Consider the following 230,686-nt stretch of genomic DNA (forward strand, 5'->3'; position numbering starts at 1 on the left):
GCTTTGTTCTTCAGCAGAATCAGCCTAATCTTGGCGTTTCTGCAACCCGTAATCGGCTGGTTGCCGCCGCCAGCGGCGACTATATTGCCTTCCTGGATTCCGATGATTATCTGGAAAGCAATATGATCGCTTTACTGGTCAATACGCTGGAAAAAAAGCAGGCAGATGTTTCTCAGTGTCTCTATTTTTATGAAAGCGAAGACGGCAGCAGTAAAAAAGTCACTAACCGCTTTGCGCCTGCCGGTACGCTGACCGGCAAGCAGGCATTAATTGCTATGCTGGAAGGGGAGATCCCCGGCTTTCTCTGGAATAAGCTCTTTAAACGCGAGCTGTTTGATGGTATCACCTTCGATGAAAAGAAGATCATTTTCGAAGATTACGAAGTGTTGATTCTTATCTTTAATAAGAATATGACTATGTCCTTCACCGCAGAGCCCCTTTACCATTACATCCAACGGCCTCAATCGCTGACCAAAAAGTCCTGGGATAAAGCAACCATGCGTTTAGATTACCTGCCTCTGACTGACCAGCTGACGGGCAGCGTATGGAAAAATAAGGAAGAACATAAAATTTTCCTGCGTCATAAATATTCTGTTATTGCGCGCGTCGCATTTATGGCCGTTTCACGTGCCGTAAGCTTTTCCGCTGCGGTACAGGCGATTAAAAAATGCCGTTCGCATCTCTCATTTCGTGAGTTTTACTCTGTATCCCCTACGTTAAATAAAAAAATAAATATCCTTAATGTCATGCTGTTTGCATCACCGTATACGCTGGTTCTGTTGGGGCGCATGGGTAAGCATATTCTGAAAAAAGGATAAATTTCCCCGCTTTAAAAAAGGGAAAGATCGCCATTAATGGCGTTCGATTAACCTTTTAACGTTTTTAATCATTGGTGGTTATTTAGGAGAGAAGAGTGAAAGTTCATTATTATAAAACTGCCGCAGGTAACTTTGGTGACGATTTAAACGAATGGCTGTGGCACGATTTATTACCAGGGGTATTTGATGAGAATGAAGAATGCCGCTTTGCCGGTATTGGGACTATTATCAGCTCTGCGTTGCCCCCCGCTAAAAAATGGATCGTTTTCAGCAGCGGCGTCGGCTATGGCGTCCCACCAGCCAACTTTGGCGACGAAAGCTGGAATATTCTGAGTGTACGCGGCCCGCTGACTGCACACGTGCTGGGTCTGCCAAAAGAAAAAGCGATTACTGATGGCGCGGCGTTATTAAGTACGCTGGCGGAATTCCAGCCGGTACCGGAAGCCGAGCGCAAAGGCGTTATTTTTATTCCTCATCATGACGCGTTAAAAACAGGTCAGTGGGAAGAAGCCTGTCGCCGCGCGGGCGTCGAATACATCAGCCCACAGGGTGATGCTAAAACCATTATTAACCGTATTCGTCACGCCAGGCTGATCCTGGCTGACGCTATGCACGCCGCGATTATTGCCGATGCGATGCGTGTGCCGTGGGTGCCGCTGGTTAGCTCCAGCCAGATCAACACCTTTAAATGGCTCGACTGGACGCAGACGATTAATCAGCATTATCAGCCGCTGGTGCTGGGCAGCAGCTCCTTCCGTGAATCTATGCGTGACAGAACGCTGGCGCTGTACGGTGAGAACTATCACCTGAAAAATGCCGACGTTGATTACGCCATTAAAGAATTTATTCGCGTACGCAAGCAGAAAAGTACCGCCTGGTGGCCGCGCTACCTGAAATATACGCGCTACTTCTCCCATGAGGTGCCGGATCGCCTGTTTACCGGCGCAGAGACGCGCTTCAATATGAAATGGAACGATCGCTATATCGACCAGGCGGCGGCGAAATTGCGTCAGGCGGCCCAGCTTAGCGGCCAGCGCAGCGACGACAAAGTGTTTTATGAGAACGTGGAAAAATTGCAGGAGCGTTTGCGCCAGGTTGAAGTCATTGCCCGCGCGTAACGCTGAAACCTTCCACTAATCAGGACATTACAGTGAGAAAACAGTCAGATAAACCCACGCCAAAAGGCAGCGTCGCTTCCGGCGCCGTTTGGTCAATCCTCGATAACGTGGCGGCGCAGGGCATCACTTTTGTTATCTTCCTGGTGCTGGCGCGCTTACTCGATCCGCATCTCTATGGCATGCTCAGCGTGTCCATTTTGATTACCCAGCTGTTCAGGACGGTCATATTTGAAAGTATCGCGACATCGATCATTCGTAAGCATGAACCGACCGACGAAGACTTTAATACCGCCTTTTTAAGCTGCTGTATGTTTGCGGTTCCGGCGTTTCTCATTGTCTTCTTCTCGGCCAACATGCTGGAAAATATGATGGATGTTCCAGGGCTGGCCGATGTGATTCGCGGCACCAGCGTGATTATTCTGGTCAGCGGCCTGAGTAAAACACATGAGGCCTGGTTGACGCATCGACTGCTGTTCCGTTCGCTGGCGATTCGTTCCATTACCTCCATTGGGCTAGGCGGCATTGTCGGCGTTTATCTGGCATGGAAAGGCATGGGGATCACCAGTCTGGTCATGCAGCAGGTGGTGACCTCGGTTGTGGCGACCATTACGTTGTGGCTGGCCACGCCGTGGAAACCGCGCCTGAAATTCTCCGTTGCGTCGTTTAAAGAGTCGATGCGCTTTTCCCGCCACGTAGCGCTCAGCGGCGTGACCAACTTCGCTAACCAGAACAGTGATATTTTCTTTATTACTTACTATCTGGGCAGCGCAGCAGCTGGGGTCTATTCCGCAGGCAAACGTATCGTGAACACGCTGAATACGGTAATGGCTACCGCGCTGATGCGCGTTTCGCTACCGGCGTTTTCGCGGGTGAAAAATCAGCTGGATGAGTTTAAATCTCACTATCTGAACGCCACCTTTTTTACCATTTTGCTTACTGCGCCAGCCTTTATCGGCCTGTGCTACCTGTCGCATGATGTCACCTGGCTGCTGTTAGGGCAGAAGTGGATGGAGTCGGTGCCGGTTATGCAGATTGTCAGCGCGACCGGCTTTATCGTCTCTATTGGCTACTATAACCATACGGTGATGTTTGCCCGCGATCGCCCGGACTGGCAGTCGCGCCTGACGCTGCTCTACGCAGTGACCAATATCACCATTTTCTTTATCTTTGTCCGTTACGGGCTGGTAGCGATGGCGCTTTCCTACTCGTTGCGCACACTGCTGCTCTATCCGGTTTCGGCCTGGTGCGCGCTCACGTTGCTGAATGTAACCTGGAAAGAGTATCTGGCGCAGATTGTTAGCCCGATCATCGGTTCGCTGGTGATGTGTCTGGGCCTGTTTGCAATGGATCGTCTGCTGCATTTGCAAACCGGCTGGGAAAAACTGGTGCTGGATATTATTGCGGGCGCCGTTATTTATGGCCTGTACGTGATGATGTTTATTCCTCGCCATAAGCTAGCGATATTTTCTCATGCCATAGCGATGATTAAGAATCGTAAAAAACCGGCCTGACCTTAAGAAAAAAGCCTCAGCGCCAGCGCTGAGGCTTTTTTTTATCCGCATCTGAACACCACGTTCTATGGGCGTGGTCATCAACGGGTTTTGGCTCTGCCTTATTGTCTTTGGACTTAAATCTCACAGGACGGGCAGAGACTTCTTTTTAAGGGTTTTAGTACGCCCTTCCAGGGCGTAATCAATGCCGCCTTCATAGAAGGCGGATTTTTACGCCGGCTTCACCTGTTTCTGCGTTGCCAGGTTCAGCCACGGTGCTTCAGGATTATTACCCAGCGCCACCCACACCGAATTATTATTAACCGAGACATTTTTCCCGGCATATTTATTACGCTGGTTCAGCTGTGATTTTGCTGATGTGAGCTGATCGCTGCTGTAGGTAAAGTTGCTTCTGATGCCAATATTGTTTTGTACCGTCCAGGCAATATCGGGCGAGCTGCCGTTACTATACGCGACGGGCATCTCGTTGCCGGAAATGACGCTATTGTCGCTAATCGTCAGTGACCGGCTAATGCCGCTCAGGTTAGCGAAGCGTCCTTCGCCGCTAACCTGCGTATTTTTAATACTCAGATTATCCAGGTTCGGCAGCTTAAATGCCGTGCTGACATTAAGGTAAGTGTCGCCGTTAACGTTGATAGTGCCGCCTTTACCACGCGCCATCTCTAATCCAATACCCTGACCGTTCAGCTCGTGATAGTTGTTGTTGCTGGAAATAAATACGTCAGGATTCGAAGTAATCAGCGCAGCTCTGGCAAATCCGCGCGTATCCAGATTATTAATGCGGAAGCGCTTCGGCTGATTCAGGTAAAGCGCAGTATTGGTACGAGCGCCTTCGTTAATCATGCTGCCTGACAGCGTTACGTCATGATCGCCGGTTTGGGTTGCAATGGCGAAGCCGTAGGCTTTGGTACCTTTGGCAATCAGTACGGTGCTGTCGATATTTACGCCTTCGTTGAAATTGACCACGGCGATCGCCGCTTTGATAGGCCGCCAGGCGTTGCCGTTCAGTATATCCGGGCTGTTGCTGTAACGAATGGTGTTCTTAACGTTGATATTTTTGCACTGAATATAGGCTTCGCCCCACCAGGTGGCACCGCCCATGGAGATATTCCCGATCGAGATACCACCATTGATGTTTTCCATTGCGAAATGACGACGGAAGCTGCCCTTCGCCATGTTGTTCGCCATGATGATGTCTTTGTGATCGAAATCGCGCACATGCTTGCGTGCGCCCGGCAGCCCCTCAGCATGGAATGCCAGGCGAGCATCCTCGCCAGCCTTACAGTAGGCATGGTTGCCGGTCATGATCGTGCCGGAGCCCCAGATGGTTACCGCATCGCCACGATCCTCACCCAGTTTAGAATGCAGATCGCGCATACCTGTTCCGGCGCCCAGGCACTCTAAAAACCAGTTGTTAGTGATTTTGGTGCCGTAAGCGCCAAAGCTAGCCGGGGCGATAACCGACTGCAGCATACGATAAAAATAGCAGTTAGAGACTTCACAATAGTTCGCGGAAATCATAATTCCGCCCTGGCGACCGCCGGTTTCGCTTTTTAATAGCATAGGATTATCTAATACTATGCCATGAATTTGCGTCGCGTCAGCTTTCAACACCAGCAAAAATTCATTACCCATATTTGCCAGTGGCGTAATAATACCATTGCCACGCCCTTCAATTATTTGGTTTTTTACCGTGAGCGTAATGGATTTATTTATACTGACTGGTGTATCAATAGTAAGGTATTTCTTATCCTCAACCAGCTGTTGCAAAGCAGCGTAATTATCGACCGGGCCGTTGCTGCGATGAATATCATTACGAATTTTAGCCCATGAGGTGGACGCGTGATCGAGGATAATGCCCGGCGCGCCATTGATTTTACCGGCAACGCTATCCGGCGCTGGTGCCGACGGCGTGGAGGCGGGGGCCGCATTGGCGCGCGTCAGGCTACCGAGCGTGCCGATGGCAGCGGCCGAAGCCAGAATTTTTGTTAACGCCTTACGTCGCGAGTGGATACGTTCTTCACTGGCTTTTTCATTAATGCTCATCTCTGACCCTTTTAAGAATGACAACGCCAGGTTTCATTATTCATTTAAGCCAGATAATTGGAAGATGTAATATTTAAAATCAGATAAAAGAAAACGCTTTTTTACACTTGCGTTAAGCGCCGGAAATTTTATCAGATTAATCTCAGCGAATAATGCTTGCTGTAATAAAATAAGTTGATTAGGGCAGGAGAGATTTATTGTTGTTCAGGGTTTTTCCGGCTGCATTTGATTTATTCGACAGAGATGCACCAGATCTTTTAATTCTTTGTTTCTTTAACACTATTGCTGATGAAAATTTTCAGAATAAGATTATACTTAACGATTGCTTGTTTATTGCATAATCGCTGAATGTCTTCACATCATTATATGGAAAAAATATGACCAAGCTTAAAGCAGTTATCCCCGTTGCGGGTCTCGGTATGCATATGCTCCCTGCTACAAAAGCCATTCCTAAAGAGATGCTGCCTATCGTAGATAAGCCGATGATTCAATACATTGTTGATGAAATCGTCAGGTCCGGCATCAAGGAAATCGTTCTGGTCACGCATGCGTCAAAGAACGCGGTAGAAAACCATTTTGATACCACTTATGAGCTTGAAGCGCTGCTGGAACAGCGAGTGAAGCGTCAACTGCTGAGTGAAGTACAATCCATTTGTCCGCCGGGCGTGACCATCATGAACGTTCGTCAGGCGCAACCGCTGGGCCTTGGCCACTCGGTACTCTGCGCGCGTCCTATGATCGGCGATAATCCTTTTGTTGTTGTGCTGCCCGATGTCATTATGGATGAGTCTACCGCTGACCACCTGCGCTATAATCTCGCCGCAATGGTTGCGCGCTTTGAAGATACCGGCCACAGCCAGGTGCTGGCGAAGCATATGCCGGGCGCCGACCTGTCAGAATATTCAGTGATTTCGACGCAAGAACCGCTGGAAAATGAAGGCAGCGTCAGCACCATTACCGGTTTTGTTGAAAAGCCTGAGCATCCGGAAACGCTGCATTCTGACCTGGCCGCAGTGGGCCGTTACGTTCTGTCTGCGGATATCTGGGCTGAGCTTGAGAAAACCGAGCCGGGTGCCTGGGGCCGTATTCAGTTAACGGACGCCATCGCCAGCCTGAGCCAGAAACAGCCGGTTGATGCCTGCCTGATGACAGGTGACAGCTTCGACTGCGGTCGTAAAATGGGCTACATGCAGGCGTTTGTCAGCTATGGCCTGCGCAGCAAGCAGCAGGGCGCGGCCTTCCGCGAAACCATTAAACAATTGTTGGCAAAATAATTCCTCACAATGACACGCCGCGCCTTTGCGCGGCATTAAAGGAGTGCACATGGCTATTTTGGTAACGGGCGGAGCGGGATACATCGGCTCTCATACGGTGCTGGCGCTGTTGCAGCGCGGTGACGACGTTGTGGTAATGGACAACCTCAGTAATGCTTCGCGGGAATCGATCAATCGCGTAGAAAAACTGGCCGGAAAGAAAGCCACTTTTGTTGAGGGTGATATTCTGGATCGCGCCTGCCTGCGCGACATTTTTGCCAGCAATAGCATTAGTGCCGTTATCCATTTCGCCGGACTGAAAGCCGTAGGCGAATCGACCCGCAAACCGCTGGAATATTATGAAAATAACGTTTCGGGTACGGTAGTGCTGCTGGAAGAGATGCGTAACGCCAACATTTATAACTTCATCTTCAGTTCTTCCGCCACGGTTTATGGCGCTAACGCGCCGGTGCCTTACGTTGAGACGACCCCTATTGGCGGCACGACCAGCCCTTACGGCACCTCAAAACTGATGGTTGAACAGATCATGCAGGATTACGCCAAAGCGGACAGCCAGTTTAAGGCGATCGCGCTGCGCTACTTCAATCCGGTAGGTGCTCATGAGTCTGGCGAAATCGGTGAAGATCCTAACGGCATTCCTAACAACCTGCTGCCCTACATTGCCCAGGTAGCGATCGGCCGTCTTGATAAGCTCGGCATTTTCGGTGCTGACTATCCCACGGAAGATGGCACCGGCGTGCGTGACTACATTCACGTGGTCGATCTGGCGGAAGGCCATTTAAAAGCGCTGGATCACCTGGAACAGTTGCAGGGCTATAAAGCTTATAACCTGGGTGCTGGCAAAGGTTACTCGGTGATGGAGATGGTGAAGGCGTTCGAAAAAGCCTCCGGCAAGCCGGTTCCTTTTGACATTAAACCGCGCCGCGATGGCGACTTAGCCGCCTTCTGGGCTGACGCTACGCTGGCTGATAAAGAGTTGAACTGGCGTGTAACGCGCGGTATCGATGAGATGATGCGCGATACCTGGAACTGGCAGTCAAAAAATCCTAACGGCTACCGTTAAGGGTAAGTTGCTCTTATGATTTATTGTCGGCTGTTACGCTTTTACGATTCAGTTAAAAGCGTGGCGCAGAGCAAAACGTATTAATGAATATCGATGGCTTCTGGAAACAGAGGCCATTTCTGTTTCAGGTGTGAGTTAAACCGTTGCTAAACGGCATGAGTATTAGTAGAGAAGGTTAATGGATAAAATAGCATCACAAAGCGTGCCACAGCGGTAATAGCCTGAGCCTTATCAGGGGATGTGCGGCAAGCTGATATTTTGAGCGCTTTGTTTGCAAAGCAAACAATCAATGCATTCTTTAGTTGAAAGCCAATAACTCAACAGGTAAACAGGACATTTTGTGCTTGTCTGTACGCGACGATAGTACGAGAATCGTAAACTATTAGCGCAGGGTTACAGTGCATTCTGATGGCGTTGCGAGAAAAAATTACCCTATTGCTCACACAGGCTATGCTTGTTTGAGCCCTGAGCCGCGAAGCGTCTGGTTGCTTAAAGCCAGGGGCGGTAGCGTGGGCATTTTCAGGTCACTGTGGTCAATTTCAATACTGGTGCAAACATGCAAGAAATCGTGCTCGTTTTTCTGGGAGCGCTGGCGCTACTTTTTATCTCTCGCAAGATTGCCAAAAAAGTAGGGTTAGTAGATAAACCTAACGCGCGGAAACATCATAACGGCCATATTCCGCTGGTCGGCGGGGTATCAGTTTATCTTTCCCTATGGATTATTTACGTTATGCAGCCTGATTGGCTGCCTGACTTCAGCATTTATATGGTTTGCGCCACGCTGCTTATTGTTGTCGGCGTGCTGGATGACAAACTTGACCTTCCCGTAATGCCGCGCATGGCATTACAGGCGCTGGTAGCCAGCATCATGATGTACAACGGTCTCTACCTCTATTCTTTAGGGAACATCCTGTTTGGCTACGAGCTGGTTTTAGGCATCATCGGCTATGCGGTCACGCTGCTGGCGGTAGTGGGTGCAATTAATGCTTTTAATATGGTTGACGGCATTGATGGCCTGCTCGGGGCACTTTCCTCGGTAACCTTTGGCGCGCTGGCTGTGGTGTTCTGGATGGGCGAGCGGGATAATATGGCGCTGTGGTGCCTGTGCCTGATGGTCGCCTGTTTGCCTTATATTCTGCTGAACCTCGGCATCCCGTGGGGCGGCAAGTTTAAAGTCTTTATGGGTGATGCCGGCAGTACGCTGATTGGCTTTACCGTGATCTGGTTACTGATCATTGCCACCCAGGGTGAAGATGCGGTGATGCGCCCGGTCACTGCGCTCTGGCTGATCGCCGTTCCCCTGATGGACATGCTGCGCGTGATGATCGCGCGTATCAGAAGAGGGGACAGCCCGTTCAAGCCGGACCGGGAGCATTTGCACCATGTGTTACTGCGGGTGGGGTTTAGCGGGCGGCAGGCGTTAATGATAATGAGCGTTATGGCGCTGCTGCTAAGTGCTATTGGTATTTCTTTGGATACGATGCTCATTCCAGTGTTCTGGAGCCTGATATTATTTTTAATAACCTTTAGCGCATTTGGCATCACCTTACGCACTATGGACAGATCGAAATTAACAATCGTGCGTTATTCAACTTTAAAATAAACAGATATTAACGGGTAAAGCATAGTGAAAATTTTAATTACCGGTGGGGCAGGCTTTATTGGTTCTACTGTGGTTCGTCACATTATTAAAAATACGCAAGACGAAGCAATCAATATTGATAAATTAACATACGCGGGCAACCTTTCCTCTTTAGACGAAGTTGCAGATAGCCCGCGTTACTGTTTCGTTCAGGCAGATATTTGTGACCGGGCTGCTATGGATCGTGTGTTTACCGAACACCAGCCAGATGCAGTCATGCACCTTGCAGCGGAAAGCCATGTCGATCGCTCTATTACCGGACCGGCTGAGTTTATTCAAACCAACATTGTCGGCACTTATACTTTACTCGAAGCGGCTCGCCAATACTGGTCGACGCTGGAAGCGGAGCGTAAAGCTGCATTCCGCTTTCACCACATTTCAACAGATGAAGTGTACGGCGATTTGCCGCATCCAGATGAGGTCAAGGAGCAGCAAGCAATGCTTCCGCTCTTTACCGAAATTACCGCCTATGCCCCGAGCAGTCCTTATTCAGCCTCAAAAGCCTCCAGCGATCATCTGGTACGTGCGTGGCAGCGGACTTACGGCTTGCCTGCGATCGTAACGAACTGTTCAAACAACTACGGGCCGTATCATTTCCCGGAAAAATTGATCCCACTGATCATTCTGAATGCCCTTGAAGGCAAGCCGCTGCCGGTATATGGCAAAGGCGATCAAATTCGTGACTGGCTGTATGTTGAAGACCATGCGCGTGCACTTTATACCGTAGTGACACGTGGCGAGGTTGGCGAAACGTATAATATTGGTGGGCATAACGAGAAAAAGAATATTGAAGTAGTGGAAACTATTTGCGACCTGCTGGATGAGCTGCGGCCTAAAGCGCAGGGACGCTATCGTGAACAAATAGCCTTCGTTGCCGATCGTCCCGGACACGACCGTCGTTATGCCATTGACGCCAGCAAAATTCAGCATGAGCTGGGGTGGAAACCGCAGGAAACCTTTGAAAGCGGCATTCGTAAAACGGTTCAGTGGTATTTGAACAATGAAACGTGGATTACCAATGTCAAAAGCGGCGCTTACCAGAGCTGGATGGAAAATAATTACAAGGATAGAAAATAATGAAGCTCGTGCTGTTTGGTAAAAATGGTCAGGTAGGATGGGAATTACAGCGCGCTTTAGCGCCGTTGGGTGAACTTATTGCTCTGGATTCACGCTCAACCGACTACTGTGGCGATTTACTGAATCCCGAGGGCATTCGGCAAACCATCTTATCGATCAAGCCTGATATTATCGTTAATGCTGCGGCCTATACAGCTGTTGATAAAGCAGAAAGCGACGCCGAAACCGCCCATATAGTTAACAGCGTTACGCCAGGCGTTATGGCTGAAGCCGCTGCTGCATGCGGTGCCTGGCTGGTTCATTACTCAACAGATTATGTTTTTCCGGGAGGGGGTAATACGCCCTGGCAGGAAACGGATAATGCAGCTCCACTTAATGTGTACGGGCAGACTAAGCTTGAAGGTGAACATCGCATTGCCAGGGTCTGTAATAAATACCTTATCTTCCGTACCAGTTGGGTTTACGCCTCGCGCGGCAATAACTTTGCCAAGACGATGATCCGATTGGGCAAACAGAAAGAGATATTGGCTGTCATTAACGATCAGTACGGTGCCCCGACCAGTGCTGAACTGTTAGCCGATTGCACCGCTTATGCGCTTATGCAGGCACGACAAAAACCAGACGTTGCGGGGATTTATCACCTGGCTGCTGCTGGCGAAACAACCTGGCATGAGTATGCGCAATATGTATTGAATAGTGTTGAAAAGCACACCGAGCTTGCCGTAAGGACAGTTAACGCTGTTCAAACTACAGCGTATCCCACGCCGGCGCGGCGACCCAATAACTCTCGCATGAACTGCGACAAGTTTCAGCGGACTTTTGAGCTAACTTTGCCGCACTGGACGCGGGGTGTTGGCCGTATGCTTGATGAATTGTTTAGCATTACGCTGTGATGGGGCAGAGCCTCTGAAACGTCATTAAAACAAATTTGAGACAGTAATATGAAACGTAAAGGAATTATTCTGGCTGGCGGCTCTGGGACGCGCCTCTATCCTGTAACCATGTCTGTAAGCAAACAACTGCTGCCTATCTACGATAAGCCAATGATCTATTACCCTATCAGTACGTTAATGCTGGCAGGGATCAGAGACATTTTGATTATCAGTACACCGCAGGATACGCCACGTTTTGAACAATTGCTGGGTGATGGTAGTCAGTGGGGACTTAATCTGCAGTATAAAGTCCAGCCAAGTCCGGACGGTCTGGCCCAGGCCTTCATTATTGGCGAAGAGTTTATTGGCAGGGATAATGTCGCATTAGTACTAGGTGATAATATTTTTTATGGCCACGATTTGCCGAAAGAACTGGAAGCAGCAGTAAGTCAGGAAAGCGGAGCAACAGTGTTCGCCTATCATGTCAACGATCCTGAGCGTTATGGCGTAGTCGAGTTTGATACCAGCGGTAAAGCGATCTCACTGGAAGAGAAGCCAGTTCAGCCAAAAAGTAATTATGCTGTCACTGGGCTTTACTTCTATGACAATCGCGTCGTTGAAATGGCAAAACAGTTGAAGCCATCCCCACGTGGCGAGCTGGAAATTACAGATATCAATAATCTTTATATGGCTCAGGGAAAACTGTCTGTAGCTATGATGGGGCGCGGTTATGCCTGGCTTGATACGGGAACTCACCAGAGCCTGATAGAAGCAAGTAATTTTATTCAGACTATTGAAGAGCGTCAGGGCTTGAAAGTTTCATGCCCGGAAGAGATTGCATTTAGAAAAGGTTTTATTAGCGCAGAACAGCTAAATATACTTGCAGAGAAACTGAGCAAGAATAATTATGGAAAATACCTTCAAAGAATTGTAAAAGGTTAACAAATGGCTTTTACCAAAACCGAAATTCCTGATGTAATTATATTTGAACCAAAAGTGTTTGGGGATGAAAGAGGCTTCTTTTACGAAAGTTTTAATCAACAAGATTTTGAAGAAGCAGTAGGTAAGCCAATTAGTTTTGTACAGGATAACCATTCAAAATCTCAAAAAGGAGTATTGCGAGGGTTACATTTTCAAAATGGGAAATATGCTCAGGGAAAACTAGTACGTTGTGTACGTGGTGAAGTTTATGACGTTGCTGTTGATATAAGAGTAAACTCACCTACATATGCTCAATGGGTTGCGGTATTTCTTTCAGAAGAAAATAAAAGGCAGCTTTGGATCCCTGAAGGCTTTGCACATGGATTTTTAGTTTTAAGTAAAACTGCAGAATTTTTATATAAAACAACTAATTATTACTCGCCAGAAAATGAAGGGGGGATTATTTGGAATGATAACGATATTAATATTGAATGGCCACTGGAAGGTGCGCCTATATTATCATTGAAAGATACACGCCTTCCTCGCTTATGCGAAATTAAAGATAAATTAGTTAACTTAAGAGATAAAAAGTGAACCACTATGATTAATGTTTTGGAACTGATTGGTAGAAATAATCCATTATTTGATAATGACATAAAAAAATCTGAAAAAAAATTAATGGCAGCTATTTCTTCAGGCCGTTTTTTGGTTTTAGGCGGTGCAGGCTCAATTGGTCAAGCCGTGACTAAAGAAATATTTAAAAGAAACCCATTAAAACTTCATGTTGTCGATATTAGTGAAAATAATCTGGTGGAGTTAGTTAGAGATATCAGGAGCTCATTTGGTTACATTGAAGGTGATTTTAAAACTTACGCCCTTGATATAGGAAGCATTGAGTATGACGCTTTTATTGAAAGCGATGGTCAATATGATTATGTTCTTAATTTATCAGCACTAAAACATGTCAGAAGTGAAAAAGATCCTTATACACTAATGCGAATGATAGGTGTTAATGTATTTAATACTGAAAAAACAATAAAACAGTCTATAACTAAGGGCGTAAAAAAGTATTTCTGTGTTTCAACAGATAAAGCTGCTAACCCAGTAAATATGATGGGGGCATCTAAGAGAATTATGGAAATGTTTTTGTTTCGCGCTAGTGAAAGAATTAAAATTTCTACTGCTCGGTTTGCTAACGTTGCTTTTTCTGACGGATCTCTTTTGTATGGGTTTAATCAGCGCATTCAAAAAAAACAACCTATCGTTGCGCCAAACGATATAAGACGCTATTTTGTTACGCCTCAAGAATCAGGCGAGCTTTGCTTGATGTCGTGTATATTCGGTGAAAATCGCGACATTTTTTTTCCTAAGCTTAATGAAAATGAGCATCTTATTACATTCTCAGAAATTGCACAAAAGTACCTACAGCGCCAGGGATTTCAACCTTTAATATGTGATACGGAAGATGAAGCCAGAGGCGCGATGTCTGAAGCCATAAGTAATAAAAAGTGGCCTTGCTTCTTTACTGGCAGCGACACCACGGGCGAAAAAACATATGAAGAGTTTTTTACTGAAAAGGAGCAAGTTGATAATAATAAATATGAAACTATGGGGGTTATTAAAAATGACTTGTTTTATGATGAGGAAAAATTAAAGGTTTTCGAAAAAGAAATATTAAAGATGCAAGAAAATAAAAATTGGAATAAAGATGATATCGTTAAGTTATTCAATTATATGATTCCTGATTTTTCGCATAAAGAAACAGGAAAGTATCTCGATAGTAAAATGTAGGAATTTATCATGAATGACGATATAGTTAACTTTATTAGAGATATTTATAAAACTAAACAATTTATTCCTCTTCACGCGCCTACATTCAGTAACATTGAGAGGAAATATGTATTAGAAACCATTGACTCGACTTATGTTTCCAGCGTTGGTGCATTTGTGCATCGTTTTGAAGAGCAGGTGGGAATTTTTACTGGGACAGCAAAAGCGGTGGCAACCGTTAATGGAACCGCAGCTTTGCATGTAGCGCTATACGCAGCAGGCGTTAGGGCAAATGATTTAGTTATCACGCAAGCTCTGACATTTGTTGCAACCTGTAATGCACTTTATCATATGGGGGCAAAACCAGTATTTCTGGATGTTGATCGTGAAACGCTAAGCTTGTCACCAAATAGCGTTAAAATGTGGTTAGAAAATAATGCTGAGCGTGACGAAAAAGGGTGTCGTTATAAATATAGTGGGCAAACAATTAAAGCTATTGTTCCAATGCATACATTTGGACATCCCGCTAGATTAGATGAATTAAGCCAAATATGTAATGAGTGGGGCATTGCGCTTGTTGAAGATGCAGCAGAAAGCTTAGGGTCATTTTATAAGGGAAAACATACCGGTACTTATGGATGCTTTTCCGCTTTAAGTTTCAACGGAAATAAAATTATCACAACCGGTGGTGGAGGTATGGTGTTATGTAAAGACTTAGAAGGAGGTAAACATGTAAAGCATATTACCACGACGGCAAAACAGCCACATCCTTACGAATTTTATCATGATGAACCAGGTTTTAACTATCGGTTACCTAATATAAACGCTGCGTTAGGTTGTGCTCAAATGGAAAAATTAAACACCTTTCTTGAATTAAAACGTGAACTTGCACAATCTTATCATAATTTTTTCGAAAATAGTGAGGTTCAGTGTGTTAAAGAGCCATCTTATGCACAGTCTAATTATTGGCTCAACGCTATAATTTGTCCTGATAAAGAGTACCGTGATGAATTTATTCGCATCACTAATAGTGCAGAAGTTATGACGCGACCAATTTGGCAGCTCATGCACCGATTGCCAATGTTTTCATCTGGGCTTCGTGATGATTTGCAAAATTCTCAATGGTTGGAGGAGCGTGTCGTAAACCTACCAAGCACACCTGTGGAACTTTCAATATGAGAAAAATATGCGTTTTTACAGGCACACGAGCTGAGTATGGATTACTTTATTGGTTAATGAAGGATATTCAGGCTGATACGGAAACAGAATTGCAACTTTTGGTCTCTGGAACGCATCTCTCTCCTGAGTTTGGTTATACGTATAAGCATATCATCGAAGACGGTTTTATAATTAACGAAAAAGTAGAAATGCTCCTGTCCTCGAATTCTCCAACTGGTGTTATAAAGAGCATAGGGCTGGCATTGATTGGTTTTGCGGATGCTCTTGAAAGATTACAACCAGATATAATTGTAATCCTCGGTGACCGTTATGAAGCATTAGCTATAGCTCAGGCAGCGATGCTGAAGCGTATACCTATCGCTCATATTCACGGTGGGGAAATTACACAGGGTGCTTATGATGATGCTATTAGACATGCTATTACTAAATTGAGTCAATACCATTTCACGTCCAGTAAAGAACATTATAATCGGATAATACAGCTCGGTGAGGAGCCTAAGCGAGTATTCAATACAGGAGCTATTGGTTTAGACCATGTGCAAAGAACTACGTTGATGTCCAGGGAAGAATTACAGGCATCACTAAACTTCTCGCTTGATTTACCATATTTCATTGTTACTTATCATCCGGTTACGCTAGAAAATGAGCCAGCAGAAAAAACGATAAAAGAATTGCTGGGGGCATTAGAAGAGTTTCCTAATTATAAAGTTATTTTTACTTATCCTAACGCAGATGATGGAGGGAGAAGTATTATTCCTTTAATTGATCATTTTGGCAAAAAAAATGTGAACCGTGTTTGCATTGTTCCTAGTTTAGGTTTTAAAAGGTACCTTTCATCGCTAAAGTATGCATCCTGTGTTATTGGTAATTCGTCCAGTGCACTAATAGAAGCTCCAGCATTAAGATTACCCACGGTAAATATTGGTGTTCGACAGCAAGGGCGCCTTGCAGCTAAAAGCGTTTTTCATTGCTTGGCCAATAAAGCAAGTATTGTTAAAGCAATCAATAAATCCCTTGTCTGTAAACATGAAGCAATTTATGACAACCCTTACGGTTCAGGTGATGTAAGTAAGAATATATTATTTCATCTAAAACAAATAAAACTAGATGTTGTCAAGAAATTTCATGATATTCCGGAATCGAAATATGATTAAAATTATTGCTGAAGCAGGTGTTAACCATAATGGTAATAAAGATATTGCACTAAAGTTGATTGATGCAGCGGCAGACGCTGGTGCTGATGTTGTTAAATTTCAAACTTTCAAAGCTAAAAATATTGTTACAGAAGCAGCAAGACAAGCTGATTATCAAACAAAAAACACAGGAAAAGCTGAAAGCCAACTTGCGATGCTTGAACGTTTAGAGTTACCTTATGAGGTGCATCTTAAACTTATAAATAAATGTGTTGAACGTAATATAGAGTTTCTTTCAACAGCCTTTGATAATGAAAGCCTGGCCTTTTTAGTGGATGATCTTAAATTAAAAACATTAAAAATCCCATCAGGGGAATTAACCAATGCTCCATTTGTACTAAAACATGCGCAAACAGGTTGTGATTTAATAGTATCGACGGGAATGGCTACGCTGGCAGAAATAGAGCAAGCCTTGTCTGTAATTGCTTTTGGTCTACTAAATGATGTTAGTACTTTACCTTCTGTTAAAGCATTTCAGGAGGCTTACTATTCTGAGAAAGGGCAAAAGTTGTTAAAAGAAAAGGTAATGCTGTTACATTGTACAACAGAATACCCTGCACCTTTTGATGAAATTAATTTGTGCGCCATGGATACATTGCATCAGGCTTTTAAATTAAAAGTTGGGTATTCAGACCATAGCGAAGGAATAACTATTCCTATAGCGGCAACAGCACGAGGCGCAGTGCTCATTGAAAAGCATTTTACTTTAGATAAAAGTATGGAAGGGCCTGATCATCAAGCATCATTAGAGCCATCCGAGTTAAGGGCTATGGTGCAAGCTGTGAGAAATACTGAAATAGCGTTAGGCTCGGGTTTAAAAGGACCACAGCCAAGCGAAATAAAAAATAAAGATATAGCTCGCAAAAGTTTGGTTGCTGCCAGGGATATTTTACAAGGCGAAATCATAAACCCTAAAGATATTGATATAAAAAGGCCAGGGAATGGGATGAGTCCATATGACTTTTGGTCTTTATGTGGCAAGCCATCAAGTCAAAACTATAAAAAAGGTATGCTTTTCAATGAATAAAAAAGTTGTCATTATTGGGGCAGGTGGTCATGCAGCAGCAATTTTTGATATATTGCAATGTCTCAATGTAACTGTGACAGCTTTAATTTCCCCAGAGAAAAGTTTAAGATTCTGTTTTAAAGGGATGCAATGTTGGGATGATAATTACTTTGTTAAAAATTGTCACCCCAAAGAGTATAGCTTAATTAATGGAATTGGTTCGATACCAGGAGTCAATCTAAGAAAGAATATTTATGAAAAATATAGAGAGTTAGGGTTTGATTTTATATCTGTTGTATCACCACATGCGATTGTATCGCCTTATGCATTTATAGAAGACGGTGCACAAATTTTGCATAATGTAATCATTCAAAACGGTGCGCTCATAAAATCTAACGCTATTATCAATACAGGCTCTATTATAGAGCACGATTGTATTATTGGTGCACACTCTCATATTGCACCAGGAGTCGTTTTAAGTGGATCAACTATCCTTGATGATGGCGTTCATATAGGAACTGGTGCATGTATCATTCAAGGAATAAAAGTCGGCAAAAATGCCATTTTAGGCGCAGGTGCAGTTCTAACTAAAGATTTACCTGCCAATTCAATAAGTTATCCTCCTCGTGGCATTATTGCAGAAAGAAAAGGATAAGACAATAGAATGAGTAAGAACTGGAAAAAAGTGCTTTTATCTCCTGGGGCTACCCTCAAACAGGCCCTATCAATTCTAGATAAAGAGGCATTACGTATTGTTCTAATTGTTGACGAAAAAAGCAAGCTTCTTGGAGTAGTAACTGATGGGGACATAAGACGGGCTATATTAAATAATATTAGCCTTGAAGAACCTGTAACAATTATTATGAATCCTAATCCCATTACTGCATCGCCTGACAGTAATAGAAATATGCTTGTTCGAATAATGAACGAGAAGGGCATTCTTTCTGTTCCGTTAATCGAAAAACATACTGGGATATTGAGGGGACTCGAGCTCCTGGAACAATCGCCGATTATTGCACATTATAAAAACCCAGTTTTTATAATGGCTGGTGGCTTTGGTACTCGCTTGAAGCCTTTGACTGATAGTTGCCCTAAACCTATGTTGTATGTAGGTAATAAGCCCATACTTGAAATCCTAATCAATCAATTCTCACAGTCAGGTTTTGTTAATTTTTATATTTCTACTCATTATATGCCTGAGCAAATAACAAATTATTTTGGAGATGGTGGTAAATGGGGTATTAACATTAGTTATGTGCATGAAGTGTCTCCACTGGGGACTGGTGGTGCACTAGGCCTCTTACCTGATAATCTACCTGATTTACCTTTGATAATGATCAATGGCGATATACTGACAACCCTTGAGCCTGAAAAACTACTAGCCTTTCATAACGAGCAAGGCGGTATCGCTACTATGTGTGTGCGTGAATACGAATACCAAGTTCCATATGGTGTTGTTAATGGAGATGGCCTACGGATTAGCAGTATGATTGAAAAACCAGTGCATAAATATTTTGTTAATGCAGGAATCTATGTGGTTTCATCAGAGCTTTATCGCACTGTGGAAATTAACAGAAAGATAGATATGCCTACTCTGTTAGAACAACAGATGGTGAAGGGAAAAGAGGTGATGATGTTTCCATTGCACGAATACTGGCTAGATATCGGTCGTATGGATGATTTTGTTAAAGCACAAGACGATGTAAAAGGTTTATTCAAGTGAAAGGTAACATAGCAATTATTCCTGCAAGGGGTGGCAGTAAAAGATTGCAGGGTAAAAATATAAGGTTATTAAATAACAAGCCACTCATAGCATGGACAATTGAAGCCGCAAAGAAATCTGGGATTTTTGATAACATTATAGTCAGTACTGATTGTGAAAATATTGCTACTATAGCCCGTTATCACGGTGCGGAAGTACCTTTTCTTCGGCCTTCACATTTAGCCACAGATGAGGCTACAACTAATGATGTAATAACGCATCTGGTTGAAAATATCGAAGCAGCAGGTGAGCGTATCAACCTGATTACACTTCTTCAGCCTACTTCGCCGTTACGTACAGCACAGCACATTTTAGAAGCTGCTGCAGTTTTTAGAGAAAAGCGCGCTCGGACAGTTATTTCCGTTTGTAAGATCTCACATCCAATTCAATTGTGTAATAAATTACCATCAAATTTATCTCTTGATGGATTTATTAAGCCTGATTATACGAAGCGCAGTCAGGAACAAGAGATATATTATCGAATAAATGGGGCAATCTATATATTTGATAGGGCTTTTGTTGGGAAACTTAATGAGTTATACACTCAAGGTAGTTTCGCTTATATTATGGATGAATATGATTCTGTTGATATTGATACCGAGCTTGATTTCAAGTTGGCAGAAATTCTAATTAAAAAAAATGATAATTTTTAATTTCTGGACGTAAAAATGTCTTTATTTAAAAAGTCGTCTGTTTATCTATTATCTAATATAATTAGCGCTTTAGCTCCCTTTCTTTTATTACCAGTTTTGACTCGGTATCTCAGCACTAAAGAGTACGGTGAGGTGGCAATTTTTCAAACGTTAGTTACAGGATTAGCCGCTTTTATTGGTATTAATACAGTCGGTGCTGCGGCAAGACGTTTTTTTGATGAAGGTGATACAGATGAAATCAAGAAATTTAATAATGCTTGTTTAGTAATTCTTTTTTTTAGCGCTTTGTTTACCGTTTCGTTTTTTTTTGTTTTCCAAAGGCAAACTGTAAATTTTTTTTCTATTCCAGAACAATGGATATTAGTAGGTATTTTAGTCGCTTCATTGAATTACATAATACAGTTTCGATTGAATCAATGGCAGATACGCGATCTGCCTATAAAGTATGGTCTGTTACAAGTTGGGCAAAGTATATTTCTGGTCTTGTTAACTATAATTTTAGTTATTTATTTTAATAAAGGTGCTCAAGGTAGAGTAGATGCGTTAATGCTGACGACATCTCTTTTTGCATTCTTCTCCCTTTATTTTTTGTTTAATGATAAATTAATAAGTATTAATATTCCTGTTAAAAAAAATATATCGGAAGCATTATTGTTTGGTCTGCCTCTAGTACCGCATGTTTTTGGAATGTTTCTGGTTAGTTCAATCGACCGTTTTATAGTTAATCGCTATCTTGGGCCATCTCAGGCTGGTATCTATATGGTTGCAGTTCAGTTGAGTATGGGATTAGTTATTGTTTTTGATGCAATGAATAAAGCTTTTGTTCCATGGATTTTTAAAGCCTTGGCTGAAGATGATAAAGAAAAGAAAAAAAAGATAGTCTTTTTTACAAAGATTTACTTTTTTATTTTAGGTTTAGGGGGCGTTTTATCTTTTTTTATTGCCCCACCACTGCTTATCTTTATTGCAGGGAATAAATATATCGCCGCAACTAATATAATTGGTTGGCTATGTTTGGGGCAGTGCTTTCTTGGTATGTACCTTATGGTAACAAATTATCTTTTTTATACTAAAGAGACAGGAAAGTTAGCCATGGTTTCTTTAAGTAGTGGAATCATAAATGTTTGTTTGCTTTTTTATTTCGTCCCTAAATTCGGTCTTATTAGTGCAGCAATATCTTTTGCGATATGCATGGCTAGCCGATTTATTGGTACCTTTTATTTGGTTCGACGAACCAAACTTATGCCCTGGGGAAAGGTTTTTTAAAAATGTATAATGGAAAAAATATTAGTTCTCCTAATTCAATTTGCGTAGTTAATAACATACATGGCTTGTTTTTATACTTTTTACTATGTCCTGATGAATTTGATAATACTCTATTTGTTTTTTCAGAGGATATACCTTATGAAGTATCTTCACGTATAAAAAATAAAATTGTTTTTCCATCTTTTAATGGTCATAGTAGAAAAGTTGCTCTTTTGTTAAAGGTTTTTTATTATTGGTATTTTAAGATACGTAAATTTAAGAGCATAACTAAGGGTATTGTGAAATATTATGGTCACGATCATCTCTACTTTAGTGGGATGTTCGTTAATAATAATTTTATTTTACTTGAAGATGGTACTGCAAATTACTTGACACCCTCTGAAAAAAAAGAGTCAAAATTAAAAAAAATATTAAAAAAAATGTTGATTGGTGATATCGGAGGTAAGTACGGTTTTAATAATTGTGTAAAAAAAGTTATTTTAACTGGTTTAATGCCCGTCCCCAAACAATTAAAAATTAAATCGTCAATTATATGTATGAAAAGTCATTGGGAAAACTTAAGTTCTGAGCAAATCAATAAATTACTTTATCTTTTTAATGAGCATAGCTTTCCTAAATTTAAAAAAGTAGTGATTTTTACTCAACCCTTTTCTGAAGATAATTTGATTTCTGAGCATGATAAAAGAGAGATTTATAGTTTCATTATTGACTATTATCTTCAGATTTTTAACTTGGAAGACATATGTATCAAGCCACACCCAAGAGAAATTACAAATTATGCAACATTGTATGGCTGTGATTTAGTTAATACAAAGTTACCTGCACAAATATTACTCTTTAATAGTCCACCAGAAGTCGCTGCGACAGTTTATTCCAGTGCTGTCTATCAACAAATGAGTTGTCGTGTGGATATATTTGGAACGCAGCCTTTTCCAGTGCTGGCAAAGAAGGTTGGTATCATTCCAGGAAATATAGAATATTAATTATATGAAAAAAATTACTATTGTTCATCCTATAGACGACTTGTACGGTGCTACTAAAATACTTTCCTATGTGGTATCTGCATTATCTAGAAAAGCTAATGTTGAAGTATGGTATAAAAAAAGCCATGCTGGGCTTTCTGCTTTATTAGAAGGGAGAAATATTTGTACTGATAGAATAATTTATAAACAGGTTGAAAGTATACCTGTTGTCCATAGTCGGATTATTTCTTTTTCAGGTTTACTATCTTTTCTTTCAGATATCATTAAATTTAGTAAGCTTGTTTTTTGTTCTCGCAAAAATTATAAAGAATCGATTTTTTATATCAATACTTATGCTGCAGGTTTTGTTTGTTTAATATTACATATGTACGGGTTTAAAAACTATATACATTGCCATGAGAATCAGTCGCATAAAATAGAGGGGCGTTTATTAGCTTCATTGGTTAGAAAGTATGCAGACAAAATTATATGTGTCTCAAATGTTGTAAAAAAATACACCGATGGAAATAATTACACAGATAAATCGATTGTACTATGGAATGGTATTGAAAATTTGCCTAAAAATTATTTTTTGGGGAAAATTAGACCACCCCAAAATCTTAAATTTGCTATCGTCGGGCGGATTATGCATGAAAAAGGACATTGGTTTCTTGCAGATGCAATTAAGATTTTACGAGATGCTTATGGGATTACTATCAAAGTCGATGTGTATGGAGATGCGCCTCCTAATAGAATACACTTATTTAATGAATATAGAGATTATATTAAACGAAATGAGCTTGAAGAGTGTTTATGCCTGAAGGGGTTTGTGGCAGATGCTGATTTGAAAATACTGAATTATGATGTTGTTCTTATTCCTTCTCAAATGAGCGATCCTTTCCCTACGACAGTTATTGAAGGATTGAGAGCTCGGCGTATTGTCATTAGTACTAATCATGGAGGAGCTGCAGAAATCATTGATCATAAAATAAATGGTTTTTTAATTGAACATAATGATGCTATGAAATTCGCGTTGATGCTGAAAGATATGGTTAAGGGAACTTACAATCTGCAGAAAATAGCGGATGCTGGCCGCTTTTTTTATGAAAACAATTTAATGCATAAACAATTTGAAGCCAAAATTTTATCTCTCCTGATTGAGGAGGATAATAATGCACTTTAGCTATTCAATTGAAGCTAATAAAAACCTTACGAATAAGATTGTTTTTTTTATTTTAACTTTGGTTTATTTGTTTTCTCTTACTTTTGACGGCATTTTGGTTCGGCAATTCTTGACTGTTAGTTTTTTTTTATTTTGCGTTTTTTATTTTTTTAAAAATAGAGTTACTTTCCATCCTGTTGTTATATTTACCGCCTTTTTTTTAGTTGCTGTTTTTTTCTTATTTGCTTGTTTATCACCCAATGAGAACTGGAAATTGAAGGTTTTTGTTGTTTTTTCTGGTTTAACATTTATTTTAGTTAGTTATTGCTTGGCTTTACTTGATTACAATAAATATTTCTATCACGTCTTTTTGATTACATTAGTAATTATCATCTTTAGATATTTGATGACGGGTGATGAAAATAAGATATTTTTTGAAGCAAGTAGAAATATTGTGGCTGCATATGTTATTTTTCCCGCTGTATCAGCTATTTTATTATCAAAAAATAAAAAAAGAAATTTAACGTTGTCATTTGTTTGTCTTATTATTTGTTTTTTTCTTAAAGGGCGAACTGGAATAATATTAGGCACTTTGTTGTTTTTTGTTACAATCTATTCGTATATTGGTTGGCGCTTGGTTTTACTTTTGTCTTTTCTTATTTTTCCAATAATTATTGTTTCTGGCATTTCGGATTTTGATGAAGTGTTAATTAAGCACACTAATTTTTCAGAAGGTTTAAAAACGACCCGAAGTGTTATTTATCATGAGTATTTTACTGGGTTTAGCGAAAGCAATATTTTTTTTGGCAGAGCTTTTAATGAAATGCCGATAATAAAAATGCTAAATAATAATCCACATAATTCTTTTATATTATTGCATTCTCTATTCGGAGTTGTCCCAACTATATTGATGATTTTGTTTTTTCTCATTGTCTTTTATTTGTTTTTTAAACGTAAAAAATTCATAACAGCTTTAATGTTCATGATTTTCCCTATCAAAGCGCTCACAGATAGTGTTGTTTTTTTTAATCTGCTAGACGTTTTTTATTTTTCTCCGCTCTTCTTCTTGCTTTTTTATATGGAACATAGTAGAAAGCAAGATCATTTATCTCGGAGAATGGGTAATTAACAATATATACGGTATTTTGATGAAAAAAGTTAGTATTGTAGGAACTGTAGGTATACCTGCATGTTATGGTGGTTTTGAATCGTTGGTCGAGAATCTTACACACTACAACATTGAAGAATCCTTAGTTGAATATTCAGTTTATTGTTCTTCTCATTCTTATAAGGACAAGAAAAATTTTTATAATAATGCCAAGTTAATATATGTTCCTCTTGATGCAAATGGAATATCTAGCGTTTTATATGATGTTTTTTCTTTGTTTCACTGCTTAAAAACTAAGCCTGATACTATACTTATCCTCGGTGTGTCAGGGTGTATAGTACTGCCAATTATCAAAAAGATCTCTAATTCAAAAATTATTACGAATATTGATGGTCTTGAATGGAAAAGATCTAAATGGGGCAAGTTGGCTCGAATTTTTCTTAAATTTTCGGAAAAGATGGCAGTTAAATACTCGGATGTCATTATTGCAGATAATCAGGCCATAGCAGACTATCTTTCTCAACACTATGGGGTTGGAAGTGAAGTGATAGCGTATGGTGGAGATCATGCAATTTTACCCAATGAGTTAAAAAATAATAATGCGTTCCCTCATACAAGTAAATATGATTTGGGCCTTTGCCGTATTGAGCCCGAAAATAATGTTGAGATGATTTTGGAAGCTTATAAAAACGCAAATCACGCCATTAAGTTTATTGGTAATTGGTCTAATAGCCAATATGGCATAAATTTAAAGGAATATTATTCAAAATTTCCTAACATTGAATTAATTGATCCCATCTATGACGTGGGTAAGCTTAAGATATTGAGATCAAATTGTGAAATATATCTGCATGGGCATTCCGCAGGTGGAACCAATCCTTCTCTGGTTGAAATGATGCACTTTTCTAAACCTATTTTTTGCTATGATTGTGCATACAATCGTGCTACCACGGAAAATAAGGCAATTTATTTTAAAGATGCGGATGACTTATTAAATAAAATTAAAGGTTTCTCTATACATAATAATTCTATTGGACAAAGTATGAGGGATATCGCTCAAAAACGCTATGTGTGGCGCATTATATGTGAACAGTATGGCACATTATACTAATCGCATTTATGACGATCACTCTTCGCTTGACTATCATTTGTACTATTAACAAATTTTCTTTTCGCACCGATAGCTTCAAATATTTGTACGATATAAAGTATTATCGAGCAAGTCCGCAATGTTTATTGCGTCACTGTACGTATCCCTAAGACAGGAGTAAATAATGTCCAAGCAACAGATCGGCGTTGTAGGTATGGCGGTGATGGGCCGTAACCTGGCACTCAACATTGAGAGCCGCGGCTACACTGTATCCATCTTTAACCGTTCTCGTGAAAAAACAGATGAAGTTATCGCCGAAAACCCGGGCAAAAAACTCGCGCCTTACTACAGCATTGAAGAGTTCGTTGACTCGCTGGAAAAACCGCGTCGTATCCTGCTGATGGTGCAGGCGGGCGAAGCGACCGACAAAACTATCGCTTCACTGACTCCGCATCTGGATAAAGGCGACATTCTGATCGATGGCGGTAACACCTTCTATAAAGACACCATTCGTCGTAACAAAGAACTTTCTGAGCAAGGCTTTAACTTTATCGGTACCGGCGTGTCCGGTGGCGAAGAGGGCGCGCTGAAAGGGCCTTCCATTATGCCTGGCGGTCAGAAAGAAGCTTACGAACTGGTTGCGCCGATTCTGGATAAAATTGCTGCACGTGCTGAAGGCGAGCCTTGCGTAACCTATATCGGTCCGGACGGTGCAGGTCATTATGTGAAAATGGTGCATAACGGCATCGAATATGGCGATATGCAGCTTATTGCCGAAGCTTACTCCCTGCTGAAAAATGCGCTAGGCCTGAGCAACGAAGACCTGGCGAAAACCTTCAGCGAATGGAACGAAGGCGAGCTGAGCAGCTACCTGATCGACATTACCAAAGATATCTTCACCAAAAAAGATGAAGAGGGTAACTACCTGGTTGATGTAATCCTGGATGAAGCCGCGAACAAAGGCACCGGTAAATGGACCAGCCAGAGCTCGCTGGATCTGGGCGAGCCGCTCTCTCTGATCACCGAGTCTGTATTCGCACGTTACCTCTCCTCGCTGAAAAACCAACGCGTTGCTGCCTCTAAAGTTCTGAGCGGCCCGACTGCCCAGGCGTTCAGCGGCGATAAAGCTGAGTTCGTTGAGAAGGTGCGTCGTGCGCTTTATCTGGGCAAAATCGTCTCTTATGCGCAAGGCTTCTCTCAGCTGAAAGCCGCGTCTGATGAAAACAACTGGGATCTGAACTACGGCGAAATCGCGAAAATCTTCCGTGCTGGCTGCATCATCCGTGCGCAGTTCCTGCAGAAGATTACCGATGCCTATAAAGATACTCCGGACATCGCGAACCTGCTGCTGGCGCCTTACTTCAAAAATATCGCTGATGAATATCAGCAGGCACTGCGCGACGTAGTCGCTTACGCGGTGCAGAACGGTATCCCAACGCCAACCTTCTCAGCCGCTATCGCCTACTATGACAGCTATCGCTCTGCAGTATTGCCGGCGAACCTGATCCAGGCGCAGCGTGACTACTTTGGTGCACATACCTACAAACGTATCGATAAAGACGGCGTGTTCCATACTGAATGGCTGGACTAATTCCGTTTTGCCTAAAAAACCTCCCATTGGGAGGTTTTTTATTGATTTCAGATAACTCTTTAACGTTCCTTTTGCTATTGTTTTCTTCCTGGCGTTTATCATTCCGCTTTTCATTTAATAAGTTGGGCATACCAGAAACATGAACCAAGAAAATAAGACAACTACGGATCAGCCTTTACTTCGTCAGACCTTTTACAATAATGATGATGAGCTTGACCTGCTGGATGTTGTGGCTCAGCTGTGGAATGGTAAAAAGATCATTATCGCCACCGTGATTCTGTTTCTGTTACTGGCGATCGCGTATCTCTTTTTTGCGAAAGAGAAATGGACATCAGAAGCGATCATTACTCAGCCCAGCGCGGGCCAGGTAGCAAACTATAACGCCGCGCTTAACGTGCTCTATTCCCAGTATCCTCAGGATAAACCTGGCGTTGCGGATCTTCAGCGTCAGCTGTTTAACCGCTTTAACGCTTCTATCACTGCGCTTTCCGGCGCGCTGCAGAACCTGGATGCGCCGCTGGATTTAAAAGTCGGCCCGGTTAACGCAGGCCAGAATGACCCGTTAAGCGTTAAGTTTACCGCGCAGACCGCGAAAGAGGCTCAGGCGCAGGTAACGCATTTTATAAAGCTGGTGAATAGCGAAGTGGTAGATGATTACGGCAACGATATCAAGCGTAATATGGCTGTTAAAACCCGCGAGTTAACTGACTCGCTGACTTCGCAGATGAAGGTGGCGGAAGATAAAAAACAGCAGCGTATCGAAGCATTAAAACAGGCGTTGAAAGTAGCCGAAGGGGCCGGTATTACTTCATCGCAGCTGACCCAGGCGGAATTCTTATCGGATGATACGCTCTATCTGCTTGGGACGAAGGCGCTCTCCTCATCAATTGCCAACGAAGCGACTAAGCCGTTGCCGCTGGACGATAGTTATTATGCTACCCAGCGTGCGCTGCGCTTGATTAAGGATCTGAAAATCCAGGTCGATAACCTGCAGTCGTTCCGCTATATCATGGAACCTGATTTACCTATGCGTCGCGACAGCCCGAAAAAGGGCCTGACGCTGGTGCTGGCGGTGCTGTTAGGCGGGATTGTCGGCTCGGCGGTGGTGCTGGGGCGCAATATGGCTTCAGCTTACCGACAGCGTAAATAGTCTTTCTGATAAAAAAACCGGCCTGCAGGCCGGTTTTTTGTTTTACGCCTTATGACGCGCGCGCAGGTTATTAATAATCGCGCTCAGGTCGAGGTTCTGATCCTGTAACAGCACCAGCAGGTGATAGAGCAGGTCAGAGGCTTCGTTGGTTAGCTCATAACGATCGTTAACCGTAGCGGCCAGCGCGGTCTCGACGCCTTCTTCTCCCACTTTTTGTGCGATGCGCTTGGTGCCGCTGGCGTATAGCTTAGCGGTGTAAGAGCTGTCGGGATCGGCCTGCTTGCGTTCAGCCAGCAGCTGTTCCAGCTGATAGAGAAATGTCCAGTCTGGGGCGGCAGGGGAGAAGCAGCTGGTGGTGCCAAGGTGGCAGGTGGGGCCAATGGGATTCGCCAGCACCAGCAGCGTATCGTTATCGCAGTCGGGCGTGATGCTGACCACATTCAGGAAATGACCAGAGGTCTCGCCTTTGGTCCACAGGCGCTGTTTGGTGCGCGACCAGAGGGTGACTTTCTGCTCGCGCAGGGTTTTCTCAAGCGCTTCCGGGTTCATATAGCCGTGCATTAATACTTCGCCGGAAACCTGATGTTGGACTATCACCGGCATCATGCCGCCGGTTTTTTCCCAGTCCAGTTGGGAAAGCTGCTGTTCTGTTAACACGGGCGAATCTCCACACCTTGTTCAATCAGAAACCGTTTCAGGTCGCCGATATTGATAATCTGCTTATGAAATACCGAAGCGGCCAGCGCACCATCGACGTTAGCATCACGAAAGGCTTCCAGAAAATGCGCCATGGTGCCTGCGCCGCCAGAGGCGATAAGCGGCACTTTGCATACCTCACGCACTTTTTGTAGCTGAACCAAATCATAGCCGTTACGCACGCCGTCCTGGTTCATCATGTTCAGGACGATTTCGCCAGCGCCGCGCTTTTGTACTTCCTCTACCCACTCCAGCGTCTCCCACCCGGTCACCCGGGTGCGCTTTTCATCGCCGGTATATTGATTAACGTGATATTTGCCGCTCTGTTCGTCATACCAGGTATCGATGCCCACTACCATACACTGCACGCCAAAGCGGTCCGCCAGCCGTGTAATCAGTTCAGGATCGGCCAGTGCCGGAGAGTTAATTGAGATCTTGTCGGCACCAAATGAGAGAATTTGTGCGGCGTCTTCGGCGCTTTTAATGCCACCAGCAACGCAGAACGGAATATCGATCACTTCCGCTACGCGCGCCACCCAGCTTTTATCCACCACGCGGCCATCGCTGGAAGCGGTGATATCGTAAAAAACCAGTTCATCAGCGCCTTCCTCAGCATAGCGCTGCGCCAGCGGCACAATGTCGCCGATGATTTCGTGATTGCGAAACTGCACGCCTTTAACCACCTGGCCATCGCGCACATCAAGACAGGGAATTATCCGTTTTGCCAGCATGTAATGGCCTCCGAAACCGTGAATTTGTCTTCCAGCAAAGCACGCCCAACGATCACGCCCTGCGCGCCGCTGCCGCGCAGGGCAGCGATATCAGCCAGCGAGCCGATGCCGCCGGAAGACTGAAAAGTCACCTGCGGGAAACGTGCGGACACTGCCTGATAGAGCGAGACGTTCGAGCCGCTCAGCGTGCCGTCGCGTGAAATATCGGTGCATAACACATGTTGCAGCCCAAAAGGCAGAAACTGCTCAATAACCTGTTCCAGGGTGACGCCAGCCGCTTCCTGCCAGCCGCTGATCGCCACCTCTTTGCGGTTAGCGGCGTCAATACGCACATCCAGCGCCAGCACAATGGCCTGCGGGCCAAATTCGCTGAACCAGCGCTGCACGTCTTCCGGCTGTTTCACCGCCGTCGAACCCACCACGACGCGAGAGGCACCCGCCTCCAGCAGCGCAGCGACATCATCACGGCTGCGAATGCCGCCGCCGACCTGTACCGGTACCTCAACGCCCGCCAGCAACTGTTTTAACAGCGTAAGCTGGCGCGCCGCCGGATCCTTCGCGCCGGTTAAATCGACCAGGTGCAGCAGCTGCGCGCCCTGGTGCTGATAATCCTGCAAACGCGGCAACGGATCGCTTCCGTAATCGCGCTGCTGGCCGTAATCTCCCTGATGCAGACGCACCACTTTGCCATCAATCAAATCTAACGCCGGGATAATCATCCTTACATCTCCAGGAAGTTTTTCAGCAGCTGCGCGCCCGCTTTGCCGGAACGCTCAGGATGGAACTGGACGCCGTAGAAATTATCTTTCTGTACCGCAGCGGTAAAAGGCTGACCATAGTCACACTGGGCGATGGTATAAGGGTTAACCGGCATCGCATAACTGTGGACGAAATAAAACCAGCTGTTATCTTCAATGCCACGGAACAGATGCTCGCCCGCTTTCGGCGTGACGCGGTTCCAGCCCATATGCGGTAGCGGCAGACCCTGGTCTTTCATCAGATCTACCGGCTGGTCAATAATCCCTAAGGTTTTTACACCGCCGTTTTCATCGCTGCCGCTGCCGAGCAGCTGCATTCCCAGACAGATACCTAAAGTAGGCTGCGTGCAGGCTTTAATCAGATCCACCAGATCACGTTCGTGTAGCTGATCCATAGCCGCCCGGGCCGTGCCGACACCCGGCAGGAAAAGCTTGTCTGCCTGCAGAACAATATCCGCCTCGCGGCTAACCTGCGGCTGATAGCCCAGGCGTTGAATGGCTGCTTTTACCGACGAGAGGTTGGCGCAGCCGGTATCCAGGATCACCACGTTCATTACAGCACTCCTTTCGAACTCGGCAGGGTGTTGCCTTCTACACGAATCGCCTGGCGCAGCGTGCGGCCAAAAGCTTTAAACAGGCTTTCTACACGATGATGATCGTTTTTGCCTTTGGTTTTCAGATGCAGCGTGCTGGCCATAGAATAGGAGAGGGAGCGGAAAAAGTGCTCAACCATCTCAGTGCTGAGATCGCCGACGCGCTGATAGTTAAACTCCGCCTTGAACTCCAGATGCGGACGGCCGGAAATATCCAGCGCGCAGCGCGCCAGGCACTCATCCATCGGCAGCACGAAGCCAAAGCGCCCGATGCCGCGCTTGTCACCCAGCGCTTTCAGCAGCGCCTCGCCCAGCGCCAGGCCGGTATCCTCTACCGTGTGGTGATCGTCGATATACAGGTCGCCTTTTACCTCAACGTTCATACGCAGGCCGCCATGCGTAGCGATCTGATCCAGCATATGATCGAAGAAGCCAACGCCGGTGTTGATTTTGCTGCCGCCTTCGCGATCCAGCCAGACTTCGATTTCAATCTGCGTCTCTTTGGTATTGCGGTTCACCTTCGCGTAGCGATCGCGCTGCGTCAGTTTTTGACTGATGGCGTTCCAGTTCAGACCGTCCTGGCTGTAGCGTAATCCCTGAATACCCATGTTCTGCGCCAGTTCGATATCGGTGGCGCGATCGCCGATCACATAGCTGTGCGCCTTATCCAGCGCGCCTTCTGCCAGCCAGGCTTCCACCATTTGGGTTTTTGGCTTACGGCAGTCGCAGTTATCCGCTGGCAGATGCGGACAGATCAGTACATCGGTAAAGCGCACGCCCTGCGAGTTAAAAACCTGCATCATCAGGTTGTGCGGACCGTCAAAGTCAGCCTGCGGGAAACTGGTAGTGCCAAGGCCATCCTGGTTGGTGATCATCACCAACTGGTAACCGGCTTTCTGCAACGCCAGCAGCGCCGGGATCACATCAGGTTCAAAGGCCAGCTTCTCCATGCGATCCACCTGAAAATCCTGCGGGGGTTCGCTGATAAGGGTGCCGTCGCGATCGATAAAAAGGGTTTTCTGACTCATGCTTGCTCCACAATGCCGGCGGCGCCGGGTAAGGCTTGCAGTGCGGCGATCAGGCGCTCGCACTCATTTCGGGTACCGATGGAAATGCGCAGGCATCCGGCGAGCCCCGGGTTTTTGTTCTGGTCCCGCAGAATAATGCCCTGATCCCACAGCGATTTAAATATCGTCGGAGAGTCAGTAAAGCGCACCAGAATATAGTTGGTTTCGCTGGGGAACACCTGTTCCACACAGGAAAGCCTGGTCAGAGCGGTCGCCAGCCAGGCGCGGTTAGTATTTAGCTCAACCACATGCTGGCGCATCAGCGTAATGCCGTCGTCGCTCAACGCCTGCGCGGCGATATCGGCTACCGGCGTTGAGAGCGGGTAGGGCGCAATCACCTTCAGTAGCAGCTCGATGACCGCCGCGTTGGCCAGCGTAAAGCCGCAGCGCAGTCCCGCCAGCGCAAAGGCTTTCGACAGGGTGCGCAATACCACAAGATGCGGGTACTCTGCAATCCAGCCTGCCAGCGTCGCCTGGGGGCAAAATTCGATGTAGGCCTCGTCTGCCACCACCAGCGCTTTGCCGCGCGTCATCTCCAGCAGCTGACGAATTGCCTCCGGGTCAATCAGGTTGCCGGTGGGATTATTCGGGCTGCACATATAGACCAGCTTTACGCCATCCAGCGCAGCGGCGATCGCAGGCAGGTTCAGCTGCCAGTTATCCAGCGCCGGCACGGTGCGGTACTCCACGCCGATAGTTTCGGCACTAACGCTGTACATGCCGTAAGTGGGCGGGCAGAACAGAATAGCGTCCTGGCCTGGCTCGCAGAAAGCCCGGATCAGCAGTTCAATACCTTCATCCGCGCCACGGCTCACCAGCACCTGATCCGGCGTCACGCCAGCATAGGCGGCGTAACGCCGGATCACCTGCTCTGGCTGACACTCCGGATAGCGATTCAGCGTGTTTTGCGACATTTCAAACGGGACCGGCAGCGGATATTCGTTGGCGTTCAGCCAGACGTCGCCGTTGCCGCCGAGACGACGCGCCGACTGATAGGGCGTCAGCGCCCGCACGTTAGCGCGCGCTAATTCAGCAATATTCAGGCTCATGCTTGCTCCTTTAGCGCGGCGACCCGCAGCGTGACAGCATTTTTATGGGCGATAAGCTGCTCGGCGGCAGCCAGCGTCTCAATGGTTGGGGCCAGATTCAGGAAACCCTGCGGCGTTAGCTCCTGTACCGTCATGCGCTTTTGAAAATCAGCGAGACCGAGGCTGGAGCAGGTGGCGGTATAGCCGTAGGTCGGCAATACGTGGTTGGTGCCGGAAGCGTAATCACCTGCCGATTCCGGTGACCAGTCGCCGAGAAACACCGAACCGGCGCTGGTGATCTGATCCACCAGCTCGCGCGGCTGGCGCGTCTGGATAATCAAGTGCTCTGGCCCGTAGCGGTTGGAAATCTCCACGCACTGTTGCAGATCGCGGGCAACGATCAGTCGGCTGCTGGCTAATGCCTGACGCGCGGTGGCCGCGCGCGGCAGCTGTTCCAGCTGTGCTTCCACCGCTTCTGCTACCGCCTGTGCCAGGCGGCGCGACGGCGTCAGCAGGATCACCTGTGAATCGGGACCATGTTCCGCCTGCGACAGCAAATCAGAAGCAACAAAAGCGGGCGTGGCATCATCATCGGCAATCACCAGCACCTCAGAGGGGCCTGCAGGCATATCGATCGCAGCGCCATCCAGACGCTGACTGACCTGGCGCTTGGCTTCGGTCACCCAGGCATTGCCGGGGCCAAAAATTTTATCTACTTTCGGAACCGATTCGGTGCCGAAGGCGAGGGCGGCAATCGCCTGCGCGCCGCCGACCTGAAAAACTTCTTCTACGCCACACAGCTGCGCGGCATACAGGATCTCATCGGCAATCGGCGGCGGCGAGCAGAGCACCACGCGTGCGCAGCCAGCAATGCGTGCCGGCGTTGCCAGCATCAGTACCGTAGAGAACAGCGGCGCTGAACCGCCAGGAATATAGAGACCCACTGAGCGGATCGGGCGCGTTACCTGCTGACAGCGCACGCCCGGCTGGGTTTCAATATCTACCGCAGGCAGCTGCTGGGCGCGGTGAAAGGTTTCGATGTTCGCTACCGCCACCGCCATCGCCTGCTTTACGTTATCGTCAAGCCGTGCAGCCGCTTCGGCAATCTGAGCCGCGCTAACGCGCAGTTCATCAACCTGAGTTTTATCAAAGGCGGCGCTATATTCACGCAGCGCGGCATCGCCCGCTTCGCTGACGCGGGCAAGGATCGAGCGCACCGTTTGCGTAATGTTATCGGAAGCGGAAATCGCAGGGCGCATCAGCAGCGCCTGCTGCTGCGCCTCGTCGCACTGCTGCCAGTCTGTAAGCGTGTCAAAGCGGCTCATGGCATTACTCCATCATCTTCTCAATTGGCAACACCAGAATGGAACTGGCGCCCAGCGCCTTTAATTTTTCCATGGTTTCCCAGAACAGCGTCTCACTGCTGACCATGTGCATCGCCAGGCGGCTTTGGTCGCCTGCCAGCGGCAGCACCGTTGGACGTTCAGCACCTGGCAGCAGCGCAATCACCTCTTCCAGCCGGTCGCTTGGCGCATGCAGCATAATGTATTTTGATTCACGCGCTTTGATCACGCCCTGGATACGCGTCATCAGCTTATCCACCAGCTCCTGTTTCGCCGCTGACAGCTCGCCGTCGCGCTGGATCAGCACCGCTTTCGAGCGATAAATCACTTCCACTTCACGCAGGCCATTGGCCTCCAGCGTGGCGCCGGTAGAAACCAGATCGCAGATCGCATCGGCCAGACCCGCGCGCGGCGCGACTTCAACGGAGCCATTTAGCAGGCAGGATTTAAAAGCGACGCCTTGTTTATCAAGATACTGCTTCAGCAGATGAGGATAGGAGGTGGCAATACGCGTATTTTGCAGACACTGGACGCCGGTATACTCCTCATCTACCGGCATCGCCAGCGACAGACGGCAGCCGCCAAAATCAAGGCGACGCAGAGTAAAGTAGCGCGGGTCTTCACCTTGCGCACGGCGAGTCAGCAACTCTTCTTCCAGCACATTTTCGCCAATGATGCCGAGATCCACTACGCCATCCATCACCAGGCCGGGAATATCATCATCACGCACGCGCAAAATATCGATTGGCATGTTTTCAGCGAAGGCGATCAGACGCTGTTGCTGCAGGTTAATTTTAATGCCGCAGCGCGCCAGAAGCTCGCGTGACTCATCGCTTAAACGGCCAGATTTTTGCATAGCTATGCGTAAACGGGTGTTATCTAACATCTCTCCAGTCCTCTTCTCATTTATCCTGTCTGTTGCAGTCCGCCAAAAAAAAGCCCCCGGAAGAGGATCTTCCGGGGGCCATTTGCGTTCTGCACCACTGGAAGATCCTAAACGTCTTCCAGCACACATCGCCTGAAAGACTAGTCAGGATGATGGTGGTGATGATGGTTGAACTGAACGCGTGTCATAATTTCTCTGCATGTATATTCATTTGCCTGCTGATTAACCTAGCGGAGATAGCGCGCATTGGCAACCGTTTTTTCGCCAGGCAGAGAAATCTCTTTTTGTGCGAAGATTGTCACGCGCGAAGGCGTGACGTAGCCTTATTGTTAATCAAGCTGAAGGGGCAGGAGCAGAAATGAAAAAGGTCGCGATTGTAGGTCTGGGATGGCTGGGTATGCCGCTGGCAACGGCGTTAACGGCGCGCGGCTGGCAGGTGAGCGGCAGCAAAACCACGCCGGATGGCGTCGAGGCGGCGCGCATGTGCGGGATCGCCTGCTGTGAGCTGCGGCTGACCCCGGAACTGGCGTGCGATGCCGATGAGCTGGAGGCGCTGCTGTCGGTAGATGCGCTGGTGGTGACCTTGCCAGCCAGCCGTACGGCAGAGGGCGGCGAAAATTATCAGCGTGCGGTGCAAAACCTGGTCGACAGCGCGCTGGCGTTTAACGTGCCGCGCATTATCTTTACCAGTTCCACCTCAGTTTACGGCAACGGCGCGGGCGTGATGAAAGAGCATAGCCCGTTGCAGCCGGTTACCGTTGCCGGAAAGACACTGGCGGAGCTGGAAAACTGGCTGCACGATCTGCCGGGTACCTCGGTCGATATTTTGCGGCTGGCCGGTCTGGTCGGGCCGCAGCGTCATCCGGGACGCTTTCTTGCTGGTAAAACTGATGTGCCGGATGGTGAACTTGGCGTGAATCTGGTGCATGTGGATGATGTGGTAGCGGCAATTACGCTGCTGCTGCAAACGCCAAAAGGCGGCCATATCTATAACCTTAGCGCTCCGGCGCATCCGGCCCGTGAGCAATTCTATCGCGCAGCCGCCCAGCAGCTGGGATTAACGCCGCCAACCTTTGCCGCTGCCGGTAATAAACAAGGCAAAATTGTCGATGGCAGTAAAATTTGCGACGAACTGGGATTTGAGTATCGTTACCCCGATCCGGCCACCATGCCGTTGGGTTAACGCAGCGGCAATTAGACACCAAGCCGATCGCGCAGTGCATACCAGGCGGCACCGACGGCGGTCAGCGGCACTTTAAAACGTCGACCGCCGGGGAAGGGCAGATGCGGCAGGCGGGCGAATGCGTCAAAGCGTTCGGCGTCGCCGCGTAGCGTTTCCGCCACCAGCTTGCCCGCCAGATGGGTAAAGGTAACACCGTGTCCACTGTCGCCCTGAATGTAATAAACCTGCTTATCCAGCCGTCCCAGCTGCGGCATCCGCGACAGCGTCAGTAAAAAGTTGCCGCTCCAGCAGTGGCTTAGCTTAACGTTTTGCAACTGAGGAAAGGTTTTCAGCAGCTTCGGACGGATCAGCGCGGCGATATCCTGCGGTTCACGTGCGCCATAAATTACGCCGCCGCCGTACAGCAGGCGGTTGTCGACGGTTAAGCGGAAATAGTCCAGCAGATAATTACAATCCTCAACGCAGTAATTGTCCGGCAGCAGCGCCAGCGCCTGATCCACGCTAAGCGGTTCGGTGGTGACAATCTGTGAGCCGCAGGGCATGCTTTTACGGCTCAAACGCGGCTCCAGCTCCGGTGCCAGATAGGCGTTACCGGCAAAAATCACAAATTTAGCGCTGACGTCGCCACGTGCGGTTTTAACGATATTGGGCGTGCCGTAGGTTACTTTTTCCACCGCCGACTGTTCATAAATCCGGCCGCCGTGACGACGTATCGCTTCTGCTTCGCCCAGCGCCAGGTTTAACGGATGCAGATGGCCGCCGCGCCGATCCAGCAGCCCACCGACATAACGCTCGGTGCCAATGGCGCGTCGGATGCCGCGCTCATCCAGTAGCTCAAGCTGATGGTTGCCGTAGCGCTCCCATAGCTGCTGCTGCGTGCGCAGATGCTGCATCTGACGCGCATTCAGCGCGGCGAAAATGCCGCCGGGTCGGTAATCGCAGTCAATGGCGTAGCGGTCGATGCGATCGCGAATAATATCGGCACCCTCGAACATCATACTGCCCAGCATGCGCGCCGCGTCGGTGCCGTAGCGCTGCTCAATCACATCAATATCGCGGCTGTAAGAGTTCACCACTTGTCCGCCGTTGCGCCCGCTGGCACCGTAGCCGACGCTCTCCGCCTCCAGCACTACCACCTCATAGCCCGCCTCGGTTAAAAACAGCGCCGAAGAGAGACCGGTAAATCCGGCACCGATAATACACACATCGCACTGTACCGAGCCATCCAGCTGCGGCCAGGGCTGATGCGAATTAGCCGTTGCGGCGTAATAGCTATCCACATGATTCACGGCGGTCTCCTCTGGCTCTCAGAAGTTAGCGGGCGTATGGGCGCTGACAATACGACAGACCCGATTCGAGGTATTACTAAAACTGTGCGGCTGACCGGTATCAATAATATAACTTTGCCCGGCATGCAGCTGGTAGCGCTGCCCGTTAATAGTCAGCGTGATTTCACCCTCCAGCAGCGTGCCGGTTTCCTCGCCGGGATGACGAATTTTTTCACCGGTCGTGGCACCTGGCTGGTAGGTTTCCAGCAGCATTGCCAGATTATGGCGGAGGCTGCCGTTATGGATAAGCTTCAGGGAGACGCCCTGGCTGCCAATATCGATCAGCTCATCCTGCTCAATCACCATTTTCGGCGGGCTATTTTTTACCGCCTCTGAAAAAAATTCTGACAGCGACAGCCCGTAAACCGTCAGCAGCTTTTGCAGCGTACTGACAGCAGGGCTGACTTTATCCTGTTCAATGGTGCTGATGGCACTGTGGGTCAGCCCGGCGAGCTCAGCAACGCGCCGCTGCGACAAACCTAACTCTTGCCGGATTTGAGACAGACGTCGTCCGGGGGCGAGAGTGGCTTCGTTCATAGCCGTTTTTCCTTGCGATATTGATGACAGGCGCTGATAAATGCCTCAAACAGCCGGGATGAGGCGCAGGAATGCTGGTGTTGCCACTCCGGATGCCACTGTACGCCAATGGCAAACGGGTGTTCGGGAACAGAGACCGCTTCAATCACGCCATCCTCTGCGATCGCCTCCGGCCATAACCGTGGGCCCGGATCTTTGATGCCCTGTTTATGCAGCGAATTAACCTGTAGCGGTGCGGCGCTGCCCAGCAGACGTGCCAGCTGGCCGTCTGGCGTTAGCGCAATATGATGCGCTGGCGCATACTGCTCGGCCAGCGGTGCGTCAGTGTCGGCATAATGCAGCACCTTTTCATCCGGCAACTGACGGTTGAGCGTGCCGCCTGCGGCTACAGCCAGCTCCTGCATGCCGCGGCAAATGGCCAACAACGGCAGCCGCAGCGCCAGCGCCTGTGGGATCAGCTGCATCGCCAGTTCGTCACGCCCCGGATCGCTCTCTTCTTCTTCACCTGCCGCGCCATAGCGCCAGGGTTCAATATTGCTGGGACTGCCCGGCAATAGCAGGCCGTCAAACAACGGCAGCGTACGCTGAGAGATTATCTCGCCCAGCCCTGGCCGGTGGGGCAGCGCGATAACCACACCGCCGGCATCCATAATCGCATCGAGATATTTTTGATAGAGAACCCAGCCTGGATGCCCATCCTTTACTGTGTGGCACATCACTACGCCGATAAGCGGATTGTCTATTATTCTTTCCACATCATTGGTCTCCGGCTGGCAATTATTTCTGACAAAACCGCTTAGAGCCTATGCTGTTTCCTGACCTCCTTGCGGGGCGCTGGCGGGCGGGTTAAGCGCGTACAGGCTTTTTATGACCTGCCTGTCTGTTTACAATCTAGACAGGCTTTGTTCAATATTCAAACCACTCTGTAACATTTGCACACTTTTTGTCTTATGACTATGTTCTAAATATGGCCGTTATTTTGAGCAGTACGCACAACCCTTCTAAAACGGTAAATGGCGGGTGGGATCATGACAAACCTGGTAGAAGTAGAAGACTTCACAAGACATAGTGAAGAGATGCGAACCAGCGCGTTCCAGAATGAGGTAAAAACCTATCTGGAACGCCATCCTGAAACGCAATATGTCGACATTCTCCTCAATGATCTGAACGGTATTTTTCGCGGTAAACGTATCCCGATAGGCAGCCTGGCGAAACTGGAAAAGGGGTGTTACTTTCCGGCCTCCGTGTTTGCGATGGATATTCTGGGCAATACCGTCGAGCAGGCTGGTTTAGGCCAGGCGCTGGGCGAGCCGGATAATATCTGTACGCCTGTTGAGGGCACGCTGGTTCCTTCCGCTTCCGATCCCGACCGCATAGCACAACTGCTGCTGACCATGCGTAATCAAGATGGCACTCCCTTTGACGTTGAACCCCGTAATGTTTTAAACAATCTCTGGCAGCGCTTGCGCAACCGGGGACTGTTTCCGGTGGTAGCGGTAGAGCTGGAGTTCTATCTGGTCGATAAACAACGCGACCACGACGGTTTTATTCAACCGCCCTGTACGCCCGGCAGCGATGAGCGCAGCATGCAAAGCCAGGTCTATTCCGTGGATAATCTTGACCATTTCGCCCAGGTTCTGGGGGATATTGACCGGCTGGCGCAGCTGCAGGGCATTCCTGGCGATGGCGCGCTGGCGGAAGCCTCGCCGGGCCAGTTTGAAATCAATCTGCGGCATACGCGCAACGTGCTGAGCGCCTGCGATCATGCGCTTCAGCTCAAACGCCTGATTCGCCAGGTGGCGGAAAACCACGGCATGACCGCCACCTTTATGGCGAAACCTTATGAAGAGTATGCGGGCAGCGGTATGCATGTGCATGTCAGCATGCTGGACGCTGCCGACCATAACGCCTTTGCCTGCGATGACGGCAGCGATTCGCCACTGCTGAAGCGGGCGCTGGCCGGGATGATCGATCTGATGCCTGCCTCGATGGCGCTGCTGGCACCCAACGTGAATGCTTACCGCCGCTTCTGCCCGGAATCCTGGGTACCGCTGCAGGCGTCATGGGGACATAACAACCGCACCGTCGCGCTGCGCATTCCCTGTGGCGACATTGAAAACCGCCGCGTTGAATATCGCGTTGCCGGCGCTGATGCCAATCCCTGGCTGGTGATGTCAGCGATTTTCGCTGGCATTCTGCACGGGCTGGATAATGCACTGCCGCTTCCGGCAGCGGTGACCGGCAACGGTCATGAAGCAGTGGGCACGCCGCTCCCGGTGCGGCAGAGCGAAGCACTGGATCTGTTTGCCCGTAGCCGCACGCTGCAGGATCTGTTGGGCGAACGCTTTAGCTTTGTCTGGCACTGCTGCAAACATCATGAGCTGATGCAGTTTGAACGGCTGATTACCGCAACTGAAATTGACTGGATGTTAAAAAACGCCTGAGGTGGTGGTGATGCAAACCAATCAACAGTGGCAGGCGCGGCGCGAGGCAGCGGTTACGCCCGGCGTGGGGAACGCTCTTCAGGTCTATATCGCTAAAGCGCGCAACGCGGAGCTGTGGGATGTGGAAGGGCGGCGCTATATCGATTTTGCCTCGGGCATTGCGGTATTAAACACCGGTCATAATCATCCGGACGTTATGCGCGCGGTACAGGCGCAGCTGGAATGCTTTACCCATCCCTGCTTTCAGGTTACGCCTTACGGCAGCTATGTCGAGCTGGCGGAGAAGCTGAATGCGCTGGTGCCGATTGCCGAACCCACGCAAACGCTGCTGATGTCAACCGGCGCGGAAGCCGTGGAAAACGCCATCAAGGTAGCGCGTATCGCCACCGGTCGCGCCGGGATAATCGCTTTTCGCGGCGGTTTTCATGGGCGCACGCTATTGGGCATGGCGCTGACCGGTAAAGTGCAGCCCTATAAAAAAGGCTACGGTCCTTTTCCGGGCGGTATCTTCCATGCGCCTTATCCCATCAGCTATTTAGGCATCAGTGAAAGCCAGGCGCTGGGCGCGCTGCAGGGGATTTTTGCGGCCGACGTTTCTCCGGATGATGTGGCGGCCATTATTATTGAACCCGTACAGGGCGAGGGCGGCTTTTATGCCGCATCGCCCAACTTTATGCGCCAGCTGCGTCATCTTTGCGATGAGCATGGCATTGTGCTGATCGCTGATGAGATCCAGAGCGGCTTCTGTCGTACCGGCAAAACCTTTGCCATCGAACACAGTGGCGTGGAGCCTGACTTAATCACCATGGCGAAAAGCCTGGCTGGCGGTTTCCCGCTGTCGGCGGTGGTGGGTCGTGCTTCACTGATGCAAAAAGCGCAGGCGGGCGGGCTGGGTGGCACCTATGCCGGTTCGCCAATGGGGGTTGCTGCGGCGCTGGCGGTGGTGGAGATCATTGAACGCGAGCAGCTTAACCTGCGTGCGCAGCAGCAGGGCGAGCAGGTAGTAGCCTTTCTGCAGCAGCTGGCGGCGCAGTATGACTGTATCGGCGATATCCGTCATCTGGGGGCGATGATCGCCATGGAACTGGTGGAAGAGGGCGATGCGCAGCGTCCGGCGAAGGCGCTGACCCAGGCGCTGGTGCAGGAAGCGGGACGTCAGGGGCTGGTGCTGCTGGCGTGTGGCGTGCGCGCCAATGTAATTCGTTTTCTTATTCCCCTAACGGCTGAAAAAGAAATTGTATCTGAAGGTCTCAACATCTTGTCATCCTCCCTCCGGGTAGTGCAGAATATGCGCCCTGCAAAATAGACAGATAACCGGCGCTTCAGGCGTCGGTTATTTTTTTGCATTTAATCAGGCTCATTCATAAAAGAGGCCGGCCTACGTGCCGGATAGATACACGTAACACGTTCACCGTGTGGTTTAAAGGAAAACAAGATGGGGCAACTCGTTAACTTCTCACTGGCTTTCGCTGGTGTTCGACTCCGTGATGATTATGGCGCAACCGGCAGCCTTGCCAACGCTTCTTCCCTCACGCCTCTGAAGACTCTTTCTCGCATAGCGCGAAGTTTCCCTGTGGTCCGCCTCAATCAGGCCGCCGCTATGGGGGGACTAAACCATGACGCATAATACGCATACCGCACAGCCGCGCACGCAGCTGAAAAAAACACTGACCTTATTACCGGTGGTGATGATTGGTCTGGCCTATATGCAGCCGATGACGCTGTTCGATACGTTCGGTATCGTATCCGGCCTGACTGAGGGTCACGTTGCCACCGCTTACGCTTTTGCGTTGATTGCCATTCTGTTTACTGCGCTGAGCTACGGTAAGCTGGTACGCCGCTTCCCATCGGCGGGTTCCGCATACACCTATGCGCAGAAAACCATTAGCCCGCACGTTGGCTTTATGGTTGGCTGGTCATCGCTGCTTGATTATCTGTTTATGCCGATGATCAACATCCTGCTGGCGAAAATTTATTTTGAAGCGCTGGTGCCGGATCTGCCTTCATGGATTTTCGTCGTGCTGCTGGTGGGCTTTATGACGTTGACGAACCTGCGCGGCATCAAAACCGTAGCAAACTTCAACAGCCTGATTGTGGTGCTGCAGGTCGCGGTAATAATCGCGCTGATGGCGATGGTGATTTACGGCGTTGCGCACGGTGAAGGCGCGGGCACGCTGGTGAGCAGCCGTCCGTTCTGGTCGGAGAATGCTCATGTGGTGCCGATGATCACCGGTGCGACTATTCTTTGCTTCTCGTTCCTGGGCTTTGACGGTATCAGCTCGCTTTCAGAAGAGACCAAAGATGCAGAGCGCGTGATCCCGAAAGCAATTTTCCTGACGGCGCTGGTAGGCGGCATCATCTTTATCGTGGTCTCTTACTTCTTGCAGCTCTATTTCCCGGACATTTCGCGCTTTAAAGATCCTGACGCCTCGCAGCCGGAGATCATGCTTTACGTGGCGGGTAAAACCTTCCAGTTCGGCATCCTGATTTTCTCCTGCATTACGGTGCTGGCTTCCGGTATGGCGGCGCACGCGGGCGTAAGCCGTCTGATGTACGTGATGGGGCGCGACGGCGTGTTCCCGGAGCGTTTCTTCGGCTACGTACATCCCAGGTGGCGTACCCCGGCACTGAACGTGCTGCTGGTTGGCGCTATCGCGCTACTGGCGATCCGCTTTGACCTGGTAACGGCCACGGCGCTGATTAACTTTGGTGCGCTGGTTGCCTTTACCTTCGTAAACCTGTCGGTCATCGCGCAGTTCTGGCTCCGTGAAAAGCGCCGTTATACGCTGAAGGACAATATCAACTTCCTGCTGCTGCCGCTGTGCGGTGCGCTGACAGTAGGCGCGCTTTGGGTGAACCTCGAAGAGAGTTCAATGGTGCTGGGGCTGATTTGGGCTGCGGTCGGGATTATTTATCTCGCCGTCGTCACCCGCAGCTTCCGTAATCCGGTGCCGCAGTACAGCGAAGAATCACTCTGATTCGCCGCGATTAATCGCTACCGGCATCAAAATGTTAAGGCCAGACCACTGTCTGGCCTTTTTTGTGGCTGACTATCGAATGGCGTTGCGCGATAGTCTGGCGCAAGCGCGATGCGGGGCGGCCTTCAGGGCGGAGGGACTCAGACAAAATCCCTTGTAACCGGTCGCATGCCTGGTTACCCTGCGCCAGCAATATCTGCCTGAATCAATGGAGTTGGCAATGTTTAAAAAAGTAGTGGTAAGCAGCGGTCTTGCGCTGATGCTGGCAACGGGAGCAGCGCAGGCTATCGAAGGCAGCGTTGATGTGGGTGAACATTACACCAACCTGAACGTTGGACTGGGAACCACTTCCCCTGGCCTGAGCCTGTCCGGCAACTGGATGCGCAGCGATCATGACGGCAACGTTTCGGGCCTGCGTCTGGGTTATAACGTGGAAATTGGTTCTGTTTTCCTGACGCCTGGCATCAAAGCCATGTGGATCGATCCGGAAGATGGTAAAAGTGGCTTTGCCGCCGCCGTAGGCGCTGGTATCAGCCTGCCGGTCACGAAGATGATCGGCCTGTACGGCGAATATTACTATTCACCGGAATCCTTTACCGATCATCTCGACAGCTATCAGGAAGCCTCTGGCGGCATCAGCTTTACACCGATTTCGCTGCTGAACGTGCGGGTTGGCTATAAATATGCCGAAATGAACAACAAAGGCGATCGCAAAGATAACGTGCTGGCTGACGGCCCATATATTGGCGCTTCACTGCGCTTCTGATGCCTTGCGCAAGACAAAAAGCCGTCCCGCAGGACGGCTTTTTTATGAGACCAGTTCACGCGCGTAGTCATACAGCGCTTTCAGTTGCGTTAACTTCTCATTATCGCCGTCGTGTAGGTTAGCCAGCGACTCCAGCTCCAGCAGGAAAGATTCAATGCGTTCGCTGTTTAAGGCTTCGCGGCGGTGCTGCAGCCAGCGCTGCTGCTCGCTGTCATCGAGCGTGCCCGGGAAATTACGTGCACGATAGCGAAACAGCAGCGGGGCGATGCGTGCATCGTTAAAGGTCAGATCGAGCGCCGGCAGGTTAGCGGGTGCCGTTTGCTGAATAATGTTCATTGCCGCTTTGTCGGCATCGCTGAAAAAGCCGTTATAGAGCTGGGCATCAACATCCGGCGAAGGGGTAAAAGGCTCCGCCTCGGCATACAGGGCAACCACTTTTTCACGGATCTCTGCATGCTGGCGCAGCACCGCCAGATTATTCAGGCAGTGCTGGCGATCGATGCCAAGCCGACTGGCATCTTCCGGGCGCAGCGTGTTAGCAGGTGCCAGCACCGGACATTTATTGATATGCACCAGTTTAATCGGCACCGCAGCAGCATCACCCAGCTGCTGACGCGGAGTGTAGAGGCGTTCGCGTAGTGCGTCGGCATCCAGCTCCAGCAGCGGCGTGATATCACCCGCCAGATCGCAAACGATCAGGGCATTGCGATTTTCCGGGTGCCAGGCCAGCGGCGCAATCCAGCTGGTATTCCCGCGCAGTGCGCCGAACATGCCAGAGATATGCATCAGCGGTTTCATCTGTGGAATATCAATCAGCGTATTGATTTTCTGCTTTGTGCGATGGCTGAAGAGGAAATCAAACAGCTTCGGCTGTTTGGTTTTCACCAGCTTCGCCATAGCAATGGTGGCATAAACATCTGACATCGCATCGTGCGCCTGAGTGTGTTCCACGCCGTTGGCCTGCGTTAGCTGCTCCAGTTTAAAGCTCGGTAATCCATCCTCATTTTCTGGCCAGACAATACCTTCCGGACGCAGCGCATAGCAGGCGCGCATCACATCCAGCAGATCCCAGCGCGAATTACCGTTCTGCCAGCTCCAGGCATAGGGATCGTAGAAATTGCGATAGAAGAGATTGCGCGTGACTTCATCATCGAAGCGCACGTTGTTATAGCCCACCACGCAGGTATTTTCGACGGTGAAAATCTCATGAATACGCCGGGCGAATTCCGCTTCCTTAACGCCGCGCGCCCGCGCCAGCTGCGGCGTAATCCCGGTGATCATTACCGCTTCCGGCTGCGGCAGGTAATCATCGGCGGGCTGGCAATAAAACACTTCCGGCTCGCCAATAATATTGAAATCCATATCGGTGCGGATGCCGGCAAACTGCGCTGGTCGATCCAGCGCCGGGCTTTTACCAAAGGTTTCATAGTCATGAAAGAGAAAGGTCGGTTGCGCGCGTTCGTTGGCCAAAATGTTATCCATTGACTGCTGAGTGGTAATGTTCGTTACATGGTAAACCATATTCCGGTTCATCAGAACCGCCAGATAGCGATGCTGTTGAGGCGCGTAGTTTGGCGCTCTTTTTACCTATAAGTTTGGGTGGTTCTCTCTCAACATAGCGCGTTGAGTTTCTATTAATTTTGCCAGAGTTTCGCAGGTTTCCCATACTTTTTCAGTACCGATGCGATCACAGGATCCCCATCGCTCAGTGGCGGTGTCGTAATAAAGCGTATCGGTATTATTACTGCCAATAACAATGCGCCCCTGCATGCCCTCGCATTCGAAACCTTGTGTATTCAACACATCATTAAATTTGAGTAATCCGGGTTCATCGCCATCGGTCGTCAGGCCGTAGAAAATATGACCATCAGCGAATAATCCATTACTAATGCATAATAATACGCCATATTGCTGCCAAAATTTGGCCTGCTGCGCTGCAATTCCTCGACCAAAATCGTGTGAGGGGATCTTACCCGTATAAGGAGGACTAATCTCATAACCCATGTTTTTACTCAAAAAAGTAAACTCATGTCCAGCTAATGCTAACCCGCTCAATTTTTCCTTCATGGATAAATTACTCCCTTAGGAACTGGCCATAAAACTGTTTTACGGTCGCCTGGTGCCAGGCCACGGCTGATGGCATTTTGAGTAGTTGTAAAAATAGAATGTTATATTTTATTTCTGATTAATATCAGGTTCGAAAAATCGTTTGTTCCGTTATCGTCCAGAGGAAGCTTATGATGGACACTAAACCCATTTGGTATCTGTCCAGTCCGTAGGATCTTTCGTTGTGGTGCATCCAAACGGTTAATAATATCTGGATGCTCGGCAATGTTTTTTGCAAATTCTCGTCTGACACTATTATTGAATGAATTCCTTAACGTTCTCTGAACCGCGCTGCTTCTTTTGACATAATTGATTTTTACCACATCAATGATTTGCAGTAACATTCGGTTTCCTTTATAGCGTCCCAGATAGCTTTCCAGTTTTTTAATTCGATAATAGAGCCCGGGTGTACTCCAGTCCGGGCAGCAGTAAACAAAGCACTTAATGCAATTAGCGATCCTGCAGTCTGCTCATTTAGCACCTGGTCAAATCCTTTCGTGGCATCTCCGCCTGGCTTACGTACGGTATCAGCAAACATTTCTGGGTTCTGATGATAAATCCCGCCTGTCGCCAGCAGTCTTCCGGCGGCTTTGCTGTTGATAGTGCTGAACGGCGCGGGCTGTTTTTTCGTTCGCCGGGCAGGTAACGCAGTAGGGTGCGGTTTACCGCCCCGTTTGCTGTAGTCGCGGCGAGCAACCGATCGGTTATATTCACGGATAATATCCTGCGCCCCGTCAAACTTAAACGCCAGTGGGTCGCGGCAAATCAGTTCGCCGTGCTCATTAATATAAAACAGCGCGCCTTTTGTCACAGAAAACCCGCCGAGCCTCATAGGTAAATAATTTCACACGCCACGAAAAGAGATAATAACCTGATAATGGTTTTTTTAATCTGTTTTTAGTTGAAAAGGTTACTCATATCGTTAACAACCAGATATAAATTATTTTGCTGCATGCAGGGTATATTCCAGCATCCTGGCCGAGACGCGCTTTATGCTTATCGACATTAAATACAAGCTATTCGCAAGACGATCGCTGGCGACATAATATGTTGATGCCTTCTGAAATATTAAAGCCCCCGATAATAGCGGAGGCTTTTTATCACTTAGTCGTTTAATCAGCGCAGAGCGCCGGATGTTTCTACCGGCACCGCGCAGGGTTCCATCTCAATGGGAATGCTTTTATATGCCGGGATGCCGCTGGCGGTATCATGGCTGTCAAGTGGGACCATCACGTTGGCTTCCGGATAGTAGGCGCCCGCTGAGCCGCCTGCCATATCCAGCACCACGATAGTCAGATTATCCATACGGCGCTCGGTGCGTTTGCCATCGGGATCCAGCGCAATGATATTTACCCTGTCGCCCACCCGCAGCTGACGTTTTTCCGCCTCGTCCGCATTGATAAACAGCACATCGCGCCGTCCGGTCACGCCGCGATAGCGATCGTTCAGGCCATACAGCGTGGTGTTGTACTGATCGTGGCTGCGCAACGTCGTCAGCACCAGGTCGTGACATTTCAGCGAGCGCGGATCCTCATTAATTCCTTCCATAACCTTAAACTGCGCCCGGCCTGAGGGCGTGTCCCATTCCCGTTCGGAGGCTGCATTGCGCAGACGGAAGCCGCCTGGCTGCAGAATACGACGGTTGTAATCTTTGAAAGCGGGGAAAACGGCTTCAATTGCCGCGCGGATAAAGCTGTAATCCCCGATCATCTGATCCCAGTTGACTTTGGTATCAGGCAATGTCGCCTTAGCCAGCCCCGCGACAATTGCCGGCTCTGATTTTAGCCAGGGCGAAGCGGGCTTTAACATACCGCGCGAGGCATGAACCATCGACATGGAATCTTCTACGGTAATGCTTTGTTCCCCGGACGCCTGCACATCCAGCTCGGTACGGCCCAGTACCGGCAAAATGTAATTATGCTTGCCTAACAGCAGATGTGAACGGTTTAATTTAGTGGCCATATGCACCACCAGATCCAACTTACGCATCGCGTCAAAAGTCACGTTGGGATCGGACATCGCCTCCGCCAGGTTACCGCCGAGGCAGAGCAGCGCTTTTGCTTTGCCATCGCGCATTGCCTGTATGGCAGCGACTGCGCCATGACCATGATGCTGCGGCGGCTTGAAACCGAACACTTTCTCAATACTGTCGAGCAGTTCCTGCGAGGGAATTTCAGTAATGCCTACGGTGCGGTCACCCTGTACATTGGAATGACCGCGCAGCGGACAGATGCCGGCACCACGCTTGCCGATATTGCCGCGCATCAGCAGCAGATTAGCAATTTGCTGTACGTTCTGGGTGCCGTACTGATGCTGAGTGATGCCCATGCCGTAACAAATAATGGTTTTTTCTGATGTGGCATACAGGCGGGCAATGTTCAGGATCTCCTTATAATCCATACCGGAAACCTTCAGGATATGCGGCCATTCGGTCGCTTCCAGATCCTGCTTCAGCGCTTCAAAGCCTTCCGTGTGTTCGCGGATAAATTCCTCATCAATAACGCCTGGCTGGCCCTGTTTTAGCGCCCGCTCATGCATCGCCAGCAGCGCTTTCATCACGCCTTTTAACATTGCTGCATCGCCGCCGACACGGACTTTATAGTAGGTGGAGGCCAGCGCGGTTGAGCCGAGCGACAGCATCTCAATTGGGCTTTGCGGCGACGTAAAGCGCTCCAGCCCACGCTCGCGCAGCGGGTTAATCGCCACAATAGTCGCGCCGCGTTTAGAGACTTCGCGCAGCGTTCCCAGCATACGCGGATGATTGGTGCCGGGATTATGGCCGATGCAGAGCACCAGATCGCAATGATCGAAATCTTCCAGCTCAACCGTGCCTTTGCCGACGCCAATCGACTGCGGCAGGCCAACGCTGGTGGGCTCATGACACATGTTCGAGCAGTCCGGGAAGTTATTGGTGCCATATTCCCGCGCAAACAGCTGATAGAGAAAAGCCGCCTCGTTGGAAGCACGCCCGGAAGTGTAAAATTCGACGCTGTCCGGATCGCTATAGCTTTGCAATCTCTCACCTATTTCACGAAACGCAGTTTCCCACTCAATGGGCTGATAGGTATCGCTGGCGGCATCATATTTCATGGGATGCGTCAGGCGGCCTTCGCCCTCCAGTTCAAATGCGTTGCGCTGCCACAGTTCACTTACCGTATGCGCGGCAAAAAATTCCGGCGTAGTGCGTTTACTGGTGGCTTCCCAGGAGACGGCTTTAGCGCCATTTTCACAAAACTCAAAAGATGAGGCGTGACGTGGATCGGGCCAGGCGCAGCCGGGGCAGTCGAAGCCTTGCGGTTGGTTGACTTTAAACAGCGCGATAACATCCTGCTTCACTGACATCTGTCCGCGCAATGCATCGGCAACGGCCTTAAGCGCGCCCCAGCCGCCAGCCGATCCACCGTAGGGAGCAATACCAATAGTGCGATTTTTATGTTTCATCATTCTCTGTGTTCTGTTGTGGAACGGTGACTAAAGAATAGAACACGTCGCCAAAGCAGCTGAAAAACCGGGCGCTAATTGCTTTCGAAATATTACAAAGGCCACAGGAAAGAAAGAGGCGATAAATTGCGTAATGATTAAAGTGTGCTAAACATTAAGAGTAAATATCTGAACAGGAGGTTATGATGAAAAAGACAGCATTATTAGCATTTGCATTTGCCGCAGCCCTGCCATTAGCGGGATGTTCCAGCAGCAACTACACCATCCATACTAACGATGGACGGACAATTGTCAGTGATGGCAAACCCAAAGAGGACAATGCTACCGGCTTGATTAAGTATAAAGACGCCAACGGAAATGAGCAGCAGATCAACCGTTCTGACGTTAAATCAATGACCGAAATCCCGCACTAATTTCCTCAGCAAATGTGAATCAGGTGAGCCACCGTCAGGTGGCTTTTTTATTATTGAAGGTCAGGGGCTAATGGGGACGAATAATATGCCGCAGAAAAACGGCGCAATAACCCGCAAATGGGCCGATGCTAAATACATAATTATTTGCAATTTATTCAGAAAAATCACCGCTTAATCCCGTACAACAACGCCCTGGTTAAATTCATGTTTTGATTGAGGGTGTTCCGTTGAAAAGGCGTCAGTTTGCAACTCTTACCGGTTTTCTGTTTTTAGCATTTCAGGCCCATGCGGCTTCCATCTCTTTTCCGCTTACGCCGCCGTCGGTGGATGCTGCATCCTGGGTGTTAATGGACGCTACCACCGGGCAGATACTGACCGAAGGCAATGCCGATCAACAGCGCAATCCTGCCAGTCTGACCAAGCTGATGACCGGCTATGTGGTCGATCGCGCTATCGATCAGCACCGCATCAGCCGGGACGATAAGGTGACTATTGGTCAGGATGCGTGGGGCGCCGGAAATCCGGTATTTAAAGGATCTTCGCTGATGTTCCTCAAGCCGGGCGAACAGGTTACGGTACGCGATCTGAGCCGTGGCGTGATCATCGATTCCGGCAACGATGCCTGCGTCGCGCTGGCCGATTATGTTGCCGGCAGCCAGGACGCCTTTGTCAAAATGATGAATGACTATGCGGCGAAGCTGGGGCTGACGCACACCCATTTTGAAACCGTTCACGGACTGGATGCGCCTGGCCAGCATACCACCGCCCGCGATCTGGCCGTGCTATCGCGCGCCATCATCAACGGCGAGCCCGATTTCTATCAGATGTACAGCGAGAAATCGCTTACCTGGAACGGCATCACTCAGCAGAACCGTAACGGGTTGCTGTGGGATAAAAACCTGCATGTCGATGGCCTGAAAACCGGTCATACCGAAAGCGCCGGTTTTAACCTGATCGCCTCCAGCCTGGAGGGCCGTCACCGGCTGATCGCCGTCATCATGGGCGGTAAAAGCGCTAAAGGCCGTGAAGAGCAGGCGCGGAAACTGCTGATTTGGGGCAACAGTAATTTTGATACCGTGCAGCTGTTTCATGCTGGCAAAGCACTGGGCAAAGAGACCGTGTGGTATGGCAACCCGCATCAGGTAGAAGTAGGCGCCGCCGAGGATATTTATCTGTCAGTACCGCGTAGCGCGATAGAGAGCATCAAAGCGAAATATGTTATCGATCGCAAAGATCTTGAAGCGCCGCTAAAACAGGGCGAGAAGGTCGGCATGATTCAGGTGATCGACAAAGAACAGGTGCTGGCCAGCTATCCGCTAATGACATTGAATAAGGTGGAAGAGGGCGGTATCGTGACCAAAATCAGTGATTATCTCAAGCAGAAATTTTAACCGGCAGGCAGAGGCGAGCTCTCGCCTCTGCCGTGTTTTGTTAATGCTAAATCCGCCTGTTTTCCTTTTCACGTTTTTCCTTTGTCATTCCTCTTGACCCTGACGCCACGTCAGCCTTTATCCTTGGTTAACGTTGAGCAAGGAGAGAGTCATGTTATTGCAGGCAGGTGAACTGGCCCGACGCACGGGCGTAACGGTACGTACGCTGCACTATTACCACAGCATCGGGCTGCTGGTGCCGTCGGCGCGCAGCGAGGCGGGCTATCGACTGTACAACCGTGACGATATTCGTCGTCTGCATCAGATTCAGGCGTTGAAACGCCTTGGCGTGCCGCTGGCGGAAATCGATCCGCTGCTGAGCGATGGCGCACTCTCTTTACCGCAGGTGCTGACTCAACAGATAGAGGCGCTCGATCGCCAGCTGACACAGATGCAACAGCTGCGGCAGCGGCTGGGGCAGCTATATCAGCAGCTCTCCCGGGGCGGCGAACCCGAGCTGACGGACTGGCTAACAACGTTAGAGATGATGACCATGTACGATAACTATTTTACGGCGGAAGAGTTAACGCAGCTGCCTTTTTACCAGGCGGATGCGCAGCGAGAGGCGGAGTGGCAGCAGCTGGTACAAAAGCTGCTGGAGCTACAGGACAACGGCATTGCGCCGCAGGAGCCGGAGGCTCAGGCGCTGGCTCGTCGCTGGATGCAGATGCTGGAGCGCGATACCGCACATAATCCCGCTTTCCTGCAGCGTCTGACCACCATGCATCTCAATGAACCAGCGATGCAGCAGCAAACCGGGATCACCCCTGCGATGCTGGATTACGTTACGCGCGCCTTCGCGGAAAGCAAGCTGGCTATTTTCCAGCGCTATCTTGATGAACAGGAGTACGCTTTTGTACGGGCGCACTACTTTGATCGCATGCAGGAGTGGCCAGCGTTGATTAGCCGACTGCGCGAAGCAATGATGCGCGGCGTCGCGCCGGAAGCAGAGGAGGCGCGGGCGCTCGGTGCGCACTGGCTGGCGCTGTTTCGCTCTTATGCCAGCGATAACCCACAGACGCAAAATAAAATCCGTCAGGCGATGCAGCAGGAGCCGCAGCTGATGGAAGGGACCTGGCTTACGCCCGATCTGCTGCAATATTTGCAGGCGGCAGTAACGGCTCATATGGCACCGGGCACAGAGCGGTAATAACGGTACGCACCTGACGCGATCTACCGCGTCGGGTGTATCAATATGTCATCTGCTGCGTTAATCACTCTTTTCCTTAATGTAAAATGAAGTTAAAAATCAGCAAAATATAGATGAAAGTCTCATCCTGATGGTGTCGCCAGGTTATGATAACCTTCCGTTTTTCATTACCCTGGAGACTATGCTTGCGCCCCGATAAGCCGCTTTCAACCGTTGAATTCAGCGTTTACCGACATTACCGTATCGTCCATGGTGTTCGCATTGCGCTGGGCTTTGTTTTGACGTTCTTGCTGGTGCGCCTGAGCGAAATTCCGGAGGGAAGCTGGCCGCTGATTACGCTGGTGGTAGTGATGGGGCCGGTCTCCGCGTGGGGGAACGTTTTTCCGCGCGCGCTTCAGCGGATTGGCGGCACCTTTTTTGGCTCGATATCGGGGCTGATTGCCCTGAAGCTGGAGCTGATTTCACTGCCGGTAATGCTGGCGTGGTGTACGGTAGTGATGTTTATCTGCGGCTACCTGACGCTGGGCAGGCGGCCTTATATGGCACTGTTGATTGGCATTACGCTGGCGGTGGTCTGCGGCGCGCCAGCGGGTGACATGACCACGGCTCTGTGGCGCAGCGGCGACGTGATTCTCGGCTCGCTGCTGGCGCTGCTGTTTACCAGTATCTGGCCACAAAAAGCCTATATTCACTGGCGCATTAAGCTCTCTGATTCGCTGTCAGCAATGGCGAAAATTTATCATGCCGGCTTTTCACCGAACCTGGTGGATAAGCCGCATCTCGATAAACCTTTGCAGCGGGTATTAAGCGATGTGGTGCGTATGCGTTCGTTGCTGGAACCTGCCAGCAAAGAGACGCGTATTCCGAAATCGGTGCTGGAAGGGATCCAAACCACTAACCGCAATATTCTCTGTACCCTTGAGCTGCAAATCAATGCCTGGTGGTCTTCCCGTGCCAGCCATCTGATTTTGCTGAATGCATCCACCTTACGTCGTACGCAGCAGATGACGGAAAATACCTTTAACGCATTGGCGGAAATGTTGATTAAAGGCAACGCCGATCGGGTCGCGGCCAATCATCATGAGCTGGCGGAGATCGCGCGCGAATTGCGGCAGCTGATTGCGGAAAATGACCGCGATCGGCTGGTGGAAACGCCGATTCATGGCTATGTCTGGCTGAGCCTGGAGCTGGCGAAACAGCTGGAACGGCTGTCGGATTTGATTCGGCTGGCCATGCGTAAATAATCGTTTCGACAATCGAAGCTGTGGCTGCGCAAGATTTCGCGCTAAAATGTCCCACAGTCCGAATTTAAATGTGAAAATTGCCATCGGCCCAGGCGAGCCGCTAAGCTGAAGGCTACGACAATACCGCCTGTTCAGGCAGGCCTAATGAAAGGTGTCAACATGGAAAATGCAAAGCAATCATTTCAGGACGTGCTTGAGTTCGTGCGCATGAACCGTCGCAAGAACAAACTACAGCGCGAAATTCACGATGTGGAAAAGAAAATTCGTGACAACCAGAAACGTGTGCTGCTGCTGGATAACCTGAGCGAATACATTAAACCGGGCATGAGCGTTGAAGCGATTCAGGAGATCATCGCCAGCATGCGCAGCGACTATGAAGATCGCGTGGATGAATACATCATCAAAAATGCCGATCTGTCAAAAGAGCGTCGTGAGCTCTCTAAAAAACTCAAGTCCATGGGCGTTCATAAAGTACCGGGACAGAATCAGTAATCTCTGCGGTCAGCGGTTGTGCTGACCCATGTTTATCGGGCCGCGTTGCGGCCCGTTTTTATTTTTTCTCCTGCCAGCCTTATTTTGCCGCCAGCTTCAACGATGGCAGATCAGATGCCAGATTTTCTTCTCTGTGCTTTTTTGTGCCGGTTGGTCAATAGTGCAGCGCTGTTTGTCAGCCAGGCTGATATGCAGCGGCCACTTTAGTTGATAAATATCCATTGAGATGACGCCGCCTGCGGAGAGTACGCCCCGGTTACGATTGTCCGCATCATACAGAATGGCACCAAACGGCAGTGGCTGTCCGCTGGTTTGGGTAATACGCGCATAGTGTTGCTGCTGATGCGAGGCGCTAAGTTCCACCGCCACAATCGCCCCTTCACGCGGCACCAGACGATGCACCACTTCATCAAGCTTAATGGTACGAATGTGTCGCCTATCCAGCGTGGGCGCTAATTCATTGTAGTAATAGGGCACCAGGCTCGGCACCACTGCATTTCCCCAGCGGTCGGTCGCGACATGCTGTGCGTTTTCTATCCTGACGTCGGCAATATGTGGTGTATGAACGATCGCAGCACTTTCACTCAGGTACTGACCCAGCGTTATGCCATGCGAATGCAGCACTACTGAGCCGCGTGCGCCCGCCTGCCATTGCTCCGTTGAACGGCCACGCGACCATGCGGCACGGGCTACCCCCTGGCTGGAAGTGTAGTTGGCCGAGGCATCATAATGATATTCAGATCCGCTTTTAGCCGCGCCCAGGCTGTAAGCGAGATTTCTCTCTTCGCCCATCTGTCCCGTCAAAGAGAGATGGCTGCTATGGCTGTTGCCGCTGCTATGACTCATATCAAGATAGTGGTTTCGCTCTCTTCCCAGAGGAAGGCTGATATTCACTGAGAGATAATTTTCAGCAGCATGTCCCGCTGAATAGCGGCGTGACCAGGAAGTAAGCAGCGTAGCATGCCTGATATTGAAATTAAGGTTGGTCTGCCAGTTACGATAACGCCTGCCGAGCCAGTCAATTTCCTGATTGTAATTCAGTGCCAGATTCATCCCTTTAATGTTCTGGCTGAGCTGCACGCTATATTTATTGCGATAGCCGCTCGCCAGCCCGGTACTCACCGCGCGCGGAGAGTAGCCAAACTCCTGATAGTAAGGATTAAAGCGGTGCGTGGCGGAAGCATAAAGATAGCTGTCGGTCAGCGGCAGAAAACGGCTCAGGCCCAGCTGTAATTGTCTACCGGTACGCTGTTGCTGATAGCGTGTGGTTTGACTTTGATTAAACAGCACATTGACGCCGCCCAGCCAGCGTACGTTAGCGCCCATCCCGATAGCAACATTGCGGTAATCAGCGGCATACTGCACGCCGTTCAACAGCGTAAAGGTATTGTTCAGCCCATATAACAACGTGCCTTCCAGCAGGCGCTGTGCGTTATGCTGTCGGCTTTCGCCAAGGTTTAAGGTATAGCGCAGGCTATGTGACGGTAGCTGAAAGCTGTTGGTATTGAACGGCTGGGTAAAGTGCTGCCGTTTCCCGCTGGCTTCGATAATCGTCACGTCAATATCACCCGCCGAGGAAGAAACGGGGACATCATTGATATTAAAGGCGCCGGGGGGAATTTGCCGGGTGGCGATCACATAGCCGTTCTGTTTAACAATAACCGTGGCGTTCGAACTAACGGAACCTATGATGGCAGGTACATAGCTGCGTTCGGTGTTTGAAAACATCGCCATATTGGTCATCAGCGAGACGCCACGCAGCGTGGTTCCCTGAAACAGGCTGCCACTGGTATAAAAGTCGCCAACGGTTAGCGTACTACGCAGACGGTCAATATCATAAGCCAGCCAGCTACTGCTGCTTTGATAACGTGCATGCGCCATCTCAGGCGCAGAAAAATAGCCATCATTGCGCAGGTGAAAGCCAAAAAGATTAACGCCGCTGCTCAGGTTGCCGTAAAAATCGTTGCTGACGCTGCTGCTTTGATAACGCTGTGCGGAAAGGTCGTAATTGACAAAAGCGGCGTTTATACCGTTATCCCACCGCCAGCCAGGCGCGATATCATACAGGTTCGGTTTGCTCCAGGCCTGTTGAGGCAGCGTTAACATCAGCCTGTTTTCGCTCAGATCAATATCAAATTTGGCATCATGTACCCAGGCGGAAAGAAAGTTTTCTGCCTGAGGGCAGCGGTCAATGTGAACGCCCCATTCCTGTAAATCACGACAGGCGAACAGCGGCTCGCTACGACCATGATAGAGACGAAACACAACATCCTGCTCTGCCACTTCCTGATCGTTAATTAAAATTTTAAAAGAGTACTTCCCGGGCAGGATATCGCTGTCGCCGTTAAATATTTCCGCATCTTGTCGATTGACCTGTGTTTGATTCTCCAGCAGTGATAAATCGAACTTCTCTTCGGCCTTCAATGATGCTGCGCCCATGCAGCCCAGACAAACAACAAATAGTAGCGTTGTAGCAGGTTTATTTACGGCGCTCATAACTTTAAGCCAGAGAGAACAGCCATGGCCTGAGCCATGGCTGATTTTTAGCAGGATGATAACGAGAATTAACGATATTCCGTTACGAAAGTAACGTCGGCACTTACGTCACCGCCGGTGATATTGTTGCTAAGGCGCGCATAGCGCACTTTCATATTAATATTGTCATCGCCTTTATTAAGGTTATTAATGCGGCTGCCATCCAGTTCTTGATTAGGCGCCAGGACTTCATTATTGTAAAAAACTTCCAGGCCAACACCGCTGGTATTATTGCTGGCATTTCTTAATGCCTTGGGTTGATTTTCATCAGCAGATGCCTTCATAACCAGTTTTATATGGTTACCTAAATTTTGATCTTCACAATTAACATGAATTTCAAAATCACGGGAGCCATTTTCAATGCTATCGCCAATGGCTACCTTGTCAAAGGCACTGGCACCAACAGTTTCCAGCGTAATATTCTGATCGGCAGGAACAATGGCACAGGTTGGTTCATTAACATGACCGTTAAAATGTACCACGCTGCCTTCACCTTCCGCAAAAGCGGCAGAAGAGGTCACCATTAATAAGCCCAAAGAAACTGTTTTTAATTTATTCACTTTTCTTTCCTTTTTTAATATTAACCAACAAGTAGTAAACAACATCTTCGACACCAATCGAAAACGTTAAATATCTGGATGTCAGGAGAAATTATAATTTGACATGTACCGGCATACTGATATCACCATAATCATTAATAATACGGTAATTAATATCAGAAGCGCCGTGATAGCCTTTTATTAACATTGTTGAGTGGGGCGAAACCATGTCGGCATCCAGCGCATGCGCCGTGTCGTTTCCTTCCCAGACTTTGCTAAAGGTTACATAATAGGGCGTTGGATTATAAACCTGTAATTTTCCTGCGGCTTTTTTCCACGTCAACTTTTTATATTGATTGCCCATCTCAGGCGATACCGCAGCAGGGCGATATAATATTTTAACCTTTGTCAGCATCACTAATATCAGCTGCGAGCCGCTTTTCTCTTCAACTTTAGGGATCTCTTTAACATTGAGCCGATAAAGTTGCTCCTGTGGTTGTTCAGCAAGAGAAGAATCGATAGCCTCTATATGCAAGGCAACTTTCTGATGTGCTTTGATTTTACCAGCGGCGGCTGTACAAATAGCGCTTCCTGCACACCGTTATTATCAGTGGTAATCCAGCTTTGTATGAGATAATCACGGTCTGTAGGGTTATCTACTTTTACTACCCCCATTCCGCCTTCATTAGCGCTCAGCACTACTCGATTCTGATCAAGTATTAACGATGCCTGTGCCTGGCCGCTAACAAGCATCATTAACAATAGTGAAACGCTTCCCTGGCATATGACGTTGCCTGCACGCCATAATCTGAATCCCTTTAACATTGCGTTAAGGTTCATGCTTTTTTACCAATAAATATAACGTTGCTATAACGCTAAGAATTATCTGATAGGTCTTTCAAGGAGCCGTAGATTAATTATTTTTACAGTGCCATGTCAAATTGATGATAAAAGTAAATCCTCATTACAGAGGATGGTTATTTTATTTACAAAGTAATATAACCTGCCTTACATCTACGGCTCTAATAAGTAAAAAAGGAATATTAAATCTGTTTTTTATAATAAAAATAGATTTTTTGTTGGAGTGCGGAAAAATTATTAATATTGGTTATAGATTATTATTAAAAAAAACGGCCGCAATGGGAAGTTCTTGACCCGTCTATGAAAGGATTTAACGACAAGTGCTTTATAACGAATGAGCCTTTTAGCACACACTTAACGCCTGAGCGCTATTTTATGCTGCCTTTCAGCACTTGAGATGCTTTTTTAAGATTTAAATCCCGCCATGAAGATAAATCAAGTTTTTAAATTTATAATTGCATTTTCCTTTTGTGGAGGTTTTTTTGACTTAACTAAAATTAAACATCAGAAATTTTGCTAATAGATCATTTTGTGGCTTCCGGTCAGCATGTATGACCAAAAAATCACCTCTGGCACGAAAAAAGCCTTATAACAGTCACTTTATGGCGGCATAGCTTTATGGCGTAGGTACAGGGATGTATTGAGATAAGTGGAAAATGTACAGAACGATGTAAGTTGTTTCGAGGCAGGAAAGGGAGTGAAAAGTATTCGGAGCTGGAAAGCAAAAGAGCAGACGCCTGGCGTCTGCTTTTTCTGAATTTGGCTCCTCTGACTGGACTCGAACCAGTGACATACGGATTAACAGTCCGCCGTTCTACCGACTGAACTACAGAGGAATCGTGTGAACGGGGCGCATAATATCGAGGGCGTTAGCGCTTGTCAAAGCCTGATTCGCAAAAAGCGATTGAATGCTGAAGAAAACAGCAATGCGAGGTTATCCTGCTCTGTTAAGCGCCGTGCCGATGTGCGTAAAGGTGACTATGGTTATGGAGGCGGTTTAACAGCAAGGCGAAAGGAGAAACCATGAGGCAGACAGAATATCTGGTACGGCAGCGGCTGACATTGACCACGGCCCAGCGCAAACAGAGCGTGAAGGCCATAGCCGAAGGCAAACTTGAGCTGGCTGAGCCGGATAGCCGACGCGCGCAGCGTTATGCTTTCCAGCGCATGCTGGAGAGGACGGCAATCATCGGCCCGGAAGCGGATTTTTTACCCACCGGCTTTTTACTGCAGGGTGCTGAACGGGCCAAAGCAGTGGCGCTGGTACGGGAAGATGGCGTCCCGAAAGGCACCGGTTTTCTCACGGGGGCCGGACTGTTTGTTACCTGCTTTCACGTATTACCGGATCGCCAGCGCGCCGCTGGCTATAGCGTGGAGTTCGGCTACTGGCTGAATGAGCAGGATAACAGCGCTGCAACCGCTATTTACTCGCTGGATGCCGATAGTTTCTGGCTAACCAGCCCGGAGGATGAGCTCGATTGTACGCTGGTTGCGCTGGGTGAACAGCGCACGGGCGATGCCGATGCGGCGCTGCCTGGCCAGATAATGCTTAGCGATCGACCCGATAAACACCGGCTGGGCATGGCGGTAAATATCCTTCAGCATCCTGCAGGCGCGGCGCAGCAGGTGGCGCTACGTGATAACTATTTGCTGGCGCGTGGGGAAGAGGGCAGCGCGGCGGCAAATGTCCTGCATTACACGGCGGATACTGAAGAAGGCTCTTCCGGCGCGCCGGTTTTTAACGATAGCTGGGAGTTGGTGGCGCTTCATCACGGTGCGGCACAGGACGAAAGCGGCACCCTGATTAATGAGGGCATTCGTGTCAGCGCCCTGGTGGACTGGTTAAAAGCAGAGGCGGTAAAGCTGGAACCCTTAGCGCGTCAGCGGTTGATTGCAGCACTACGCGGCGAACGCGCGCTGACGCTCACAGAACTGGCACGCGCCGCGCCAGATGCGAATTATGCTAACCGTAACGGCTATCAGGCAGATTTTTTAACCGATCACGCGGTGCCGCTGGCACAGATCCTGACGCCAAGAGCGGCGGAAATCGCCCCGCTGCGATCCGGCGCGACCGGCACCGAGGCGATTCTGGATTACCAGAACTTTTCGCTGGCCCTCTGTGCCGAGCGACGCATCGCTTTTCTTACCGCCACCAATATTGATGGCGCGCGCTATATCAACATCAATCGCGACAGTGGTCAGCCCTCGCTGCTGGCAGAAGGCGACAGCTGGTATGAGGATAGCCGCATCGACAGCCGCTATTATTTGGTTCAGTCTTTTTATCGCGAATTCAGCCGCTGGTTCGATCGCGGCCATCTGACCCGTCGCAGCGATCCAACCTGGGGAACGCCGCAGGAGGCGATCCGCGCCAATAAAGATACCTTTCATTTTACTAACTGTTCACCGCAGCATTTTCGTTTTAATCAGAGCCTGCAGTACTGGCAGGGCGTAGAGCGTTATATTCTGGAATATGGCGTACTGCAGAGTAAAAAGCAGATTACAGTGCTCACCGGCCCGGTCCTTGACGATCAGTGGCGACAATATGGTGAGGCGAAGGTGCCGCTGATGTACTGGAAAGTGGTATTACGCATCGGTAATGAAGGAGAGCCGCAGGCCACGGCGCTACTGGTTAGCCAGGCGAATCTGCTGGATGAGCCACGGCGAGTCATTGCCACCGCGCAGCAGGATAAGGTGCCACAGGTTGATGAGTTTCGGATTACGGTGAGGGGGCTGGAAAGCCTGACCGGGCTGGATTTCTCGGCTTTTCGCGCCTGGGATAGCTGGCAGCCATCGCCAGGGGTGCGCGCCGATCCATTACCGGCGGCACTGATAATGTCATGGCGCGATCTGCTCTGATATAACGCTGACTATTTAACTTGTTAAGCAGGCTGGCGACAGAGACCAGCCTGCTGTTTTCTCAAAAAACGGCATTAAGCCGGCGCATCACAGCGGCGTAAATAGCGCAGCGTGGCGGTGACGGCCAGTTGTCGATTGCGTTTAATACTTTCCGCTTCACTGTTATCGGGAGTGAACAGCGCATTAAAGGTATAGCGGTTTGAGACATGATGAACGCATATGCTGCTGATCAGCCGGTGTACATCAATGGTATTCACGTCACGATGAAACAGGCCTGCCTGCTGTCCACGCGTCAAAATATCCTCCAGCAAATCCAGCGCGCTACGGTTAAGCGCTTTGATGCGCGGCGACTGGCTGATATAACGGCCTCGCAGCAGGTTTTCACTACAGACCAGACGCATGAAATCAGCATGCGTAGCGTGATAATCAAAGCTTTCCTCTACTAACCGGATAATCGCCTCTTCCGGCGGCAGTTCGCGTAAATTCAGGCCGGTTTCATGTTCGCGGATCTGCTGATAAACCTGCTCCAGCACTGCAAGATAGAGGTTTTCTTTATTGTTGAAATGGTAGACCACCATACGTTTGGTGGTTTGCGCGTTATCTGCAATCTGCTCCAGGCGCGCGCCCTGCATGCCATATTCGGCAAAGGCTTTTAGCGCGCCTTCAAGAATACGTTTTTTCAGTCCTTCAGGATCGTTTTTGCGTTTTGCCTGTTCAACCATATTGGGGCAATTCCCGTTAATTAAGCCGCTGGCAGGGTAACGTGTTGATCCGTTAAACACAACGCCAGCGCCCAGGCTGGAAAACTTCCGCCACGAAAGCCATTTTTATCTGCCTGAAACCGTCGCCGATGCAGCGCTGATTATTTAACTCATGCCAGATGTGACTCACTTATTATTGGTCTCAATAAAAAGCCAGTAAAACTTTTAAAGCAGCAGCCTGTTTTTTTATTCAATGGCTTAAATCAGCTTTTTGCAAAGCATATGAACCACAAGATGCCAGTTAAAATCAGACCCCTAATGTTAATAATTCTTATTTTGGACGCGAGTCTATTTCTTTATTCAGCAGAGCTCCTATGATTAAGCCGGTTAAACCAGGGTATTAAAAAAGAGCGCTGAACGCTCTATACCAAAAATAGTATAACAGGTAGGGTGCTATGTCTTTTGTTACCAATATCGATCCGAATAACGTTCCACGCTTATTAGAAAACATTGAAAATCAGGGTTATGCCGTACTGGAAAATGTGGTCACCGATGAAGGGCTTGCAAAATTTCGTGCCTGGATTGACGAGGTAAGCGCAGAGGCGGGAAAGGGATATCATGCGATTTTCGGCGATGTGGAAAAAATTGATCACACGCCGCTGGCCCGGCTTAGTGAAGACGCTGACTTTCGACAACTTATGCAGCGGATGGCGGAAAAGTCGCTGGCGCGCCGGTTAGCCGATCAAAATATTCTGGCCGTACTGCGCTGTGTACAGGGAGAAAGCGGTAAAAAGAAATCCAACTCTTTTCATTATGATGCCAGCGTCATTACCGCACTGCTGCCGATTGAAATCCCGCAGGAAGGGAAGGCGCGCGGGGATTTGCTTTTGTTTCCTAACCTGCGGCCTTTTCGCTCCAGCGTAATATTCAACGTGCTGGAAAAGAGCCTGATGCAAAACAGATTATCGCGTTATCTGTTAATGAAAGCGATCAAGCACCGGCTGGTCAAACCCATGACGCTCTACTTAAAGCCGGGCAATATCTACTTCTTTCACGGTTATCGCACCTTTCACGCTAATGGCCCGTGCGATCCTGCCTTTCGACGCGCCACGGCGCTGTTTCATTTTGGCGATCCGCATCATGGCAGCACGCTGACCCGTTCTATTATTAAAGTTAACCGACTGTTGGCGAAGTAGCACTGACAAGGTTGCGATGAGTAAATGAACAGAGAACCCCCTCTGCCGATGGCGAAAAGTTGGTGAATGATGGCGGCTAAACAGGGATAACAAGTATCCGCTTCAGTAAGAAAGCAAGCGCAGAATGCAAAAAGCCCGCTCAGGTTTCCCTGAGCGGGCTTCTCTAAATATGGCTCCTCTGACTGGACTCGAACCAGTGACATACGGATTAACAGTCCGCCGTTCTACCGACTGAACTACAGAGGAATCGTGTGAACGAGGCGAATATTACCTGGCACCCATCTGAATGTCAAAGCCTCTCCCGCCTTTCCCCGTGCGTTTGCTGGCAAAATCAGCAATAAGCTGCCATTTGCTGCTTTTCTAATCTGCCGGGTAGATCTCAATTTAAACGCTTTTCCCGGCTGTTGTTAGAGGCATGTCAAATTTTTGTTATTTGGTAATTTTAAAACGGGCGTTTCGATGCTTTCATTATGAAAATTTCAATAAAAGTTATTATGAAACAAACGAACTGTTTCAATGCGTGAGCGTTGTTACCAGGGCTTTATAAACGGCTTTTTTACACGCATTAAGATAAAAATCAGCAGGTTGAAAAGGTGAGGTGTAAACAGAAAAAGCGCGACAGTTATAAGGTTTTATCTCTTTCCGTAGCTTTAAACCCTGGTGATGTTGTGTGAATGTAAAAAATATTTTTCATTCGAGGTAACGGCCCGCCAGCGCAACTTAACGATTCAAAGGGTGAACTATGAAGATGAAAAAAGCGATTGTTGCTTCTGTTATTGCCTGCTTGCTGCCTGCGGCAGTGCTGGCGAAAGATATTCAGCTGGGCATATCAATGGCGCTGTTTGATGACAATTTTCTGACTATTTTGCGTACCGCCATGCAGAAAGAGATGGATAAAAATCAGGTGCAAGGCCAGATGGAAGATGCCAAAGGTGACGTGGCGCAGCAGCTGCAACAGGTGCAGAACTTTATTGGTCAGGGCGTTGACGCAATTATTGTGAATCCGGTGGATACCAACGCAGTAAAACCGATTATGGATCAGGCCAGCAAAGCAGGCATTCCGCTGATCTTTGTTAACAGGCGTCCTCAGGCGGAGCTGACTGACAAAATGGCCTATGTGGGATCGGATTCTGAACTGGCGGGCCGCCTGCAAATGGAAGCACTAGCAAAAGCGATAAATCAAAAAGGCAACGTCGCTATTTTAATGGGCGATCTGGCCAACGAAGCCACCCGCGACCGTACCAAAGGCGTTGAGGCGGTTGTGGCTAAATATCCGCAGATCAAAATCGTTCAGAAGCAAACTGCCAAATTTATGCGTAATGAGGCGGTGGATGTGGTCAGCAACTGGATGACCGCAGGCGATCAAATTGACGCTATCGCATCCAATAATGACGAAATGGCTATCGGTGCACTGATGGCGTTGGGGAAAAGTAGCAAGGTGCTGATTGCCGGCGTGGACGGTACGCCTGATGCGCTACAGCAGATCAAAAACGGCAGGATGGTCGCCACCGTTTTCCAGGATGCCAAGGGGCAGGGCGAAGGTGCCGTTCAGACGGCTATCAAGCTGGTGAATGGCGAAACAGTTCAGAAAAGCGTGATGATTCCCTATCAGCTGATTACCAAAGAGAATTATCAACAGTTTGTCAGCCGTAACCAAAAATAATTCTTTCCGTTCTCCTGCCGCCCGTTATGCGGGCTGCTGGCAGACGACCTGTCGTACGGAGGTAAAACATGACGGCTTATGCGCTGGAAGCTGAAGGCATCAGTAAATTTTTTCCAGGGGTGAAAGCGCTGGATAACGTCTCGCTGCGCGTCAGGCCCGGCACGGTACATGCGCTGATGGGAGAAAACGGCGCGGGGAAATCCACGCTGATGAAATGCCTGATTGGGATCTATCGTCCCGACCAGGGGGTAATCCGTATCAAAGGCGAGCCGGTGCAGTTTCAGGACACGCTGGATGCGCTGCGTTCCGGTATCTCAATGATTCATCAGGAGCTTAATCTGGTGCCATGGATGACGGTAGCCGAAAATATCTGGCTGGGACGTGAGCCGGTAAAGTTTGGCCTGGTGGATCATCGCCAGCTGAATCAGCAAACCGCAGAGCTACTCAGCAAGCTTAATATTCGCCTGCCGGCGGGTCGCATGGTGGGAGAGTTAAGCATTGCCAGCCAGCAGATCGTGGAAATTGCCAAAGCGGTCTCGTGGAACGCCGATATTGTGATTATGGATGAGCCAACCTCGGCGTTGACTGAAGGTGAAGTCGCGCATTTGTTTACAATCATTCGCGATCTGCGGGCGCAGGGAAAAGCAATTGTTTATATCAGCCATAAAATGGATGAAATCTTTGCCATCACCGATGAGGTCAGCGTATTTCGCGACGGCAGCTGGGTAGGCAGCGAACGGACCGACAGCTATACCCGCCAGTCATTGATCACCCAGATGGTGGGCCGCGAACTGACGCAGCTGTTCCCTAAATTCAACAACGCCATCGGCGAAGAGGTGCTAACGGTGCGTCATCTGTCGCGCCAGGATGCGTTTGAGGATGTCAGCTTTAGCATACGGCATGGTGAAATCCTTGGCGTTGCCGGGCTGGTGGGTGCCGGACGCAGCGAAGTAATGGAAACTCTGTTTGGCATGGCATCTGCCGACAGCGGGGAAGTACTGATTGACGGCGTGCCGGTCACCATCGACTCGCCCTCAACGGCGATCGAGAAGGGCATGGCGTTTCTGACTGAGGATCGTAAAAAATCCGGTCTGTTTCTGGTGTTGTCGGTGCTGGAGAATATGAGCATCGTAAATATGCCGGAATACAGCAGCAAAGGCGGCTTCGTCAGCCATGTGCAAATGGCGCAGGATTGTATGGAGCAGATCCGGCGGCTCAATATTAAAACTCCCACCATGGATCAGATCATCAATAACCTCAGCGGCGGCAATCAGCAGAAAGTGTTGATTGCACGCTGGCTGCTGGCGCAGCCGAAAATCCTGATTCTGGATGAGCCGACGCGCGGCATTGATGTTGGCGCGAAAGCAGAGATCTATCGATTGATCAGTGAGCTGGCCAACCGTGGCGTGGCGGTGATTATGGTGTCGTCAGAGCTGCCGGAGATCCTGGGCATGAGCGACCGGGTGATGGTGATGCACGAAGGGCGGATAACCGGCATCCTCGATAAAGAAGAGGCCGATCAGGAAACCATTATGTCGCTGGCATCCGAGTGAAGCGAGAGGAAGATTATGAGCAACGTGAAAATGAGTACTCAACAACCGCGCGCATCGCGTCAGCCGCTGTTAAGCCAGCTGCAGGGCAAGCTGCCAAAAGATACCGGCATTTTTATTGTGATGCTCGGCATCGCATTGATTTTTGAAGTGGCAGGCTGGTATGTGCGCGATCAATCTTTTTTGTTGAACACCAATCGTCTGGTGCTGATTGTACTGCAGGTGGCGATTATCGGCATTATTGCCGTTGGCGTAACGCAGGTGATCATCACCACCGGCATCGATCTCTCTTCCGGTTCGCTGATAGCGTTAACGGCGGTGGTGGCGGCCAGCCTGGCGCAAACCTCGGACAGTCTGTCGCCGATGTTTCCTTCGCTGGTTGACCTGCCTGCCGTGGTGCCGATTGTTGCCGGGATTGGGGTGGGTATCCTGTGCGGTTTGATTAACGGTGTACTGATAACCCGCACCGGTATTCCGCCTTTTATCGCCACGCTGGGCATGATGGTATCCGCCCGTGGGCTGGCGCAGTATTACACGCAGGGCAACCCTATCAGCTTTCTGTCTGATGGTTTTACCGCCATCGGTCAGGGCGCGATGCCGGTCGTGATCTTTCTGGCGGTGGCGGTGATATTTCACATTGCGCTGAAACATACGCGCTACGGCAAATATGTTTACGCTATCGGCGGCAATATGACCTCGGCGCGCGTTTCCGGAATTAACGTTAATAAGTATCTGGTGATCGTGTATACCATTGCCGGCGGGCTGGCCGGACTGGCGGGCGTTGTGCTGGCGGCACGCGTCAGTACCGGGCAGTCGAGCATGGGCATGTCTTATGAACTGGATGCTATCGCGGCGGCGGTAATTGGCGGCAGCAGCCTGATGGGCGGTGTGGGTCGCATTACCGGCACGCTGATCGGCGCGGTCATTCTCGGGCTGATTAAAAGCGGATTTACCTTTGTAGGCGTGGATGCCTATATACAGGATATTATTAAAGGCATCATTATTGTTGCTGCGGTCTCTATCGATATGCACCGTAATCGCAAAAAGCGGTAAGACGTTTTATTACAGATAATCTATTAACAGGGTAATGCTCATCGTAATTGTGCGAAATAATAGTGCGAGCTGATTTGAGTTTTTGACTTAATGAAGTTGATTTTCATGACGCATAAACTGATGATTGATCGCGTTTATAGTGGATTGTCAATAAGCCTATTAAGTTTGCGCTGCTATTATTTTCGTTGCATAAATCAGGCAGGTGAATAATGAACGTCGTTTCATTATTTTCCTGCCTGAATAGCGATAATGGTGGTGAGGAAATAATAGCGTTGCATTAATAAAAGAGAAGCAATATACAAAAACGATTGGTCAATGAAAAACAACAACAGAACACCAACGCCCCATGATGCTACCTTCCGTCAGTTTTTGTCACAGCCTGAAATTGCGCGTGATTTTATGGAGCTGCATCTTCCGCCTGCGTTGCGCGCCATTTGCAACCTCAGCACGTTGAAGCTGGAGTCAGGATCCTTTGTAGAAAGTGACCTGCGCCAGTATTTCAGTGACGTACTTTATAGCCTGCAAACCTCCGCAGGTGATGGCTACATTCATGTATTGATCGAGCACCAGTCGTCGCCGGATAAACATATGGCGTTTCGCCTGTTGCGTTACGCCGTAGCGGCGATGCAGCGCCATATCGAAGCGGGTCATAATAAGCTACCGCTGGTGATACCGGTGCTTTTTTATGTTGGCAAACGCAGCCCTTATCCCTATTCAACACGCTGGCTGAATGAATTTGATAACCCTGACCTGGCTGGCAAGCTTTACAGCGGTGCTTTTCCGCTGGTGGATGTCACTGTGATCCCTGACGATGAAATCATGAAACATCGCAGCATGGCAGCACTCACATTATTGCAGAAGCATATTCATCAGCGTGATATTGCCACCCTGACAGATCGTCTGGTCACGCTACTGATGGCCGATTATCTTTCTTCACCGCAGGTAATGGTGCTGATACAATATTTAATACAGGCAGGTGAGTCTGCCGACTCCGAAGCTTTTGTTCGCGAACTGGCACTGCGTGTGCCGCAACACGGGGACGCACTTATGACCATCGCCCAACAGCTTGAACAGCAAGGTATTGAGAAAGGTATTGAGAAGGGTATCCAGCTCGGTCGACAGCAGGGCCGAAATGAAGGCAAATTAGAAGTTGCCCGCAGCCTGCTAAAAATGGGAATGCCTCGTGAGTCAGTGCGGGAGGCGACCGGTTTAACCGAGGATGACCTGGCCCAGCTTCACCATTAATTGCTTTCTTACTGTTTTATCGCCTGGCCGGGCCTTCACTAAATAAGCACCGGCCATGCAATATTCCGTTCAGACTTATTCCGCTATAGCGATTAAATCCTTCTCTGACTATCGCCATAGCTGGCGCGATGCGCCAGCTGCAGGTTTACAGACCTGCTCAGCGGTGCCAGAGCGGAAAGGCGCCAAACACCACGCCGCCTACCAACAGCGCCATACTTACCACAATCCCCCACTTAATTGAAAAGCGCTGATGGTCGCCAATATCCACCTTCGCCAGCCCAACCAGCAGATAAATTGATGGCACCAGCGGGCTGAGCAGATGGAAGGGTTGACCGACAATCGAAGCGCGCGCGATCTCTTCGGTGCTGATACCGTAGCCTGCGGCGGTCTGGGCGATCACCGGCAGAATGCCAAAATAGAACGCATCGTTAGACATAAAGAAAGTAAAAGGCAGGCTGATTACTGCGGTAAACACCGCCAGGTAAGGGCCAAAGCTGTGAGGGATCACCGCCAGCAGGCTCTTCGCCATAGCGTCCACCATGCCAGTACCGGACAAAATTCCGGTAAACACCCCGGCAGCGAAAATCAACGCGGTCACCGCCAGCACATTAGCGGCGTGCGCACCGATGCGCTCTTTTTGCTGCTCCAGCGAGGGATAATTAAGCATCACCCCGATGGCGAATGCCAGCATAAACAGAATATGAATGGGCATCAGTCCCACGACCAGCAGCACCAGCAGCGTGGTGGTAAGGATAAAATTGGGCCAGAACATTTTAGGGCGTCGGTTAGCCTCACAATCCTCTGCATCGCCCAGCCCCAGGCTGATATTTTCCAGATGATGACTTTCCATCGTCATGATGCCCAGCCGCCGACGTTCGCGCAGACCGAACAGCACCGCCATTCCCACCAGGGTAAAACAGCCCAGCAGCATCGCCGGGATCATGGGAATAAAAATATCCAGCGCATCAATACGCAGCGCTGCTGCCGCGCGAGCGGTTGGACCGCCCCAGGGCGACAGGTTCATAATGCCGCTGGCCAGATTAATTAAACAGAGCATCGGCAGCACATTCATCCCCAACCGATGATACAGCGGCAGAAATGCCGCGACGGCAATCATATAGGTTGTGGAGCTGTCACCATCCAGCGAAACCAGCAGCGTCAGCACAGCCGTGCCAACCAGCACCTTTAATGGATCGCCGCGTACAATTTTTAAAATCAGCCGCACCAGCGGATCAAATAGTCCGGCATCAATCATCAAACCAAAATAGAGGATGGAAAAAGTTAGCATCACGCCGGTGGGGGCCAGCGTTTTGACGCCGTTAAGCATCATTTCGCCCAGTCCGTGCCAGAAACCGCCTACCAGCGCAAAAAAAGTAGGAACAATAATCAGCGCAATCAGCGCCGACATTCGCCTGGTCATGATCAGATACATGAAGCAGATCACCATCGAAAAACCCAGCACAGTCAGCAAAATACTTTCCTTCTAAAAATTAAGGAGACAGCAGGCGTACTACCGCTTATCTCTGGTGGTGAGGGGTTATAGTATGACGTCACGTTATCTATCTTTTACAAAGGGCACATAAAAGTTAATGAAGTGATAATTTCATTTGGGATAACCTGCTGTTTTTACGATTTTTTTGTGAATTAAGGTAATAACAAAAATTTTACATTTGCCATAAGTGAAAAGGGGAACAGTGACAGAGTTCATGTTTCGCCCGGTATGAAAGCAGGTTTTTGTGATGAAGATCGAAAGAGTAGCGGCGCAGCGCTTATAAAAAGTTTCTCTTATCGCCCGCACAGTACAAACGCAGCCGCTGCACGCTTCTGGTGCGACAGACCATTAACCTGCCGGGCTGGCGACATAAATTTAGCCCTTTAACTCGTTTAGGGTAATCAGATTCTCTTATTTTATCGTGGGTTAGCGATGCCGCATTTTGACCGCGATGAAAACTGGCCTGCATATTGCAATGCATGGTTTACAGCCGCGATGCGCGCCTGAGCTGGTAACAACATTCGGTAACCCCGACGGAGGCAACATGAACTTAAGACGGCTTAAATACTTCGTAAAAATTGTCGATATTGGCAGTCTGACTCAGGCGGCGGAAGTGCTGCATATTGCGCAGCCTGCATTGAGTCAGCAGGTGGCCACGCTGGAAAATGAACTGGACCAACAGCTGTTGATCCGTACCAAACGTGGCGTAACGCCCACCGAGGCCGGAAAAATTCTGTATGCCCATGCGCGAACCATTTTACGTCAGTGTGAACAGGCGCAAATGGCAGTGATCAATGCCGGACAGACGCTGAACGGTCAGGTCTCTATCGGTCTTGCGCCGGGCACCGCTGCTTCTTCGCTAACCATGCCGCTGCTGCAAACGGTGCGTGAAGAGTATCCGGAAATCCTGGTTTACCTGCATGAAAACAGCGGCTCTTCGCTTCATGAAAAAGTGATAAACGGACAGCTCGATATGGCGGTGTTATATGACCGCACGCCGCTGGCGGGCATTACCAGCACGCCGCTGATGAAAGAAGAGCTTTATTTGGTAGGGGTCTGCAATGCGCCTGGCAGCATGGTGGATCTGGCTCAGGTAGCGCAGATGAACCTCTTTTTGCCGCGTGATTACAGCGCGGTGCGTAAACGGGTCGATGAAGCTTTTTCATTACGACGCCTCAGCGCGCGTATCATTGGTGAAATTGAATCGCTTGCCACCCTGAGCGCCGCCGTTTCCAGCGGTATGGGCGCAACGGTGCTGCCGGAGTCGGCGGCACGGGCGCTGGTTAGCGCGACTAACGGCTGGATGGCGCGTATTAATTCACCTTCGCTTAATCTACCGCTATCGCTCAATATCTCTTCGCGTCTGCCGCTATCGCCTTCCGCTCAGGCGGTGAAAAATATCCTGCTGACGCTGCTGAACAAGCCCGTTGCGGAAGAGCGTGAGCTGATGCTGGTGGGTTAGATCATCTTTGATCACGGACAGGCTGGTTAATCATTACTGGTCGTCCGCCTTTATCTCATAAATGCATAAGAAACCGTTTTTTATTATTTGTAGCTATCAATAAGCCTGCTTAACATTAAGGCAGCATTGAACGCCAGATAAGGAGAAACGGTTTGAACTTTCAACAGCTTAAAATTATCCGTGAAGCCGCACGCTGTGAGTTTAACCTGACGGAGGTGGCGAATACGCTTTTTACCTCACAGTCTGGCGTCAGCCGCCATATACGCGATTTAGAAGATGAATTGGGTGTAGATATCTTTATCCGTCGCGGCAAACGGCTGCTGGGCATGACCGAGCCGGGCAAAGCGCTGCTGGCTATCGCTGAGCGCATTCTCGATGAAGCGAGTCGGGTACGACGGCTGGCGGATCTCTTTACCAACGAAACCAGCGGTGTCCTGACCATAGCCACTACCCATACACAGGCGCGCTACAGCCTGCCAAAAGTGATCAAAGCTTTTCGCGCGCTCTGGCCGCAGGTGCGGCTGGAGCTGAATCAGGGATCGCCGCAGGAAATAGTAGCGATGGTTGCTGCTGGCGAAGCGGACATCGGTATCGCCAGCGAGCAGCTGGTTAATCAGTCGGCGCTGGCGGCCTTTCCGTGGTTTAGCTGGCATCATGCGCTGCTGGTGCCAAAAGGACATGAGCTGGAGCAGGAGCAGGAGCTTACTCTGGCGGCGCTCAGCCGCTATCCCCTGATTACCTATCGGCAGGGGATTACCGGACGCTCGCGTGTCGATCGCGCCTTTCAGGCTGCGGGGCTGAAACCGGACATTATCCTCAGCGCGCAAGACTCCGACGTCGTGAAAACTTATGTTGATCTGGGGCTTGGCGTGGGGATCCTTGCCGATCAGGCATGCCAGCTGGATACGCAATCAGCGCTGACGCGGCTTGATGCGCGCCATCTCTTCGAGGCCAGCACCGTGTGGCTGGCGCTAAAGCGCGGGCAACTGCAGCGCAATTATGTCTGGCAGTTTCTTGAGTTATGCAGCGCCAACCTGTCGCTGGAGGAGATGAAACGTCAGGCGCTTAGCGTTCAGGAAGAGGAGCCAGCGATCGACTTTCAGATTTAATCTCTTTGTCCCGTGTATTGCAGATCGTAAAAGCAGCGGCTAATGTCGCTATTTTTGCAGGGGCGAGGATGATTAAGTTACGGGCAATGACGCCGCACGATCTGGACGACTGTGTGGCGCTCACGCAGGAAGTTAAGTGGCCACATCGTCTTGCCGACTGGCAACTAATGCTGCAACTGGGCGAAGGCGTAATAGCGGAACAGCAGGGGCGTGTGGTCGGCAGCACGCTGTTCTGGCGCTGGGGCGCGGAGCGCGCCTCGTTGGGCGTGATCATTGTCGCAGGTCAGCTGCGCGGTCAGGGCATCGGTAAGGCGCTGTTACACTATACGTTGCAGCAGCTGGAGGGCTGGCAGCTGCATCTGCACGCTACCGCCGCCGGCGCGCCTCTCTATCGTCAGATGGGATTTGTCGCCTCGGGCGACGTGATTCAGTATCAAACGTCAGCGTTGACGCCGCCGCCCGCCAGCGGGCTGGTACAGATGGCGCGGCAGAGCGATCTTCCGGCGCTGGCGCAGCTTGACTGGCAGGCAAACGGCTTTCAGCGGCTACCGTTGCTACAGCAGCTATTCCAGAGCGGTGCCAGCATCACGCTGCTGCGTCAGCAAACGGTGCCGCTGGGCTTTGCTGTTACCCGCCGTTTCGGGCATGGCTATGTGATCGGCCCGGTCATCGCACCTGACAGGCAAATGGCGCAACAGCTGATTATTGAAGCGATGCAGCCGCTGGCTGGCGCTTTTGTGCGTATTGACAGCCGTCGCGAGGCAGGACTGGGCTCGTGGCTACAAACCCTTGGTTTACAACCGGTAGATAATCCGTTGCGCATGGTGCGCGGCAGCGAGTGGCAGCCGCAGGGGATGACGGCCTGGAGTTTGATGAGTCAGGCGATGGGCTAAACGCGGCGGTTGTGTTTTGAACAGGTCAGCTATGCTTAAAGTCTGTGTAATCTGAGAGGGAGAAACAGACAATGGCAATGAAGACCAGCGATTTTTTTGTAGCGCGCCTGAAGGCATGGGGCGTTACGCGAATTTACGGTTACCCCGGCGATGGCATTAATGGGGTGCTGGGCGCGATTCAGCGAGCAAATAAAGCGGGCGCCGGCATTGAGTTTATTCAGGTACGCCATGAAGAGATGGCGGCATTTATGGCTGCAGGCCATGCCAAATTTACCGGCGAACTGGGCGTTTGCCTCTCTACCGGCGGCCCGGGCGCCACGCATCTGCTGACCGGTCTGTATGATGCAAAAATGGACCACGCGCCGGTGCTGGCGATTTCCGGCCAGGCGGAAACCACCTCTCGCGGCTCCAACTATCAACAGGAGCTGAATCTCGATCGCGTGTTTTCTGACGTTGCTAATTTTGTGCAGGAGGCGGCGGCCCCGGCGCAGGTGCGCCATCTGGTCGATCGTGGCGTGCGTATTGCGAAAGCGCAAAACGGCGTGGCGGTGCTGATTTTGCCGAAAGACCTACAGGACGAGCCGTGGCAGGAGCCGCAGCATGCGCACGGCTTTACCCATTCCGGCCCAGGCTATCAACGACCAAAAGTGGTGCCTTATGAGGATGATTTGCAACGTGCTGCAGAAATCCTCAACGCCGGTAAAAAAGTTGCGATTCTGATTGGTTCCGGCGCACGCGGCGCGGCCGTAGAGGTGGTGCAGGCGGCGAATGTGCTGGGTGCGGGCGTGGCGAAAGCGCTGCTGGGCAAAGATGTGTTGCCGGATGACGCGCCGTTTGTGACCGGCTCTATCGGCCTGTTGGGCACCAAACCCTCTTCAGAGATGATGAAAAACTGCGACACGCTATTAATGATCGGCAGCGGCTTTCCGTGGACAGAGTTTTTGCCAGAAGAGGGCAAAGCGCGAGCGGTACAGATTGATATCGATCCTTCAATGCTTGGCCTGCGCTATCCCTGCGAGGTGAATCTGCATGGCGATGCGGCGGAAACGTTACGTGCGCTGCTGCCGCTGCTGCAACATAAAGCAGACCGCAGCTGGCAGGAGAATATCGCCCGTCAGGTACAGGAGTGGTGGCAGGTGATGGAAGAGAGGGCAATGGCACCCGCGAAACCCGTTAACCCGCAGCGCGTGGTATGGGAAATGTCGCCCCTGCTGCCTGACGATGCCATTGTTACCTCAGATTCCGGCTCCTGTGCCAACTGGTTCGCTCGCGATTATCGGGTCAAACAGGGACAGCGCGCCACGCTTTCCGGCGGCCTGGCCTGCATGGGCGCGGCGGTGCCGTATGCGATTGCCGCCAAGTTTGCTTTTCCGCATCAGCCGGTGGTGGCGCTGGTGGGCGACGGCGCGATGCAAATGAACAATATGGCGGAGCTTATCACTATCCAGAAATACTGGCAGGGCTGGGGCGATGCACGGCTGATTGTCTGCGTGTTTAATAACCAGGATCTTAATCAGGTGACCTGGGAGCAGCGGGTGATGGAAGGCAATCCACGCTTTGAGGCCAGCCAGGATATTCCCAATGTGCACTACGCTGCCTTTGCTGAGATGCTCGGCCTGAAGGGCATTTTTGTCGACGACCCGGAAAAGCTCAGTGCCGCCTGGCAGGAAGCGCTAAGCAGCGACCGACCGGTAGTGCTGGAAGTGAAGACCGATCCGGAAGTAGCGCCGCTGCCACCGCATATTACCTTTAAACAGGCGAAAGCCTTTATGACCTCAATGTTAAAGGGCGATCGCGGCGCTGCGCAGGTGATTGGCGATACCGCCAGCCAGTTGCTGAACGAAGTGTTGCCCACTAAAAAGAGATAACCTGAGCGGCGTGGCAAGGCGTTTGTAAAACCGCCGCTCCTGGCTTATGTTTACGAAAAATCAAAGGTTAACCTCTCTTCAACGGGCGAGGCTGTCAGGAACATATCCGTGAGTTAACGGAGTTTCCTGCTTCGCCCGATCGCACATAAGGAAAACAGCATGACAACTGAAACGCGCCCGGTGTGGTTTATTACCGGCTGCTCTACCGGTTTTGGCCGTGAGCTGGCGAAGCAGGCGATTGAACGTGGATTTAACGTGGTGGTTACCGCCCGCGATGTGCAAAAAGTTGCGGACCTGGTGCCGGGTAAAGAACAGCAGACGTTGGCGCTGGCGCTTGATGTCACCGACAGCGCCAATATTGATGGTGCGGTTAAGGCAACGCTGGAGAAGTTTGGCACCATTGATGTGCTGGTAAATAATGCAGGTTATGGCTATCAGTCATCGGTTGAAGAGGGCGTTGAAGAAGAGATCCGCGCGCAGTTTGATGCTAACGTTTTTGGTCTGTTCGCCATGACGCGTGCGGTGCTCCCGGCTATGCGCAAGGCGCGGCGCGGGCATATTATTAATATTACCTCGGTGGCGGGCCTGATTGGTTTTCCTGGCTCCGGCTACTATGCCGCCAGCAAGCATGCGGTAGAAGGCTGGTCCGATGCGCTGGCGGTTGAGGGTGAGCCGCTGGGCATCAAGGTTACCTGCGTTGAGCCGGGGCCATTCCGCACCGACTGGGCGGGGCGCTCATTGCATCAGACAGAAAACCGTATCGATGATTATGCGGAAACCGCTGGTGCGCGCATGAAAAATACCGCAGGCTACAGTGGCCAACAGCCGGGCGATCCGGCGCGCGCCGCCGCCGTAATGATGGCGATTACTGAAAATGCTCATCCGCCGCGCCATCTGGTGATGGGAGCGTTTGGCTTTGAGGCGGTCACTAATAAACTCCGTGAGCGGCTGGCGCAGATTGAAGCGTGGCGAGAAACCTCACTTGGCACCGACTTCCCGGCGTAAAGCCCAGCTCAGCCACAGCATAGCGGAACAAGCCGCCTCGCCCTGAAACTATTGTCAGCGGTTTAAGGGTGAGGCATTTATCCTGCTTTACGCTTTTCCAGCATCAGAGCAATTTGTTCAGACGGCACAGCCTGGCTAAACAGATAGCCCTGTAGCTGGTTGCAGCCCGCCTCAGCCAGTGCCAGCATCTGCCCGTTTGTTTCTACGCCTTCTGCCGTAACCGTCAGGCCCATGGCATGACCAAGTCGGACGACAGATTCAATAATCGCCGTTGAGTTCTCCGCCACGCCCAGCGACTGGGTAAAGGAGCGGTCAATTTTGATTTTATCCACCGGGAAATTGCTTAAGTAGTTCAGGCTGGAGTAGCCGGTGCCGAAATCATCCAGCGCGATGCGGAAGCCGGCCTCACGCAGGGCAATGATAATGGCGCGAGCCTCTGGCTCATTATCAATCAGTACGCCCTCGGTAATCTCCAGTTCAAGAGCGCGGGGATTAGCGCCTTCCATCTGCACGATATCTTTAACACGCTGTACAAACCCGGCGGCGCGAAACTGCAGCGGCGAGACATTAACGGCGATTGTCAGCGTTGGCCAGCGTAGAGAAACCCGGCACGCTTCGCGCAGCACCCATTCGCCGATTTGTAAAATTAATCCGGTTTCTTCGGCAATAGGAATAAACTCTGACGGCGCGATAAACCCGCGCTGCGCGTGCTTCCAGCGCAGCAAGGCTTCAAATCCTAAAATTCGTTCGCCCTTCACGTCCATTAAGGGCTGGTACCAGACCTCCAGCCCCTGTTTCTGCTGCAGCGCATGACGCAGATCGGCTGCAATCTGCTGACGTGTTTGTACCGATTCGTCCATGGCACGCGCGAAATGGCGATACTGCGCACGCCCCTCGTTTTTCGCCTCGTACAGCGCAATATCTGCTTTGCGCATCAGCTCCTGACGATCCAGCCCGTCCTGCGGTGCGACCGTGATGCCGATACTGACGCCAATCCAGGCTTCACTGCCCAGCAGTTTATAAGGCTTCGCCAGCGCATCGAGAATTTCCTGACACAGCACATCAATTGCGCTGAGATCCTGAATATCCTCCATCACAATAACGAACTCATCGCCGCCTATGCGTCCAACGGTATCATTGTCGCGCAATAGCGCAGCAAGGCGATGTGAAACCTCAATGATTAAATCGTCACCGGCATGGTGGCCATAGGTGTCGTTGATATTTTTAAAGCGGTCGAGATCCAGCAGCAGCAGCGCCGCCTGGCTGCGGTTACGCGTCGCACGCGCCAGTGCCTGCGTCAGCCGATCGTCAATCAGCGCGCGGTTGGGGAGGCCGGTAAGCACATCATGAAATGCCAGATGCTGCGCCTGGGCTTCGCTGGCGCCCAGACGTAATATCGACTGAGCCAGACCCAGCTGCATGCGCCAAAGGCGATACATCATCACAATACAAACCACAGTGGTAACCAGCAGTAACGCGCCGATCAACGGCATCAACATTTTTACTATCTCACTGCCCGGTTGTTCTGGTCGCCAGGCAAAATAGCCAGCGGAAAAGCCGAGACGCGAGGTAAGCTGAAAGCGTGCCTGATCGGCAGGCGCGGGGCGATCGCCAATATAGTGCAAACCATCAATCAGGCTGCGCTGGGCCAGCGCATTGAGAAAACCATCGTCAAGATATTTAATGCTAATAATCCTGAAGCCACTGTTATTCCCTTCCGTACTAATATTACTGATGGCTACCAGTGCCGCCCGCTCACCAATTTTCACATAGTCAACCAAATCCTGAATGCCCAGTTCATGCTGGCGTGCCAGCCAGGGTGACAGCGCAGGTTCAAATTTGCTCCAGTAGGAGGCCTCACTGCGCTTTCCGTTTTGCCAGCCATACGGTGCCTGATCCTGCGGATCAAGAACAAAGATGTCCTGATGCCCAAACATCTCATATAGCCAGATGCCGATATTATCGTCCAGCCAGAGCGTATCCTTACCGGGCTGCTGCAGATACTGGACCAGAGGCAGCCAGTTGCTCAGGCTGTGTAACTGGCGTAAATGTTCGGTCATGCTCTGAGAAAACGCGGTTTTAACGATATTTTCCTGCTGTACCAGCGCCTCGTGGTTATTGTGTTTTGCCGTCCATACCAGGCTGAAGCTGGCTGCGCACCAGGTAATGAACAAGACCGCTGCTAATGGCAAAACCACTTCACGAATAAACTCGCGTCGAAAAGTGTCTGGTAGTTGATCTTTATTAAACATTTTTCCACTCATGCCACTGTTCTCTGATAGTTAATTGTGACAGATAAAATAGATTTTGCTCCATATGGATACTGGCGAAGCGGCAAATCTAACGTTTTGATCTAACATTAGGAGTGAATGATATTTTTATTAATGATGTTAATCAGTGGCAGGGTGGGTAGCCAGACTTAACACAAATTCATCATGCTGCCACCGCCGCGTAACCCGTCTGTCATTTAGCTGCGGCAAAGTAGCCATCATGCTGTACCTAACGGAGAAGAATATGAGTTTACTGGCGAGCTTAAACCGCCCTGTAGTAGCCACGCAGCCTGTGCTGCGCAGAATTTTAAAAGCCATGAACGAAGCTGGCGTAGCCGTCACGCTGCCCTGCGCTCAGCGTTGGGCAGGTCTCTCACCTGCGGCAACGGCGCTGTTGATGACCCTGAGCGAAGCGGATACTCCGCTGTGGCTGGATGAATATCTGGATACACCTGAGTTGCGCGATGCTCTGTACCAGGCCGGAAGCGCGCCGCTGAGCCATACCCAGTCTGCTGCCCTGGCGTTGCTGCACAGCGATAGCAACCCTGACCTGCATGCCATTGCAGCGGCGGGTGCCACGGTGATCCTGGAGGTTCCGGCACTTAACGGCGGCCTGACGCTGCGCCTGCGTGGGCCAGGCATTCAGGAGCGCCGCGCCGTCGCGCCGCAGCTGCCGCCACAGGTGATCGCATTTTTGCGTGAGTGGCCGCTAAACGGGCAGGGCATTAATTTGATGCTGACCTGTGGCGATATGGTCATGGTGCTGCCGCGCAGCGCGCAGGTTGCTGTCTGTTAATGACTGATGATTCAGTATCTGCGCTGATGCGCAGACCGTTACGGTTAGCACTATTCTGGTGCGGTGCGGTTTTATGGTGCCCTTTTACAGTGCGGAGGCGCATAAAAAGCAACCCGGAATAGCGCCGTGGTTGAAAACACGAGGTAGCTGCTGTGGCATAGCTCTTGCTAATCAGGAATGCTCTTATTCCTTTTATTTTGGCAAGAGAAACTTCACGCAAGTGACGACGTTAACGCTACGAGAGAAGCAGCATGCTGGAAAAACTATTTCAACTAAAAGCACACCACACCACGGTGCGTACCGAAGTGCTGGCCGGTATCACCACCTTCCTGGCAATGGCCTACATTTTGTTTGTTAACCCTACGATCCTTAGCGCCGCCGGGATGGATAAGGGCGCGGTTTTCGTTGCCACCTGTCTGGCGGCAGCAATTGGCTCGCTGCTGATGGGGCTGATTGCTAACTATCCTATCGCACTGGCGCCGGGGATGGGGCTGAACGCTTTTTTCACCTATACCGTGGTACTGCATATGGGCTACACCTGGCAAATCGCGCTGGGTGCGGTGTTTCTGTCGGCGCTGATTTTCTTCGCCTTATCAATTTTTAAAATTCGTGAATGGATTATTACCAGCATTCCGCTGCCGCTACGTTCCGGTATCGCGGCAGGAATCGGACTGTTTTTGGCCATTATCGCGCTGCAAAGTGCGGGCATAGTGATTGCCAATCCAGCGACGCTGGTGGGGCTGGGAGATTTAACCAAACCTGGCCCGCTGCTGGCGATGCTGGGTTTTATTATTATTGTGGTGCTGGAGGCGCGGCGCGTAACCGGCGCGGTGCTGATCGGCATTCTGGTGGTCACTTTTATCTCAATAGGGCTTGGTCTGTCGCCTTTTGCCGGAGTCTTCTCCGCACCGCCCTCTATCGCGCCCACCTTTTTGCAGCTGGATATCAAAGGCGCGCTGGATATTTCTCTGGTCAGCGTGATTTTTGCCTTCTTGTTTGTGGATGTATTTGATAACTCCGGCACGCTGATTGGCGTTACCAAACGCGCCGGCCTGGCGGATGAGCAGGGCAATATCCCGAAAATGGGCAAAGCGCTGGTTGCCGACAGCGCCGCCGCGCTGTTTGGTTCGCTATTGGGTACCTCTACCACCACCAGCTACATCGAATCCGCCGCAGGCGTCAGCGCGGGCGGCCGAACCGGACTCACGGCGATTGTTGTGGCCTTCCTGTTTGTTCTCAGCCTGTTCTTTTCGCCGCTCGCCTCCAGCGTGCCAGCATACGCGACCGCGCCTGCGTTGCTTTTTATCGCAGTATTAATGACGGCCGGACTGGCTGAAATCGACTGGAAAGATATCACTACCGCTGCGCCGGTCACCGTAACCGCCCTGACCATGCCTTTGACCTATTCCATCGCTAATGGCATCGCCTTTGGTTTTATAACCTGGACGCTGGTGAAGCTGTTAAGCGGCCGCCGTCATGAGTTGAATGCAGCGCTGATTGTACTTTCGCTGCTGTTCGTGATTAAGCTGGGCTGGCTGAGCGCCTGATTCTCCGGGCCGTCTACGGTGGCGGCCCTTGCTTTGCTGCGCCCGCTTTCTGACATGATCCTGTATGCCACGCATTAGCGATTTTTATCGCTTTACTCCACCTGCAAATCCCAAAAGAATTTGATTTAAATCAGGAAAATCCGTGCTGATAAATGAGAGATTTCAGCAAATAGCGTTTTCGTGCTATATTTCACTCTAAGCTGTAATTTATTAACTTAATGAGGCACTGAAGCAGGTCATTTTACTTACTGACACAGTGAAAAATTATGCTGAAAGGTAGTAAGACATTCTCATCAAACTTCTTCGTCACTGGTTTTATCTCGCCGATAGTTACTTGCGAAACCCACTGGTGTAGCGAGCTGTAGCCCCGTTTACTCTTCTGTGACCATACGCGCATTCCGCGTGCCGGTATTCGGGCCCAGGCTGCTTACCGGAAGAATGGTTAACACTTTCATAAAAAGTTTTTTTATGCAGATTTTTACTGTAGGGCGCATTTTTGGCCGCTTTAGTAGTAAGTAATTATGTTTTTACCATCTTGAGGGTTTAAAGATGAAATATTGGTTTTTTTTGGCAGTTTCTATTGTTGCAGAAGTATCGGGTACGCTCTCTATGAAGTATGCCAGTCTGTACGGCGGCAAGCTGGGACATCTGATGATGTATGTCATGATCACACTTTCCTATATTGCGTTATCACTGGCGATAAAACGTATTGCGCTTGGCGTGGCCTATGCGCTGTGGGAAGGCGTTGGCGTATTGCTGATTACGCTCTGTAGCGTCACCCTGTTCGCTGAATCGCTGCCGCTGATAAAGGGGCTTGGCCTGATGGTATTGATTGCCGGTATCCTGTTATTGCACGGTGGTACCGACAAAGCTGGCAAACGTAAAGATGAAAAAGGAGAGTTGCATGCAGCCGCTTAATGGATGGCATATCGCCTTTTTAATGCTGGCGGTGGTACTGGAAATCACTGCGAATATTTTCCTTAAATACTCGGATGGTTTTCGCAAACCACTGCCAGGGCTCCTGTCACTGCTGATGGTAATGGGCGCTTTCAGCGCTCTGGCGCAGGCGGTGAAGGGCATCGATCTGGCGGTCGCCTATGCGCTATGGGGCGGCTTTGGCGTCATCGCAACGCTGGCGGCAGGATGGATCCTGTTTAAACAGCGTTTGCGTCCGCGCGGCTGGGTTGGTCTGTCGCTGCTGCTGGTGGGCATGGTGATGATCAAGCTGGCATAATTTCGGCATACTAAAAAAGACGCCCGCAGGCGTCTTTTTTATGCATATTTAGCGGAAAGGCGGCTCGTTAAAGGTACGTAGCTTGCGTGAGTGCAGCTTATCGCCCTCGGCGCGCAGCAGCTCCACCGCCCGGATGCCAATTTGCAGATGCTCGGAAATGGCACCCTCATAAAAGCGGTTAGCCTGACCGGGCAGTTTAATCTCGCCATGCAGCGGTTTATCGGAAACGCACAGCATGGTGCCGTAGGGCACGCGGAACCGATAGCCCTGCGCGGCGATGGTGGCGCTTTCCATATCCACCGCCACGGCACGGCTGAGATTAAAGCGCAGCGCCGAGGCTGAATAGCGCAGCTCCCAGTTACGATCGTCGGTGGTAACCACTGTACCGGTACGCAGCCGCATTTTTACCTCTTCGCCCGGCATTCCACTGATCTCTTTGGTAGCGTCATACAGTGCGCGCTGCACCTCGGCAATGCTGGGAATAGGAATATCCGGCGGCAACACCGCATCCAGTACGTGATCGTCGCGCAGATAGGCATGCGCCAAGACATAATCGCCAATTTGCTGACTTTCCCGCAGGCCGCCACAGTGGCCAATCATCAGCCAGGCGTGCGGACGCAATACCGCAAGATGATCGCAAATGGTTTTCGCATTTGATGGCCCCACGCCAATATTTACCAGCGTAATACCACGCTGGTTTGGCGAGATCAGGTGCCAGGCGGGCATTTGATGCTTTTTCCACGCCAGGTCGGAGAGGGCGGCTTCAGCATTCTCCGTTTCCTGAGTAATCAGCGCGCCGCCAGCGCAGGAGAGTGCCGTATAGGGACTGTTCTCATCTTTAATCTGCTCGCAGGCCCAACGTACAAATTCATCCACATAGCGCGTGTAGTTGGTAAACAGGACAAAAGGTTGAAAATGTTCCGGCGGCGTGCCGGTATAGTGCCGCAGACGCGCCAGCGAGAAATCGGTACGCAGCGCGTCAAAGTGGCTCAGGGGGAAAATGCTGGTGGTGTTGAAAATGCCGTCTGCCGTTTCATCGCCAATATTCGCCAGATCGGTGGTAGGGAAATGTTTCGCCAGCGCGCTGCTCATCGTGCGGTCCAGCCCAAAGTCGGAGCCGTCAATCACGTAAGGGAAGGGGATCTCCTGGCGCGACGGGCCAACTTCTATCGTGACCTCATAATCACGTTCGATAATCGCCAGCTGTTCGCGCAGATAGTGACGCAGCAGCTGCGGGCGAGTGATCGTGGTGGCATAGCTTCCGGCGTGGCTGAAGCGTCCCCAGGCCCGGCTGCGGTTTTTCTGCGGCGAGGTGCCGTCCCAACTGATACGCAGCTCCGGATAAACAAACAGCCCGTTGGCACGCGCCTGCGGATCCGGCAGCGTGCCCTCTTCAACAAAGGCTTTAATGGCGTCACGCAGGGCACTCACCGCCTGGTAATAGAGCGCATCCAGTTGCTCCAGCGCCTGCGCCGTATTCAGTCCATTAGCGAAATGGTCGTTAGCCATTTTTTCTCCTCAGGTTTTCAGCTTTGCATTGCACTATAGCTTAGAACCATTCCGCCCGAGTCGTTAGTCCGCTAACATTTTCTCCAGCGTAATCGGCAGATCGCGGATGCGTTTGCCGGTGGCGTGAAACACCGCATTGCTGATGGCGGCCGCCACGCCGACAATGCCCAGTTCGCCGACCGCTTTGCCGCCCAACGCGCTGGCCTGATAGTCAGGTTCGCCGACGTTGATCACTTCCATATCCGGAATATCGGCGTTCACCGCTACCAGATAGTCCGCCAGGCTGGCGTTAAGCACGCGGCCATTATCGTCATCGAGCAAGCCTTCCTCCAGCAGCGCCTGACCAATCCCCATCACCATCGCGCCGATCCACTGGCTTTCCGCCAGTTTCGGGTTATACAGGCGACCACTGTCGAAAGCGCCCACGATGCGGCGAACCCGGATAGTGCCGAAATCTTCATCAACCGCCACTTCGACAAAAATAGCGCTCCAGCTATGGGCAGAAAAGCCGCCGGAAGTGGGCGGGATCATCTTTGACGAGGTGCGGTCAGCGGCATCGCGATCTTGCTGTGTGGCGTCAGAAGGAAAGGTATCCGCCTGCACTTCCAGCGTTTCCTTTCCGGCGACGCGCAGCAGCTCGGTAAAGCTCAGGCTGCTGCCCGGCTGGCTGAACAGGCGTAGCTGACCTTCCGCCAGCATCACATCCTCGCGTCTGGCCCCGAACAGCGGCGATTCAGCGCTGCCGAGCGCCAGCGTAATCAGCTCTTCACGCAGCTTAAGTGCGGTTTTGTATACTGCGGCGGTCAGGAGATTCGCCAACTGCGAGCCGCCAGCCACCGGCGCGCGCGGCAGGCTGGTGTCGCCTAAAAGCACGCTGATCTGTTCTGACGGCACGCTCAGCACGTCGGCGGCGGTTTGCGCCAGGATGGTATAGGTGCCGGTGCCAATATCGGCACCGCTGCTGCGCACTTCCAGCGTGCCATCCTGACGCAGCGTGATCCCTGCTTCGCCCGGTGTACGCCGCACCGGATAGCTGCCGGAAGCCATACCCCAGCCAATACGCTGTCGACCTTCACGCAGGGTGCCTGGCTCCGGCGGGCGCTGCGACCAGCCAAACGCCTGCGCGCCGGCGGAATAGGCTTCACGCAGCCGACGTGAGCTCCACGGCAGGTTAGCCTGCGGATCTTCTTCCGCATAGTTACGCAGACGTAATTCCAGCGGGTCAAGTTTCAGCGCATACGCCAGTTCATCCATTGCCACTTCCAGCGCCCAGCTGCTGGGGTTTTCGCCCGGAGCACGCATCCAGCCGGGATTCACGGTATTGACCGGCACCAGGCTATGACGTGAATGAAAATTTGGTACCGTGTACATCAGGGCAGTAACCGAGTTACAGGGTTCAAGATGCGTATCTTCACGGGCGGTTTCGTTCCAGCTTTTATGTACAATCGCCTGTAGCTTGCCGTTACTGTTGGCCGCCAGCGTCAGCTGCTGATGAGTGCGGGGGCGTCCGCCGAAGCCGGTGAAGGTTTGCCCGCGCGTCAGCACCAGCTTGACCGGCCGGCCCAGCGCGCGCGAGGCGGCGCAGGCCAGCGCTGAGTGAGGCTGAATGCCACCTTTCGAACCGAAACCGCCGCCGGTAAAGGGCGAAAGCACGCGGACTTTATCAATATCGATCCCCATCCACTGCGACACCACGCTACGCGCACCGCCGACCCACTGGCTTGGCTCCCATAAGGTCAGTTCACCATCGCGCCAGTCAGCGATGCAGCCGTGCAGCTCTATCGGCAGATTATATTCGCGCGGCGTGGTATAGGTGCCGCTAATCGAGACGCTCGCCTGCTGAATTGCCTGCCGGGCGTCGCCCCAGTCAACGTTTAAATCCTCCACCGGTTTTGGCTGAGCAAGCGGGTCATCCGGATGAATAATCGCTGGTTGCGTAACGTAATCAATGTGAATGCTGGCCGCTGCGGCTTTCGCCTGTTCCAGCGTTTCAGCAACCACCAGCGCCACATGCTGCCCGTTCCAGCGTACGCGCGGGCTTTGCAGCGGGACAAAAGATTGCGCCGCCGCGCCGCCGCTGGCGAAGGTGGCAGCAGGATGAATGGTCAACCCGCTTTCATGGGTGTAAACCGCCAGCACGCCCGGCATTTGCCGTGCTTTTACGCTATCGATATGGCTGATTTCCCCTTCGGCAATGGAAGACTGTACCACCACCGCATGACACAGATTATCTACCGGGTGATCAACAGCGTAGCGCGCCAGCCCCTGAATTTTCAGCTTGCCGTCAGCGCGATCGCGGCGAGCGCCCAGCCCCTGAAGTGCGTGAGCCGCGCTGTCGGGATTATGCCGTTTGATGGTCTCGCTCATGCTATGCCTCCCGCATTCAGCAACGCCCGTACGATAACGCGCGGCGCCAGCGTAATTTTATAACCGTTGTGCGCCAGCGCGCTGGCCTCCTGCATCGCCAGCGGCGCCAGGTCACGCAATTGCTGCTCGTTAAAAGGTTTGCCACGCAACGCCTGTTCCAGCGCACGAAGCCGCCAGGGCCTGGTGGCGACGCCGCCCAGCGCGATGCGTACCTCGCGCAGCGTAACGCCATCCTCTTCCAGTTCCAGCCCGACGGCGGCGCTGGCGGCAGCGAACTCATAAGAGCTGCGGTCGCGTACTTTCAGATAGTGTGAACGCTGCAGCGCGGCGGTTACCGGAATCTCAACGGCGGTAATTATTTCACCGGCGTGTAAATCCTGCTCCTGGTCGGGACGATCGCCTGGCAGCAGTAAAAACTCTTCAACGGTGACGCGGCGTTCGCTGCCATCCACCGCCTGAAGCTGCAGTGTGGCATCGAACGCGGTTAGCGCCACCGCCAGATCGCCGGGATAGACGGCAACACAATGTTCGCTGTTGCCCAACACGGCATGATTACGATTCATACCGGTACGGGCGGCGCAGCCAGAGCCGGGATGACGTTTATTGCAGTTTTGGTAGCCGTGCGCATCGCGAAAATAGCTGCAGCGCGTACGTTGCATGATGTTGCCACCGATGGTCGCCATATTGCGCAGTTGGGCGGAGGCGGCGCTGGTGAGGCTTTGGATCACGGCGGGCGCAATGTTTTGCAATGCTTCGTGTTGCGCGACCTGACTCATTTTGCACAGGCTGCCGATGCGAATAACGTTTTCTTCCAGCTCAATCGCTGACATCCCCACCAGGGAGGTAATATCGATCAGGCGATCGGGCTGCTCGACATCGCATTTCATCAGATCGATCAGGGTGGTGCCGCCCGCCAGGAGACGGCTGCCCGGCACGCTGGTGGCGGCCGTCGCGCTGGCAATATCTTCGGCGCGTAGATAATCAAACTCTCTCATGCCGTTTGCTCCTGTTGTAGCTGCTGCGCCGCTTCGCGCACCGCCGCGACAATAAAGGGATAAGCGCCACAGCGGCAGATATTGCCGCTCATATATTCGCGGATTTCATCGTCGCTGTTGGCATGGCCTTCATTAATACAGGCCACGGCGGACATAATCTGTCCCGGCGTGCAGTAGCCGCACTGGAAGGCATCGTGACGTAAAAAGGCTGCCTGCACCGCATGCAGCGTTTCATCCGCTCCAGCCAGCCCTTCGATGGTGGTGATCTCATGGCCTTCCGCCTGCGCCGCCAGCGTCAGACAGCTTAATACCCGTTCGCCGTCGATATGTACGGTACAGGCGCCACACTGGCCGTGATCGCAGCCTTTTTTTGCTCCCGGCAGTTCGGCGTGTTCACGCAGAGCATCGAGAAGGGTTACACGCGCGTCAAGCGCCAGAGGGTGTTCATTTCCGTTGATGCGCAGGCGCATTACTCGTTGCTGAGCCATAGCGGTCTCCCGTAACAGGATAAGGGGATGGCAGCGCCTGGCAGCACTGCCCACATTGCGTTTATCAAAAAATGCAGCACGGACCGCTACGATGACGGCCCTTAATCAGGTAACCGGGTAAGTGTAGACGTTATAAGCAGGTAACGAGGCGTGGCAGGCTAAGCAGGGGAAGCGGCAGGCAGCGCTGCCGCCAACAACGGACGTGCCTTAATGGATCATATGGCTATGGGTAGGCGCGCCGGTTTGCAGCAGCACCAACAGCTGTGAGAGCGGGTTACTAAGAATAAACTGATGGCAGCCGGTGTTAGCCATGAGTTGAGACATTGCCACCGCCAGGTTTGCCAGCGCGGTTTCCGGCGGCAAATTTTGCTGCTGTAGCAGCGCGAGCAACTCCTGAACGGAGTCCTGATTAGCCGCCGCCACCATTTTTTGCGGCTGCTGAGAGAGGGTTTCATCGCACGGTTTCATTCGCCAGGCTCCCGATAATCAAGTTTCAGACAATCCTGAACGCTATATATTGGCCGATTCAGGAATTTCAAGCTTAAAAACGCAGCAGTTATTCGCCAAATTTAAGCGCTGCGTGCCTTCTGACAGAAACCGCTATGCGTTCGCGGCGCAATATCGACTATTCTGACCTGACGCTATGTATCAAACCGATCCAGGGAGAAACAAAATGAGTGAAGTTATCGCTATTGTCGCCACCGTGATCCCAAAAGCAGGCGAAGCGGAAGTGGTTGAGCAGGCGCTGCGCACCGTGGAGCGCGACGTGCAGGGCGAGCCGGGCTGCCAGCAATATCAGCTGCACCAGGATCTGGATAATCCGCAGCACTTTGTGCTGCTGGAGCGCTGGGAATCTGAAGCGCATCTGCAACAGCATAGCGAAGCCGCGCCGTTCCTGCGTTTGATGGAAACTATCGAAGGTCGTGCTGAACTGCAGATAACGAAACTGAAAGTGTTGGCCTGATGACGTAAGGTGCTGAATGCCACAAGCCCGCCAGGGGGAACCTGAGCGGGCTTTTTTCTGGCGAGCTGAGGCGGTTGGCCGCAGCCGGGCGCGCGGTTAACGCCCGCGCATCTGGCGGCAGAGCAGGATTAATATGCCCGCGCTACAGAACGGAAACAGCGCCAGCAGCAGCCAGGGCGTAATCGCTTCTGTTGAGGGCGTCAGCGCGCGGTCCAGCAGGCCGCCAAAAAGAAAGTTGCCAGCCAGCACCGCGCAACCGCCCGCGCTGGCCAGCGCGCCGTAGTGGGCACCGAGCGTCGTCTCCTCAGCAAAACGGGGGATAAAATCTTTCGCGGCGGGCACCAGTAACATCTGCCCAAAGGTTAGCAGCGTGACGAAGCAGGCCGCAGGCAACAAACGCAACCAGCCTGCAGACGGCTCATGCGCCGCAAAAAGCGCCACGCTCAGAAAAGAGGCTGACACCAGAACAAAGCCTGTCGGCAGGCTCCATGCAGGCCCGATAACCCGTGCAAAACGCGCCAGAGGAAGCTGTAAGGTGATGACCAACAATGAAGCCAGCATAAACAGCGGCCCCAAATCTTTCTCATTGCCCCCGGCGCGCTGAATTTCCACCGGCAGCGCCAGATAGAGTTGGTTGTAACTCAACAACCAGGAGCTGTAGGCAATAATGAACACCACAAACCGTGGCTGACGGAGTACGCCCCACCAGGCCGTCCGCTGCTGAGAGGGTGGCTTTGTCTCGCTGCGCGGCAGACAAACAGAAAGAACGATTAACGCCAGCAAAAAAATAGCGGCCCCGGCAAACGCAACCAAACGGAAACCCAGCCCGGTAAACAGTGCCCCCAATACCGGGCCAAGCACGGCGCCCAGCTCGCCGCAGACGGCAAAAAGAGCAAACCATTCGGCGCGGCTGCGTTTACCGCTGGCCTCGCTTTGCTGGCCTGCTTTAGCGAGGAGCGCCTCAATAGAGGGAGAGAATAACGCCCCGCCAATGCCGGTGAGACAGGCACCAAGAACGATCGGCCACAGGGTGTGACCAAACGCCAGTAACAGATATCCCGCGATGCGGATAAAGCAGCCCCAAAGAATAACAACGCGCGCGCCAAACCGATCTGACAGCGCACCGCCTACGATAAACATGCCCTGCTGGGAGAAAGTGCGTAGTCCAAGCACCAGCCCAATCGCGCCGCCGGAAAGCAGCATATCGTCACGTAAAAACAGCGCCAGAAAAGGCACTACGGCGTAGAAGCCAATATTGAAAACAAACTGGCTACCTAATAAAACCGGCGGCCAGACGTGCGTTACCGGCCTCTGAAAAGGCAAAAACATGAAAATAGCCTGACGTTACGAGATGTAGTGGATATGTTTTTTGCCGTGATAGGGAGAGATTTCAATTCTGGTTTCCACCTGAAACACCTCCCACAGCAGTGACTCGGTCAGCACCTGCTGCGGCGTCCCTCTGGCGACCACCTTGCCTTTTTGCATAACGATCAGCGCATCGCAAAACATCGCCGCATGGTTAAGATCGTGAATAGCAACGATGCTTGTTACCCCCAGCTCGGTGATAAGCTTCATTAACTGTATCTGGTGATGAATATCCAGATGGTTGGTCGGCTCGTCCAACAGGATTTCGCCAGGCGTTTGCGCCAGCGCTCTGGCGATATGCACTCTCTGGCGTTCGCCGCCGGACAGACTCTGCCATCCCCGATCGCTATATTTCAGCATATCCACTTTTTGCAGCGCTTCAGTCACGATCTCATCATCGCGCGGGTTCCAGCTGGAAAAAGGGGAGTGATGCGGAATGCGGCCCAGTTTAACCACGTCCCGCACGCGCATGTTTGCTTCTGTGGCGCCATGCTGTTCAACAAAGGCGATACGGCGAGCCAGCTGTTTTTTAGCGATATGACGGATGTTTTTACCATCCAGCATCACCGTGCCGGAATGCGGGCGACGAATGCCGGCAAGAAGGCGCAACAGGGAAGACTTACCTGAGCCATTGGGACCAAGCAGCCCCACGGTTTCGCCTGAAGAGACCGTGAGCGAAACATCGTCTACGATAACCTTCTTGCCCACCTTCCAGGTGACATTTTCAGCAGAGATGCTCATTACTTGTTCCTTGAACGATAAATAATAATGGCAAAGAACGGCACGCCGACCAGTGCTGTCACCACTCCCACAGGCAGACTTTGCGGCGCGATCAGCATTCGCGAGGCGATATCCGCCAGCACCATCAGGATGGCGCCCGCCAGCGCGCTGGCGATCAACAGGGTTCGATGTAACGGGCCAAAAAAGAAACGCATAACATGCGGAACCACCAGCCCGACAAAACCAATAGATCCGGCCATGCTGACTATGGTGGCGGTGATCAGCGCGGTGGTGGTAAACAGAGTGAGCCGTACCCAGGCAACAGGAATGCCAAGCGAAAGCGCGGCATCGTCACCAAAGGTAAAGGCATCGAGCGCGCGCGAGTAGTAGAGACAGATAGCCAGGCCTACCAGAACTACACACAGCGCCAGCTGGAACTCAGGCCACCTTACACCGCTGAAACTGCCGAGCAGCCAGAACATCACGTCGCGCGCCTGCTGAGCGCTGGCGGAGGTGCTGATGGTATAGGCGGTAATGGCGTTAAAAAGCTGCGACGCGGCTACGCCTGCGAGAATGGTTCGTTCGTTACCGCCGCGTGCGCCGTTGGTCAAAAAGGCGACAAAAGCAAAGGCGGCGAATGCGCCAGCAAACGCGCCAGCTGAAAGCGTGACGGCACCGGAGCCGATACCCAACACTACGACGGAGACCGCACCGGTTGATGCGCCCGCTGAAACGCCCAGTACATAAGGCTCGGCAAGAGCATTTTTCAGCAGGCTTTGCAGTACAGCGCCACAGATAGCCAGTCCCGCGCCGCAGCAGGCGGCAACCAGCGCCCGGCTCAGGCGAAAGTCCCAAATAACGCTTTCGTGGATACGATTCAGCGGCACATGGGTTAATCCGGCTTTATTACCCAGCGCATATAATACGCTCTCAAGCGGAATGGCCAGTTCGCCAACGCTAACACCCAGCGCAATCACCACAATCAACAGCACCACGGAGAGTAGACACGACAGGGAGAGAAACATCCCCCGCCGAGCTTGTTGCACAACATCGGCCATTACTGAATATCCATCTTTCTGAGCTGTTCGCCAATTTGTTCAGCGCCATACAGCGTGCGGATGGTGGGATTCATCGCCTGACCATCCATAATGACGATATGACCTTTTTTCACGGCCTCAAGCTGGCTGACGGTGGGATCGCTTTTCAGGAATTTAATTTTTTCTTCTGCGTTATCGAGCGCCCAGCGGTTGCGATCGAGAGTAGAAACCACAATCACATCCGGGTTAGCGGCAATGATGCTTTCCCAGCCAACGGTGGGCCACTCTGCTTCAGCGTTGATCGCATTATGACCGCCCAACACATTAGCGATAAATCCCGAGGCGCTGTTTTTACCGCCCACGTAAGCGTCAGCTGAAGGGGATGAACTGGAAAACCAGAACACAAACGAGAGGTCTTTTTTACTTTTACTGAATTCCTGACGTAAATCTATTTCACGTTTTTTGAAATCGGCAATTAGGGCCTGACCACGCGCCTCAACGTTAAAAATTTTCGCAAAATCTTCTATCTCCTGATAGAGATAGCTCATATCCCACAGCTGCTGGCGGCTGCCGTACATATCACCGATGGCTTTTTTCGTGGCGCACATGCCCGGCGACATATAGCTGTTTACGCCGATAGTGGCGAGATCTTCGCGCCTGGCTACTTTGCTTTCTGGTCCCATTAACAGGGGAAGCTGCGCCGCGACAAAGTCAGGGTTTTGCGCAAGAACAGATTCCAGAGTAGGGATTTCAACGGTTAACGTTTTAACGTTGCTGTTTTTTTCTGCTAATTCCGGCAGGACTTTCGAAGGCCAGAAGGCACTTGCCACCATCCTGTCTTGCAGGCCCAGCAGCAGTAAAATCTCAGCGGTGTTTTGCCCTAATGCCACAACGCGTTCAGGCGCGGCGTTAAAGGTTTCTTTATAACCGCAATTTTCAATTGTCTGAGGGTAAGTGGTTGCAAATACAGAACTGACCGAGGCAAACATTAATCCTGCTGCGCAGATGACTCTCTTCATTTCACGCTACCCTTCATAAAAATTATTGCTGTATTTTCAGTTATTAAAGCTAAAGTGAAATGATAATGAAAATTATTACTAAAGCGAGAACTTTTTATACCTGAGGTTTATTATCAATTTGGGGAAATATCTGTTTGCTGCCGTTGGCTGTTGCGCTTCAAATACATGCCGATAAGCAACTTCAGGTTAGCTTTTTACCTGCGAAGCCGGTTTTAACGTTTTTATCTTTGATAACGATCGGCGGTCAGAAGCAGTGTTGCAGAGGTGTGGCAAGAGACTGAAAAGCAAAAAGCCCGCTCGAAAGCAGGCTTTTCTGAATTTGGCTCCTCTGACTGGACTCGAACCAGTGACATACGGATTAACAGTCCGCCGTTCTACCGACTGAACTACAGAGGAATCGTGTGAACGGGGCGCATATTACTGATTTTCCCCATGATGTCAAAACCCTTTTTTCACCCTGCGGTACTGTTTGCGGAAAGCATAATCAGTTTGCTGTAATAACCAGCAAAAATGGCCGTAGTTGATGCTTTTTCCGGCGATCAGGGCGCTGGCTGCTGGCAAAATTTGGCGTATGATCCCGGCAGGATGAAAGCGCGCTGAGCGGGGCAGCGGTGAAAACTGAAGTTGTAATAAAGCGTTAAACCGTAACGGAAAGATTTTGCATAATTGCTAACCATTGCCCATCATCATTATTCTCACCTCCATTAAAGTCATCGGGTCGATCTTGCAAACTTTACTCGTCAAACTGCGACGCGCCATTGAAGGCACGGCGTGGTATCCCAAACGGCGTTCTTATCGGGTGCTGTTCTGGCGTGAAATCACGCCGCTGGCGGTGCCCATTTTTATCGAAAATCTCTGCGTACTGCTGATGGGCGTGCTGAGCACCTTCCTTGTCAGCTGGCTGGGCAAAGAGGCGATGGCGGGCGTTGGGCTGGCCGACAGCTTCAATATGGTGGTGATCTCCTTTTTTGCGGCAGTGGATTTAGGGACAACGGTAGTGGTGGCGTTCAGCCTCGGCAAGCGTGACGGGGAGCGTGCCCGGGCGGCGACCCGGCAGTCGCTGGCGCTGATGACGGTGTTGTCTCTGCTGCTGGTAGGCGTGATCGAATTCTATGGTCACGTGATTATTGATGGCATCGCAGGCCGCGCCTCGCCGGAGGTAAAAGCGCTGGCGCTGAGCTATCTGCAAATGTCGGCATGGAGCTACCCGGCTGCGGCCATCACGCTCATCGGCAGCGGCGCGCTGCGCGGAGCGGGCAATACCAAAATCCCGATGTTGATCAACGGCGGGATGAATATCCTTAATATCGTTATCAGTGGCGTGCTGATTTATGGCTGCTTCTCATGGGAAGGGCTGGGTTTTATCGGCGCGGGACTGGGGCTGACCATCACGCGCTATATCGGCGCAATTGGTATCATTGTGGTGCTGATGGTGGGCTTTACCCCGGCGTTACGCATTCCGCTGCGTAGCTATTTTAGCCGCTGGAACAGCAAGATCCTGATGGAGGTATTAGGCATTGGCGTCCCCGCCAGTATTGAATCCGTGCTGTTTAACGGCGGTAAGCTATTGACGCAGGTGTTCGTGGCCGGAATGGGCACCAGCGAAATTGCCGGTAACTTTATCGCCTTTTCTATTGCTTCGTTGATTAACCTGCCGGGTAACGCGCTCGGGTCCGCATCGACCATTATTGTGGGAACGCGGCTGGGTAAAAATCAGATTGGTCAGGCCACGCGCCAGCTAAAATATATTTTCTGGCTGGCGACCTTTGGCTTGTGCGTGCTGGCCTTCCTTTCCGTGCCTTTTGCCGGACTGCTGGCGCGTTTTTATACCAGCGATGCGGATGTTATTGAAGTTGTGAAACATCTGGTCTGGCTGAATGCCGCCTGTATGCCGATTTGGGCCGCTTCATGGGTATTACCGGCCGGGCTGAAAGGCGCACGCGATGCGCGTTACACCATGTATGTCTCTATGCTCAGCATGTGGGGCGCGCGCGTGGTCGCCGGTTATCTGTTGGGGATTGTGTTGGGAATGGGGGTTGTGGGCGTCTGGCTGGGGATGTTCCTTGACTGGCTGGTGCGCGGCATCTTCTTCTGGCGACGCTTGATCAGCGGCAAATGGCTGCAAAAATATCGACCGGTGGCTGACTCAAAACGGATATTGAGTAAGAGATAGCGCAGCAAGGCGACGGCCAGAGCGCGCGTGCAGCGATAATGCGTTATAAATGCCCGCTTAAGTCGGACTATTGATGCCAGTAAAAAACCCTGCGTTGCAGGGCTTTTTTATAGGCGAAGAAAGCGTGCCGTTTACTCCAGCGATGACAGCATATGGCGTTGCGCCTGCCAGCGTGCTGCCGTTTTTTCCGCATCATGAATTTTAAAGGTAACGCCGGTCGCGACTTCAGCGTAGTCAGAGCGATGCACCATGATATTGCCGATATCGATCTCAAATACTGCGAGGTTCAGATCGGTCTCGTTTTCGGCAATCTGAATCGCGCGCCCACGCATCTCAATAATGCCTTTGTCATAGGCAAGCGCCACCGAAAGACGTCCATCGCGCCGCAGATTTTCGGTGGTGTGAGAATCGGGCCACAGGGCAACACGTAATGTCTGACGATCAATGGCGAACACTTCGCCCAGGCTAAGCTGAGCGGCATGCGGCCAGCCATCGGCATCAACGGTAGAGAGACGAACAGCCTCGTTCACCGCCTGCGGCTTGATTTCGCCGCGCAGCCGGTTAAACACTGCTTCGGGTAATTCCACAATTGGTTCGGGACGGGTGTAAACCTCGCTTTCACTTTCCATGATGCCTCCATAAGGGTTTTGCAACGTAACCCACAGTATAGACGGTTGCGGTAGAGGCGCGCAGTGCGGCTCAGCGGGCTTTTTGCTGTTCTCCGCTATGTTTTTCCCTGGCTTATCTTGCCGCGTAGCCTCTTATTGCGTTTAAAAATAGTTTTCTCTTCAAACTGTTACGTTACGTAACCGCATTTGCGCTTTGTGTGACGCTGCTACACTTAGTGCTGGTTACCGGTAACGATTCAGCGCCCTTTTCCACAGGCAAAAGGCCTGTTTTTATCAGGCGACTTTGCTTTTTATAAGAGGAAAAAACGTATGACAAACCGTCCACAACATCCGCAACAGGCACAACAGCAAAACTGGCCTGGCAGCTTTCTGGAGATGCAGCCAAAGCCGGACCATGGTGAAACCCGCTATCAGGGTTCTGGCCGTCTGAAAGGTAAAACTGCGCTTATTACCGGCGGTGATTCCGGCATCGGTCGCGCTGTTGCCATCGCCTATGCCCGCGAAGGGGCAGATGTGGTGATCTCCTATCTGGATGAACACGAAGATGCCAAAGATACGGCGAAACTGGTTGAGGAAGCGGGACAGAAAGCACTGCTGATTGCAGGCGATATCACCCAGGCCGATCACTGCCGCAGCATTGTGGCGCAGACGGCGCAAGCGTTCGGCAAAATTGATATCGTGGTGAATAATGCGGCTTATCAGATGACGCGCAATGCGCTGGATGAGATCGACGACGAAGAATTCGACCGCACCATGAAAACCAATCTCTATGCGATGTTCTACATCTGCAAGGCGGCAGTACCGCATATGCCATCCGGCGGGTCGATTATCAATACGGCGTCAGTGAACGCCGATCAGCCGAAGCCGAAACTGCTTGCCTATTCTGCCACCAAAGCGGCAATCGTTAACTTCTCCGGCAGCCTGGCGGCGCTGCTGGCTGATAAAGGCATTCGTGCCAATGCTGTTGCGCCTGGCCCTGTCTGGACGCCGCTGATCCCTGCCACCATGCCGCCTGAACAGGTAGAAAGCTTCGGTGGAGAAGTGCCGTTGCAGCGTATGGGACAGCCTGCTGAACTGGCTTCGACTTACGTGATGCTGGCCAGCGATGAAGCAAGCTACATCTCCGGCGCAACCATCGCCGTTACCGGCGGCGTCGCGGTTATCTAACTTTGCGCAAGGGGGAGCAATGAAGGCTTATCCTTTAAAGCTGACGACGCCGTTAGCCACGCATATCTTCGGCGGTCAGCGCATCAGGCAACAGTTGGGAAAAGCGGATCTGCCCGATACGCGGATTGCCGAAACCTGGGAAATCAGTGACGTAGACGGCATGATCGCCTCGGTAACCAATGGCGAGCTGGCAGGCAGCAGCCTGCGCGAACTGACCCTGCGTTATCCTGATGAGATGGTTGCTCCGGGCTGGCGTGGCCCGCATTTCCCGCTGCTGAGCAAGTTTATTGACGGAACCGGCATGCTGCCGGTTCACTTACACGCCAATGACGAACTGGCGCAGCGCCTGGAACAGCAGCCAAACGGCAAAACCGAAGCCTGGCATATCCTCTGGGCGGCACCGGATGCCACCTGTCTGTTGGGCGTGCGCGAAGGCATTGACAATGCGCGTCTAAAGGCCGCTTTGCTGGCGGAAGATTACGATGCGGTAATGTATCGGGTGCCGGTAAAAACGGGCGATAACTTTTACGTGCCTGGCGGCATGTTACACAGTTTTGGCCCTGACACATTGATCTATGAAATCGAACAGACATCGGATATCCAGCAGCACGCTATGCCGTGGCGGATGGAAGATGGCTCACGCCTGAGTCAGCAGGAGTGGGAGAAAAATATCGATGCGCTGCTGCAGGAGCTGCGTCCAGAGCTGCGTTGTCAGCCGCAGGCCGGGCTGGCGTTGCAAACGCAGCATCTGACGCGGCTTTTCTGCTGTGCCGGTCCCTATTTTGCGCTGGAGCGCTGGCGGTTCAGCCAGTCGCAAAGCTTCAGCTTTAACAGTGCGCGTATTCTTTCCAATCTGGGAGACCCTTTAACGGTTGAGGCAAACGGCATCAGCGTTAGCATCGGGCGTGCCGAATCGCTGCTGCTGCCTGCTGCGCTGGATAAAGTGACCTTACATACTGCCGGTGAAGTTCTGATCGGTTACGTGCCGGATCTCGTTTCTGAAGTGCTACAGCCGCTGCGGCAGGCGGGTTACAGCGAACAAGCGATCGCGGCTTTAGGCGACATTCATCAGGCAATGTGTCAGGAGGAATGATGCTTCCTTACAGTAGTCAGGGGCAGGGCGAGACCACACTGGTGCTGATGCATTATCTGGGCGGCTCGCACCGAACCTGGTTTCCCACTCTGCCTTATCTGGATCGTCATTACCGCTGTGTGGCATTGAACACGCCAGGCTTTGGCGATGCGGCGGAGGTGAAGGGCTATGACGTGGATTCCATGGTGCGCCAGGTAGATGAAACCCTGCGTGGTCTGGGATTAAACAAGGTGATCCTGGCAGGTCATTCCATGACCGGGAAAGTTGCGCTGGCTTTAGCCGCGCGGCGGCCCGCTTATCTGCAGAAACTGGTGCTGGTTGCGCCGTCGCCGCCGGGACCGCAGCCGATGAGCGACGAGGACCGGGAGGCGCAGGCCAGCTATCAGGGCACACGTCAGGAAGCGGAGAAATTTGTCGACGGCTCCTGTTCCGCGCGTCTGCCCGACCCGCTACGCGAAGTGGCGATTGCCGATGCGCAGAGCGCCAGCCTGGCGGCCTGGCACGCCTGGCCGCTATCCGGCAGCCGGGAAGAGTGGCGTGAACGCATTGGTCGTATCGATATTCCGGCGCTGCTGGTGCTGGGAAGCGAGGACAGAAACGTACCTGGCATTGATGCGCAGCGGGAAATGATGCAAACGCATCTGCCGCAGGGAAAGCTGGAAGTTATCGAAGGGGCAGGACACCTGATGCCGATGCAGACGCCGCAGGCACTGGCCGAGCGCATCCTGCGATTTGCGGATTGCTAAGCGTCAAAGCGGGCCTGGACAATTGCGGGCACTGTTAAAAAGGGCGTCAGGCGGGTAATTACGCATGAATGATGAAAAAAGGGGAAGCAGCTGCTTCCCCAAAGGAGGTTACCCTCTGTCCTCTATTTTAATCTTTTAATACTTTTACCGTATAACGGCCATCTTCCTGTCGGTAAGCGCCGTGAATGTCCGTTTCAAAGCCGGGATAGTGAGAACCGATTTCACACAGCAGCTGCAGGAATTCCAGCACCGGCAGTGTTTCATCAGTGATCATTTCACCCGGCATAATCAGCGGTACGCCCGGAGGATACGGAAGGATCATATTGGCGCTGACCCGACCCACCATCTCTTCCAGATACACTTCCTCGACTTCACCGTGCAGCTCTTTCTGGAAAGCCTGGTAAGGCGTTAATACCATCGCCGGCAAATTTTCAAAGGCGCGATACATCAGATCCGGCAGATTATGGCGCTGGATTAGCTGGTGAATATTCGCGGCCAGCTCCTGAATACGCATATCTTTATAGAAGTCTGGCGCTTCCCGCCACAGGGAAGGCAGGATATTTTTCACCCGCAGGTTGAGGTCAAAGGCGCGTTTGAAGTCGGTTAAGGCGCGCAGCAGGCTGAGCGCTTTGGTTTTATCGATACCGATGCTGAACAGGAACAGCAGGTTATACGGGCCGGTTTTCTCTACCACGATCCCCTGCTGGTCCAGGTATTTCGCTACAAGGCTGGCTGGAATACCAAAGTCGCTCATCTGACCATTTTTATCCATACCCGGCGTCAGGATGGTAACTTTGATCGGGTCAAGGTACATGTGGTCGTTATCGATATCTTTAAAGCCATGCCATGCGCTGTCTGAGCGCAGCGGCCAGCATTCCGCCTCGGCAATATGTTCCGGCTGCCACACATCATAGAACCAGCCTTCAGATTCCGCATTCAGGCGTTTGATCTCTTTACGGAAACGCAGTGCGCGCTCAATGGATTCGCCAATCAGACGTTTACCGGCGTTACCGCGCATCATCGCGGCGGCGGTTTCCGTAGAGGCCACGATGCCGTAGTGCGGCGAAGTGGTGGTATGCATCATATAGGCTTCGTTAAAGGTCTCCTCATTAACATCGCCTTTTACATGAATCATTGAGGCCTGAGAAAATGCTGCCAGCAGTTTATGGGTAGACTGCGTTTCATAAATCACTTTCCCTTCTACCCGACCGCCGCTCATACCGCTTTTGCCAGTATAAATAGGGTGGAAATTGGTATAAGGCACCCAGGCGGAGTCAAAATGAATCGATTTTACATCCAGCGTTTTCTTGATGTAGTCGGTGTTATACAGCAATCCATCGTATGTGGAATTTGTAATAACCGCATGTGTCGGCCAGCTGGCGTTCGGCGTCGCTTTAACACGTTTGGCGATAGTCTCATGCTGGAACTCACTTTGCGGGATGCCGCCGAGAATACCGTAAGCGTTGCGGGTTGGGCGGAAATAGATGGGCGTTACATCGCTCATCATCATCAGGTGAGTCAGTGATTTATGGCAGTTGCGATCAATCAGAATGGTGCTGCCCGCCGGGGCGGAGTACATACCAACAATTTTATTCGCGGTTGAAGTGCCGTTGGTCACCATGTAGCTGCGCTCAGCGTTGAACACGCGGGCAATATACTCTTCAGCTTCTTTATGCGGGCCGGTGTGGTCAAGCAGCGAACCCAGCTCCGAGACAGAAATTGAGATATCTGATTTCATGGTGTTCGCGCCATAGAAATCATAAAACAGGCTACCTACCGGGCTTTTCTGGAAAGCGGTACCGCCCATATGACCAGGCGTACAGAAGGTATATTTTCCTTCGCGCACATAGTTGAACAGGGCGCGGGTCAGCGGTGGCAGGATGGTATTAACATACTCATCGGTGCTCTGTTTGATTTTGTTAGCGATATCTTCCGCAGCACCAAGCGTATATTCAAAGAAACGTACCTGCATACGCAGATCGCTAAGGCTGACATCCAGCGATGAATGGGTATTAGCAAAAGCGTAAATCGGAAGATGCTCGTTGAGTTTATTAATCTCTTTGCACAGATCCAGACTGTATTTATCCCAGTCAAAGATGACGCCACACAGGCGGGCATTGTTTTCGATCAGTTTCAGCAAATCTTCGCGGTCGTTAGGGTAGACCAGTTTAAAATTAATGGCTTCCAGAGCGCGATGGAGTTCACGGATAGGTTCTTCTTTAAAGAAGGCACCCATGTGATTCATGATTGCAATAACGTTCATAAAGTTATCTCCAGATGTAAGATGCCCTTCCCGAGCCGGTTAGCAGGAATGGAAGGGCAAATTTTGAATATCAGGAATGCGGGATCAGATGGTCGTGCGCGTTGTCGTCATGCGCATGCTGGCGGCGGTGCAGCTTACCGGCGTAAAACATCAGAATGATCAGGCTGACGATAAAGGTTCCGCTCAGTTCGAATGAGCCAGCGCCCATTAGCGCGATAAAGCAGAACAGGCAACCCATCACTGAGGCGATCAGGCTGAGAAGATTACGCAGCGTCACCCCTTCAAAACGAATCAAGTCAACGCAGGAGTAGAAGTAAGGCAGCATGGTCAACAGTACGGCGATGCCGGTGAGCTGAGCGAACAGGTCTGCAGCGCTGCTGCCGCCGGAACTTAACAGGGTAATAAGCACCATCAGGGCGGTCATTTTACAGCTGGCCAGCAGCAGGCCTTTTTTCGGTACGCCGTTTTTATCCAGTTCGCCATACACCGCCGGGAAGTTACCATCGTTGGCGGCGCGTACCCCGGCCTGGCCTACCAGCATCATCCAGGAACCGAGCGAGGTCAGACAAGCGAGGGCAGTAAAGGCAGATACCACCGGCGTCGCCCAGCTACCTAAAATGGTTGAAGCGCTGACGGCAAAAGGTGCGCCTGATGCAGCGATTTCACTGGCCGGATACATCCCGGAAATGACCTGGGTTGCAGCGATATAGATGATGCCGGCAATACCGGTTCCCAAAATGGTTGCCAGCGGCACGGTACGCTGCGGGTTTTTCACCATACCGGAGCTAACGGCAGCGGATTCGACGCCGACAAAGGCCCACAGGCACAGAAGAATACTGTTAATAACGGCATGTGTATCTGTGGTATTTGAGGTATTCCAGTTGGCATGATAAGTGGCAATATCAAACCAGTGCCATCCCACTACCGCCGTGAGCACCACCGGAATCAACACCATAAACAAACCAATGGTGGTTAAACGGCTTACCCAGCTTCCGCCCAGCATATTAACAAAAGTAAATAGCCAGACGGCGGCAATACAGGCAATGCCTGCCGGAACCGGATTATGCAATACCGGAAAGAAAGTTGATAAATAAGAGATAGCGGTAATGCCGATGGCTAAATTACCTATCCAGTTGGCATGGTAATAAAGAACGCCAGTCTGGAAACCAAAGGCTGGAGATAATTCTCCGGCGTAGGCAATAGGGCCGCCCTGTTGCGGGTTTTTTGTTGCCAAACGTGCATACACATAGGCAAGCGACATAGCACCCAGAAGTGATATTACCCACCCCCAGATAGCGATGCCGCCAATAGAGGCGAGGGTTGAGGGAAGTAAAGCAACACCACTCCCCATCATATTACCGGCTACAACACCGGTGCAGGCCAGAAGGCCAATTTTTTTTGCAGAGGCCATTGTTTGTCTCCTGAATTAATTTTAAATAGCTCAGGTGAATAAGTGTTGCTGCCTTACCTGAACTGTTGACAGGAGATTAAGGGCAGGCCGAGGTAAATACATACGAAAGAAGTGAATTAAATATAAATATGAACGGACGGAAATTTTACTTTTAACATGAAAAGTCATAGTAGGGTCATGGAAAGGTAAAAATCATTATTTTTCAACGCGTTGCTTTGTTTTTTTTGAGTTAAGTAATGTTAAAAAATGCTATATTTAGGTTAAATTGAGAAGGGGTTTTTATGATGGCGAGAGGAGCCGATGAATAATTTTATCCATCGGCTGAATGAAATTTACTTTTCCTGGGTGAAATTGTTCAGGTAAGGGGCAACTTCCGCCAGTGAAGTCTGGAAAATAGTATTCCTGATCCAGTATAAAATGTTATCGCCGGGACGGAGATTGAAGGCGGTAATATAAGCATCTGCGGCCAGTCTCTTTTGCCCCTGCATCTCATAGACCTTGCCCAACAAAACATAATTAAGCCAGGACATCTCCAGATCAATGCTTTTGTTAATTTGCTGTGCCGCGAGATCTATTTTCCCGTGATTCAGTAGCGCGATGGTATTAATCTGATAGTAAATAGCTTCATCTTTAATCTCTGGCAGCTTTTCCAGCTGAGAAATTTTTTGCTGTAATAGGGCTAATTGCGGATCGTCAAACGGCTGCCCGGTATGTCGTAAAATATCCACCAGCGCTTTTTCGGCCTGCGCAAAGAAATAATCTGGATTGCTGTTAATCAGCTCGTCCAGAATATCACTGGCCCGGGTCAGGGAATCAGGATCGCCTTTCAATAATAAGCTATGCGCCTCATAATATTGCTGCAGCGCCTCACTCTGTTTTGGCAACATGATATTCAGGCTCCGCTGCGTTTTTTCTGACCAGGGCTGTTGTAAAGCTTGCGAAAGGCTTTTCAGTAAATCGTGCTGGATCGCCAGTTGGTTATCGTGGGTAATAAAATAACGGCGATCGAGCATAACCGAGCTATCGGCATTATCTACCAGCCGTACCGCCATAAAGCACTGCTGTTCACGATAATGGCGCTGGTTGACGAATTCGATGGTTAAGATTTTGCCTGCGCTGGTGGGGCCCCGGTAGCGGTAGTCCGTCTGGTTATGCACCATATAGGTCGAGTAGGTATTAAAGAGATTGGTAATCTGATCGGCGATGCCCATCATATAGGTGCTCTGGCGCGTCCAGCTGGTACAGGTAGGGCGACCGCTAAACTGAATATCGATATCACGCGGGTTAATGATCCCTTTGCTGACAGAGGTTGGCGTTGAGGTTGGCGAAGAGAATGGACCCACCACCAGCAACGCGACTCCGCAAGCCAGAGAGAGGATAAATGCCAGCCATACCCAGATGCGATACGGTGAGCGCGCCTGGCTTCCGGAGGCAAGCGCTGGCGCAGATTGCTGTTCGGGCTGCGAAACGGCGGGAGGAGAGGCGCTGGCGTATGCAACGCTTTGTGGCTGAAGGGGTTCACCCTCGTTGAGTGAGGCGATCCCGCTTTCAGCGCTTAACCAGCTGACTGAGGCGGCCAAACGGTAGCCGCGCTTGGGCACGGTGACAATATACTCCGGGCTTTCCTCTTCTTCTTCATGCCTGAGACATTTACGTAGCTCAGAAATGCTTTGGGTCACCACATGGTTAGTTACGATGTTACGTTTCCAGACATTATCGATCAACTCATCGCGGCTTAACACTTCATCTGGATGCTGGGCAAAGTAAAGCAGCAGATCAACCAGTCGTGGCTCGAGCGTTAAGCTGTGTCCCGGACGATTTATTTGGTTTATTGATGGCGAAACATGCCATTCACCAACAAGGAAATCGGGCTGTTGCATAGTAAAAACCGGCAGAGTAAAGCCTTATCTTAACACAGACCCGTTGCGCCCCGTTGCTAACCGTAGTGAGCGGCACGTTGGTCTGCGGCATGCTGCGTGAGCAAACCCACGTTAAGAAAAGAAAGCAGCTATCGCTTTTGGGAAAAGAGGGCAGGAAAGAAGCGTGCATCGATCAAGGGGCACAGAGGCTGCTTAGCGAACCACAGCGTAAACCACAGATATAAAAAAACCTGACGGCGAGAGTATGCGGTCAGGCTTTTTTAACGTTCAACGAATGCCTTCTGTGTTAAAGCAGATAAAGCGCTCATTGAGCAAAAATATGGCTCCTCTGACTGGACTCGAACCAGTGACATACGGATTAACAGTCCGCCGTTCTACCGACTGAACTACAGAGGAATCGGTTAAGTGGCGCGAATATTACCGTTAGCTTACCGCACTGTCAACAGCAAAAAAACTATTACTATTCAGTTGGCTAGCTTTAAAGCAATTCTTGCCGGTACCTCGCTTTATCCGGTTACCACTACAGGCTGCAGACGAGCCTGCGGGTCCTGGCGGTAAAAATGGGTCATACGCTGATAAAAGGCAGGAAAACGCTGCGCCAAAAGCTCAGGCGCGCTGAAGAAATATTCCGACAGCACGGCAAAGCACTCTGCGGGATCGGAAGCAGCATAGGCATCAATGCTGGCGGCGCTTTCACCAACCAGATCGATCTCTTCCTGAATCGATTCCATCGCCGCATGCAGATCCTGCTCCCAGGGGGCCACTTCGCGTAGCGGAATAGGTGGTACGCCGTTGGTAAAGCCGCTGCCGCGCGCATCCAGCTTATGCGCGACCTCATGAATAATCAGGTTGAATCCGCTCAGATCGAACGAATCCTGAATATCGAGCCAGTTCAGAATAATCGGTCCCTGTTGCCAGCTCTGTCCCGACTGTACGCTGCGATCGTTGTGAACCAGCCCATCCTCATCCTGCCAGCTCTCTTCTGACACAAAAGGAGCGGGATAGATTAACACTTCATGAAATCCATCCAGCCACTCCAGCCCCAGCTTTAATACTGGCAGGCAAAATAGCAGGGCGATACGCGCGCTGTGCAATGCATCCAGCTGCAGCTCGGCCAACGGAACGAGCCGCTTTTGATGCAAAAAGCGTTGCGCCAGCTGAATCAGCGCTTGCTCTTCATCAGGATGTAATGAAGCAAAGATCGGCACCGCCAGCGCCTGTTCCCAGGGAAGAGGCGTCGGTAAGACCTTTTCTTTCCATGGCCATTTGATCATCGCAATATTCACTCTGCGCAACGTTATTCACGGCGTACCATGCCGCAGCATGACGTTTCACGCAACCGCTGAACGCGCTAAAGCGGCGCAACGTCACAGCCTGACTGCTCAGGCACGGCGAAACTCAATCACCCAAACCCACGGGTTGACCTCCCAGCTGGTGCCGCCGTACTGTTTTTCCCACGCTTTACGATAAGCCTCTTTCGGTGCGATAGATTCGCTGTTCATCGTAAAAAAGTGGTTTAAAAAGTGTGAGTCGGTTTGCACGCCTTCCGCCATCACGTCGTCATCGCTGATATCCTGGATGCGCTCAGCACGCACGTTGGTAATCAACAAATCGATACGGCTGGCCCAACGGGGCATATGGATCCCGGTCTGCCAGCCAAAGGTTTCGCTTTCCTGATCGTGCTGCAGGCCCAGTTCCCTGCTGTCGGCGCGATACTGACAATATTTTGCCTGACGAAAACTGCCCGGCGACCGTTCATACGCCTGTAGCTGTTCTGCTGGCACTATCGGGCCACGCCAGGTTTCACGTACCCAGAGCCGATCGCCCGGCTGGCCGTAAGGGCACTGATAACTCAGGTTAGCCATACTCATCATTTTTTTGCCGTGCAAGTAGTTACCTGTTACATCAACAACGTAGCAACCTTCATGATTATCTTGTCCCGGGCCGAAAGGCTGAGACTTCATAATTCGCCGGGTTTGAGTTTGCTGGCCAGCCAACAGAGCGCGTACACGTTGTTCAGAGAACAGAATTGGCCTTTCTTTCATGTCTACCTCGTTGTTCTTCTTTTCTTAACTTCCCGGTAATGCTGTTTGGAACAGACAATAGGATAAATCCTAACATTACTGATGATAAAAGGGGCGTTCATTTCAATATTTATTCATGAGAACATCTTATGAAATGGGCCGCTTTACTGCAAAAGGTCTGTTTGCCCGGATAGCGTCTGGAAACATTACCGAGTGTGTTGAAAGATATTCGCGTCTCATTGATTTATTGTATATTTTTACAGTGTCTTAACCGCCAGTAAAGCAATTAGCCATTCTTTCATGGAATGAGTTTGGCTTAAGCGATGACCGCTTCAATATGGCACAAGCTGGTCGGACATGCAGTAGGCTTGTTGTCTGATTTATTGCTCAATCATTAACGTTTATAATATTTAAAGATTTATTTTTGCCAGATGAAACGTGATGGCTGTTGCAATTGTGTTGTTATTTTGTAATGGGAGCACTATAACTTGATGTAGATCGCATTTTAAAAAGTGGCTTTACATGAATTGCAATGCTGGCCTGCATCATCAGGCTGTCATATAAGAACGGTATATCCGCAGAAGGAGCAGGCTGCTCCTGTTCCCGCATACTGTCCTGCCATTTGCACCTCTGCTTATAATAAAAAGGAGAAGATGATGTCTTTGACTCTCTGGCAATCCCGCTTTGAAAACTGGCTGCATGCCAGCTGGCCGCAGGACGATAAAGCTCATGATATTGCGCATCTGCGGCGTGTCTGGCAAAGCGCACAGCGCATTATGCAGGGCACTAACGCCGATCCGCTGGTGGTAATGACCGCCTGTTATTTTCACGATGTGGTGAATTTGCCGAAAAATCATCCGCAGCGGCATCTGGCATCCAGCAAGGCGGCAGTAGAAACCCGCCGTATCCTGAATGAAGATTTTCCTGATTTCCCCGTTGAGCTGCATAACCCTGTTGCACATGCGGTGCAGGCGCACAGTTTCAGCGCCGGTATCAAACCGGAAACGCTGGAAGCGCGCATCGTTCAGGATGCGGATCGGCTGGAGTCATTAGGCGCGATTGGCCTGGCGCGGGTATTTTATACCTCCGGCGCATTAGGCCGGGCGCTGTTTGACAGCGAAGATCCTCTTGGGCGCGATCGGCAACTGGACGACACCAGCTGGACTCTGGATCATTTCCAAAAGAAACTGCTGCGGCTGCCCGATACCATGCAAACCGCAGAGGGCAAGCGGCTGGCCCGACACAACGTTGCCTTTCTGGTGACCTATATGGCCAAGCTGTGCGCAGAGCTACAGGGAGACCTGGTTTCGCTGGATGAATCCGTGTTGCGTGACTTCACTCCGGCGTTGGGCGAATATTAAATTTTTGTGACAGTCTGTTAAATTCCCGGCTGTTCAGCTACGTTGACCCAAACAACCAGGAGAAATGGTATGACTGACACGGTTAGCTTAACTATTAAAATTGATCCGAACCTAAAAGAAACTTTGAAAACGCTGGCGCTGGAAAACCAGCTGTCGCTGAGCCAGGAAGTGAGCCAGCGCTTACAGGCCAGCTTATTGACCCAGCCGCATCCGGCAATTGATAACCAGCATACCCAGGAAATTGATGCTCAGGAAACGGCAGGGCAGGAAGAAGAGGACGCGCCACAGCTAACCAGCAGCGAGCTGAAACAAATTCGCACGCTGCTGAAAAAAAGCAAAAAGAAGAAATAACTACAGACTGAACTGGCGCACGCTGGCAGAAAGACGCTGCGCCTGTTCGATCAAAATTTGAGAGGCGCTGGCGCTTTGTTGCGACAGCGCTTCATTTTGTTCTACCTGTTGCGCCATTCTTGAAATCTCCGCCGCAATCTTACCAACGCGCTCGCTTTGTGCCGTCGCATTCTGTTCCAGCTCCGCCAGCAGTACCACAACCCCGGATACTTCCTTACGAATCTGATCGTAGAGCGCTTCCAGCGCCTGCACGCGTTCAGATCCGGTTGAGATATGCTGATGCGTATGTTGGATCCGCCGATCGATTTCACGCGTGGAATGACTGCTCTGATTCGAGAGCAAGCCAATCTCTTTCGCGACGATGGAAAAACCGCGACCATACGCGCCGGCATGGGCCGATTCAATGGCGGCGTTCAGCGCCAGCATCCGCGTCTGGAGCGATAACCCTTCCAGCAGACTGACAATGCCTGAAATTTCACCTGAAGCCAGCACGATATCGCGCATGTGCGTATCCACCTGACTCACCATTTCGCCGCAGCGCTGGGTCAGCGTATCGGTGTGTTGCACCTGTCGGGTAGCGTGTTGGGTAAAGCGGCTGCTGCTTTCTACTTCCTCCGCCATACGTGTCAGACGCGCAGAGATATGGGCAAAGGCGCTGCTCTGTTGCTGATTACTGTTATTCAGCGTATCGCTGTGCTGTACGATCCCTTCGGCGCTCTGCATAACCGCATCGGCAATGCCGTTTATCTCGCTGACAATATGCTGCAAACCCTGCTGCATTTGCCGCATGGCCTGCCACAAACGTTGCATCTCATGCGATTGTCGCCCCGACTCCGATAAGGGCTGCGTCAGATTACCGGTGGCAATATGCTTCAGCTCGATGGTAGCCTGGGTCAGCGGTTGCAGAACGCCGCGCAGCAGCAGCCCTCCCGCCACCACCAGCATCGCTAACAAAAGCAGAGAAAAGAACAAGAGCAGATTGCGGCTGTCGGTCAGCGAACGCAGCGTGGTCTGATTGGTGGCGCTGGCCTGCCGATCGGCCTGGGCCAGGGTGGCGCGCCACGCCTCGCTAAACTGCTGCTGAAAAGCCTCCATCGGCACCATAAAAAAACCGTCGATACTGTTATCGCTCAGGCTTTTTAACTGCTCCTGCAGACCGCTTGCCAGCTGATGAAAACTTTGCGCCAGCGGGCTATCAGGCGGTGCGCCGTAACGGGTAAAGGCTTGCTGCGCCTGGGTAAGGGCCTCTGCTGCGCTGGCTGCCAGTGGTTTCCAGCTATCCACCGATCCGGTCTCCTTGTCCTGCATAAACCAGATGCCAGCGCGATGGCTGTTATCGCTGGCCGTCAGCAGCGCAACGCGGGCATTTTCCAGCAGCGCCTGGCGTTGATGCAGCTGCTGCGCGATTTCTACTGAAGTATGGGTATGGCTGACAGAGCGGGTCAGGATCAGTACGCTGGCGCACTGAAGCAGGCAGAACAGACCCAAGAAAAGCCAGAATGCCGCGCTAAGGCTGAATAAAAACTCAGGCAAACGAAAACGTAAAGGGCGCACCAGGCGCAGCGGAAGCACTGAAAGTAGCGACATAATCCTTTCCATAAAAATAAAAAGGAGTATTGGCGCGACTGATGTCAATTTTGTGACAGCGGCAGCGCCAGGAGTAGTTTTAGTAGTTCTGCTGGTATTAAGACAAATCTGAGGAGAATAGCGCGGCGTTAGCTTTCATCATCACCGTAATAGACCACGCCCAGCTTGATTAATGGACGGCCCTGCGATTTACGATGCAAATTGCTGTCGCGCAGCGAGTAAACGCAGCCGCAATATTCCTGCTGATAAAAACGTTCGCGCTTGCTGATTTCTATCATTCGCGCCGAGCCGCCTTTTTTACGCCAGTTGTAGTCCCAGTAAGTCATACCCTGATAAGGGGCCGCCGCACGCTCTCCGCAGTCGTTGATTTGCTGCATATTCTTCCAGCGGGAAATGCCCAATGAGCTGGAAATGACCGGGAAGCCATGCTCCCAGGCATACAGCGCGGTGCGTTCAAAACGCATATCAAAGCACATGGTGCAGCGCACACCACGTTCCGGCTCCCATTCCATGCCTTTGGCACGCTCAAACCAGTTATCGGTGTCGTAATCGGCATCGACAAAAGGCACGCCATGTTTTTCCGCAAAGCGGATATTTTCCTCTTTGCGCAGCAGATACTCTTTCTGCGGATGAATATTGGGATTGTAAAAGAAAATGGTGTAATCGATGCCGGAAGCGTGTAGCGCTTCCATCACTTCGCCGGAGCAGGGCGCGCAGCAGGAGTGTAATAAAAGCTTGTTAGCGCCGTTGGGTAATGACAGCTGCGGTCGTTCAGTTTCGCTCATTTCAGCTCTCCTGATGTTTTATTGCGGCCAGTTTAGGGGCCGGGCGCTGTGTTGTCACCCCGAAGGGGTTTAAAAAGCAATAATGCTAATCAATGGAGCGCTGGGTCAAACAGGTGATACACTTGCGGCACTTTTTCCCAAAACAGCAGAGTTATGAGCGAATTTGACCAGGTAGCGCTTCAGCTGGCTCAGCAGGCGCAGGCCGACGAACAGCAGAAACGGATGGAAGATAGTCAGTTGCTGCTGCAGGTGCTGGAGGTTTACGATCGAAAAACCGTAGCGACCTGTCTGCGTCAGCTAAATCAACATGAATGGACGCGCGAATCGCTCAGCCGCTGGCTGGCTGGTAAGAGCAGCCAGCGTGCGCTTACTGCGGCAGAAGTGGCTCTGTTGCAGCAGATGCTGCCAGCGCCGCCTGCGCATCATCCCAACTACGCGTTTCGTTTTATCGATCTGTTTGCCGGTATCGGCGGCATTCGCAGCGGCTTTGAAGCCATTGGCGGGCAGTGCGTATTTACCAGCGAGTGGAATAAACATGCGGTGCGCACCTATAAAGCCAACTGGTATTGCGATGAACAGCAGCATCGCTTTAATCAGGATATTCGGGATGTCACGCTAAGCCAGCACGCCGATGTTGATGAGCAAACGGCGTGGGAGCATATCAATCAGCAGATCCCCGATCATGACGTGCTGCTGGCGGGTTTTCCCTGTCAGCCGTTTTCGCTGGCGGGCGTATCAAAGAAAAATGCTCTGGGACGTGCGCACGGCTTTGCCTGTGAGGCTCAGGGCACGCTGTTTTTCGACGTTGCGCGCATTATCGCCGCCAAAAAGCCGGCGATTTTCGTGCTGGAAAATGTGAAAAACCTGAAAAGCCATGACCAGGGCAAAACTTTCCGCATCATTATGCAGACGCTGGATGAGCTGGGTTATGAGGTAGCGGATGCCGACGCGCCGCCGGGGCCGGACCCGAAAATTATCGATGGTCAGCATTTTCTGCCGCAGCACCGTGAACGTATCGTGCTGGTGGGCTTTCGCCGTGAGCTGGGATTAAAGCCGGGCTTCACCCTGCGCGATATTTCCCGTTTTTGGCCGCAGCAGCGGCGTACGCTGGCAGAGCTGCTGGAGCCGCAGGTAGATGAGAAATATATTCTGACGCCGACGCTGTGGAAATATCTCTATAACTACGCGCGCAAACATCAGGCGAAGGGCAACGGTTTCGGCTTTGGCCTGTTCGATCCCGCCAGTACGCAGGGTGTGGTGCGTACGCTTTCGGCACGCTATTACAAAGATGGCTCGGAAATTCTTATCGATCGCGGCTGGGATCGCGCGCTTGGCGAAAAAGAGTTTGATAACCCGGAGAACCAGCAGCGTCGTCCACGGCGTCTGACGCCGCGCGAGTGCGCACGCCTCATGGGTTTTGAAACGCCCGGCGGCAAGAAATTCCGTATTCCGGTATCGGATACTCAAGCCTATCGTCAGTTTGGTAATTCAGTTATCGTGCCGGTGTTCGCAGCGGTAGCAAAACTGCTGCAGCCGTGGATAGCGGAAGCGGTCAGTAAACGCTGACGCAAGCCGCGGATGCCTGCTAAAGCGCCTGCCGCTGGAGCAGGCGGGCGGCTGCTGGCTTAGCCCGGTAACAGCTCATAGCTGATACGCACGCCGTTTTTTACCTTGATTTTACGCAGCGTCAGCTCACCAATCGCTCCGCTATGGGGAACGTGCGTGCCGCCACAGGCAAAAGGACGATAGTTGCCAATGGTTACGATGCGGATCTGCGGCTGCTGGGGGATTTTTTCCGCCAGTTCCGGACGCAGGGTGGCGATATCGTTAAAGCTGCTTTCAGTAACAGCGATCGGCAAAGCGGCGGCCAGCGCTGCGTTTATCTGTTGCTGCGCCTGCTGTAAAAAAGTTTGCGCATCCTGATGCAGTTCTCCCTGAAATTCAACGTAAGCGCCGGGTAAAAAGTGATGGCCTTTATCGGGAATTAAATCGGGCTGCATTGTTTCAACCACGTGGGAAATGAGATGACCTGCGCTGTGCGAACGCGAAGCCAGTAGGCGAAATTCAGCATCAATAGCCAGCGTTACCGATTCACCCGCTCTCGGCGCGCCAGGTAGTGCCGCAATATAATGACGCACGCTGCCGTCACGCATCAGCGCCAACGGTGAATCATACGATTGCCCGCCCAATGTCAGCGTGCCGCGATCGGACATTTGTCCGCCGCCCTGCGGATAAAATGGCGTGCGGTCGGTCGCGAGCCAGGTACCTTTTTCATCTGTTCCCCAGGCGATAAGCTGCGCTTCGCAACGTGTGGCTGCAGGTTCGGTACGATAAAGCAGGTCAGTCATGAAAGCTCCCGATAATCAGCTATGAAGAATATATCTTGCCATTTCGCATGTATGCTGGCTTGTAAATTATTGCAGTACGCAGGCGGTTTGCTGGTTTTTGCCATCGGCGCATACACTGTTTATAAAGCAAAAAGGAGAACATTATGGCTGATGTGCATTCGGCTGCTGTGCGCAGCAAGAATATGCGCGCAATCCGCACGCGTGATACTGCTATTGAACAACGTCTGGGCGCATTGCTGACGGATCGCGGTTTTCAGTTTCGTGTACAGGATAAAAATCTGGCCGGGCGGCCCGATTTTGTGCTGGATGAGGCGCGAGCGATAATTTTTGTGCATGGCTGCTTCTGGCACCATCATCACTGTTATCTTTTCAAGGTGCCCTCTACCCGCACCGCTTTCTGGATGGGGAAAATCGGCAGTAATGTCGAGCGTGACCGACGCCATATTGCGCAATTAACGCAGCAGCAGTGGAAGGTGTTAGTGGTATGGGAATGCGCGCTGCGCGGAAAGCTAAAACTGGATGATGAGGCGATGGTGAGTCGCCTTGAAGAGTGGATCCTGGCCAGCGACAGCAATGCCGCGATCGATCATCAGGGAATGCATCCGCTGATGCTGGCAGCTGGGCCGGATCGTGCTGCGCCTGGCTTTCCAGCGCCGGGGGCAAGCTAAAGCCAGAGGTTTACTGAGCGTTCTGGGAGACGGTAATCTTAATTTCTTCCATACTGGCGGCAGTTTGCTGCAAAGAGGCGGCTTGTGACTCGGTGCGCGAGGTCAAATCATCATTTCCGACCGCGATATTATTTGTGTTTTGCTCGATATGGGCAGCAGAACGTTGCACCGATGAGATCATAGCGATCAAAGCATTTTTCATCTTATTCATTTCGGCGAAAAGCAACCCGAACTCATTTTTGTCTTCACAGGGAACAGGCATCAGCAAGTTACCCTTGCCGATCTCAGCAAATATGAGCGATGACTGATGCAGTTTATAGAGAAGGTTATTTCTTACCCAGCGCCACGTTGTCACAGAGATAATAATGATGACAATAAACACGGCGCTTGAAAAAATCACAATTTTATTTTTATATTCACGCGCCAGGCTGGCGTACAGTTTGTTTTCTTCCTCCTCTTGCAGTAGGACATTATTCACATGTTCGCTTAAATCGGCCAGTATACTGGAAGTGGAAGTAGTGCTGCTGCTGCCATCAAGAAGCTGCTGCCATCAAGAAGCTGCTGCAACAAGGAACTATAGCTCCTCACCAGTTCGTGAGTAAATTTGATAATCTCTTCCACATCCTGATCCTGCCTGAACGCTTCCAATTTTTTCACCGCAGTTTTGATATCTTTAATCCGGCGTTTAGAGGAGTCAACGTAGCGCTGCGTCAATGGATCTTTACGCCATATATCCGCATCCAGCGCATTTATATCAGCACGCGTCATGGCAATTTTATATCTGATTTCATTCAGAATCAGATATTTTTGGCTGGAGACTTTCGACTGTTCAAAGTTATATTCGGAACTTAATCCGATATTAATGACGTAAGCGATAAAAAAAGTAATAACAATAAAATTAAGCATTATTAAACTGTTCGCGGCGGTCACAATCCTGATGTTGCGCATAAAATTCCTTGTCCATTTTATTTTGTTATTAATAGAATCGGTATAAACAAAAAAACTAAAAAAATATAAAGTGCTGTAATGTTGAATTATTTAGCCAGCGGCCAGAAAGCACCCGGTTGATAATCAGGTTCCGTAAGCAAACCTGTCAAATAGAGATTATGCTCATTTCAGTGATCATTGCCGCTAAGGGCTAACCCCGTTCTAAGAGGCTCCGCAGTCAGTGGCAGCGCCTTAGATCGGGCGCTATTTTTTAAGCAATCATTATCAGGGCCTAAAGTGATCTGGCGCAAAGTTTGCCAAAACAGGCCATAATTGGTTAGATCGTTGTTTTAGCCTAACCGGTCCGGGAGGACAGTATGTCCAGCATTAAACTTACGGTACGGCGACTCTATAAGCTGCAAGGAGAGCGCATGGTTAATACGCGCGCAACGGCGCGCGTTTATGTTGGGGAAACCCTGGTCGCCACGGAAGAGATTACTGGCATGACGGAAAGTTCGGTCAGCAAATATTTGCACCACCAGGCCGGTAATGGACCGTTACGCGTTGAGTGGGACTGTGAAGGCATTGCCGATATGGCGGTCAGCGAGATACAGGCTTGTCCCTGTTGTCAGCATAATGAACTGTAAAAAAGGAAACTAACTTGGCTGGAACTAGCTTACTGACACTGCTTGATGACATCGCTACTTTACTTGATGACATTTCCATCATGGGAAAAGTCGCGATGAAAAAAACGGCTGGCGTATTGGGTGACGACTTATCCCTTAACGCGCAGCAGGTTACCGGGATAAACGCAAACCGGGAACTACCGGTGGTGTGGGGCGTGGCGAAAGGCTCGTTCCTTAATAAGCTGATCCTGGTGCCGTTGGCGCTGGTTATCAGTGCCTTTGCGCCCTGGGCAATCACGCCGCTGTTAATGATCGGCGGAGCTTACCTCTGTTACGAAGGTGTGGAAAAAGTGATGCACACCCTGCAGCATGATAAAAATGCTGAAACGCCCGAGGCGCGACAGCTGCGGCTGCAGAAACTGATAGAGCAGGATCCTGCCGGTTATGAGAAAAAGAAGATCAAAGGCGCGGTGCGCACTGATTTTATTCTCTCCGCAGAGATTGTAGCCATCACCCTGGGCATTGTTTCCGCCGCACCGCTGCTGAATCAGATTCTGGTCTTATCCGGTATCGCCATTTTGGTTACCGTCGGCGTGTATGGTCTTGTGGCCGCTATCGTGAAGCTGGACGATCTTGGCTTCTGGCTACGCGATAAATCTTCAGCGGTAGCGCAGGCGGCGGGGAAAACGCTGCTGGTGCTGGCACCCTGGTTGATGAAGGTGCTTTCTGTGGTTGGCACCCTGGCGATGTTCCTGGTGGGCGGCGGTATTGTCGTGCATGGTATTCCGGTGCTGCACCATATGATCACTCACTTCAGCGAAGGTTTTCATGGTGTGATTACCGTACTGCTGGAAAACGGCGCTAACCTGGTGATCGGCTTTATTATTGGTTCGATTGTGCTGTTAGCGGTAAATCTGATTGCGAAGCTGCGCGCTTAAGGTATAAAGAGCGCGAAATTGATTAACGGGAGCAGGCCATGAACGACGATATGTTTGAATTTGATATTGATGCTCAGCTGGAAGAGGCGCAGGCTAACGCTGAAAAGAAAGCCAGCGAAGTGCCGACTGAGCTGAATGATGAAGCTGATTGCGAAGGCTGCAAAATCTAATCATCAATGCTTCTCGGCAATATGTTAAAAACGGACAGCTGTCCGTTTTTTTTTGTCTTCGGTGCAGATGAAACCAGGGTTAACTTGCCTGTTTTATTTTTTGCTGATATTTCGCCAACTTCCGTACGTCATGATGCTTTTTAGGACGGCGCGGCAGGAAATTTTCAGTGGGGCTGCTATACATAATGGGTGCTTTTTCACCAAACTAAGGAGGCCGCATTATGTTTATCAGCGTCAGTGATGAAGTGAAGCATAAAGAGGATGGTCAAACCATGATCGTCACCGGCATTGCCAGCGGAATGGTGGAATGTCGCTGGTATGACGGTTACAGCGTAAGACGCGAAGCATTTCATGAAGAAGAACTGTTCCCGGTTAATTCTGCCCGCCAGCTTGCCAGCTAAATCCTTTCTCTTCTCCCGCCAGCCTTGACTGGCGGGATGAGCTTTTGTACATTTGGTTCATTATGTATCTTTTTTAGCGCAATATTGCGTTTTGATGAACCAGGTGAACTATGTCAGAAGAAACTCTTCGTCACGCTTTTTCCGCAAGGCTTATTGAAGCCTGTAATCGTAAAGGACTGGAAGCGCACGGGCGCGGCGTCACTCTGGCGCGTGTCCTGTCGGTAACGCCGCGTGCCGTTGGGAAATGGCTGAACGGCGAGGCGATGCCGCGCGATGGTAAAATGCAGGCGCTGGCGGACTATCTGGACGTAAGCCGCGAGTGGCTGCACTTGGGCACCACGGCGCTTGATAATAACGTGCGTGCGGTTGCGCAGGTGCCCGCCTATAACAGCTATCCACTGATAAGCTGGGTCAGCGCCGGGCTCTGGAGCGAGGCGGTAGAACCCTGGTCACGGGCGGAAATCGATCGCTGGCCAGCCACTACGCGTCACGTCAGCGAAAACAGCTTCTGGCTGGAAGTTAAAGGCGATTCAATGACCTCGCCGGTGGGGCTGAGTATTCCGGAAGGAATGATGATTCTGGTCGATCCTGATATTCCCGCCACCTCCGGGAAACTGGTGGTGGCGCGCTTAATCAATGCTAATGAAGCTACCTTTAAACGCTATATCGAAGATGGCGGGCGTAAGTATCTTAAGCCGCTAAATCCAGAGTATAAAATGCAGGAAATTCATGATGATTGCCGCATTATCGGCGTGGTTGTCGAAGCAAAATGGGAAAATTTAGCTTAAGCGATTCAGTTAACAAAGTGAACTAGTTGTTCTTGTATCAAGTGTACTTTTGGTTCATTATCTCACTATCCTTTTATCGTCGGGAGAAGAGGAATGGATTTGATAATGAATGGCATCTTGTTGCTGTTGGGCGTGGTTAAAGGCTCTATCAGTAAGCTAACGCTTCAGGAATGGGGCTATCTGGTTGGCATCGTTTTTACTATGTTGCGTGGCATCATGATCTGGCGTGACAACCGTAACGAGCAGCGGCGACGTACTGAAATTTTTGAACGCTATGTCAGCCAACTGGCGCAACAAGGCGTGCGTCAGGCCTGGAAAAAATTGCGGCACCTGGAGAGCCGACCGCCGTCAGAAACGCCTAAAGAGTAAGCGCCTGCTATGCGATAGCAGGCGTCAACGGGCAGAGCAGGGCGGTTTATACCGCTTCTGCTGCTGAGGTTAAACGTGACCTTCGTTATCTTCTTCGACCGCCTGATAAATACGCTGCAAAATATCAGGGAAGGCAGACTGCACACGGCTCCAGCTGGGAATAAAAGGCTTATCGTTAGGGCGCTCCATAAAGGCCTGACCTGCCTCCAGAATCGCCTGAGTAAACATCTCCACCGCTGCCTCTTCGCTGTGCTGATCGAAATGCAGTCCGTTCATGGTCGCTTCATGGCTGTAGATTTCCATCATGTCCAGCGCATTACGATAGTAGGTTGCTTTCAGCACCCGGAAAGAGTCGCTGGTCAGGCTTACGCCCATTGTGGCCAGCTTGCGCAGCAGCGACTGCACAATATCATTGCTCATACGACGCAGGCCGCCGGTGCCATCTTCTTCTGAAAGCGGCTGATGCTTGTGATCGTAATTATGTGCGATTTCCGCCTGACAGCTTTGGCGGGTGGTATAGTTCCGATAGATCTCTGACAGCACCCCTATCTCCAGCCCCCAGTCGCCGGGAATTTTTATATTATTCAGTACATGGGTACGCATCGCGAATTCGCCGGAGAGCGGATAACGGAAGCTGCTGAGATATTCCAGATACTCAGAATGACCATAAACCTGCTGCAACGAGCGCAGCAGCGGTCCTACCAGCAGCCGGCCCACGCGCCCGTTCAGCTTATTGTTAGCCACGCGCGCGTAAAAGCCTTTGCAGAACTCATACTGAAACGCCGGATTAGCCAGCGGATAGAGCAAACGAGCCAGCATGCCGCGCTCATAGGTCACAATATCGCAATCATGCAGCGCTACGCAGCTGCTGCGATCGGAGGCGAGCGTATAGCCGGTACAGAACCAGACGTTGCGTCCTTTACCCGGCTCGGTGGGAGACAATCCCTCTTTGTCCAGCTCGGCATCCAGCGCTTTCAGACGCGGGCCGTCGTTCCATAAAATACGGTGGCGCTGGGGCAGGCGGGAAAAAAATTCACGCGCAAACAGAAACTGATCGCGATCGGCGCGATCAAGCCCAATAACAATCTCCTCCAGATAGGGCACCTTCGCCAGTTCATCAACAATATGGTTAAGGGCCGGTCCTTCCAGTTCAGAAAACAGGGAGGGTAAAATCAAGCCCATTTTGCGTTTACGCGCAAACTGCACCATCTCTTTTTCCAGTGACTCAGTAGAGCGACCGGTCAGATTATGAAAATTTGTAATAACGCCATTCTGGAAAAAATCACTCATATCGAGTCCCCATAAAGCAATCAGGCGAAAATGCCACGATTGGGTTATTCCTGCGCGATAAAATAGTCCAGACCTTCACTCCAGCCAGTCGGGCCATATTCCGTGGTTTGGTAGACGTGACGCTCATCCTGGCGCGTTAGTTCAACCGGAAATTTGCTATAACCTTTGATCACGACCGCATAGTCAACGCTGTCCAGCATTGGCGCATCGTTAGGGCCGTCGCCAAGGCCGACGGTAATAAAGCGTTTACCGCCCGCCGTGGTCATATTTTGCAGCAGCCAGCGCAGCGCTTCGCCCTTGCCGCTGCCTTTTGGCATTACATGCCAGAAACGTCCCCCCTGTACCAGCATCAGCGACTCCTGCTCCAGCTGCTGCCGAAAAAGCGCAAACTGTTCATCCGTATCGCGCCACACCAGCGCTTCCGATGCCTCACGCATGCGCGCCAGAGCGACGTTTGCCACGGACAAGCCGGTAATATTTACCAGCTCTTTTTCGGTAAATTCACTAAAGCCGGTGAAACGAAACTGGTGCTGCTGTTGCAGACGACGCAGACACTCACAGATTTCGTCATAGTTTTTACCAGCGTGATGGCGCACCATTTCGCCCTGCGCATTATCGTTCTGTACCAGCGCGCCGTTTTCAGCAATAAAAGGCGCACCGGGAAAACCCAGCTCTTGCTGTAGCGGAATAACCTCTGCAGCCGTTTTACTGGTACATATCACCAGCGGAATATGCTGCTGTTTTAGCAGAGTTAGCCAACGTTCTGCTGGCTCCCAGCTGTAGGTGTGATGATCTAACAGAGAACCATCCAGGTCAGTGATGATCATTAACGGGTCGTGCAGATGCGGCATGCTTAAATCCTCATGATAACGGAGGCCAGCTCCGATAAATGCTGATGCCTAAGTATAACGACAGATGTTAATTATGATGGGTGATTAGCGTAAAAGGCGGGTGAACTCTCTGCTCGGATAATTCTGTAAAAAAAAGGAATTGTGGCACATCCGACTGTAGCAAAAAAGGGAGTAAAACAGAGATAAGCTGGCGATATCTAAGCGCTAACTTGTCGACAATAAACCACTGACACCCCCTTTAACGGCTAAATAAGATTTGTCTTAAGGAAAAAATATCGTAATCTGTAGCCGTTAAGGAATTACCTGGTGTAACGAATTTCATTGACGGTTCTGTCATCCCGGCCTCATAGAGGTCGGGATTTTTTTTGCCGCTTAACGATTAACTTCGCTAACCGAGCAGTCATGAATATCAAATTCAAACGATTGCAAGATCTGTGGGCCAAAGCCATAACCTGCAGACATATTTTGCTGTTGCGCCAGATCCCATTCGCTGTGGATATCCATTTTATCGCAAAGCCAGCCACTCTCCTGCACGGAAGAGGATGCGGGGTAAGTCATTCCCCTGACGCTACGCGGTTCATGGTTGTTCATGATGGTCTCCGGCAAACATATGGCCAGATAAGTATAGGCAAAGAGCAGGCAGGAAATGAGAGAACGCTCGCAGGTTGGTATAACCAGGAAATAACTTAAAAAAAAGCCCGCGCTGCGCGGGCAAAATCCTTGTTACTTTTAGGTTGACTGCGCCTATGGGGTTGGTGCAGTAAAAACAGTGTAGATAGAACCTCTGTCAGAAGTCTCGCGGTGAAACGTTAAGAAAGCGAAAATTTTGAGGGGTTATTTTCTGTTGCGTGCATTTACGCAGCCTTACAGGCAACAAATAACAATCCTGCTACACTTAACCGCGGGAAAAATGAAGAAAACAGGAGACGTTATGGACTTATTGCGCATTATTATTGCTATTTTGTTACCGCCGCTGGGCGTATTTTTACAGGTAGGTTTTGGCGGCGCGTTCTGGCTAAACATCATACTGACGCTGTTGGGTTATATTCCGGGTATTATTCATGCGGTCTGGGTCATTGCACGTCGTTAATTCGCCGTTTATGCTCCGCTATTAATGTAAAAGCCCAGGCAAGAGAGCATGAAGATGAAGGTAAACGATCGCGTCACGGTAAAAACCGATGGCGGCCCGCGTCGTCCAGGCACCATTCTGGCAGCGGAGGATTTTAATGAGGGCACCATGTATCTGGTGGCGCTGGAAGATTATCCGCTGGGTATCTGGTTTTTTAATGAAACTGACCATGACGAAGGCGTGTTCGTTGAGCCTCTGGCGGACAGTGAATAGATAAAAACCCACCTGCAGAGGTGGGTTTTTTACGTTTAGGCGACCCTCTTAAGTACCGCCGCTGCGATTAAAACTTTTCCCAGTTATCGTCAGAGGCCACAGCCACTGCCGGACGCAGCTTGACGGCGGTTGGCGCAGCCGGCGTAACGCTAACCGGAGCGCTGCTTTCCTGCTGTGACAGACGGAAGGTGGCGACGGCTTTTGTCAGACGAGCGGCCTGTTCTTCCAGCGAAACAGCAGCCGAAGAAGCCTCTTCGACCAGTGCGGCGTTCTGCTGGGTAACATTATCCATCTCGGTAACGGCCTGGCTAACTTGCTGGATACCGCGACTCTGCTCATCGGACGCGGCGGCAATTTCCGCCATAATATCGGTAACGCGACGTACCGCTTCCACAATATCGGTCATGGTAGAGCCAGCATGGCTGACCTGCGTAGAGCCCTGACCAATCAATTGCACCGATTCGGCGATCAGGCCATCAATCTCTTTAGCGGCCTGCGCGCTGCGCTGCGCAAGATTACGCACTTCGCTGGCAACCACCGCAAATCCACGCCCCTGCTCACCGGCCCGTGCCGCCTCAACTGCCGCATTCAGCGCCAGAATATTAGTCTGGAAAGCGATACTGTTAATAACATTGGTGATTTCAGCAATTTTCTTCGAGCTGCCGGAGATATTGTTCATGGTATTGATTACGCCGCTGACAATATCACCACCTTCGCGCGCTTTGCCGGAGGCATCGGCAGCGAGCTGACTGGCATGATGGGCGTTATCGGCGTTCTGTTTTACCGTGGCCGTTAGCTGTTCCATGCTGGCTGCCGTCTGTTCCAGAGCTGAAGCCTGTTGTTCGGTACGCGAGGAGAGATCGGTATTACCCGCAGAGATCTCCCCGGAACCCTGATAAATGGCTACGGCACCTTCACGTACCACACCCACGGTTTGCACCAGCGCCTGCTGCATCGCCTGGAGGTTCGCGCCCAGCATGCCGATTTCGCTGCGGCCCCAACTGCGGGCCGGGGCAGTAAGATCGCCTGCGGCGATGCGTGCGATACGCTCACCCGCCTGCTGTAGCGGGTTAATTACTATGCGGCGCAAAAAGATAAAGGTCATCAGCGTCAGCACCAGCGCTGCGGCAAACGCCACGCCCATAATCACAAAGCCAAGGTGTGATTGCGTATCTGCCTGCTGATTAATTGCCTCGGCGCGCGCGGTACGAATATTGATAGCTTTGAGTAATACCTGATTATATTGATCGTCGAGCTTGCGGGTTACGTCGGTTTCCTGAGCTATCACGCCTTCAAAGCTTCCCTGTTTGGCTGAATTCACCATCGGGAGTAGTCCCTTATTAAGGTAGGCGTTAAATTCCGTTTTTAGCGGCGCATCAAGCGCGCTGTCGGCTTCGCTTTTGAGCGGGCGGGCCAGATAGGTATCAAAGTTTTGCTGTGCCTGAGCAAGACGTTTTTCTACCGCCGTCAGAATAGATCGGAATTCATCCATTTCCCCAATACGCGCCGCAGCGCCCGCGTGAATCACCAGCAGCCTGGCAGTACGGAGATGGTTAGAGCTGTTAGATAAAGCCATACGAACCTGAATTTCCTGTGTTGCTTCGTCCAGCGAACGATTGCTTTGCAGCAAAAACCAGCCGGAAAGCGCAATGCACAGGGCAAACAGCAGTAAAATACCGCTAAAAATTGCTGTAAACAGGGGAACCAAACGTAGATGTTGCCAAAAGCTGACCCGTTCTTGGGCCTCATCAGGGGAGGTGTTCTTCATATCCTTTTGCTCTCTGTAGGTAAGGTTGGCGATGTCGAAGCTGTCATAAGCATCGGCAACCCGGGCAAAAGGCTTAGCGGGATAAATGAGAGGCGTGTCGCAAAATGCAAAAGCATGATGGCCGGCAAAAGCCGGCCATCATGCTTATCTTACATTCACATAGATACCGGACGTCACGTTGTCCGTCAGACGCACTACATGATAAATAACCTGTTTATTATGCGTTTTGATTTTACGCTTAATGTTACCTTTGTGGGATGAAACCGTCTTGGCTTTAATTTGCATCTTGTCAGAGATTTGAATGGTATCGTGCCCGGACATCCACATTTTAAGCATATTTGATTCGGTCTGGCTGAGCGTCAATGGATTCGCATCAATGCCAGCAGAGGCGCGCGTGTTGGCGCTAACCTTTTTCTGTAAATAGCTGCTTAATAACTTATCCAGCGTGGCGGACTTTACCGATTTTGATGTAATAATCAGGTTCTTACGAACGTAGAGGTATTCCTCAAAATGGATATTGGCAATCGCCATAAAGATTAAAAACAACGTATCAGGATGCTGCAGAATAATATTGCGAATACGCTCGCTAGAATCGGCTTCATGAATGAAGCATTCCTCGTTAATAAAGACAACGCCAGGTTTTAGCTGTTGGCATTTAATTTGTAGCTGCTCAATATCGTTAACGGATGAGATATTTTTCTTTTTAATCCCTTTTGTAGCCATGTAATCCATTAATCCCAGACGTGTGTAGCTGCATGAATCCATAATAATCGTTGGCATGATAGCGACCCTCACCAATTTGTTATCCGTTAAATCAACGATGAATACGCGTTTGCGGTACGGGAAAGATTTCTATTAACAATCTTGTAATTTTACTCAGCTGTGCTGAATCCGAAACGGAGCAGTGCCGAGGTCATCTTTCGTCCTTGTATCTACAGCAGATTTTGCGCAGGGCAGCATAAATGACTGCCTCTAAGCGCAGCAGAACGCAAACAGCATCTTGTCAAAATGACAAACTGCCCCGGTTGGCGTCTGATGCAACTTTTGAGAACGCTTACACTATCGCGCACAACTAAGATAATCCTGATAGGACAAATCTTAAAATGATTTGTTTCGCGAATGTGTGGCAAACTCGGGAGCCGAGACAATGCCGTAAAAATCCATTTTAGACAAGAAAAAAACGCAGAAAAATTTTTCCTTTCGAAAACATCCATTTGCGTATTCCGCCCAAGGCTGACCTGACATAAAACCCGTTGCGAAGTCCGTTTTAAAATACGCGATGCGTAATTTAATGCGAATAATTTTCATCGCTTTAAAGTATTTATCAGATTTTCCTTAGTGAAATTCTGGTAAAAATGGTTCGAAAAGTACGCAGAAACATTGTGTGTGCTTAAGTATTCATAAGCGTCAACTTAAGAGTTGTTGGAGATTAGTTTTGCGGCATTTCAGAAAGTATGTCAGAAAGTAAATCAAACACTTCACTAAACAGATGCTCACAAAAGGGGGCGAGGAGCGGCATAAGTATGCCAATTGTTAAAATTCCGATCGATAAGGTTATAGGAAAGCCAATAGCGAAAACGGATAGCTGAGGTGCAACACGATTTAACAAACCCAGGGCCAGGTTAATCGTGAGCAACAGAATGATAAGCGGTAGTGCCAGTCGCATACCGTTGAGAAAGATTAACCCGCCCGCTTTAGCAAGCGCCAGGAATGCATTGGCATTAAGTGGATCTCCACCAATCGGCAATGTATGAAAACTGTCCGCTAACAGCGAGATTAACCACAGATGCCCGTTGAAGGTGAGAAACAGCAGCATTGCCAGCATATCCAGGAAACGTGCCAGCACGGGCATATTCAGTCGACTGCCCGGATCAAAGAAGGTGGCGAATGAGAGCCCCATCTGTAATCCGATGAGTTCACCCGCCATGCGAACTGCGGCAAAAGCGAACTGCATGGTGAAACCCAAAGCGATGCCAATCAAAATTTGCTGAATTAATAGCCAAAAACCGTCTACCGAAAACAGCGTTACATTAGTTGGCGGCAACTGCGGTGCCAGAATCCAGGTAATCATGACCGCCAGACCTATTTTGACCTTTTTACTCACGGCGCGTTCACTGAAAATGGGCGCCGTACTGAACAGGGCCAGCAAACGCACCAGCGGCCAGAAAAACTGGCCGACCCAGAGCATCAGTTGGTTGCTGTCCAGCGTTAACATAGGTGTGATCTCTTAAAGGTCGGGCGGAGAAGAGCGGGTCGGTTAGCCGATCATATAGGGCAGGTTGCTGAACAGCGTGCGGATATAGTCCAACAACAGGTTTAGCATCCACGGGCCCGCCACTACTACGGTAGCGGCTACGGATAAAATTTTGGGGATAAAAGAGAGCGTCTGCTCGTTGACCTGGGTCGCCGCCTGCAACAGGCTAATAATCAGACCGCTGATCAGGGCAGCCAGCAGCAGCGGGGCCGCCACCATCAGGGCGATTTTCATTGCGTCGTGGCCAAGGACCATTACCGATTCTGGGGACATGATTGCTCCGGGTATCAGGAATAAAAGCTCTGCGCCAGCGACCCAACCAGCAACTGCCAGCCGTCAACCAACACAAATAACATCAGCTTAAATGGCAGGGCAATCGTTGCCGGCGGTACCATCATCATCCCCAGCGCCATTAATACGCTGGCAATGACCAAATCGATAATCAAAAAAGGAATAAACACCGTAAAGCCAATCTGGAAGGCGGTTTTCAGCTCGCTGGTAACATAAGCTGGCAGCAGAATACGCATTGGCACCGCTTCTGGCCCGACGATCGGCGCGGTGTTTGCCAGACGGGCAAACAGTGCGAGATCCGCTTCACGCGTCTGACGCAGCATAAACTCACGCAGCGGCTGTGCGCCTTTGTCTATCGCTACTTCCATCGAGATTTTGTTCTGACTGAACGGCAGGTAGGCGTCCTGATAAATCTTATCGAACACCGGCGCCATGATAAAAAAGGTCAGGAACAGCGACAGGCCCAGTAGCACCTGATTCGGTGGCGCAGAAGGCGTACCCAGCGCGTTACGCAGCAGGCCGAACACGATAATGATGCGCGTAAAGCTGGTCATCATCAGCAAAATGGCTGGCAAAAAAGTCAGCGAGGTAATAAAAACCAGCGTCTGCACTGGCAAAGACCAGCTCTGACCGCCATTCGGCAGCGGCTGAGTAACCAGACCAGGCAATTGAGCATGCACCTCCGGCGTTAACAACAGCAGCGGCAGGAGGGGAAGCAGACGACGAATCATTGTGGTTTTCCGGGACGTTTCACTAACGTCTGTAAAATCTGACGGAAGTCAGGTGCCGCCTGGGCGGGCGGCGCATCCTGTTGTTCGGGATCTTTAGGCGGTAGCGTATGCAGATGAGTAATCTGCTGCGCCGTCACGCCCAGCACCAGGCGGGCATCTTCTACTTCGACAATCACCACGCGCTCGCGCTGGCCAACCTGTACACTGGCGCTGATTTTCAGCGCCTGCGGGCCGCCAAGGCGTTTCGGCGTAAAGCCAAGACGCCGGGCCAGCCAGGCGAAGGCGAGGATCAGTAAGACGATCCCTGCCAGTACGCTGCTGACCTGCGTTAATGCCGAGCCGGTCGAAAAGGCGGGCTGTGGTGCTTGCTGAGTCGTTGCCTGCTGGGTGCTGTTGCTCATTATTAGCGGCTCAAACGGCGCATGCGTTCAGACGGGGTGATAATGTCAGTGATACGGACGCCATACTTATCGTTCACGACCACAACTTCACCCTGTGCAATCAGGTAACCGTTAATCAGAATATCCAGCGGCTCACCGGCAAGACCTTCCAGCGCGACCACTGAACCCTGCGCCAGGCGCAGCAGTTCTTTGATCGTCATTTTGGTGCGGCCCAGTTCAACGGTAAGTTTGACCGGAATATCCATGATCAGATCGATATCCTGCAGCGAACCGCCGACATCTTTGCTGTCCAGTGATTTGAACACGCTCTCGGTGGATGACGACGCGCTGTCGGTCGAGGCTTGTTCACTCATTGCCTCTGCCCACAGATCGTCCGCAGAAATGCTGTCATCGGACGTGTTTTTGCTGTCACTCATCGGGCTGTTCCTCATTCAGCGAATTCAATATCGGATTAATCAAGTGTTCTACACGCAGCGCGTATTGTCCATTCAGGGTGCCATACTGGCTGGTTAGCACCGGCACGCCATCAACATGCGCGATAATGCGATCCGGTTTCTCAATCGGTAGTACATCGCCGGGCTTCAGCTGCAGGATGCGCGACAAACGCAGAGAGACGTCGGCAAAATTTGCAATCAGCTCCAGCTCGGAATGTTGTACCTGCTTCACCAGCGTATCGCGCCAGTTTCTGTCTTCCTGCCGCGAGTTTTCCAGCGGCGGGTTAACCAGCAATTCACGCAGCGGCTCGATCATGCTGAAGGGGATACAGATATTAAATTCCCCTACCAGGTTGCCGATCTCCACCTGAAACGGCGTGGTAACAACAATGTCGTTCGGTGACGTGGTGATGTTGGTAAATTTTACCTGCATCTCCGAACGTACATATTCAACATCCAGCGGATAGATCGCTTTCCATGCATCACTGTAGCCTTCCAGCGCCAGCTTCAGCATGCGGCGGATCACACGCTGTTCCGTATGGGTAAATTCGCGTCCTTCAACTTTAGTCGGGAAGCGCCCATCGCCACCAAAAAGGTTATCCACCGCAATGAATACCAGGCTGGGCGAGAAAACGAACAGCGCTGTGCCGCGCAGCGGCTTCAGGTGGATCAAGTTCAGGTTGGTCGGCACCGGCAGGTTACGGGCAAATTCATGGTACGGCTGAATTTTAATCGCCCCAACGCTGATATCCGGACTACGACGCAACAGGTTAAACAGTCCCATACGGAACTGACGCGCAAAACGCTCGTTGATAATCTCCAGCGCCTGCATGCGCTCGCGCACCACGCGACGCTGGGTATTAGGATCGTACGGGCGAATATTGTCATCGCCGATACTCTTATTCTTATCATCTTCCGCGCTTTCACTGTCGCCATTGAGAAGCGCGTCAATCTCAGCCTGTGAAAGAATGCTATCGCCCATTAACTCACCTCAATATGAAGGCGGTAAACAGTACATCGTTTACGACCTGCGGAGGTTGACCTTTAACCAGCGGCGGTGCCAGCGACTGCTTGATCTGTTCTACCAGTTCTTGCTTACCCTGTTCCGATGCCAGCTTCAATGAATCCTGGCGTGAGAGCAGCAGCAGCAACCGGCTACGAACCTCAGGCAGATAGTCGTTCATGCGAAGACGCGTTTCCTCATTCGGCAGACGCAGGGTAAAGCCTACGTACAGCACGCGATCGGGATCGTTATCCGCATTGACCAGGTTAACCGTAAATGTATCAAGAGCATAAAAGACCGGGGCGGCAGGCGGTTCCACTTTCGCGGCAGCCTGATGTCCGTCGGTTTTATTCATTGTTCGCCACACTACATAGCCTGCCACGCTGCAAGCGGCCAGCGTTACAACCAGTAACACCGGAATCAGGATGGAACGTTTGCGGCCTTTAGCTTTCGCGTTATCAGACATTTTGCAGATATACCCTGTGAATTATCTGGGGCAGGCCATAGTGGCTAGCCGGAAGTGATTATCGCGCGTCTCTCGCCGATCAATGGGGGGAAAAGACGCGCCTTTTGCTTTTACCTTTGGCGTTTGTCGCCGTCAGGCGAATGTATCTACTGCGCTACTGCCCGCCGCCCGCGCCTGTAATGCGGCGGGGACCGCCAGCGGCGTTACGTCATCTTCGCTACCTGATGCCAGCGGAAATGCGCCCTGAGGCTGGTCGCGACGCGGTTCCTGCTGGCTGCCGAAACTCTGGCTCTGCGGGAAAGCGTCGCTGCTGACATTGCTTTGCGTCAGGTTGATGCCGCTTTCTGCCAGCGCGGTGCGCAGATGAGGCAGGGCGGCTTCCAGCGCAGCGCGTACATGACTATGGTTTGACACCATACTCAACTGCGCCTGATCGTTATCCAGCTTCAGGCTGATCTGGATCGCACCCAAATCGTCCGGATGCAGACGCAGCTCGGCGTTCTGTTGCCCGTTGCGACTGAACATCAGCACCTGCTGGCTTACCGCCTGTTGCCACTCCGGACTGCCCAGCTGCGCATTAATCTGCGAGGTTACCGGCGTCATGGCCGTTGCCGAAGCAGCAGGGGCGGCGGTTGCGGCGGTTGCGCTATTCATTGCTGCTGACAGCGCGCTTAGCGTATGCGTCGGCAGATTTTCTTTATTCTCTGTGCCTTCATTCTGACGCGTTTCATTCATCAGATTCTGGAAGCTGGAAAGCGGAGATTCCTCCTCGCTACCGGCAGCGGTCGTCGCAGCAGCAGCCAACGACATACCGCTGCTCAGGCTGGTTTTCTCCGCATCAGCATCCGTGGTAACAGGCTGTTGCGCGAGCAGCGCCGCTTTCAGGTTGCCGCTTTGGCTATTGAGTGCGCCGAGGCCACTACCTTCCAGTTTCACGTCATTACTTTTTGCGGCCTGCTGTACCAGCGGCGTTTGCGGCAGCATGGCAAACAGCGCCTGTAAAGATTGCTGATCGGCAGCGCTTAAACTGTCTCGTTTCAGCTCCTCTTTATCATCGGCGAGTTTAAGGTTCTCTTTAGCCTTTTCCGGCGTCAGCAGCGCATCAATTGCTTCAGGATTTTGCACTGCAGCCAGCAGTTGGCTCAGTTCGCTTACCGGTTTTTTTTCTGCCAGCGCTTTTTGCGCATCAGCGGGCAGCGTGGCTTTTCCATCGCCCTGTTTCGCCAGCGTCAGCAGACGATTGCCGAGCAGCGTCAGGAACGCCTCCGACAGCTGGCCGGAGGCCGCGCCATCGCCGCTGACAAGGCCGGTGCCGTTGGTAAGGTCGACACCACTATCGGCGCTGACGGTATTCACTGATGTTGGCAACTTAATCATTAGCCTTCCTCAAAGATGCCCGTTGGGCATACTCATCCATCCGTTTCTGATCGAGACGGTTTTCCTGTAATAGTTCATTGGCCTGCGAACGAGCCTGAAGCGTTTCCCAGGCGTGCAGCCGCTGCTGTTTGTTGCGCCAGACGTCAAGCGCCTGCTCGACTTTCTGCGTACACTGTGTCAGTTGATGACGATGCTGTTCGATGGCTTTTTCCAGCGTCTGAATAAACTGGTGATAGTTAGTCCAGCGCGAACTGGCGATGCCGGTCGACATGTTGTTGTTCAGCTTATGACGATATTCATCCTGATAGTTGAGCAGCATATTCAGCTGCTCATCCGCCTGCTGTTGGGCGCGACGCATCGTGCCCAGCCGGATAGCCGCGTCTTCCACCTCTTTCTGCGCCAGGTCGCGCAGGGTTTCCATCGCACTGTTGGGTTTAGCCATCGTCAGGTGACCTCATTCCTCGCGCCGGACCGTGGCCCGACGACATCAACCAAAAATTGCCTGGAGATGCAGGCAGGCATCGTCATAGCGGCTCTGCTCGAAGATGCCCTGTTGCAAAAAGGATTCCAGCATTGGCCACAGTTTGATTGCCTTATCCAGCATCGGATCGCTCCCGGCTGCATAGGCACCGACGCTAATCAGATCGCGGTTGCGCTGATAGCTGGAGAGCAACTGTTTAAACTGGCGCACGCGCGCATAGTGCGCTTCATCGATCAGCGAGGTCATCGCACGACTGATTGAGGCTTCGATATCGATAGCCGGATAGTGGCCTGCCTCCGCCAGCCGCCGCGACAGCACCACGTGGCCGTCAAGAATGGCGCGCGCGGAGTCAGCGATCGGATCCTGCTGGTCATCGCCTTCGGTTAATACGGTATAGAAAGCAGTGATCGAACCGCCGCCGTCGATGCCGTTCCCGGCGCGTTCCACCAGCGCAGGCAGCTTGGCGAAAACCGAAGGCGGATAGCCTTTGGTCGCCGGCGGCTCGCCGATTGCCAGCGCAATTTCACGCTGCGCCATGGCATAGCGCGTTAATGAATCCATAATCAGCAACACGTGCTGACCGCGATCGCGGAAATCTTCAGCGATGCGCGTGGCATAAGCCGCGCCCTGCATACGCAGCAGCGGAGATACATCCGCCGGAGCGGCAATCACCACCGAGCGCGCACGCCCTTCGGTGCCAAGAATATTTTCAATAAAATCTTTAACTTCACGGCCACGCTCGCCAATCAGGCCGACCACAATCACATCGGCTTTGGTATAGCGCGCCATCATGCCGAGCAGCACCGATTTACCCACGCCGGAACCGGCAAACAGGCCCATACGCTGACCGCGGCCTACCGTCAGCAGCGCATTGATCGCGCGTACGCCGGTATCCAGCACGTCGGTAATCGGTGTGCGCTGCAGCGGGTTAAAAGGTGGGGTAATCAAGGGGGCGCGGTAGCCGGTTTCCGGCGCGGGCAAGCCGTCCAACGGACGACCGCTGCCGTCCAGCACGCGACCGAGCAGCTGAGGACCCAGCATTAGCTGTTTTCCGCTCTGCGCGTTATCACCGCTGACGCGGGCGAATACGCGCGCGCCGGGCAAAATGCCTTCCACTTCTTCCAGCGGCATCAAAAAGAGTTTCTGACCGTTGAAGCCAACCACTTCGCTCTCAACTTCAGAAACCTGTTTACCGTCATGGCGTTCAATAACGCAGGTCGCCCCCAGCGGCAACTGCAGGCCAGTCGCCTCCAGTACCAGACCGGTGGCGCGCGTCAGGCGACCATAGCGGCGTACCTCAGGCACTTCTGCCATGCGTTTTTCAAACGCATCCAGTGAACCCAGCCAGCGTGAAAGACGAGTCGTCATTACAGCTCTCCTGGTGCCGCCAGGCGACACAGTTCATGCCAGCGTGTCGCCACGCTGGCGTCCAGATCGCCATCTTCCGCGCTCAGTTTGCAGCCGCCCGGATGCAGCGAGCTGTCAGCCAACAGACGCCAGCCATGCAGATCGAGCGTTGGGCCAAGCGTTTGTTCCACGCGCTGCAGATCGTCAGGATGAACTCGCAGCTGCGGCTTGCCGCTGAACATGGGTTCCTGCTGGATCATCTGCTGAATCTGACGCAGCAGGGCAGAGCCGTCGACCGCCGTGGCCTGGCCGATAACCTGCCGCGCCGCTTCCAGCGCCAGCTGCAGCAGACGTGAGGCGATGACGCTGTCCAGCGCTTCCAGCGTATGCTGAAATTCGGTTACCAGCTGCTGCATGCGCGCCTGAACCGGCGCCTGCTGCTGCTGAGCTTCCGCCAGCCCCTGCTGAAAACCGGCATCAAAACCCGCCTGCCTGCCTTCATTAAAGCCTTTCTGCTGGCCTTCGGCATAGCCTTGCGCATGGGCGTCAAGGCGTGCCTGGGTCTGCATCTGCTCCAGCTGCGACTGCGGCGAAAAGTCTTCGCTTTCTTCGCTGGTGTCGAAGGCGAAATCGGGCTCGGCCTGCGGCTCAGCGTCGGGCTGATCAAAGCGCGTTAGATCGTCAGGCTGCCAGCGCTGCCACGGACGGGAAGAAAAGGCATCAGACATAGGTTTCCTCGCCGCCGCCAATTACCATTTCGCCGCTTTCCGCCAGACGACGCACGATAAGCAGGATCGCTTTCTGTTCGTTTTCTACCATCGACATACGTACCGGGCCACGGTTGGCGAGGTCGTCGCGCAGAATATCGGCAGCACGCTGCGACATATTCTTGAGGAACTTCTCGCGCAGCGGCTGATCGGCGCCCTTCAGTGCAACCAGCAGCGATTCGGATTCCACTTCCTGCAGCAGGCGCTGGATGCTGCGGTCGTCCACATCCACCAGGTTTTCGAACAGGAACATTTCGTCGACAATTTTCTGCGCCAGTTCGCCATCGAACTCGCGTACCGCTTCCATAACAGCTTCTTCCTGCTGCGTTTTCATCAGGTTGATGATTTCCGCTGCGGTTCTTACGCCGCCCATCTTCGCACGCTTGAGGTTTTGACCATCCAGCAGCGAGTTGAGCACTTCGGTCAGCTCCGCCAGCGCCGCTGGCTGCACGCCGCCGAAGGTGGCGATACGCAGCATCACGTCGTGACGCAGACGATCGTCGAACTGAGCCAGGATATCCGCCGCCTGTGAACGCTTGAGATGGACCAGGATGGTGGCGATGATCTGCGGGTGTTCGTCGCGGATCAAATCGGCAGCCGCCTGCGGCTCCATAAAGTTGAGCGTTTCCATACCGGTGGTGGTTTCGCGCGTTTCCAGAATATCTTCCAGCAGCGTCGAAGCACGCTCTTCGCCCAGCGCTTTGATCAGAACCGAACGCAGATATTCGTTGGAGTTCAGGCTCAGCGCCGCGAACTGCTCGGCATCCGTCTCGAACTCACGTAGCACTTCGGCCAGCTGCTGGTGAGAAACCTGATTCATATTGGCCATGGCTGCGCTAAGGTGCTGCACTTCCCGCGTGCTGAGATGCTTGAACACCTCAGCGGCACGGTCTTCACCGATCGTCATCAGCAGGACGGCGCTTTTTTCAGTACCGGTCAGACTCATAGTTCGTTACTCATCCATTGGCGGATCACCAGCGCCACAACGCGTGGATCGTTTTCAGACATATCGCGGATGCGCTGGCTCATGACTTCGGCGCTGACGCGATGTTTAGATTTACGTTCCTGCTCCTGATCGTCTGTGCTGAGCGAAACAGAGAAGGCTTCTTGTTCCTTACGTTGCTGCTCCAGCGCTGCCGCTTGTTCAGCCGCCTGTTTGGTCAGTTCCTGCTTACGCAGCAGGTGCGGACGAATCAGTTTGCGGTAGAGGATGAAGGCAACCAGAGCGACCAGTAACCAGCGTCCCGCGTTCATCATCTGTTCGAAGAAGGACTGCTGCTGCCAGAACGGAAGTTCGCTGACGGTATCCTCAGTCTGGGTAAACTGTGAGTTGACCACGTTGATGCTGTCGCCACGATCGCTGGAGAAGCCCATTGCTTCGCGCGTGAGATCTTCAATCTGTTTTAGCTGCTTCTCGTTCAGCGCTACCGCCTTGCCTTTATCATCGGCACGGTAGTTCACTACTACAGCAACCGACAGGCGTTTCACGCCGCCCACATTCATCTTGGTATGACGAATGGTGCGATCCAGCTCATAGTTGGTGGTTTCATCGTGATGCGTATTAGACGGCACCGGACGCGCAGCGGTGGTGGTTGTGTTAGCCGCAGCCGGATTCGCCGCATTAGCATCTGCTTTTGGCGTTTCGATCGGCGCGCTGTTCGCAGGCGCAGGCTGATTAGACAGCGCACCCGGTACGCCGCCAGGATACTGGCCGCCAATCTGCTCATTGCTACTGCTCTGACGTGAGCGAACAGCGGCATTCACCGGATCGGTATTTGGTTTGTATTGCTCTTCTGTTTGTTCACGCGTATCGAAATCGATTTGGGCGGTGACCTGTGCGTGCACATTGCCGCTGCCGACGATCGGCGCAAGGATCGCTTCAATGCGCTGCTGATAACGGCTTTCTACTTCGGTTGCATATTTCAGCTGGGCATCGTTCAGGTCACGTCCGGCCGCGTCGGAACGCGTCAGCAGGCGACCACTTTGATCGACAACCGTGACGTTGCCTGGCGGGAGACCGGCTACGCTGCTGGAAACCATATGAACGATAGCGTTGATTTGACCTTCATCCATCGCACGACCCGGCTGCAGGTTCAGCGTGACGGAGGCGGAAGGGGATTTCTGTTCGCGAACGAACAGCGTTGGTTTCGGCATCGCCAGGTGTACACGGGCGCGTTTTACCGGACCGAGTGATTCGATGGTGCGTGACAGCTCACCTTCCAGCGCACGCTGGTAGTTCACCTGCTCGCTGAACTGGCTGATACCGAACTTCTCTTTATCCAGCAGTTCAAAGCCCACGGCGCCGCCTTTTGGCAGCCCCTGCTGAGCAAGACGCAGGCGCAGCTCATGTACCTTTTCTGCCGGCACCATTAAGGCGCCGCCTTTATCTTCAAAGCGGTAAGGGATATTCATCTGAGTCAGCTGCGTCACGATTGCGCCGCCATCCTCATTTGAAAGGTTATTATAAAGGACGCTATAAGCCGGTGCTTTTGCCCACAGTACCATCGCAACAATGATGGCAGTAGCGGCGGCGGCTGCGATTATCAGCGGGATCCGCGGATTGGCGCGCAGGCGGGCAACAAGGTCATTTAAGCCTTTCTTATTTGTTGTTTCCTGAGTTGCGGTTGCATTCATGACCATTTCCTGCCTGACAGTTGACCGGACTGTGTGTTAAGTGGTGACAAAACTGACTCCCTGATACGGCTTAGAAAAGTTCCACTTCAATGGATGCCATTATTTTCCTATTCGCAAATTTCGATGGGTCAAAAAGCCATGTTTTTTGCTGTCATTTACACCCTTTGTCCTATTGACTTTGTGTTAAGTTTATTTGCACAAACTAAACGAACCGCCAATAACAACGAGGGTTAACATGGCAATCCAGGGGATAGAAAGCGTGATTCAGCAGCTGCAGCTTGGTTCGCTGCAGGCCAGTAACAGAAACACTGACAGCGTGGCGCAGGCTGATTTTTCTGCGCAGATGAAAGCGGCGCTGGACAAGATCAGCGAAACGCAAAACCACGCGCGTGCGCAGGCACAGGACTTTACGATGGGTAAACCGGGTATCGCGCTGAACGACGTAATGATCGATCTGCAGAAATCATCGGTTTCCATGCAGATGGGCATTCAGGTGCGTAATAAGCTGGTATCAGCTTATCAGGAAATCATGAATATGCAGGTGTAGTGGGGTAACTTACTGAAATATATTAAATACCTTGGCTTGCTGTTCTCCTGTAGGGCATATGTAGGACAAATTCATTCAGCTTTGAGTTCAGAAGACTAACTTGCTCGTTGTTATTCTCCGGCATCCACGCCCCGTATACCTGGTAAACCATTTGGGAATTCGCATGCCCCATTTGGTTTGCCACAAAGTTTGGGTTGGCTCCGGCAGACAATGACCAGCATGCATAGGTGTGACGAGACTGATATGCCTTCCGGTGCCTCACCCCGGCACGTCTGAGCGCTGATTTCCATGTCTGCCCTAAAGAGGCCACCGCGTAATAGTTCCCGGCCAGACTGTTTATTGCGTAGATGCCTGGATTAAAGACAAAGGTGCATTGCTCCTGCTCCTTTTTCTGGAACTCACGCATGTGAACTTCGATATCGATGGGTTTGTTCATGCGGGTCAGTTCCATCTGGTCTTTAAGGACTTCTATCGCACTATCGATAAGACAAACGATGCGGTTGGTACTGGTTCTGGTTTTCGGTGGAGTAAACCGGCCTTCATTGGTCAGGTTGCGGCACACCTTCAGATAACCGGCCTTCAAATCGATATCTTCCCATGCGAGTGCGCATAATTCGCCATGACGCAATCCGGTTAATACCGCCAGGCTCCATAAATTGGCAACCTGACGGTTTGCGCATTTCTCAATGACTCGGGCGAACTCATCGCGGGTAAGTGGATCTGGTTTCTTATGGTCCTTCTTAAGTGGTGCGATACTTGCCATAGGATTGCGGGGTATGTAGCCATTATCAAAGGCAAACTTAAACAGTGCAGACAGGTCTGGCATGCATCCGTTTACGGTGGCAACCGATCGCCCCTGTTTCTCTACTGAATGCATTCTGCCCGGAAGTTGTGGCCCGGTTAGAAGCTCTCTCCTGAGATTAAGTAAATCCTCGCTTTTTACTGAGCCTACCGCCCGGTCAGACCCAAGCATCTCAATCGTCTTTCTTACCCGGCGTTCATACGTACAGTATGTGCTGTGTGCAATTTCTGGTTCCTTTAACTTTAACCAGCGGGCTGCCAGCTGACCCATGGTTATTTCGCTTTCCTGTGTGTGCGAATGTCTGAAGAGTGGAGAATCGGGAAAGCTTTCCTGATAGTTAAACGTCCCTGAATCCAGGGGTAGCTATTTGAGCCTGTAAAGCAATGGTGGATGCATTTCAGCCCCTTAATTTAACGTCATGAAAGCTAATAGCTCCGGCACTGAGTTTGATTGCCAAATGTGTAGCAATTCGTTGTGACATTGTTGTTATGGAGTGGAGCTGGCGGTACGTAAGTGGGCTGTCTGTTTTTTTGTTCAATGGATTGCAATGTATTGACGGCCTGAGCATTAAGAAGAGCCTGCTGTATTGCCTGGCTCTGAGCCATTTGGTTAGCTTGCTCCTGCTTCTGCAAGGAGATATAGAAATTTTGCAGCTCAATCCTTGCCTGTATGTCGCTTATTTCTCCGTTATCAACCTTTTGTCCGAGCATCCTTGCAGCCAGTACGTAAAGCTTTGGTTCAGCAGCGCTCGACATTCTTGAGTCATTTTTTACGCTGGAGTCCAGACAAGTAGCCACGTCAGAAAGTCGCGAGAACCGTTGCTCACAACTTGTCTGATAGTCGCTAATTTTTGCGCATCCAGTCAGTGAAATTGCAGCCAAAAAAAACACTTTTTTCATCTTAAAACCCCCTATTAATTTAACGCCAGACGCTTTACCGCGAGGCATGACTACGCCCGGAGCAAAACCAAATGCAAGACATCACAGCGAATGTAGTCGTTTCGATGCCGTCTCAACTCTTTACGGCCGCCCGTTCTTTTAAAGCGCTCGCTAACGGGCGTATTTATATCGGCAAAATTGATACAGATCCAACCATCCCATCAAATCAGATACAGGTTTATGTAGAAAACGAAGACGGCTCAACCGTTCCAATTTCACAACCTATAGTTATCAATTCGGCAAGGTTCCCAGTATACAACGGTCAGATTGTTAAGTTTGTGACCATAGAAGGGCACTCGATGGCCGTCTACGACGCGTACCGCGTCCAGCAGTTCTATTTCCCTAATGTACTGAAATATGATCCGGATCGCCTGCGTCAAGACCTTGAAATCAACGGCGTAGACATCATTCCGCATGCGGTAAAGAGCGTTCCTTATTTTTCTGATCTTAAAAGTGGAAAGCATGGCATCGTTGAAATCGTTATGACTATTGAGCACCATGCGGGAGGACTTGGTGGGGCGAGTTATCGGCGATCAGGTACTACAGGTACTCCATCATCAGGAGATGAAGCTCTTGTATATGATGCTGATGGGATTGGCTGGAAGATGGTTAAACAGCCTGTGCAAAGCGCTCGTGCTTTCGGGGTTTTGGGTAATGGCGTCGATGACCGGGCGGCTATTCAACTTGGGGCAGATTTTGTTGGGCAAAATGGTGGGGGGGTCTTGTGTGTTGAGTCGCTTAATGGATTCAATGATGTAGAGCTAAGTGATTCTTTAACAATAACATTCTCTGGAGTAGAAATTAAGCTTGGTGATGGAGTGCATGTACACACAGAAACGGCTACTCCAAATAAAGGATACTGTATTGGTTTTAGTGGTTCACTAACTTCAGAGAGTGGCAGGATAAAGGGAGTTGGAATTAGAGGTGGTTCCGTTTCCGCTAATGGCTCTGGCAATCTTGACAATGCCATTGGATTTGCAGGTTGTGAGGATTTCTACGCTGAGGATTTATATATCCCTAATGCTGATAGAAAAGCAGTTACGGCACAAGTTAACGTAGTGAATGGCAGGTTTAAAAACATAAGGATTGGTACTACCAGCTATGACGCAGTGTCCATAGAGGGTGACACTGTTAACCATGCGATCAAATCCAGAAACTTTGTCATTGAAGATATTACCATAGAGTCAGCAGGAAGGGATGGTGTGAATTGTTCAGGTGATTCTGACACTGAACATACAGACCAAGTTATATTAAAAAATATCAGGGTGAACAGTGCAGTCAGGAATGGTATGACGTTTCCTCAATGTGATAATGTTTATATAGATCACGATACGAGAGTAAACAACTGTGGTGGTTATGGTATTTCTTTTGTCTCATGTCTTGAGGTGTCTGGTGGCGCTCAAATACTCAATACCCAGTCCGCTGCGCTTGTTCCGGTTAGCTGCAATAGATTCGCATTTGATGCCCGTATTACAAATGCCGGGCTTTCCGGTGAAGGCATTCACGATGCTATCTATATTAATGCTCCATTATCACCGCATTTTATAAAAGCAATAGTATACGGCACATCGCATCGTTATCTTTTCAATAACGCAAGTTCACTAAATGGGCATGTGATTACTTTCCCTTCACACGATTACATGCCGCCAGGGACGGCTGGGTTGTTTGCAGGTACAGTTGCAACGGTTAAAGTCGATGCGCCAAGCATACCAACATTTACAGCAGCGGCTAACCCTAACGTAATAAGCTATGATAGTTTCATGCTCTCTCCTGCCTCTGCCTTTACAATGACGACAATGAACGGGGCGTTACCAGGAAAGGTTGTTACTGTGCAGTTTAATGGGAGTGTTACCGTCGCGCATGGGGCGGTGCCAGGAACAATACGTTTGAAAGGTTCAACCAACGTAACCCCAGCAGCTGGCAGCATGATGATTTTTTCTTATACATCAGAGGGCCTTTGGCGAGAAGTGTCTCGTAATTTCTAATTAAGAAAGCGCTCCATTGGGAGCGCCTATTAGAACATTCTTTTCACAAATGGAATTTTTGAACCGAAGTAAGAAAAGATGCAGGATGTGAAAAACACTATAAGTGTGGTTATAAGTATATAGGATTCCGTAGGGTTAACATCCCCACCTATATGGAATTCTTTCGCTAAAGGCCATATAAACAAGGTGTGTATGCAGTAAACCCCTAGTGCAAAAGAAGAAAACATATTGGCAATCTTAACTACAATAGTATTGTCGATTTTAATGGAGATAAAGAAATAAAATAATGCTATCGCACCTATAATTACAAAAGGTGATAGATAACTATAGAATGTTCCGTTAGGCCTGCCAGAGTTATAGCTAAATTGTTTTGTAAGATACATGGTAAGCAAACTTAATAGTATGTATAAAAACAGTGAGGCAACTGCTGCGAAACTATCTCTTTCCGATTGATTGTCTTTTATCCACGCCCCAATAAAAAAGAAGCCTATATATCCATATATAGTGGTTAGCTGAAATAATCCTGTGCTAATAGTCATTCCAAATGTTGAGTTCGCCACAGGAATTATTGATGATGTTACAAACCAAATGCCAATAAAAATCAATCTCTCTTTCGCGCTACTGTTGTTGTATATTTTTGAAATGAAAGGGGTGAATAAATAAAGCCCGAACATGGCATATAGAAACCAAAGATGTGCAGACGCTGGGCGACTGAATAGCTCAGTTGCGTTGTAAAGCGGAACCCCTACATACATATAATTATATAAATAAAAAATACCACTCCAGAAAACAAGAGGAGGGATTATTTTTGTAAATCTCTTCTTGTAGAATGTTGTAGCAGATTCGTTTCTTGTGATAAGGAAGTAACCAGATATCATAAAGAAAATAGGGACGCAAACACGGGAAAATGAATTGTAAAAATTAGATACATCCCATTCATGTTTCCCAAGCTTCGGAAAGTTTACCGCTGACACATGGATAAACATCACCATGAGGCTGGCAACTATCTTAAGTAGATTTATGTTCGTACTGTTTTTATCTGTACTCATAGTTTCTTTACTCTATTTTATTGCTTTTGTTTAAAATTACAGTGTATGCAGTTTAGCATTTATGTGGAGAGTAAACACTAGATAAGCAATCACTTTTTACGTGGCAAATAATTTAGCCAGATTATCTTAAATAATAAATATTCAGTTCGGCCACGTCTTCTATGGCGGCATCATTACATTTGAGGGTGAGGCCATCGAGGGCGATGCGCTGAGAGAAATGCAGATCATTGGCGTTGTCACGTTTGAGAACGTACAGGTATATATAAAGGAAAGGTAGTCAAGGGCAAGGGATTCAGTGTGGATAGTGTTCTCGATTGGTTTCGTGGTCTACGAAAGCCGCAAGGGGAAGTGAGAAAAATTTGGGACATGCAGGGCTTTGTGACCTTTGCCAAAGCTTTTTTGCTCACAAAACGTGCATTGGATGGGTTAGGGCATATGTAGGGCAAAAAATTACCGCAAAGCAACTCAAAGCCACGGCAGGCAAGGAATCGGTTTGCGGTAATGCATTGCAAAAACACACATCACCCAGCATCAACACAGCATAGCGGCACTATGAGGTGGTTTCATGAATATGCAGGTGTAGTGGGCCAGGTTCAGGCCTGTTGGTTAAATCTCGCCTGGAAAAGATCTGCCTGATAATAAAAAACCCCGCAGGAGCGAGGCTTGTTGAGTTCAGTGGATTGTTACAGCAATGAGAAGTGCCATGAGCCAATGGCTTTTCGGGTCAGGATCATCACCTTTTCCTGCTCATCTATAACGACGTAGAACTGATCTTTAACTTTAAGGTTGCGTGGGAAGCCTTCATTACCGTCGTATCGTACGGTGATTTTGCCCCCAAAAACCTCAGCCTCCGCCTTTTTATCAAACTGGGGCAGGTAAATTGTTTTCTTCACTGTTTCTCCTCCTTCTGATTGCGCGTCGATGCTGTGTGGCGACGGCGCGGCGATCTGCCTGTAATGTTCGATACCGTCCTGAAGTATTCACTAAAATCTGCCGGCTGCGGCATATCGCATGTAAAAAAGAGGGAAGCGTGGAGCGGCCAGCGGGAATCGAACCCGCGTCATCAGCTTGGGAAGCTGAGGTAATGCCATTATACGATGGCCGCCTGGTGGGTCGTGCAGGGTTCGAACCTGCGACCAATTGATTAAGAGTCAACTGCTCTACCAGCTGAGCTAACGACCCAGGCGGGAAGTATCCTACCACAACATATGAGGTAAAAATTGCGTCATATCAAGGGAAGCTGTTACCTGTTACAACATGACAGCAGCAAAAGCGATCAATACATAGCCGGTAATTAAAAATGCGTTATGTTTTTGGCAGGCAGCGAGGGCACCCAACAAGAGCGGGCACATCATCAGGTTTCTACTAAGCTAAAGATATTCTTATCAGCTGTATCACCTTCATTATGGCAAGGGGGATGTGATGTCTGAAGATAGAGAAGTTAAAAACGTCGTGGCAAGCAAGATGCGCGATATGGATTTGGTTTATCTCACTAATATAGTAAATGCGGTCGGCGGATCTTTTGGGATAACCCTTTTCCTGAAAGGCACGGTGATCAGCGGCTTAATGATTTCTGGTAAAGAGTACTACTCAACGCTGGCTGAAAACTTAGCACAGGTGGGAGATATCGGTGAAAACCTGGCGGAACATTTTGCGCGGGTCGCGGATGATGTATACACCCCCGTTTCTGAAAGCGAATCTATCCCGGCAAACTTTATCCATATGAAAGATCTGAGAATTAAATCAGGTAACGGCGAGTTTGATGAAATGCACAATGCCCTGCTACGGCTAAAAATCGAAGAGATAGATGGCCACATTGTGGGTAACGTCTCTTAGCATGCTGTTATGTTTATCAGGCCGCCTGCGGGCGGTTTTTTGTTGCCGCAAGCCACGGGGGGGCGCGTTTTGGACATGGGATAAACAATCAAAAGCTTTTATAATTGATAGCAATAATTAAATGAAATAAGTAAGAATAATTAGCAATCTTTTATCGTGAGCGCTATTTTTTATTACATTAATAAGAAAATTACGAACGCTGAATAATAATTGGGTGGAGGTTTTTAGCCATCGTCAATTCTCAGGGGGGGTTTTTATAAGGTAATCTACTTGATGAAAATAATAAGTTGTCTGAAATTTCATCATTTCCCGCTATCTGTGATGCCAGGGGAAATCTGATTTTAAGCACTATTATATTGAATAAGTGAATTAGGGATAAAACTGCGTTTTTATTCTTGATTTCGATCATTTTATCAACATCAGGCAATGGCTAATAATAGCGCTCTTTAATAAGCATGACAGTTTGTTCTTATTGTTGATTTTTATTTGCACAGCAAAATACCAGAGTTATTTATGAGTAGAATGATTTCAGATTGGTCGCCAGAGCGTATCAGGTCATTACTTAGCTGGATTGAAAAAAGAACGCCTGAAACGGTAACGCTTAATGCTAATGATTTTTCCTCTTTAATGCTTTATTGCGAACAGCTGCACAGTCATGATAGCAGCACGCTGCTGCTGGAGAATGAAAAGCTCAAGAAAACCATTGCCGCACAGGCGCGAAAAATAGAACAGATTAGCCAGTCGCCAGCGAAGGCGAAACGCCTGGCTGTTGCTATCGCAACGATACACAGCTATGCGGATCAAGCGTTAAAATCTGGACGGGTGAAGATGTAGCCTTAATAACGTACAGGGCTTAAAATCCACTCTTGAGTCATTCCCGTTATGCATTCGCTCGCAGAGCCAGGCGGTATCAGCTCTGCGATGCCCCAATTTTGTGTCACTATTATTTGCTGAATGGCGGAATAATTAACGCTAATAATGGGTGTTAATCACGATGGCGGGATAAATTCGGGGCTTTCAGAAAGTACCAAATCCGCCTCCATATGCGCTTATTTTAAGGAGGAGTTATGCATAAAAATCAAGCAGGTCTGGCCGTTATCGCTATGTTGCTCTGCGGATGCAGCACACCCTATTCACTGCCGGGAAAGGGCGTTACCGACACCACTCAGGCGGTTTACCGGTGTGATGATGGGCAACGGCTTGAGGTCACCTATTATAATAACCAGCCCAACGCACTTGCAGTAATAAAGAAGGGCGATGGTCCTGAAATAGTGATGGCTAATGTAATATCAGGCAGTGGGGCGAAATATAACGGTAATACCTGGCAGTGGTGGAGCAAAGGCCGAAGCGGTATTTTTAGCGACCTGATGAAGGATACCACTACGGAATGTCAGGCAATTGCTGAATAGTGATCGTTACTGTTTTCAGCAGGTTTTCGCGTAGTTTTTATCTTGGGCCGCCGGGGCTCTGCTAATCTTTAAGGGAAAGAGATGAGGGGAGCAAATACATGAACAAACGTATACTTTTTGCCATTTTAGCGGTTGCGTTTTTAGCTGGTGCTATTCTTCGTTTTATGGCCGGCGGCATGGCTTTTGGAGTCATGTTTTTAATCCTTGCGGCAGCTTCCGCCTGGTTTAGTATTAAAGCGAAGCGGGAATAGAACGCCTCTGCCATTCAGGTTGCTTTTTGTACGACGTAGCAGAGAATATTAATAAAACAAAGCGCGGCAGCATTATTTTTTTCTATACGTTTCTTTACATATCGCTGCGCTTAGCACCCACAAGCGCTGCGCTTATTATTTCATACCGCACAGTAAAACAATTCAAAATAACGCTTGCGCTCAATTAGGTTCCATGAGTAAATGACGCATCGGTTTGGAAGTCAGACCTTATGAAAGCAGTTTTAGTAAAGCAGTCCTCATTTAAAGCGTTATCTTAGATACCCTTCTTCTTGAGCCTCTTCTAAGTGCCCAGTAAGTATTCTCTGCAATACAGACCTTGTATGCCACGCTAGCTGGCTCACCAATTAAGAAGGAAGTTACTATGTCTAACAAAATGACTGGTTTAGTAAAATGGTTTAACGCTGAGAAAGGTTTCGGCTTCATTTCTCCGGAAGATGGCAGCAAAGATGTATTCGTACACTTCTCTGCAATCCAGAGCAACGATTTCAAAACCCTTGATGAAGGCCAGAAAGTAGAGTTCTCTATCGAGAACGGTGCTAAAGGTCCGTCAGCAACTAACGTTGTTGCGCTGTAAGGCGTTTTAGCCTGTATCAAGCCTTGCGATAGCGATGAGGGTTTTAACCTGAGCAGCAAAGGGCATGATAAAGGCAAAAGCTTCGGTCTGCTGACCGGGGCAATCTTTCAAAAGCGGCTGATTTATCAGTACGTACTTTGAATAAAAGGCTCACTTCGGTGGGCTTTTTTTATGCCTGAAAATCAGATGTGCACGCAAAGTGTTATCAACCGGGCCACGTTAAAGCACATAAAAGGCGGTCAGCAAAAGCCCGGTTTAAAGGCAGTTCGGGACAAACGACAGGCCAGACGCATTAACTGTGACCGCATCGACAAGAGATAAATTTCTTGCCCGATTAGCTACGGCCACCGCCTACACTTATTAAGCCCCTGTCGGGTTACTGGAGGTTAAAATGTCAGAGCGTCCTGATGTAAATGATCCGTTAGAAGATGATGAGCCCGTACCGCAAACGCCGGACGAAATCGCTGACGACGATGACGATGCCGATCCGCTGGAAGATGATGACGATGAAGGCCAGGATCCCAGTACGGTAATCTAGCCAAAAAAAACCGCCCCAAAGGGCGGTTTCTTTATCTGACAGACAGGTTATTCCGCTACCAGCCACATATCCGCTTCATCAAACATTTCTTCAACAATGCGGATAATAATCGATTTATCGCTTTTGCTGGCGTCGCTTTCAATGGCGTTACGCTGCATAGCCTTAGCTTTTACCTCTGCATCCGGGAAAGTGCGATGAATTCTTTTTTGCAGCTCTTCCAGAATAAGTTCATGCGCGCCAGGCAGCCCGGCAACGTTGCGCTTGTCATAAATCAGTTCAACAAACATGGGTAGCAATCCTCTTGATTCGGCACCGCTCGAAGCATCCGTTATCATACTGGATATGCAAACAGTATCAAATGCATTTTTTAACGCGCACATCAGAAATCATTATTCTGGTTGCTTTACGTATTGTCTTATACAACTTGCACCATTTGCGTGGTAGTTTCGTTCGCAAAACTAAAAGGGGATCACCATGAAACACCTTGTCATCGATATTTTGATGAAACTGGCAAAAATGGATGTGGAAGCCAAAGAACTTACAGCGCAGGTGGAGGCACAATCACTGCTGGTTGCCGCGCTGTTGTTAACTGCCGGGAAAGAAGGATCTGACAGCATCGAAAAGAACATTAGCAACGCCATACTGGCTGCTTCGCGGGCATCGCCCGATGTGATCCAGTCTGATATCGATTTGCTTTTAACGCACATTAACCGTTTGCTGGCGGTAACGCGCTATATTGATGAAGACGTGGTAGAGCGAAGTTAAAACAACCTCTGAAGGTGTTGAAGCAGCGACATCTTCAGAGGCAGTACGATGCACGCTTGCAAAATTTGGCGTGATTCTGTTACCGGAAAGGTCAGATAAAAATCCTTCTCTACAATCTTATCTGCTGCTAATCCGACGGTGCGGCATCGTTATTGACGCATTTTACGATAAATTATTTAGCCCTTATAAATCATTTTTCTGGCAAAACTCTTCCCACGTCATCCCCAGTGCTGCCGCGTGCTCTTGCAGATAGGCTTCGATTGCCTGAATCGCTACTTCTTTATCAGGTTCCGCCAGCTGAATAGAAAACAGAATGGCATCCTGATTTTTAGCCCGCAGAAACGCGGCATAAAACCGATCCGCCTGCATACTGCGATACTGTGCCAGCGACATATTAAACCCGTCTGCTTCTTCCTGCGTCAGGCCATCAAGGGCAGCCTGAAAGTCAGGATGGGCTGACAAAAACATTGAACGGGCGATAGCATAATACTCTTGAGGCGTTTTCATGGGCGTAACCTGTAAATAAAGATGGTGTTAAGTGTAACCTGAGGCGACGCAGCTGTCAGGCGATCGCCATTTAACCGCCGCAAAGTTACTCACTGCCCGGGCGGGGTGGGGAAAAATGTCCTTAATCACCTGCATTAACCTGACTGATGCGCAAGTTTCTTGCGCTGGCAGGGGGAAAAATTATAACGTAGCCGCCATCAAATGAAGGTTAGGGAGCCAGAATGAAAAAGTGGATGCTGTTGGGCGCGCTGGCGCTGACGGGCTGTGCACAGATCAATCAATACCAGCAGGCGGTAAAAACACCTGCTCCGGCCAATCTGCAAGGTTACTGGCAAACTATCGGGCCGCAGAGCGGGTTGATTAGCGATCGCGCTATGGGAAGCCTGATTATTACTGCCGAGGGAGATACGCTGGATTGTCGTCAGTGGCAGCGGGTCATCGCAAAACCAGGCAAGCTAACGCTGCTGAATGGAAAATACGTAAACGTTAACAGGCAGCTGCGCGTTATGCCGCTGGAGCTTGAGGGCAGTGAGTTACATTACGACAAACTGACGCTGAAGAAAGTCCAGCAGCCCACGATTGAATGCCAACAGGCGCTGGAGCAGGTTGCGCTTCAGCCAAATGCGGCGGTTATCCAGAACATTGAGCCGCAGAATATGCGTGCTGTTTTTGCCACGCAGCCCGCTAAACGGCAGCCGTAAAAAAGGCGATGACACGCAAGCGCGTGTCATCTGTTAACTTTTTTCGCCCAGGCTTCGATCCGTCACCCTCATTTACAGGTCGGAAGGGTGCAGGACATTACCGGAAAAACGGCTATAGGCGGAGGTGACGTTTTTCTGCTGATTACCCTGATTAACCAGTGAGCGTAGCTCATCCATCCGATTAATCAGCAAATCTTTAATCAGCTTTTCATTATCCAGCAGCTGTTTCAGCAATGGACGAATTTGCGTCTGCATCGCAGCGGGCAGGGGAGTACCTGCTGCTGCCTGCGTCACGCTTTCCACCGCCTGGATATAACCTACTTCATGACCGATCAGCTCATCCCATTGACTCTGCTTCGCCAGCGTCAACATGGTATTACTGAGCATCAGCAACTGCTGATAACGACGAAGCAAATCAACATTAGCTGACATCATCAGGCTTCCTGGGTAGCTTGCGCATTCGGACCGATCTCTTTCCAGGCATCGGCAATATTGGTTAGTAGCCTTTCCACTTCGCTAATAGCCTCCGGATCATTATGCAGGTTGGCGTGCAGCAAACGGCGGGTCATATAGTCATACAAACCGTCGAGATTCGCTGCAATTTCGCCACCAGCCTCATGATTCAGGCCGGCACGCAAACCATTGGTGATAATGTTGATGGCTTTAGAGAGCGCCTGACCTTTACCGGGAATGTCGCCCTGATCCATCAAAATGGCCGCTTTTTTCATGGCGCTTAACGCGCCATCAAATAGCAATACCACCAGCTGATGCGGAGTGGCGCTCATCACGGCACTTTCAACGCCAACCTGGGCGTAGGCCTGGATTCCCGATTTTGCGTACATTTTAATCCTCTGGTTATTTATTCATCGCACTGAACTGTTGGGTCAGATAGTTCCCGGTCTGCGTCATCGATGAGACTAAGGTGCTTAAACTGGTAAATTGTGTTTTATAGCGTGCCATCGTCGCCTCAATCTGCTTGGTGACGCGATCATACTGTTCGGACAGGCGTTTCAGCGTAGTATTAATGCCGTCTTCCGCACGCTGGATTGAGCCGTCAGACGCCAGGATAGACTTTAACTGGGCGCTAACTTGTGTTGCGAAACCGGTAGTGCTGCCGTCGCCTGACAGGAACGTCGCTACGCTGGTCGCTTTTTCATCCAGCGCCTTGTTCAGCTTATCGCTATCTACCGTCAGTTTGCCGTTAATATCCTGCGTCACGCCAATTTGCGACAGCAGCGTAAAATCGCCGCCGGCCTGCGAGGTGGAGAGCGTTGAACGCAGGCGCGTCTGGATATTACGCAGCGTGCCGTCGCCCAACAGATCGCCATTGCTGGTATTTTGAGCGCCGTTGCCCTGATCAACCGCAGTATATTTAGTCTGGTTAGAGATGGTGGTTTGCAGTGAGTTGTAGGCATCAACGTAAGCCTGCACCGCATCAACCATCGGCTGGTTATCTTTTTCCACCGTCAGCGTTTCCGGGCTACCGGCGTTGGTTTTCGTCAGCGTCAGGGTGACCCCTTCTGGCGCATCGGTAATAGTATTGCTGCTGCGCGTGATCGCCACGCCGTTGATCGTCAGCTGAGCGTCGGCGGCAGCGACCTGTTGAGTCATCCCATTGGTCGTCGCAGCTTTGTCATAGCCAATGTACTGTGCCAGCGAGCTGTCGTCGGTGGTGATCGTCATCTCATTAGCGGTGCCGGTATCGCGTGAAGTCAGCGACAGATAATAGGTATTGTCGTCAGACTTGATAATGCTGGCGGTAACACTGCCCTGTTGCTGGTTAATTGCGTCGCGAATATCCGCCAGGCTGGTTTTATCCTGCGTCAGCGTCACGGTCATCGGCTTTTCCTGACCGCTTTGCGCAATAGTAATCGTGCGCGAAGCCATCGCGCTGTCACCGAGATCCGTATCTTTGCTGGTGGCAGATTTAGAGAGCAGCGACTGTGCTTTAGCCAACGCTGTGACTTCCACCGAATAGTTGCCTGCCGTCGCGCTGTTAGCCAGCGTTGCGCTAAAAGCGGTGTTAGTGCTGCTGACCTTGGTTGACGCGATGCTGGAGGTATCCTTCAGCTTATCAGCAGCGGTCTGCAATTTTGACAGCGATGTTTGCACGATGCCCCAGGCCGTCAGCTTCGCTTTATAGGAACTCTGCTGGGTGGTGATCGGGGTCAGGCGTGTTTTTTCTGATGTCTCCAGGCTGTCATACAATGATTGCAGATCGAGGCTGGTTCCCGCACCGAGAGAGCTAACACTTGCCATGTTGTAATCCTTCGTTGGTTGACTATCACTGGAGAGGGTATCGGCAGCGTCTGGTAAAAGCTTAGCCCTGGATAAAAAAATCAATGGGCAGATAAAAAGCCCTTCTTTATTGCACTTCCGGCTTTTACCCGTTTGCGAATTTTTTGAAAATTTTTCTAAAGGTTGTTTTAGCGCTGACGATAATGAGGTTGACGGTGATGAAGCCGTAGAACAGATGCCTGAATCTGAACCATTTTTTAAAGGAAAAACATCATGGCAGTAATTAACACTAACACCCTGTCGCTGATGACTCAGAACAACCTGAGCAAATCTCAGTCTTCTCTGGGCACCGCGATCGAGCGCCTGTCTTCTGGCCTGCGTATCAATAGCGCAAAAGATGACGCAGCAGGTCAGGCGATCGCTAACCGCTTCACCTCTAACATCAACGGTCTTGGCGTGGCAGCACGTAACGCTAACGACGGTATCTCTCTGGCGCAGACCGCTGAAGGCGCGCTGAGCGAAATCAACAACAACCTGCAGCGCGTACGTGACCTGACCGTTCAGGCGCAGAACAGCTCTAACTCTGCTTCTGACATCGACTCTATCCAGGCTGAAGTTAACCAGCGTATGGAAGAAATCGATCGCGTAACCAAGCAGACTGACTTTAACGGCATCAAAGTGCTGAACACCGGTTCTGGCTCAAGCAGCTACAGCTTCCAGGTAGGTTCTAAAGATGATGAAACTATCTCTATCAGCCTGAGCTCAAGCAACGACTACAACCTGTTCAACACCTCCAGCGCGACGGGTGATGTTTCTTCTCAGACCATCAACGGCAACGCACGTACCACCAATGCTGAAGGCTTTGACGTTCTGAGCGGCACCGTGACTTCTGGCGGCGGCACCGACGGTAACCCGCTGGCAGACATCGATAAGGCCATCAAAGCGGTTGACAACCAGCGCAGCCTGCTGGGTGCGTCTCAGAACCGTTTTGAGTCCACCATCACTAACCTGAACAACACGGTAAACAACCTGTCAGCAGCCCGCAGCCGTATTCAGGATTCTGACTACGCAACGGAAGTGTCTAACATGTCCCGCGCGCAGATCCTGCAGCAGGCTGGCAGTTCCGTACTGGCTCAGGCCAACCAGGTTCCGCAGACCATGCTGTCCCTGCTGCGTTAATTGTTATCAATTACGCATCCGACAACGCCCTCATTACGAGGGCGTTTTTTTTAGCGGTTGATTATCGTTTACCTGCATTAATTAATTTAGCGAAGTTGCAAAAAAAACCTAAAGTCCTGCTTAACGTTGTCGATAACATTTATGACGGTGATGAAGCCGCAGGCCAAATGCCGAACCCTAATTTAACTTAAAGGATACTTATCATGGCAGTTATTAATACTAACACTCTGTCGCTGATGACTCAGAACAACCTGAGCAAATCTCAGTCTTCTCTGGGCACCGCGATCGAGCGCCTGTCTTCTGGCCTGCGTATCAACAGTGCAAAAGATGACGCTGCTGGTCAGGCGATCGCTAACCGCTTCACCTCCAACATCAACGGTCTTGGCGTGGCAGCACGTAACGCTAACGACGGTATCTCTCTGGCGCAGACCGCTGAAGGCGCGCTGAGCGAAATCAACAACAACCTGCAGCGCGTACGTGACCTGACCGTTCAGGCGCAGAACAGCTCCAACTCTGCTTCTGACATCGACTCCATCCAGGCTGAAGTTAACCAGCGTATGGAAGAGATCAACCGCGTAACCGAGCAGACTGACTTTAACGGCATCAAAGTACTGAACACCGGTTCTGGTTCAAGCAGCTACAGCTTCCAGGTTGGCGCTAAAGATGGCGAAACCATCGCTATCAGCCTGAGCTCAAGCAACGACTACAACCTGAACAACGCTTCTGGTACAACGTCTCAGACTTCTGGCCAGACCATCAACGGTAACGCTCGTGTTACTGAAGCGAAAGGCTTTGACGTTCTGAGCGGTACTGTGACTTCTGGCGGCACCACCGACGGCGCTCCGCTGGCAGACATCGATAAGGCCATCAAAGCGGTTGACAACCAGCGCAGCCTGCTGGGTGCGTCTCAGAACCGTTTTGAGTCCACCATCACTAACCTGAACAACACGGTAAACAACCTGTCAGCAGCCCGCAGCCGTATTCAGGATTCTGATTACGCAACGGAAGTGTCTAACATGTCCCGCGCGCAGATCCTGCAGCAGGCTGGCAGCTCCGTACTGGCTCAGGCCAACCAGGTTCCGCAGACCATGCTGTCCCTGCTGCGTTAATTGTTATCAATTACGCATCCGACAACGCCCTCATACGAGGGCGTTTTTTTTTGCCTAATCGGCAAAACTAAGCGCTTTTAAGGGGGTTAATCTGCCCCTCATCTTGCCCTCTGCTGCTTGACAATAGATCGTCACCGGTAACCTGTGCTGCCCTGGCCCACAGGAAAACCGTCGTTAATTAAGAGGATGTCAGATGAGCAGGCTATTAATCAGCATCGATCGTTTTGAAGCGTATTCGCTGCATAACAACGAAATACTCGACATTATTGATGCGTTGCTGTCGCAGGGATGGCAGATCGATATCGTTGCCCACAGCGCAGGCAAGGCGCTGGCTGGCGAACTGATGCGGTTGACGCAAAGCGGCGTTTTCCGCCTGATTACGGATAAGCAGGGCGCGCTGGCCGACAGTTATACGCTCATCTGGATCTATAAAGGATTTTTCAGCGGTAAATTGCTGGAGGCGATCAGCGAGCTATCCGCCAGCGCGCCGGTTATTTTCCGCCACTTCAGCGACTACAACGATCTCTATATTCCCTACGGCGTGACGCTGGAAAATCAGCTCGCTTCACGCACGTTATCGCTGTCGCCGCTGGTCACTGAACGCTTGTTAGCCACCGGCGTTGCGCCGCAGCAGTTACACCCACTGCCTTATACCGTCGCACCCGTTTTTGCCGCTTATCAACCTACCCGTATTTTATCTACGCTGCAGCGGGTGCTTTACGTAGCGCCAGAAATGTCAGCGGAAATGTATGAAGTTCAGCAGCGGCTCAGCGCGGCAGGTATTCAGCTGGAATGGTTTGATAACAGCCAGCCGGTCAGCCGCATTCAGCCTGACTGGCTGGAGAAGTATGATGTGGTTATCGGCAGCGAAGAGATTGCGCCTAAAGCGCTGGCGCTGGGGATCCCGCTGTTTCTCGCCGCTGGCGGCTATGTGGAAGGCTACCTTGGCGCAGAGAATATTGCCCGCTGGGAAGGTGAGCACTTTACGGCGGTCAACCTGCGATCCTGTCCGGATGCTGATGAGTGGCTTGAGCTGCTGATGCAAGGATTTACGGCGGCAGCAAAATGGTCACGCCAACAGCAGGCGGCGCACCAGCAGAAATGGAGCATCTCCTCTCTGCTTGAGGCGCTGATCAGCGCGCCGCTGGTCGCTAAGAGCTGGAAGGCGGATGAAAAATCCCTTTATGCGCTGCGTTTTCATAGCCAGACGGTACTGGCTGCGGCGGATAACAAAAACTACTCCATGGAGCGCTGGCTGGAAGATCGCCGCATCAGCGATACGCGTCGTCAGGCACTGCAGGCGTTTGTACAGTCACTGCCGGAAAGCGGCAGCATTGGCGTGGCTATTATCGATGAGCAGGGCGACAGTGCCCGATCTCAACGTTCGCTTGCTTCGGTGATGCAGCAGTCATGGCCGCCGGTGAGTATCGATATTTTCAGCGTGGCTGATTTAACCCTGGCAGAAGGCGAGGTCGCCCGCTGCGCACTGGGCTGGCCAGCTGAGCTCAACCGATTAATAAATCACTCATCCGCTGAAGCATTGCTGGTGTTGTCGGCAGGCGACGAGCTGTTGCCGGATGCGCTGCTATTGCTGGCGGAGCAGCGCTTACGTCAGCCCGCAACGCCATTCTGGTATATGGATGAAATGTATAGCGACGGTATCAGCGAGCCCGACGTGGTGCTGCGACCCGATGTGAATATCGATCTGTTACGCAGTACACCTTATATCGGGCGCACACTGCTGTTCAGTCGCCCAACGGCGCAGGCGCTGGGTGCCTTATCTGCGGATTATCCGCATCTCGGCCTGTTCGATCTGCTGTGGCGAGCCGTGGAACAGCAGGGCGCTGGCGCGCTGGGTCATCTGCCGGAAGTGCTGGTAAAAAGCAACGATCGCATCAGGGAGTGGGCGGAGCGGGAAGAGGTGCGGGATGAATATCAACGGATGGTAGCCGCGCATCTGCAACGGCTGGGCATTGCGGCCACGCTGGAGCCGGGGCTGACGCCGACAACGCAACGGGTGCGCTACCGTTGGGAAAGCCAGCCGCTGGTTTCAATCATCATTCCCACGCGCGATCATTTTGCGTTGTTAAAAGCCTGTATTGAAAGCCTGATGGAGAGTACGCGCTATCAACGTTATGAATTATTAATTGTTGATAATCAGTCAACTGACCAGCAAGCTTGCCGCTTTCTGAATGACCTGCAGGCGCTGGGCGTAGAACAGATCCGCGTGCTGCGCTACGACGCGCCGTTTAACTATGCGGCGATCAATAACGCTGCCGCAGAACAGGCACGCGGCAACCTGCTGCTGTTTTTAAATAATGACTGTCAAATCATCGAGGGCGAATGGCTTGATGCGCTGCTGGAACAGGCGTTAAGGCCGGAAATCGCGCTGGTGGGAGGACGTCTGGAGTTTCAGGATGGTCGCGTACAGCACGGCGGCTATCTGCTGGGCGTCCGCAACGGTGTGGATAGCCCATGGGAAGGGGCGGCGAATGAGAGTCAAGGCTATCACGGCTATCTGAAAACCGCGCATAACCTGACCGCCGTTAGCGCCGCCTGCATGATGGTACGCAGGGAGGTCTTTTTCAGCCTTGGCGGCTTCGACGCAGAACGCTATCCGCTCTATTTTGCCGATGTGGATTTAGGGCTGCGGGCCGTTCAGCAGGGTTATCTTAATGTCTGGACGCCCTGGGCGCGCGTCAGGCATATGGGCGGCGCAACGCGGCTGCTGGCGGAAAAATTTCAGGTGCAGGAACGTCCATTACTGCCGGACTACGCCACGCTGCGCGCTCAATGGAAAGGCGCGCTGCTGAATGATGCCAGCTATCATCCGCGTATGCAGCGCATGGGCAAAGCTTTTAGCGTAGGGCCGGGTACGGCACGCTTTCAGCCGCCGTTACCGGGGCGACCGCTGCCGGTGATCCTGGCAAACCATGTGAACTGGCAGGGCTGCGGCCATCATCGCGTCGTTCAGCCGTTTAAAGCGCTGGAAAGCAATTTGCTGGCAGAAGGCGGTCTGATCCACGGTATTCCCGGCGTGATGGAAGCCGCACAGCTGCAGCCCGATGTGATCCTGCTGGAACTGCTGAGCGGCAGCCGCTTCCCGGCCATCATGGCGCAGTATCGCGAGGTGTGCGATGCCAAAATCGTGGTGGAATATGATGATTATCTGCTGAATGTGCCGTTGAAAAACGGCAGCCGCAAACACTTCCCCCAAAATATGGTGAAAAACCTGCGCAAGGTGATGGAAAGCGCTGACTGGATTGTCGTCTCGACTGCGCCGCTGGCTGAAGCCTATAGCCGTTTCCATCACGATATTCGCATTGCGCAGAACCGTCTTGCCGAAGGGCAATGGGGACATCTGCTTAGCGAGCGCGGTACGGGGCGCAAAGTGCGTATCGGCTGGGCTGGCGGCAGCTCGCACGCGGGCGACCTGGAAATATTATTACCGATCATCAAAGCGCTGGAAGGCGAGGTGGAGTGGGTGTTTATGGGCATGAAGCCGCGCGGCATCCAGTGTGAGTTCCATCCGGGCGTACCTTTTGAGATGTACCCGGAAAAACTGGCCAGCCTGAATCTGGATTTGGCGTTAGTGCCGCTGGAAATTAATCAGTTCAACGAATGTAAAAGTAACCTGCGGCTGCTGGAGATCGGCACCTGTGGGGTGCCAATCATCGCCACCAACATTGAACCTTATCGTTGCGGTCTGCCGGTAACGCTGGTTGAGAACCGTTTCAAAGACTGGATGGCGGCGATACGCGCGCATCTAAACGATATGGCAGCAACCCGCCGTCAGGGCGATGCGCTACGCGAAGCGATCCACCAGCAATGGTATTTGCGCGGCAGCGGTCTGGATGACTGGCAGCAGGCGTGGCTTACGCCGCAGTAATTTACCTGCGGGTGCCATAACCGGCGCCCGTCAATACTGCACAGTGCTGCGCCGGATTAACCGTGTCGGTTTTTTCTTTTTAGCGGGCGCAATGGTTTCTTCCCGCTGAGTTTTTTGAACGAAAGACCGACGTCTTTGAACGTCGGTTACCACAACCTGCTGAGAATATTATGCAATCGCTCACCTTCCCTTATTTGATTATGGCACCGGACTATCGTGAATCTTCCCAGGGGATTCAGGTCATGCATCAGCTTGGTCATATGATTAACCAGCAGGGCGGGAAGGCCTGGATGGTGGGCTGCACGGTTAATCCGCAATGGAATACGCCGCGCCTGGATGAAGAGAGCTGGCATGCAATCATCCACAGCGGTCAGCCCTATATCGCCGTATATCCAGAAGTTACCTCGGGGAATCCGCTTTCCGCGCCGGTATGTGTGCGCTATATGCTTAATCGCGAAGGCGTGATTATGAAAAATCGTCTTGAAGAGGGGCCGGACGATCTCTTCTTTTGGTATCGCAAAGAGTTTGCTGAGAAAGCGGTTAATCCAGACATTCTGCGTATTGAAAGCTTTGACCTGGATCTGTTCTGCGACGATAACCCCGATAAGGATCGCGATCTGCTCTATCTCAACCGCGTGCCTGAATCAGCGGTAGATTTTTCGCTGCTGCCGCCGGGTATCCAGATCCTTTCTATGCGTAACCCGCTGTCGCTACAGGAACTGGCGGCAGTGTTGAAGCGCACGCGCGTACTCTATTCGTATGAATCCTCCGGCACCTGTGCGCTGGCGATTCTGTGTGGAAGCCCGGTGGTGGCGCTGACGGCACCCGGATATGAACAGTACGCGATTACCCCGGATACCTTAAAGGATAACGGCGGTGCCGGTTTTAGCTGGGATCCCTCTCCCGAAGCCATTGCCGGGGTGCGCCGTGATCTGTACAAGGTGCGTGACTATTTTTTGTCTCAGCGGGCCGAAAGCGATCGGCAGCTACAGCATTTTCTTCACCAAACTCAACGGCAGGCGCAAAAGGTAGCTGATGAACGGCAGCAGCGTTCACTACCCGTCTGGCTGATGCAGCGCACGCTAACGCCTGGTGAGCGCGAACGGCTTGAGCTTCAGCCGGTCGCGGGTCGCCGGTTATTGATTGTTATCCATCAGGATAATGAAACGGTTGATACCGTAAGCAAAACGCTGGAGACATTACTGCCGCAGCTGCGTCAGCTAACCGGCAGTCGGGTGTTGCTGGTTAGCGACAGCGCGCTTCCGCTCAGCGACGATCCGCTGGTTCAACAGAGTACAGCTTCCGCCTGGATGGCGATGGTGGCGGAACTATCACAGCAGCAGGCGTTTGACTGGCTACAATCTGTGCCAGCCGGGACGCAATACAGCGCGCAGGGGCTGCTGCTGGCAAGCGATGCGCTTGGCAGCCTGGACAATCTGGCGATCGTTTACGCTGATGAGATGCTGCTGCTGGCGGATGGCGAGATGTCTCCCCATTTCAAGCCGGACTTTAACCTCGATCTCTTCTTAAGCGCACCACGGCTTTATCTGCAACGTGCTTTCTTCCAGCGCGACGCATTGATCTCGACCGGCGGTTTTGATACCGGTTTCCCGCACAGCTTTGAACTGGACGCGGTGCTTAAAATGATCGCGCAATATGATATCGGCGCGATTGGTCATTTGACCGAGACGGTGACGCTGGTGCCGGCGGCCGCCTGTGAGTTTGACGCATCGCCGGAGCAGCAGGCGCTGTTACGCGGTTACCTGCATCAGCGCGGCTATCTGCAAGGCACAGTAGAGGGCCAGCCGGGGAAACCCTGGCGTTTGCAGTATGATTTACAGCCTGCGTTTTCTCTGTCAGCGATTCTGCTGGCCGGCGATAACCTGGCGCAGCTACAGCGCTGCCTGACTACCTTTTTTGAGCAGACGCGGTGGGCAAATTATGAATTACTGATCGTGACGCAGCCGCAGACGCCGCAGGATATCACCCTTTGGCTACAGCAGTTGGCAGGCGGTAATCTTCCGGTACGCCTGATTAATGTGACGGAGGATCGATCCACGCTTTGCATCAATGCTGCTGCCGCTGAAGCGCAGGGCGAGTACCTGCTGCTGCTCGATGCAAACTCGGTTTTTGTGATGTCGAACTGGCTGAACGCGCTGGCCAGCGATGCGTTGCGCCCGGAGGTAGGCTGCGTGGCACCGCAGATAATCAACTTTGAGCAACAGCTGCTTTCCGCGGGCTATATTCTTGGCGTTAATGGCCTGGCCTTTCCCGTGGGTTATGGCGAGCGGTGGGGTAGCGGCGGACATCTGTCACGTCTGCACAGTTCGACTCACTGCGCGGCGCTTTCATCGCACTGCCTGCTTATCCGCCGCAGCGTCTGGCAGCATATTGGCGGTTTCGATCCTCAGTTCACATTGCCGCTGCTGGCGGAAATCGATTTCTGTTTGCAAGTGGCGCAGGCGGGCCTGCTGCTGGTCTGCACCCCTTACAGCCTGATCGCCAGCGAGGCGACCATTAGCGGCTATCCCGCTCGTTTTTTACCGCAGCCTTCAGCGGAGCTGGATGGTTTTTATCAACGCTGGCTGCCGGCTCTGGCTCAGGATGCGACTTATCACTGCGCCTACAGCCTGACCGAACGGCTTTTCGCGCCGGATACGCAGCTTACCGCCCGCTGGCGTCCACTCCGGCATTACGGCATCCCTTACATCATGGTCATACAAGATGGCGCGATGGATAGCTATGCGCAGCGGCTGGTGGAAACGCTGCATACGCTGTCACAGCGTGGCCGATTCTATTTCACGCTGCTCACCACCGCGCCTTCCGCGCCGGAACTGCTGCGTCTGCAGGCTGACTGTATCGTACTGAGCGGCGAAGTGAATGAAGCAACCCGCCGTACAATCGCGCAGGTGAAAGCCAGTCACGGTGTTCGGGTGGCTTACCTTGCCGACAGCAGAATGATGGCCCGCAGCCTGAAGCCGCTGCTACAGCAGGAATTTATCGATAGCTGGCTGGTTTACAGCCGCGCGCAGGCTGATTGGTTCAATAAGCGACATAAAAAGGCCGTTATTCTGCCCAATGTTCTGACGGCGCAGTGGCAAGATAAATCATCGGGGAAAGCAAACGGTGCAACACGACGCGTGCTTTGCGCCACCTGTTTGCTGACAGAAAAAGAGCGCCAGCTTATCGCACCAGCGATAGCACAGAGCGCAGCGGTATTTGACTGGATCATTTTGGGCGATTGTCCCACTGACTGGCTGCCCTTCGTACGTGAAACGCACCGCTGTAGCGATGGGGCACGCATGATGGCGCAGCTTGCCGGTTTATCGGTGGAGTTTGCCGTTCTGCCGCGCAGCAACGGTGATGAAAACCGCTTTAAGGATAGCTTCATTTTGTTGCAGTTAGCCTCTCTGGGCATTCCGGCGCTCTGTAGTGATGTCCCGTCGCTGGCGAGTGAGCTCCCCACATGGCGGGTAAAGAACAGTGTGGAAGCCTGGCGCCTGGCGCTGGATCAGCGTCGCGATGCGCCAGCGGAAAGCGGGCAAATGGCGGCGGCTTTCCCGGCGTGGTTTGCCCGTCGGTATAGCAGCGCAGAAGCCATGGAAACGCTTTTTCTGCAGGCGCTAACGCTAACAGGAAAAGAATAATAACGGTCAATAGATTAACGCTCAGTCTGAGCCTCATGCGTCCGAAGGCGGACAACGTGCGGGGCTGGCAACAGCCAGCCAACGGGCGGCAGTAGCCGTGATACTGGAAGCGGAATTAAGCAGGTGTATAAATGAAAAGCCCTGAAAAGAATCCTTTACCCAATGTACTGGTCACCAGTCCGTTGATGCCGCCGCTTGAGGAATTTTTACCTTACCTTGAAAGCATCTGGCAGAGCAAACAGTTAACTAACGGCGGCCCCTATCATCAGGAGCTGGAAAAGGCGCTGGCTGATTACCTGGGCGTGCAGCATATTAGTCTGTTTGCTAACGGTACGCTGGCGCTGGTTACCGCGCTGCAGGCGCTGCGTATTACCGGTGAGGTGATAACCACGCCATACTCTTTCGTCGCCACCTCTCATTCCCTGTTGTGGAACGGGATCAAGCCGGTGTTTGTGGATATCGAACCGATCTCCTGCAATCTCGATCCGGCTAAAATCGAAGCGGCGATCACCCCTGCGACTACCGCTATTTTGCCGGTGCACTGCTATGGCATCCCTTGTGAAACCGATAAGATCCAGCGCATTGCGGATAACTATGGCTTAAAAGTCATTTATGACGCGGCGCACTGCTTTGCCGTGAAACAGGGCGGCGTCAGCATCCTGAATCAGGGAGATTTGTCGATCGTCAGTTTCCATGCCACCAAGGTGTTTAATACCTTTGAGGGCGGTGCAATTATCTGCCCCAATGAAAAAATCAAACGCCGCATCGATTATCTGAAAAATTTTGGTTTTGCTGATGAGACCACGGTAGTGGCGCCGGGTATTAATGGCAAAATGAATGAGATCCAGGCAGCCTTTGGTCTGCTACAGCTGAAACATGTCGATCGCGCGTTTGCCATTCGTAAAGAGATTTATGAAAACTATCAGCAGGCGCTGGCACATGTACACGGGCTGAACCTGCTACCGCTGCCGGAAAACACCGACTGGAATTACGCTTACTGCCCGATATTTGTTAAGCCAGGACATTTTCCGCTAACCCGTGATGGCCTGTACAACCTGTTTAAAGAGCAGGGGATTTATGTGCGTCGCTATTTCTATCCGCTGATTTCCGATTTTCCTATGTATAAGGGTTATGATTCCTCAGCGCCTGAGAATCTGCCGGTTGCCAGCCAGATTGCGCAGCAGGTTCTCTGCCTGCCGGTGCATCCTAATCTTACTGCTGCGGAGCAGAACACCATCATCGACATTATCATACGCGCCAGTCAGGTTAATGCTGCCTGACGGTACGGCGACAGTGATAAAAAAGGCGGCCACAGGCCGCCTTTTTTATGGAAAGCTCCCCCATAACGGGGGAACCACTCAATCAGCAATAGCGTACAGCACCAGTTCAAAGGCGTGCAGCGAATGATGGGCGCGTAAATAAAAGCGGTATTCAGGCACCAGGCTCTGGATGTAATGCGGAAGCGTCAGCAGATCTTCCGGCTTATGGTAAGCGCTGATCGCCAGCACAGGGCGGTGGCTTTGGATGCTGCTGCTGGCGCCTTTCAACGCTTCCAGCTCTGCGCCTTCAATATCCATCTTGATAAAGGTGACTTTTTCGCCAGCCGTCACTTCATCTATCGTGATGAGATCGATACTCGCCATGCTTTCATCATCAGAAATCTTTGAACTCAGCGCTCTGCCTGAATCAAAATGCAGCGTCGTGGTGCTGCTCCAGACGCCCTTGTTATAGCAGTGGCAATAGCCCAGCGACGCTGTGGCTGCGCTGAGTTTGGCGAAGTTACCGCTGTCAGGTTCAAAACCATAGATTTTATGCGGCTGCGGCAGGGAACGCTTCTCAATGGCCGCGAGGAAAGCGGCAATGCTGTCGCCGTTATAGGCGCCACAGTCCACAAACACTTCATCACTCCCCAGGGAAATAATATCCGTTGGGAAATAATGGTCAGGATCGAAGACCGTTTGATAATATTTTGGCTCGGCGCAAATACGTTGATTAAGAAAAGCGACCAGCGTTTGACGAGACTTGTCATCTGCCAGCTGCTGATAAAGCGCATCAAATTCGCTTTCATGCTGTTGACAATATTCTCTGGTAATAAAGCTATCCGTATTAACGCCGATAAACGACGGATCGTAGATCAATATTTCCGCTGCATGAGAAGAAAGCTGCGCAATAAATTCATCGCTGACAAACTGCAGCGCAATAATATAGTTACAGGGCTGGCCCGACTGAATGAAGTGCTCCAGAGCTTCCAGCTCAAACTCATTAAAGGTTGCGCCTGCGGTTAAGTATTGTTGGTTAACCGCAATGTGGTCAATGCGCAGCGCCTCGCGCTGCATAAAGCTACAGGTCATTTGCGCCAGGCACCCCGCGCCGATTAATACAATGGGATGCCCATTGGTCTGCATGCGTGTAGTGGTAGTAAGAAAATGGTTTCGCTGCTCAACGATTAAATCCAGGAAGCGCATCGGATAGTTCCTTAAAACGTCAGGGTAAAGTTAGATTCAACAGGCGATTTTTTGCTGAGTACGGGCGCTTAAACTGGCCGCTTCAAGGAACTTCAGCCCGGCAGTGGCTACCTGTGCATCAATAGCATATTCACACTCTTCTTCGCGCAGCGCGGCAGCAATATCCGCATAGTAATTGGCGAAAGCTTCAATAAATCCGGCAGGATGACCTGCTTTAAAACGGCAATAGCGTGCCTGACCAGCGACGATATTATCGGCTGCGGTGCGATCGATAATCATCCGGTTGCCTTTGATATCGCTTAAATGCAAAAACTCCGGATCCATCTGTAGCCATTCCGCGCTGCCTTTACTGCCCATGATGCGAATACGCAGGCCGTTGCGATAGCCAAGCGCCGCTTTGCCATACCAGTAGTTACAAATCATGCCGCTGCGGTAGCGAGAAATAATATGAACCGTATCAACAACGTCCGGAATGCTGGCAAAGGTGCTGTGAACCGCATAAACATCGGCTGCGCTATCACCGGTAATAAAATCCACCAGTTGATGAACGTGAACGCCCAGGTCCAGCGAAACCGTCGGCAGCTCGCCATCGTGCTGTCGCCATGATTGCGGCTGCGCTACCTGACCTTCACGATTCTGGCGGGCAAAGCCTTCCTGCGGCATCTCTACCATGACCTGCTGGATAACCCCAAAATCGCCACGTTGTACGCGCTTTTGCAGCTCGCGTACCATGGGATAACCGCTGTAGTTATAGGTGACAAACAGTTTGCCCTGTTGATGCTGCTGGCAGGCCAGCACCACTAACGCGCTCTGATAATTATCCACCATGGCTTTTTCGCTGATAACCGGCAGCTTCGCCTGCAGGCAGGCATTAATTAAATCGCGATGTCCCGGCGTGGGCGTCAGGATCACCACCGCATCAAGCCGATCTTTTTCCTGTGCCAGAAAATCGGTCGGCTGGGCATAAATTCGTGCCGGTTCCACCCCCCATGCGAGTCCGGTCTGACGGTTCTGTGCCTCATCACGGCTGAAACAACCAGCGGCCAGTTTAAAATGGCCATCCATCTGACAGGCAATACTGTGGGTCAGGCCAATAGCAGAGTTAAGTCCGCCGCCGATAAAACCAATCTTCAATGCTTTTTTCATCTTCTACAGCCTTAACCCTGACCCAGGGTGAAATACGTTTTTAACTGAGGGGTACAGGCCGCCAGTTCAGTAAGCTGATCAAATTCCGCAAAAATAATGCCTGCCCGATCGCGGGGCGCGCATTCCAGCATTTCACCCGGTTTTTTCAACGGAACGGTAGCGACAATACGTGCCGGCAATGCCCCAAAGCTAAAACAGGAAAAAGGAGTACGGCGGCTGACTGACAGGGTATGACGCGCGATTAAACGTTGATGTGCCGGACGTTTATCATGAATATCTGACTGCTGGCCGATAAACGGCTGAGCGAACCAGAGTGCATAGGGCGTCGCGGTAGAAAGCTCAATCAGACGGCTGTAAAGATCGCCCGGACAACGACGGGTAAGCTCAATCAGCCAGAACCCGTTTCTGCCACGAATAAACTGCGTATGCAGCAGGCCATCGCACAGTTGCAGGTCGTTGACCAGGGCCTGTAAACAGTCACTCACCTGGTTTTTTAGTGATTCATCCAACGCAGTGCTTAGCGAGCTGCTGTTTACCTGCCAGGGATAGACGGTACAGAACTCATCAACGAAATATTCGGCGGCGATCTTGCCGTTACGTATAAAGGCGGAATGGCTGTGCAGGCTGCCTTCAATCCAGGTTTCTATGACCGCCTCGCCGTCGGACGAGGCGGCACAAGCCTGTTCCCAGGCTGGCAGAATAGTGTCCCGGTTATCGACCAACGTAATCCCAAGGCCGCTGTAAGCATCAACCGGTTTAATCATCAAAGGCAGCGGCAGCGCATCGGCCGCGTTGGGATGGCTTACCGCCTGCGGCACCGGATAACCGTGCTGATTCGCCCAGTGGCGGAACGCCCCTTTTTTAAAAATGATTTCAGCCGTATCAGGATGATCAAAACCTGGCAGCCCAAGCTGATGAGCAACCTGGCAGCCGGTTAAATAAGAGACGTCAGTAACGCCAGGCAACAGCGCATCAATCTTGAGCGACGTTGCCAGTTCCAGCACCTGCTGCTGATCTGCGTAGTTGATATCGAAAGAGAGATCGGCGAACTGATGTCCGGGATCCTGCGGCTTACTGCCGCAAACGGCGGTTTGGTAATCCTGTTCAGTCAGTGCGGCCAGAACAGGCAGGGCCGCGAACCCGGCATCAAGCAGTAATGCCTTTTTTTTGGTTGTCATCATGCATGGCCTGAAGAATATGCAGCGAATTATATTAAAGCCGGTTAACGCGTCGCTATCACTGCGGCGTAGCGGCGGTACTTAAGGCATATTGCAAATTGTAAGCAACAGGCCAGTTTCTGATTCGCTAAACAGAGCTGCTTTTATGCCTTAATTAGAGACGCTGGAAAGGTGCGCAACAGCGCCCTGGTTCGCAGGAAATGCGCCCGGGCGTTGAAAAAAGTTGCGTGGGGACGTTATCAGGGCAGAGACAGACCAGAAAGGGCGTGCCGGAAGAGGAAAAAGGTTTATATGCGTATACAGAAAAACCGCACCCTAAGCGTTAAATGCCAACGGCTTAGGGTGCGGTGGTTTACGGCCTTCTGAACAACACGATACTACGGCCTTCCAGCTCAAAGTCCTTCTCGCGCGTGATCACCAGACCGCGCCGATCGGTATCGGAGGTGGAGAGTTCAAGCACCCAACCGCCTTCGCCAAACTGGGGAATACGGAACGGTACATTACCTTCAAACGGGTTGAGCAAAATCAGGACATCGTGCCAAATGCCTTCTTCCTGCTGCAGATCGGAGCGCCCCAGATAGACGCCCAGCGTCGATCCTTCGTCCCACTGCTCAGGCTGCTGGAAGCCGCCGCCGGCGTTAAACCATTTAATTTCCATACCGTCGCGCCAGCTTTCGCGACGCAGTAGCGGCTGTTTGCTACGCAACGCAATAATCTGACGGGTAAACTCACGTAGCGCTTCGGCGCTCGGCGGCAGATTTTCCCAGTGAACCCAGGAGATCTCGCTGTCCTGACAGTAGCCGTTATTGTTACCCATCTGGCTGCGGCCAAACTCGTCGCCTGCCAGCAGCATCGGCGTGCCGTGAGAAAAGAACAGGGTAGCAAGGAAGTTACGCTTCTGGCGTTCGCGCACCGCATTGATGCCCTCATCATCCGTTGGCCCTTCGACACCGTAATTATAAGAGCGGTTATCGTTATGGCCGTCGTTGTTATCCTCGCCGTTATCGTCGTTGTGCTTTTCGTTATATGAAACCAAATCGTTCAGCGTAAAGCCGTCATGGGCGGTAATAAAGTTGACGCTGGCCCAGGGACGGCGGCCTCGCAAATCGTAAAGATCGCCGGAGCCAAGCAGTCGGGCGGCGAAATCGGTTGAGACGTTATCGCCTTTCCAGTATTCGCGCACCGTATCGCGATATTTGTCATTCCACTCTGCCCAGCCGGGCGGGAAACCACCAACCTGATAGCCGCCGGGGCCGATATCCCAGGGTTCGCCGATCAGCTTCAGCTTCGAGAGTACCGGGTCCTGCATAACCGCATCGAAATAGCCGCCGCGCTGATCGAAGCCTTCCGGCTCGCGTCCCAGAATGGTGCCAAGATCGAAGCGGAAACCGTCAATATGCATGGTTTCCGCCCAGTAGCGCAGCGAATCCATTACCATTTGCAGCACGCGCGGATGCGAAGTATTTACCGTATTACCGGTACCGGTGTCGTTGATGTAATAGCGATGCTGGTCGGGCAGGGTGCGGTAATAAGAAAAGTTATCGATGCCTTTGAAAGAGAGCGTAGGGCCGAGCTCATTCCCTTCCGCCGTGTGGTTATAAACCACGTCAAGGATCACTTCGATACCGGCATCGTGGAACGCTCGCACCATATCGCGGAACCCCTGAATGCCCTTTGGACCGTAATAGCGTGAGGCAGGCGCAAAGAAGGCGAGGGAGTTATAGCCCCAGAAATTTTTCAGGCCTTTCTCAAGCAAGTGCTGATCGTCCGGGAACCAGTGGATCGGCAGCAGCTCAACGGAAGTAATCCCCAGGCTTTTAATGTAATCCACTGAAACTTTGTGCCCCATCCCTTCAAAGTTGCCGCGCAGTTCAGGCGGCAGGGCGGGATTCAGCTGGGTAAAACCTTTTACATGGGCTTCATACACTATCGTATTGGGCCAGGCAATGGTCGGGCGATTGGTGTCCTGCCAGTCAAATTCACTGGGATCGATGACCCGGCACTTCGGCGTAAAAGGACCGCTGTCGCGCGTGTCAAAGGTTAAATCCTTGTCTTCGTGCAGCAGATCGTAAGCAAAATGCGCTTCATTCCACTCGATATCGCCCACCAGCTCGCGCGCGTAGGGATCGATCAATAACTTGTTGGGATTAAAGCGGTGACCGTTTTCGGGATCGTAAGGGCCATACACCCGATAACCATACAGCGCGCCAGGCTTCAGGCCCGGGACATAACCATGCCAAATCTCATGGGTATACTCCGGCAGCTCCAGCCGGGCAATCTCTGTTTTGCCATCTTGATCGTACAGGCACAGCTCAACGCGTTCGGCATGCGCAGAGAAAATAGCGAAATTAACGCCCTCGCCATCAAAATTAGCCCCAAGCTGGTGGCTATGCCCCGTCGTGATTTCAAAAGGCTGATCGTTTGACATACATCTCTCTCCATTGAAAGATAATTTTTAAGCACAACAGCAATTTATAACGTTTTTATTTACTTAAAATCATGCGCTTACCAGTATGAGAGACGAACTGCAGGCCACCGTCTCCAGGCTTAAGCGGTCGGTTGGCGAGACAAATTCTCCGCTCAGGATGTCCCGATAACGACGGTTAGCGAGGCGCTCGGGTAGGGCAATTTCCGTTTCCAGCCAGCGCTGCGGTTGCGGCTGAGCCAGGCCGCCATCAAGGCTGCTGAAAACCAGGCGCGGTGCGATAACAATCAACGCATCATCGTTTTCCATCCGGGCGAAGGCGATAACGTTCTCTGCCCGCAGACCGCTGGCGGAAAGCGGCAGATAGTCACCCTGGCGAAACAGCACAGGGGTCTGTTGACGAAGATGCAGCAGGCGTGCAGTGATATGCTGCTTTAAGCGACCGCTTAACCAGCTCTCTTCCGACGCAGACTCCGGCGTTTCATGGCCGTTCAGCATGGCGTCAAGTGCCGCAAAGTCAGGTTCGCGGCGGTTATCGGGATCCACCAGGCTGAAGTTCAGCGCTTCGCTGCCCTGATAAATATCTGGCACGCCCGGTGCGGTCAGTTTGATAATGGTTTGAGTAACACTGTTGACCAGGCCAGCCTGAATAAAAGGCTGTAGCGCCTCGGTAAAGTCCTGCAGGAAGGCCTGATTAGCCGGTGAAAGCAGATGACGAACATAGTCCAGCACCGCTTTCTCATAGGCATCATTGCTGTCGGCCCAGTCGGTGCGCAGCTTCGCTTCCCGCAGCGCCTTTTCAACAAAAACCAGGAAACGCGTTTCCAGCGCCTGCAGACCTGCCTCATCTTGCGGATGCAGCGTTGGTGGCCAGACGCCAGCCAGCGCCTGATAAAGCATCCATTCCACGGCGGGTTTCGGGGCCGGGCCATCTTCCAGCACGCTGATTTTTGAACGGTTCATCTGCCGCCAGCGGGCAACGCATTCGGCCCAGCGCTCTGGCGCTTCAGTCAGCGTATAGAGCCGGGCGCGGGCATCTTCGCCGCGTTTGGTGTCATGGGTGGAGGTGCCGGAAAGCGCATCGGGCTGCCGTTCAAGCCGCGTTTGCATTTCGCTGTGGAAACGATCGAGCGAGAAAGCGCGCGGGATTGGCTCGGCGCCTACTTCGTTCAGCGCCAGCTCCATGTTCTGACGGAAAAACAGCGTATCTTCTACCGATTTTGCCATCAGCGGGCCCGTGAGCTGCTGGAAGCGGGTGCGAAACTGGGCTGCGACCTCGTTGGCTTGCTGTGACACTTCGCCGCATAAAATGTGTACCAGGAAATCGAGCGCTTCAGGCGCGGGCGCACTGGCGCTGGTCCTTACCTTTTCCGCCACCCGTTGCAGCATCTCGTTGCTTTCCGCCGGCAATCCTTCAGCGGTGCCGTAGGTGCGGTAAACCGGGAAAGCGATCAGCAGCTCACGCAGGGCGGCGCGCACGGCCTGTTCTTCCTGCGCCACGTTATCGATGCCGGCGATCTCCATGGAGAGACGCAGCAGCGTTGAAAATTCACCGGAAAAATTGCGATCCGTCATCAACAGCTTGGCTGAGCGCAGCTCGGCGGCCATGTTCACCGGCTTGCCTGTTACCTCATCATAGGCTTTACGCAGCAGACGGATATTTTCACCATCCACCAGCACATCGGAAAGCGACTCGATAAATTCATAGCCGGTGGTGCCGGAGATGGGCCAGTCCGCTGGGATCTGCTCATCTTTGCCAAGGATTTTTTCCACGGTGATATAGCACTCCGGCCCGGCCTGCTGGCGCAGACGTTCAAGATAGGCTTTGGGATCGGCCAGCCCGTCCACATGATCCACCCGCAGCCCATCAACCGCGCCGCAATGCACCAGCTCCAGGATCAGCCGGTGCGAATCATCAAACACCAGCGGGTCCTCAACACGAACGCCTGCCAGCCCGGTAATCTCGAAGAAGCGTCGATAGGAGAGATCGCGCGGCGCATCGCGCCACGACATCAACCGCCAGGGCTGACGCTCATGCAGCTTAGCGATCTCCGCCTTATCGGTAAGCCGCAGCACCTCTTCTTCACGGCCCTGCCAGCTTTCCGGCGTCAGCGGGTAAAAGCTTTCATAATAGGCCAGCGCCGGCTTACCGGTTTTCGGATCGGCTTTGACGCTGATTTCGCCATTTTCCAGTACCGCTTCAAAGCTATCGCCCAGGAAAGGCAGCGTCAGGCGACGCGACCAGTCAATGTCGAAATAGCGGGCGTAGCGGCTGTTTTTACCGTGCTCAATCACATCGCGCCACCAGGCATTTTCCAGCGAGGCGGCCATATGGTTCGGCACGATATCCAGGATCAGGCCCAGCCCGGCCTCCTGCAGCGCCTTAACCATGCGGTCAAAGCCTGCGCGCCCGCCCAGTACCGGATCGATCTCATTAGCGTCAGTCACGTCGTAGCCGTGAGTGGAGTCAGATGTTGCGGTAAAAATCGGCGAGGCATACAGATGGCTGATGCCGAGTCGCTTGAGATAGGGCACCAGACCAGCGGCACGATCGAACGTCATGCCGTTGCGAAACTGAATACGATAGGTAGCGGTCGGGATCTTCACTCTGTATCTCCTGGAGCAAGGCGGACAATAATCGAATTCTGCGGCAGCTCCGCTGACGCCTGCGGCCAGGCAAACAGGGTTTCGCCGGGCAGGTCGGGCAGCGGTTGCGTGGTTGCGCCAATATTAAACGCCAGCGACAACGTGCCTGCGGGGAAAGCCCAGCTTACGGCAACCATGCCCTCTGCTGTTTTAACCACTTTGCCTGCATTGCCGCCCGCGTTGGCCAAAAGCGGCACGATATGCTGCTGGCGCAGCGTTAACAGTTCACGGGTAAGCGCCAGCCAGGCTTTACCTTGCTCGCTTTGCGGCTTCTGCCAGTCCAGCTTCGAGGCTGCAAATGTGGTTTCGGCGTTGGGATCGGGCACGCTTTCACCTTCATGGCCCGCGTGGCCCTCAAACTCTCTGGCGCGACCTTCGCGCACCGCTTTTGCAAGATCGCCATGGAAATCGGTGAAAAACAGGAATGGATTGGTCTCGCCATACTCTTCGCCCATAAACAGCAGCGGAATATGTGGCGAGAGCAGCAGCGTGGCGAACATCACTTTAGTGCGCTCAACGCCAGCCAGCTCAATCAGCCTTTCGCCCTGAGCGCGGTTGCCGACCTGATCGTGGTTTTGAATAAAGTCCACAAAGGCAACCGGCGGCTGGCTGCTGCTGCTAACGCCGCGCGGCTGGCCCGACTGCGCAGAGACTTCGCCCTGATAAGCGAAACCTTCCGTGAGGATACGTGCCACCCGTTTTTCCGGCTCGTCGGCGAAATCTTTGTAGTAGGCATGCGTCTCACCGGTCGCCATAACATGAACCGCATTATGGAAGTCATCATTCCATTCGCCGGTAAACAGTGGCACGGAGCCATCCTGTTCGCGCGGATGCAGGAAAATAACGTTGCGGCTGTCCTCGGTCGTGAGATGGATAGGGCGGCCGGTGATTTCGGTGCGAATACGCTCGGCAATTTCAATCAGCGCATGCTTTTCAGAATTATCTTCAATTTGATCGATAGCATCGAAGCGCAGGCCGTCAAGGTTAAACTCTTTCAGCCAGTAGAGCGGCGCTTCAACGATATAACGACGAGCGGCATCAACGTCATACGCAATACCCGCGCCCCAGGGCGTCATCCGCTCTTTATGAAAGAATGCTGGTGCCAGCAACGGCAGATAGTTGCCTTCGGGACCAAAGTGGTTCAGAACGATATCCAGCACCACTGAAAGTCCATGACCATGAGCGGCATCGATAAAGGCCTTGAAGTCATCCGGCGTGCCGTATGCCGAATGCGGCGCGTAAAGCAGCACCCCGTCATAGCCCCAGCCACGGTTGCCGCCAAACTGCGAAACGGGCAGCACCTCAATCATGGTAATACCCAGTTCGGCCAGCCGGGGCAGCTTCTCAATGGCAGCCTGGAATGTACCCTGTGGCGTAAAGGTGCCGATATGCATCTCATACACCACGGACTCTTCCCACGGACGCCCCTGCCAGGTGCTGTTTTGCCAGACATAACGCGTGGGATCAATAACCAGAGAAGGACCGTTAACATCCTCTTTCTGAGCGCGGGATGCCGGATCCGGCACCACCATGCCATCGGCAAGAACAAAATTATATTCCGTGCCGGGCGCAATATTATTAGCCTGCAGTTCAAACCAGCCGTCGCCGCTTGCATTCATCTCGCGGTCATGGCCGTCGATTCTCAGGGTTATCGTCTGCTGGCCGGGTGCCCAAAGACGAAAACGCACTGTATCGGCAGCCTCATATTCGGCGCCCCAACTCTTACGAAATGATTTGGACTCCATTCATTTTCCTCGCTTCACTCAGAAATGACCCATGGACGACATCATGTAATTTTGTTCGGTGATGCAAGCTATTCGCTTAAGCCTGTAGCGCGATCAGGATGCCGTAGCGGAGCGGCCCGTTTCTGATAACGATCAGAGGGCTGTTCCGCTTAGTGAGGAGATAAAACGGTGTCCGGTTAACCTGGCCTCAGGCTGCATACACAGAACAATCATAGACTATGCAGCGAGAGTTGAAGGGCTGGGGTAACGGAGCGACATGTTGGCCTTTTGTTTAACTATTAAATCACTTTCTGTTTACCTGCAATTTAGCGTGGATTCTTCAGGATAAGATTTTTCACTCTTTATCAAGTTGTGTTTAAGGAAAGTAGATGAGTCGCGTGCTCTTAATAGTGTGGGTGGGTGTATATGCTCTCTTGTGGAGTCTGGCAACGATCTTTCTGGATCCCACGGTTCCTTACGACGCTGTTGAAGCGCTGAATTGGGCACAAAATGCAGAATGGGGATCGCCAAAAAATCCATGGCTGATTGGTATGGTTTGGCGTCCGGCGCTGTGGTTTGCTGGTACTCCGCTGAGCGCTTACTGGTATATCACGCATTTTTTAGCGATTGCTGTCGGAATGACAGGTTGCTGGTCTCTCGCAAAATACCTGAGCGGCAGCGAACGTCTGGCCTGGCTTGCCTTACTCACGCTTAATCTATCCGGGATTATTAACTTCGACATTATTAGCTATAACGATAATTATTTGCTGGTTATGCTTTGGCCGTGGATGTTGCTGTTCTTTTTTCTGGCTATCGCCCGCCATCCAGCGTGGTGGCTGGCATTTGCCGTAGCTGCAGGTTTGGCATCAATGGCTAAATATTCGACTCTGGCCTTTGTCGGCGCGGTTTTTATTGCCACGTTGGTTGTGCCAGGAATTCGAGCTTGCTATCGCCAGCCTGTATTTTATCTGGCGCTACTTGTTGGCCTTGCCATTATTGTGCCAAACCTTTTCTGGCTGTGGGAGCATAACTTTGTGGCTTTCCACTGGGTGGACTCACAGATCAAGCGTCAGTTTAACCCAGGGTTATTCATAAAACTGCTGAGTGTCTATTATCCGCTGCTGTTCTTATGGTGGATATTGCATCGAAGCCAAATTCAACTCCGCTGGCCTGCTGACAGCAATAAAAAAGTTCTATTATTAGTTGCGTTATTACCGCTGGTGCCGATTTGTTTGTGGTTCCTGTTTCATCATGGGGGGCGACTGACAGAGTGGCTACAGCCGTTTTTCATTCTGGCACCTGCACTGGTGGTCGGGTGCGCGGTTAATCCCAATGTCCAACCAGTAAGAAGAGCGGGTCCCATTTTAATGGGGACAGCGGCACTGGTTCTGCTTGGGTATGTTACTGTCATGGCAACTAATGTGAGTAATGCCGGAAGAAAAATGAGCGGTATTATTCCATTCAGCCAAAAAGTAGAACAGCTATGGCAAGAACGTTATGGTACGCCTCTGCGCCTGGTCGGTGGAGAGTATCTGGCCGACTGGCTTACTTTTTATGCGCCATCGAGACCCAAGACAATTACCCCTTGGAGCAGCAGCGCTAAGCCTAATATTTATAACGCAGATATCAAGTTTGCCGATATCAGGCATTCAGGTGCGTTACTGATTGGCCGGTCTGATAAAAACTGTACTCACGCTTCGTTTACCCGGGCGCTGATGCAATGGCCGCAGCTATCGCTTGATGCCATTAGCCAGGTAACCTTTCAGGAGGATAAGGAACATAGCGGTTATCCGCTTTGCCTCGGATTTGTAAAACCGGGCACGAACACACTCTCTTTGCATAAAGAGCCTGCGCTTCCTCTACCTGGATAAAAGAGACAATTAATAGATAAAAAAGCGAGGTTATCCCGGATCTTCTGCCATGGTTTTTTACACGTCATTTGAGCAAGGCGCGTTGGCAGCAGAGACGAATAACCTCCTGTTTTACCTGTGGGGCATGGTTTCCCACTGAAAGTGTCCGCAGGGTTTTATGCCAGAACCATCAATATTTTCGTGACTCCTGTTTCAGGACGACAGCCAGTGTACTCAGGTCAATGGTTTCATTATTGATCTGGGTGGGGGCATGCTTTTTGTGTACTACCCATGGCTTTTGGCGCAACGCAGTTCCTGTATACCGGCAACCACGCCATTGCCGCAGCCGAAAGATTTACGCGAATGCCGGGCCTTTATCAGACTGGTGTACGTTTTCGTGACGAAATATTCAGCGCCGGTAAACATCACAGGCCACCCGGTGCAGCTTCCGTTATCATCCGTTTTCCTGTGCATGAAGCCTCTGACGCCCGCCAAACTCACGGGCATTCTGTCTGAGTACAGCGAGCCGGGAAAAGGTATCATCACGTTCAATGAGCCTGCCCAGCCCGGCAAATGCTGCACAGAATATATCTCCTGAGGGTCAACTGCGGCCTGACGGAATAAAGCTGCCGGCTGGGTTTAACTCCAACCAGCAAATCTGGGATCCCGGTGTAGTCCTCCGGTTACTCTACCGCTCAGGCTGACATCACCATGCCCAGCGCCTTATCCCAACAGGAGGCCTGAGACGCGGCTCTTTCGCTTTGCATCACAGAGTTGATCGGACGGCACGCCTGTTGTTTAAAGGCCGCCGTGGATATCGGGCAGACTTCAATCGAGCGCAGCGCAGGATACTCCTGGCCGAAGAGGTTGAATATAGTCAGTGCGAACTCATACCAGCTGACCGCCTTATCGCCGCAGTAGTGATAAATTCCCGCTGCATTCGCATCGGTAGCCAGCGTGATCATCGCCTGCGCCAGATCGCCCGCGTAGGTTGGGCAGCCGCGCTGATCGTTCACGACACGTAGCGTTTGCTGAGTTTGCGCCAGACGCAGCATGGTTTTAACAAAGTTGTTGCCATGTTCGCTAAACACCCATGAGGTGCGAACGATAATGGCGCGGGGCAGTATCGCCTGCACGCGCTTTTCGCCTTCCCATTTGCTTAAGCCGTAAAAGTTAACCGGGCAGGGAACGTCGCTTTCAACATAGGGCGTGGTTTTGGTGCCGTCAAAAACGTAATCGGTAGAAATATGGATCAGCTGAGCGCCATTATCACGCGCAGCGCGTGCCAGATTTTCCGGGCCAATCGCATTGATTTTCATTGCGCGGATGCGATCGGTCTCCGCCTTATCCACCGCCGTGTAAGCAGCAGCATTCATAATCACCTGGGGCTGAAAACGACGAACAATGCGGTCTACTGCCGCCTGGTTGGTAATATCCAGCTCGGCTGAACCGCAGGCCAGTAAAATCCAGTCGGCAGGAAAGCGGTCCAGCAGGCTCCGGCCCAGCTGGCCGTAAGCGCCGGTTAACAATACGCGCATGGCAACAACTCCGTAAGAGGTAAACCTTTTTTATCTTTTTCCGACAGCAACGGATCTTTCACCGGCCAGTCGATATTTATGCAGGGGTCATTCCACAGCAGACAGGCTTCATCTTGTGGGTTGTAGTAATCGGTACATTTATATTCAAAATCCGCAATATCAGAGAGCACCAGGAAACCGTGCGCCAGGCCGGGTGGGATCCAGAGCTGCGTCTTATTCTCTTCGGAAAGAATGACGCCTTCCCACTGGCCAAAGGTGGGTGAATCCGGGCGAATATCCACGGCGACGTCAAACACTTCGCCACGTACCACGCGCACCAGCTTGCCCTGCGGCTGCGTTTTTTGAAAATGCAGGCCGCGCAAAACGTTTTTACCAGAGCGGGAATAGTTGTCCTGCACAAACTCCAGCTTTATATCCAGCAGCTGCTGATAGCGTTTTTTTTCGAAGGTCTCCAGAAAGAAGCCGCGCGCATCGCCATAGACGGCGGGCTGAATAATTTTTACATCACAAATACGCGTATTGATTACCTTCATGCTTCCACCAGCAACTGATGCAGATAGGATCCGTACTGGGTTTTGTTGAGATAGTTTGCCCGCTCGCGCAGCTGACCGGCGCTTAGCCAGCCTTTACGCCAGGCTATCTCTTCCAGGCAGGCGACTTTGAAACCCTGACGTTTTTCAATGGTGTGAATAAAATGCGATGCTTCCAGCAGGCTGTCATGGGTGCCAGTATCAAGCCAGGCGAAACCGCGCCCCAGCACTTCTACCGACAGCAGGCCATCTTCCAGATACATCTGGTTAAGCGTGGTAATCTCCAGTTCGCCGCGCGCGGATGGTTTTACCTGCTTCGCCATCGAGCAAACCTGCCGGTCATAAAAATAGAGGCCGGTCACCGCATAGTTGGACTTCGGCTGGCTCGGCTTCTCTTCCAGCGAGATCGCCTGAAACTGTTTATTAAATTCCACCACGCCAAAGCGCTCCGGATCCATCACCTGATAGCCGAAAACCGTTGCGCCGCTGTCACGTGCGCTCACTTCTTCCAGCTTTTTGGCGAAGCTTTGCCCAAAGAAGATGTTGTCGCCCAGTACCAGCGCACAACCTTCACCGGCAAGGAAGTCCTCGCCGATAATAAACGCCTGTGCCAGCCCTTCAGGTTTCGGCTGAACGGCAAACTGCAACTGAATACCGAAACGGCTGCCGTCGCCCAGCAGCCGCTGGAAAGCCGGGAGATCTTCTGGCGTCGTGATCACCAGAATCTCCTGAATGCCCGCCAGCATCAGCACGGAAAGCGGATAATAGATCATCGGCTTGTCATACACAGGCAGCAACTGCTTGGATACGCCGCAGGTGACCGGATGCAGGCGTGAGCCTGTACCGCCAGCGAGTACGATACCTTTCATACAGAGTCTCGATATAACAGGATGCAGGGAGCCTTCCCCGGGGATGTGATAAAGATTACGCCTGAGATCCGATGAGTAATGGCGCAAATAAGAGGGGAAAGCAGGGGCTTTATTGCGGATAACCTGCGGGCGGGAAAGATTTTAACTCTGCGTTACAGAAAAGTAACCCGCTGCCGATAATAACGGCAAAGCAGCGTCTCTTCGCTGATTAACCCGTGACTCTTTTTCGGGAGTGGTTATGCGCTTTAATTATGACTTGTTACCTGGGGAACAGCTGACCTTTGAAGAGATCAGCCAGCGCTACGGGCAAAAATATCCAACGGAAAAGGCACTGACCTTTCGTGGCTTATTAAGCCCATCCACCAGTCCGCGTCAGCTGGTTATTCGGGCGGTATTTGCCCATCAGGCCGAAAACAGTCCGCTGGAAGATCTGCTGTTTGTTTCTGATGATAACGATCGAAAAAATTATCTGCGCCGCTTTGAGCACTATATGCATCAGGGGCAATCCTTTCTGTATCTCAGGCGCAATGATGCCGCAGGGACGTTATGGAAAGTCATGGGGGAGAGCCGGGTCTATGCGATGCTCGATCCCAACGGGGCAACGGCGCAAAATCTGCTGGCCAGCCGCGGCTATCGGCTAACGCTGATGCGTCAGCAGGGCGATGACGACTATTGGCAGCTTTATGATCCCAAAGCGCAGCCTTGCTTTAATGAGGCGCGCACGCTGCAATTTATCGTGGTGCTGGAAACGCCGATGCTGCCTGCGCCTGCCGCGGTGATTGCCGGCCAGCAGGTCGGACGCCGCGTCAGAGTTAAAGTGCTGCAGCGCGCCAGCCAGGCGGAATTCAGCGCGGCGGTCAACGCGCGCTACGGCGGTTGCGTGATTACCGGCACTACGCTTTCAGAGAGCGCTTCTGCTCCATGGGTTGAGGCCTGTTATATAGACGCCAGCGAAAACAGCGAAGGTCTGCTGGCCGATAGCAGCGTTGATAACGGTCTGTTTTTACGCAGCGACCTGCGGCGTCTGTTTATCAGCGGACGATTATTTATCGATGGTGAACAGGGAACGGTGCATATTCGTCCGGCACTGCAAAGTGAAGATAACCTGCATGACATTTATCATGACATCGATGGCAAAGTCTGCGCGCTTTGGCAAGGTGTGCCGCCGGCAACCCGCGAACGGCTAAAGAAAACGGTGCGCCTGTTTTAACAAAAGTGTGATCCCATCGGCATCGCACCGGTAGTGGTCACACACATTTTCTAAATAACCCGCCTTTTTTATCCCTATTCCCCCAATCGATCGCCCTACAGAATCGGATAATCATGCCGATAACGTAACTAACGCAGGGTAGTCAAAGTGAACGATCTCTATACCGCTGATGGCGTGATGGACAAACACTCGCTGTGGCAGCGATACGTACCGCTGGTGCGCCATGAGGCGCTACGTCTGCAGGTACGGCTGCCCGCAAGTGTTGAGCTGGATGATTTGCTGCAGGCTGGAGGTATCGGGCTGCTGAATGCCGTGGAGCGCTATGACGCGCTACAGGGTACCGCCTTTACCACCTATGCCGTACAGCGCATACGTGGGGCCATGTTGGATGAGCTACGTAGCCGTGACTGGGCGCCGCGCAGCGTGAGACGCAACGCGCGCGAAGTCGCGTCTGCAATGCATCAGTGTGAACAGACACTGGGGCGTGCCGCATCCGAGCAGGAAGTTGCCAGGCAGTTAAATGTTTCGCTGGAAGAGTATCGACAGATTCTGCTGGATACCAACAACAGCCAGCTTTTTTCCTATGACGAATATCGCGAAGAGCATGGCGATAGTGCGGAACTGGTGACGGAAGGACATGAAGATGCCAATCCGCTTCACCAGCTGATGGAAGGGAATCTGCGTGAACGCGTCATTGAAGCGATCGAGGCATTGCCCGAGCGCGAAAAAATGGTGCTGACACTGTATTACCAGGAAGAGTTGAATCTGAAAGAGATTGGCGCGGTGTTGGAGGTGGGAGAGTCCCGCGTCAGCCAGCTGCACAGTCAGGCGATCAAACGCCTGCGCGCCCGGTTAACGGGAGCGCGCTGACAGCGTCAGCTCTCGCTTTCGAGACATATAACCGGGGGTCTCCTCAATGGGAACCAAACTAAAAACGAGGCCATTAAGCCGTTATCTTAAAGACTTTAAACACAGCCAAAGTAATTGTTCACACTGCGGAAAAGTACTCGACAGGATGGCGTTAGTTTTTCGCGGTCAGATCATCAATAAAGAAGCCATATCCCGGATGGACCAGCCGATCGACGATCAGGTCTGGCTTAAATTACAAAACGAACTGACCGCTCTGTGCCGGTTTTGCAGCGATATTTACTGCAATACGCACCCCAATTATTTTGACATTATGGCGTTTAAACAATACCTGTTTGAACAGACGGAAATGAGCCACAGCACAATACGTGAGTATGTGGTTCGTCTGCGTCGTCTGGATGACATGCTGTCGGCGAAAAATTACCCGGCAGAAAAATTACGCGGCGGAAGCTGGCACGAATGTCTGGAAAAAGATTTACCGGATGCCGGAAACAATAACTACCGCATTGCCCTGCGAAAATATGACCAGTTTTTAGGATGGCAGCGTAATTAAGTGTTCGGCACGGATGGGTTTTCATCCGTGCCGCGCTGACTTTTTCAGCAGCCAGGCGCGTCTGCGCCTCATCACACGAACTGACCATAGATCCCCGACAGATCTTCTGCAACACTGTAGCCATTATTCTGTGTGCGTGGAGGCTGCTTTGTCCCTGTCTAATCTGATCCAATTCCCCCGTCTAGAACTGGTTGGCGCCCCAACGCCGCTGGAGCATTTGCCACGTCTTTCCGACTACCTTGGCCGCGATATTTTTATCAAGCGTGATGATATTACGCCGTTGGCGCTGGGTGGAAACAAGCTACGCAAGCTGGAGTTTCTGGCGGCGGATGCGTTGCGCGAAGGGGCCGATGTGTTGATTACCGCCGGGGCTATCCAGTCAAACCACGTACGCCAAACTGCCGCAGTGGCGGCAAAGCTGGGTCTGAAGTGTTTTGCCCTGCTGGAGAACCCGATCCAAACTCAGGCGGAAAACTATCTCAGCAACGGCAACCGCCTGCTACTTGATCTCATGGACTGCGAAGTAGAGCTGGTGGATACGCTGCATGCGCCCGCGCAACAGCTGGAGGAGCTGCGCATTCGTCTGGAAGCGCAGGGCTTTCGTCCTTATGTGGTGCCGGTTGGCGGTTCTAACGCGCTGGGCGCACTGGGTTATGTGGAGTGCGCGCAGGAGATCGCTCATCAAAGCGAAGATGTTGTGGATTTCGCTGCGGTGGTTGTGGCCTCCGGCAGTGCGGGCACGCATGCGGGTCTGGCGCTGGGATTAGAACATCTGCTGCCGGAAACGGAGCTGGTTGGCGTGACGGTGTCACGCAAAGTTGTCGATCAGCTGCCGCTGGTTACCGGCCTCCAGCAGCAGGTTGCCAGCCTGCTGGAGACGCACAGCAGCGCGGCAATCACGCTTTGGGATGACTATTTTGGTCCGCGCTACGGCATGCCCAGCGAAGAGGGCATGGAAGCAGTGAAGCTGTTGGCACGCCTGGAAGGCATCTTCCTTGATCCGGTCTATACCGGCAAAGCGATGGCAGGATTAATCGATGGTATCAGTCAGCAGCGCTTCCAGCGTGAAGGACCATTGCTGTTTGTGCATACCGGTGGCGCACCGGCATTATTTGCTTATCACCCTTTGGTCTGATGGCGAAAACGAAAATCCCTTACTGGTGTAACTGCATCGGGATCCAGGCGATTGCCGTGGCGATGCAGCTTGAATTATTTAGGGTATACAATCATTCTGTTTAATGATCTTTGCTTTTTCGTAAAAAAGCCGAACTATTCGGCTTTGCTTTTTAACGAAAGCGTTCTACACACAATCCAACAATAAACGGGGTAAATATGATTTTTTCTCAGGTACGTCGTCAACTGGTTCTGGGCGTGATGGCCGTGGCGTTGGTCGCGGGTGTTAACGTAAAAACATTCGCGGCGGAAAACCTGCTCAACAAGGTTAAAGAGCGCGGCAGCCTGCTGGTGGGTCTGGAAGGCACCTATCCGCCGTTTAGCTTTCAGGATGAAAACGGCAAGCTGACCGGCTTCGAAGTGGAGTTTGCCGAAGCGCTGGCTGAGCATCTTGGCGTTAAGGCAAGCCTGAAGCCGACCAAATGGGATGGCATGCTGGCATCGCTGGATTCCAAACGCATCGATGTGGTGATTAACCAGGTCACGATTTCCGACGAACGTAAGAAAAAATATGATTTCTCCACGCCTTATACCGTCTCCGGCATTCAGGCGCTGACCCGTAAAGATAAAGAAGGCACCATTAAAAGCCCGCAGGATCTGGCGAACAAAAAAGTTGGCGTCGGCCTTGGCACCAACTATGAGCAGTGGCTGCGTGAGAATGTGAAAAATGTTGATATTCGCACCTACGATGATGACCCGACTAAATATCAGGATCTGCGCTCTGGCCGTGTGGATGCCATTCTGGTTGACCGCCTGGCCGCGCTCGACCTGGTGAAGAAAACCGGTAATACCATGGCGGTAGCAGGTCCTGCATTCTCACGTCAGGAAGCGGGTGTGGCGCTGCGTAAAGGCAATGAAGATATGCTGAACGCTATTAACCAGGCGATTGCCACCATGCAGACAGACGGCACGCTGAATAAGATTTCACAAAAATGGTTCGGCGCGGACGTTACTAAATAATGCAAGAGAGTATCCAACTGGTGCTGGATTCAGCACCTTTTTTATTAAAGGGCGCGCTGTTCACGCTGCAGCTCAGCATTGGCGGCATGTTTTTTGGCCTGGTGCTGGGTTTTATCCTGGCGCTGATGCGGCTCTCATCCTTCTGGCCAATCAACTGGCTGGCGCGCATTTATGTTTCCATTTTTCGCGGCACCCCGCTGATTGCTCAGCTGTTTATGATCTATTACGGTCTGCCGCAGTTTGGCATCGAGCTTGATCCTATCCCGTCGGCGATGATTGGCCTGTCGTTAAATACCGCAGCCTACGCCTCTGAGTCGCTGCGTGGCGCGATTGCCGCCATTGAGCGCGGTCAGTGGGAAGCGGCGGCCAGTATCGGCATGACGCGCTGGCAAACACTGCGTCGCGTGGTGCTGCCGCAGGCGGCACGTACCGCGTTACCGCCGTTGGGCAACAGCTTTATCAGCCTGGTGAAAGATACCTCGCTGGCTGCCACCATTCAGGTGCCGGAGCTGTTCCGCCAGGCGCAGCTGATCACTTCACGCACGCTGGAGGTTTTCACCATGTATCTGGCGGCATCGCTGATCTACTGGGTGATGGCGACCGTGCTGTCGGCGCTGCAAAACCGCCTGGAAGATTATGTTAACCGTCAGGATCGGGAGGCCAAATGAGCGCCATTGAAGTCAGCAAACTGGTAAAACGGTTTAACGGTCAGACGGTGCTGCATGGTATCGATCTTGAGGTCGCTTCCGGTGAAGTCGTGGCAATCATCGGCCCCAGCGGCTCGGGAAAAACCACGCTGTTGCGCAGCATTAATCTGCTGGAGATACCCGACGGCGGCACCATTAAAGTGGGCGATATTGAAATCAATGCCGCTCTGCCTGTCAGTAAACAGAAAGAGCGCGTACGCCAGCTGCGCCAGCAGGTGGGCTTTGTATTCCAGAGCTTTAACCTGTTTCCGCATCGCTCGGTACTGGAAAATATTATTGAAGGTCCGGTCATCGTTAAGGGTGAACCCAAAGCCGAGGCGATAGCGCGCGCCCGGGTGCTGCTGGAGAAGGTAGGACTGCACGGTAAAGAGGAAAGTTATCCGCGCCGCCTTTCTGGCGGACAGCAGCAGCGCGTAGCCATTGCCCGTGCGCTGGCGATGCGTCCTGAAGTGATCCTGTTTGATGAGCCTACTTCGGCGCTGGATCCTGAACTGGTTGGCGAGGTGCTCAGTACCATTCGTTCGCTGGCGGAAGAGAAACGCACTATGGTAATTGTTACGCATGAGATGAGCTTTGCGCGTGACGTAGCCGATCGCGCTATTTTTATGGATCAGGGACGCATTGTGGAGCAGGGGCCGGCAAAAGAGCTGTTTGCGCATCCTCAACAGGCGCGTACGCGTCAGTTCCTGGAGAAATTCCTTAGCCAATAACTGGCCTTACCGACGCCAGGTTACTCCTAAATCTATTTATCCAACGGGCAGCCACATTCGCGGGCTGCCCGTTTTTTTATTGTTTCAATGACCCTCTGATTACTTTGCGTCAGGGCCGATTATTCTTTTTAAGATAAAAGCTACAGCGATTTCATTCACGTCCCGTTAATAATGCAGGCTGGCTATTCTGCCTTTTTACTTCCGTCAACTTAGCGGGAATCACAGCAATGAACGATAAAAAAAGTCAGGAAATTCAATGGATCAATACCCTAAAAGGCGGCTGCATTCTACTGGTGGTGCTCTATCATGTGGTGTTGCCTGGATTTGAAGGCACGCTGAAACATCTCACGGCAGGCGGCCTACCGGCCCACCTGTGGGTGGCGTTTAATACCGTTCTGTCGCCGTTGCGTATGCCAGCTTTCTTTTTTGTATCCGGCATGCTGGCCGCGCGGGCAATTAATGACAAACCGTGGAAAAAAGTATTTACCAGTCGCGTAACTAATCTTTTTTATCTTTATATTCTTTGGGGTGTTATTCAGTGGCTTTCTATTTACGGTATCTCTTCAGAGATCACTCATCATCGTATTTCCAGTAATATTAATTCCTCGTATGCTGAATCACCGCAGGAATTTATATCACTGATGCTGCTGGCAATGAGCAGTTCCTGGTATCTCTATGCGCTGGGATTGTTCTTTCTGTTTGCGAAACTGTTCCGCAAACAGCGCCTGCCACTGGTTATTGTCGCGGTGCTGTTGAATTATCTGGCAGTGGAAAAAATCATCCCTGGATGGGGACCGGAAAGCCTCTCACAATATTTTATCTATTTCATTATGGGTTCATTCTGGAGCGCGCAGGTTATCCATCTTAGCGAATGGCACAAAAATAACCTGCTGCCGTGGCTGGGATTAGCGTTACTGTCCGTGGTGCATCTACTGCTGGGCCTACAGAAAAATCTGTTCCTGTGCACGTTAGCTATCCTGTTCTGCATCGCGCTCTGCCGCACCCTGAACAACCACTTCCGCATGACGTGGATGAACTGGGTCGGTAAAAATACGCTGCAAATTTATGTGTTGCACCGCATCTTTATTGAATATTTCGGTATGACGGCCATCCTGTTCGCGCTGGATCATCACCTGTTTGATTCCGCGCTGTTCTCGATACTCTGGGCGGTCGGCTTTCCGGTTGGCATGGTGGCGCTCTGTTCACTGTGTTCGATAGCGGTATGGAAGCTATTGAATAAAGGCCTGGGAAAATCGCTGTTTATCTATCCGCGTCTGCTGCGCATGAAGTTTGATGTCTAAACCAGGGCCGCGTAATCCATAACCAGGGCATCAGGTTTTGACGAAGGGTGAGAGGCTTGTTAACGCGTTTGTTTGACCGCATCGGGTTAACAGTAGCCTCTTTTAAACAGAAGCTGCGTATCAGTGATGGATCTGTGCCAGCTCGTGTTCAGAAAGGCCGGTCTTCATCACGATGGAGCGGTCAATGCCACGCTGTTCACCAGGTTTGATACCTTGTTCAAGGCCTTTCTGTTCAAGCTGCTGTGCGATGGTCATTAGTGCATCCTCGTGTTGTGGCACCCTTTGTGCCAGTTTGCGTACAAAGGCCTCTGCGTCTGGCTTTTCGCCTGCCTGCACAATGTGTGTTTATAAATGAAAACAAATGCTTATAAATTCTCTGGCGGTATCGGGATGCGTAAGAAACTGTTTGAATGCCGCATCGTGAGGCGTTGGGGGCTGTTTTTCTCTGGTTTGTTCTTGCCTGTCAGTCATGGCGTACTCGTGGCCTTGTGGTATCTACCTTCGATAAGGTAATGATTGTCCAGGCACCAGGGTAAAAAAAAGCCGCCCTGTATCAAGGCGGCTTGTGGTAACCGGTGGCGTTAGCCAATCGTCATCAGGCTGGCATTTCCTCCCGCCGCAGCGGTATTGACGCTCAGCGAGCGTTCAATTAACAGACGCTCCAGCAGCAGATTGGTTTCGCCACGGGCAAAGCCCTGCACTGAAACGATCGCGCCGCCGCGTGCGGCAATCTTTTCGCACAGCAAACGCAGCTGATCGGCGTCGCCGTGATAGATCACCGCATCATAGTGCTGTTCCTGAGCCAGCGGATCCTGGGCAAAGTCGATACGTACGCGTACTTTCTCCGGCAGCGACTGCGCCAGCTTACGATGCAGCTCATCATCCTGCCACAAAGCGCGACTGCCGACGCTGGTCACCGCCGCCAGCTGTACCAGCGCATCCTGCTCGTTATCCGCCAGACAGAGCACGCGCTCGCGCGGCAGCAGAATATAGGTATTGCGCTCGCCGGTTGGGCCCGGCAGCAAGCGTACCGTGCCGCCCTGCGCCAGTTTTTCATAGCGGGCGCAGACTTCCGCCAGCTGCGGCTGCGCGTTGGCCCAGTCGCTCAGCGCCTTGTGCGCTTCGATAAGGGCAGGGCGCAGCGTCGCATCAAGCGTCTGTTCGGCATCGTGACGATCGAGCGTGACCTGCAGCGCGTTATCCGGACGATGCGATAACAGACGATAGAGGTAAAGCGGGCCACCCGCTTTCGGACCGGTACCTGATAAGCCTTCGCCGCCGAACGGCTGTACGCCAACCACTGCGCCAACCATATTACGGTTAACGTACAGGTTGCCAACTTTCGCACGCTGGGTTACCTGACCGATAGTTTCATCAATACGGGTATGCACGCCCAGCGTTAAGCCATAACCCGATGCATTGATCTGTTCAATCAGCTGCGGCAGTGAACTACGCGTATAACGCACCACATGCAGTACCGGGCCAAAGATCTCTTTATCCAGTTCATCAATACTGTTCAGTTCAATCAGCGTCGGCTTAATAAAGGTGCCCTGCGTCCACTCTTTACTGTCCTGCTGATGCTCCTGTACCGCCTGGAACACCGTCAGCCCTTTGGCGCGCATCGCCTGAATATGACGCTCAATATTCTCTTTCGCCTCGGCATCAATTACCGGACCAATATCAGTGGAAAGACGCTCCGGATTGCCCATACGGCACTCTGCCATCGCACCGCGCAACATCTTCAACGTATGCTCGGCAGCGTCCTCCTGAATACAGAGCAGACGCAGCGCCGAACAGCGCTGGCCCGCACTGTCATAGGCAGAGGAAACGATATCCAGCACCACCTGCTCTGTCAGCGCGGAGGAGTCAACGATCATCGCATTCATTCCGCCGGTTTCGGCAATCAGCGGCGTTGGGCGGCCCTGCGGATCGAGGCGTCCGGCCAGGTTACGCTGTAACAAACTCGCTACGGCAGTCGAGCCGGTAAACATAACGCCACGCACCCGATCGTCGCCGGTCAACTGGGCACCTACAGTCTCGCCGAGGCCAGGCAGCAGCTGAATGACGCCAGCCGGCACGCCCGCTTCAAGCAGAATGCGTACCGCCTGAGCGGCAATCAGCGGCGTTTGCTCTGCGGGTTTCGCCAGCACGCTGTTGCCCGCCGCCAGGGCGGCAGCAATCTGCCCGGTAAAGATCGCCAGCGGGAAGTTCCACGGGCTGATACAGACCACCGGCCCTAATGGACGATGGGTTTCATTATCAAAGTCACTGCTTACCAGGCCGGCGTAGTAATAGAGGAAATCGACCGCTTCGCGCACTTCAGCAATGGCGTTATTGAACGTTTTACCCGCTTCGCGCACCAGGATGCCGATAAGCGTCTGCATCTGACCTTCCATCAGTTCAGCGGCGCGTTCCAGAATAGCGGCGCGTTCCTGCGCTGGAGTGGCAAACCAGATTGGACCGGCATTTACCGACGCTTCCAGTGCCTGTGCTACTTCCTGCTCGCTGGCTTCACGCACTTCGCCCACCAGGTCGGAGGGATCGGCCGGGTTTAGCACCGGGCGGTATTCCCCCTGGCCGAGCTCGCCTTCAATCATCGGTTCGGCGCGCCATAAATGCGCGGCGCTGCTTAACAGGGCGCTGGAGAGGGACGCCAGGCGGTGTTCGTTAGCTAAATCCAGTCCGGCGGAGTTGGGGCGTTTATTACCGTACAGATCGCGTGGCAGCGGAATTTTCGGATGCGGCAAACCAATGGCGCCTTCCGTTGCGGCCAGCCGCTCAACTTGCTGAACCGGATCGGCCACCAGCTCATCCAGCGGCAGGGTTTTATCCGCGATACGGTTAACAAACGAGGTGTTAGCGCCATTTTCCAGCAGACGACGCACCAGGTAAGCCAGCAGGGTTTCATGGGTGCCGACCGGCGCATAGATACGGCACGGGCGGTTCAGCTTGCCATCAGCGGTTTTGCCGACCACCTGCTCATACAGCGGCTCACCCATGCCGTGCAGGCACTGGAACTCATACTGACCGGGATAATAGTTATTGCCCGCCAGATGATAGATCGCCGCCAGACTGTGGGCGTTATGGGTGGCGAACTGCGGATAAATCAGGTTAGGCACAGCCAGCAGCTTGCGGGCGCAGGCCAGGTAAGAGATATCGGTGTAGACCTTGCGGGTATAGACCGGATAGCCTTCCAGCCCTTCGACCTGTGCGCGTTTGATTTCGCTGTCCCAGTAAGCGCCTTTTACCAGACGAATCATCAGACGACGACGGCTGCGCTGCGCCAGATCGATCAGCGCGTCAATCACAAACGGACAACGCTTCTGATAAGCCTGAATAACGAAGCCGATACCGTTCCAGCCTTCCAGTTCCGGCTCGAAGCAGAGTTTTTCCAGCAGATCGAGCGACAGCTCCAGACGATCCGCCTCTTCGGCATCGATATTAATCCCGATATCGTAAGAGCGCGCCAGCAGCGTCAGCGATTTAAGAATAGGGTAGAGCTCTTCCATAACGCGCGAGTATTGCGCGCGGCTGTAGCGTGGATGCAGCGCAGAAAGCTTGATCGAGATCCCCGGGCCTTCATAAATACCACGCCCGTTGGAGGCTTTGCCAATGGCATGGATCGCCTGCTGATAAGAGAGCAGATACGCTTTCGCATCGCTGGCGGTCAGCGCCGCTTCGCCCAGCATATCGTAAGAGTAGCGGAAGCCTTTTTCTTCCAGTTTACGGGCATTGGCCAGCGCTTCTGCGATGGTTTCGCCGGTAACAAACTGCTCGCCCATCAAACGCATCGCCATATCCACGCCTTTGCGGATCAGCGGCTCGCCGCTTTTACCGATAATACGGTTAAGGGAGCGCGACAGGTTGGCTTCGTTATGCGTTGCGACCAGACGGCCGGTAAACAGTAGACCCCATGTGGCGGCATTCACAAACAGCGAAGGACTGCGGCCCAGATGCGCCTGCCAGTTGCCGTTGCTGATTTTATCGCGGATCAGCGCATCGCGCGTCGGTTTATCAGGGATGCGCAGCAGCGCTTCCGCCAGACACATCAGCGCCACGCCTTCCTGAGAGGATAACGAAAACTCCTGTAGCAGGCTTTGCACCATTCCGGCGCGTCCGGTTGCCCCTTTTTGGTGCCTCAGCTTATCCGCCAGCGACCAGGCAAGCTGATGGGCTTTTTCTGCCAGCGGGGCAGGTAAACGCGCCTGCTCCAGCATCATTGAGACGGCTTCAGGTTCCGGGCGACGCCAGGCAGACGTAATGGCTGCACGGGTAACCGTTTGCGGCAGGATCTGTTCTGCGAAATCAAGAAACGGCTGATGTGGCTCTTCCAGCAATGCCTCTTCTGATTCATTGGCTGCTGCCTGCAGCGGATATTCAGCGGGCTGCGTACCCTGCTCCAGCTGCTCAAGATAGTTAAAAATCGCTTGTTTGATCAGCCAGTGCGGGGTGCGATCGATATGTTGTGCAGCCTGTTTGATTCTTTCGCGGGTGGCTTCATCCAGTTTGACACCCATGGTCGTCGTTGCCATGCCTTTAACGCTCCTCAAAACCTTATATCACCGTTGTATGGCGCAATATCACCTATGTTGCAACTTTGTGCAACCGTGTTAATTGTGAGCCTGTTAACACTCCGCGCAAATGCCAAATTGTTAAATCTGCGAAAGCGGCATGGATATTGCTGCAAATTCCTCGCCACTTTTGCGAAAGCCCGAATTTTCTGAGATTGGCGCGGTTGCGACCAGGGTGTTACTGACTGAAACGTGACCTGGTGCAACCTTCTGAAATTCTAATAACGAGAGGGAGTGAATTCAGTGTAACAGCTGTGTTAAATGTTGTGCGTTATAAACCTTTCCGGCAGGATAGCGCGCCAAAGATAAGTTTTTAATAAAAACCGCTGCGTTCCGGCGGTGAACACAGGGCAAACAACCCTCTGCTTAATACCGATAATAAATGGAGAACCTGATGACATTAAGCACACCGATGTTGGTGACATTCATCATCTATATTCTTGGCATGGTGTTGATTGGCTTTATAGCCTGGCGCTCAACCAAAAATTTCGATGACTACATTCTTGGGGGGCGTAGTCTGGGCAGCCTGGTTACCGCACTTTCAGCGGGCGCATCGGATATGAGTGGCTGGCTGCTGATGGGGTTGCCCGGCGCTATCTTTCTGTCAGGAATTTCAGAAAGCTGGATTGCCATCGGGCTAATTATCGGTGCCTGGCTGAACTGGAAAATCGTAGCTGGTCGCCTGCGCGTACAAACTGAACATCACAATAACGCCCTGACGCTGCCTGATTTCTTTACCAGCCGCTTCGAGGATCGCAGCAAGCTGCTGCGGATTATCTCCGCCATCGTTATTCTGGTTTTCTTCACCATCTACTGTGCATCCGGCATTGTGGCCGGGGCGCGCCTGTTTGAAAGCACCTTTGGTATGAGCTACGAAACAGCGCTGTGGGCCGGAGCGGCCGCCACTATTCTTTATACCTTTGTGGGTGGTTTCCTCGCGGTAAGCTGGACCGATACCGTCCAGGCCAGTTTGATGTTTTTCGCCCTGCTGTTAACGCCGATTATGGTGATTATCTCCGTGGGCGGCTTTGAGGATTCCCTGCGGGTGATTGAAGCGAAAAGCCTGGAAAACATCGATATGCTGAAAGGGCTGAATTTTGTTGCGGTAATTTCGCTGCTGGGCTGGGGCCTGGGCTATTTTGGTCAGCCGCATATTCTGGCGCGCTTCATGGCGGCCGACTCGCATCGCTCGATCCGTACCGCACGACGTATCGGTATGGCGTGGATGATCCTCTGTCTGGGCGGCGCGGTTGCGGTGGGCTTCTTTGGCATCGCCTGGTTCCAGAACCATCCGGAAGAGGCGGCTGGCGTAAGTGAAAACGGCGAGCGCGTCTTTATCGAGCTGGCGCGTCTGCTGTTTAACCCGTGGATCGCTGGCATTCTGCTTTCGGCTATCCTGGCGGCGGTTATGTCTACCCTAAGCTGCCAGCTGCTGGTCTGCTCCAGCGCGCTAACGGAAGATCTTTATAAAGGTCTGCTGCGTCAAAACGCCAGTCAGAAAGAGCTGGTCTGGTTTGGCCGTATGATGGTACTGGTGGTGGCTCTGATTGCTATTGCGCTGGCCTCTAATCCTGAGAACCGTGTTCTGGGGCTGGTGAGTTATGCCTGGGCCGGTTTCGGCGCCGCGTTTGGTCCGGTAGTACTGTTCTCGGTCTGCTGGAAACGCACCACGCGCAACGGCGCGCTGGTGGGCATGGTAATTGGCGCGCTGACGGTGCTGGTATGGAAACATTATGGCTGGCTGGGTCTGTACGAAATCATCCCTGGCTTCCTGTTTGCCAGCATCGCGATCTACGTTGTGAGCCTGATGGGGCGTGCGCCCTCTGCTGAAGCGCAGGCGCGCTTCGATGCGGCCGACGCAGAATATAAAACGCATTAATTTTCCCGGGCCGACAGGCCCGATGACCTTACAGGAATATTTCCTCTGATCGCGGCCTGCCTGCTTATGGCAGGCCGCACTGTTTCTGCTGCATTCCCCCTTTTGCTCAGCGCAGGGTAAAGGCTACTTTCCGCTCGCCTGATGGCGCAGACGTGTCATCAATTGCTGTAACCGCTCTATCGCCGGAACAAACTGCGAACCTGGCAGGCGGTTTCGGGCCAGTAGCTTTCCTGCAAGAATGGCATCACGTAAAGCATGATACAGCGCCCGCAGGCGGGCTACGCCGCCTCGCTGCGCCAGCGCATTTTCATATCACGTATAAAAAGCGTCATAAGCTGCGAGCGCAATCCGCTACGCGGTAGCTGAGCGTGTTGATACCCCCGGGGAAGTCCACGCCCCGGGGGGCGTGGATAACTGAATACAGCTACAGCGTTTTTGCCACCATGCCGATGGCCGCCAGCAACATAATCGCGCCCGCAGAGCGGAACAGCAGGCGCTGCGCTTCAGCGCTGGTAAGGAAATGGCGTATCTTAAGCGCCGCGAGGATAAATACGGCACCGACTGCCAACAGCACAAAAATGGTCAGCGGCACCAGCATCATGCCCCAGATCTGCAACGAGACGTTGTCCAGTGAAATCACCAGCGGCAGGATCGCCAGATAAAAGGCGATAGTCTTCGGGTTGCCCAGCGTAATGGTCAGCCCGGAGAACCAGGCGGAGGCCAGCTGTTTGCGCGTCGCCCGCTGATCGATATTCACCGCCTGCGGCTGATAGCGCCAGAACTGCCAGGCGAGACAGCATAAATAGAACGAGGCCGCCCAGTTAATCAGGGTAAACAGCGAAGTGTGGTTATGGGCGATAACCGCCAGACCAAACACCGCCACAGAGAGGTAAATCAGGTCGCCCAGAATCAAACCGGTCAACATGGTGAAGCCCGTCACGGCACCGCCGCTAACGCTGCGGGCGACCAGGGCGGTCATCCCCGGACCTGGTATAGCCGCAGCTAATCCAAGCGCGGCGATATAAGAGAGGATTTGTGCGGTTCCCAGCATAGTGATTCCTGTTCAATAAAAGAAAGATTGCGCCAGCAGGGCTTAAGGTCCAGATGTTCACGACACCGGTTGGCAAACACGGTAGCGCCTTCTCCCTGCGCTCCCCAAACGGTGAGAGAGCGGAACGGCCATGTCACCATCATCATGTGGGCATGCCTGTACGCTGCTGCACAAAATAGCCAGCCTCTGCGATTAAGCTGCCTGTTTGATGGCGTTCGGCATGTTATGACTTGTTATTTATAGAGCGGCAGGTTGCCTGTGATTTTGGTGATTTTCTTTTTCGGGCCGATAAGCCCAATGGCGACCAGTTCGATATTACTGCTGTTGACTGAAGAGATGCGTTCGCCATATTCATCATAGGTTTTACAGGACTGAGCGAGGGCGCTGAATGGCATAACATAGATCTCTTCATCATTTTCAGCTGTTCTTTGCAGTTCATGGATGACCTCGCCTGGCGCCAGCAGTACCGGGAGCGGCGCGTAAATCACGCCCGGGTAATTGATGTTGTCCAGACTTTGCCTGTCCGGGCCTACCAGGTTTTCAACGGTGCGGCCAAAGCTAACGCCGATCACGCTCGCGGCGTTGATGGCAAGACCGGCGGGCAAATCTTTATCGATGACAATTGTGCAACGATGTTGGCTGGCATCAAATTTCATATTCGATTCCTGGTTTTTCAGCAAGCACGGCCTTCAAACATGCCGATAACCACAAAATCAGCCGCGATATGACGGCGGGTGATGTTGCGACCACAGGCCCATCCTTTAATTTCATCAATGTAATTAGGGTGCACACGCGTCGTTCTTTCCGCATCGATAGCATCAATGAATGCCCATCTCCATGGGGTTTTAAACGTAAACAAGACGATATGCATTAACATACGAGTCAATTCCTTTCGGCATTCACTTCAATTAATCATTAAATTTGAGAATGTATTATGCCGTGGCCGGAAGGGAAATTGTTACCTATATTACTTGCTTCATTGCTTGTGTCAGGAAAGAATCATCTTTTATCACGGTGAAAACGAAAGGAACTTTCTTTTATGGCGCTTAGCCCGACAGAAATGAAAATCCTGAAGCTGTTGCAGGATGATGCGCGTGTCACTAACCAGGTGCTTGCCGATAAAATCGGCATGTCCGCTTCGCCATGCTGGCGCAAAGTACGCAAGCTGGAAGAGGATGAAGTGATTCAGGGCTACCGCGCAGTCCTGAATCGCAAAAAAATAGGCCTGGGCGTTATGGTGTTTGTGCGAGTGGCGATCGACAGCCACAGCGAAGCGGAAGCAAGAAAGTTTGAAGAGGAAGTGACCGCGCTGGAAGATGTGGTGGCCTGCTACAGCATTGGCGGCGATGCTGATTTTTTATTGCAGGTAGTGGCTTCGGACCTGGATTCCTATGCCGATTTCGCCATGTCGGTAGTGCGGCGTCTTCCCGGAATTAAAGAGATGCAAAGTATGTTTGTGCTGAAAGAGATTAAACCGCTGGTGACTTTGCCGATTAAAAAGATCGGGGAGGGGAGCTGAAGTAGTCCTACTTGCCGCTGAAGCAGCCCTGACGCAGAAAAACGTCGCTGGCTTAAATTTCCTGCGCCCTGATAAATAATCACTGCGGCGTCTTGTTTTTTTTTGTGCCGATAATGATAATCAGTATCGTTTGTGTTTACGCATCTTTACGTCACTTTACGCGAACTAAAACTACTGAGGATCAGGCATGTTTGTACCCTTTCTAATTATGCTGCGCGAAGGGCTGGAAGCAGCACTTATTGTCAGCCTGATTGCCAGCTACCTGAAGCGTACCCAACGCACCCGCTGGTTCGGTGCCATGTGGGCTGGCGTCTTTACTGCTGCCGCGCTCTGTCTGGCGCTTGGCGTGTTCATCAACACCACAACCGGTGAGTTCCCGCAAAAGGAACAGGAGCTGTTTGAAGGTATTGTGGCGGTGATAGCGGTAGCGATCCTTACCTGGATGGTTTTCTGGATGCGTAACGTTTCGCGCAACGTCAAAGCGCAACTGGAAGATGCTGTCGACCAGGCGCTGCAAAAAGGCAGTAACAATGGCTGGGCGCTGGTGCTGATGGTGTTTCTTGCCGTGGCACGCGAAGGGCTGGAATCGGTCTTCTTCCTGCTGGCCGCCTTTACCCAGGATGTGGGGATGGCACCGCCCGTTGGCGCTGTGCTCGGACTGATCACGGCTGCGGCTATCGGCGCGCTAATCTACTGGGGCGGCGTCAAACTTAACCTGGCAAAATTTTTCAAATGGAGCAGCCTGTTTATCATTTTTGTTGCTGCCGGCCTGGCTGCCGGGGCGATCCGCGCCTTCCATGAAGCGGGGCTGTGGAATCACTACCAAACCATCGCCTTTGATCTCAGTAACGCACTCTCCACGCACACCCTGTTCGGGACGCTACTGGAAAGCCTGCTGGGTTACCAGGAGACGCCTACCGTTAGCGAAGTCGCAGTCTGGTTTATCTATCTGATTCCGGCGCTACTGTTCTTTTTTATGCCTGCCCGGCCGGGTGCCGCAGCGGCACGTTCAACAAGCTAAAACCAATGGCGCGTTTGTCGCGCCTGTTTGTGACTTTAACAGGGACTACATTGATGACCATGATTTCTCGCCGCAAAGCCTTACTGGCTTCTCTTCTGGCGTATTCCGCTGTGTCCGGCGCGGCTGACGTGCCGCAGGTAAATGTCAGCGTTAACGATAAACAGTGTGAACCGATGGCGCTCACCGTTAATGCCGGCAAAACCCAGTTTATTATTCGTAACAACAGCCAGAAAGGACTGGAGTGGGAGATCCTTAAGGGCGTTATGGTCGTAGAAGAGCGTGAAAATATCGCGCCGGGCTTTACGCAAAAGCTCACCGCCAATCTTGAGCCTGGCGAATATGAGATGACCTGCGGCCTGCTCAGCAACCCGAAAGGCAAACTGATCGTTAAGGCAACCGGCACTGAGCAGAGCAGTGGCAAACAGGCTGAGCTGATGCAGCTAAGCGGGGCGATTACCGAATATAAAAGCTGGGTTGTTGGCGAAGTGGCGCAGCTGGTCAGCGGCACTAAAGCTTTCACCGACGCGGTTAAAGCGGGTGATGTGAAAAAAGCGCAGTCGCTCTATGCGCCAACCCGGCAGCACTATGAGCGTATCGAACCGATCGCTGAACTCTTCTCGGACCTGGACGGCAGCATTGACGCGCGTGAAGATGACTATGAACAAAAAGCGGCGGATCCTAAATTCACCGGTTTCCATCGTCTGGAAAAAGCACTGTTTGGCGATCGCAGCACCGAGGGCATGAACGATTATGCCGATCGTCTGTATCAGGACACGCTGGAACTGCAAAAACGCATCAATGCGCTGGCTTTCCCGCCGGGCAAAGTAGTGGGCGGCGCAGCTGGCCTGATTGAAGAAGTCGCCGCCAGCAAAATCTCCGGCGAAGAAGATCGTTACAGCCGTACCGATCTGTGGGATTTCCAGGCCAACGTTGATGGCGCGCAGAAAATCGTCAATCTGCTGCGTCCGCAGTTGGAAAAAGCCAATCCGCAGCTGCTAAGCAAGGTGGATAACAACTTCAAAAAAGTCGATGTCATCCTGACCAAATACCGTACGCAGGATGGCTTCGCCTCATATGAAAAATTGACCATAACCGATCGCAACCGCTTAAAAGGGCCGATTACCGTCCTGGCGGAAGATTTGGCTCTGTTGCGTGGCACGCTGGGACTGGATTAAGCCGGATGGAAAAAGTGACCGACGCGGCGATGCTTTCACGGCGTCGCCTGTTAAAAGGACTTGGTCTGTTGAGCGGGGCCGCTGTGGTTGGCAGCGGTTGCCCGGTAAGCGCTGCGGCGGCGGAAAGCTTCTCGTCAGGGGCGCTTTCTCCCAATGCCCGGGAAGAGCGCCAGCCGTTTTACGGGCCGCACCAGGCCGGGATCACCACGCCGCAGCAGGCTGCGATAATGCTGGTGGCTTTTGATGTGCTGGCAGGCGATAAAAACGACCTTGTGCGGCTGTTTAAACTGCTCACTGAACGCATCGCTTTTCTGACCATGGGCGGCATGGCACCGCTGGTCACCAATCCCCAGTTGCCGCCGCTTGATTCCGGCATCCTTGGCGAACGTATCTGGCCCGATAATCTGACGATCACCGTTTCGGTAGGCGAGGCGCTGTTTGACGATCGTTACGGTCTTACGGCGCTGAAGCCTGCAAAGCTGCAAACCATGACGCGTTTTCCCAACGACGCGCTGGACGCGGAAAGCTGTCATGGTGACCTGCTGCTGCAGATTTGCGCCAACACCAACGATACCGTGATCCATGCGCTGCGCGATATCATTAAACATACGCCTGATTTGCTGGCGGTACGCTGGCGGCGCGAAGGCTTTATCCCGGACCATGCGGCGCGCAGTAAAGGCAAGGAAACGCCCATTAACCTGCTGGGCTTCAAAGATGGTACGGCCAATCCCGACGCCACAAACCGGGCTTTAATGGATTCGATACTGTGGGTGACGCAGGATCAGCAGGAGCCTGCCTGGGCCGTGGGCGGCAGTTATCAGGCGGTACGCATTATTCAGTTTCGCGTCGAGTTCTGGGACCGTACGCCGTTGGGTGAACAGCAGACCATCTTTGGCCGTGAAAAGCTCAGCGGCGCGCCGCTGGGGATGAAACATGAGCACGACGAACCGGATTACGCGCAGGATCCGCAGGGGGAGATGATTCCGCTGGATGCACATATTCGTCTGGCCAACCCACGTACGCCGGAAACACAAAGCAGCCTGATGCTGCGTCGTGGCTACAGCTATTCCGCCGGCATTACGTCTGCGGGTCAGCTGGATATGGGGCTGCTGTTTGTGTGCTACCAACACGATTTAGAAAAAGGATTTTTAACCGTGCAACAACGGCTCAATGGCGAGGCGCTGGAGGAATATATTAAACCCACAGGGGGCGGCTATTTCTTTGTGCTGCCGGGCGTGATAAATAATCAACATTATCTGGCTCAGTCATTACTGGAGGCCTGATTAACTTACGATTTCCCGCCAGGTTATAAATGGCGGGAGACGGTTTTTTGCTCGATCTTTCTCTTTGCTATTCCGCTTTCTTTCCTGTTATGAAATTTCTGAATTATCTCACCACTATTTTTGTTTTTTAACCCCCTGATTTATAAATATAAATTAACAGAGTCACTTTTCTATGGATGCCGGACGGTTATTTTTTATTCATTTGGTTAAAATTGCTATTGCAAAATTATAAGAATCTGTTGCACTTTATACAGGTCGGTAGTCTGTAATGCTCAGCTTCCTCGATGGAGAATGCGAATGGAAAAGTCCTGTAATGGACAGCCCGTTTTAAATAAAAAACATCGCAAGACTTTTCGCGAGAGTTTTTCTTTCTCCAGACTATTTGCTTCTTTTATCAATCCTCTCGGCTTAACTCGTCCCTTTTATGATTTCCGGCGTATGTCTGCGGCATGCGCTCATTCAATGGCTCGTAAGGCTCTGAAGGAAGCCACCCTCTAAAGCGTTCACGTAATCGCACCAGACCAGCTCCGGTGCGGGAAATGAAACCAACTGTAAGGTGCCACTATGGGAAGACAGAAAGCAGTGATCAAAGCGCGTCGTGAAGCACGTCGAGTGCTTCGTAGCGATTCACGCAGCCACCGGCAGCGTGAAGAAGAATCGGTCACCTCGCTGGTGCACATGGGCGGCCTGGACGCCATCGGTATGGCGTGTGATTCACGCGATCGTTCACCTATCGAAGCGCGTAATGAGGCTCAGGCGCACTATCTTAACGCCATAGAGACGAAGCAGCTGATCTTTGCAACCGGCGAAGCAGGTTGCGGTAAAACCTGGATCAGCGCTGCAAAAGCAGCAGAAGCCCTGATTAACAAGGATGTCGACAGGATTATCGTGACCCGACCGGTGCTGCAGGCCGACGAGGATCTGGGCTTTTTGCCTGGTGATATCTCTGAGAAGTTTGCTCCCTATTTTCGCCCGGTCTATGACGTTCTGGTTAAACGTCTCGGCTCTTCCTTTATGCAATACTGTCTGCGTCCGGAAATTGGTAAGGTGGAGATCGCTCCCTTTGCCTATATGCGCGGACGTACGTTTGAAAACGCGGTGGTCATCCTTGATGAGGCGCAAAACGTCACCGCTGCCCAAATGAAAATGTTTTTGACCCGCCTGGGCGAGAACGTCACGGTTATTGTCAACGGCGACATTACCCAGTGCGATCTGCCGGCGGGGGTGACATCGGGCCTGGCCGATGCGCTTGACCGTTTTGTAGAAGATGAAATGGTAAGCGTAGTGCGGTTCGGGAAAGAGGATTGTGTGCGTTCCGCGCTCTGTCAGCGCGCGCTGCATGCTTATAGTTGATTGAGTGAGTAGCTGTAGCCCAAGCCCGGACGTCAGTCCGGGCTTTTTTATACATACAAAAAAGCCTGAACTTTCGCTCAGGCTTTCATGCAAATAAAAAAGCCTGAACTTTCGCTCAGGCTTTCTCATTAAATATGGCGGTGAGAGGGGGATTCGAACCCCCGATACGTTGCCGTATACACACTTTCCAGGCGTGCTCCTTCAGCCACTCGGACACCTCACCGTATTGTCTGCTGACACCGCGCTGGGTGGCAACGGGGCGCTACTATAGGGAGTTGTTATAAAAGGGTCAAGCACTATTTTTCCCTTTTATTAGCGCCGGTTAAGCCTTATACAATTCGCCTCGCCTGCAATGGCTTAAGAAGATGACTTCACGCGGTTAGCAAAACTTTTACGCAGCTTCTGCAGCTTGGGTGGAATGACCGCCATGCAAAAACCGTTGCGCTGGCCTTCGCCTTCCCAATAGTTCTGATGGTAATCTTCTGCCGGGTAAAACTCTTTCAGCGGCTCGATAGTGGTCACGATCGGATCGCTGTGATCCTGCTGCGCACGCGCGATCGCTGCTTTGGCTTCCGCTTCTTGTTCAGCGTTCGCCGGGAAAATCGCGGAACGGTACTGAGTACCGATATCATTGCCCTGACGGTTCAGTTGGGTCGGATCGTGCGTAACAAAACTGATATCCAGCAGATCGCCATAGCTCACTTTCTCCGGATCAAAACCGATGCGGATGGCTTCGGCATGTCCGGTTGCGCCGCTGCATACCTGCTCATAGGTTGGGTTAGGGCGCGTTCCGCCGGTATAGCCGCTCTCTACAGATTCAACGCCAATGATGTCCTTGAATACCGCTTCGGTACACCAGAAACATCCACCTGCAATTACCGCATATTCAATTGCCATTGTTTTACTTCTCCAGATTGGGTCGTGACGCTAAGGGAGCCATCCTCGCATAATCTGCTATTCACCGGCAATTAACGCCGCTCTTTCTGTTCAGCTAACCGGCTAACTGGAAAATTTTTCATGTTAAATCAGCATCTCCGGCTTGAATTTCTTATGCTGATCGCTGGTTTGTTCGCCCATAACCCGAAACAGACCTTCGCCGGTATAGTGCAGCGTAGCAGGGAAGGCTACCTGGGGATCGACGTGCGCCTTTACCACTTCAAAGATGAAAAAGTTGTAATTATCGACCAGCGCGCCGTCGTAAAGCCGACATTCAAAACTGGCGAAACACTCGGCAATCAGCGGCGCTTTAACCACGCTGCCCGGTTCAATGCTCAGGCGGTTAGCTGCGAACTTATCCACCTCATCGCCGTGACTGTTGCCAATGGCCACCACCTGATCGATTAACTCGTGGGTAGGGACATTTATCACACATTCGCCGCTGTTACGGATGAAATCGTGGCTGACATTCATGCTGGCGATCATACAGCCCACCAGCGACGGTGAAAATTCCAGAATGGTATGCCAGCCCAGCGTCATAATAGCGCTTTGGTTTTCCCAGCTCGATGTCACCAGAACCACCGGGCCAGGTTCCAGATATTTGCGCACTTTTTCCACAGGAAAGTTTTGCTTATTGTAATCAGTCATAATGCCTCCACTGGTGAAAGAGACTCTTCTCTGAGTGTAGCGGGTGACGCGCGCGGCACCAGCGAAGGCCCGCATTAACGGCTACGCAGACGAACAATCAGGTCGTCCGCCGCTGCCAGCGTCGCCAGAGCTATCACACCGCTCCGGCCCGCCTGTGCCAGTTTATGGCGCTAATGCGCGAAGTGATGCCACCTGTTATTGACACTCAGCCGCCTCAGCATTTGCATGCTAAACTGTGATCCACGCCTACTGCAGGGATTGACCCCGGCGTCAGGCATCAGCCAGGATGGAATCTTCCCTTTCTCACTGAGAAAACTCTATGTCCGCACGTATAGTGATTGTGGTTGATATGCAAAACGGCGTTTTTAATACGCCGCGTTTCGATCGGGCAGGGCGCGTCGCCTGTATTAATCAACTGATTGACGCCGCTGAACACACCATTTTTATTCAACATCTGGATACGGATATGCAGCCAGGAACCGAAGCCTGGCAAATATTACCGGAGCTGCATCAGCCGCCGGGCTCGCTCTACATTAATAAACAGGCATGCGATAGCTTCTGGAACACCGAACTTGATCAGCTGTTACAACGGCTGGATGCCTCCTCCTTTGTGATCTGCGGCTGCGCCACCGACTATTGCGTGGATACTACCATTAAAGTCGGCAGCAGCAAGGGATACGCTATCCGCGTGGCAGCCGACGCGCATACCACCTCCAGCCGCCGCTGGGCCACGGCAGAGCAGCTGATTGAGCAGCATAACGAAGTCTGGGCCAATCTTATCCTGCCGGGTAATGGTGTGCAGGTGATCAGCACCGCTGAGATCGTACAGGCATGGCGTACCGCCGCCTGATTTCTGCGCGCCTTCTATACTGCTTTATAAAGGAGGCGCTATGTGCGGACGTTTTACTCAAATTCAATCACGTGAAGCCTGGCTGTCAGCGCTTGAAGGCCAGGCAGAACGCAATATCGCCTGGGATGAGCAGCCGATCGGGCGCTACAACGTTGCGCCCGGTAGTCATGTGCTGCTGTTGAATCACCGCGACGATGCGCTGCATCTCGATCCCATATTTTGGGGCTATGCGCCGCCCTGGTGGCATAAAGCGCCTTTGATCAACGCTCGCGTAGAAACGGCGGCAGAAAGCAAAATGTTTCGTCCGCTGTGGCAGCACGGGCGCGCCGTGGTGATGGCCGATGGCTGGTACGAATGGAAACGTGAGGGCGAAAAGAAACAGCCTTACTACATCTATCATCGCCAACGCCAGCCGCTGTTTTTCGCGGCGATAGGTCATGCGCCTTATGCACGTCCGCAGGAAAAAGAAGGGTTTGTGATTATCACCGCAGCCAGCGATCGCGGCATGGTCGATCTGCACGACAGGCGTCCGTTGGTGCTGGAAGCGCAGGCGGTAAGCGAATGGCTACATCCTGATACCTCCGCTCAGCGCGCTGGCGAGCTGGCCGGGCAGGCAGCACTGGATGCGCAGCAGTTTAGCTGGCACCCCGTTAACCGCGCAGTAGGCAATCCACATCATCAACAGCCGGAACTGGTGGATCCCATCGAGGACCCGCTCTGTTAAACCAGTAAGTCCACCTTTTTTTGCAAAATTCAGTATGTTCTGAAAATTAGTACATTCCTGGCGAAGCCGGAATTGGTGACTATACTGGTTTGGTACGATGTCCGCATAAAGTGATGCGAGATGGGCAGTCGGCTCAGGGCCGGCCAGGTAACAGGTCAACCCGGAAGAGTCGCCATCATTAGCTATCCAGCATTGTGCCACTTGTCTCATCCAGCCACGCTGTAAACCTGCCCAGTTTCGTCATCCTTTTGCTGCATCAAAAATTTCTAAGCGCGTTAACCCAAAGCCCTTATTCGGCTGGTTAAACGTGCTAATCCGAGCAGGAGGAAGAGTGTGACAACCGTAGCAGTAGAAAACCACGTATTACCTTCCCTGAGCGGCGGCCTCTATGCATTCTTCTTTGATGTTGACGGTACGCTGGCTGCGATCCAGTCGCGTCCCGACGAAGCTTTTATTCCTGAGCCGGTACGAGAAACGCTGCTGACGCTTTCACGATTAAGCGAGGGCGCACTGGCGCTGGTCTCAGGACGTCCCATTCATGAGCTGGATATGCTGGCCGCGCCGTTACGGGTGCCGGCAGCTGGCGTACATGGCGCGGAACGACGCGACGCCAGCGGCGAACTGCATCGTATTTCTCTGCCAGCCTCGATGGGCCAGGAGCTGAGCGATACCCTGCACAATGCCATGGCGCAGTGGCCGGGTACACAGCTGGAAACCAAGGGCATGGCGTTTGCATTGCACTATCGTCGCGCCGTGCAGTATGAAGATGAAGTCATGCAGCTGGCTCAAAAGCTGGTTGAACATTATCCGACGCTGTCGCTGCAGCCGGGTAAATGTGTAGTGGAAATCAAGCCACAGGGTGTGGATAAAGGCGAAGCGATCAAAGCATTTATGGGAGAAGCGCCGTTTGCCGGACGTATTCCGGTATTTATTGGTGATGATTTAACGGATGAAAAAGGATTTCGCGCGGTTAACGCGCTGCAGGGCATATCCGTAAAAGTCGGTGAAGGTTCAAGCGAGGCGCACTTTCGCCTGAAAGGGGTAAGTGAGGTCTATGCCTGGCTGGAGCAAATCAAATTACAATTAGATCAAGACAAGACAACGTCGGTAAGGAGTCAAGGTTATGAGTCGCTTAGTAGTCGTATCTAACCGTATCGCTGTACCAGATGGATCAAAAGCCAGCGCTGGCGGTTTGGCGGTGGGTATCCTGGATGCACTGAAAACGACCGGTGGATTATGGTTCGGCTGGAATGGAGAGATCAGCGCCATTGGTGAAGAAGATAGTGAAGAAATCGATATTGTTAAACAGGAAGGCATTACCTACGCCTCTTTCCCGTTGAATCAAAACGATTACGATCTCTACTATTGCCAGTTCTCCAATACCGTTATTTGGCCCGCTTTCCATTACCGTCTCGATTTAGTGCAGTTCCAGCGTGAAGCGTGGGACGGCTATAGTCATGTGAATGAGCTACTGGCAGAACGCCTGCTGCCGCTGATTGAACCAGACGATATTCTGTGGATTCATGATTACCATCTGCTGCCGTTTGCTGCCGAACTGCGTAAGCGCGGGGTAAATAACCGGATTGGTTTCTTCCTGCATATCCCTTTCCCAACGCCAGAAATCTTCAACGCGCTGCCGCCGCATAAAGAGCTGCTGGAAATGCTGAGCGATTACGATCTGCTGGGCTTCCAGACGGAAAACGATCGCCAGGCTTTCCTGGAGTGCATGGCGATGCTGACCCAGGTTCAGCATAAAGGGCCGAAATTGCATCGCGCCTTTGGCAATACTTTTGCTACCGAAGTCTATCCAATCGGTATCGAGCCAGACAGCATCAAAGAGATGGCAGAAGGCCCGCTGCCGCCGAAGATGGTGGCAATGAAACGTGAGCTGGGCGATGCGAAGAACATTATCGCCTGTGAGCGCCTGGACTATTCCAAAGGTCTGCCGGAGCGTTTTCTGGCTTACGAAGCGCTGCTGGAGAACTATCCACAGCATCGCGGCAAAATTCGCTATTCACAGATCGCGCCGACTTCACGCGGCGATGTGCAGGCGTATCAGGACATTCGTCACCAGCTGGAGACGGAAGCAGGGCGCATCAACGGTAAATACGGCACTCTGGGCTGGACGCCGCTCTACTATCTGAACCAGCATTTCGATCGCCGTCTGCTGATGAAAATTTTCCGCCTGACCGACGTTGCGCTGATTACGCCGCTGCGTGACGGCATGAACCTGGTGGCTAAAGAGTACGTTGCCGCACAGGACCCGGAAGATCCGGGTGTACTGGTGTTGTCACGCTTTGCAGGTGCGGCAAACGAGCTGACCTCGGCGCTGATCGTCAACCCCTACGATCGCGATGAAGTGGCGGCGGCGCTGGATAAGGCATTAACCATGTCGCGTACCGAGCGTATTTCTCGCTATAACGACATGATGACTATCTTGCGCAAAAACGATATTAGCGCATGGCGTGAAAACTTCCTGCAGGATTTGCGCGCGATTACGCCGCGCTCTGAAGATGGTAAGACGGACAACAAGGTCGCAACCTTTCAACGTCTTGCCTGATTAAGCTAACGCATCGACAGGGAGGTTGATGCGTTTTCTCTTTTTTGCCGCCGTTTACTCAGCCGTTACGCCTGAAGAGGCTGAAATAAGCTACCAGTAAAAACGCCTGAATCCCGCATAAAATAATGCATTCCCGCTTATTAATAGACTAAACGAAAAAACGCGCAAAGCAGTGTGTTTAGGCTATTTTTTGTGCAGTTGCGAACTATTTGCGAAAAATAACGCGTTTATTGATAAAGAACCGCTTATCCGTGCCGATAGTAGATCACTACCCTCCGTCTTCGCATAAAATCATTCATATTCCTTATGTAACAGCTTGTTACACCTTCTGCTATGCTCTATACAATGACGCTTCACTGTTAACGAACCGTTGCCATAAAGCGGTGATCCGACCTCTTGACTCCTGCTAATTCAATCCACTTCGTACGAAACAATTACCCTAAGTGATTAATTTCACAACGGGTTCATTGTGCCCGATCCAGTATTAAATATGGCGGTTACGAAAATAGACGGATGTTAATTTTGCGTAACAGTACATTTTTCCTTTTCCAGATAAAATCTGGGCAAAAAGCAACCTTTTGATGCGAATTTGTTAACAGAAAGCTAAAAACTTAGCAAAAAGTGGCTTTTTTGCTGGTGTAATGAACTATTCACAAGCGTTACTGATGGATTTTTTTTGAGAATTTGCGTTAAAAGTGTGACGTGGATCACACTTTATCTAAAATTTTACCGATCGCTCGTTGTATGTCGAAATCAGAGGGGATACATTTGCACTGCTTTCGGAATTATCTTAAAAAACTGTAAGCGAACGTCACGGAAGACAGCAACAACTCAAGTAATGCATGGCCTGGTGTTATGACTATTACTGACTCAGTATCCCGGTGGGATGTGAAAACGTTCAGAAAATGTTTGGCTTCTGCCGCTGATTTTTTGCCATCTTTAGATTTACCAGCCAGCAACCAAGAATGCGGTAACCATTCCGCACAGTTAAAAGTAGTGTTAGTCAGGATGGGAAAAAAATGGGTACATCCGAATTATTAAAACATATTTACGATATCAACTTGTCATATTTGCTGCTTGCTCAACGTTTAATTAACCAGGAAAAAGCTTCTGCAATGTTCCGTTTGGGTATCGATGAGTCAATGGCTGATACTTTGTCGCAGTTAACGCTGCCGGAAATGGTTAAATTAGCGGAAACTAACCAGTTAGTATGTCAGTTTCGGTTTAACGACCATAATCTTATTAACCGCTTGACGCAGGAATCGCGTGTGGATGATTTGCAGCAAATTCACACAGGTATTCTATTATCCAGCCGTTTATTACGCGATGCTGCAAAAGATGAAGCGCCGAAGAAGAGGGCGGTATAATGAGCGAAAAAAGTATTGTACAGGAAGCACGTGATATTCAACTGGCGATGGAATTAATTACGCTGGGTGCGCGCCTGCAAATGTTGGAAAGTGAAACGCAGCTTAGCCGTGGCCGTTTAATCAAATTATATAAAGAGCTACGTGGCAGTCCGCCGCCAAAAGGCATGCTGCCGTTTTCTACCGACTGGTTTATGACCTGGGAACAGAATATTCATGCTTCAATGTTCTGTAACGCCTGGAAGTTTCTGCTGAAAAGCAAACTCACCAGCGGCGTGGATGCAGTTATCAAAGCGTATCGTCTGTATCTTGAGCAGTGTCCGCAGTCGGATAATGGCCCGCTGCTGGGGCTGACCCGCGCCTGGACTCTGGTGCGCTTTGTTGAGAGTGGCATGCTCGAACTGTCCGACTGCAAATGCTGCGGTGGAAGCTTTATCAACCATGCGCATCAGCCAGTAGGCAGCTTTGCCTGTAGCCTGTGCCAGCCGCCGTCACGTGCGGTAAAAAGACGTAAACTTTCGGTAGAGGCTGCCGATAACAATTCACAACTGCTGGATGAACAGGTTAAACACGCCGTTTAAGTTTGTTCGCACTGTGAAAGGCATCCAGCAGCGGTTTTTAACCGCTGCTTTTTTTTGTCCTCACTTTGACGAATAACGCCTGCGGCTCTCTGGCTTAACTTCCACCAACACGTTACTGACGTAAGGATTTATTGTGCTGGTTATCTTGGGTTATATCCTCGTTGTTGGCTCGGTGTTAGGCGGCTATATGATGGTCGGCGGTCACCTGGGCGCGCTTTATCAACCTTCCGAACTGGTTATTATCGGCGGGTCCGGTATTGGCGCTTTTATTGTCGGCAATAACGGTAAAGCGATTAAGGCAACGTTAAAAGCGTTACCAATGCTGTTCCGCGGCTCTAAATATAATAAAGCCGTGTATATGGACCTGATGGCGCTGTTATATCGTCTGATGGCCAAATCACGCCAGCAGGGCATGATGTCGCTGGAACGCGATATTGAAAACCCCAAAGAAAGTGAAATTTTCGCTAATTACCCGCGCATCTTGACCGATAACAGGTTAGTGGACTTTATTACCGACTATATGCGGTTGATGATCAGCGGCAACATGAACGCGTTTGAAATTGAAGCGTTGATGGATGAAGAGATCGAAACCTACGAGCATGAATGCGACGTGCCAGCGCAAAGTATCGGCGCGATGGGCGATTCACTTCCGGCTTTCGGGATCGTGGCGGCGGTGATGGGCGTGGTGCACACGCTGGCTTCAGCGGATCGTCCGGCGGCAGAGCTGGGCGAGCTGATTGCCCATGCGATGGTCGGTACGTTCCTCGGTATCCTGCTGGCCTACGGCTTTATTTCGCCGCTGGCATCAGTGCTGCGTCAGAAATGTGCGGAAAACACCAAGATGATGCAGTGCATCAAGGTGACGTTGCTTTCCAGCCTGAACGGCTATGCGCCGCAGATTGCCGTTGAGTTTGGTCGTAAAACGCTTTATTCCACAGAGCGTCCGTCGTTCACCGAACTGGAAGAGCACGTACGCAACGCGAAATCAGCCGGTAAACAGAATTCGGGCCAAGACGCATGAACAACCACAATCACCCCATCGTAGTGGTAAAAAAGCGCAAGCATAAAAAACATGAGGGTGGTCACGGTTCATGGAAAATCGCCTACGCCGATTTTATGACCGCGATGATGGCGTTTTTCATGGTGATGTGGCTGATCTCGGTCGCAAACCCCAAGCAGCTGACGCAGATTGCAGAATATTTTCAGACGCCGCTAAAAGTGGCGTTGTCTGGCGGTCAGCGCAGTAGCGACAGTGAAAGCCCGATTCCCGGCGGCGGCGACGATCCAAGCAGAAAAGAAGGGGAAGTACAGAAACATATCGATCTGGACGCGGAAAAACGCAAGCTGGATAAGCTCCGTCTTAACCGCCTGCGCGAACGCCTCGACCAGCTGATCGCGTCCGATCCGCGCCTGAAAACGCTGCGACCGCACTTGATTATTAATCTGGTTGATGAAGGATTACGCATCCAGATTATCGATAGCCAGAACCGGCCAATGTTTAAAACCGGCAGCGCGCAGGTTGAGCCTTATATGCGCGATATTTTGCAGGCAATTGCGCCGATTTTAAACGATTTGCCAAACAAGATCAGTCTTGCAGGCCATACCGATGATTTTCAGTACGCCACGGGCGATCGCGGCTACAGCAACTGGGAACTGTCGGCCGATCGCGCCAACGCCTCACGTCGTGAGCTGGTGGCGGGTGGCCTGGATGGCAGCAAAATGCTGCGTGTGGTGGGCATGTCCGACACCATGCGGCTGAAAAACCGCGGCGGCAATGAGGCGATAAATCGTCGCATCAGCCTGCTGGTGCTAAATCGCGACACTCAGGCGCAAATCGAAAAAGAGAATGCCGAAAGTGACGTTGTAGAGCTAAGCGATCCACAGAGTATTAAACAAATTACCGCGCCGGCTCAGCCGTCTGCTGCGGTCATAAACCCAGATCTTCAACCTTCACAGGCCGCGCCGGTCAGTCAGGAGAAGCCGGTAACCGATTTACCGCCAGCTCCTGCCAGCACGCCGCAGCCTGATCGCGACTCACAGCAGAGGTGATAACCGTGAGCATGGATATCAGCGATTTTTATCAGACGTTCTTCGATGAAGCTGACGAGCTATTGGCGGACATGGAGCAACACCTGCTGGGGTTAGACCCGCAGGAGCCTGATTCGGAACAGCTTAACGCCATTTTCCGTGCAGCCCATTCGATCAAAGGGGGGGCCGGCACCTTTGGCTTCGTGGTTTTGCAGGAAACCACGCATATCCTGGAAAATATTCTGGACGGTGCGCGCCGGGGCGAAATGCAGCTCAGCACTGACATCATCAACCTGTTTTTGGAAACCAAAGATATTATGCAGGAACAGCTCGATGCCTATAAGGCGGGTCAGGAGCCTGACGCCGAAAGCTTTAAATACATTTGCGAAGCCCTGCGCCAGCTGGCGCTGGAAGCAAAAGGCGAAACGATCGCGCCAGCGAAAACCGCTGAAGCCGAACCGGTTACCGCTGCGCCTGCTGCTGCATCTGGTCTGCGCCTGAAGCTGAGCGCTCTCAAGCCGAACGAAGTGGCCCTGTTGCTGGAGGAGCTGAGCAACCTCGGCACCGTTAGCAATGTGCAGAAGGGGGAAACCAGCCTGGAAGCCACGCTCGACACCACCATCGATAAAGATGATTTGGTGGCGGTGCTCTGTTTTGTTATTGAAGAATCTCAGATCAGTTTCCTGGATGCGGCCTCTGCGCCTGCACCTGTGGTAGCGGAACCGGAACCGGCTGCGCCGACCACTATGGCCGAAGCGGAGATCGCTGCGACGCCAGCCACGGTCACCGAACTGGTGCCAGCAGTAAAACGTGAAACAAAAAAGGCCGCGCCGGCGAAAACCAGCGAATCGAGCAGTATTCGTGTGGCAGTTGAGAAGGTTGACCAGCTGATTAACCTGGTTGGTGAACTGGTGATTACTCAGTCAATGCTGGCGCAGCGCTCTGGCGCGCTTGACCCGGTTGCTCACGGCGATCTGTTGAACAGCATGGGCCAGCTGGAGCGTAACGCGCGCGATCTGCAGGAATCGGTGATGTCTATCCGTATGATGCCGATGGAGTATGTCTTCAGTCGCTTCCCGCGTCTGGTGCGCGATCTGGCCAGCAAGCTGGGCAAAGAAGTCGAACTGACGCTGCTGGGCAGCTCAACGGAACTGGATAAGAGCCTGATCGAACGCATTATCGATCCGTTAACGCACCTGGTGCGTAACAGCCTTGACCACGGGATTGAATCGCCCGAGAAGCGTGTTGCCAATGGTAAAACCGCAGTGGGCAATCTGACCCTGTCAGCAGAACATCAGGGCGGCAATATCTGCATCGAAGTGATTGACGACGGCGCCGGTTTGAACCGTGAGCGTATTCTGGCGAAAGCGCTCTCATCTGGCCTGCCGGTCAGCGATGCGATGAGCGATGAAGAAGTCGGCATGCTGATCTTCGCCCCTGGTTTCTCTACCGCCGAGCAGGTTACCGACGTATCGGGCCGTGGCGTTGGAATGGATGTGGTGAAACGAAACATCCAGGAGATGGGCGGCCACGTTGAGATCGCCTCGAAGCAGGGCAAAGGCACCACTATCCGTATTCTGCTGCCGCTGACGCTGGCGATCCTTGACGGCATGTCAGTACGCGTCGCGGATGAAGTGTTTATCCTGCCGCTGAATGCGGTGATGGAATCACTTCAGCCAAGCGCAGAAGATCTGAAGCCGCTGGCGGGTGGCGAATGCGTGCTTGAAGTACGTGGTGAATATCTGCCGCTGGTAGAGCTGTGGAACGTTTTTGATGTGCAGGGCGCGAAAACCGAGGCGACTCAGGGCATCGTGGTGATATTGCAAAGCGCGGGCAAACGCTACGCCTTGTTGGTTGACCAGCTGATTGGCCAGCATCAGGTTGTGGTGAAAAACCTTGAGAGCAACTATCGCAAAGTACCGGGCATCTCCGCCGCCACCATCCTTGGTGATGGCAGCGTCGCGCTGATCGTTGATGTCTCTGCACTGCAATCATTGAACCGCGAAAAGCGCGTGGCCGGCGCCGCGTAAACGTAACCAATTAGGGGCAAACCTATGACTGGAATGGCAAATGTAACGAAACTGGCCGGTGAAACCGTCGGACAAGAGTTTCTGGTTTTTACGCTCGGTGACGAAGAATACGGCATCGATATTCTGAAAGTGCAGGAGATCCGTGGTTACGATCAGGTGACCCGTATCGCCAATACCCCCGCGTTTATCAAAGGGGTAACTAATCTGCGCGGCGTGATTGTACCCATCATCGATCTGCGCGTGAAGTTCGCGCAGCCGGGCGTTCAATACAACGATAACACCGTAGTAATTGTGCTTAATCTGGAGCATCGCGTAGTGGGCATCGTAGTGGATGGTGTTTCTGATGTGCTGTCGCTGACGACCGATCAGATTCGTCCTTCGCCGGAATTTGCGGTGACCATGTCTACCGAATACCTGACAGGGCTTGGTGCGCTGGGTGAGCGGATGCTTATTTTGGTAGATATTGAGAAGCTGTTAAGCAGCGAAGAAATGGCATTAATGGATACTTTGCGTAGCGCGTAAAATATACCCTTAACCCCGACAGGTAATAAACCTGATAAATTGTAGCGGGGTGACACAATAAAAAAAGGGCGTCATAATGACGCCCTTTTTTTATGTCTTTGGGAAATTTCTTATTCATCAATAGTTGCATGTTAATGCTGTTGCAGATTAGCCCGTGTCGGAAACACCTGCAATTACCGATCACTTAAAATAACGCGTCGCACGGGGAAAGAAAACAGCGAATCGCGGCTGCCGGTAAGGCCGCATTAATAATGGAGTATCTGGAGTAAACCCATCCATGATAGCGTATTCTTTACACAAACTGTTATTTTTGTGTTTGAAATAAGGGAACTATATGTTTAAAAATATAAAGATTGTAACGGTGTTGTATGCCGTGCTGGCATTATTTAGCCTAATGCAATTAACAACTAACGGTTTGTTCTATTACTCTCTGCAAAAAAATCAGCATAATATTGAAATTGACCATGTTATTCGCGTGCAGCAAGAGCACTTATATGATCTTGGCACGACGTTGTTAAAAGCACGTAATACCCTGGCTCGCTACGCACTTTATTTAACGCTACATGAAAAAGATAAAAGCCTTGCTGCTTCCTCGCAGGAGTTGTGGGTTAGCTCCAAAAAAAATCTGGAGGAGGCTGAAACGATATTCCATGCATTTCAGCAATCGCTAAAACAGTCGCAAGAGAAGGATAATGATGAGGTTATCGCGGCTTACCACCAGCTGCATCAGGCGTTGAGCGAGCTGCGACAGATGTTAAATAAAGGTGATATGGCAGGCGCTCTGGCGCAGCCCACGGAACAATATCAGGAGTGCTTTATTCTGGCTTATGAAAACTGGCTGAGGAAAAATCAGGCGCTGATTAAAGAAGCCAACGCGATAAACGAACGGGATCATGAGTATTCAATCGGGCTATCCATTTTTATTTCATGTCTGTCGGTTATCAGTACCGTTTTAATGTGGATCATGCTGCGACGCATCTTGCTAAAGCCGCTGATGTCCACAATGGAACATATCAAGCGTATTACGCGCGGTAATCTCACGGAAGACATCTCTGCTGAAGGTGATAACGAAATGAGCCAACTGGCGCTCAGCCTGAGTGAGATGCAACACTCTTTGCGGTGCACCGTCAGTGATGTGCGCGGTGGGGCGAACACTATTTATCATAGCGCCACCACCATTTCTCACGACAGCGGCGACCTGGCATCCAGAACCGAACAGCAGGCGGCTTCCCTGGAGCAGACGGCTGCCAGCATGGAAGAGCTGACCGCCACGGTAAAACAGAACGCTGATAATGCCCGCCAGGCATCGCAGCTGGCCCTGAGCGCATCGGAAACGGCGCAGAAGGGCGGCAAGGTGGTAAACAATGTCGTGACCACCATGAGCGAAATATCCCACAGTTCGAAAAAGATGGCCGACATTATCAGCGTGATTGATGGCATCGCCTTCCAGACCAACATTCTGGCGCTGAATGCGGCGGTGGAAGCGGCACGTGCCGGTGAGCAGGGACGTGGCTTTGCAGTCGTCGCCGGTGAGGTACGCAGCCTGGCAAGCCGTAGTGCGCAGGCGGCAAAAGAGATCAAACACCTGATTGACGAATCGGTCAGCTGTGTGGATACCGGCTCCGTGCTGGTGAGCAGCGCAGGTGAAACCATGCATGAAATTGTCAGCGCGGTAAAACGCGTGACCGATATTATGGCTGAGATTGCCGCCGCTTCGGATGAACAGAGTCGTGGAATTGAACAGGTAAGCCAGGCGGTGACGGAAATGGATAGCGTAACCCAGCAAAATGCCGCGCTGGTAGAGGCATCTGCCGCCGCCGCCGCCGCGCTGGAAGAACAGGCCAGCCGCCTGATTAAAGCGGTAGCGGTGTTTACGCTGCCGGGTGGCAGTAACAGCATAGAGGCGCAGAAGACATCGCTGATGTTGACGCAAACTCACGCCAGGCTGGAAAACAAAGCGCAAGCTGCTGAAGACAATTGGATCACATTTTAACCGCTGTATCTGCTTTTCTGATGCCGTCACCCGGCGGCATCAGTTTTACTAATCCGTCCGCTTTTTTTAGTTCAATAAATAAAACTTACCCCTTCCTTGCCGATAACAGACTGGTAGTCATTTTCTCAATACCAGGGGTAAATATGTTAAAGCGAATTAAAGTGGTGACCAGCCTGATTACAGTGCTGGTCATTTTTGGCGTAATGCAGCTACTGGCGGGTGGGCTGTTTTTCCATGCGCTAAATAAAGATAAAACCAATTTTAACGTTTCACAAACGTCCAGTCAGAACATCGCCGCGTTGACCGATGCCTGGATTGCGCTTAACCAGACGCGTATCACGCTTAACCGTGGCATGCTGCGTTTGCAAAGCTCTCTGGCCAGCGAGATTAATGGCGGCAAACTGGATGGACTGGTGAAGCAAAGCCGGGCGCAGCTGGCAGAAGCGGAAAAACATTACCGCGAATATAAGGCGCTGCCAAACACGCCAGGGCTGGATGAGCAATACAATAATCTTTCACTGCGCATGGAAGAAAAATATACCACGCTGGCCAAGACGTTATCTGAGATGACCGACCTGCTGGAAGCGAAGCAGCTGGAAGGGATGTTTAAGCTCAATATTGAGCAGAAACAGGATGAGACCCAGGCGGTTTATACCGAATGGCGCAACGCGCAGGCGGAGCTGTCAGCCAAAGGCATCGCTGAAAACGAAACCGCCTTTAATATCATGCTGTGGATCCTGGGCATCATTATGGTGCTGGTCGTGACTGTGATTGTACTTTGCTGGTTTGGCCTGCAGAACATTCTGCTCGCGCCGCTGCATAAAACCATGCAGCACATCAAAGCGATCGCCGCAGGCGATCTGACGCAGCCGATCGAAGTGGAAGGGCGCAATGAGATGAGCCAGCTGGCCGCCAGCCTGAAGCATATGCAGCAGGAGCTGGTGCGCACCGTCAGCGACGTGCGCGACGGTTCAGACGCCATCTACACCGGCGCAAGCGAAATCACCGCCGGCAGCAACGACCTCTCTTCCCGTACTGAACAGCAGGCCGCCTCGCTGGAGCAGACCGCTGCCAGCATGGAAGAGCTGACCGCCACGGTGAAACAGAACGCGGAGAACGCCCGTCAGGCGTCGCAGCTGGCGCTGAGCGCGTCGGAAACCGCACAGAAGGGTGGCAAGGTAGTGGACGGCGTGGTGAAAACCATGAGCGAAATTGCCGGCAGTTCGAAGAAGATCGCCGACATCATCAGCGTGATCGATGGCATCGCCTTCCAGACCAACATTCTGGCGCTGAACGCGGCGGTGGAAGCGGCGCGTGCTGGCGAGCAGGGCCGTGGCTTTGCGGTGGTTGCCGGTGAAGTGCGTAACCTGGCGCAGCGCAGCGCCCAGGCGGCGAAAGAGATTAAATCACTGATCGAAGACTCGGTTTCCCGCGTTGACACCGGCTCCGCGCTGGTAGGTACCGCTGGCGAAACCATGAGCGATATCGTCAGTGCGGTAACGCGCGTAACCGACATCATGGGCGAAATCGCCTCGGCGTCAGACGAGCAGAGCCGTGGGATTGACCAGGTGGGCCTGGCGGTGACCGAAATGGATCGCGTAACCCAGCAGAACGCCGCACTGGTAGAAGAGTCCGCCTCTGCTGCTGCCGCGCTGGAAGAACAGGCCAGTCGCCTTAGCCAGGCCGTATCAGTGTTTAAAGTGCGTCAGGAGCAGGCTGGTCGTTCAATGCCGCTGAAAACGCCGGTACTGAGCAAGCCTGCCGGAACAAAGCTGGCAGCGGCCCCTGCTACTGACAGCAACTGGGAAACCTTTTAATTCTTTTACCCCTGCATCCGCGAAACAACCATAACCAGGGATGCCGTTCTGTGACGGCATCCCTGTGCGGAAATGTAAAGCGCACTGAACCTACATTTACAGAGCAATACAGGTTCGGGCGGCGGTTAATTTCAGATAAGGATAAAGATCCTGATAAGCGTGCCGATAAATCCATTCATTCAACCACGCTTTAAGGTTCACTATGTTTAAACATATTAAAGTTGTGACGGCACTGATCCTGGTGCTGACGATATTCGCTGGACTGCAGCTTGCTTCAAGCGGGCTGTTTTTCAATGCCCTGAAAGGGGATCGGCAAAATTTTATGCTGACGCAGAAGATCCAGCGTGAGCAGATCAATCTCAACGCCGCCTGGGTAGCGTTGATTCAGGCGCGTAACACCCTTAACCGCGCCGGTATCCGCTATATGCTGGATGCCAATAATGCGGGCAGCGGCAGCACCGTTGCCGAGCTGGTAGCGCTGGCCAATCAGCAGCTGGAAGCAGCGGATAAAAGCTTTGCCGCCTATCAACAGGAAGTGCCGGATGATGTCAAAAACCTGGCTTACCTGGTGGCGATAAATGAAAAATATAAGGTGCTGCATGACGCGTTAACCGAGCTGGTGCAAATGCTGGGCGCAGGCAACCTGAAAGGGTTTGTTGACCAGCCGACGCAGGGCTATCAGAACGATTTTGAAAGTGCTTATAACACCTGGGCACAAACCACCAGCACCTTTATGGCCGCCGGTGCCGAACAAAATGAGAGCGCCTATCAGCGTGCACTGTGGATCATTGGCATCGTTCTGTTGGTGCTGGCAAGTATCGTTGCGCTGGTCTGGACCGGTATGCACCAAATTCTGCTGCGTCCGTTGAAAACCACTATGGATCATATCCGTTATATCGCCGCAGGCGATCTGACGCAGCCGATTGAAGTGGAAGGGCGCAATGAGATGAGCCAGCTGGCCGCCAGCCTGAAGCATATGCAGCAGGAGCTGGTGCGCACCGTCAGCGACGTGCGCGACGGTTCAGACGCCATCTACACCGGCGCAAGTGAAATTACCGCCGGCAGCAACGACCTCTCTTCCCGTACCGAGCAGCAGGCCGCCTCGCTGGAGCAGACCGCTGCCAGCATGGAAGAACTGACCGCCACGGTGAAACAGAACGCGGAAAACGCCCGTCAGGCGTCGCAGCTGGCGCTGAGCGCGTCGGAAACCGCACAGAAGGGTGGCAAGGTGGTGGACGGCGTGGTGAAAACCATGAACGACATCGCTGGCAGCTCGAAGAAGATCGCCGACATCATCAGCGTGATCGACGGCATCGCCTTCCAGACCAACATTCTGGCGCTGAACGCGGCGGTGGAAGCGGCGCGCGCCGGCGAGCAGGGCCGCGGCTTTGCGGTGGTTGCCGGTGAAGTGCGTAACCTGGCGCAGCGCAGCGCCCAGGCGGCGAAAGAGATCAAAACGCTGATTGAAGACTCGGTTGCCCGCGTCGATACCGGTTCAGTACTGGTGGAAAGCGCTGGGGAAACCATGAGCGATATCGTCAGTGCGGTAACGCGCGTGACCGACATCATGGGCGAAATCGCCTCGGCGTCGGACGAGCAGAGCCGTGGGATTGACCAGGTAGGCCTGGCGGTGACCGAAATGGATCGCGTAACCCAGCAGAACGCCGCGCTGGTGCAGGAGTCTGCTACTGCCGCTGCCACGCTGGAAGAACAGGCCAGCCGCCTCAGCCAGGCTGTCGCCGTGTTCAGAATTCGTAAAGAATTTGCTGCCGCCGCCGTTAACGTTAATACGGCAGCGAAAAAGTTGCAGAGCGCTACGCCGACAACGGCAGCGCGCAAATCCACCGGCACGGATGAGAACTGGGAAACCTTCTGATTAAGTGCGCAGTGGCAATAAGCGATGTGTTGACAGCAGGAAGTCCTTGTCCAGTTTCGAATAATGGCGAGCCACACGAACGGCCGCCAGCCAGATTGGGTCACACAGCAGAATGCCGCGCTGAGAGAGGAAGCGGCAACGGCCACGGATTAGCTTGTAGCCTGGCTAATTCGTCTGAGTAACAGCGGCGCGGTTTGCGCTGCTGGTTGCCAGACCAGCGCATTCAGGCGGGATGCACATAAGCTATCGCCCTGAAGCGGCGCCCTTTAACCTTTTATCTGCTTTTTGTTGGGTGAACCTGGATGAAGAAATCAACATTACTGGCACCACCCGAGAACGCAACGCTGTTATCTCAGATGGTCCAGCGCTTGCCTCTCTCTGATACGCACTTTCGCCGTATCAGTCAGCTCATTTATCAGCGTGCCGGCATTGTGCTTGCCGATCATAAGCGCGAGATGGTTTACAACCGGCTGGTGCGTCGTCTGCGCACATTGAACATTGATGACTTCGGACGTTATCTCGCCCTGCTGGAAAACGATCAGAACAGCGCCGAGTGGCAGGCGTTTATTAACGCGCTGACCACCAACCTGACGGCGTTTTTCCGTGAGGCGCACCATTTTCCGATTCTGGCCGAGCATGCCAAACGGCGCGGGGGAAACTACAACGTCTGGAGTACCGCGGCCTCTACCGGCGAAGAACCGTACTCCATCGCCATGACGCTGGCGGAAACGTTGGGCACCGGACCGGGCAAATTTACGGTTCATGCCAGCGATATCGATACCCAGGTACTGGAAAAGGCCTCATCGGGGATCTACCGCCAGGAAGAGCTGCGCACGCTATCGCAGCAGCAGATGCAGCGCTTCTTTTTGCGCGGTACCGGCCCACACTCCGGCATGGTGCGGGTGCGTTCTGAACTGGCAGGCATGGTGAGCTTTACCCAGCTTAACCTGCTGGCGCACGAATGGTCGCTGCCCGGACCGTTTGATGCGATTTTTTGCCGCAACGTAATGATCTATTTCGACAAAGAAACTCAGGAAAAGATCCTGCGGCGCTTTGTTCCGCTGCTGAAGCCCGGTGGCCTGCTGTTTGCGGGTCACTCGGAAAACTTCAGCCAGATAAGCAAAGAGTTTTATCTGCGCGGACAAACGGTTTACGGGCTGACTAAGGAAAGATCATGAGCAAAATCACCGTAATGTGCGTTGATGATTCAGCGCTAATGCGACAACTGATGACAGAAATCATCAACAGTCATCCCGATATGGAAATGGTGGCGACGGCGCCCGATCCGTTGGTGGCGCGCGATTTGATAAAACAGTTCAATCCGCAGGTGCTGACGCTGGATGTCGAGATGCCGCGTATGGATGGCCTCGATTTTCTGGAAAAGTTGATGCGTCTGCGCCCGATGCCGGTAGTGATGGTTTCATCGCTGACGGCGAAGGGATCGGAAGTGACCCTGCGCGCACTGGAGCTGGGTGCGATTGATTTCGTTACCAAGCCGCAGTTGGGCATTCGCGAAGGCATGATGGCTTACAGCCAGATGATTGCCGACAAAATTCGTGCCGCAGCGCGCGCGCGTATGGTGCCGCGCCTTAATCAGGCGGCGCCGGTGATGCTGAAAGCGGGCCCGCTGCTCAGTAGTGAAAAGCTGATCGCCATCGGCGCATCAACTGGCGGCACCGAAGCGATCCGTCATGTGCTGCAGCCGTTGCCGATGACCAGCCCGGCGCTGTTAATTACGCAGCATATGCCGCCAGGTTTTACCCGCTCGTTTGCCGAGCGTTTGAACAAGCTGTGCCAGATCACCGTGAAAGAAGCGGAAGATGGCGAACGTATTCTGCCGGGCCATGCTTATATTGCGCCCGGCGCTATGCACCTGGAGCTGGCGCGCAGCGGCGCTAACTATCAGGTGAAACTGAACGATGGTCCGCCGGTTAATCGTCACAAGCCTTCGGTGGATGTGCTGTTTAAATCGGTGGCGCAGCATGCCGGACGTAACGCCGTCGGCGTCATCCTTACCGGGATGGGCAATGATGGCGCGGCCGGGCTGCTGGAGATGCAGCGCGCCGGCGCCTGGACCATCGCGCAGAATGAAGCAAGCTGTGTGGTTTTCGGTATGCCTCGTGAAGCAATTGCTTACGGGGGAGCCAGTGAAGTGGTGGATCTGCACCAAATCAGCCAGCATATGTTGGCCAAAATTAGCGCCGGACAGGCATTGCGTATTTAACCAGGCCCGTCCAGCGGGTTGAGATAACACAGGAGTAGATATGGTTGACAAAAATATGCGCTTTTTAGTGGTGGACGATTTCAATACGATGCGTCGTATTGTGCGTAACCTGCTAAAAGAGCTGGGCTTCAACAACGTTGAAGAAGCCGAAGATGGGGCAGACGCGCTGACCAAGCTGCGTGCTGGCGGTTTCGATTTCGTCATTTCCGACTGGAACATGCCGAACATGGATGGTCTGCAACTGCTGCAAACCATTCGTGCCGACGCCACGCTGGGCAAGCTGCCAGTGCTGATGGTCACCGCGGAAGCGAAGAAAGAGAACATCATCGCTGCGGCGCAGGCGGGAGCCAGTGGCTATGTGGTGAAACCTTTTACTGCGGCGACCCTGGAAGAGAAGTTAGGTAAGATCTTCGAAAAATTAGGTATGTAAGGAGACGTGATGAGCGAACTTACGAAACCAGCGACCGACGCGGCATCGGCGCAGGACATCATCACACGCATTGGCTCGTTAACGCGCATGCTGCGTGACAGTCTGCGTGAGCTGGGGCTGGATCAGGCCATAGCAGAGGCGGCGGAAGCGATTCCCGACGCCCGCGACCGCCTTGATTATGTTGTTCAGATGACTGCTCAGGCTGCTGAGCGCGCGCTGAACTGCGTAGAAGCATCACAGCCGCGCCAGGATGCGCTGGAGCGCGGCGCCAAAGATCTTAAGACACGCTGGGATGCCTGGTTTGAGGACCCCATCGAGCTGTCGGATGCGCGCGTGCTGGTTTCGGATACGCGCGAATATCTGGCTACCGTGCCGGAACACACGTCCTTTACCAACGCACAGCTGCTTGACATCATGATGGCGCAGGATTTCCAGGACCTTACCGGTCAGGTTATCAAGCGTATGATGGATGTGATCCAGGAAATTGAGCGCCAGCTGCTGATGGTGCTGCTGGAAAATATGCCGGAAGCGAATGCGCGTCAGAAGCGGGAAGAGAACAGCCTGCTGAACGGCCCGCAGATCAATGCCGCCGCGCCTGGCGTGGTTGCGAACCAGGATCAGGTTGATGACCTGCTCGATAGTCTGGGCTTCTGAGTTAAACGCTGCCGTTCGGTAAACCGGAGCGGCAGCCCTTTTGCTTGTGCACAGGCCGACGATGCCCGATCGTCGGCCTGCTTTTTCCATTCCCTGAAATAACCCCTGTTTAACCCTGTTACTCCACCCATTAAATTTGCCTGGGTTTGGCAAGCTATGCGTAATTCCTATTCCAGAGCAGGTGATCAACGTGGCTGAAGGTAGCGACGAGGAAAAAACAGAATCGCCCACACCCCACCGACTAGAGAAAGCGCGCAAAGAAGGGCAGGTCCCGCGATCCCGCGAACTGACTTCTCTGCTGATGCTGGTGGCGGGGTTGCTGATTTTGTGGATGGGCGGCGGGACGATGGCGCGTCAGCTGGCTGAGATGGTCGCCTCCGGCTTTAGCTTTGATCATCATTTGATTAACGACCCTGGTCAGATTGTACGTCACATCAGTCGTCTGCTGGGGCTGGCGGTATGGGCGCTGGTGCCGATGATGGCGGGCCTGGTGCTGGTAGCGATCGCCGCGCCGATGCTGCTGGGCGGGATTGTCCTGAGCGGTAAATCCATTTCATTCAAGTTTAGCAAGCTGAATCCGCTGAGTGGCCTGAAGCGCATGGTGTCAGCGCAGACCTGGGCCGAGCTGTTAAAAGCGGTGATGAAAGCGGTGCTGGTGAGCTCGGTGGCTGGTTGGTATATCTGGGTAAGCTGGCCAGAGATGCTGCACTTGGTCAGCGAATCTCCGTTTGTTGCGCTGGAGCACGGCATGCGCATGGTCGCCGTATGCTGTTTTCTGGTGGTGTTGGGGCTGGTGCCGATGGTGGGCTTCGACGTCTTCTGGCAGCTCTACAGTCATTTCAAGCAACTACGCATGTCGCAGCAGGATATCCGCGATGAATATAAAGAGATGGAAGGCGACCCGCACGTTAAGGGCCGTATCCGTCAGGCGATGCGCGCAGCCGCTCGTCGCCGCATGATGGCTGACGTGCCGAAAGCGGACGTGATCGTTACCAACCCCACGCACTATTCCGTCGCGCTGCAGTATGACGAGAAGAGAATGAGCGCGCCGAAAGTGGTGGCAAAGGGGGCGGGCGACGTGGCATTGAAGATTCGTGAGTTGGGGAAAGAACATCGCGTGCCGATACTGGAAGCGCCGCCGCTGGCGCGCGCCCTTTATCGTCACAGTGAAATTGGACAGCACATTCCTGGCGCGCTGTATGGCGCGGTAGCGGAAGTGCTGGCCTGGGTATGGCAGCTGCGTCGCTGGAAGCGCGAGGGCGGCCTGATACCGCAGAAACCTCAACGTTTGCCGGTGCCGGCTGAACTGGACTTTGCAGGAGAAACGAGAACTGATGGCTAATCTGGCCGCTTTACTTCGCTTACCGGGTAACATGAAAGATACGCAGTGGAAGGTGCTGGCTGGCCCGCTGCTGATTTTGATGATCCTGTCGATGATGGTGCTGCCGCTGCCGCCCTTTATCCTCGATCTGCTGTTTACCTTTAATATCGCGCTGTCAATTATGGTGCTGCTGGTAGCGATGTTTACCCAGCGGACGCTGGAGTTTGCCGCGTTCCCGACCATTCTGCTGTTTTCAACGCTGCTTCGCCTGGCACTGAACGTTGCCTCCACGCGCGTTATTTTACTGGAAGGGCATACCGGCGCCGCGGCGGCAGGTCAGGTGGTGGAAGCGTTTGGCCACTTCCTGGTCGGCGGCAACTTCGCCATCGGTATTGTGCTGTTTGTCATTCTTATCATCATTAACTTTATGGTTATCACCAAGGGTGCCGGACGTATCGCCGAAGTGGGCGCGCGCTTTGTACTTGACGGGATGCCTGGCAAGCAGATGGCGATCGATGCCGATTTGAATGCCGGTTTGATTGGCGAAGAAGAAGCGAAAAAGCGCCGTACAGAAGTCACCCAGGAAGCCGATTTCTACGGATCAATGGACGGTGCCAGTAAGTTCGTTCGTGGTGACGCTATCGCGGGCATCATGATCATGATTATCAACGTGGTGGGCGGCCTGATGGTGGGCGTGCTCCAGCACGGAATGTCGCTGGGCACCGCAGGGGAAACCTATACGCTGCTGACCATCGGTGACGGCCTGGTTGCGCAGATCCCCGCTCTGGTGATCTCGACCGCCGCCGGTGTGATTGTTACCCGCGTCGGTACCGATGAGGATGTGGGCGAGCAGATGGTGACCCAGCTGTTCAACAATCCACGCGTAATGATGCTGAGCGCCGGCGTATTAGGCCTGTTGGGGCTGGTGCCGGGCATGCCGAACCTGGTGTTCCTGCTGTTTACCGCCGCGCTGTTAGGCTTAGCCTGGTGGCAACGTGGCCGCGAGATGCAGCCGAAGCCGGTAGCGCAGCCGTTGCCGCGTGCGCAGGAGACGGCCGCAACGGTTGAAGCGACATGGGGCGATGTACAACTGGAAGACTCACTGGGGATGGAAGTGGGCTACCGCCTGATCCCTATGGTGGATCAGCAGCAGGATGGTGAGCTGCTGGGACGTATCCGCAGTATTCGTAAGAAGTTTGCGCAGGAGATGGGCTTTTTGCCGCCGGTGGTGCATATCCGCGACAATATGGATCTGCCTGCCGCCCGCTATCGTATTCTGATGAAAGGGGTTGAGATCGGCAGCGGCGACGCTTATCCGGGACGCTGGATGGCGATTAACCCTGGTACGGCCGCCGGTACGCTGCCGGGTGAAGCGACGGTTGACCCGGCCTTTGGTCTGGCGGCGATCTGGATTGACAGCGCGCTGAAAGAGCAGGCGCAGATTCAGGGCTTTACCGTAGTGGAAGCCAGTACCGTCGTGGCTACGCACCTTAATCATCTGATTGGTCAATATGCCAGTGAGCTGTTTGGTCGTCAGGAAGCGCAGCAGCTGATGGATCGCGTGAGTCAGGAAATGCCGAAGCTGACTGAAGATCTGGTGCCGGGCATTGTGTCGCTGACCACGCTGCATAAGGTGCTGCAGAATCTGCTGGCCGAGCGCGTGTCGATCCGCGATATGCGCACCATTATTGAGACGCTGGCGGAACATGCGCCGGTACAGAATGACCCGTATGAGCTCACGACGGTGGTACGCGTGGCGCTGGGCCGCGCCATTACCCAGCAGTGGTTCCCGGGCAATGGCGAAGTGCAGGTGATTGGTCTTGACGCGACGCTGGAACGTCTGCTGTTGCAGGCGCTGCAGGGCGGTGGCGGACTGGAGCCGGGTCTGGCAGATCGTTTGCTGGAGCAGGCGCAGCGCGCGCTGCAAAATCAGGAGATGTTAGGCGCGCCGCCGGTGCTGTTGGTTAATCATCCGCTGCGTGCGTTGCTGGCGCGCTTCCTGCGCCGTAATCTGCCGCAGCTGGCGGTGCTCTCGAATATGGAGCTGAGCGATAATCGCCATATCCGTATGACCGCAACCATTGGAGGTCAGTAATGCGACTTTCACTCTGTGCGTTGATGTTGCTGTTGCCGCTGGCAACGCAGGCGGCGGACGGTGCCTGGCAGGGGAGCGCCACCGGCGTGACGTTAAGCAATCGCGGCGTGGAGGCATCATCGCCGCCGATTGCGCCGCCGGGTCCAATTTCTGGCCTGATGAGTGTGATTTACTGGCGTTTTGAACTGACCGGCCCGCAGCCAGCTGGCCTGATGGTAAAACTCTGTTCCAGCACCCGCTGCACGCCGATCGAAGGGGCCAGCGGCTCGACGCGCGGCCTGACCAATGTGCCCGCCAGTGATACGCTGCGTTTTGTATATAGCGTACAGGGGAAGGGAAGGCTGTTTCCTGTCACGCGGGTGCGCAGCAATCAGGTAATGGTAAATTACAACTAGTACCGCGTCTTATCGCACCGATCTGCCTGCTCCTCTGGGTAAGCACTGCGACTCAAACCACTCCACGTGTGGCCTTTTCTGACAACAACCTTTCCGGTGCCAGATAGCAGATAAAAAAATCCACGCCGGAGCGTGGATTTTTTGCTGTTATCAGGGCTTCGCCAGAAACAAGGGCAGCCTGTGGCTTACATACGCTCGACGGTTTCAATACCCAGCGTATCCAGACCCTGCTTCAGCGTGCGTGCCGTCAGCAGCGCCAGCTTCAGACGGCTCTGGCGTACTGCGGCGTCTTCTGCTGACAGAATCGGGCAGTGTTCGTAAAAACCAGAGAACAGACCAGCCAGATCGTACAGATAAGCACACATTACGTGCGGCGTACCGTCACGCGCCACCAGCGTAATGGTCTCTTCAAACTGCAGCAGACGTGCCGCCAGCTGTGCTTCACGCTCATCGTTCAGCTGAATGGTGCCTTCCAGTAGCGCATTCTCATCAATCCCGGCTTTACGGAACACTGACAGCACGCGTGTATAAGCATACTGCATATAAGGCGCGGTATTGCCCTCAAATGCCAGCATGTTATCCCAGTCGAAAATGTAATCGGTGGTGCGACTTTTCGATAAATCGGCATATTTCACCGCGCCAATACCAACAATATTCGCCAGTTTGCGCAGCTCATCGGCATCCATCTCCGGATTCTTTTCCGATACCAGCGCGGTAGCGCGCTCAACCGCTTCATCCAGGAGATCCGAAAGCTTAATGGTGCCGCCGCTGCGGGTCTTAAACGGACGCCCATCTTTGCCCAGCATCATACCGAACATATGGTGCTCAAGCGGTACCGATTCCGGCACATATCCCGCTTTACGTACGATAGTCCAGGCCTGCATCAGGTGCTGGTGCTGACGCGAGTCGATATAGTACAACACGCGATCGGCATGCAGCTGCTCATAGCGATATTTCGCGCAGGCAATGTCGGTAGTGGTGTAGAGATAGCCGCCGTCCTTTTTCTGGACGATCACGCCCATCGGCTCGCCGTCTTTATTTTTAAACTCGTCAAGGAAGACAACGGTTGCGCCTTCGCTTTCCACCGCCAGCCCTTTCGCTTTCAGGTCGGCAACGATGCCCGGCAGCATATCGTTATACAGGCTTTCACCCATGACATCGTCACGCGTGAGCGTCACGTTCAGACGATTGTAGATCGTCTGGTTCTGGGTCATGGTGATATCAACCAGCCGCTTCCACATGGCGCGACAATATTCATCGCCGCCCTGTAATTTCACCACGTAGCTGCGCGCGCGCTCGGCGAAAGCCTCATCTTCGTCATAGGTCTTTTTCGCTTCACGGTAGAAGGCTTCCAGATCGGCCAGCGCGATCTCTTCATGATGCTCACGCTGCTGCTTTTCCAGATAGGCGATCAGCATACCGAACTGTGTGCCCCAGTCGCCGACATGGTTGGCGCGGATCACGTGATGACCAAGGAATTCCAGCGTACGTGCCGCCGCATCACCGATAATGGTTGAGCGCACATGGCCTACGTGCATCTGTTTCGCCACGTTTGGCGCTGAGTAGTCAATCACGATAGTTTGCGCATCCACCGGCGCAACGCCCAGACGCGGCGATGCCAGCGCGGCTTCCGCCTGCTGCGCCAGCCATTCAGGGGCGAGGAAAATATTAATAAAGCCCGGACCCGCGATTTCAACCTTACTGGCGATGCCATTAAGATCAAGATGCTGAACGACCTGCTCAGCCAGCTGACGTGGCTGCTGACCCAGTTTTTTCGCTACCGCCATAATGCCGTTGGCCTGGTAATCGCCAAACTGAACTCTGGCCGACTGACGAACCATAGGTTCGCAATCTGCCGGCGCGCCAACGGCGATCATCGCCTGACTAACTTTTTCCGAAAGGAGAGCCTGAATATTCACCGAGTTACCTTCATCCGTCTGCACTGCCCACCGCGCCAGGGGCGGCAGGCATAATCATCGCGACGCCTGACAGTCTGGCAGGGTGCTGTACAATAGCGTCGCGGAAAAAAGAAGGGGGGAAGTATACGTTATTTGCGGGGGTGCGTCAGCAGCCGTAGCAGGCGGAAACATTGCTGTTGATGTTTCCGCCACCGACGAAAAAAGGTTAACGACGTCGAGAATGCCGATATGGGTTATTTACCGTTTTTTCATTGCGCACCTTCCAGTGGCGGGTGAGAGCATACCCCATCAGCGCGATAAGAACTGCAATAATAATAAGTTTAAGCATAAAGCCATTCCTTGTGTGATGGTTCGGGTAAATCTATAAGAAAGACTTGGTAGTCGCAATTGCGCACTTAACCAATTAGGAATTACCTTAAAGCCCCTGCAAACATAATTAAAAACATTAGGTTAACCGGGGTTTTATAAAATATTTCCTGGACCTGTGCCGTGCTAAACTGGACATAAATAAGGTAAATTACGCCAGCTTATCTAAAAAAACCTGTCATTAACGCTATTTTTACAACTATAACTGGTCTTGCAAAATTGCTTATAAAGCAATCAATGTTTAAGAAAATTGTCTAAAAGTGGAGAGTAATTGTGCCATTCAGGAATAATCTGGAAGCGCTATCTGACCTGACAAACGATCTGCCGCGTTTTGAAAAATCACTGGTGAATCTGGCGGAAAAGTTGGGTTTAGTACTGGAAAACCTCGAGGCCGACCATATTTCGCTGCGCTGCCATCAAATTGCGACAGCGGAGCGCTGGAAACAAGGCTTGATGCAGGTTGGCAAGTTGTTCTCAGAAAAAATGATTAACGGCAGGCCGATTTGTCTGTTTCAACTGCACGAGCCGCTAAGCGTAGGGCCGTGGCGGATCGAGGTGGTTGAGCTGCCCTGGCCGGGCAATAAACTCTATCGCCATGAAGGATGGGAGCATGTTGAAATTGTCCTGCGCGGCGATCCGGCCACGCTGGGTGCCAGGGCAATGGCATTATTATCTGACAGCGGCCTGCTGCAGCCGGGCATTTCATTCAAAACCAGTGCGCCGCAGGGCGAAGGCGAACGTCTGCCTAATCCCACGCTTGCCGTGACCGACGGAGAGATCACCATTAAATTCCATCCCTGGAGTTTGCAGGAGATTGTTGCCAGCGAGCAGGATTAAGCCTTTGCCGCAGCGACCGCGCGTTCCAGGCGTGTCACCGCCTCTTCCAGCGTGGCCCGCGTACAGCCGAAGTTAAAACGCACGAAGCCATCGTCGCCAAACTCCCGCCCCGGTGAAAAACCCAGCCCGTGCTGTTCAAACCAGAGCGTCGGGCTGTCAACATTGGGTAAGCGTGCTGAAATCCAGGCCAGATAGGTGGCTTCCGGCGGCGCGACGCACAAACCCGGCAGCGCATTAACACGTTCACACAGCCAGTCACGATTATGGCGCAGATAATCGATCTGAGCCTCAAGCCAGGGCTGACCATCGCGCCAGGCTGCGGTAGCAGCGGTCAGCGCCAGGATATCTACCGAGGGTACCAGGCCGCGACGTGCCACTTTGAAACGCTGGCGCAACGCTTTATTGGGAATAATCGCCAGCGATGCGCCCAGACCAGCGATATTAAAGGTTTTCGAGGGTGAAATAAGCGTCACTGAACGCTGCGCGGCATCCTCGCTAAGCGTAGCGAAAGGCGTATGCGTTAAGCCCGGCTCCAGGATCAGATCGCAGTGGATCTCATCAGAACAGACAATCAAATCGTGGCGCTGAGCAAACCGCAGCTGCTCCGCTAATTCTTCGCGCCGGTAGACCGTGCCGCCGGGATTATGCGGATTACACAGCATCAGCAATTTCTCATTTCCCTTTAGCTGCATCTCCGCCGCTGCCAGATCCATTATCCAGCGCTGATTTTCCAGCCGCATTTGCAAACTGATTTGGCTGCGCTCTGCCCAGGCGGCGGCCAGTCTGAAAGGAGGATAAATGGGCGTCGGGGCAAGGGTGCCTTCGCCAGGGGAAGTAAAGGCGCGCACGCATAAATTGAGACCGGCAACCACGCCGGGCAAAAACACTAACCAGTCCGGCTCAATCTGCCATTGATAGCGGGTGGCCATACGTTCAATAACGATATCGATAAGCTCGTCGGGCTCGCTGCCGTAACCGAATACGCCATGTTCCACGCGCGCGTGCAGCGCCTCGATAACCGCAGGCGGCGAAAGAAAGTCAGTATCCGCTACCCACAGCGGCAAAACATCGCGATCGCCATATTTTCGCCATTTAAGGCTATCGCTGTGATACCGGTCTATCCATTGGTCGAAATTGAATGCCATGATTACGTCTCTCTTTACACTACCTGCAAACTGAGCCTAACTGAGAATCAGGAAACCAGCCAGCAGTCATTAACAGGAGGATGAAATGGTTAAACTGGAAGTCTGCTGCTACGGAATCGACTGCGCGGTTAACGCCCAGCAGGCGGGCGCTGACCGGATTGAGCTTTGCGCCGCGCCGAAAGAGGGCGGTTTGACACCGTCCGCAGGCATGTTACAGGCGGCACGCGAACATCTTGATATTCCGGTCCACCCTATTGTTCGTCCACGTGGCGGCGATTTTTGCTACAGCGCCCGTGAGTTCGCCACGATGAAATCAGATATAGCGTTAATTCGGGAGCTGGGTTTTCCTGGCGTGGTGCTGGGGATGCTTGATGAAGATGCTTATATAGACATCAACAGGATGGAGGAAATAATGTCGCTGTGTGGCGATATGCAGGTGACTTTCCATCGCGCTTTTGATCTCTGCCATAGTCCGAAACGTACCCTGGAGACATTGACCGGTCTGGGCGTTGCGCGCATTCTTACATCAGGCCAGCAACAAAATGCGGAGAACGGAATTGCATTGTTAAAGGAACTTACTGAGTTAAGTAAAGGTCCAATTATTATGGCGGGTGCGGGCGTCAGGTTAAGCAACCTGCAAAAATTTCTGGATGTCGGGATCCGTGAGCTGCACAGCTCCGCCAGTCATCTGGTTTCTTCCCCGATGCGCTACCGGAAAGCGGGCGTTTCCATGAGTTCCGATGTCGAGACCGATGAATTCAGCCGTCAATGTGTTGATGGTGAGATGGTTGAGGCGATGAAGAGCATTATGCAGATGAATGTTGTTCGGGTTGCCTGAACCATAAACAGTTTTTGCCGCGCAGCACGCCGTTCCTCAGACGTGATGTTTGCAAGTACCAAACCCCAGCACTTTGTTGGGGTTTTTTTTATGCCAAAAAGAGCCTGATAAAAAGTGCGACTTTGAAATCATAACCTGCCTGCCGCATCATTTTTAGTGGATTTCACACGCTTCATTTTCCTGTCAATCCAGGATGTTGACATCAGCGTAACACTTCCTGCAGTAGATTTAATCCTGCTTTCTCTTGCCTGATTTTGACTGTTATTAAATTTCGATAAGAATATTCTCGATTATCCTGGTTAAATTCTTATATAATTTTTAACTGGTATTGATGCTTTGTAAACAAAGCAAGATTGCTTTAGATAAATTGTCAGGATAAAGGCCTATGAAAAACAGGAAGTTAACATTGCTTCTCACCGTTATGGTACTGGCTTTAACAGCGTGTAATGAGAAAGAAGGTGTAACGTTTGTTAAAAACCCAGATAAGGCAGGTGAATCAATCACGCCTCCTGACTGGGCCGCTATTGCACGTAGTGACATTCAGAGCGGTTTGGCGATGAGTCTTTTTAGCGCGACCTGTAAACTCCTTTATCGCGATGAGCAGTGGTTTGTGGGATGCAAACCAGAAGAAGACGAATCATCGTTTATGCTCTATTCCATTCAGCAGGATAAAACCTCGAAAATGAGTTCTGTAGTGGTTGCGATTAACGATCTGGCGAAACGTTATACGCATCAAAACCTGATGCTGCGTCAGATTATCACTACCGATACGCAAAATATCGCGCTTAATCCTGAACGTTTAAAACAAGATTTCGAAGCCCAGTCAGGAACATAAAAGAGGGAGCAGATCTCTTTTCAAGCCTGTGCGTTAACAGGTAAGCCTGTCATTCTGTATCACTACTTGTGATATCAGCGGTTGCCCCATGCTGCCGGAGCCTAATCCGGCAGCACTTTTATTCTTCCCTCGTTGCCTCTCCTGAGCTTTTTTAACGATAGATATCGACAAAACCTATTGCCTGCCTCTGGTAGCCATCGCTCTGGAAACTTTTTAAGGTCTGAAAAGGATGTTATTAACTTTAATACGCTTTGGTACGAGGGCGAAAAGTTAAATCTGCAGCAAATTTAACTAAATGAGCCAGGTCACATTTTTCACATTGGTTACCAGTGCTAAACACATTGCTGAATCAGGTGCCGATCTTCCGTCACGCCGCAAAATAAACCCACTCTTTGTAATTTATTGAAAGATATAACCATTTTCTTTCGTGTCTTTTTTCTGATGCGAATAAGAATTTTTCGCAAAATACCCTAAAAGAGCGAGTTATTGATTGGTTTTACACTAATCGACTGTATTTAAAGCATAAATTATACAGGAGGGAAAGTTATCACTGGAGGGGAAGAAAGTTTTTCACCTTATCAGAAATTTTTTTACGCAAATTTTCATCTCTTGTTACCGTTAAGCCTGTTTAATCATTAAAAATCGAAAAATGATTAGCTGACAGTAAGTTAGCCCATCTGTAACCCTGCTGAAATGCCTGCCAGTGCTACGTTTTGCTATCGAAATCGCCAGTGAACAAGCCCATTTTTCCAGCAAACAAACTTGACAGTTTTTTAATAGCTAATAGTATTTTTAATAACAAAGGTTATGAAGTGTGGTGAATGTGTTAACCGCCTCGTCAGCGAACTATTAAGCCGCATTCATGCTTCATAGACGTGTTGAAGCATAGTTGAACCCGGAGCGGCGCCCAGGCGCCGATGGGAAGTTAGATAACTGACGGGCTGAGTAGCTGAAGAGGTTCGCCATGATTTATGTCTTATATCGTGTCGCCGGTGGGCAGTATCGCGAGTTCACCTTACCGGATGATGATGTGGCGGCTTACCGGCGCAAATCACGGATTAAAAAGATAGCGACGCCGATAAGTTCGGCGGAGGAGGAGAGTTCGACAGCCGGTAAACGTGGATCATCCACGGTTAAAAAGCCGTTAGATGGACCTTCGAGATAGCGATAGACGCTGATGCGCTCATTAACACGAGCGATGACCAGGTCACCTGACTCTGGCGGAATAGCAGTATCAATAATGACGATACTGCCCGCAGTAGCTTCAGCACAACCGCTGTTTCGATCTATCAAGTAGGCTCGCCAGGTTTTTTTGGCGCGGACGCCGTTAGGCGTGGTTACGGTCTCGCTGGTTTTGCCTGCGAGCGTCCAGACAGGGACGTCACTGGCCGCGGGAGTATGTGAAAAACCTTCTTTGTTAGAAGGTCCCTGCATCTCTCCCTGACCTTTGGCCAGCCATTCGACATTGACGTTGAGTGCGGCCGCGATGTCGACCAGTTTGCGTGATCCAGCGGCCTGACCTTTGGTCAGACGCCAGATAGTAGGCTGGGAAACGCCGGATGCTTTAGCTAAAGCACCCTGAGTCATTCCGGCCAAGTTCATCGCTATATTGAGCCGCGTAGCAAGAGAATCTGTTTTCATAAACGAAAATTTATAGCGCGCCGTATTGTTCGTCAAACACGCTTTGCTATGGCCTGATTCGATACGTTTTGTTATGGGTTCAAGCATTATACATAACAGAATGAAAACCACCAATGTGGCAGAGCCAATTTTTAACAAGGTCACGGGTAAGCTGGAGAAGGAGAGAGTGCGATGAGCGAGATAATAAAAATTCTTAAATTTGAAGAAGGTTATCGGGCAAAGCCTTATATCGATACAGAAGGATATCCGACCGTGGCTTATGGCATCAAACTTGGGCCGCGCGGATGCCCAATCAGTAATTATACCTTCACGGTGCCGGAGGTGGTGGGGAGCGTATGGCTGGAAACCCTGTTGAGCAATAACAGGTTACAAATGAATGCCATGCCGGGAATTGTCGATGCGCTGCGACATTGCAACGAGCCGCGGAGCGATATTTTGCACAGCATGGCATGGCAAATGGGGGTTGAGGGGTTAGCCGGATTCAAGAATATGCTGGCCCTAATTTCTCAGGAAAATTTTACCGCGGCGGCCAGCAGTATGTTGATGAGTAAGTGGGCACGGCAAACGCCTAACCGGGCGAAGCGCCATGCGGATGTGATGCGTAGCGGCAGTTACGAGGGTTACAGAGGGGTAATCATATGAAATTACGGCTGGTTAAGGATTGGCCAAACTGGTGGCGCTGGCATTCTACGAAAGCGCTGGTTGCACTCGGTCTGCTACCTACGATTTGGCTTGAAATGCCTGCTGAGTGGAAAGCATTGATTCCGTCTCACTGGCTACAAATTACTTCATTCATTGTCATGCTGGTGGGAATGTTTTCACGTATTACCAGGCAAAAAGCACCGCCTGATACCAATACGCCAGCTGATAGAGAAGGCACAAATAATACGCCTTGAATTAAATATTACGCACCAGGGCTTAATAATGAAAACGGTAAAAAATAATTCCGTAATAGAAGCGGAAAGGGATTTCCGCAACCTTAATTCGTGCGCTGAACAGTTTTAACAAGGATAAAAACCCTTATTTTTCATTCTGGAGG

General features: G+C 51.7%; 210 protein-coding genes, 7 tRNA genes, 4 pseudogenes and 1 other annotated feature (1 of these 222 only partly in view). Of the genes and pseudogenes, 121 read left to right on the forward strand and 100 right to left on the reverse strand.

The window, feature by feature from the left end; genetic code table 11:
* The 3 genes from ACQE3Y_RS02605 to ACQE3Y_RS02615 all read left to right on the forward strand — a co-directional run.
* Positions 1-818, forward strand: partial view of a glycosyltransferase family 2 protein gene (locus ACQE3Y_RS02605; RefSeq protein ID WP_426972031.1) — the 3' portion only. Its footprint begins 187 nt before the window's first position; the window shows 818 of its 1,005 coding nt (coding positions 188-1,005); its start codon lies off the left edge, out of view; the stop codon is at positions 816-818.
* 95 nt (positions 819-913) lie between these two features.
* Complete coding sequence (locus ACQE3Y_RS02610) at positions 914-1,936, forward strand: polysaccharide pyruvyl transferase family protein (protein ID WP_426972032.1); 1,023 nt, start codon at positions 914-916, stop codon at positions 1,934-1,936.
* A 32-nt stretch (positions 1,937-1,968) separates the two neighbouring features.
* Entirely contained in the window at positions 1,969-3,447 is a 1,479-nt protein-coding gene (locus ACQE3Y_RS02615; RefSeq protein ID WP_426972033.1) for a lipopolysaccharide biosynthesis protein, read from the forward strand.
* Positions 3,448-3,657: 210 nt separating this feature from the next.
* Here ACQE3Y_RS02615 and ACQE3Y_RS02620 read toward each other — a convergent pair whose 3' ends face one another.
* Positions 3,658-5,493, reverse strand: coding sequence for a hypothetical protein (locus ACQE3Y_RS02620; RefSeq protein WP_426972034.1), 1,836 nt, complete (start codon positions 5,491-5,493; stop codon positions 3,658-3,660).
* Positions 5,494-5,870: 377 nt separating this feature from the next.
* On the opposite strand from ACQE3Y_RS02620, the gene galF reads away from it, so the two are divergent.
* The 21 genes from galF (at position 5,871) to wzzB (ending at position 28,234) form a co-directional block, all read left to right on the forward strand.
* On the forward strand, positions 5,871-6,767 hold the full coding sequence (gene galF, locus ACQE3Y_RS02625) for a UTP--glucose-1-phosphate uridylyltransferase GalF (protein WP_426972036.1): 897 nt from the start codon (positions 5,871-5,873) through the stop codon (positions 6,765-6,767).
* A gap of 49 nt (positions 6,768-6,816) precedes the next feature.
* Positions 6,817-7,830, forward strand: coding sequence for a UDP-glucose 4-epimerase GalE (gene galE / locus ACQE3Y_RS02630; RefSeq protein WP_426972037.1), 1,014 nt, complete (start codon positions 6,817-6,819; stop codon positions 7,828-7,830).
* A gap of 556 nt (positions 7,831-8,386) precedes the next feature.
* Positions 8,387-9,433 (forward strand): UDP-N-acetylglucosamine--undecaprenyl-phosphate N-acetylglucosaminephosphotransferase, encoded by a 1,047-nt coding sequence (gene wecA, locus ACQE3Y_RS02635; protein ID WP_426980790.1) that lies wholly within the window; start codon positions 8,387-8,389, stop codon positions 9,431-9,433.
* A gap of 24 nt (positions 9,434-9,457) precedes the next feature.
* Positions 9,458-10,549 (forward strand): dTDP-glucose 4,6-dehydratase, encoded by a 1,092-nt coding sequence (gene rfbB / locus ACQE3Y_RS02640; RefSeq protein ID WP_426980792.1) that lies wholly within the window; start codon positions 9,458-9,460, stop codon positions 10,547-10,549.
* Entirely contained in the window at positions 10,549-11,442 is an 894-nt protein-coding gene (gene rfbD / locus ACQE3Y_RS02645) for a dTDP-4-dehydrorhamnose reductase (RefSeq protein ID WP_426980793.1), read from the forward strand. Before rfbB ends, rfbD (ACQE3Y_RS02645) begins: the two co-directional genes overlap by 1 nt.
* A 48-nt stretch (positions 11,443-11,490) precedes the next feature.
* The gene (gene rfbA, locus ACQE3Y_RS02650) at positions 11,491-12,363 is read left to right on the forward strand and encodes a glucose-1-phosphate thymidylyltransferase RfbA (RefSeq protein ID WP_426980794.1); all 873 of its coding nucleotides are present in this window, start codon (positions 11,491-11,493) and stop codon (positions 12,361-12,363) included.
* A gap of 3 nt (positions 12,364-12,366) precedes the next feature.
* A complete protein-coding gene (gene rfbC, locus ACQE3Y_RS02655; RefSeq protein ID WP_426980795.1) occupies positions 12,367-12,936 on the forward strand; it encodes a dTDP-4-dehydrorhamnose 3,5-epimerase in 570 nt (189 codons plus the stop codon).
* Between the two features lie 6 nt (positions 12,937-12,942).
* Complete coding sequence (locus ACQE3Y_RS02660; protein ID WP_426980796.1) at positions 12,943-14,133, forward strand: UDP-N-acetylglucosamine 4,6-dehydratase; 1,191 nt, start codon at positions 12,943-12,945, stop codon at positions 14,131-14,133.
* 9 nt (positions 14,134-14,142) lie between these two features.
* The gene (locus ACQE3Y_RS02665) at positions 14,143-15,291 is read left to right on the forward strand and encodes a LegC family aminotransferase (RefSeq protein WP_426980797.1); all 1,149 of its coding nucleotides are present in this window, start codon (positions 14,143-14,145) and stop codon (positions 15,289-15,291) included.
* Complete coding sequence (neuC, locus tag ACQE3Y_RS02670) at positions 15,288-16,445, forward strand: UDP-N-acetylglucosamine 2-epimerase (protein ID WP_426980798.1); 1,158 nt, start codon at positions 15,288-15,290, stop codon at positions 16,443-16,445. Before ACQE3Y_RS02665 ends, neuC begins: the two co-directional genes overlap by 4 nt.
* Positions 16,438-17,511: an N-acetylneuraminate synthase gene (gene neuB, locus ACQE3Y_RS02675; RefSeq protein ID WP_426980799.1), complete on the forward strand. Its 1,074-nt coding sequence runs from the start codon at positions 16,438-16,440 to the stop codon at positions 17,509-17,511. Before neuC ends, neuB begins: the two co-directional genes overlap by 8 nt.
* Positions 17,504-18,145 carry an acetyltransferase gene (locus ACQE3Y_RS02680; protein WP_426980801.1) on the forward strand — a complete coding sequence of 214 codons (642 nt, stop codon included), beginning with the start codon at positions 17,504-17,506 and terminating at the stop codon, positions 18,143-18,145. The genes neuB and ACQE3Y_RS02680 overlap by 8 nt, the downstream gene beginning before the upstream one ends.
* A 9-nt stretch (positions 18,146-18,154) precedes the next feature.
* Positions 18,155-19,213, forward strand: a complete 1,059-nt coding sequence (locus ACQE3Y_RS02685) for a nucleotidyltransferase family protein (protein ID WP_426980802.1) — start codon at positions 18,155-18,157, stop codon at positions 19,211-19,213.
* Positions 19,210-19,905 carry a cytidylyltransferase domain-containing protein gene (locus tag ACQE3Y_RS02690; RefSeq protein WP_426980803.1) on the forward strand — a complete coding sequence of 232 codons (696 nt, stop codon included), beginning with the start codon at positions 19,210-19,212 and terminating at the stop codon, positions 19,903-19,905. Before ACQE3Y_RS02685 ends, ACQE3Y_RS02690 begins: the two co-directional genes overlap by 4 nt.
* Positions 19,906-19,920: 15 nt before the next feature.
* Positions 19,921-21,171 carry a lipopolysaccharide biosynthesis protein gene (locus ACQE3Y_RS02695; RefSeq protein WP_426980804.1) on the forward strand — a complete coding sequence of 417 codons (1,251 nt, stop codon included), beginning with the start codon at positions 19,921-19,923 and terminating at the stop codon, positions 21,169-21,171.
* Between the two features lie 2 nt (positions 21,172-21,173).
* A complete protein-coding gene (locus tag ACQE3Y_RS02700; RefSeq protein WP_426980805.1) occupies positions 21,174-22,154 on the forward strand; it encodes a polysialyltransferase family glycosyltransferase in 981 nt (326 codons plus the stop codon).
* A gap of 4 nt (positions 22,155-22,158) precedes the next feature.
* Positions 22,159-23,316, forward strand: a complete 1,158-nt coding sequence (locus tag ACQE3Y_RS02705; RefSeq protein WP_426980806.1) for a glycosyltransferase family 4 protein — start codon at positions 22,159-22,161, stop codon at positions 23,314-23,316.
* The gene (locus ACQE3Y_RS02710; RefSeq protein WP_426980807.1) at positions 23,306-24,424 is read left to right on the forward strand and encodes a hypothetical protein; all 1,119 of its coding nucleotides are present in this window, start codon (positions 23,306-23,308) and stop codon (positions 24,422-24,424) included. Before ACQE3Y_RS02705 ends, ACQE3Y_RS02710 begins: the two co-directional genes overlap by 11 nt.
* Before the next feature lie 19 nt (positions 24,425-24,443).
* A complete protein-coding gene (locus ACQE3Y_RS02715) occupies positions 24,444-25,514 on the forward strand; it encodes a DUF1972 domain-containing protein (protein WP_426980808.1) in 1,071 nt (356 codons plus the stop codon).
* A gap of 163 nt (positions 25,515-25,677) precedes the next feature.
* Positions 25,678-27,084: an NADP-dependent phosphogluconate dehydrogenase gene (gene gndA / locus ACQE3Y_RS02720; RefSeq protein ID WP_426980809.1), complete on the forward strand. Its 1,407-nt coding sequence runs from the start codon at positions 25,678-25,680 to the stop codon at positions 27,082-27,084.
* A gap of 139 nt (positions 27,085-27,223) precedes the next feature.
* Entirely contained in the window at positions 27,224-28,234 is a 1,011-nt protein-coding gene (gene wzzB, locus ACQE3Y_RS02725) for an LPS O-antigen chain length determinant protein WzzB (protein ID WP_426980810.1), read from the forward strand.
* 42 nt (positions 28,235-28,276) lie between these two features.
* Here wzzB and hisIE read toward each other — a convergent pair whose 3' ends face one another.
* The 9 genes from hisIE to hisL form a co-directional block, all read right to left on the reverse strand.
* Positions 28,277-28,891, reverse strand: a complete 615-nt coding sequence (hisIE, locus tag ACQE3Y_RS02730; protein WP_426980811.1) for a bifunctional phosphoribosyl-AMP cyclohydrolase/phosphoribosyl-ATP diphosphatase HisIE — start codon at positions 28,889-28,891, stop codon at positions 28,277-28,279.
* Positions 28,885-29,661, reverse strand: a complete 777-nt coding sequence (gene hisF / locus ACQE3Y_RS02735) for an imidazole glycerol phosphate synthase subunit HisF (RefSeq protein ID WP_426980812.1) — start codon at positions 29,659-29,661, stop codon at positions 28,885-28,887. Before hisF ends, hisIE begins: the two co-directional genes overlap by 7 nt.
* Entirely contained in the window at positions 29,643-30,380 is a 738-nt protein-coding gene (gene hisA / locus ACQE3Y_RS02740) for a 1-(5-phosphoribosyl)-5-[(5-phosphoribosylamino)methylideneamino]imidazole-4-carboxamide isomerase (protein ID WP_426980813.1), read from the reverse strand. Before hisA ends, hisF begins: the two co-directional genes overlap by 19 nt.
* 2 nt (positions 30,381-30,382) lie before the next feature.
* Positions 30,383-30,973, reverse strand: a complete 591-nt coding sequence (gene hisH / locus ACQE3Y_RS02745) for an imidazole glycerol phosphate synthase subunit HisH (RefSeq protein ID WP_250650300.1) — start codon at positions 30,971-30,973, stop codon at positions 30,383-30,385.
* A complete protein-coding gene (gene hisB, locus ACQE3Y_RS02750) occupies positions 30,973-32,040 on the reverse strand; it encodes a bifunctional histidinol-phosphatase/imidazoleglycerol-phosphate dehydratase HisB (protein ID WP_426980814.1) in 1,068 nt (355 codons plus the stop codon). The genes hisH and hisB overlap by 1 nt, the downstream gene beginning before the upstream one ends.
* The gene (hisC, locus tag ACQE3Y_RS02755) at positions 32,037-33,128 is read right to left on the reverse strand and encodes a histidinol-phosphate transaminase (RefSeq protein ID WP_426972060.1); all 1,092 of its coding nucleotides are present in this window, start codon (positions 33,126-33,128) and stop codon (positions 32,037-32,039) included. Before hisC ends, hisB begins: the two co-directional genes overlap by 4 nt.
* Complete coding sequence (gene hisD / locus ACQE3Y_RS02760; protein ID WP_426972061.1) at positions 33,125-34,432, reverse strand: histidinol dehydrogenase; 1,308 nt, start codon at positions 34,430-34,432, stop codon at positions 33,125-33,127. The genes hisC and hisD overlap by 4 nt, the downstream gene beginning before the upstream one ends.
* 4 nt (positions 34,433-34,436) lie before the next feature.
* Positions 34,437-35,336 (reverse strand): ATP phosphoribosyltransferase, encoded by a 900-nt coding sequence (hisG, locus tag ACQE3Y_RS02765; protein WP_426972062.1) that lies wholly within the window; start codon positions 35,334-35,336, stop codon positions 34,437-34,439.
* Positions 35,337-35,380: 44 nt separating this feature from the next.
* Positions 35,381-35,501 (reverse strand) — a sequence feature (His leader region).
* Positions 35,477-35,524 carry a his operon leader peptide gene (gene hisL, locus ACQE3Y_RS02770; protein WP_100396937.1) on the reverse strand — a complete coding sequence of 16 codons (48 nt, stop codon included), beginning with the start codon at positions 35,522-35,524 and terminating at the stop codon, positions 35,477-35,479. (Overlaps the previous feature by 25 nt.)
* Positions 35,525-35,694: 170 nt before the next feature.
* On the opposite strand from hisL, the gene ACQE3Y_RS02775 reads away from it, so the two are divergent.
* The gene (locus ACQE3Y_RS02775) at positions 35,695-36,519 is read left to right on the forward strand and encodes an SDR family oxidoreductase (protein WP_426980815.1); all 825 of its coding nucleotides are present in this window, start codon (positions 35,695-35,697) and stop codon (positions 36,517-36,519) included.
* Positions 36,520-36,530: 11 nt separating this feature from the next.
* On the opposite strand, the gene ACQE3Y_RS02780 is transcribed toward ACQE3Y_RS02775, so the two are convergent.
* Genes ACQE3Y_RS02780 through puuD form a run of 3 tightly spaced genes read right to left on the reverse strand, consistent with a single transcriptional unit; the run spans position 36,531 to position 39,139 of the window.
* The gene (locus tag ACQE3Y_RS02780) at positions 36,531-37,808 is read right to left on the reverse strand and encodes an NAD(P)/FAD-dependent oxidoreductase (RefSeq protein ID WP_426980817.1); all 1,278 of its coding nucleotides are present in this window, start codon (positions 37,806-37,808) and stop codon (positions 36,531-36,533) included.
* An 18-nt stretch (positions 37,809-37,826) separates the two neighbouring features.
* Positions 37,827-38,384: an HTH-type transcriptional regulator PuuR gene (gene puuR / locus ACQE3Y_RS02785; protein WP_426972065.1), complete on the reverse strand. Its 558-nt coding sequence runs from the start codon at positions 38,382-38,384 to the stop codon at positions 37,827-37,829.
* Positions 38,381-39,139, reverse strand: coding sequence for a gamma-glutamyl-gamma-aminobutyrate hydrolase (puuD, locus tag ACQE3Y_RS02790; protein WP_426972066.1), 759 nt, complete (start codon positions 39,137-39,139; stop codon positions 38,381-38,383). Before puuD ends, puuR begins: the two co-directional genes overlap by 4 nt.
* A 273-nt stretch (positions 39,140-39,412) precedes the next feature.
* Between puuD and ACQE3Y_RS02795 the strand changes: the two genes are divergently transcribed.
* The 4 genes from ACQE3Y_RS02795 (at position 39,413) to ACQE3Y_RS02810 (ending at position 44,572) form a co-directional block, all read left to right on the forward strand.
* Positions 39,413-40,828: a glutamine synthetase family protein gene (locus tag ACQE3Y_RS02795; RefSeq protein ID WP_426972067.1), complete on the forward strand. Its 1,416-nt coding sequence runs from the start codon at positions 39,413-39,415 to the stop codon at positions 40,826-40,828.
* Between the two features lie 10 nt (positions 40,829-40,838).
* On the forward strand, positions 40,839-42,134 hold the full coding sequence (gabT, locus tag ACQE3Y_RS02800) for a 4-aminobutyrate--2-oxoglutarate transaminase (RefSeq protein ID WP_426980818.1): 1,296 nt from the start codon (positions 40,839-40,841) through the stop codon (positions 42,132-42,134).
* A gap of 310 nt (positions 42,135-42,444) precedes the next feature.
* The gene (locus ACQE3Y_RS02805; RefSeq protein ID WP_426972070.1) at positions 42,445-43,806 is read left to right on the forward strand and encodes an APC family permease; all 1,362 of its coding nucleotides are present in this window, start codon (positions 42,445-42,447) and stop codon (positions 43,804-43,806) included.
* A gap of 220 nt (positions 43,807-44,026) precedes the next feature.
* Positions 44,027-44,572 carry a YfaZ family outer membrane protein gene (locus ACQE3Y_RS02810; RefSeq protein WP_426972071.1) on the forward strand — a complete coding sequence of 182 codons (546 nt, stop codon included), beginning with the start codon at positions 44,027-44,029 and terminating at the stop codon, positions 44,570-44,572.
* A gap of 42 nt (positions 44,573-44,614) precedes the next feature.
* Here ACQE3Y_RS02810 and sbcB read toward each other — a convergent pair whose 3' ends face one another.
* The 4 genes from sbcB to ACQE3Y_RS02830 all read right to left on the reverse strand — a co-directional run bounded on the left by sbcB (position 44,615) and on the right by ACQE3Y_RS02830 (position 50,119).
* On the reverse strand, positions 44,615-46,054 hold the full coding sequence (gene sbcB / locus ACQE3Y_RS02815; RefSeq protein ID WP_426980932.1) for an exodeoxyribonuclease I: 1,440 nt from the start codon (positions 46,052-46,054) through the stop codon (positions 44,615-44,617).
* A 105-nt stretch (positions 46,055-46,159) separates the two neighbouring features.
* Positions 46,160-46,639 carry a YrhA family protein gene (locus tag ACQE3Y_RS02820; protein ID WP_426980819.1) on the reverse strand — a complete coding sequence of 160 codons (480 nt, stop codon included), beginning with the start codon at positions 46,637-46,639 and terminating at the stop codon, positions 46,160-46,162.
* Positions 46,640-46,994: 355 nt separating this feature from the next.
* Entirely contained in the window at positions 46,995-47,489 is a 495-nt protein-coding gene (locus tag ACQE3Y_RS02825; RefSeq protein WP_426972073.1) for a hypothetical protein, read from the reverse strand.
* 305 nt (positions 47,490-47,794) lie between these two features.
* Positions 47,795-50,119 carry an FdhF/YdeP family oxidoreductase gene (locus tag ACQE3Y_RS02830; protein ID WP_426973039.1) on the reverse strand — a complete coding sequence of 775 codons (2,325 nt, stop codon included), beginning with the start codon at positions 50,117-50,119 and terminating at the stop codon, positions 47,795-47,797.
* Between the two features lie 185 nt (positions 50,120-50,304).
* Between ACQE3Y_RS02830 and ACQE3Y_RS02835 the strand changes: the two genes are divergently transcribed.
* The 5 genes from ACQE3Y_RS02835 (at position 50,305) to ACQE3Y_RS02855 (ending at position 54,848) form a co-directional block, all read left to right on the forward strand.
* Complete coding sequence (locus ACQE3Y_RS02835) at positions 50,305-50,532, forward strand: YgdI/YgdR family lipoprotein (RefSeq protein ID WP_085071223.1); 228 nt, start codon at positions 50,305-50,307, stop codon at positions 50,530-50,532.
* A 227-nt stretch (positions 50,533-50,759) separates the two neighbouring features.
* Positions 50,760-51,923: a serine-type D-Ala-D-Ala carboxypeptidase DacD gene (gene dacD / locus ACQE3Y_RS02840; RefSeq protein WP_426980820.1), complete on the forward strand. Its 1,164-nt coding sequence runs from the start codon at positions 50,760-50,762 to the stop codon at positions 51,921-51,923.
* Positions 51,924-52,074: 151 nt separating this feature from the next.
* Entirely contained in the window at positions 52,075-53,112 is a 1,038-nt protein-coding gene (locus ACQE3Y_RS02845) for a MerR family transcriptional regulator (RefSeq protein WP_426972075.1), read from the forward strand.
* Positions 53,113-53,297: 185 nt separating this feature from the next.
* Positions 53,298-54,356, forward strand: coding sequence for an FUSC family protein (locus tag ACQE3Y_RS02850; RefSeq protein WP_426980821.1), 1,059 nt, complete (start codon positions 53,298-53,300; stop codon positions 54,354-54,356).
* A 159-nt stretch (positions 54,357-54,515) separates the two neighbouring features.
* Positions 54,516-54,848 carry a DUF496 family protein gene (locus tag ACQE3Y_RS02855; protein WP_085072333.1) on the forward strand — a complete coding sequence of 111 codons (333 nt, stop codon included), beginning with the start codon at positions 54,516-54,518 and terminating at the stop codon, positions 54,846-54,848.
* Between the two features lie 96 nt (positions 54,849-54,944).
* Here the strand turns inward: ACQE3Y_RS02855 and ACQE3Y_RS02860 are convergent, their stop codons facing one another.
* From ACQE3Y_RS02860 to ACQE3Y_RS02880, 5 genes and pseudogenes are all read right to left on the reverse strand, one after another.
* Complete coding sequence (locus tag ACQE3Y_RS02860) at positions 54,945-57,344, reverse strand: fimbria/pilus outer membrane usher protein (protein ID WP_426980822.1); 2,400 nt, start codon at positions 57,342-57,344, stop codon at positions 54,945-54,947.
* A gap of 68 nt (positions 57,345-57,412) precedes the next feature.
* Positions 57,413-57,943 (reverse strand): fimbrial protein, encoded by a 531-nt coding sequence (locus tag ACQE3Y_RS02865; protein ID WP_426972081.1) that lies wholly within the window; start codon positions 57,941-57,943, stop codon positions 57,413-57,415.
* A gap of 91 nt (positions 57,944-58,034) precedes the next feature.
* Entirely contained in the window at positions 58,035-58,337 is a 303-nt protein-coding gene (locus ACQE3Y_RS02870; RefSeq protein ID WP_426980934.1) for a fimbrial biogenesis chaperone, read from the reverse strand.
* An 18-nt stretch (positions 58,338-58,355) separates the two neighbouring features.
* A pseudogene (locus ACQE3Y_RS02875) lies at positions 58,356-58,762 on the reverse strand (fimbrial biogenesis chaperone); the annotation flags it as partial.
* 781 nt (positions 58,763-59,543) lie between these two features.
* Positions 59,544-59,619 (reverse strand) — tRNA-Asn (locus tag ACQE3Y_RS02880).
* Between the two features lie 187 nt (positions 59,620-59,806).
* Here ACQE3Y_RS02880 and ACQE3Y_RS02885 point away from each other — a divergent pair.
* Positions 59,807-61,639, forward strand: a complete 1,833-nt coding sequence (locus ACQE3Y_RS02885; RefSeq protein WP_426980823.1) for a DNA/RNA non-specific endonuclease — start codon at positions 59,807-59,809, stop codon at positions 61,637-61,639.
* Positions 61,640-61,713: 74 nt separating this feature from the next.
* On the opposite strand, the gene ACQE3Y_RS02890 is transcribed toward ACQE3Y_RS02885, so the two are convergent.
* Entirely contained in the window at positions 61,714-62,361 is a 648-nt protein-coding gene (locus ACQE3Y_RS02890) for a TetR family transcriptional regulator (protein WP_426972085.1), read from the reverse strand.
* Positions 62,362-62,795: 434 nt separating this feature from the next.
* Between ACQE3Y_RS02890 and ACQE3Y_RS02895 the strand changes: the two genes are divergently transcribed.
* On the forward strand, positions 62,796-63,536 hold the full coding sequence (locus ACQE3Y_RS02895) for a hypothetical protein (protein ID WP_426980824.1): 741 nt from the start codon (positions 62,796-62,798) through the stop codon (positions 63,534-63,536).
* A 170-nt stretch (positions 63,537-63,706) separates the two neighbouring features.
* Here the strand turns inward: ACQE3Y_RS02895 and ACQE3Y_RS02900 are convergent.
* Positions 63,707-63,782: transfer RNA gene (locus ACQE3Y_RS02900), tRNA-Asn, on the reverse strand.
* Between the two features lie 496 nt (positions 63,783-64,278).
* Between ACQE3Y_RS02900 and ACQE3Y_RS02905 the strand changes: the two genes are divergently transcribed.
* The 4 genes from ACQE3Y_RS02905 to ACQE3Y_RS02920 all read left to right on the forward strand — a co-directional run bounded on the left by ACQE3Y_RS02905 (position 64,279) and on the right by ACQE3Y_RS02920 (position 69,047).
* The gene (locus tag ACQE3Y_RS02905; RefSeq protein ID WP_426980826.1) at positions 64,279-65,199 is read left to right on the forward strand and encodes a sugar ABC transporter substrate-binding protein; all 921 of its coding nucleotides are present in this window, start codon (positions 64,279-64,281) and stop codon (positions 65,197-65,199) included.
* A 68-nt stretch (positions 65,200-65,267) separates the two neighbouring features.
* Positions 65,268-66,752: a sugar ABC transporter ATP-binding protein gene (locus ACQE3Y_RS02910; RefSeq protein WP_426980827.1), complete on the forward strand. Its 1,485-nt coding sequence runs from the start codon at positions 65,268-65,270 to the stop codon at positions 66,750-66,752.
* 30 nt (positions 66,753-66,782) lie between these two features.
* A complete protein-coding gene (locus ACQE3Y_RS02915) occupies positions 66,783-67,802 on the forward strand; it encodes an ABC transporter permease (protein ID WP_426980935.1) in 1,020 nt (339 codons plus the stop codon).
* A 315-nt stretch (positions 67,803-68,117) separates the two neighbouring features.
* On the forward strand, positions 68,118-69,047 hold the full coding sequence (locus tag ACQE3Y_RS02920) for an Rpn family recombination-promoting nuclease/putative transposase (RefSeq protein ID WP_426980828.1): 930 nt from the start codon (positions 68,118-68,120) through the stop codon (positions 69,045-69,047).
* Between the two features lie 157 nt (positions 69,048-69,204).
* Here ACQE3Y_RS02920 and ACQE3Y_RS02925 read toward each other — a convergent pair whose 3' ends face one another.
* Positions 69,205-70,518, reverse strand: coding sequence for a CitMHS family transporter (locus ACQE3Y_RS02925; RefSeq protein ID WP_426980829.1), 1,314 nt, complete (start codon positions 70,516-70,518; stop codon positions 69,205-69,207).
* A gap of 565 nt (positions 70,519-71,083) precedes the next feature.
* Between ACQE3Y_RS02925 and nac the strand changes: the two genes are divergently transcribed.
* The 5 genes from nac to ACQE3Y_RS02950 all read left to right on the forward strand — a co-directional run bounded on the left by nac (position 71,084) and on the right by ACQE3Y_RS02950 (position 76,876).
* Positions 71,084-72,001 carry a nitrogen assimilation transcriptional regulator NAC gene (gene nac, locus ACQE3Y_RS02930; RefSeq protein ID WP_426972092.1) on the forward strand — a complete coding sequence of 306 codons (918 nt, stop codon included), beginning with the start codon at positions 71,084-71,086 and terminating at the stop codon, positions 71,999-72,001.
* 152 nt (positions 72,002-72,153) lie between these two features.
* Complete coding sequence (gene cbl / locus ACQE3Y_RS02935) at positions 72,154-73,110, forward strand: HTH-type transcriptional regulator Cbl (RefSeq protein WP_426972093.1); 957 nt, start codon at positions 72,154-72,156, stop codon at positions 73,108-73,110.
* Between the two features lie 68 nt (positions 73,111-73,178).
* Positions 73,179-74,003, forward strand: coding sequence for a GNAT family N-acetyltransferase (locus ACQE3Y_RS02940; protein ID WP_426972094.1), 825 nt, complete (start codon positions 73,179-73,181; stop codon positions 74,001-74,003).
* Between the two features lie 71 nt (positions 74,004-74,074).
* Entirely contained in the window at positions 74,075-75,871 is a 1,797-nt protein-coding gene (locus ACQE3Y_RS02945; protein ID WP_426980830.1) for a thiamine pyrophosphate-requiring protein, read from the forward strand.
* A gap of 159 nt (positions 75,872-76,030) precedes the next feature.
* On the forward strand, positions 76,031-76,876 hold the full coding sequence (locus ACQE3Y_RS02950) for an oxidoreductase (protein ID WP_426980831.1): 846 nt from the start codon (positions 76,031-76,033) through the stop codon (positions 76,874-76,876).
* A 77-nt stretch (positions 76,877-76,953) separates the two neighbouring features.
* Here the strand turns inward: ACQE3Y_RS02950 and ACQE3Y_RS02955 are convergent, their stop codons facing one another.
* The gene (locus ACQE3Y_RS02955; RefSeq protein WP_426980832.1) at positions 76,954-79,128 is read right to left on the reverse strand and encodes a bifunctional diguanylate cyclase/phosphodiesterase; all 2,175 of its coding nucleotides are present in this window, start codon (positions 79,126-79,128) and stop codon (positions 76,954-76,956) included.
* Positions 79,129-79,390: 262 nt separating this feature from the next.
* On the opposite strand from ACQE3Y_RS02955, the gene phnH reads away from it, so the two are divergent.
* From phnH to mdtI, 4 genes are all read left to right on the forward strand, one after another.
* The gene (gene phnH / locus ACQE3Y_RS02960; protein WP_426972099.1) at positions 79,391-79,942 is read left to right on the forward strand and encodes a phosphonate C-P lyase system protein PhnH; all 552 of its coding nucleotides are present in this window, start codon (positions 79,391-79,393) and stop codon (positions 79,940-79,942) included.
* A gap of 251 nt (positions 79,943-80,193) precedes the next feature.
* Positions 80,194-81,489, forward strand: a complete 1,296-nt coding sequence (locus ACQE3Y_RS02965) for an NCS2 family permease (protein WP_426972100.1) — start codon at positions 80,194-80,196, stop codon at positions 81,487-81,489.
* Positions 81,490-82,038: 549 nt separating this feature from the next.
* Positions 82,039-82,407 carry a multidrug/spermidine efflux SMR transporter subunit MdtJ gene (mdtJ, locus tag ACQE3Y_RS02970; RefSeq protein WP_250650264.1) on the forward strand — a complete coding sequence of 123 codons (369 nt, stop codon included), beginning with the start codon at positions 82,039-82,041 and terminating at the stop codon, positions 82,405-82,407.
* The gene (gene mdtI, locus ACQE3Y_RS02975; protein WP_426980833.1) at positions 82,394-82,723 is read left to right on the forward strand and encodes a multidrug/spermidine efflux SMR transporter subunit MdtI; all 330 of its coding nucleotides are present in this window, start codon (positions 82,394-82,396) and stop codon (positions 82,721-82,723) included. Before mdtJ ends, mdtI begins: the two co-directional genes overlap by 14 nt.
* A gap of 48 nt (positions 82,724-82,771) precedes the next feature.
* On the opposite strand, the gene ACQE3Y_RS02980 is transcribed toward mdtI, so the two are convergent.
* The 5 genes from ACQE3Y_RS02980 to ACQE3Y_RS03000 all read right to left on the reverse strand — a co-directional run bounded on the left by ACQE3Y_RS02980 (position 82,772) and on the right by ACQE3Y_RS03000 (position 88,550).
* Positions 82,772-84,232, reverse strand: a complete 1,461-nt coding sequence (locus tag ACQE3Y_RS02980; protein ID WP_426980834.1) for an AMP nucleosidase — start codon at positions 84,230-84,232, stop codon at positions 82,772-82,774.
* Between the two features lie 63 nt (positions 84,233-84,295).
* Positions 84,296-86,599 carry a xanthine dehydrogenase family protein molybdopterin-binding subunit gene (locus tag ACQE3Y_RS02985; protein WP_426980836.1) on the reverse strand — a complete coding sequence of 768 codons (2,304 nt, stop codon included), beginning with the start codon at positions 86,597-86,599 and terminating at the stop codon, positions 84,296-84,298.
* A complete protein-coding gene (locus tag ACQE3Y_RS02990; RefSeq protein ID WP_426980837.1) occupies positions 86,596-87,594 on the reverse strand; it encodes an FAD binding domain-containing protein in 999 nt (332 codons plus the stop codon). The genes ACQE3Y_RS02985 and ACQE3Y_RS02990 overlap by 4 nt, the downstream gene beginning before the upstream one ends.
* The gene (locus tag ACQE3Y_RS02995) at positions 87,591-88,082 is read right to left on the reverse strand and encodes a (2Fe-2S)-binding protein (RefSeq protein WP_426980838.1); all 492 of its coding nucleotides are present in this window, start codon (positions 88,080-88,082) and stop codon (positions 87,591-87,593) included. The genes ACQE3Y_RS02990 and ACQE3Y_RS02995 overlap by 4 nt, the downstream gene beginning before the upstream one ends.
* A 207-nt stretch (positions 88,083-88,289) precedes the next feature.
* Entirely contained in the window at positions 88,290-88,550 is a 261-nt protein-coding gene (locus ACQE3Y_RS03000; RefSeq protein ID WP_085071250.1) for a hypothetical protein, read from the reverse strand.
* Positions 88,551-88,755: 205 nt separating this feature from the next.
* Between ACQE3Y_RS03000 and ACQE3Y_RS03005 the strand changes: the two genes are divergently transcribed.
* On the forward strand, positions 88,756-89,046 hold the full coding sequence (locus ACQE3Y_RS03005) for a putative quinol monooxygenase (protein ID WP_250650258.1): 291 nt from the start codon (positions 88,756-88,758) through the stop codon (positions 89,044-89,046).
* A gap of 96 nt (positions 89,047-89,142) precedes the next feature.
* Here the strand turns inward: ACQE3Y_RS03005 and ACQE3Y_RS03010 are convergent, their stop codons facing one another.
* From ACQE3Y_RS03010 to ACQE3Y_RS03030, 5 genes are all read right to left on the reverse strand, one after another.
* A complete protein-coding gene (locus ACQE3Y_RS03010; RefSeq protein WP_426980839.1) occupies positions 89,143-90,375 on the reverse strand; it encodes an MDR family MFS transporter in 1,233 nt (410 codons plus the stop codon).
* 15 nt (positions 90,376-90,390) lie between these two features.
* Positions 90,391-91,152 carry an ABC transporter ATP-binding protein gene (locus tag ACQE3Y_RS03015; RefSeq protein WP_426980840.1) on the reverse strand — a complete coding sequence of 254 codons (762 nt, stop codon included), beginning with the start codon at positions 91,150-91,152 and terminating at the stop codon, positions 90,391-90,393.
* Positions 91,152-92,156: a FecCD family ABC transporter permease gene (locus ACQE3Y_RS03020; RefSeq protein WP_426980936.1), complete on the reverse strand. Its 1,005-nt coding sequence runs from the start codon at positions 92,154-92,156 to the stop codon at positions 91,152-91,154. The genes ACQE3Y_RS03015 and ACQE3Y_RS03020 overlap by 1 nt, the downstream gene beginning before the upstream one ends.
* Positions 92,157-92,188: 32 nt before the next feature.
* The gene (locus ACQE3Y_RS03025; protein WP_426980841.1) at positions 92,189-93,187 is read right to left on the reverse strand and encodes an ABC transporter substrate-binding protein; all 999 of its coding nucleotides are present in this window, start codon (positions 93,185-93,187) and stop codon (positions 92,189-92,191) included.
* 320 nt (positions 93,188-93,507) lie between these two features.
* Positions 93,508-93,583 (reverse strand) — tRNA-Asn (locus ACQE3Y_RS03030).
* A gap of 328 nt (positions 93,584-93,911) precedes the next feature.
* Between ACQE3Y_RS03030 and ACQE3Y_RS03035 the strand changes: the two genes are divergently transcribed.
* Entirely contained in the window at positions 93,912-95,360 is a 1,449-nt protein-coding gene (locus ACQE3Y_RS03035) for an EmmdR/YeeO family multidrug/toxin efflux MATE transporter (RefSeq protein WP_250650245.1), read from the forward strand.
* A gap of 131 nt (positions 95,361-95,491) precedes the next feature.
* On the opposite strand, the gene ACQE3Y_RS03040 is transcribed toward ACQE3Y_RS03035, so the two are convergent.
* Positions 95,492-95,989 (reverse strand): pyridoxamine 5'-phosphate oxidase family protein, encoded by a 498-nt coding sequence (locus tag ACQE3Y_RS03040; RefSeq protein ID WP_085071259.1) that lies wholly within the window; start codon positions 95,987-95,989, stop codon positions 95,492-95,494.
* Positions 95,990-96,298: 309 nt separating this feature from the next.
* On the opposite strand from ACQE3Y_RS03040, the gene ACQE3Y_RS03045 reads away from it, so the two are divergent.
* The 3 genes from ACQE3Y_RS03045 to ACQE3Y_RS03055 are packed head-to-tail and all read left to right on the forward strand — an operon-like array spanning position 96,299 to position 98,995.
* Positions 96,299-97,156, forward strand: a complete 858-nt coding sequence (locus tag ACQE3Y_RS03045) for an SDR family oxidoreductase (RefSeq protein ID WP_426972112.1) — start codon at positions 96,299-96,301, stop codon at positions 97,154-97,156.
* A 19-nt stretch (positions 97,157-97,175) separates the two neighbouring features.
* Entirely contained in the window at positions 97,176-98,249 is a 1,074-nt protein-coding gene (locus ACQE3Y_RS03050) for a class I mannose-6-phosphate isomerase (protein WP_426980842.1), read from the forward strand.
* Entirely contained in the window at positions 98,249-98,995 is a 747-nt protein-coding gene (locus ACQE3Y_RS03055; protein WP_426972114.1) for an alpha/beta fold hydrolase, read from the forward strand. The genes ACQE3Y_RS03050 and ACQE3Y_RS03055 overlap by 1 nt, the downstream gene beginning before the upstream one ends.
* Before the next feature lie 127 nt (positions 98,996-99,122).
* Here ACQE3Y_RS03055 and ACQE3Y_RS03060 read toward each other — a convergent pair whose 3' ends face one another.
* The 6 genes from ACQE3Y_RS03060 to ACQE3Y_RS03085 all read right to left on the reverse strand — a co-directional run bounded on the left by ACQE3Y_RS03060 (position 99,123) and on the right by ACQE3Y_RS03085 (position 106,594).
* The gene (locus ACQE3Y_RS03060) at positions 99,123-101,258 is read right to left on the reverse strand and encodes a lysine decarboxylase CadA (RefSeq protein WP_426980843.1); all 2,136 of its coding nucleotides are present in this window, start codon (positions 101,256-101,258) and stop codon (positions 99,123-99,125) included.
* A gap of 70 nt (positions 101,259-101,328) precedes the next feature.
* Positions 101,329-102,669, reverse strand: coding sequence for a cadaverine/lysine antiporter (gene cadB / locus ACQE3Y_RS03065; protein WP_426980844.1), 1,341 nt, complete (start codon positions 102,667-102,669; stop codon positions 101,329-101,331).
* Between the two features lie 332 nt (positions 102,670-103,001).
* Positions 103,002-104,549: a lysine decarboxylation/transport transcriptional activator CadC gene (gene cadC, locus ACQE3Y_RS03070; protein WP_426980845.1), complete on the reverse strand. Its 1,548-nt coding sequence runs from the start codon at positions 104,547-104,549 to the stop codon at positions 103,002-103,004.
* Between the two features lie 320 nt (positions 104,550-104,869).
* Positions 104,870-104,945, reverse strand: a tRNA-Asn gene (locus ACQE3Y_RS03075).
* A 110-nt stretch (positions 104,946-105,055) separates the two neighbouring features.
* Positions 105,056-105,823, reverse strand: coding sequence for a DgsA anti-repressor MtfA (gene mtfA, locus ACQE3Y_RS03080; RefSeq protein ID WP_426972118.1), 768 nt, complete (start codon positions 105,821-105,823; stop codon positions 105,056-105,058).
* A 108-nt stretch (positions 105,824-105,931) separates the two neighbouring features.
* Positions 105,932-106,594 (reverse strand): hypothetical protein, encoded by a 663-nt coding sequence (locus tag ACQE3Y_RS03085; protein WP_250650238.1) that lies wholly within the window; start codon positions 106,592-106,594, stop codon positions 105,932-105,934.
* 635 nt (positions 106,595-107,229) lie between these two features.
* Here ACQE3Y_RS03085 and ACQE3Y_RS03090 point away from each other — a divergent pair.
* Together ACQE3Y_RS03090 and ACQE3Y_RS03095 are read left to right on the forward strand one after the other, a co-directional pair.
* Positions 107,230-107,934 (forward strand): phosphohydrolase, encoded by a 705-nt coding sequence (locus ACQE3Y_RS03090; protein WP_426980846.1) that lies wholly within the window; start codon positions 107,230-107,232, stop codon positions 107,932-107,934.
* Between the two features lie 69 nt (positions 107,935-108,003).
* Positions 108,004-108,285, forward strand: a complete 282-nt coding sequence (locus tag ACQE3Y_RS03095; RefSeq protein WP_426972120.1) for a hypothetical protein — start codon at positions 108,004-108,006, stop codon at positions 108,283-108,285.
* On the opposite strand, the gene ACQE3Y_RS03100 is transcribed toward ACQE3Y_RS03095, so the two are convergent.
* Entirely contained in the window at positions 108,286-109,872 is a 1,587-nt protein-coding gene (locus tag ACQE3Y_RS03100; RefSeq protein ID WP_426972121.1) for a methyl-accepting chemotaxis protein, read from the reverse strand.
* A 128-nt stretch (positions 109,873-110,000) separates the two neighbouring features.
* On the reverse strand, positions 110,001-110,657 hold the full coding sequence (locus tag ACQE3Y_RS03105; RefSeq protein WP_426972122.1) for an epoxyqueuosine reductase QueH: 657 nt from the start codon (positions 110,655-110,657) through the stop codon (positions 110,001-110,003).
* A gap of 153 nt (positions 110,658-110,810) precedes the next feature.
* Between ACQE3Y_RS03105 and ACQE3Y_RS03110 the strand changes: the two genes are divergently transcribed.
* Positions 110,811-112,223, forward strand: coding sequence for a DNA cytosine methyltransferase (locus ACQE3Y_RS03110; RefSeq protein ID WP_426980847.1), 1,413 nt, complete (start codon positions 110,811-110,813; stop codon positions 112,221-112,223).
* A 59-nt stretch (positions 112,224-112,282) separates the two neighbouring features.
* Here ACQE3Y_RS03110 and ACQE3Y_RS03115 read toward each other — a convergent pair whose 3' ends face one another.
* Positions 112,283-113,005, reverse strand: coding sequence for a hypothetical protein (locus tag ACQE3Y_RS03115; RefSeq protein ID WP_426972124.1), 723 nt, complete (start codon positions 113,003-113,005; stop codon positions 112,283-112,285).
* A 143-nt stretch (positions 113,006-113,148) separates the two neighbouring features.
* Here ACQE3Y_RS03115 and ACQE3Y_RS03120 point away from each other — a divergent pair, with 143 nt between their 5' ends.
* Positions 113,149-113,673 (forward strand): very short patch repair endonuclease, encoded by a 525-nt coding sequence (locus ACQE3Y_RS03120; RefSeq protein ID WP_426972125.1) that lies wholly within the window; start codon positions 113,149-113,151, stop codon positions 113,671-113,673.
* Between the two features lie 10 nt (positions 113,674-113,683).
* Here ACQE3Y_RS03120 and ACQE3Y_RS03125 read toward each other — a convergent pair whose 3' ends face one another.
* Positions 113,684-114,151: a hypothetical protein gene (locus ACQE3Y_RS03125; protein WP_426980849.1), complete on the reverse strand. Its 468-nt coding sequence runs from the start codon at positions 114,149-114,151 to the stop codon at positions 113,684-113,686.
* An 8-nt stretch (positions 114,152-114,159) separates the two neighbouring features.
* A complete protein-coding gene (locus ACQE3Y_RS03130; protein ID WP_426980851.1) occupies positions 114,160-114,621 on the reverse strand; it encodes a hypothetical protein in 462 nt (153 codons plus the stop codon).
* A 356-nt stretch (positions 114,622-114,977) separates the two neighbouring features.
* Here ACQE3Y_RS03130 and ACQE3Y_RS03135 point away from each other — a divergent pair, with 356 nt between their 5' ends.
* From ACQE3Y_RS03135 to ACQE3Y_RS03160, 6 genes are all read left to right on the forward strand, one after another.
* Positions 114,978-115,247, forward strand: coding sequence for a hypothetical protein (locus ACQE3Y_RS03135; RefSeq protein ID WP_085071279.1), 270 nt, complete (start codon positions 114,978-114,980; stop codon positions 115,245-115,247).
* A 14-nt stretch (positions 115,248-115,261) separates the two neighbouring features.
* Positions 115,262-116,164, forward strand: a complete 903-nt coding sequence (locus ACQE3Y_RS03140; RefSeq protein WP_426972127.1) for a DUF808 family protein — start codon at positions 115,262-115,264, stop codon at positions 116,162-116,164.
* A 38-nt stretch (positions 116,165-116,202) separates the two neighbouring features.
* Positions 116,203-116,334: a hypothetical protein gene (locus ACQE3Y_RS03145; protein ID WP_276308276.1), complete on the forward strand. Its 132-nt coding sequence runs from the start codon at positions 116,203-116,205 to the stop codon at positions 116,332-116,334.
* 221 nt (positions 116,335-116,555) lie between these two features.
* Positions 116,556-116,735, forward strand: coding sequence for a YodC family protein (locus tag ACQE3Y_RS03150; protein ID WP_250650230.1), 180 nt, complete (start codon positions 116,556-116,558; stop codon positions 116,733-116,735).
* A gap of 110 nt (positions 116,736-116,845) precedes the next feature.
* On the forward strand, positions 116,846-117,523 hold the full coding sequence (locus tag ACQE3Y_RS03155) for a LexA family protein (protein WP_426972129.1): 678 nt from the start codon (positions 116,846-116,848) through the stop codon (positions 117,521-117,523).
* A 93-nt stretch (positions 117,524-117,616) separates the two neighbouring features.
* On the forward strand, positions 117,617-117,892 hold the full coding sequence (locus ACQE3Y_RS03160) for a hypothetical protein (protein WP_250650228.1): 276 nt from the start codon (positions 117,617-117,619) through the stop codon (positions 117,890-117,892).
* 69 nt (positions 117,893-117,961) lie between these two features.
* Here ACQE3Y_RS03160 and ACQE3Y_RS03165 read toward each other — a convergent pair whose 3' ends face one another.
* The 3 genes from ACQE3Y_RS03165 to ACQE3Y_RS03175 form a co-directional block, all read right to left on the reverse strand.
* Positions 117,962-119,182: a glycosyl transferase gene (locus ACQE3Y_RS03165; RefSeq protein WP_085071284.1), complete on the reverse strand. Its 1,221-nt coding sequence runs from the start codon at positions 119,180-119,182 to the stop codon at positions 117,962-117,964.
* A 44-nt stretch (positions 119,183-119,226) separates the two neighbouring features.
* Entirely contained in the window at positions 119,227-120,033 is an 807-nt protein-coding gene (locus ACQE3Y_RS03170) for a mannosyl-3-phosphoglycerate phosphatase-related protein (RefSeq protein ID WP_426980852.1), read from the reverse strand.
* 372 nt (positions 120,034-120,405) lie between these two features.
* Entirely contained in the window at positions 120,406-120,624 is a 219-nt protein-coding gene (locus tag ACQE3Y_RS03175; RefSeq protein ID WP_426972132.1) for a hypothetical protein, read from the reverse strand.
* A gap of 340 nt (positions 120,625-120,964) precedes the next feature.
* On the opposite strand from ACQE3Y_RS03175, the gene ACQE3Y_RS03180 reads away from it, so the two are divergent.
* Positions 120,965-121,123, forward strand: coding sequence for a YqaE/Pmp3 family membrane protein (locus ACQE3Y_RS03180; protein ID WP_085071287.1), 159 nt, complete (start codon positions 120,965-120,967; stop codon positions 121,121-121,123).
* Between the two features lie 54 nt (positions 121,124-121,177).
* On the forward strand, positions 121,178-121,375 hold the full coding sequence (gene dsrB / locus ACQE3Y_RS03185; protein WP_085071288.1) for a protein DsrB: 198 nt from the start codon (positions 121,178-121,180) through the stop codon (positions 121,373-121,375).
* Between the two features lie 67 nt (positions 121,376-121,442).
* On the opposite strand, the gene ACQE3Y_RS03190 is transcribed toward dsrB, so the two are convergent.
* From ACQE3Y_RS03190 to fliF, 15 genes are all read right to left on the reverse strand, one after another.
* A complete protein-coding gene (locus tag ACQE3Y_RS03190) occupies positions 121,443-123,143 on the reverse strand; it encodes a methyl-accepting chemotaxis protein (RefSeq protein WP_426980853.1) in 1,701 nt (566 codons plus the stop codon).
* Positions 123,144-123,287: 144 nt separating this feature from the next.
* Positions 123,288-123,923, reverse strand: a complete 636-nt coding sequence (rcsA, locus tag ACQE3Y_RS03195; RefSeq protein WP_085071290.1) for a transcriptional regulator RcsA — start codon at positions 123,921-123,923, stop codon at positions 123,288-123,290.
* A 649-nt stretch (positions 123,924-124,572) separates the two neighbouring features.
* Entirely contained in the window at positions 124,573-125,358 is a 786-nt protein-coding gene (gene fliR / locus ACQE3Y_RS03200) for a flagellar biosynthetic protein FliR (protein ID WP_426972136.1), read from the reverse strand.
* A 42-nt stretch (positions 125,359-125,400) separates the two neighbouring features.
* The gene (fliQ, locus tag ACQE3Y_RS03205) at positions 125,401-125,670 is read right to left on the reverse strand and encodes a flagellar biosynthesis protein FliQ (protein WP_085071293.1); all 270 of its coding nucleotides are present in this window, start codon (positions 125,668-125,670) and stop codon (positions 125,401-125,403) included.
* Positions 125,671-125,684: 14 nt separating this feature from the next.
* Positions 125,685-126,416, reverse strand: coding sequence for a flagellar type III secretion system pore protein FliP (gene fliP / locus ACQE3Y_RS03210; RefSeq protein WP_250652739.1), 732 nt, complete (start codon positions 126,414-126,416; stop codon positions 125,685-125,687).
* Positions 126,416-126,820, reverse strand: coding sequence for a flagellar biosynthetic protein FliO (gene fliO, locus ACQE3Y_RS03215; protein WP_250650225.1), 405 nt, complete (start codon positions 126,818-126,820; stop codon positions 126,416-126,418). The genes fliP and fliO overlap by 1 nt, the downstream gene beginning before the upstream one ends.
* A gap of 2 nt (positions 126,821-126,822) precedes the next feature.
* On the reverse strand, positions 126,823-127,236 hold the full coding sequence (gene fliN / locus ACQE3Y_RS03220) for a flagellar motor switch protein FliN (protein WP_085071295.1): 414 nt from the start codon (positions 127,234-127,236) through the stop codon (positions 126,823-126,825).
* The gene (fliM, locus tag ACQE3Y_RS03225; protein WP_085071296.1) at positions 127,229-128,236 is read right to left on the reverse strand and encodes a flagellar motor switch protein FliM; all 1,008 of its coding nucleotides are present in this window, start codon (positions 128,234-128,236) and stop codon (positions 127,229-127,231) included. Before fliM ends, fliN begins: the two co-directional genes overlap by 8 nt.
* A gap of 4 nt (positions 128,237-128,240) precedes the next feature.
* Positions 128,241-128,723, reverse strand: coding sequence for a flagellar basal body-associated protein FliL (gene fliL, locus ACQE3Y_RS03230; protein WP_426972138.1), 483 nt, complete (start codon positions 128,721-128,723; stop codon positions 128,241-128,243).
* Between the two features lie 132 nt (positions 128,724-128,855).
* Positions 128,856-130,100: a flagellar hook-length control protein FliK gene (locus ACQE3Y_RS03235; protein ID WP_426980854.1), complete on the reverse strand. Its 1,245-nt coding sequence runs from the start codon at positions 130,098-130,100 to the stop codon at positions 128,856-128,858.
* Entirely contained in the window at positions 130,093-130,542 is a 450-nt protein-coding gene (gene fliJ / locus ACQE3Y_RS03240; RefSeq protein WP_085071299.1) for a flagellar export protein FliJ, read from the reverse strand. Before fliJ ends, ACQE3Y_RS03235 begins: the two co-directional genes overlap by 8 nt.
* 45 nt (positions 130,543-130,587) lie before the next feature.
* Positions 130,588-131,949: a flagellar protein export ATPase FliI gene (fliI, locus tag ACQE3Y_RS03245; protein WP_426972141.1), complete on the reverse strand. Its 1,362-nt coding sequence runs from the start codon at positions 131,947-131,949 to the stop codon at positions 130,588-130,590.
* On the reverse strand, positions 131,949-132,656 hold the full coding sequence (fliH, locus tag ACQE3Y_RS03250) for a flagellar assembly protein FliH (RefSeq protein ID WP_426972143.1): 708 nt from the start codon (positions 132,654-132,656) through the stop codon (positions 131,949-131,951). The genes fliI and fliH overlap by 1 nt, the downstream gene beginning before the upstream one ends.
* The gene (gene fliG, locus ACQE3Y_RS03255) at positions 132,649-133,641 is read right to left on the reverse strand and encodes a flagellar motor switch protein FliG (RefSeq protein ID WP_426972144.1); all 993 of its coding nucleotides are present in this window, start codon (positions 133,639-133,641) and stop codon (positions 132,649-132,651) included. Before fliG ends, fliH begins: the two co-directional genes overlap by 8 nt.
* On the reverse strand, positions 133,638-135,329 hold the full coding sequence (gene fliF / locus ACQE3Y_RS03260; protein ID WP_426972145.1) for a flagellar basal-body MS-ring/collar protein FliF: 1,692 nt from the start codon (positions 135,327-135,329) through the stop codon (positions 133,638-133,640). The genes fliG and fliF overlap by 4 nt, the downstream gene beginning before the upstream one ends.
* 235 nt (positions 135,330-135,564) lie before the next feature.
* Here fliF and fliE point away from each other — a divergent pair, with 235 nt between their 5' ends.
* Complete coding sequence (fliE, locus tag ACQE3Y_RS03265) at positions 135,565-135,876, forward strand: flagellar hook-basal body complex protein FliE (RefSeq protein WP_085071304.1); 312 nt, start codon at positions 135,565-135,567, stop codon at positions 135,874-135,876.
* 22 nt (positions 135,877-135,898) lie between these two features.
* Here fliE and ACQE3Y_RS03270 read toward each other — a convergent pair whose 3' ends face one another.
* Entirely contained in the window at positions 135,899-136,948 is a 1,050-nt protein-coding gene (locus ACQE3Y_RS03270; protein WP_426980855.1) for a tyrosine-type recombinase/integrase, read from the reverse strand.
* 155 nt (positions 136,949-137,103) lie between these two features.
* Positions 137,104-137,577 carry a hypothetical protein gene (locus ACQE3Y_RS03275; protein WP_426980856.1) on the reverse strand — a complete coding sequence of 158 codons (474 nt, stop codon included), beginning with the start codon at positions 137,575-137,577 and terminating at the stop codon, positions 137,104-137,106.
* A gap of 71 nt (positions 137,578-137,648) precedes the next feature.
* On the opposite strand from ACQE3Y_RS03275, the gene ACQE3Y_RS03280 reads away from it, so the two are divergent.
* On the forward strand, positions 137,649-139,601 hold the full coding sequence (locus ACQE3Y_RS03280; RefSeq protein ID WP_426980857.1) for a phage head-binding domain-containing protein: 1,953 nt from the start codon (positions 137,649-137,651) through the stop codon (positions 139,599-139,601).
* A 29-nt stretch (positions 139,602-139,630) separates the two neighbouring features.
* Here the strand turns inward: ACQE3Y_RS03280 and ACQE3Y_RS03285 are convergent, their stop codons facing one another.
* From ACQE3Y_RS03285 to ACQE3Y_RS03300, 4 genes are all read right to left on the reverse strand, one after another.
* Positions 139,631-140,650 carry an acyltransferase gene (locus tag ACQE3Y_RS03285; RefSeq protein WP_426980858.1) on the reverse strand — a complete coding sequence of 340 codons (1,020 nt, stop codon included), beginning with the start codon at positions 140,648-140,650 and terminating at the stop codon, positions 139,631-139,633.
* A 683-nt stretch (positions 140,651-141,333) separates the two neighbouring features.
* Positions 141,334-141,543, reverse strand: coding sequence for a hypothetical protein (locus ACQE3Y_RS03290; RefSeq protein WP_085071375.1), 210 nt, complete (start codon positions 141,541-141,543; stop codon positions 141,334-141,336).
* A gap of 138 nt (positions 141,544-141,681) precedes the next feature.
* Positions 141,682-141,755 (reverse strand) — tRNA-Gly (locus tag ACQE3Y_RS03295).
* A gap of 1 nt (position 141,756) precedes the next feature.
* Positions 141,757-141,832 (reverse strand) — tRNA-Lys (locus tag ACQE3Y_RS03300).
* A gap of 240 nt (positions 141,833-142,072) precedes the next feature.
* Between ACQE3Y_RS03300 and ACQE3Y_RS03305 the strand changes: the two genes are divergently transcribed.
* The 6 genes from ACQE3Y_RS03305 to ACQE3Y_RS03330 all read left to right on the forward strand — a co-directional run bounded on the left by ACQE3Y_RS03305 (position 142,073) and on the right by ACQE3Y_RS03330 (position 145,279).
* Positions 142,073-142,486 (forward strand): gas vesicle protein, encoded by a 414-nt coding sequence (locus tag ACQE3Y_RS03305; protein WP_426972150.1) that lies wholly within the window; start codon positions 142,073-142,075, stop codon positions 142,484-142,486.
* 486 nt (positions 142,487-142,972) lie between these two features.
* Complete coding sequence (locus ACQE3Y_RS03310) at positions 142,973-143,320, forward strand: hypothetical protein (protein WP_426980859.1); 348 nt, start codon at positions 142,973-142,975, stop codon at positions 143,318-143,320.
* 233 nt (positions 143,321-143,553) lie between these two features.
* Entirely contained in the window at positions 143,554-143,895 is a 342-nt protein-coding gene (locus tag ACQE3Y_RS03315; RefSeq protein ID WP_426980860.1) for an MliC family protein, read from the forward strand.
* 98 nt (positions 143,896-143,993) lie between these two features.
* The gene (locus ACQE3Y_RS03320; protein WP_250650216.1) at positions 143,994-144,146 is read left to right on the forward strand and encodes a hypothetical protein; all 153 of its coding nucleotides are present in this window, start codon (positions 143,994-143,996) and stop codon (positions 144,144-144,146) included.
* Between the two features lie 382 nt (positions 144,147-144,528).
* Positions 144,529-144,741, forward strand: a complete 213-nt coding sequence (gene cspE, locus ACQE3Y_RS03325; protein WP_085071379.1) for a transcription antiterminator/RNA stability regulator CspE — start codon at positions 144,529-144,531, stop codon at positions 144,739-144,741.
* A 391-nt stretch (positions 144,742-145,132) separates the two neighbouring features.
* The gene (locus ACQE3Y_RS03330) at positions 145,133-145,279 is read left to right on the forward strand and encodes a hypothetical protein (protein WP_167373296.1); all 147 of its coding nucleotides are present in this window, start codon (positions 145,133-145,135) and stop codon (positions 145,277-145,279) included.
* Between the two features lie 47 nt (positions 145,280-145,326).
* On the opposite strand, the gene ACQE3Y_RS03335 is transcribed toward ACQE3Y_RS03330, so the two are convergent.
* Entirely contained in the window at positions 145,327-145,566 is a 240-nt protein-coding gene (locus ACQE3Y_RS03335) for a DinI-like family protein (protein ID WP_038625468.1), read from the reverse strand.
* A gap of 187 nt (positions 145,567-145,753) precedes the next feature.
* Here ACQE3Y_RS03335 and iraP point away from each other — a divergent pair, with 187 nt between their 5' ends.
* Complete coding sequence (gene iraP / locus ACQE3Y_RS03340) at positions 145,754-146,044, forward strand: anti-adapter protein IraP (protein WP_085071380.1); 291 nt, start codon at positions 145,754-145,756, stop codon at positions 146,042-146,044.
* Positions 146,045-146,227: 183 nt separating this feature from the next.
* Here the strand turns inward: iraP and ACQE3Y_RS03345 are convergent, their stop codons facing one another.
* Positions 146,228-146,551: a DUF6388 family protein gene (locus ACQE3Y_RS03345; protein WP_250650215.1), complete on the reverse strand. Its 324-nt coding sequence runs from the start codon at positions 146,549-146,551 to the stop codon at positions 146,228-146,230.
* A 221-nt stretch (positions 146,552-146,772) separates the two neighbouring features.
* Between ACQE3Y_RS03345 and yedD the strand changes: the two genes are divergently transcribed.
* A complete protein-coding gene (gene yedD, locus ACQE3Y_RS03350; protein WP_426972157.1) occupies positions 146,773-147,252 on the forward strand; it encodes a lipoprotein YedD in 480 nt (159 codons plus the stop codon).
* 72 nt (positions 147,253-147,324) lie between these two features.
* Here yedD and fliT read toward each other — a convergent pair whose 3' ends face one another.
* The 3 genes from fliT to fliD are packed head-to-tail and all read right to left on the reverse strand — an operon-like array spanning position 147,325 to position 149,511.
* Entirely contained in the window at positions 147,325-147,687 is a 363-nt protein-coding gene (gene fliT / locus ACQE3Y_RS03355) for a flagella biosynthesis regulatory protein FliT (RefSeq protein WP_426980861.1), read from the reverse strand.
* Positions 147,687-148,094, reverse strand: a complete 408-nt coding sequence (gene fliS, locus ACQE3Y_RS03360; RefSeq protein ID WP_250650212.1) for a flagellar export chaperone FliS — start codon at positions 148,092-148,094, stop codon at positions 147,687-147,689. The genes fliT and fliS overlap by 1 nt, the downstream gene beginning before the upstream one ends.
* Positions 148,095-148,107: 13 nt before the next feature.
* Entirely contained in the window at positions 148,108-149,511 is a 1,404-nt protein-coding gene (fliD, locus tag ACQE3Y_RS03365; protein WP_426972160.1) for a flagellar filament capping protein FliD, read from the reverse strand.
* Positions 149,512-149,763: 252 nt separating this feature from the next.
* On the opposite strand from fliD, the gene ACQE3Y_RS03370 reads away from it, so the two are divergent.
* From ACQE3Y_RS03370 to ACQE3Y_RS03390, 5 genes are all read left to right on the forward strand, one after another.
* Positions 149,764-150,669: a flagellin gene (locus ACQE3Y_RS03370; RefSeq protein WP_426972162.1), complete on the forward strand. Its 906-nt coding sequence runs from the start codon at positions 149,764-149,766 to the stop codon at positions 150,667-150,669.
* 203 nt (positions 150,670-150,872) lie between these two features.
* Positions 150,873-151,778 (forward strand): flagellin, encoded by a 906-nt coding sequence (locus ACQE3Y_RS03375; protein ID WP_426972164.1) that lies wholly within the window; start codon positions 150,873-150,875, stop codon positions 151,776-151,778.
* Between the two features lie 193 nt (positions 151,779-151,971).
* Entirely contained in the window at positions 151,972-155,667 is a 3,696-nt protein-coding gene (locus ACQE3Y_RS03380; RefSeq protein ID WP_426980862.1) for a glycosyltransferase, read from the forward strand.
* Between the two features lie 170 nt (positions 155,668-155,837).
* Positions 155,838-159,314 carry a glycosyltransferase family 2 protein gene (locus ACQE3Y_RS03385; RefSeq protein WP_426980863.1) on the forward strand — a complete coding sequence of 1,159 codons (3,477 nt, stop codon included), beginning with the start codon at positions 155,838-155,840 and terminating at the stop codon, positions 159,312-159,314.
* Between the two features lie 131 nt (positions 159,315-159,445).
* Complete coding sequence (locus ACQE3Y_RS03390; protein ID WP_426980864.1) at positions 159,446-160,594, forward strand: DegT/DnrJ/EryC1/StrS family aminotransferase; 1,149 nt, start codon at positions 159,446-159,448, stop codon at positions 160,592-160,594.
* Positions 160,595-160,672: 78 nt separating this feature from the next.
* Here the strand turns inward: ACQE3Y_RS03390 and ACQE3Y_RS03395 are convergent, their stop codons facing one another.
* The 6 genes from ACQE3Y_RS03395 to treZ form a co-directional block, all read right to left on the reverse strand.
* Positions 160,673-161,779: an FkbM family methyltransferase gene (locus tag ACQE3Y_RS03395; RefSeq protein ID WP_426980865.1), complete on the reverse strand. Its 1,107-nt coding sequence runs from the start codon at positions 161,777-161,779 to the stop codon at positions 160,673-160,675.
* 36 nt (positions 161,780-161,815) lie between these two features.
* Positions 161,816-162,925: a Gfo/Idh/MocA family protein gene (locus tag ACQE3Y_RS03400; protein ID WP_426972172.1), complete on the reverse strand. Its 1,110-nt coding sequence runs from the start codon at positions 162,923-162,925 to the stop codon at positions 161,816-161,818.
* Positions 162,926-162,936: 11 nt separating this feature from the next.
* Positions 162,937-164,106 carry an ATP-grasp domain-containing protein gene (locus ACQE3Y_RS03405; RefSeq protein ID WP_426980866.1) on the reverse strand — a complete coding sequence of 390 codons (1,170 nt, stop codon included), beginning with the start codon at positions 164,104-164,106 and terminating at the stop codon, positions 162,937-162,939.
* A 349-nt stretch (positions 164,107-164,455) separates the two neighbouring features.
* Complete coding sequence (gene glgX, locus ACQE3Y_RS03410; protein ID WP_426972176.1) at positions 164,456-166,531, reverse strand: glycogen debranching protein GlgX; 2,076 nt, start codon at positions 166,529-166,531, stop codon at positions 164,456-164,458.
* Positions 166,532-166,600: 69 nt separating this feature from the next.
* Positions 166,601-169,135 carry a malto-oligosyltrehalose synthase gene (gene treY, locus ACQE3Y_RS03415; protein WP_426980868.1) on the reverse strand — a complete coding sequence of 845 codons (2,535 nt, stop codon included), beginning with the start codon at positions 169,133-169,135 and terminating at the stop codon, positions 166,601-166,603.
* On the reverse strand, positions 169,132-170,919 hold the full coding sequence (gene treZ, locus ACQE3Y_RS03420; protein ID WP_426980869.1) for a malto-oligosyltrehalose trehalohydrolase: 1,788 nt from the start codon (positions 170,917-170,919) through the stop codon (positions 169,132-169,134). The genes treY and treZ overlap by 4 nt, the downstream gene beginning before the upstream one ends.
* Before the next feature lie 368 nt (positions 170,920-171,287).
* On the opposite strand from treZ, the gene ACQE3Y_RS03425 reads away from it, so the two are divergent.
* The gene (locus ACQE3Y_RS03425; RefSeq protein ID WP_426980870.1) at positions 171,288-172,769 is read left to right on the forward strand and encodes a glycosyltransferase family 39 protein; all 1,482 of its coding nucleotides are present in this window, start codon (positions 171,288-171,290) and stop codon (positions 172,767-172,769) included.
* A gap of 674 nt (positions 172,770-173,443) precedes the next feature.
* Here the strand turns inward: ACQE3Y_RS03425 and rfbD (ACQE3Y_RS03430) are convergent.
* The 3 genes from rfbD (ACQE3Y_RS03430) to rfbA (ACQE3Y_RS03440) are packed head-to-tail and all read right to left on the reverse strand — an operon-like array spanning position 173,444 to position 175,685.
* Positions 173,444-174,286, reverse strand: a complete 843-nt coding sequence (gene rfbD, locus ACQE3Y_RS03430; RefSeq protein ID WP_426972183.1) for a dTDP-4-dehydrorhamnose reductase — start codon at positions 174,284-174,286, stop codon at positions 173,444-173,446.
* A complete protein-coding gene (gene rfbC, locus ACQE3Y_RS03435; protein WP_085071393.1) occupies positions 174,271-174,819 on the reverse strand; it encodes a dTDP-4-dehydrorhamnose 3,5-epimerase in 549 nt (182 codons plus the stop codon). The genes rfbD (ACQE3Y_RS03430) and rfbC (ACQE3Y_RS03435) overlap by 16 nt, the downstream gene beginning before the upstream one ends.
* Entirely contained in the window at positions 174,816-175,685 is an 870-nt protein-coding gene (rfbA, locus tag ACQE3Y_RS03440) for a glucose-1-phosphate thymidylyltransferase RfbA (RefSeq protein WP_426972184.1), read from the reverse strand. The genes rfbC (ACQE3Y_RS03435) and rfbA (ACQE3Y_RS03440) overlap by 4 nt, the downstream gene beginning before the upstream one ends.
* A gap of 238 nt (positions 175,686-175,923) precedes the next feature.
* Here rfbA (ACQE3Y_RS03440) and ACQE3Y_RS03445 point away from each other — a divergent pair, with 238 nt between their 5' ends.
* The 8 genes from ACQE3Y_RS03445 (at position 175,924) to ACQE3Y_RS03480 (ending at position 183,166) form a co-directional block, all read left to right on the forward strand.
* On the forward strand, positions 175,924-176,895 hold the full coding sequence (locus tag ACQE3Y_RS03445) for an HNH endonuclease signature motif containing protein (protein WP_426972185.1): 972 nt from the start codon (positions 175,924-175,926) through the stop codon (positions 176,893-176,895).
* 147 nt (positions 176,896-177,042) lie between these two features.
* Positions 177,043-177,765 (forward strand): RNA polymerase sigma factor FliA, encoded by a 723-nt coding sequence (locus ACQE3Y_RS03450; RefSeq protein ID WP_085071396.1) that lies wholly within the window; start codon positions 177,043-177,045, stop codon positions 177,763-177,765.
* 46 nt (positions 177,766-177,811) lie between these two features.
* Positions 177,812-178,315: a flagella biosynthesis regulatory protein FliZ gene (gene fliZ / locus ACQE3Y_RS03455; RefSeq protein ID WP_085071397.1), complete on the forward strand. Its 504-nt coding sequence runs from the start codon at positions 177,812-177,814 to the stop codon at positions 178,313-178,315.
* A gap of 148 nt (positions 178,316-178,463) precedes the next feature.
* Complete coding sequence (locus ACQE3Y_RS03460; RefSeq protein WP_426972187.1) at positions 178,464-179,450, forward strand: D-cysteine desulfhydrase; 987 nt, start codon at positions 178,464-178,466, stop codon at positions 179,448-179,450.
* A 197-nt stretch (positions 179,451-179,647) separates the two neighbouring features.
* The gene (gene tcyJ / locus ACQE3Y_RS03465; RefSeq protein ID WP_250650195.1) at positions 179,648-180,448 is read left to right on the forward strand and encodes a cystine ABC transporter substrate-binding protein; all 801 of its coding nucleotides are present in this window, start codon (positions 179,648-179,650) and stop codon (positions 180,446-180,448) included.
* Entirely contained in the window at positions 180,448-181,116 is a 669-nt protein-coding gene (gene tcyL, locus ACQE3Y_RS03470; RefSeq protein WP_426972188.1) for a cystine ABC transporter permease, read from the forward strand. Before tcyJ ends, tcyL begins: the two co-directional genes overlap by 1 nt.
* Complete coding sequence (gene tcyN, locus ACQE3Y_RS03475) at positions 181,113-181,865, forward strand: L-cystine ABC transporter ATP-binding protein TcyN (protein WP_426980871.1); 753 nt, start codon at positions 181,113-181,115, stop codon at positions 181,863-181,865. The genes tcyL and tcyN overlap by 4 nt, the downstream gene beginning before the upstream one ends.
* 227 nt (positions 181,866-182,092) lie before the next feature.
* The gene (locus ACQE3Y_RS03480) at positions 182,093-183,166 is read left to right on the forward strand and encodes an acyltransferase family protein (protein ID WP_426980872.1); all 1,074 of its coding nucleotides are present in this window, start codon (positions 182,093-182,095) and stop codon (positions 183,164-183,166) included.
* Between the two features lie 120 nt (positions 183,167-183,286).
* Here ACQE3Y_RS03480 and ACQE3Y_RS03485 read toward each other — a convergent pair.
* The 3 genes and pseudogenes from ACQE3Y_RS03485 to putA all read right to left on the reverse strand — a co-directional run.
* Positions 183,287-183,508 (reverse strand): annotated as a pseudogene (locus ACQE3Y_RS03485) (ISNCY family transposase); the annotation flags it as partial.
* Between the two features lie 3 nt (positions 183,509-183,511).
* Positions 183,512-183,637 carry an Rpn family recombination-promoting nuclease/putative transposase gene (locus tag ACQE3Y_RS03490; RefSeq protein ID WP_426980873.1) on the reverse strand — a complete coding sequence of 42 codons (126 nt, stop codon included), beginning with the start codon at positions 183,635-183,637 and terminating at the stop codon, positions 183,512-183,514.
* A 110-nt stretch (positions 183,638-183,747) separates the two neighbouring features.
* Positions 183,748-187,698 (reverse strand): trifunctional transcriptional regulator/proline dehydrogenase/L-glutamate gamma-semialdehyde dehydrogenase, encoded by a 3,951-nt coding sequence (gene putA, locus ACQE3Y_RS03495; protein WP_426980874.1) that lies wholly within the window; start codon positions 187,696-187,698, stop codon positions 183,748-183,750.
* Positions 187,699-188,131: 433 nt separating this feature from the next.
* Between putA and putP the strand changes: the two genes are divergently transcribed.
* Positions 188,132-189,616: a sodium/proline symporter PutP gene (gene putP / locus ACQE3Y_RS03500; RefSeq protein WP_426972194.1), complete on the forward strand. Its 1,485-nt coding sequence runs from the start codon at positions 188,132-188,134 to the stop codon at positions 189,614-189,616.
* A 192-nt stretch (positions 189,617-189,808) separates the two neighbouring features.
* Here putP and ACQE3Y_RS03505 read toward each other — a convergent pair.
* From ACQE3Y_RS03505 to ACQE3Y_RS03520, 4 genes and pseudogenes are all read right to left on the reverse strand, one after another.
* Positions 189,809-189,886, reverse strand: a pseudogene (locus tag ACQE3Y_RS03505) (hypothetical protein); the annotation flags it as partial.
* 154 nt (positions 189,887-190,040) lie between these two features.
* Complete coding sequence (locus ACQE3Y_RS03510; protein WP_426980875.1) at positions 190,041-190,667, reverse strand: LysE family translocator; 627 nt, start codon at positions 190,665-190,667, stop codon at positions 190,041-190,043.
* 233 nt (positions 190,668-190,900) lie between these two features.
* Positions 190,901-191,323, reverse strand: a complete 423-nt coding sequence (locus ACQE3Y_RS03515) for a DUF2000 domain-containing protein (protein WP_426980876.1) — start codon at positions 191,321-191,323, stop codon at positions 190,901-190,903.
* A gap of 17 nt (positions 191,324-191,340) precedes the next feature.
* Positions 191,341-191,544, reverse strand: a complete 204-nt coding sequence (locus ACQE3Y_RS03520; RefSeq protein WP_426980877.1) for a hypothetical protein — start codon at positions 191,542-191,544, stop codon at positions 191,341-191,343.
* A 162-nt stretch (positions 191,545-191,706) separates the two neighbouring features.
* Here ACQE3Y_RS03520 and ACQE3Y_RS03525 point away from each other — a divergent pair, with 162 nt between their 5' ends.
* The 5 genes from ACQE3Y_RS03525 to phoH all read left to right on the forward strand — a co-directional run bounded on the left by ACQE3Y_RS03525 (position 191,707) and on the right by phoH (position 197,018).
* Positions 191,707-192,186: an Lrp/AsnC family transcriptional regulator gene (locus ACQE3Y_RS03525; protein ID WP_426980878.1), complete on the forward strand. Its 480-nt coding sequence runs from the start codon at positions 191,707-191,709 to the stop codon at positions 192,184-192,186.
* Positions 192,187-192,373: 187 nt separating this feature from the next.
* Positions 192,374-193,207 carry an iron uptake transporter permease EfeU gene (gene efeU, locus ACQE3Y_RS03530; RefSeq protein WP_426980879.1) on the forward strand — a complete coding sequence of 278 codons (834 nt, stop codon included), beginning with the start codon at positions 192,374-192,376 and terminating at the stop codon, positions 193,205-193,207.
* 53 nt (positions 193,208-193,260) lie between these two features.
* Positions 193,261-194,382, forward strand: a complete 1,122-nt coding sequence (gene efeO / locus ACQE3Y_RS03535) for an iron uptake system protein EfeO (protein WP_426980880.1) — start codon at positions 193,261-193,263, stop codon at positions 194,380-194,382.
* Between the two features lie 5 nt (positions 194,383-194,387).
* Positions 194,388-195,665 (forward strand): iron uptake transporter deferrochelatase/peroxidase subunit, encoded by a 1,278-nt coding sequence (gene efeB, locus ACQE3Y_RS03540; protein ID WP_426980881.1) that lies wholly within the window; start codon positions 194,388-194,390, stop codon positions 195,663-195,665.
* A gap of 564 nt (positions 195,666-196,229) precedes the next feature.
* Positions 196,230-197,018: a phosphate starvation-inducible protein PhoH gene (gene phoH, locus ACQE3Y_RS03545; RefSeq protein ID WP_085071414.1), complete on the forward strand. Its 789-nt coding sequence runs from the start codon at positions 196,230-196,232 to the stop codon at positions 197,016-197,018.
* Between the two features lie 135 nt (positions 197,019-197,153).
* Here phoH and ACQE3Y_RS03550 read toward each other — a convergent pair.
* The 3 genes from ACQE3Y_RS03550 to ACQE3Y_RS03560 form a co-directional block, all read right to left on the reverse strand.
* Positions 197,154-197,241 (reverse strand) — tRNA-Ser (locus tag ACQE3Y_RS03550).
* A 134-nt stretch (positions 197,242-197,375) separates the two neighbouring features.
* Complete coding sequence (msrA, locus tag ACQE3Y_RS03555) at positions 197,376-197,915, reverse strand: peptide-methionine (S)-S-oxide reductase MsrA (RefSeq protein ID WP_085071416.1); 540 nt, start codon at positions 197,913-197,915, stop codon at positions 197,376-197,378.
* Between the two features lie 123 nt (positions 197,916-198,038).
* Positions 198,039-198,602 carry a flavin reductase family protein gene (locus ACQE3Y_RS03560; RefSeq protein WP_426972203.1) on the reverse strand — a complete coding sequence of 188 codons (564 nt, stop codon included), beginning with the start codon at positions 198,600-198,602 and terminating at the stop codon, positions 198,039-198,041.
* 319 nt (positions 198,603-198,921) lie between these two features.
* Here ACQE3Y_RS03560 and ACQE3Y_RS03565 point away from each other — a divergent pair, with 319 nt between their 5' ends.
* The 20 genes and pseudogenes from ACQE3Y_RS03565 (at position 198,922) to flhE (ending at position 222,066) form a co-directional block, all read left to right on the forward strand.
* Positions 198,922-199,452, forward strand: coding sequence for an isochorismatase family protein (locus tag ACQE3Y_RS03565; protein WP_085071418.1), 531 nt, complete (start codon positions 198,922-198,924; stop codon positions 199,450-199,452).
* 40 nt (positions 199,453-199,492) lie between these two features.
* On the forward strand, positions 199,493-200,176 hold the full coding sequence (locus tag ACQE3Y_RS03570) for an SOS response-associated peptidase family protein (RefSeq protein ID WP_426980882.1): 684 nt from the start codon (positions 199,493-199,495) through the stop codon (positions 200,174-200,176).
* Positions 200,177-200,509: 333 nt separating this feature from the next.
* A pseudogene (gene otsB / locus ACQE3Y_RS03575) lies at positions 200,510-201,303 on the forward strand (trehalose-phosphatase).
* A complete protein-coding gene (gene otsA, locus ACQE3Y_RS03580; protein ID WP_426972207.1) occupies positions 201,300-202,736 on the forward strand; it encodes an alpha,alpha-trehalose-phosphate synthase in 1,437 nt (478 codons plus the stop codon). The pseudogene otsB and the gene otsA overlap by 4 nt, the downstream one beginning before the upstream one ends.
* Before the next feature lie 1,019 nt (positions 202,737-203,755).
* The gene (gene flhD, locus ACQE3Y_RS03585) at positions 203,756-204,103 is read left to right on the forward strand and encodes a flagellar transcriptional regulator FlhD (protein WP_085071421.1); all 348 of its coding nucleotides are present in this window, start codon (positions 203,756-203,758) and stop codon (positions 204,101-204,103) included.
* Positions 204,103-204,681, forward strand: coding sequence for a flagellar transcriptional regulator FlhC (flhC, locus tag ACQE3Y_RS03590; RefSeq protein ID WP_426980883.1), 579 nt, complete (start codon positions 204,103-204,105; stop codon positions 204,679-204,681). The genes flhD and flhC overlap by 1 nt, the downstream gene beginning before the upstream one ends.
* Before the next feature lie 133 nt (positions 204,682-204,814).
* Positions 204,815-205,702 (forward strand): flagellar motor stator protein MotA, encoded by an 888-nt coding sequence (gene motA, locus ACQE3Y_RS03595; RefSeq protein WP_426972209.1) that lies wholly within the window; start codon positions 204,815-204,817, stop codon positions 205,700-205,702.
* A complete protein-coding gene (gene motB / locus ACQE3Y_RS03600; RefSeq protein WP_426972211.1) occupies positions 205,699-206,730 on the forward strand; it encodes a flagellar motor protein MotB in 1,032 nt (343 codons plus the stop codon). Before motA ends, motB begins: the two co-directional genes overlap by 4 nt.
* Positions 206,731-206,741: 11 nt before the next feature.
* The gene (cheA, locus tag ACQE3Y_RS03605) at positions 206,742-208,739 is read left to right on the forward strand and encodes a chemotaxis protein CheA (RefSeq protein WP_426973047.1); all 1,998 of its coding nucleotides are present in this window, start codon (positions 206,742-206,744) and stop codon (positions 208,737-208,739) included.
* Between the two features lie 24 nt (positions 208,740-208,763).
* Positions 208,764-209,261, forward strand: a complete 498-nt coding sequence (gene cheW / locus ACQE3Y_RS03610) for a chemotaxis protein CheW (RefSeq protein ID WP_085071426.1) — start codon at positions 208,764-208,766, stop codon at positions 209,259-209,261.
* A gap of 334 nt (positions 209,262-209,595) precedes the next feature.
* On the forward strand, positions 209,596-211,254 hold the full coding sequence (locus ACQE3Y_RS03615; protein ID WP_426980884.1) for a methyl-accepting chemotaxis protein: 1,659 nt from the start codon (positions 209,596-209,598) through the stop codon (positions 211,252-211,254).
* Positions 211,255-211,397: 143 nt separating this feature from the next.
* Positions 211,398-213,071: a methyl-accepting chemotaxis protein gene (locus ACQE3Y_RS03620; RefSeq protein WP_426972214.1), complete on the forward strand. Its 1,674-nt coding sequence runs from the start codon at positions 211,398-211,400 to the stop codon at positions 213,069-213,071.
* A gap of 202 nt (positions 213,072-213,273) precedes the next feature.
* A complete protein-coding gene (locus ACQE3Y_RS03625; protein WP_426972216.1) occupies positions 213,274-214,947 on the forward strand; it encodes a methyl-accepting chemotaxis protein in 1,674 nt (557 codons plus the stop codon).
* 302 nt (positions 214,948-215,249) lie between these two features.
* Positions 215,250-216,125, forward strand: coding sequence for a protein-glutamate O-methyltransferase CheR (cheR, locus tag ACQE3Y_RS03630; RefSeq protein ID WP_085071430.1), 876 nt, complete (start codon positions 215,250-215,252; stop codon positions 216,123-216,125).
* Entirely contained in the window at positions 216,122-217,171 is a 1,050-nt protein-coding gene (locus tag ACQE3Y_RS03635; RefSeq protein ID WP_250650172.1) for a protein-glutamate methylesterase/protein-glutamine glutaminase, read from the forward strand. Before cheR ends, ACQE3Y_RS03635 begins: the two co-directional genes overlap by 4 nt.
* 40 nt (positions 217,172-217,211) lie before the next feature.
* Complete coding sequence (gene cheY, locus ACQE3Y_RS03640) at positions 217,212-217,601, forward strand: chemotaxis response regulator CheY (protein ID WP_085071432.1); 390 nt, start codon at positions 217,212-217,214, stop codon at positions 217,599-217,601.
* A gap of 9 nt (positions 217,602-217,610) precedes the next feature.
* On the forward strand, positions 217,611-218,255 hold the full coding sequence (cheZ, locus tag ACQE3Y_RS03645) for a protein phosphatase CheZ (RefSeq protein WP_085071433.1): 645 nt from the start codon (positions 217,611-217,613) through the stop codon (positions 218,253-218,255).
* Between the two features lie 190 nt (positions 218,256-218,445).
* On the forward strand, positions 218,446-219,597 hold the full coding sequence (flhB, locus tag ACQE3Y_RS03650; RefSeq protein WP_426972219.1) for a flagellar biosynthesis protein FlhB: 1,152 nt from the start codon (positions 218,446-218,448) through the stop codon (positions 219,595-219,597).
* Entirely contained in the window at positions 219,590-221,671 is a 2,082-nt protein-coding gene (gene flhA, locus ACQE3Y_RS03655) for a flagellar biosynthesis protein FlhA (protein ID WP_426972220.1), read from the forward strand. The genes flhB and flhA overlap by 8 nt, the downstream gene beginning before the upstream one ends.
* Entirely contained in the window at positions 221,671-222,066 is a 396-nt protein-coding gene (gene flhE / locus ACQE3Y_RS03660; protein WP_426972221.1) for a flagellar protein FlhE, read from the forward strand. Before flhA ends, flhE begins: the two co-directional genes overlap by 1 nt.
* Before the next feature lie 185 nt (positions 222,067-222,251).
* Here the strand turns inward: flhE and argS are convergent, their stop codons facing one another.
* Together argS and ACQE3Y_RS03670 are read right to left on the reverse strand one after the other, a co-directional pair.
* Positions 222,252-223,985: an arginine--tRNA ligase gene (argS, locus tag ACQE3Y_RS03665; RefSeq protein ID WP_426973048.1), complete on the reverse strand. Its 1,734-nt coding sequence runs from the start codon at positions 223,983-223,985 to the stop codon at positions 222,252-222,254.
* Between the two features lie 205 nt (positions 223,986-224,190).
* Positions 224,191-224,313, reverse strand: a complete 123-nt coding sequence (locus ACQE3Y_RS03670; RefSeq protein WP_257788816.1) for a hypothetical protein — start codon at positions 224,311-224,313, stop codon at positions 224,191-224,193.
* A gap of 311 nt (positions 224,314-224,624) precedes the next feature.
* Here ACQE3Y_RS03670 and ACQE3Y_RS03675 point away from each other — a divergent pair, with 311 nt between their 5' ends.
* On the forward strand, positions 224,625-225,188 hold the full coding sequence (locus ACQE3Y_RS03675; protein WP_250650167.1) for a VOC family protein: 564 nt from the start codon (positions 224,625-224,627) through the stop codon (positions 225,186-225,188).
* On the opposite strand, the gene ACQE3Y_RS03680 is transcribed toward ACQE3Y_RS03675, so the two are convergent.
* Complete coding sequence (locus tag ACQE3Y_RS03680; protein WP_426972222.1) at positions 225,185-226,333, reverse strand: MalY/PatB family protein; 1,149 nt, start codon at positions 226,331-226,333, stop codon at positions 225,185-225,187. The two genes, ACQE3Y_RS03675 and ACQE3Y_RS03680, sit on opposite strands and share 4 nt — an antisense overlap.
* A gap of 85 nt (positions 226,334-226,418) precedes the next feature.
* Between ACQE3Y_RS03680 and cutC the strand changes: the two genes are divergently transcribed.
* Positions 226,419-227,171 carry a copper homeostasis protein CutC gene (gene cutC / locus ACQE3Y_RS03685; protein WP_426972224.1) on the forward strand — a complete coding sequence of 251 codons (753 nt, stop codon included), beginning with the start codon at positions 226,419-226,421 and terminating at the stop codon, positions 227,169-227,171.
* Positions 227,172-227,556: 385 nt separating this feature from the next.
* Complete coding sequence (locus ACQE3Y_RS03690) at positions 227,557-228,006, forward strand: hypothetical protein (RefSeq protein ID WP_426972226.1); 450 nt, start codon at positions 227,557-227,559, stop codon at positions 228,004-228,006.
* Between the two features lie 1,038 nt (positions 228,007-229,044).
* Here the strand turns inward: ACQE3Y_RS03690 and ACQE3Y_RS03695 are convergent.
* The gene (locus ACQE3Y_RS03695) at positions 229,045-229,683 is read right to left on the reverse strand and encodes a helix-turn-helix domain-containing protein (protein WP_426980886.1); all 639 of its coding nucleotides are present in this window, start codon (positions 229,681-229,683) and stop codon (positions 229,045-229,047) included.
* Positions 229,684-229,818: 135 nt separating this feature from the next.
* Here ACQE3Y_RS03695 and ACQE3Y_RS03700 point away from each other — a divergent pair, with 135 nt between their 5' ends.
* Both ACQE3Y_RS03700 and ACQE3Y_RS03705 read left to right on the forward strand, forming a co-directional pair.
* On the forward strand, positions 229,819-230,289 hold the full coding sequence (locus ACQE3Y_RS03700) for a glycoside hydrolase family protein (protein WP_426980888.1): 471 nt from the start codon (positions 229,819-229,821) through the stop codon (positions 230,287-230,289).
* A complete protein-coding gene (locus tag ACQE3Y_RS03705) occupies positions 230,286-230,543 on the forward strand; it encodes a hypothetical protein (RefSeq protein ID WP_426972230.1) in 258 nt (85 codons plus the stop codon). The genes ACQE3Y_RS03700 and ACQE3Y_RS03705 overlap by 4 nt, the downstream gene beginning before the upstream one ends.
* Positions 230,544-230,686 lie beyond the last annotated feature (143 nt).

Source organism: Pantoea sp. FN0305 (genome assembly GCF_050113845.1).
Lineage (GTDB): Bacteria > Pseudomonadota > Gammaproteobacteria > Enterobacterales > Enterobacteriaceae > Mixta > Mixta alhagi.

What these genes read in the sequence shown, in the direction of transcription:
- ACQE3Y_RS02620 (WP_426972034.1), bottom strand. Translation starts at nt 5,493, where the DNA reads ATGAGCATTAATGAAAAAGCCAGTGAAGAACGTATCCACTCGCGACGT.
- galF (WP_426972036.1), top strand. Translation starts at nt 5,871, where the DNA reads ATGACCAAGCTTAAAGCAGTTATCCCCGTTGCGGGTCTCGGTATGCAT.
- galE (WP_426972037.1), top strand. Translation starts at nt 6,817, where the DNA reads ATGGCTATTTTGGTAACGGGCGGAGCGGGATACATCGGCTCTCATACG.
- wecA (WP_426980790.1), top strand. Translation starts at nt 8,387, where the DNA reads ATGCAAGAAATCGTGCTCGTTTTTCTGGGAGCGCTGGCGCTACTTTTT.
- rfbD (WP_426980793.1), top strand. Translation starts at nt 10,549, where the DNA reads ATGAAGCTCGTGCTGTTTGGTAAAAATGGTCAGGTAGGATGGGAATTA.
- rfbA (WP_426980794.1), top strand. Translation starts at nt 11,491, where the DNA reads ATGAAACGTAAAGGAATTATTCTGGCTGGCGGCTCTGGGACGCGCCTC.
- rfbC (WP_426980795.1), top strand. Translation starts at nt 12,367, where the DNA reads ATGGCTTTTACCAAAACCGAAATTCCTGATGTAATTATATTTGAACCA.
- ACQE3Y_RS02660 (WP_426980796.1), top strand. Translation starts at nt 12,943, where the DNA reads ATGATTAATGTTTTGGAACTGATTGGTAGAAATAATCCATTATTTGAT.
- ACQE3Y_RS02665 (WP_426980797.1), top strand. Translation starts at nt 14,143, where the DNA reads ATGAATGACGATATAGTTAACTTTATTAGAGATATTTATAAAACTAAA.
- neuC (WP_426980798.1), top strand. Translation starts at nt 15,288, where the DNA reads ATGAGAAAAATATGCGTTTTTACAGGCACACGAGCTGAGTATGGATTA.
- neuB (WP_426980799.1), top strand. Translation starts at nt 16,438, where the DNA reads ATGATTAAAATTATTGCTGAAGCAGGTGTTAACCATAATGGTAATAAA.
- ACQE3Y_RS02680 (WP_426980801.1), top strand. Translation starts at nt 17,504, where the DNA reads ATGAATAAAAAAGTTGTCATTATTGGGGCAGGTGGTCATGCAGCAGCA.
- ACQE3Y_RS02685 (WP_426980802.1), top strand. Translation starts at nt 18,155, where the DNA reads ATGAGTAAGAACTGGAAAAAAGTGCTTTTATCTCCTGGGGCTACCCTC.
- ACQE3Y_RS02695 (WP_426980804.1), top strand. Translation starts at nt 19,921, where the DNA reads ATGTCTTTATTTAAAAAGTCGTCTGTTTATCTATTATCTAATATAATT.
- ACQE3Y_RS02700 (WP_426980805.1), top strand. Translation starts at nt 21,174, where the DNA reads ATGTATAATGGAAAAAATATTAGTTCTCCTAATTCAATTTGCGTAGTT.
- ACQE3Y_RS02705 (WP_426980806.1), top strand. Translation starts at nt 22,159, where the DNA reads ATGAAAAAAATTACTATTGTTCATCCTATAGACGACTTGTACGGTGCT.
- ACQE3Y_RS02710 (WP_426980807.1), top strand. Translation starts at nt 23,306, where the DNA reads ATGCACTTTAGCTATTCAATTGAAGCTAATAAAAACCTTACGAATAAG.
- ACQE3Y_RS02715 (WP_426980808.1), top strand. Translation starts at nt 24,444, where the DNA reads ATGAAAAAAGTTAGTATTGTAGGAACTGTAGGTATACCTGCATGTTAT.
- gndA (WP_426980809.1), top strand. Translation starts at nt 25,678, where the DNA reads ATGTCCAAGCAACAGATCGGCGTTGTAGGTATGGCGGTGATGGGCCGT.
- wzzB (WP_426980810.1), top strand. Translation starts at nt 27,224, where the DNA reads ATGAACCAAGAAAATAAGACAACTACGGATCAGCCTTTACTTCGTCAG.
- hisF (WP_426980812.1), bottom strand. Translation starts at nt 29,661, where the DNA reads ATGCTGGCAAAACGGATAATTCCCTGTCTTGATGTGCGCGATGGCCAG.
- hisA (WP_426980813.1), bottom strand. Translation starts at nt 30,380, where the DNA reads ATGATTATCCCGGCGTTAGATTTGATTGATGGCAAAGTGGTGCGTCTG.
- hisH (WP_250650300.1), bottom strand. Translation starts at nt 30,973, where the DNA reads ATGAACGTGGTGATCCTGGATACCGGCTGCGCCAACCTCTCGTCGGTA.
- hisB (WP_426980814.1), bottom strand. Translation starts at nt 32,040, where the DNA reads ATGAGTCAGAAAACCCTTTTTATCGATCGCGACGGCACCCTTATCAGC.
- hisC (WP_426972060.1), bottom strand. Translation starts at nt 33,128, where the DNA reads ATGAGCCTGAATATTGCTGAATTAGCGCGCGCTAACGTGCGGGCGCTG.
- hisD (WP_426972061.1), bottom strand. Translation starts at nt 34,432, where the DNA reads ATGAGCCGCTTTGACACGCTTACAGACTGGCAGCAGTGCGACGAGGCG.
- hisG (WP_426972062.1), bottom strand. Translation starts at nt 35,336, where the DNA reads ATGTTAGATAACACCCGTTTACGCATAGCTATGCAAAAATCTGGCCGT.
- ACQE3Y_RS02775 (WP_426980815.1), top strand. Translation starts at nt 35,695, where the DNA reads ATGAAAAAGGTCGCGATTGTAGGTCTGGGATGGCTGGGTATGCCGCTG.
- puuR (WP_426972065.1), bottom strand. Translation starts at nt 38,384, where the DNA reads ATGAACGAAGCCACTCTCGCCCCCGGACGACGTCTGTCTCAAATCCGG.
- ACQE3Y_RS02795 (WP_426972067.1), top strand. Translation starts at nt 39,413, where the DNA reads ATGACAAACCTGGTAGAAGTAGAAGACTTCACAAGACATAGTGAAGAG.
- gabT (WP_426980818.1), top strand. Translation starts at nt 40,839, where the DNA reads ATGCAAACCAATCAACAGTGGCAGGCGCGGCGCGAGGCAGCGGTTACG.
- ACQE3Y_RS02805 (WP_426972070.1), top strand. Translation starts at nt 42,445, where the DNA reads ATGACGCATAATACGCATACCGCACAGCCGCGCACGCAGCTGAAAAAA.
- ACQE3Y_RS02810 (WP_426972071.1), top strand. Translation starts at nt 44,027, where the DNA reads ATGTTTAAAAAAGTAGTGGTAAGCAGCGGTCTTGCGCTGATGCTGGCA.
- sbcB (WP_426980932.1), bottom strand. Translation starts at nt 46,054, where the DNA reads ATGGATAACATTTTGGCCAACGAACGCGCGCAACCGACCTTTCTCTTT.
- ACQE3Y_RS02820 (WP_426980819.1), bottom strand. Translation starts at nt 46,639, where the DNA reads ATGAAGGAAAAATTGAGCGGGTTAGCATTAGCTGGACATGAGTTTACT.
- ACQE3Y_RS02830 (WP_426973039.1), bottom strand. Translation starts at nt 50,119, where the DNA reads ATGAAACATAAAAATCGCACTATTGGTATTGCTCCCTACGGTGGATCG.
- ACQE3Y_RS02835 (WP_085071223.1), top strand. Translation starts at nt 50,305, where the DNA reads ATGAAAAAGACAGCATTATTAGCATTTGCATTTGCCGCAGCCCTGCCA.
- ACQE3Y_RS02845 (WP_426972075.1), top strand. Translation starts at nt 52,075, where the DNA reads ATGTTATTGCAGGCAGGTGAACTGGCCCGACGCACGGGCGTAACGGTA.
- ACQE3Y_RS02855 (WP_085072333.1), top strand. Translation starts at nt 54,516, where the DNA reads ATGGAAAATGCAAAGCAATCATTTCAGGACGTGCTTGAGTTCGTGCGC.
- ACQE3Y_RS02860 (WP_426980822.1), bottom strand. Translation starts at nt 57,344, where the DNA reads ATGAGCGCCGTAAATAAACCTGCTACAACGCTACTATTTGTTGTTTGT.
- ACQE3Y_RS02870 (WP_426980934.1), bottom strand. Translation starts at nt 58,337, where the DNA reads ATGCTGACAAAGGTTAAAATATTATATCGCCCTGCTGCGGTATCGCCT.
- ACQE3Y_RS02885 (WP_426980823.1), top strand. Translation starts at nt 59,807, where the DNA reads ATGAGGCAGACAGAATATCTGGTACGGCAGCGGCTGACATTGACCACG.
- ACQE3Y_RS02890 (WP_426972085.1), bottom strand. Translation starts at nt 62,361, where the DNA reads ATGGTTGAACAGGCAAAACGCAAAAACGATCCTGAAGGACTGAAAAAA.
- ACQE3Y_RS02895 (WP_426980824.1), top strand. Translation starts at nt 62,796, where the DNA reads ATGTCTTTTGTTACCAATATCGATCCGAATAACGTTCCACGCTTATTA.
- ACQE3Y_RS02905 (WP_426980826.1), top strand. Translation starts at nt 64,279, where the DNA reads ATGAAGATGAAAAAAGCGATTGTTGCTTCTGTTATTGCCTGCTTGCTG.
- ACQE3Y_RS02910 (WP_426980827.1), top strand. Translation starts at nt 65,268, where the DNA reads ATGACGGCTTATGCGCTGGAAGCTGAAGGCATCAGTAAATTTTTTCCA.
- ACQE3Y_RS02915 (WP_426980935.1), top strand. Translation starts at nt 66,783, where the DNA reads ATGAGTACTCAACAACCGCGCGCATCGCGTCAGCCGCTGTTAAGCCAG.
- ACQE3Y_RS02920 (WP_426980828.1), top strand. Translation starts at nt 68,118, where the DNA reads ATGAAAAACAACAACAGAACACCAACGCCCCATGATGCTACCTTCCGT.
- nac (WP_426972092.1), top strand. Translation starts at nt 71,084, where the DNA reads ATGAACTTAAGACGGCTTAAATACTTCGTAAAAATTGTCGATATTGGC.
- ACQE3Y_RS02940 (WP_426972094.1), top strand. Translation starts at nt 73,179, where the DNA reads ATGATTAAGTTACGGGCAATGACGCCGCACGATCTGGACGACTGTGTG.
- ACQE3Y_RS02945 (WP_426980830.1), top strand. Translation starts at nt 74,075, where the DNA reads ATGGCAATGAAGACCAGCGATTTTTTTGTAGCGCGCCTGAAGGCATGG.
- ACQE3Y_RS02950 (WP_426980831.1), top strand. Translation starts at nt 76,031, where the DNA reads ATGACAACTGAAACGCGCCCGGTGTGGTTTATTACCGGCTGCTCTACC.
- ACQE3Y_RS02955 (WP_426980832.1), bottom strand. Translation starts at nt 79,128, where the DNA reads ATGTTTAATAAAGATCAACTACCAGACACTTTTCGACGCGAGTTTATT.
- phnH (WP_426972099.1), top strand. Translation starts at nt 79,391, where the DNA reads ATGAGTTTACTGGCGAGCTTAAACCGCCCTGTAGTAGCCACGCAGCCT.
- ACQE3Y_RS02965 (WP_426972100.1), top strand. Translation starts at nt 80,194, where the DNA reads ATGCTGGAAAAACTATTTCAACTAAAAGCACACCACACCACGGTGCGT.
- mdtJ (WP_250650264.1), top strand. Translation starts at nt 82,039, where the DNA reads ATGAAATATTGGTTTTTTTTGGCAGTTTCTATTGTTGCAGAAGTATCG.
- mdtI (WP_426980833.1), top strand. Translation starts at nt 82,394, where the DNA reads ATGCAGCCGCTTAATGGATGGCATATCGCCTTTTTAATGCTGGCGGTG.
- ACQE3Y_RS02980 (WP_426980834.1), bottom strand. Translation starts at nt 84,232, where the DNA reads ATGGCTAACGACCATTTCGCTAATGGACTGAATACGGCGCAGGCGCTG.
- ACQE3Y_RS02985 (WP_426980836.1), bottom strand. Translation starts at nt 86,599, where the DNA reads ATGAGCGAGACCATCAAACGGCATAATCCCGACAGCGCGGCTCACGCA.
- ACQE3Y_RS02990 (WP_426980837.1), bottom strand. Translation starts at nt 87,594, where the DNA reads ATGAGAGAGTTTGATTATCTACGCGCCGAAGATATTGCCAGCGCGACG.
- ACQE3Y_RS02995 (WP_426980838.1), bottom strand. Translation starts at nt 88,082, where the DNA reads ATGGCTCAGCAACGAGTAATGCGCCTGCGCATCAACGGAAATGAACAC.
- ACQE3Y_RS03000 (WP_085071250.1), bottom strand. Translation starts at nt 88,550, where the DNA reads ATGAAACCGTGCGATGAAACCCTCTCTCAGCAGCCGCAAAAAATGGTG.
- ACQE3Y_RS03005 (WP_250650258.1), top strand. Translation starts at nt 88,756, where the DNA reads ATGAGTGAAGTTATCGCTATTGTCGCCACCGTGATCCCAAAAGCAGGC.
- ACQE3Y_RS03010 (WP_426980839.1), bottom strand. Translation starts at nt 90,375, where the DNA reads ATGTTTTTGCCTTTTCAGAGGCCGGTAACGCACGTCTGGCCGCCGGTT.
- ACQE3Y_RS03015 (WP_426980840.1), bottom strand. Translation starts at nt 91,152, where the DNA reads ATGAGCATCTCTGCTGAAAATGTCACCTGGAAGGTGGGCAAGAAGGTT.
- ACQE3Y_RS03020 (WP_426980936.1), bottom strand. Translation starts at nt 92,156, where the DNA reads ATGTTTCTCTCCCTGTCGTGTCTACTCTCCGTGGTGCTGTTGATTGTG.
- ACQE3Y_RS03025 (WP_426980841.1), bottom strand. Translation starts at nt 93,187, where the DNA reads ATGAAGAGAGTCATCTGCGCAGCAGGATTAATGTTTGCCTCGGTCAGT.
- ACQE3Y_RS03040 (WP_085071259.1), bottom strand. Translation starts at nt 95,989, where the DNA reads ATGGAAAGTGAAAGCGAGGTTTACACCCGTCCCGAACCAATTGTGGAA.
- ACQE3Y_RS03045 (WP_426972112.1), top strand. Translation starts at nt 96,299, where the DNA reads ATGACAAACCGTCCACAACATCCGCAACAGGCACAACAGCAAAACTGG.
- ACQE3Y_RS03050 (WP_426980842.1), top strand. Translation starts at nt 97,176, where the DNA reads ATGAAGGCTTATCCTTTAAAGCTGACGACGCCGTTAGCCACGCATATC.
- ACQE3Y_RS03055 (WP_426972114.1), top strand. Translation starts at nt 98,249, where the DNA reads ATGCTTCCTTACAGTAGTCAGGGGCAGGGCGAGACCACACTGGTGCTG.
- ACQE3Y_RS03060 (WP_426980843.1), bottom strand. Translation starts at nt 101,258, where the DNA reads ATGAACGTTATTGCAATCATGAATCACATGGGTGCCTTCTTTAAAGAA.
- cadB (WP_426980844.1), bottom strand. Translation starts at nt 102,669, where the DNA reads ATGGCCTCTGCAAAAAAAATTGGCCTTCTGGCCTGCACCGGTGTTGTA.
- cadC (WP_426980845.1), bottom strand. Translation starts at nt 104,549, where the DNA reads ATGCAACAGCCCGATTTCCTTGTTGGTGAATGGCATGTTTCGCCATCA.
- mtfA (WP_426972118.1), bottom strand. Translation starts at nt 105,823, where the DNA reads ATGATCAAATGGCCATGGAAAGAAAAGGTCTTACCGACGCCTCTTCCC.
- ACQE3Y_RS03085 (WP_250650238.1), bottom strand. Translation starts at nt 106,594, where the DNA reads ATGAAAGAAAGGCCAATTCTGTTCTCTGAACAACGTGTACGCGCTCTG.
- ACQE3Y_RS03090 (WP_426980846.1), top strand. Translation starts at nt 107,230, where the DNA reads ATGTCTTTGACTCTCTGGCAATCCCGCTTTGAAAACTGGCTGCATGCC.
- ACQE3Y_RS03095 (WP_426972120.1), top strand. Translation starts at nt 108,004, where the DNA reads ATGACTGACACGGTTAGCTTAACTATTAAAATTGATCCGAACCTAAAA.
- ACQE3Y_RS03100 (WP_426972121.1), bottom strand. Translation starts at nt 109,872, where the DNA reads ATGTCGCTACTTTCAGTGCTTCCGCTGCGCCTGGTGCGCCCTTTACGT.
- ACQE3Y_RS03105 (WP_426972122.1), bottom strand. Translation starts at nt 110,657, where the DNA reads ATGAGCGAAACTGAACGACCGCAGCTGTCATTACCCAACGGCGCTAAC.
- ACQE3Y_RS03110 (WP_426980847.1), top strand. Translation starts at nt 110,811, where the DNA reads ATGAGCGAATTTGACCAGGTAGCGCTTCAGCTGGCTCAGCAGGCGCAG.
- ACQE3Y_RS03115 (WP_426972124.1), bottom strand. Translation starts at nt 113,005, where the DNA reads ATGACTGACCTGCTTTATCGTACCGAACCTGCAGCCACACGTTGCGAA.
- ACQE3Y_RS03120 (WP_426972125.1), top strand. Translation starts at nt 113,149, where the DNA reads ATGGCTGATGTGCATTCGGCTGCTGTGCGCAGCAAGAATATGCGCGCA.
- ACQE3Y_RS03130 (WP_426980851.1), bottom strand. Translation starts at nt 114,621, where the DNA reads ATGCGCAACATCAGGATTGTGACCGCCGCGAACAGTTTAATAATGCTT.
- ACQE3Y_RS03135 (WP_085071279.1), top strand. Translation starts at nt 114,978, where the DNA reads ATGTCCAGCATTAAACTTACGGTACGGCGACTCTATAAGCTGCAAGGA.
- ACQE3Y_RS03145 (WP_276308276.1), top strand. Translation starts at nt 116,203, where the DNA reads ATGAACGACGATATGTTTGAATTTGATATTGATGCTCAGCTGGAAGAG.
- ACQE3Y_RS03150 (WP_250650230.1), top strand. Translation starts at nt 116,556, where the DNA reads ATGTTTATCAGCGTCAGTGATGAAGTGAAGCATAAAGAGGATGGTCAA.
- ACQE3Y_RS03155 (WP_426972129.1), top strand. Translation starts at nt 116,846, where the DNA reads ATGTCAGAAGAAACTCTTCGTCACGCTTTTTCCGCAAGGCTTATTGAA.
- ACQE3Y_RS03160 (WP_250650228.1), top strand. Translation starts at nt 117,617, where the DNA reads ATGGATTTGATAATGAATGGCATCTTGTTGCTGTTGGGCGTGGTTAAA.
- ACQE3Y_RS03165 (WP_085071284.1), bottom strand. Translation starts at nt 119,182, where the DNA reads ATGAGTGATTTTTTCCAGAATGGCGTTATTACAAATTTTCATAATCTG.
- ACQE3Y_RS03170 (WP_426980852.1), bottom strand. Translation starts at nt 120,033, where the DNA reads ATGCCGCATCTGCACGACCCGTTAATGATCATCACTGACCTGGATGGT.
- ACQE3Y_RS03175 (WP_426972132.1), bottom strand. Translation starts at nt 120,624, where the DNA reads ATGAACAACCATGAACCGCGTAGCGTCAGGGGAATGACTTACCCCGCA.
- ACQE3Y_RS03180 (WP_085071287.1), top strand. Translation starts at nt 120,965, where the DNA reads ATGGACTTATTGCGCATTATTATTGCTATTTTGTTACCGCCGCTGGGC.
- dsrB (WP_085071288.1), top strand. Translation starts at nt 121,178, where the DNA reads ATGAAGGTAAACGATCGCGTCACGGTAAAAACCGATGGCGGCCCGCGT.
- ACQE3Y_RS03190 (WP_426980853.1), bottom strand. Translation starts at nt 123,143, where the DNA reads ATGAAGAACACCTCCCCTGATGAGGCCCAAGAACGGGTCAGCTTTTGG.
- rcsA (WP_085071290.1), bottom strand. Translation starts at nt 123,923, where the DNA reads ATGCCAACGATTATTATGGATTCATGCAGCTACACACGTCTGGGATTA.
- fliR (WP_426972136.1), bottom strand. Translation starts at nt 125,358, where the DNA reads ATGTTAACGCTGGACAGCAACCAACTGATGCTCTGGGTCGGCCAGTTT.
- fliQ (WP_085071293.1), bottom strand. Translation starts at nt 125,670, where the DNA reads ATGTCCCCAGAATCGGTAATGGTCCTTGGCCACGACGCAATGAAAATC.
- fliO (WP_250650225.1), bottom strand. Translation starts at nt 126,820, where the DNA reads ATGAGCAACAGCACCCAGCAGGCAACGACTCAGCAAGCACCACAGCCC.
- fliN (WP_085071295.1), bottom strand. Translation starts at nt 127,236, where the DNA reads ATGAGTGACAGCAAAAACACGTCCGATGACAGCATTTCTGCGGACGAT.
- fliM (WP_085071296.1), bottom strand. Translation starts at nt 128,236, where the DNA reads ATGGGCGATAGCATTCTTTCACAGGCTGAGATTGACGCGCTTCTCAAT.
- fliL (WP_426972138.1), bottom strand. Translation starts at nt 128,723, where the DNA reads ATGTCTGATAACGCGAAAGCTAAAGGCCGCAAACGTTCCATCCTGATT.
- ACQE3Y_RS03235 (WP_426980854.1), bottom strand. Translation starts at nt 130,100, where the DNA reads ATGATTAAGTTGCCAACATCAGTGAATACCGTCAGCGCCGATAGTGGT.
- fliJ (WP_085071299.1), bottom strand. Translation starts at nt 130,542, where the DNA reads ATGGCTAAACCCAACAGTGCGATGGAAACCCTGCGCGACCTGGCGCAG.
- fliI (WP_426972141.1), bottom strand. Translation starts at nt 131,949, where the DNA reads ATGACGACTCGTCTTTCACGCTGGCTGGGTTCACTGGATGCGTTTGAA.
- fliH (WP_426972143.1), bottom strand. Translation starts at nt 132,656, where the DNA reads ATGTCTGATGCCTTTTCTTCCCGTCCGTGGCAGCGCTGGCAGCCTGAC.
- fliG (WP_426972144.1), bottom strand. Translation starts at nt 133,641, where the DNA reads ATGAGTCTGACCGGTACTGAAAAAAGCGCCGTCCTGCTGATGACGATC.
- fliF (WP_426972145.1), bottom strand. Translation starts at nt 135,329, where the DNA reads ATGAATGCAACCGCAACTCAGGAAACAACAAATAAGAAAGGCTTAAAT.
- fliE (WP_085071304.1), top strand. Translation starts at nt 135,565, where the DNA reads ATGGCAATCCAGGGGATAGAAAGCGTGATTCAGCAGCTGCAGCTTGGT.
- ACQE3Y_RS03270 (WP_426980855.1), bottom strand. Translation starts at nt 136,948, where the DNA reads ATGGGTCAGCTGGCAGCCCGCTGGTTAAAGTTAAAGGAACCAGAAATT.
- ACQE3Y_RS03275 (WP_426980856.1), bottom strand. Translation starts at nt 137,577, where the DNA reads ATGAAAAAAGTGTTTTTTTTGGCTGCAATTTCACTGACTGGATGCGCA.
- ACQE3Y_RS03280 (WP_426980857.1), top strand. Translation starts at nt 137,649, where the DNA reads ATGCAAGACATCACAGCGAATGTAGTCGTTTCGATGCCGTCTCAACTC.
- ACQE3Y_RS03285 (WP_426980858.1), bottom strand. Translation starts at nt 140,650, where the DNA reads ATGAGTACAGATAAAAACAGTACGAACATAAATCTACTTAAGATAGTT.
- ACQE3Y_RS03305 (WP_426972150.1), top strand. Translation starts at nt 142,073, where the DNA reads ATGTCTGAAGATAGAGAAGTTAAAAACGTCGTGGCAAGCAAGATGCGC.
- ACQE3Y_RS03315 (WP_426980860.1), top strand. Translation starts at nt 143,554, where the DNA reads ATGCATAAAAATCAAGCAGGTCTGGCCGTTATCGCTATGTTGCTCTGC.
- ACQE3Y_RS03320 (WP_250650216.1), top strand. Translation starts at nt 143,994, where the DNA reads ATGAACAAACGTATACTTTTTGCCATTTTAGCGGTTGCGTTTTTAGCT.
- cspE (WP_085071379.1), top strand. Translation starts at nt 144,529, where the DNA reads ATGTCTAACAAAATGACTGGTTTAGTAAAATGGTTTAACGCTGAGAAA.
- ACQE3Y_RS03330 (WP_167373296.1), top strand. Translation starts at nt 145,133, where the DNA reads ATGTCAGAGCGTCCTGATGTAAATGATCCGTTAGAAGATGATGAGCCC.
- ACQE3Y_RS03335 (WP_038625468.1), bottom strand. Translation starts at nt 145,566, where the DNA reads ATGTTTGTTGAACTGATTTATGACAAGCGCAACGTTGCCGGGCTGCCT.
- iraP (WP_085071380.1), top strand. Translation starts at nt 145,754, where the DNA reads ATGAAACACCTTGTCATCGATATTTTGATGAAACTGGCAAAAATGGAT.
- ACQE3Y_RS03345 (WP_250650215.1), bottom strand. Translation starts at nt 146,551, where the DNA reads ATGAAAACGCCTCAAGAGTATTATGCTATCGCCCGTTCAATGTTTTTG.
- yedD (WP_426972157.1), top strand. Translation starts at nt 146,773, where the DNA reads ATGAAAAAGTGGATGCTGTTGGGCGCGCTGGCGCTGACGGGCTGTGCA.
- fliT (WP_426980861.1), bottom strand. Translation starts at nt 147,687, where the DNA reads ATGATGTCAGCTAATGTTGATTTGCTTCGTCGTTATCAGCAGTTGCTG.
- fliS (WP_250650212.1), bottom strand. Translation starts at nt 148,094, where the DNA reads ATGTACGCAAAATCGGGAATCCAGGCCTACGCCCAGGTTGGCGTTGAA.
- fliD (WP_426972160.1), bottom strand. Translation starts at nt 149,511, where the DNA reads ATGGCAAGTGTTAGCTCTCTCGGTGCGGGAACCAGCCTCGATCTGCAA.
- ACQE3Y_RS03370 (WP_426972162.1), top strand. Translation starts at nt 149,764, where the DNA reads ATGGCAGTAATTAACACTAACACCCTGTCGCTGATGACTCAGAACAAC.
- ACQE3Y_RS03375 (WP_426972164.1), top strand. Translation starts at nt 150,873, where the DNA reads ATGGCAGTTATTAATACTAACACTCTGTCGCTGATGACTCAGAACAAC.
- ACQE3Y_RS03380 (WP_426980862.1), top strand. Translation starts at nt 151,972, where the DNA reads ATGAGCAGGCTATTAATCAGCATCGATCGTTTTGAAGCGTATTCGCTG.
- ACQE3Y_RS03385 (WP_426980863.1), top strand. Translation starts at nt 155,838, where the DNA reads ATGCAATCGCTCACCTTCCCTTATTTGATTATGGCACCGGACTATCGT.
- ACQE3Y_RS03390 (WP_426980864.1), top strand. Translation starts at nt 159,446, where the DNA reads ATGAAAAGCCCTGAAAAGAATCCTTTACCCAATGTACTGGTCACCAGT.
- ACQE3Y_RS03395 (WP_426980865.1), bottom strand. Translation starts at nt 161,779, where the DNA reads ATGCGCTTCCTGGATTTAATCGTTGAGCAGCGAAACCATTTTCTTACT.
- ACQE3Y_RS03400 (WP_426972172.1), bottom strand. Translation starts at nt 162,925, where the DNA reads ATGAAAAAAGCATTGAAGATTGGTTTTATCGGCGGCGGACTTAACTCT.
- ACQE3Y_RS03405 (WP_426980866.1), bottom strand. Translation starts at nt 164,106, where the DNA reads ATGATGACAACCAAAAAAAAGGCATTACTGCTTGATGCCGGGTTCGCG.
- glgX (WP_426972176.1), bottom strand. Translation starts at nt 166,531, where the DNA reads ATGTCAAACGATCAGCCTTTTGAAATCACGACGGGGCATAGCCACCAG.
- treZ (WP_426980869.1), bottom strand. Translation starts at nt 170,919, where the DNA reads ATGGAGTCCAAATCATTTCGTAAGAGTTGGGGCGCCGAATATGAGGCT.
- ACQE3Y_RS03425 (WP_426980870.1), top strand. Translation starts at nt 171,288, where the DNA reads ATGAGTCGCGTGCTCTTAATAGTGTGGGTGGGTGTATATGCTCTCTTG.
- rfbD (WP_426972183.1), bottom strand. Translation starts at nt 174,286, where the DNA reads ATGCGCGTATTGTTAACCGGCGCTTACGGCCAGCTGGGCCGGAGCCTG.
- rfbC (WP_085071393.1), bottom strand. Translation starts at nt 174,819, where the DNA reads ATGAAGGTAATCAATACGCGTATTTGTGATGTAAAAATTATTCAGCCC.
- rfbA (WP_426972184.1), bottom strand. Translation starts at nt 175,685, where the DNA reads ATGAAAGGTATCGTACTCGCTGGCGGTACAGGCTCACGCCTGCATCCG.
- ACQE3Y_RS03445 (WP_426972185.1), top strand. Translation starts at nt 175,924, where the DNA reads ATGCGCTTTAATTATGACTTGTTACCTGGGGAACAGCTGACCTTTGAA.
- fliZ (WP_085071397.1), top strand. Translation starts at nt 177,812, where the DNA reads ATGGGAACCAAACTAAAAACGAGGCCATTAAGCCGTTATCTTAAAGAC.
- tcyJ (WP_250650195.1), top strand. Translation starts at nt 179,648, where the DNA reads ATGATTTTTTCTCAGGTACGTCGTCAACTGGTTCTGGGCGTGATGGCC.
- tcyL (WP_426972188.1), top strand. Translation starts at nt 180,448, where the DNA reads ATGCAAGAGAGTATCCAACTGGTGCTGGATTCAGCACCTTTTTTATTA.
- tcyN (WP_426980871.1), top strand. Translation starts at nt 181,113, where the DNA reads ATGAGCGCCATTGAAGTCAGCAAACTGGTAAAACGGTTTAACGGTCAG.
- ACQE3Y_RS03480 (WP_426980872.1), top strand. Translation starts at nt 182,093, where the DNA reads ATGAACGATAAAAAAAGTCAGGAAATTCAATGGATCAATACCCTAAAA.
- ACQE3Y_RS03490 (WP_426980873.1), bottom strand. Translation starts at nt 183,637, where the DNA reads ATGACTGACAGGCAAGAACAAACCAGAGAAAAACAGCCCCCAACGCCT.
- putA (WP_426980874.1), bottom strand. Translation starts at nt 187,698, where the DNA reads ATGGCAACGACGACCATGGGTGTCAAACTGGATGAAGCCACCCGCGAA.
- putP (WP_426972194.1), top strand. Translation starts at nt 188,132, where the DNA reads ATGACATTAAGCACACCGATGTTGGTGACATTCATCATCTATATTCTT.
- ACQE3Y_RS03510 (WP_426980875.1), bottom strand. Translation starts at nt 190,667, where the DNA reads ATGCTGGGAACCGCACAAATCCTCTCTTATATCGCCGCGCTTGGATTA.
- ACQE3Y_RS03515 (WP_426980876.1), bottom strand. Translation starts at nt 191,323, where the DNA reads ATGAAATTTGATGCCAGCCAACATCGTTGCACAATTGTCATCGATAAA.
- ACQE3Y_RS03520 (WP_426980877.1), bottom strand. Translation starts at nt 191,544, where the DNA reads ATGTTAATGCATATCGTCTTGTTTACGTTTAAAACCCCATGGAGATGG.
- ACQE3Y_RS03525 (WP_426980878.1), top strand. Translation starts at nt 191,707, where the DNA reads ATGGCGCTTAGCCCGACAGAAATGAAAATCCTGAAGCTGTTGCAGGAT.
- efeU (WP_426980879.1), top strand. Translation starts at nt 192,374, where the DNA reads ATGTTTGTACCCTTTCTAATTATGCTGCGCGAAGGGCTGGAAGCAGCA.
- efeO (WP_426980880.1), top strand. Translation starts at nt 193,261, where the DNA reads ATGACCATGATTTCTCGCCGCAAAGCCTTACTGGCTTCTCTTCTGGCG.
- efeB (WP_426980881.1), top strand. Translation starts at nt 194,388, where the DNA reads ATGGAAAAAGTGACCGACGCGGCGATGCTTTCACGGCGTCGCCTGTTA.
- phoH (WP_085071414.1), top strand. Translation starts at nt 196,230, where the DNA reads ATGGGAAGACAGAAAGCAGTGATCAAAGCGCGTCGTGAAGCACGTCGA.
- msrA (WP_085071416.1), bottom strand. Translation starts at nt 197,915, where the DNA reads ATGGCAATTGAATATGCGGTAATTGCAGGTGGATGTTTCTGGTGTACC.
- ACQE3Y_RS03560 (WP_426972203.1), bottom strand. Translation starts at nt 198,602, where the DNA reads ATGACTGATTACAATAAGCAAAACTTTCCTGTGGAAAAAGTGCGCAAA.
- ACQE3Y_RS03565 (WP_085071418.1), top strand. Translation starts at nt 198,922, where the DNA reads ATGTCCGCACGTATAGTGATTGTGGTTGATATGCAAAACGGCGTTTTT.
- ACQE3Y_RS03570 (WP_426980882.1), top strand. Translation starts at nt 199,493, where the DNA reads ATGTGCGGACGTTTTACTCAAATTCAATCACGTGAAGCCTGGCTGTCA.
- otsA (WP_426972207.1), top strand. Translation starts at nt 201,300, where the DNA reads ATGAGTCGCTTAGTAGTCGTATCTAACCGTATCGCTGTACCAGATGGA.
- flhD (WP_085071421.1), top strand. Translation starts at nt 203,756, where the DNA reads ATGGGTACATCCGAATTATTAAAACATATTTACGATATCAACTTGTCA.
- flhC (WP_426980883.1), top strand. Translation starts at nt 204,103, where the DNA reads ATGAGCGAAAAAAGTATTGTACAGGAAGCACGTGATATTCAACTGGCG.
- motB (WP_426972211.1), top strand. Translation starts at nt 205,699, where the DNA reads ATGAACAACCACAATCACCCCATCGTAGTGGTAAAAAAGCGCAAGCAT.
- cheA (WP_426973047.1), top strand. Translation starts at nt 206,742, where the DNA reads ATGGATATCAGCGATTTTTATCAGACGTTCTTCGATGAAGCTGACGAG.
- cheW (WP_085071426.1), top strand. Translation starts at nt 208,764, where the DNA reads ATGACTGGAATGGCAAATGTAACGAAACTGGCCGGTGAAACCGTCGGA.
- ACQE3Y_RS03615 (WP_426980884.1), top strand. Translation starts at nt 209,596, where the DNA reads ATGTTTAAAAATATAAAGATTGTAACGGTGTTGTATGCCGTGCTGGCA.
- ACQE3Y_RS03620 (WP_426972214.1), top strand. Translation starts at nt 211,398, where the DNA reads ATGTTAAAGCGAATTAAAGTGGTGACCAGCCTGATTACAGTGCTGGTC.
- ACQE3Y_RS03625 (WP_426972216.1), top strand. Translation starts at nt 213,274, where the DNA reads ATGTTTAAACATATTAAAGTTGTGACGGCACTGATCCTGGTGCTGACG.
- cheR (WP_085071430.1), top strand. Translation starts at nt 215,250, where the DNA reads ATGAAGAAATCAACATTACTGGCACCACCCGAGAACGCAACGCTGTTA.
- ACQE3Y_RS03635 (WP_250650172.1), top strand. Translation starts at nt 216,122, where the DNA reads ATGAGCAAAATCACCGTAATGTGCGTTGATGATTCAGCGCTAATGCGA.
- cheY (WP_085071432.1), top strand. Translation starts at nt 217,212, where the DNA reads ATGGTTGACAAAAATATGCGCTTTTTAGTGGTGGACGATTTCAATACG.
- cheZ (WP_085071433.1), top strand. Translation starts at nt 217,611, where the DNA reads ATGAGCGAACTTACGAAACCAGCGACCGACGCGGCATCGGCGCAGGAC.
- flhA (WP_426972220.1), top strand. Translation starts at nt 219,590, where the DNA reads ATGGCTAATCTGGCCGCTTTACTTCGCTTACCGGGTAACATGAAAGAT.
- flhE (WP_426972221.1), top strand. Translation starts at nt 221,671, where the DNA reads ATGCGACTTTCACTCTGTGCGTTGATGTTGCTGTTGCCGCTGGCAACG.
- ACQE3Y_RS03670 (WP_257788816.1), bottom strand. Translation starts at nt 224,313, where the DNA reads ATGCTTAAACTTATTATTATTGCAGTTCTTATCGCGCTGATGGGGTAT.
- ACQE3Y_RS03680 (WP_426972222.1), bottom strand. Translation starts at nt 226,333, where the DNA reads ATGGCATTCAATTTCGACCAATGGATAGACCGGTATCACAGCGATAGC.
- cutC (WP_426972224.1), top strand. Translation starts at nt 226,419, where the DNA reads ATGGTTAAACTGGAAGTCTGCTGCTACGGAATCGACTGCGCGGTTAAC.
- ACQE3Y_RS03690 (WP_426972226.1), top strand. Translation starts at nt 227,557, where the DNA reads ATGAAAAACAGGAAGTTAACATTGCTTCTCACCGTTATGGTACTGGCT.
- ACQE3Y_RS03700 (WP_426980888.1), top strand. Translation starts at nt 229,819, where the DNA reads ATGAGCGAGATAATAAAAATTCTTAAATTTGAAGAAGGTTATCGGGCA.
- ACQE3Y_RS03705 (WP_426972230.1), top strand. Translation starts at nt 230,286, where the DNA reads ATGAAATTACGGCTGGTTAAGGATTGGCCAAACTGGTGGCGCTGGCAT.